Below are 230686 nucleotides of genomic sequence, written 5' to 3' on the forward strand. Positions count from 1 at the left end.
TAAAACGGCAAAAGAATAATCTGATAAAAACAAAGTTAAGCTTATCACCAGAAATTGTATATCAGGATGTAAAGTAAACCGTTGCAATGCGTGCGCTTCAATATACGCTATCCGCAAAATTTCCTCAACGAATCCCGCAGTAAACGGGGGCGAAAGCGAAAAAAAGGGCCGCTTGCGCGGCCCTCTATGGAGAGATTAATGATGCTCAGTCGGATGGCTGTGCTCAATGTCTTCCGATTTCTTGCTGAAGCGGCGGCGAACCACCACGAAGAAGACCGGAACAAAGAAGATAGCCAGAACCGTTGCCGTCACCATCCCGCCCATTACGCCGGTACCTACGGCGTTCTGCGCGCCGGAACCTGCGCCAGAGCTAATGACCAGCGGCATGACCCCGAGGATAAACGCCAGCGAGGTCATCAGGATTGGACGCAGACGCATACGTACCGCCTCCAGGGTCGCTTCAACCAGACCCTTGCCTTCTTTATCCATCAGGTCTTTGGCGAATTCGACGATAAGTATCGCGTTCTTCGCCGACAGGCCAATGGTGGTCAGCAGACCTACCTGGAAGTAAACGTCGTTTGTCAGACCACGGAACGTTGCCGCCAGCAGTGCGCCAATAACCCCCAGCGGGACAACCAGCATCACGGAGAACGGTATCGACCAGCTTTCATACAGCGCCGCCAGACACAGGAATACCACGATCAGCGAGATGGCATACAGCGCCGGCGCCTGGTTGCCGGACAGACGTTCCTGATAGGACATACCGGTCCAGTCATAGCCAATACCCGAAGGCAGCTTTTTGGCCAGCTCTTCCATCATCGTCATCGCTTCACCGGTACTTCTGCCCGGAGCCGCCTGACCAAGGATTTCCATCGACGGCAGACCGTTATAGCGTTCCAGACGCGGTGAACCATATTCCCAGTGTGAGGTGGAGAAGGCTGAGAACGGCACCATCTGTCCATTGCTACCGCGAACATACCAGTTGCCAATATCTTCCGGCAGCATACGGTATTTCGCTTCGGACATGACGTAGACTTTCTTCACGCGACCGCGGTCGATGAAGTCATTGACGTAGCTACCGCCCCAGGCCGCGCCCAGCGTGGTATTAATGTCACTGATAGAAACGCCCAACGCCTGTGCTTTTTCCTGGTCGATATCCACCTTGAACTGCGGTGTATCTTCCAGGCCGTTCGGACGAACGCCGACCAGCAGGTCAGGGTGTTGCGCCACTTCACCAAACAGCTGGTTACGTGCCTGGGTCAGTTTTTCATGGCCCAGACCAGCCTGGTCGATCAGCTGGAAGTCAAAGCCGGTAGCGGTACCCAGTTCGACGATAGCCGGCAGGTTAAAGGCGAAGACCATTGCATCTTTAATCTGCGAGAAACGGGCCATCGCACGACCGGTAATCGCTTCCACCTTGTTCTCACTGCCCGGACGTGCGCTCCAGTCTTTCAGAGAAACGAACGCAATACCGGTGTTCTGGCCACGACCCGCGAAGCCAAAGCCGTTAACGGCAAATACCGATTCAACGTTGGCTTTCTCTTTGGTGAGATAGTAGTCCGTCATCTCGTCGAGCACTTTCTGCGTACGTTCCTGCGTAGCACCGGCAGGAAGCTGCGCCATGCTCAGGAATACGCCCTGGTCTTCATCCGGCAGGAACGAACTCGGCAGACGGACGAACAGCCAGGCCATTCCGACGACGATGATCAGATACAGCACCAGGTAACGACCGGTACTGCGCAGAATGTTACCTACGCTATCGGTGTAATGGTGCGTGCTCTTATCGAACATGCGGTTAAACCAGCCGAAGAAGCCTTTATGCTCGCCATGACCGCCTTTAGCGATGGGTTTCAGCATTGTGGCGCACAGCGCCGGGGTCAGGATTAATGCAACCAGCACCGACAGCGCCATCGCCGAAACGATAGTGATGGAGAACTGGCGGTAAATCGCACCGGTTGAACCGCCGAAGAAGGCCATCGGGATAAATACCGCAGAAAGCACCATCGCGATACCGACCAGCGCGCCCTGAATCTGGCCCATGGATTTGCGGGTTGCTTCCTTCGGCGGCAGGCCTTCTTCCGCCATGACACGCTCGACGTTTTCCACCACCACGATGGCGTCATCGACGAGCAGGCCTATCGCCAGCACCATACCAAACATGGTCAGGGTGTTTATCGAGAAGCCAAAAATAGCAAGGATGGCGAAGGTACCCAATAAGACCACCGGCACCGCGATGGTGGGAATCAACGTGGCGCGGAAGTTCTGCAGGAACAGATACATCACCAGGAAGACCAGGATTATCGCTTCCACCAGCGTTTTAACCACTTCATGAATCGAGATCTTCACGAACGGCGTGGTGTCATACGGGTAAACAATCTTCAGGCCCGACGGGAAGAAGGGTTCCATTTTCTTCAGTTCAGCGCGAATGGCCGCTGCCGTATCCAGCGCATTCGCGCCGGTCGCCAGTTTGATACCCAGACCGGAGGCCGGCTGGTTGTTATACTTAGCGATGATGTCGTAGTTTTCGCCACCGAGCTCAACTTTCGCCACATCGCGCAGACGAACCTGAGAACCATCCTGGTTCACTTTCAGCAGGATGTTACTAAATTCGTCCACAGATTTCAGACGCGTTTGCGCAATGATCGAGGCGTTCAGCTGCTGGCCTTTCACCGGCGGCGTACCGCCTAACTGACCGGCTGCAACCTGGGCGTTCTGCGCTTTAATCGCGTTGATCACATCCACCGGCGTCAGCTGGAAGTTGTTCAGTTTGTTCGGATCCATCCAGATACGCATCGCGTACTGGGAACCAAACAGCTGAACGTCGCCCACGCCGGACGTACGGCTGATAGCATCTTTCATGTTGGCGCCAACGTAGTCGGAAATATCCTCCTGCGTCATGGTGCCGTTGGTGTTGATAACGCCGACAACCATCAGGAAGCTGCTGGAGGATTTCTCCACGCTCACGCCCTGTTGCTGTACTTCCTGCGGCAGCAGCGGCATGGCGAGCTGCAGTTTGTTCTGCACCTGCACCTGCGCGATATCCGCGTTAGTACCAGACTGGAAGGTCAGGGTTATCTGTACCGTACCGGTTGAGTCACTGTTGGAGGACATGTACATCAGGTTATCGATACCGTTCATGTTCTGTTCGATAACCTGGGTCACGGTATCCTGCACCGTTTTCGCATCAGCACCAGGGTAGGTCGCGGTAATCGAGACCGCCGGCGGCGCAATCGTGGGATATTGCGCGACAGGCAGCTTCAGGATCGCAAGTCCCCCGGCAAGCATGATGATTATGGCGATCACCCATGCGAATATGGGGCGATCGATAAAGAAATTAGGCATGTCTTAACGGCTCCTGTTTAAGTTAAGACTTGGTTTGTTCTGACTGAGCGTTGCTGGCAACTTGCTGTTGATCGTCAGAGGCTACTTCCTGCGCTTTAACCTGCACGCCTGGTTTAACTTTTTGCAGTCCGGTGACAATCACGCGATCGCCGGATTTCACTCCGCTGGTGACCAGCCATTTATCGCCAATCGCCTGCGTGGCAGTGACCTGACGAACCTCGACCTTGTCGCCTTCACCGACAACCATCACGCTGGCGTCACCACGCGGCGTGCGGGTTACGCCTTGCTGTGGAACCAGCAGAGCATCCGGGTTGGTCCCTTCCTGCAGACGCGCGCGGACGAACATCCCTGGTAACAGGGTGTGATCCGGGTTCGGGAAGATGGCGCGTAAAGTGATAGAACCAGTGGTCTGGTCAACGGTGACGTCAGAAAACTCCAGCGTGCCGCCCTGCGGATACTTCATCCCGTCGTTGGTCACCAGTTCGACTTTGGCTTTGCCGTTTTCTTGTTTCAGCGTGCCGTTTGCCAGCTCTTGTTTCAGACGCAGGAAATCGTTGCTCGACTGGGTCACATCAACATAGATAGGGTCCAGCTGCTGAACGGTTGCCAGCGCAGTGGCCTGACCGTTTTGCACCAGCGCCCCTTCGGTCACGGCGGATTTACCAATCCGGCCGCTGATAGGCGAGGTCACTTTGGTGTAGGCCAGGTTAATACGCGCAGTTTCCAAAGCGGCTTTCGCGGCAACAACGGCAGCATTGCTCTGCTGTGAGTTGGCGACGGCAGTATCGTAATCCTGTTGACTGATGTATTTGGTGCCGAGCAGTTTCTGATAACGTTTAACCGTCAGCTGCGCGATATTGGCCGCTGCCTGCGCTTTGGCTAAGTCGCCTTTCGCGCTTTCATAGCTGGCCTGGTAAGTCGCCGGATCAATCTGATAAAGGGACACGCCGGCCTGGATGTCGCCACCTTCCGTAAAGTTACGTTTCAGAATAATGCCACTTACCTGAGGACGGACTTCTGCAATACGGTAGGCGCTGGTACGGCCCGGTAGCTCAGTGGTGATTTGCAGAGGTGCGGATTTGAGCGTCACAATACCGACTTCCGGCATATGCTGAGCCCCTTGCTGAGCCGGTTTGTCGTCACATCCTGTTAGCGCTAAGCTGCCTGAGAGCATCAGAACGACCGCCAGAGGCGTTAACCCTCTGTTTTTGTTCATATGTAAACCTCGAGTGTCCAATTTCAAATTGTGCAGTGGCTCAAACGACCACAAACCCACTACTGTGTTTCTGTTATGGTCATGCTATGGTACATACATTCACAAATGTATGTAAACGCAACCTCTGTAAACTCATCGACCTATGGCACGAAAAACCAAACAACAGGCACTTGAAACCCGGCAACACATTCTGGATGTTGCTCTGCGTCTGTTTTCGCAGCAAGGCGTATCATCTACCTCGTTGGCAGCAATTGCAAAAGCTGCCGGGGTGACGAGGGGGGCTATCTACTGGCATTTCAAGAATAAATCAGATTTATTTAATGAAATATGGGTGTTGTCGGACGCAAGTATTAGCGATCTTGAAGTTGAGTATCGGGCAAAATTCCCCAACGATCCACTGTCAGTTGTCAGGGGGATCTTAGTTCACGTTCTTGAAGCCACTGTGACAGAAGAGCGGCGGCGGCTAATGATGGAAATTATCTTCCATAAGTGTGAATTTGTCGGTGAAATGGAAGTGGTTCAGGAGGCGCAGCGTAGCTTATGTCTTGAGAGCTACGAACGTATCGAACACACGTTAAAGGAGTGTATTGCGGCCAATATGCTGCCGGCTAATTTGTTAACCCGCCGGGCGGCGATTTTAATGCGCAGCTATCTCTCCGGTCTGATGGAAAACTGGCTCTTTGCGCCGGATTCATTCGATCTTGAAAAAGAAGCGCGCGACTACGTGGCCATTCTTCTCGAAATGTATCAGTTTTGCCCTACGCTCCGGGCTTCTCCGGAGGTAAACAATTAGCGATGCCGGCAAAATAAAAAAGGTGCGTGTTTGCTGATAGCCGCCGCTATTCGTGCGATTGCAGAAGTGCTATTCTGCGGGCTGCGACGACCCCCGGTATTCTCCGGCTATTGCAACCACTCATGTTAACACTATGCTGCATACTATCCGTTGGCGAAATGCCACTTCCGCTTTTGTAATTGTACTGCTGTTATTTGTCGGCTGTCTTAGCGTTAATCAAGCTCAGGCTGCCGATGTCCCTGACCGATCTGATATTCAAAACCAACTTAATACGCTAAATAAGCAAAAGGAACTGACACCCCAGGACAAGCTGGTTCAGCAAGACCTGGTGCAGACGCTTGAAGCTCTCGATAAAATTGAGCGGATTAAGTCGGAAACCACTCAGCTGCGGCAACAGGTTGATCAGGCACCGGCGAAGATGCGTCAGGCGGTCGATAGCCTGAATGCGTTAAGCGAGGTGCCGGATGATGAGGCGACGCGGAAAACGCTCAGCACGCTCTCTTTGCGGCAGCTGGAATCTCGTCTCTCCCAGACGCTGGACGATCTGCAAAGCGCGCAGAACGATCTGGCGACCTACAACGGTCAGCTGGTTTCCCTGCAAACCCAGCCGGAGCGTGTGCAAAATGCGATGTATGCGGCTTCCCAGCAGCTACAGCAGATACGCAACCGTCTGAACGGCACCACCACCGGTGACGGAGCCCTGCGCCCAAGCCAGCAGGGATTACTGCTGGCGCAGCAGGCGCTGCTTAACGCGCAAATTGAGCAGCAGCGCAAGAGCCTCGAAGGTAACACCGTATTGCAGGATACGCTGCAAAAGCAACGGGACTACGTCAGCGCCAACAGTAATCGTCTCGAACATCAGTTGCAATTGCTGCAGGAAGCGGTTAACAGCAAGCGCCTGACGCTAACGGAAAAAACCGCTCAGGAAGCGGTCACGCCGGATGAGACGGCGCGTATCCAGTCCAACCCGCTGGTCCAACAAGAGCTGGATATTAACCATCAGCTGAGCCAGAAGCTTATCGCGGCGACTGAGAATGGCAATCAGCTGGTGCAGCGCAACATTAAAGTGAAAAACTGGCTCGATCGGGCGCTGCAATCTGAACGTGATATCAAAGAGCAGATTTCCGTCCTCAAAGGGAGCCTGTTACTGTCGCGCATCCTTTACCAGCAGCAGCAGACGCTGCCGTCGGCGGACGAGCTGGAAGATATGACCAACCGTATTGCCGATCTGCGTCTTGAACAGTTCGAGGTCAACCAGCAGCGCGATGCGCTGTTCCAGAGCGATGCGTTCGTCGCCAAACTGGAAGAAGGGCACAGCACTGAAGTGACCCCTGAAGTACATAATGCTCTGCTGGACGTCGTGGATATGCGCCGCGAACTGCTCGACCAGTTTAACAAGCAGCTCGGCAATCAGCTGATGATGGCGATTAACCTGCAGATCAACCAGCAGCAGTTAATGAGCGTTTCCAGCAACCTGAAAGCCATCCTGACCCAGCAGATTTTCTGGGTAAATAGCAACAAACCGATGGACTGGGAGTGGGTTAAATCCTTCCCGGAAGCGCTGAAAGGGCAGTTTAAGGCGATGAAAATCACCGTAAACTGGGAGAAAGCGTGGCCGGCGGTGTTTGTTGCCTTCCTTGCCGGTCTGCCGCTGCTGCTGATTGCTGGCCTGATCCGCTGGCGCCTGCAGTGGCTACGGAACTACCAGGCCCGGCTGGCCTCGCAGGTCGGCCAGTTGCGTAACGACACGCAGCTCCATACGCCTAAAGCGATTCTGATCGACCTGATCCGCGCTTTGCCTGTCGTGCTGCTGATCCTGGCGGTAGGGCTGATTCTGCTGACGATGCAGCTGAACATCAGCGGGCTACTGTGGGCATACAGTAAAAAACTGGCGCTGTTCTGGCTGGTGTTTGGCCTGTGCTGGAAGGTGCTGGAAAAAGACGGCGTCGCGGTAAGCCACTTTAATATGCCGCCGCACCTGACCAGCCACTGGCGCCGGCAAATTGTGCGCGTCAGTCTTGCGTTGCTGCCGCTGAATTTCTGGTCGGTGGTCTCCGAGCTGTCGCCGCTGAATCTGATGGATGACGTGCTGGGGCAGTTCGTTATCCTGCTCAATCTGCTGCTGATCGCGGTACTGGTGTGGCCGATGTGTCGCGACAGCTGGCGTGATAAAGAGTCGCACAGCCTGCGTCTTCTCACCGTCACCGTGCTCTCGATTGTGCCGGTCGCGCTGATGGTGCTGACGGCAACCGGCTACTTCTATACCACCCTGCGTCTTGCCGGTCGCTGGATTGAAACCGTCTACCTGGTGATGCTGTGGAATCTGCTGTACCAGACCGTGTTGCGCGGCCTGAGTGTTGCCGCGCGGCGTATCGCCTGGCGGCGCGCGCTGGCCCGTCGTCAGCATATGGTCAAAGAGGGGGCGGAAGGGGCTGAGCCGCAGGAAGAGCCGACGATTGCGCTGGAGCAGGTCAACCAGCAAACGTTGCGCATTACCATGCTGGTGATGGTCGCCTTGTTTGGCGTCGTATTCTGGGCGATTTGGTCCGATCTGATCACCGTGTTCGCCTACCTTGACAGCATCACATTGTGGCACTACAACGGCACCGAGGCGGGAGCCAGCGTGGTGCGCAGCGTGACGATGGGCAGCCTGCTGTTCGCGATCGTCGCGTCCATGGTCGCCTGGGCGTTGATCCGCAACTTACCGGGTCTGCTGGAAGTGCTGATCCTCTCGCGGCTCAACATGCGCCAGGGGACGTCCTACGCCATTACCTCGATCCTCAACTACGCGATTATCGCTATCGGTGCGATGACGGTCTTTGGCGCGCTGGGCGTTTCGTGGGACAAGCTGCAGTGGCTGGCGGCCGCGTTGTCGGTGGGTCTGGGCTTTGGTTTGCAGGAGATTTTCGGTAACTTTGTTTCTGGCCTGATTATCCTCTTCGAACGTCCGGTACGCATCGGCGATACGGTGACGATCGGCACCTTCTCCGGTACCGTCAGCAAGATCCGCATTCGCGCCACGACCATTACCGACTTTGACCGCAAAGAGGTGATCATCCCGAACAAAGCGTTTGTGACCGAACGGCTGATCAACTGGTCGCTGTCCGACACCGTAACCCGGGTGGTGATCCGCATCGGCGTGGCGTACGGCTCCGATCTGGATAAGGTCAAGGAAGTGTTGCTGCAGGCGGCGCACGAGCATCCGAAAGTGATGCCGGAGCCCGCGCCATCGGTCTTCTTCACCACCTTCGGCGCCAGCACGTTGGATCATGAGCTGCGTTTATATGTGCGCGAACTGCGCGATCGCAGCTATACCGTCGATGAACTGAACCGCGCGATCGACCGCCTGTGCCGTGAAAACGACATCAACATCGCCTTCAACCAGCTGGAAGTCCATCTGCGTAACGAAAAAGGGGATGAAGTGACGGAGCTTAAGCGTGAGGTCAAAGGGGACGATCCGTCTCCGGCTATCGGCTAAGACTCAGCAGGGGCGGCCAGTGTGCCGCCCCGTTTCCGACGGGCTGTCGGTTAGCGGTTATCCGTTTCATCAGACGTCTGTGCGGTGCGGTTGAGTTTGTTTTCATAATCACGTTTGATTATCTCCAGCGCCCCCAGTACGGTTTGTGCTGACACCTGGTTCTCTTCCAGCAGCATAATCAAATCAACGGCCAGTTTGACCTCATCCGGGGCATTTTCCAGCGACATAGTGATTCCTTCTGTTAGCGCGTTAAGCGTGCCAGCACGCCTTCTATTTTTTCCAGCGCATCGCGACAGCGCGCTAAACGCCCGGCGCAGGCATCGACTTCCTTCGCCAGCCGCTGCTGCTCCTCAAGCGTTGTCGCCTGCGCCAGTTGATGCTGGCGATCGTTGCGCATCGCCAGCAGTCGACGTTCGTACTCCTGATGCTGAAGCCGCCGCCGCTGCCAGCGGTTCACCCCGGGCGAGGCGCTGTCCCAGCTGCGTAGCGGCCAGGTTGCCGCCTCCCGGCTGAGGGCGGCAACCTGCGCGACCAGCCGCTCCGCCAGCCAGGCGACCTGCGGAAGCTGTTGCTGCTCAACGGCCTGCCGCAGCTCGGAAAAGTGCTGCTGCGCCTCCTTGAGACAGTCCTGCATCAGGGTGCTGCGAGTACGGAACAGCTGGCGATCGAAGCGGGCGCTGAGCGTAGCATGATGCGCCAGCGGCGCAACCTGCGCGGCCAGCTGAGCCAACTGATTTTCCAGCGTGTGTAAAAGCCGGGTTGTTTTCAAATAACTCCTCCCTGGTCTGATAGACAACTGTGCTACAGTAGCCCTCTTTGCTGATAACGATTCGCATTATGCCACGTATCATTTTAATCATCATAGGCTGGCTGGCGGTAGTGCTGGGGACGCTGGGCGTCTTTTTGCCTTTATTGCCGACCACCCCGTTTATACTGCTGGCGGCCTGGTGTTTTGCCCGTTCTTCACCGCGCTTTCACCACTGGCTGCTGCACCGTTCCTGGTTCGGCGGCTATCTTCGTCACTGGCAGCAATACCGTGCGATGCCGCCCGGCGCCAGGCCGCGGGCAATCGTGATGATTCTGCTGACCTTCGGCGTGTCGCTGTGGCTGGTTAAGCTTACGTGGGTTCGCATCATGCTGCTGGTGATTCTGGCCTGCCTGTTGATATTTATGTGGCGTATTCCGGTTGTTGACGCGACGCAACAAAAGCACTGATGCACCATAATGAGTGTTGCAATTGTCGCTTACAGACAGTAAATTCGAGCGTTTTCGAGCGCGGGTACGCCTGGTCAAAGGTTAATCAAATGTTTCTTTGACCCGTCTGGCCTGCCCGTGAGTAACACCGTTTTTATCAGGCATAAACTTATGACCGCAACTGCACAGCAGCTTGAATATCTAAAAAGCAGCATCCAAAGCATTCAGGACTATCCGAAACCGGGTATTCTTTTCCGCGATGTCACCAGCTTGCTGGAAGACCCGAAAGCCTATGCGTTAAGCATTGAGCTGCTGACCGAGCGTTATAAAAACGCCGGCATCACCAAAGTGGTGGGCACCGAGGCGCGCGGTTTTCTGTTTGGCGCTCCGGTTGCGCTGGCGCTGGGTGTGGGTTTTGTGCCGGTACGTAAACCGCGCAAGCTGCCGCGTGAAACCATTGCCGAGAGCTACGAGCTTGAATACGGTACCGATCAGCTGGAAATTCATGTCGATGCGATCAAAGCAGGCGATAAAGTTCTCGTCGTTGACGATCTGCTGGCCACCGGCGGCACCATTGACGCCACCGTGAAGCTGATCCGTCGTCTGGGCGGTGAGGTTCATGATGCCGCGTTTATTATCAACCTGTTTGATCTGGGCGGCGAACAGCGCCTTGAGAAAGCGGGCATTCACTGTTATAGCCTGGTTCCATTCCCGGGCCACTAAGCATTTCCCGAGACATAGCCTCGCCGATCGGGCGGGGCTGTGATAGCATGACCCCTCGTGATTTCACCTTCCAGCGTTTCAGAGCCAGCCCATGAGTTATCAGGTCTTAGCCCGTAAATGGCGCCCACAAACCTTTGCTGACGTTGTCGGCCAGGAACATGTGCTGACCGCACTGGCGAACGGCTTATCGTTAGGGCGCATTCATCACGCTTATCTCTTTTCCGGCACCCGCGGGGTAGGGAAAACCTCCATCGCGCGCTTGCTCGCAAAAGGGTTGAACTGTGAAACCGGTATTACCGCCACGCCGTGCGGCGTGTGCGATAACTGCCGCGAAATAGAGCAGGGGCGCTTTGTCGATCTGATTGAGATTGATGCCGCTTCCCGTACCAAAGTCGAAGATACCCGCGACCTGCTGGACAATGTCCAGTATGCGCCGGCCCGTGGCCGCTTTAAAGTCTATCTGATCGATGAAGTCCACATGCTGTCGCGCCACAGCTTCAACGCGTTGTTAAAAACGCTGGAGGAGCCGCCTGCGCACGTCAAATTCCTGCTGGCGACCACCGATCCGCAGAAGCTGCCGGTGACTATCCTGTCGCGTTGTCTGCAGTTCCATCTTAAGGCGCTGGATGTCGAACAGATCCGCCATCAGCTTGAGCATATTCTCGGTGCAGAGCAGATTACTTTTGAATCCCGCGCGCTGCAGCTGCTGTCGCGCGCGGCGGACGGCAGCCTGCGCGATGCCTTAAGCCTGACCGATCAGGCGATTGCCAGCGGCGATGGTCGTCTGACGGCGGAGTCGGTCAGTACGATGCTCGGCACCCTCGACGACGATCAGGCGCTATCGTTAATTGAGGCGCTGGTGGCGGCCGATGGCGAACGCGTTATGGCGGGGGTCAACGAAGCGGCCTCCCGCGGCGTTGAGTGGGAAGCGCTGCTGGTTGAAATGCAGAGTCTGCTGCACCGCATTGCGATGGTTCAGCTCTCTCCTTCGGCGCTGGGCGCCGATATGGCCGCGGTGGAGCTGCGGATGCGTGAACTCGCGCGCACCGTGCCGCCTACCGATATACAATTGTACTATCAGACGCTCCTGATTGGCCGCAAAGAGCTGCCGTATGCGCCGGACAGGCGTATGGGGGTGGAAATGACGCTGCTGCGCGCGCTGGCATTCCATCCGCAGGCGCCGCTGCCGGAACCCGAGGTGAAGCCGCTACCGGCAACGCCGTCCGCGCCTGTGCAGGCGGCGCCCGTCTCCGCTCCGCCGGTGCAGCCGCCGCAGAATCTGCCGCAAACCACCAGTCAGGTACTGGCGGCACGCAGTCATCTGCAGCGCAACCAGGGAGCACCCAGTCCAAAAAAGAGTGAACCGGCAGCCGCATCCCGCGCGCGGCCGGTGAATAACGCTGCGCTGGAGCGACTGAGTTCAATCACCGAGCGCGTGCAGTCCCGTCCGGCCGTTGCTGCGGTGCAGGAAAAGGTTCCGGCCAAAAAAGAAGCCTATCGCTGGAAAGCGACGACGATTGTCGAAACGGTGAAAGAAGAGGTCGCGACGCCGAAGGCGCTGAAGAAAGCGCTGGAGCATGAAAAAACGCCGGAGCTGGCGGCAAAACTGGCGCTGGAAGCGGTCGAACGCGACGGCTGGGCGGCGGAAGTTAACCAACTGGTGGTGCCGAAACTGGTAGAGCAGGTGGCGCTGAACGCGTGGAAAGAGCAGGACGGTAGTCGTATCTGCCTGCATCTGCGTCCGAGCCAGCGGCATCTCAATTCCGCTGGCGCGCAGCAAAAGTTGGCTGAAGCGCTCGGCGTGTTGTACGGTTCAGCGGTTGAATTGACCATCGTGGAAGACGATAATCCTGCGATGCGCACGCCGCTGGAGTGGCGGCAGGCAATTTATGAAGAGAAGCTCGCGCAAGCGCGTGACGCGATTATTGCGGATAACAACATCCAGACGCTGCGCCGGTTCTTCGATGCGGATCTGGATGAAGAGAGTATCCGCCCCATTTGATTGCAAGTTTGACTTGCGGTCAGCATCCTTAACGATGACTTACTGAGAGAGAAGCCTATGTTTGGTGGAAAAGGCGGTCTGGGTAACCTGATGAAGCAGGCCCAGCAGATGCAAGACAAAATGCAGAAAATGCAGGAAGAGATCGCGCAGCTGGAAGTGACCGGCGAATCCGGCGCAGGTCTGGTTAAAGTGACCATTAACGGCGCGCATAACTGCCGTCGCGTGGAAATTGACCCGAGCCTTCTGGAAGACGACAAAGATATGCTGGAAGATCTTGTCGCTGCGGCGTTCAACGATGCGGCGCGCCGTATTGAAGAGACCCAGAAAGAGAAGATGGCTTCCGTCTCCTCCGGCATGCAGCTGCCGCCTGGCTTTAAGATGCCGTTCTGATGCAAACCAGCCCGCTGTTAACTCAGCTTATGGAAGCATTGCGCTGCCTGCCGGGCGTTGGCCCGAAGTCAGCGCAGCGCATGGCGTTTACGCTACTTCAGCGCGATCGTAGCGGCGGGATGCGTCTGGCGCAGTCATTGACGCGCGCGATGTCGGAAATCGGCCACTGCGCCGATTGCCGCACCTTCACCGAGCAGGAGGTGTGCAATATTTGCAGCAACCCGCGCCGCCGTGAAAACGGCCAGATTTGCGTGGTGGAAAGCCCCGCAGACATCTATGCCATTGAGCAGACCGGGCAGTTTTCCGGGCGCTACTTTGTCCTGATGGGCCACCTGTCGCCGCTTGATGGCATCGGGCCGGACGATATCGGGCTCGATCGTCTGGAGCAGCGCCTGCGCGACGAATCGATGCGGGAAGTGATCCTCGCCACCAACCCGACGGTGGAAGGCGAAGCGACCGCCAACTACATCGCCGAACTCTGCGCGCAGTATGGTGTGGAAGCCAGCCGTATCGCCCACGGCGTACCGGTAGGCGGCGAGCTGGAGATGGTTGACGGCACCACGCTGTCGCACTCCCTTGCCGGCCGGCACAAGATTCGTTTTTAACCAAACGGAGGCGCTTTTTGGCGCCCCCGCTTGAAAATTTCTCCCCCAGTCCCCATCTCCCCTTCATCGGTTTTTTTACCATTAACAATGGCATTGTTGAGGTTGATTTAGATGAAAGGACAAGAAACTCGTGGTTTTCAGTCAGAGGTTAAACAGCTTCTGCACCTGATGATCCATTCTCTTTATTCCAATAAAGAAATTTTCCTGCGTGAACTGATTTCCAACGCCTCCGATGCGGCCGACAAGCTGCGTTTCCGCGCGCTGTCCCAGCCGGACCTGTATGAAGGCGACGGCGAGCTGCGCGTGCGCGTCTCTTTTGACAAAGATAACCGCACCTTGACCATCGCCGATAATGGCATCGGGATGAATCGCGATGAAGTGATTGACCACCTTGGGACGATTGCCAAATCCGGCACCAAATCGTTCCTCGAATCCATGGGCTCCGATCAGGCGAAAGACAGCCAGCTGATTGGCCAGTTTGGCGTCGGCTTCTACTCGGCGTTTATCGTGGCCGATAAAGTCACCGTGCGCACCCGTGCGGCGGGCGATAGCGCGGAAAACGGCGTGTTCTGGGAGTCTGCCGGCGAAGGCGATTACACCGTTGCCGATATCACCAAAGCCGATCGCGGCACTGAAATTACCCTGCACCTGCGTGAAGGCGAGGATGATTTCCTCAACGACTGGCGCGTGCGTTCGATCATCAGCAAATATTCCGATCATATCGCGCTGCCGGTAGAGATTGAAAAGCGCGAAGAGGTTGACGGTGAAACGGTGATCTCCTGGGAGAAAATCAACAAGGCCCAGGCGCTGTGGACGCGTAATAAGTCGGAAATCAAAGACGACGAATATAACGAATTCTATAAACACATTGCCCACGACTACAGCGATCCGCTGACCTGGAGCCACAACCGCGTGGAAGGCAAGCAGGAGTACACCAGCCTGCTGTATATCCCGTCGCAGGCGCCGTGGGATATGTGGAACCGCGATCACAAGCATGGCCTGAAGCTGTACGTGCAGCGCGTCTTCATCATGGATGAAGCCGAGCAGTTCATGCCGAACTATCTGCGCTTTGTCCGCGGCCTCGTCGACTCCAACGATCTGCCGCTGAACGTGTCGCGTGAAATTCTGCAAGACAGCAGCGTCACCCGCAACCTGCGCACCGCCCTGAGCAAACGCGCGCTGCAGATGCTGGAAAAACTGGCCAAAGACGACGCGGAAAAATATCAGACCTTCTGGCAGCAGTTTGGCCTGGTGCTGAAAGAAGGCCCGGCGGAGGACAGCGCGAATCAGCAGACGATTGCGAAGCTGCTGCGTTTCGCCTCTACCCATACCGATTCCGCCGCGCAGAGCGTGTCGCTGGAAGAGTATGTCTCGCGCATGAAAGAAGGGCAGGAGAAGATCTACTACATCACCGCCGACAGCTATGCCGCGGCGAAGAGCAGCCCGCACCTCGAGCTGCTGCGTAAGAAAGGCATCGAAGTACTGCTGCTTTCTGACCGCATCGACGAGTGGATGATGAGCTACCTGACCGAGTTCGATGGCAAGGCGTTCCAGTCGGTCGCGAAAGCCGACGAATCGCTGGATAAGCTGGCGGATGAGGTCGACGAAAGCACCAAAGAGGCCGAAAAGGCGCTGGAACCGTTCGTTGAGCGCGTGAAAACGCTGCTGGGCGAGCGGGTGAAAGAGGTCCGTCTGACGCACCGTCTGACCGACACCCCGGCGATTGTCACCACCGATGCGGACGAAATGAGCACCCAGATGGCGAAGCTGTTTGCCGCTGCGGGTCAGTCTGCGCCGGAAGTGAAGTACATTTTCGAACTGAACCCGGCGCACCCGCTGGTGAAACGTGCCGCCGATACTCAGGATAACGCGCAGTTCGGTGAGTGGGTCGAGCTGCTGCTCGATCAGGCCCTGCTGGCTGAACGCGGTACCCTGGAAGATCCTAACCAGTTTATTCGCCGCATGAACCAGCTGCTGGCTTCCTGATCCCTTTGTTGTTTGTCCACACCGGTCCGGCCGGTGTGGACGCCTCCTCCGATAGCGTAAAATCTGCCTTTCAGGCAAAATAAACCTTCCATTAACCGTTTCAGCCGCTCTGCCTTCCTTGAGCCATCCGCATTCTGGTGGTATCGTTTAGCGCTTTTTGAAAAATTGAATCAACTTTTGAGGGGATTTTCGTAATGCGTATTATTCTGCTTGGCGCTCCGGGCGCGGGTAAAGGAACTCAGGCTCAGTTCATCATGGAGAAATACGGAATTCCGCAAATCTCTACCGGTGACATGCTGCGCGCTGCGGTGAAATCTGGCTCCGAGCTGGGCAAACAGGCCAAAGACATCATGGACGCTGGCAAGCTGGTGACTGACGAACTGGTTATTGCGCTGGTGAAAGAGCGTATCACCCAGGAAGATTGCCGTAACGGTTTCCTGCTCGATGGCTTCCCGCGCACCATTCCGCAGGCTGACGCCATGAAAGAAGCGGGCATCGCCGTTGATTACGTTCTGGAATTTGATGTGCCAGACGAACTGATCGTTGACCGTATCATTGGTCGTCGCGTTCACGCGGCTTCCGGTCGCGTATACCACATCAAATTCAACCCGCCGAAGGTTGAAGGCAAAGACGACGTGACCGGCGAAGAGCTGACCACCCGTAAAGATGACCAGGAAGAGACCGTCCGTAAGCGCCTGGTGGAATACCATCAGATGACGGCGCCGCTGATCGGTTACTATCAGAAAGAAGCTGAAGCGGGCAACACCCGGTACGCGAAGGTTGACGGTACCAAAGCCGTTGCCGACGTGCGCGTTGAACTGGAAAAAATCCTCGGTTAATCCCGTTGGTTCTCATCCTGCGACGGTGGGATGAGAACATCTCTTATTATACCTTTTTCTATGATTGGTTCCGTTTAGCGCCATTTCAGCTACAATTGTCAGCGATTCAAATGGTTAAGAGGCGGTAATGCATCAGACGAAAACAGGTATCTTGTTAGCCAACTTAGGCACTCCCGATGCGCCCACGCCCGATGCGGTGAAGCGCTATCTGCGACAATTTCTCAGCGACAAGCGGGTAGTTGATACGCCCCGTCTGCTGTGGTGGCCGCTCCTGCGCGGCGTGATACTGCCCCTGCGCGCGCCGCGGGTCGCGAAACTTTATCAGTCCGTGTGGATGGAAGAGGGCTCGCCGCTGATGGTTTACAGCCGTCGACAGCAGCAGGCGCTGGCCGCGCGTCTACCCGATACGCCGGTTGCCTTAGGCATGAGCTACGGCTCGCCTGCGCTGGAAAGCGCGGTGGATGAACTGCTGGCCCAGGGCGTGGACCATATCGTGGTGCTGCCGCTGTATCCGCAGTACTCCTGCTCCACCGTGGCAGCCGTGTGGGATGAACTGGCGAGAATTCTGGCTAAAAAACGGGCCATCCCGGGTATCTCCTTTATTCGCGATTATGCCGATGATGCCAGCTATATCGATGCGCTGGCCGCCAGCGTGCGCGCATCGTTTGCCGTGCACGGCGAACCGGATGTGCTGCTGCTTTCTTATCACGGCATCCCGCAGCGTTTTGCCCACGAAGGCGATGATTACCCGCAGCGCTGCCGCGATACCACCCGCGAGCTGGTCTCCGCGTTGGGACTGGCGCCGGACCGCGTCATGATGACCTTCCAGTCGCGCTTTGGCCGCGAGCCGTGGCTGACGCCCTACACCGACGAGACTTTGAAAATGTTGGGCGAGAAGGGCGTGAAGCATATTCAGGTGATCTGTCCGGGCTTTGCTGCCGATTGTCTGGAAACGCTGGAGGAGATTGCGGTACAGAACCGGGAAGTCTTCCTCGAAGCTGGCGGGCAGAAATATGAATATATCCCGGCGCTTAATGCGGACAGCGCGCATATCGAAATGATGGTCAACCTGACGGCACCGTATCGCTAATCGCATGCGGCAAGGGGAATATGCTATTATTCCCCGCTTGTTCACTGCCATTAAATCGCCACTATGAAATTTCCCGGTAAACGCAAATCCAAACACTACTTTCCCGTCAATGCCCGCGATCCGCTGCTGCAACAAACGCAGCCGGAAAATGAATCCAGCATCGCGTGGGTGGTCGGCATCGATCAAACGCTGGTTGATATCGAAGCCAAAGTAGATGAGGCGTTTATCGTGCGCTACGGCCTCAGCGCCGGCCATTCGCTGGTCATCGAAGATGATGTCGCTGAGACGCTCTATCAGGAGCTGGTACGGAATCATTTAATTACCCACCAGTTTGCCGGTGGTACGATCGGCAATACCATGCACAATTACTCGGTGCTGGCGGATGACCGCTCGGTATTGCTGGGCGTCATGTGCAGCAACATCGAAATCGGCGGCTACGCCTATCGCTATCTGTGCAACACCTCCAGTCGTACTGACCTGAACTATCTGCAAGGGGTCGACGGGGCCATTGGTCGCTGCTTTACCCTGATTAGCGACGCGGGCGAACGCACCTTTGCCATCAGTCCGGGCCACATGAATAAGCTGCGTCCGGAAAGCATTCCTGAAGAGGTGATTGCCGGTGCCTCTGCGCTGGTGTTGACCTCCTATCTGGTGCGCTGCAAGCCCGGCGAGCCGATGCCGGACGCGACGATGAAAGCCATCGAGTATGCCAAAAAGCATGATGTGCCGGTGGTGCTGACGCTGGGCACGAAGTATGTCATTGCCGATAACCCGCAATGGTGGCAGCAGTTCCTCAAGGAGAACGTCTCTATTCTGGCGATGAATGAAGAAGAGGCCGAAGCGCTGACCGGGCTGTCCGATCCGCTGCTGGCTTCGGATAAGGCGCTGGAGTGGGTGGACCTGGTACTGTGTACCGCCGGACCTGCGGGGCTGTATATGGCCAGCTTTACGGAAGACGAGGCCAAACGGAAAACCCAGCATCCGCTGCTGCCGGGGGCGATTGCCGAATTCAACCAGTATGAGTTTAGCCGCGCAATGCGTCATCAGGATTGCGTGAACCCTTTACGGATTTATTCGCATATCGCGCCGTATATGGGGGGGCCTGAGAAAATTATGAATACCAACGGTGCCGGTGACGGGGCGCTGGCGGCGCTGCTGCACGATATTACCGCCAATAACTATCACCGCAATAACGTACCAAACTCCAGCAAGCACAAGTGCAAGTGGCTGACCTACTCGTCGCTGGCGCAGGTGTGCAAATACGCGAACCGCGTCAGCTATCAGGTATTGAACCAGCACTCTCCGCGTTTAACTCGCGGCCTGCCGGAACGAGAAGATAGTCTGGAAGAGGCATACTGGGAGCGTTAAACCCGTTTCCCCTCTTGCGCCGCGAGAGGGGAATAAGGTAGCAACAGCAGGGACCGGCTGAGTACGCCTCTCGCTGCCCGAGAGGCGCTAAGGTAGCATCGGGAACGGGATTATCCGGTAACCACTTCACCCGCCGGCGGCGTCTCCAGCAGTAGCAGCATGGCGCGTGCGATTTCACGCTCGCCCATCACCACCTGATTCGCGCCGCGTTCGGTAATGTAATCCACTTCATCGTCATAATGCGCCCGAGCGATAATCTCGATATTCGGGCATTTCTCGCGGGCGGCAGCGACGATTTCCCCCGCCTCATAGCCGTTAGGAATGGTCAGCAGCAGCCAGCGGGCGCAGTCCAGATGCGCCAGATTCATGATCTCTTCATTCGCCGCATTGCCCAGCACCGCGCGAATACCGCGCGCGCGCAGTTCATCGACGCGGGTACGCGAGGTTTCGATAACCACCAGCGGAATCCCCTGGGCCATCAGCTTTTCGCCCAGCAGGCTCCCGACGCGGCCAAAGCCCACCAGCAGCGCGTGGTTGCAAATATCGACCGGAATCTGCTTCTCTTCCTCAAGCACTTCTTCGAAGGTCTGCTCGTCCAGCGTCTCGGTTTTATCGAGGTATTTTTCCAGCACGGCGAACAGCACCGGGTTAAGCATGATGGAGATAATCGCCCCGGCCAGGACCAGATTTTGTCCGGCCTGCGGCAGCAGATTCAGCGCCATGCCAAGCCCGGCAAGGATAAAGGCGAACTCACCGATTTGCGCGAGGCTGGCGGCGATAGTCAGCGCGGTGCGCGGCGAGTGGCCGAACATCCGCACGAGGAAAAAGGCGGCCACCGACTTACCGAAGATAATGATAGCCAGCGTCGCCAGCACCGCCAGCGGTTGCTCCAGCAGGATCATCGGATCAAACAGCATGCCCACGGAGACAAAGAACAGCACGGCGAACGCATCGCGCAGCGGCAGCGTATCGTGCGCGGCGCGGTGGCTGAGTTCGGATTCGTTCAGCACCATTCCGGCGAAAAATGCGCCAAGCGCAAAGGAGACGTCGAACAGCTCAACCGCACCGAAGGCGATCCCGAGAGCGAGGGCCAGCACCGACAGGGTAAACAGTTCGCGGGAGCCGGTGGCGGCGCTGCGGGACATAATCCACGGTACCAGACGACGGCCCACCAGCATCATAATGGCGATAAAGGCGATCACTTTGCCGATGGTGATCCCCATATCGACGGCCAGCGACGCCAGGCCAACATCGCCTTTCTCCGCCATACCGGCGACGGCCGGCAGCAGAACCAGCGTCAGAACCATCACTAAATCTTCGACGATGAGCCAGCCGATGGCTATCTGCCCTCGCTGGCTATCAATAAGCTGCCGTTCCTCCAACGCGCGCAGCAGCACCACGGTACTGGCGGTAGAGAGACACAGGCCAAATACGATGCCGGTCATCAATGACCAGCCCAGCACGGCAGAAAGCGCCATACCCAGCAGCGTTGCCACGGCTATCTGGGCAATCGCGCCGGGAATGGCTATCGACTTTACCGCCATCAAATCCTTTAAGGAGAAGTGCAGCCCGACGCCGAACATCAGCAATATGACGCCCAGCTCAGCCAGCTCCGGCGCCAGTTTGGTATCGGCAACGAAGCCTGGTGTAAAGGGACCAGATAACACGCCTGCTAATAGATAGCCCACCAGTGGCGAAATGCGCAGCTTATTGGCAATCATGCCGAAGATAAAAGCGAGTACGAGCCCACCGACAATGGTGGTGATAAGCGGTGTTGCGTGGTGCATTCCGTCTCCTTGTATGTGGTGAGCCAATCCATTTTCAGTATTAAACACGCCATCCTGCAGGCCGGTGCGCCGTTCTCCGGGGGATTTATGCACCCATGGATGCACACTCGCTGCCGCGCTGCAACGCGGATGGTGCGGTGTCTAAACCTAAAAAACCGAGTAATAGTTTATGACAGTTTTAGCCATTTTGTTTATGAATAATTGTTGAATTATGCAGAAAAGTGGAATTTAACTGCAAAAAGGCACAGATCGGAAAACTACGGCAGCTAATGAGCGCGAGTGCTGGCAGGATAAGGGATTACCGCGGCCAAAGTTTCACTTTAGCCGCCGGATAATCAGGATTTTTGACGGTTGTCAGGAAGGAATATCGTCAATATGCCGATAAGTGGCAGGAAAGCACAGATTTTATAAACCAGCTCGATACTGGTGTGGTCCGCTAACAGCCCCAGAACGGCGGCTCCGAGCCCCCCCATACCAAATGCGAAACCGAAAAACAGACCGGAAACCATGCCGATACGCCCCGGTAACAGCTCCTGAGCGTAGACCAGAATAGCCGAAAATGCCGAGGCGAGGATAAATCCAATGATCATGGTCAAAATCCCCGTCCACTCCAGCGTGGCGTAGGGTAAAACGAGGGTAAAGGGGGCTACGCCGAGGATCGAGCCCCAAATTACATATTTACGCCCAATCTTATCGCCAACTGGCCCGCCAATCACTGTACCTGCGGCAACGGCAAACAGGAAAATAAACAGATGAACTTGCGCATTCTGGATCGATAATCCGAATTTATGCATCAAATAAAAGGTGTAATAGCTGCTGATACTCGCCATATAGAAATATTTCGAGAAAATCAGCATCAGCAGGATGCCGACCGCCAGAATCACTTTGTTTTTCGGCAGCGGACTGGCGACGACGGTCTTTGGTTTACCTTTATTCATCCGATGCTGCGCGGCATACCAGCGACTGATTTGCGACAGCACGACGATGGCCAGCAGCGCGGCCAGGACGAACCACGCGACGTTACCTTTGCCGTAGGGCGCGATAATCACCGCCGCCAGCAGCGGGCCCAGAGAGCTACCAAAGTTACCGCCAACCTGGAATAGCGACTGCGCCAGTCCGTGACGGCCGCCGGAGGCCATCCGCGCCACGCGCGACGATTCCGGGTGGAAGACCGAAGAACCGGTCCCCACCAGCGCGGCGGCAAGCAGGACCGTGCCAAAACTCCCCGCCAGCGCCAGCAAAACCAGGCCGCAGAGCGTAAAACACATGCCGATCGGCAGCGACCATGGCATCGAATGTTTATCGGTCCAGTAGCCGACCACCGGCTGAAGCAGCGAAGAGGCCAGTTGGAAGGTCAGGGTGATCATCCCGATTTGCACGAAGGTCAGGGAAAACTCCGACTGAAGCAGCGGGTAAATCGCCAGAATCAGCGACTGGATCATATCGTTCAGCAGATGGGACAGGCTGATTGCGCCCAGAATACCAAACGAGGTGCGTGCTTTTTGCGGCGCAGCAGCGGGGCCGGATAAGGGTTGAACAGTCTGATTCGTCGCCATAGGTTCACTTTAAGAGCGTCATTGTGGATGCAGATGAAATTATTATCTGCCTAACATACCTGTCCCTGAGGTGTGAAGGAAGACTCAATGCGCAAAACATATTTGCCTGGCGACGTAACTCGCTATACTTTCGGCACTTGTTTATTAAGTCAGGGAGAGAAAGATGCATTTTTTAAAACGGGCGGTGGCACTGGGGCTATTTACCGCACTGTCTCTGGGAAGCTTATCTGCACGGGCTTATGAGCAGGATAAAACCTATAAAATCACTATTCTGCATACCAACGATCACCACGGGCATTTCTGGCGTAATGATTACGGCGAATATGGGCTGGCGGCGCAAAAGACGTTGGTCGACGGGATTCGCAAAGAGGTCGCCGCTGAGGGCGGCAGCGTTCTGCTGTTATCCGGCGGCGATATTAATACCGGCGTACCGGAGTCCGATTTACAGGATGCGGAGCCAGATTTTCGCGGCATGAACCTGATTGGTTATGATGCGATGGCGGTAGGTAACCACGAGTTTGATAACCCGCTCAGCGTGTTACGCCAGCAGGAAAAGTGGTCAAAGTTTCCGTTCCTCTCCGCCAATATTTACCAAAAAAGTACCGGTGAGCGTCTGTTTAAACCCTGGGCGCTGTTCAAACGCGGCGGGTTAAAAATCGCGGTCATTGGCCTGACCACCGATGACACGGCGAAGATAGGCAACCCGGAGTATTTCACCGACATCGAATTCCGCAAACCGGCGGACGAGGCCAAACTGGTTATCCAGGAACTGCAGCAAAATGAAAAACCGGATGTGATTCTGGCAACCACTCACATGGGCCATTATGACAATGGAAATCATGGTTCTAATGCCCCGGGCGATGTTGAAATGGCGCGCAGCCTGCCGGCAGGAGCGCTGGCGATGATCGTCGGCGGCCATTCGCAGGACCCGGTCTGTATGGCTTCTGAGAATAAAAAACAGGTCGATTATGTGCCGGGCACGCCGTGCGCGCCGGACAGACAGAACGGGATCTGGATCGTGCAGGCGCATGAGTGGGGGAAATATGTCGGACGCGCCGATTTTGAGTTCCGCAACGGCGAGATGAAGCTGGTGCACTATCAGCTGATCCCGGTCAACCTGAAGAAGAAAGTGACCTATGATAACGGCCAGAGCGAGCGGGTGCTCTATACGCCGCAAATACCGGAAAACCCGCAGATGATGTCGCTGCTGACGCCATTCCAGAATAAAGGCAAAGCCCAGCTTCAGGTCAAAGTGGGCAGCGTGAACGGGCATCTTGAAGGCGATCGCAGCAAGGTGCGTTTCGTGCAGACTAATATGGGACGTTTGCTGCTGGCGGCGCAAATGGCGCGTAGCAATGCCGATTTTGCCGTGATGAGCGGCGGCGGTATTCGCGACTCCATCGAAGCCGGGGACATTACCTATAAAGATGTCATGAAGGTGCAGCCGTTCGGCAACGTGCTGGTGTATGTCGATATGAGCGGCAAGGAAGTGACGGAATATCTGACCGCCGTGGCGCAGATGAAACCAGACTCCGGCGCCTATCCGCAGTTCGCCAACGTCAGTTTCGTGGCGAAAGACGGCAAGCTGAATGATTTGAAAATCAAAGGCGAACCGGTCGATCCGACGAAGACTTACCGGATGGCGACGCTGAGTTTTAACGGTACCGGCGGCGACGGCTATCCGCATATCGACAATAAGCCGGGTTATGTGAATACCGGTTTTATCGATGCCGAAGTGCTGAAAGAGTATATCCAGAAAAACTCACCGCTGGATGCGGCCGCCTATGAGCCGAAAGGCGAGGTGAGCTGGCAGTAACGCGCGAGGATTTCCCGGCGGCGCGGCGCTGAGCGAGCTACGGATTTGCCACGATCGGGGGGATCCGTCGTCTGGTCAGACGCCACGCGCCGCCTTCGGGATTATCCCGGTCTGTCTACGCTGAAGCGTGATTAATCGCGGCGGGCGATATCGGCGAATTTGGCGTCGAGAATCTTCGCTAAATCGCTGGCCGCCAGTTCAATATCCAGCCCGCGTTTGCCGCCAGAAATATAAATGGCGTTAAACGTCTGGGCCGGGGCATCAATCAGCGTCGGTAGCCGTTTCTTCTGCCCGAGCGGGCTGATGCCGCCGACCAGATAGCCGGTTGTACGCTGGGCGACCATGGGATCCGCCATGTCCACCTTCTTCGCGCCGAGGGCTTTGGCCACTTTTTTCAAGTCCAGCTGTCCGGCTACCGGCGTCACCGCCACGGCGAGATGTTTCATATCCCCGTTGACTGCAACCAGCAGCGTCTTATAAACCTGGTCTGCATTCAGCCCCAGTTTGCGGACTACTTCGTCGCCAAAGTTGGTTTCATTGGGGTCGTGATCGTAGCTGTGGATCTTAAAAGCAATTTTGTTTTTTTCGAGTAACTTAACGGCGGGAGTCATACTTATCCTTCTTACCAACCGATCTCATGTGCTGTCAGCATACGCCTGTTGAATGTGTAAAAAATAGTACTATCTTGCGCAATAGTATTGGCAGTGATGGTCGCTTTGAGCGACAATCGAACGAGCCGGAATGTCAATTCCGGGATAATAATAATGATGAAATTCCTCTTTGACGGGCCAATAGAAATATTGGCCATTTTTTTACGTCAGCATATCAGGCAGATTCCCTTCACCGTATAAATGCAGCGCGCCGACGGCGACAACATAGCGCCCCGGCGGCAGCGCCAGCAGCGTCTCGCGCCACGCCTGGTTACGCTGGTGCATGAGCACATCGTACAGCGACTGGCTAAAGGTTGTCGGCAGCGTGGTGACGCCTTTAGCGGGCGGCTGCTCCAGCCACCAGCCGATCATCACCTGCAAAAGTCGGGCATTCGTGCGCCAGTGGGTCAACGTATCCGCCAGCAGCGCCAGTCCGCCATCCGGAAGGTCGCGCAGCAGCGCTATCTGGCTGTCGGTTCCTTCAAGCTCCATGACCCGCACGTGACTCTCACGCGCCGCCATCAGCAGCTGGTAGTCAATACCGTAATCCGCACGCAGCCCCAGCTTCTGCGCCTGGGTTGCCTGCAACACCATGGCGACCTGCCAGAGCGGCTGGCTGTCAAACGGCGCCGTCGACAAGCCAAGTTCCGCAGCCCGGCTTTCCAGTTCGACGAGCTGTTGTGGACTTAAACGTTCAGCCAGCGGCGGGCAGGCGGGGAGGCCAGCAAAGGGCGTTTCGTTTCCGGTAATATCCGCCTCAACGATAAGGGCGTCGGCCTGACGAATTTTTTTCAGCAGCCTGGCGGGGGGAGGGGACATATCGCGGGTGCCCATATGAATACTGCCGACCAGATGCAAATAGCGCTCTCCGGGAAGGGTAATATCCAGTGCGGGCCAGGAATAAGACGCGCCGACGGCGGCACGCCACAGCATTTTTATTCGGTTTAACAGGCCCATACGCGCTCCGTAGTGTGAAGCCTTCATGCTAGCGCGTATGGGTCATAACATCTAGTCCTTCGGCTTAAAGCGCAGCAGCCGGTTTGCGTTGCTGACCACGGTAATGGAAGAGAGCGCCATGGCGGCACCGGCTACCACCGGGTTAAGCAGAGTTCCGGTCAGCGGCCATAAGATCCCGGCGGCGATGGGGATCCCCAGCGAGTTGTACACAAAGGCCCCCAGCAGGTTCTGCTTCATGTTGCGCAGCGTGGCTTTTGAAATCGCCAGCGCATCCGCCACGCCGTTCAGGCTATGGCGCATCAGGGTGATGGCCGCCGTCTCAATCGCCACATCGCTCCCGCCGCCCATCGCAATCCCGACGTCGGCCTGGGCCAGCGCCGGCGCGTCGTTGATGCCGTCACCGACCATCGCCACCTGATGCCCCTGGCTTTGCAGGCGCTTGATAGCGTCAGCTTTGCCGTCCGGCAGCACGCCGGCAATCACGTCGTCGATGCCTGCCTCTTTGGCAATCGCGTTAGCGGTCGTCGGGTTATCTCCGGTCAACATCACCAGACGATAGCCCTGGCGGTGCAGACGAGCCAGCGCAGCGACGCTATCGTCGCGCAGCGGGTCGCGAATAGCGAACAGGGCGGCGACCTGGCCATCGATCGCCAGTAGCACTGGCGTTGTCCCTTGCGATGCCTGGGCGGCTATCTCGCTTTCTACGGCGGCGGTGGCAATCTTTTGCTCGTTGAGCAGCGCCTGGTTGCCGAGCAGCAGGGCATGGCCTTCGGCCTCGCCGCTGACGCCGAGTCCGCGCAGGGTACGGAAGTTATCGACTACCGGCAGCAGGCTATCGGCAGCTTTTTCGAGGATCGCCCGCGCCAGCGGATGGCTGGAGCCTTGCTCCAGCGCCGCCGCGAGACGTAACGCCGTAGGCTCATCAACATCGGCAAAGGTTTTTATCGCCACAACCTGCGGTTTACCTTCGGTCAGGGTACCCGTTTTATCAAAAACAAGGGTATCGAGCTGGCTGGCGCGCTGGAGCGCATCGGCATCGCGAACCAGTACGCCATATTCCGCCGCGCGGCCCACGCCGGAGATAATCGACATTGGCGTCGCCAGACCCAGCGCACAAGGACAGGCGATAATCAGCACCGTGGTGGCGATCACCAGGGTATAGACAATTTGCGGCGCCGGTCCGAAGAAGTACCAGATTGCCGCACTGAACAGGGCGATAGCCACCACGGCCGGCACGAACACGGCGGAGATTTTATCCGCCAGCTGGCCGATTTCCGGTTTGCTGCTTTGTGCCTGACGCACCATGCGAATGATGCGGGCCAATGTCGTCTGGCTGCCGACGGCGCTGGCGGTGAACAGAACGCTGCCGTCCTGGACCACGGTGCCGGCATGCAGCGTGTCGCCATCCGCTTTTTGTTGCGGAATGGGTTCGCCGGTCAGCATCGCCTCATCCAGCCAGGCTTCGCCCTGGCTTATCACGCCGTCCACCGGAACCCGGTCGCCGGTCGTCAGGCGCAGGGTCATCCCCGGCTGAACCTCGGCCAGCGGCACGCTTTTCTCACCCTCTTCGCTGACAACCCGCGCCGACGGCGGCGTCAGGTCGAGCAGTTTTTCCAGCGCTTTTGAGGAGCGCTGACGGGCGCGGGCTTCCAGCATATGACCGAGGTTAATTAAACCGATAATCATCGCGCTGGCTTCATAGTAGAGATGGCGAGCCTCCATCGGGAACCACTGCGGCCACAGGTTGACGCTCATGGAATAGAGCCATGCTACGCCGGTTCCCAGCGCCACCAGCGTATCCATGGTGGCGGTACCGTTTTTCAGGCTTTTCCATGCGCTGCGATAGAAATGGCCGCCGGCGAAGACCATCACCGCGAGGGTAGCAAGCCCGATAGCCAGCCACAGGGAACGGTTATCATCGCTGACCATCATATTGTCACCGATCATGCCCCAGACCATGACCGGCACCCCCACCAGCAGCGCAACGATCGCCTGCCAGCGGAATCGTTTCATGGTGGCGATAGCGGTTTCCTGCTGGCGTTCGCGGCGAAGCTGGTCATCTTCGATCGCTTCCGCGCCGTAGCCTGCCTTCTCCACCGCCTGGACTAATTCTGCGGCGGACGCGCTGCCCATAACCAGCGCAGTGCGTTCCGCGAGGTTTACCCGTGCCTGCGTGACGCCCGGTACGCTTTGCAGCGCATTTTGTACCCGGGAAACACAGCTGGCGCAGCTCATGCCGCTTAACAGCAGCTGTTGGCTTTCATCATCAGCCGTCGCTGCCGGAAGCTCAGAAGAGACCGCTGTCAGTGCTTCCGACGGGATTGATGACTCCGCCAGCGGTTTAGCCTTTGGGTGGCTTAACTCTGCGCCGTAACCGGCCTGTTTGATCGTGTCGATAAGCGCTTCGGCACTGGCGCTACCGGTGACGTGTGCTTCGGTGACGGTGACTTCCGCCAGCTCAACGTCCGGGCGCTGTTCGAGACTTTCTTTCACGCGTTTGACGCAGTGACCGCAGGACAAACCGTCCAGGGCCAGGTCGATAGTTTGAGACATAACACACTCCTTTATGACAGGGATGACTGACTGTGATAAAGGTTAAACCTTCCAGCAAGGGGAAGGTCAAGGTGTTTATTGGCGACGGCGTTTTTCGTGTTCCAGCGCAATCGCGCAGACATGTTCCAGAGAGGGAAGGCTGCGGTACCGTTCGGGTAAAGTCATTTTTTTCTCACCACCATCTTGAGGTTGAGCCCTGTTTTCCTTTTTTAAATCATGAATGGTGATGGTTTCGATAATATTTTTTTGCTGCGTAATACTCGCTATTAACGTTTCTAAGCCGGATGTTTCATCAAGAATAATGCGGATTTTTACTTTACCGGGTGACTGATTTTTAGTTTGTAAAAAAATAACGCAATAGCTGAGCTTGATTGCCAGCAGAAATAATCCGGTGGCGAGAAGAGCATGCAGATAAAAACCGGCGCCGCTGATGATCTGTGCCGCCAGGCGCATTGGATCGCTGCGGATATTGGCGAAGATCTCAGCGTAATACTCCGCTGACTGATCGAGACAATCGTCAGGGCGCAGCTGGCTACGGAAATAATCACGCAGGTTTTAAAACCAACCGGTTTACCTTTTGATTCTATCTCCAGACCGATGATTCCGCCGAGAATAAAAGCCACGCCAATTTTGCATAGCGTAATGAAAACAGATTCTCCCTCGCCAGATAAGATGACCGCCAACGTATTCATTTTTCCTCCGCCAAACCCTGCCCGCGAAGGCATGGTATTTCTCTTGCCAGTGCCGGAATGCTAGGCGCGGTAACGGTGAATATAGTGTTCGAGCAGCGCCAGAAGATGGGTGTTATCGATACTTTCGAGGATGCGTACTCTCGCGCCTTGCGGCTCGGGAATACCCACGTCCAGGCGCAGGCCGTCGCGGCCGTAGCGGCAGGTCATACCGCGAGTGATGCCTTCCAGAGAGACGTCGAGGTAATCTTCTGTCGTCGTCGCCATCGTCGGATCGAGCAACCAGGCAACGGTTACAACATCATGGATCCAGCATCCGGGCAGGTTGCGGGTCTGAATCGAGTAGGCGATCCACGGGCGAACAGTCTGGGCCAGGTAACGGCTAAGCCCGTTTTTTACCGAAGTCAGACGATCCAGATCGCGATGAAGCATTTGCGTTTTCGTGGTGACATCCATCGGCACCAGCGTGACAGGCGCGCCGCTGGTGAGTACGGCGTGTGCCGCTTCAGGATCCAAACCAAAATTGGTGTCTTTGATATAGCCGGCAACGTTGAACACCCCGCCCATGATCACGATGTTTTTAACCGTATGAACGATTTCGGGATAGAGTTGCAGCGCTATCGCCACGTTGGTGAGTGGCCCGGTGGCAATCAGCGTTATCTCGCCGGGATGGTTGCAGATCAGCTCACCGATGGCCTGCGGTGCCAAAGGCTGCGCGGCCTGACACGTTGGCGGCACAGGGACGTCCGACCATAGCTGACGTAAGCCAGCGCGATCGACGCCACGATCGAGTTTTTCGCGCCAGGGCTGCGGGTCTTCTCTTAGGGCGCGGGCAGCGCCGCGGTAGACCGGAACGGGGATATCCAACTGACGGACGAGGGCTTTGGCGACGGCATAGCCGGTTTCTACCGGCGTATTGCCTGCCACGGTGGTGATCATTTCCAGGGTGATTTGCGGGGTGGCAATCGCCAGCGCCAGCGCCAGGCCGTCATCGATATTGGCGCCCGGAACGCCGTTCCCCGGGTCGCAGTCGATAATCACGCGCATGGATTCATTTTCATCTTGTCTCAGGTTGTACTTCATGTCCCTGGCAGCCACACGACTCTCCCACTCGTAAATAAAACTCAAATTCAACGCGGCGAACCTTGCCGTCCCAGTTTTTCAGCATGTCGATCGCCGCCTGGGCCATTTTGTCGACGGGCTGGCGGACGGCCGTTAAGGAAGGGACGTTGTAAGCCGATTCTTGTGTAGCGTTAAAGCAGACCAGCGCCACATCCTGGGGCACACGCAGCCCGTGCTCTGCCAATGCGCGTAAGCAGCCCAGCGCCTGCTGTTCATTGGTGGCAAACAGCGCGCGCGGCGGCTTACCCTGCAGCATACGTTTTGTCGCCTCATAGCCTCCTGCCCGCGTGTAATTGGTCGAAAAAATCCAGCCAGGGGTGACTGCAAGCGACGCTTCTTCCAGCGCTAACTGCCATCCCCGAATACGATCCTGGGTGTTGAGCATTTCACGCGGACCACAGATGATGCCGATATCGCGGTAGCCGTGCTCGATAAGATGTTTCGTCACCTGCCAGGCCGCCAGCTGTTCATCCACCTGAATAACGCTGACGTTTAATCCGGCATCGACGCGATCCAACATCACGCAGGGCGTGCCGCTCTCTGCAATCAACTCAATATACGGGTGCCGGTCAACGCTGGTATAAATCAGGCCGTCGACCTGGCGATTGAGCATGTTGTTGATCAGTTCACGCTCTCGTCCGCTGTTATCTCCCGCATCCCCCAGCAGGAGCACCTTACCGTCAGCAAACGCTTCGCGCTGCAGGGCGTGCGCCATGGAGGCAATAAACGGGTTTGAGATATCCGGGGCCACAAGCCCGTATGTCTGCGTGCTCCCCGAGGCCAGCGCGCGGGCGATACCATTGGGCCGGTAACCGGTTTTCTTAATCGCCTGCAGCACGCGCTGTCGGGTCGTTTCAGCAACGGGGCGTGGACCGTTATTAATAACGTAACTCACGACCGCGACAGATGTTCCCGCCTCCTTTGCGACATCGGAACGTGTTACGCGCTGTGAATGTGATTGGGTCACGGGGCACCTACCTGGTTGAGTTCAGAGCATTCTCTTTTCCGCACAGCATAAGGTGTTGTCAGCCAAAAATCTTTGGTAACGCACGCGCACTCGCCGTTCTCCGTACTCAAATCGCGTCCTCAGGTAAATTGAGATCGCGCCCGCGCGTCTCCGGAGCGAAAAAGGTGGTCACCAGACCGATGGCGGCCATCAGCGAGAAATAGACGGCGATAGGCCACCAGTGCCCGTAGAACGAGAGCAGCGCCGAGGCCACCAACGGCGCGGTACCGCCCGACATAATCGAGCCCAGCTCTTTGGCGAAGGCCATTTTGGTATAGCGGTTAGTCACGCCAAACAGCTCAACGCCCCAGGCCGCCTGGACACCGAAAATACCCAGCGAAGCGAGCCCCATGCCGGTAATAATGGTGGGGATAACAATCCACGGCTCACGGGAGTCGAGCAGCATAAAAGCCGGAAATGCGTACAGGATCAGTAACAGGCAGAACCAACGATAGATGATGCGTCGACCGAAGCGATCGGAAAGCCAGCCCGCCAGCGGAATAATGGCGAATCCCAGAATCGAGGCGATAAACACCGCCACCGTCGGGACCGATTTATCAACCATCAGAACCTTGGCGACATAGCCAATGATAAAGCCCTGGGCGAGGTAGGAAGGGCCATTTTCGCCGATGCGTAAGCCGACCATCGTCCAGAACGCACGGGTGCGTCGCCAGAAGCTACGGGTGTCGTGTTGTTTCATTACCTGGCCGCGGCGCAGCGATTTTTCACGTTCGGCCTTGAGCAGCGCTTTTTGCCGTTCAAAGACCGGCGTTTCACGGATATGGCGGCGAATGAACAGCGCCGTCGCGGCGATGAGAATGCTGCTGAGGAAAGGGATGCGCCATCCCCAACTGAGCAACGCATCTTTGTCCATTTGTAAGACGACGAGCCACACCAGAGAGGCGAGTAAAGTGCCGCTGTTGGAGCCGAGAGCGATAATGGAAGAGACCAGCCCGCGGCGCTTCACGGGGGCGTATTCTCCGAGCATCACGGTGCCGCCTGAGAGTTCTGCTCCGGCCCCCAGCCCTTGAGAGAATCGCAGAATAACCAGGCACACCGGCGCCCATACGCCAATCTGGGCGTAGCTGGGAATTAAGCCGATTAGCATGGTTGAGAATCCCATCAGGCCGATGGTGATCACCATGACAATTTTCCGCCCGTGCCGGTCGCCTATCCAGCCAAACAACAGCGCGCCGATGGGGCGCGCAATAAAACCAACGGAATAGGCGGCAAAGCTGGAGAGAAGCGCCATGACAGGGGTAGCCTGCGGAAAAAAGACATCGCCAAAGATAATGCCGGCGGCAAGCCCGTAGAGGGCAAAATCGGCATATTCCATCGTGGTGCCTAACCAGCAGGAAAACGTCGCTCGCCAGAATTCGCGGCGCCCTTCGGGTGTTTCCATGCGCTCCTGGGCAGCCTGCTGGCCGTCAGTCAGGGGAACAGAGGATGAATGCGTGTTCATAACAACTCCTTGAAGTAAGCTGTCGACAAAAGTCGCAGGTTTTAACGCTTTATGTTCTACCCGCGTAGATATTATATTTTTTCGGTAAATTAATAGATCTACCCGCGTAGAATTGAAAGATGAAAGAGTCAGGATTGCGAAAGCGATCACTTATAACAGGCAATTGTTACAGAAAATGGAGCACCGGAATCGATGCCCCACAAGCTTTACCGATCGAGGACGATCAGCGGTGAGTGGTTCGATGGATCGTTTAACACCGTGATGTCAGCGCCGTAGAGTGCGTTCAGCGCCCGCTGTTTCAATACCGCCTGCGGCTGACCATTATCAACAACCCTGCCTTTTTCCATCAGCACGACACGATCGGCGTAGCGCGCGGCAAGATTGAGATCGTGGAGCACGCAGCAGACGTTGAACCGCCGTTCGCGTACCAGTTGACGCAGCAGGCGAAAAAGGTGCTGCTGGTGGTGAATATCCAGCGCGGAGGTCGGTTCATCGAGAAACAGCCATTTGGGGGAGGGAACGGGCTCCCAGAGCTGTACCAGCAGACGCGCCAGCTGTACCCGCTGCTGTTCGCCGCCGGAGAGCCGCCGGTAGTCGCGGGAGGCCAGCTCGCGGCAGTCGCACAACGCCATGATGTACTCCGTTTCATCAGCGGAATGATGTGTGCCATAGGGATGTCTGCCCATGCGGATCACTTCCTGCACGCGAAAAGGAAACGCCATCTGGCTATTCTGACGCATCACCGCGCGGCGCTTTGCCAGTTCGCTTATCGACCATTCTGCCAACGGTTTACCCAGCAGCGCGCAGCGCCCGCTGTGCGGTTTCAGATAGCCCGTTAACTGGCGCAGCAGCGTGGATTTTCCAGCGCCGTTCGGCCCGAGAATGGCGACGATCTCTCCACCCGTTAAGGTCAGGGAGACATCGTCAGTCAGGCGCCGGCCCCCGGCGATATAAACCAGATTTTGCGTCTCGATCATGACGGCCTCCGGCTGCGTAGTATCAACCACAGAAAATAGGGGCCGCCGATCAGACTGGTCAACAAGCCGACGGGCATTTCCGCAGGCTGTACCAGGGTGCGAGCCAGGGTGTCGGCCAGCAGGAGTAAACAGGCGCCAGCCAGAGTAGCACAGGGGATCAGCCAGCGATGATCTGCCCCTGTGGTCATGCGAATCAGATGCGGGATTACCAGCCCGATAAAGCCGATCGCGCCGCTTACCGATACGGCGGCACCGACCAGCAGCGAGCTGAGCAACAGTAGCTGCTGGCGTTTGCATTTGACGTTGACGCCGAGGTAGTGCGCTTCTTCATCGCCAAGCTGCAGCAGGTTCAGCGTTCCGGCGAGGCAGATCGTTGCGGCAATCGCTGGCAGGACAAATGAACCGGCTACCAGCAGCGTAGGCCATTGGGCATGGCCAAGATTGCCCATCAACCATAAGGTGAGCTGGCGAAGCTGTTGGTCATCGCCGATATAGCTCAGCACGCCGATCGCCGCGCCGCACAGGGCGTTGATGGCGATGCCGGCTAACAATAGCGGCATCATGCCGCCGTGGCTGTGGCGCTGGCCGATCAGGAAGATTACCGTACAGACCACCATGCTGCCCGCCACGGCAAAAATCATCTGCTCATATAGCGCCAGAATCACGGGAAACGAAAACGGCAGTACAATCGCCACCCCGACCATCAGCGCAGAGCCGCTGCTGACGCCAAGCAGGCCGGGATCGGCCATCGGGTTACGAAAGAGGCCTTGCATAATGACTCCCGCCGTGGCTAGCGCGCCGCCGACCAGTACCGCCAGCAGAACCCGCGGCAGGCGAATGTTCAGCCAGATAGCACGATACTCCTCAGTGAGAAGGACGCTGAAACTGATGTGCAGCGCCCCCTGGCTGGCGCCGAGCAGCACTAGCGCGATCAGGAGCAGTGAAAGACCCGCCAGCACGCTGACGGAAGAGAGTGAATCCTTGAGCACGCGAAACTCCATTACGTCTTTACGGCACGGATGTTCCGCGCCGTGAGGGGATTACGCCGGTTTCAGTTCAGGTTCAACCAGGCTGTAGATCTGGTTGTTGAGTGCTGGCGCCGCGGCCAGTTCAGCAATGTGGGTGGCGACATCCGCGCGGCGCACGAAGCCGTGGCACTCCCGATTCTGTATCCTGAGCGCTTTACCGGTCGCTTCACCACTGAGCAGCCCGCCGGGGCGAAGAATGGCGTAATCCAGTGTGCTGGTTTGCAGCCAGTTTTCCGCCAACGTTTTTTCGCGCACGGCCTGGCCAAAAGCGGCCTTCGCACGTGCTGAGAGAAAGGGCCAGCCGTCGCCGCAGCCCAGCGAGGTCACCAGAATCATCCGCCGGATGCCTGCTTTTTCGGCTTCATCGATAACGGTACGGTGCGCCAGGTAATCCTGCGATCCGCCCATTGATGAGATGATGAGGGCATCCGGCCCGGCGGCCCGACAGGCGCTGGCCACGATGCTCGCATCGCAGGCATCGCCGTTGAAAACCTGTACGCCTTGTTGTTGTCGCTCAGCGGCGGTCTGAGGGTTGCGTACCACGGCAATTACCGGGCGGCGTTCGGCCAGCGCGCGCTCCAGCGTGTGGGCCCCGACGCCGCTGCCGCCGGGACCGAAGAGTAACCATGGCGTCATCAGGCATGCTCCTTTAGAGCGGCGGCCAGGGTATGGAAAGCGTTGACCTGTTCGCTCAGTAGCTGGCGGTGCTCATCGCGACCAAGGAAGATTTTGAGCATGGCGCTGCCTGCCTTGTTAAAGAAAAGGATGGAGGCGGTATCCATTGCCATAAATTGACGTTCGATCAAGGCGATATGCGTGCAGTTTTCTGCCTTGATGTGCCCCGTCATGCCCTTTTTACCGCGCAGATTGAAGTAGCCGTGGCGGTGGAAGCCGGAAGGTAGCTCGCCGGTAAACTCAAGGATGACATCCGCAGTATGGACCAGGGTGGTGACTTTGCCCCATTCGCAGACGGTTTCCCAGACGGTGTCAAAGCGGTCGCCGGAGACCAGCGTCGGAGAAGGCAGGTTTCGCACCACCTCCAGAAGGGGGATATTGTACCGCTCGGCGATCGCTTCCAGCGTGCCGTCCGGCTCGGTCTTTAAAAAATCCTGCAAAGAAACATGGCTCATAAATTACTCCTGTTAGGGTTTCCCGACCGCAATACGCGGCGCATTAAGTTCCTGAATCAGTTCATCAAGAGACTGCAAAATATTGCTTGCCCAGAAACGACCCTCGTTGGTCAGACGTAGGCAGGTAGAGGCGTCGCGGGTGAGTCCCGCTCGGTGCCATTGGCTCAGTAAAGGGGCTAACTTTTCGGCATGGGGCGTCAGTTCAGCCAATGGGATGCGCGCCGTTTCAATGCCCGCCTGTAGGGTGTGACGCCACTGGTAACTGCGCTCGGCGGTCCGCATCATCATCAGCGGTTTTTCCCCGGCGGCGATGGATTCATGCCAGGCCGCGAGATTACGTTCGACCATCCACGAGTAGCCGTTGGCCGAACCGCCCGCGCCGGAGCCAAATGCCAGACAGTCGGCACCCTGTTTAATCAACAGGTTGTAAAGGTTGCGTTCGCGCGTAGTGCGCGCCCAGTGGCTATTGCTGATGCAGCGCCAGCCTGCATCGTCCATGAAATCACAGCCCTGAAGATAAAGGTCGCGACGCTCGGTCGGAGAAGGGACCACGGTTCGGCCGTTTTCCACGGCTTTGCCCAGCGGCGTATGAGGGATCACATTGAGGGCATAGAGATCGACGCCGTCGAGACCAATATCGCTGGCGATCGCCAGATCTTCTCCCCACAGTGCCGCATTCTGGCCGGGCAGGCCGAATAGCAGATCGCACACCACGGCGGCGCGATCGCGTTTCAGCAGTCTCTGCATAAAGTCTACCGCCGTAGGGCCGTCGGAGGTGCGGGCCATCTTCTTACGGATCTTGCTGTTGAAGGACTGAATGCCGATGGAAAAGCGATTGGCGCCGGCATCCAGACAGGCGTCAATCCGGTTCGCGTCAAAGTTAAGCACCCGGCCTTCAATCGTGATTTCACAATCCGGTGCCAGCGGCAGCTGTTCACGTAGCGCGGTGACGATTCTCGCCAGATCCCGCGCCGACAGCGCAGACGGCGTACCGCCGCCGAAGTAAACCGCATGGATGGGGGCCGACTGATGCAGCGCGCTGTCGGCTTCCATGGCGATTTCCCGCAGCAGAGCATCGGTATAGCGGGCGCAATGATCCTCCGCAAAACGGTTTTGATAAAAACCGCAGAACGTACAGTGGGTGGCGCAAAAGGGAATGTGTAAGTACACCAGTCTTTTACGATGGGGCACGCTCTGGCTGATGACCTCTTGCCAGGTTTGAGACAGCAGCTCTTTTGCTATGGGGATCACGCCACGCCACGGCATGGTGGCGCGACGATCTTTAAATGGCTGGTTGCCCTCCAGCGCAAAATGCGGGGTGAGATCCAGCGCGTTGTGAGTATTCATACGTCTATATTAAATCCATCTATTGAGGCCAAAATTGCTGGTGCAGGGACTCAACCGCGTCAGCGACGCGAGGGCCCATGCCGAGGATCAGCGCTTGATCGACGATGACAATGCGCTGATTTTTCCAGGCGGCGGTGTGGGTTAGACCAACTATCGTGCGCAGACGATTAAGATCGCCATCGACCATTTGCGAAGTCACGACAATCACCTGTGGATTGGCCGCAATCAGCGATTCCGCGCTATAGCTTTTGTACTGCCTGTGCGTCGCCACATTCCGGGCACCTGCCAGGGCCAGAATGGCGTCTGCGACGCTGCCTTTGCCGGCGACCTGCGGCGCGCTGCTGCCAGCGGAGAGAATAAACAGCGCTTTGACCGGCGCGCTTCTCGCCGCCACGCTGCGCTGGACGCGTTCCAGGCGCTGCTGGATACGGTTCACCAGCGCTTCGCCTTGTTCCTGTGCCTGTAGCGTTTTTGCCAGCTCGCGAATATTGGCGTACATCTGTTCCACCGTAGCCGGTACGCGCGGCAAAGTGACGACGTTGACCTGTTGCGCGCGTAGCTGGTCGAGAACGATTTGCGGCCCGGCATCCTGCCAGGTGATAAAGCGCTCCGGGCGCAGGGACAAAATGCCTTCACTACTGAGCTGCTTCCAGTAGCCGATATGCGCCAGCGCGGCGGTTTCCGGCGGATAAGAGGTGGTTTCATCTACTCCGACCACGCGGTTGCCAGCTCCCATCGCGAAGATAATTTCGGTCAGCGAACCTCCCGCGACGACCAGCCGTTCGGCCTGTGCACTACAGACGCAGGCGAGAGCCAGTAAGGCTGCGATAAGTCCCTTCATCGTCAGAAATTCCATGCGAAGCCCACCGCGGCGTTAAAACCTGCGGCAGGAATCGTTTCATGGGCGGTCTGGTAGCGCTTGTCGGTCAGGTTATTGAGCGCCAGGTTGACCTGATACTGATCCTGCGGGCCAAACTCGGTCGTGAGGGCGAGGTTAAGGGTGGCCCAGCCCGGATAGTTAATCTCCTTACTGCCGGTGTTATCTTTGGCACTGGAGGCGGCGCGAACGAAGAGATCGGAAGAAACGTTGACTGCATTCAGCAGCAGCGTATGTTTCAGGCCTGCTCGTCCCGTCAGCGTCGGTTCACCGGTATCCCAGGTTTTAAGGGCCTCGCCCTGGTACTGACGACGAATAATATTGCCGCTCAGATAGGGGGATACGGCCCACCCGTTGTATTCCGCTGTCAGCTCCATGCCCCAGGTTTTGGCGCGGTCAATATTGTCGTAGTAGTAATATTCACCGCGTGAGGAGCTACTGTTGCCGTTACAGATCGCGTTTCCTGAGCAGGCCAGACTGGCGATATAGTCTTTGGCTTCGGAGTAGTAAATCGCCCCGTCAATCAGCCACATATTCCCTTTATACCGGGCGCCCAGCTCATAGTTACTGGAGTGTTCCGCTTGCAGATTGGGGTTGCCGTAGGTCACGCCGCCGCCAGCAGACGTCTGCATAAACAGCTGGGTCAGCGTCGGGAAGACATACCCCTGCGCATAGGCGGCGCGCAGTTCAATATCTTTAAAACCGGAATAGCGCAGGCTGGTGGAGGTGACGAACTCATCGTCATGTGCTGATTTTCCAGCGGAGGACTGTCTGATCCTGTCGCTACGATCGAGTCGCGAGGAGAGCCAGTACTGACGCGCGCCGACGGTCCATGTCCAGTCGTCGGCGAAATGCCAGTCGTTTTGCGCAAATAATGAGGTGTTACTCTGCTGGGCTTCAATATGCGACAAGGTATGGGTCTGGGTATCGAAGAAGCCAGTGGCAGCAGTCTGGCGCGTGCTGCTGCTGGAGTCCTGCTTCACCTTGTCATGCTGATACTGGGTGCCGAGAACCAGCTCGTTGTTCGCCGGCAGCGAGAAGTTGCTCTGTAACGTGACACCCTGAGTGTACTGCTTATCCTGGGTATGGGTCTGATTACTGACCGTCAGGGCCTGGATTAGCGGGCTGGGAATCGGCTGGGTGGTCTTGACCCGGTTTTCAAATTTACGCTCGATGGTCTGGGTATAAGCGTCGAAATGAATTTTTTTCAGGTAATCGCCGTCGGCAGCATAGTCATAGAATACCCCGACCTTTTCGCGCTCCAGTTTCGGGATGCGGACGCTGAATTCGTCATACTGGTTATCGGCGTCGCTAAGCCAGGTTTGCGTCGCGGTTTTGTAGCGATCGAGCGACAGGCCGAACTGATGGCGATCGAGATGGTAGCCCAGCCAGACGCCCTGAGCGTTATTGTGAAAGTGGGTATCGGGCAACCTGCCGTCAGGGGTGTCGCGATCGCCCTGATCGGAGTAGCTGCCGTTGATACGATAGTCAAAGCTGTCGATGCTGCCCCAGGTGGCGGCAGACTCTTCCCAGCCAGCGGTGGCCGAGTTATAGACGGCTTTGATACTGCCTGCGAGCGGCTTATCTCCGCCTTTTTTGGTGATGAAGTTGACGACGCCGCCAATGGCCTGTGAGCCGTAAAGAACCGAGTATGGGCCTTTTACCACCTCGATACGCTCGAGAGCCGATTCGTCAATCAGCAGCCCGGCGCCGTAGTTCTGCCCGGCGCGCTGGTAGCTGACAACCTGACCGTCGATCAAAATCAACACCCGGGAAGAGGCTTCGCCGCGAATACGAATTTGCTTGCGACCGGCCAGCGCGTTGTCGGTCACCTCAACCCCGGGAATATCCTGCAGATCGTCGGCGATTGAAACGCTGGTTGATTTATCCAGCGTGGCCCGGTCAATCACCTGGATCGTCGCCGGGCTTTCCCAGAGGCTGGATTCTGCACGATTAGCGGTAATGACCAGCGTCTCTTCGCCGGTATTTTGCACTGAGGAGGTCGGGCTTGCCGCCGCAACGGTAGCGGCAACAAATAACGAGAGAGGGGAGAGCCACAGGCTTCCCAGGTGTGTCCTTGGCATCATCAAAGTAACCCTTAATTGTAATGATAATTAATCGCATTCGCGTTTATGGGGTTTTATCAACTGTGCGTCCAGTCATTAAGGGGTAAACAGAATGCACCTTTGATGTGGGTCAATTTCTCACGCGAGGTAAGTTATTTTTTGTGATGAATATCGCGTCAGGGTGGAGCGGAGGAAACATTAACATGATGAAATATATGACTTATATTCATTCATCAAGGAAATAGTGGGGGTTGGCGAGATTAGTCCTACAATAGAGATCAGAGGATGCAGCAGGGTGGAGGAAAAATGAATATCAGCGATGTGGCAAAAAAAACCGGCTTAACCAGTAAAGCGATTCGCTTTTATGAGGAGAAGGGACTGGTCACGCCGCCGCTGCGCAGCGAAAACGGCTATCGCAGCTACAGTCAACGGCACCTCGATGAACTGACCTTACTGCGCCAGGCGCGGCAGGTCGGCTTTAATCTGGAGGAGTGCCGCGAACTGATTTTTCTGTTTAACGATCCGTCGCGGCACAGTGCGGACGTTAAGCGCAGAACGCTGGATAAAGTGGCGGATATTGAGCGCCATATCAGCGAGTTGCAAAATATGCGCAGGCATCTGCTGGCGCTGGCGGAATCCTGTCCCGGCGATGACGGCGCCGATTGTCCAATTATCGACAACCTTTCCGGCTGCTGTCACCGCAAGACGCGGGCTTAGCGGCGCAGCGCGGAGGCCCGCACGCGTAGCGTAATACCTTCGACGGCCAGTACCTCAACGTGGCTGCCTGCGCCGAGGTCCTCATCGGCGACCACCGGCCACCAGCTGTCGCCGACGCGCACGTGACCATGGCCGTTGATCAGCGGGCTTTCCAGCATAAAGACGCGACCGACCAGCTGCTTGCCGCGCTGGTTGAGCTGCGCGTCGGCCGGTTTCTGGCGCGCGACCTGCCTGCGCAGCCAGTGTGACCACAGCCAGGCGGCCAGCAAGGTCAGTGCGGCGAACAGCGTGCCTTGCCACTCCCAGCCGAAGGGCAGTCCCCAGGCGAGAAGCCCGGTGACCACGCCGGCGATGCCGCTCCACAGCAGATAGCCGTTGCCGCCCAGCATTTCAGCGGCCAGCAGCAGCCCGCCGAGGCTCAGCCAGAAAATATGCGGATGGGCGAGAATGAGCGCGATCATGATTTTTTCCGTTCGCCTGAGCCTTCTTTAATCAGTTCGCTGATACCGGCGATGGAGCCCATCAGGCTGCTGGCATCGAGCGGCATCATCACCACTTTGCTGTTATTGGCGGAACCAATTTTCTGCAGCGCATCGGTGTATTTCTGGGCCACAAAGTAGTTAATCGCCTGAATATCGCCGGAGGCGATCGCGGACGAGACCATCTGCGTCGCGCGGGCTTCCGCTTCCGCCGAACGTTCGCGGGCTTCGGCCTGCAAGAATGCCGACTGGCGTTCCCCTTCCGCTTTCAGGATCTGCGACTGCTTTTCGCCTTCGGCTTTGAGGATTTCGGCCTGGCGTATCCCTTCGGCTTCAAGAATATAGGCGCGTTTGGTTCGTTCGGCTTTCATCTGAGCGTTCATCGAGGCAATCAGTTCAGCCGGCGGACGCACGTCGCGAATTTCAACGCGGGTAATTTTGACGCCCCACGGGTTCGTTGCTTCGTCGACAATATGCAGCAGGCGGGTATTAATGCTGTCGCGCTGAGAGAGCATTTCGTCAAGTTCCATCGAGCCAAGAACGGTACGAATGTTGGTCATCGTCAGGTTAACAATCGCCTGCTGTAAATTGCTGACCTCATAAGCCGCTTTTGGCGCATCAATGACCTGAATAAAGCACACCGCATCAATGGTGACGTTGGCGTTATCGCGTGAAATAACCTCCTGGGAGGGAATATCAAGCACCTGCTCCATCATATTAATCTTACGGCCAATCCGATCCATAAAGGGCACCACCAGGCTTAAACCCGGCTGTAGCGTCATGGTGTAGCGGCCGAAACGCTCAACGGTCCACTGGAAGCCCTGGGGGACGATTTTGACGCCGGCCATGACCACAACCAGCGCGACGAAAATGAGTACGGGGATAAAGATCAGCATCAAAAAACCTCCTGTTTTATTGCCTGATGAGGCGCCAGAAAAAATGACGCAAGTTTAAATTAAGTATATCTTTCTCCTCATCCAGGCGAAAGGAAACTAGAGTAAACTAGCAGGGTTGTAGGAAAAAAGTGGAACAATAATGAAGGAAAATAACGCTATTTTGCGTCTTGAGAATGTTGGCTTTCAGGTCGACGAGACGGTCATTCTTAATAATATAAACCTCCAGCTGCGCGCCGGGGAATTTAAGCTGATTACCGGACCTTCCGGCTGCGGGAAAAGCACCTTGTTGAAAATTATCGCCTCGCTGTTGAGCGCCACCTCCGGGCAGATTTTTTTTGCCGATCGCGATATTACGACGCTGTCGCCGGAAACCTATCGCCAGCAGGTCTCCTACTGCGCGCAGACCCCGGCGCTGTTTGGCGACTCGGTCTATGACAATCTGATTTTTCCCTGGCAGATTCGCCGTCAGCAGCCGGATCCTAAGGCGCTGGTCGCTGATTTACAGCGCTTTGGCCTTGCGGAAAATACGCTGGAAAAATCAATCAATGAGCTTTCCGGTGGCGAAAAACAGCGGGTTTCGCTGATCCGTAATTTGCAATTTTTGCCCCAGGTCTTGTTGCTCGATGAAATTACCAGCGCGCTGGACGAAAGTAATAAACACAACGTCAACGATATTATTCATCGTTATGTGACGGAAAAAAATATTGCGGTGCTGTGGGTCACCCACGATCGTAATGAAATTGCCCATGCTGATGAGGTGATTACGTTGCAGCCCGCTGGCGGCAGCGCTCAGGAGGTGTCTCATGAACGGGCATAATATTACCAACGAATCGCTGGCGCTTTCGATGGTGCTGGTGCTGGTGGCAATTATTGTGAGCTACCGGGAAAAACTGGCGCTGGAAAAAGATATCGTCTGGAGTATCTGTCGGGCGGTGGTGCAGCTGATTATTGTCGGCTACGTCCTGAAATATATCTTCAACGTCAATCACGCGCTGCTGACGCTGCTCATGGTGCTGTTTATTTGCTTTAACGCGGCATGGAATGCGCAAAAGCGCAGCAAATATATTGATAAGGCCTTCCTGTCGTCATTTATTGCTATTACCACCGGCGCCGGGCTGACGCTGGCGGTGCTGGTCTTCTCCGGCTCCATTGCTTTTGTGCCGATGCAGGTGATCCCGATAGCCGGGATGGTGGCCGGGAACGCAATGGTGGCGGTTGGGCTGTGCTACAACAATATGGGACAGCGCTTCAACAGCGAGCAGCAGCAAATTCAGGAGAAGCTCAGCCTGGGCGCCACGCCGAAAATGGCGGTCGCCGGGTTAATTCGCGACAGTATTCGCGCATCGCTGATCCCGACCATTGATTCGGCTAAAACGGTGGGGCTGGTGAGTTTGCCCGGCATGATGTCAGGGCTGATTTTCGCCGGGATTGATCCGGTGAAGGCCATTAAGTATCAGATTATGGTGACGTTTATGCTGCTGTCCACCGCCAGCCTGTCGACGATCATCGCCGGCTATCTGACCTACCGGAAGTTCTTTAACACCCGCCATCAACTGGTGGTGACATCGTTGAAAAAGCGTGCGTAAGCTGCCCCCGGATTGCGGCTGACGCCTTATCCGGGCTACAGGGCTACCGGCCCGCAGACGATGGTGAGTCCGTAGCCCGGCTAAGCGCAGCGCGAGCCATCGGCCCGTAGCCCCGGTAAGCGTAGCGCGACCGGGGGGATTGACGCGGATAAGAGGATTAGTACAGCAGTGAATAGAGCTGGCGGCGGTACTTCGCCGCTAAGGCATCGCCGGTACCGAGTGCGGCAAGGATCTCCTGCAACATCTTGCGTATCTGGCCGTCGCCGGCGGCTAAATCTTTCTGCAGGTGGCTGAACAGCAGCGCCAGCGCTTCTTCATTGCGGCCAACCTGATGCAACTGTAGCGCGAGCTGAGCGGCCAGCGCGGCGTCTTCCGGATGCTGCTCAACCTGCTGCTGCAGCTGTTGAATTTCCGGCGTATCCGCCGCCTGTTTCAGCAGCTCAATCTGCGCGACCAGCCCCTGATAGCGGGTATCCTGATCCTGCAACGGAACGGTTTTCAGCACCGCTTCGGCTTCGTCGGAACGCTGTAGCGCGATCAGCGTTTCCGCCAGCAGCAGGCCAATCTGGCTCTCCTGGTTCGACAATTGCCACGCGTCTTTCAGCAGCGGCAGCGCCTCAAGATAGTTTTCTTCTTGCATCAGCGCCAGCGCCTGCTGAGCTTTCAGCTCTTCTTCGCGGGGCAGGACTTTATCCAGCAGCGCACGGATGGCTGATTCCGGCTGCGGGCCTTCAAAGCCGTCTACCGGCTGGCCGTTCTGGAACAGATAAACCGTCGGGATAGAGCGCAGGCCAAACTGTGAGGCAAGCATCTGCTCAGCGTCGCAGTCCACTTTCGCCAGCGTAAACTGTCCGTTGTATTGCGCAGCCAGCCCTTCCAGAACCGGCGTCAGCTGCTCGCAGTGCTGGCTGCGCGCTGACCAGAAATAAAACAGCACCGGCGCGGTAACGGATTGCTCCAGCGTCTGGTGCAGGTTAGCTTCGGTAATATTGATAACATTCTGTACTGACATGAGCGCATCTCTTTAGTCGATTTTGGGTATACATGGGGGCGACAGCCGGAGCTTCAACTCAGCCCTGGATAATTTTGTCCATCAGTCGCGTCGGCAGCAGGCGTTTGAGCAGCGCCACGGCGTGGGTGACAAACGTCACCGGATAGCGCAATTGCGGTTTGTCGCTGGTAAAAGCATGGCGCACTTTTTCCACCACCGCTTCCGGGCCGAGGGTAAAGCGCGCGGCGATACCGGGGTTCTCCACCGGCTTATCGCGTTGGGTCTGGTTGACATTGGTAGTAAAACGGGTGGTGATGGGACCGGGCTCAATCAGGCTGACCTTGATGCCGCTATAGCGTAGTTCCATACGCAGCGCATCGGACCAGGCTTCCAGCGCATATTTGCTGGCGGCGTAGGCGCCGCGACCGGGGCTGGAGATGATCCCCATGACCGAGGAGGTCATCACGATACGCCCTTCGCCGTGCGGCTCCATCGCCGGCAGAAGTAACATCGTCAGCTGGTGTGCGCCGAAAAAGTTGGCGGAAAACTGCGCCTCCATCTGCTGACGGCTAATGGTGGTGAGCGGGCCATAGACGCCGTATCCGGCATTATTAAACAGCCCGTACAGGCGATTATTGGTCAAGGCGATGACCTCCGCGGCGGCGCGTTCAACGCTTTGCGGGTCGTCGAGGTCCAGCAAAATACCGGTCAGCCCGAGCTCCTGCATCCGCGCCACGTCGTCCGCTTTACGGCAGGCGGCCAGGACGTTAAAGCCCTGGCGTTTTAAATCGAGGGCGCTTTCAAGACCAATACCGCTGGAACAGCCTGTTACTAAAACCGATTTTTGCATAACTTTACCTGCAAGCGACGCCTGAAGATCAGGAGTCATGATTAACTAAGGGAGCCAGCCGGGTTGCCATCCAGTCGGCAATAAAGGGCTGGGCATCACGATTGGGATGGATGCCATCATCCTGCATCCACTGGGGCTTCAGATAGACCTCTTCCATAAAAAAGGGCAGCAGAGGAATATCGAACTCTTTCGCCAGAGCCGGATACAGGGCGCTAAAGGCTTCATTATAACGACGGCCATAGTTTGCGGGCAGGCGAATTTGCATCAATAACGGCTGGGCGTTAGCGGCTTTGATATCCTGAATCACCGTACGCAGAGTCTGCTCCGTCTGCTGCGGCGGGAAGCCGCGCAGCCCGTCGTTGCCTCCCAGCTCGACCAGCACCCAGCGCGGCTGATGCTGTTTGAGCAACGCCGGGAGTCTTGCCAGCCCTTGCTGCGAGGTGTCGCCGCTGATGCTGGCGTTGATGACCGGCGTGGTGGCCTGCCACTTATCGTTGAGTAGCGCAGGCCAGGCGGCGCTGGCGGCCATGCGATAACCGGCGCTCAGGCTATCGCCAAGAACTAATAGCGTGTCGGCGGCGATGGCGCGGCAGGCAAAAAAAATCAGAAACAGGAAAGGCAAATGCCAGCGGAAAACATACTTGAAGTTCATCATCTTAAGAAGTCCGTCGGTCAGGGAGAGCATCAGCTTTCCATCCTTACCGGAGTTGAGCTGGTTGTCAAACCGGCGCAGACCATCGCCCTGATTGGCGAGTCGGGTTCGGGGAAATCCACGTTGCTGGCGATACTTGCCGGGCTGGACGACGGCAGCGGCGGCGAGGTCTCTCTACTTGGCCAGCCGCTGCATACGATGGATGAAGAGGCGAGGGCGCGGCTGCGCGCTAAACACGTCGGCTTTGTCTTTCAGTCATTTATGCTGATTCCAACGCTTAACGCTCTGGAAAACGTCGAGCTTCCGGCGTTGCTCCGGGGGGAGAGCGATAACCAAAGTCGTGGCAGCGCCCGGGCATTGCTGGAACAACTGGGGCTGGGGAAACGCCTCCATCATCTGCCGGCGCAGCTTTCCGGCGGCGAGCAGCAGCGGGTAGCGCTCGCCCGCGCGTTTAACGGGCGGCCCGAGCTGCTGTTTGCCGATGAGCCTACCGGTAATCTTGATCGCCATACCGGCGACAAAATTGCCGATCTGCTGTTCTCCCTTAATCGAGAGCATGGTACCACGCTGATCCTGGTGACCCACGATCCGCTGCTGGCGGCGCGCTGCGACCGACGGCTGCGTCTGGTGGACGGCCAACTGCGGGAGGAAGCATGATTGCCCGCTGGTTCTGGCGCGAATGGCGCTCGCCCTCGCTGCTGATTGTCTGGATGGCGCTGAGCCTGGCGGTGGCCTGCGTGCTGGCGCTGGGGTCGATCGGCGACCGGATGGAAAAGGGACTCAGCCAGCAGAGCCGCGAATTTATGGCCGGGGATCGGACGCTGCGCAGCTCGCGCGAGGTGCCTGCGGAGTGGATTGACGAGGCGCGCAGGCTCGGGCTCACCGTCGGAGAGCAGCTGAGTTTCGCCACCATGACCTTTGCTGGCGATACGCCGCAGCTGGCGGATGTGAAGGCGGTCGACGATAGCTATCCGCTCTACGGTCAACTGGAGACGCAGCCGCCGGGCCTCAAACCCCAGGCCGGCAGCGTGCTGCTGGCACCGCGCCTGATGGCGCTGCTGAACTTAAAAACTGGCGATACCCTTGATGTCGGCGATGCCACGCTGCGCATTGCTGGCGAGGTGGTACAAGAGCCGGATGCCGGGTTCAACCCCTTCCAGATGGCTCCCCGGCTAATGATGAATACCGCCGACGTGGCGAAAACCGGCGCGGTACAGCCCGGCAGTCGTGTCTCGTGGCGCTATAAGTTTGCCGGAACCCCGCAGCAACTGGCGGACTATGAAAAGTGGCTCCTGCCAAAGCTGGGGTCTGAACATCGCTGGATCGGCCTGCAGCAGGACGACAGCGCCTTGGGCAAATCACTGGAGCGCTCGCAGCAGTTTTTACTGCTGTCCGCGCTGCTCACGCTGTTGCTGGCGGTTGCCGCAGTGGCGGTGGCGATGAGCCATTACTGCCGTAGCCGCTACGATCTGGTGGCGATCCTCAAAACCCTTGGCGCCGGACGCGCGCAGCTGCGTAAGCTTATTGTCGGCCAGTGGTTGATGCTACTGGCGCTGGCGGAGGTGGCTGGCGGCGCGATGGGGGCAGGGCTAGAGCAGATTTTATTGCTGATGCTGAAACCGGTGCTACCGGTGGCCTTACCGCCGGCCAGCGGCTGGCCGTGGCTGTGGGCGATCGGCGCGATGGTGGTGATTTCGCTGCTGGTGGGGTTACGACCTTATCGCCTGCTGCTGGCAACGCTGCCGCTGCGGGTTCTGCGTCGGGATGTCGTTGCCAACGTCTGGCCGCTAAAAGTCTATATTCCGCTGGTGTCTGCGATGGTGGTGATGCTGCTGGCCTGGCTGATGGGTGGAAGTCCGCTGCTATGGGCGGTGCTGGCCGGTGCCGTGGTGCTGGCGCTGCTGTGCGGCGTGTTGGGCTGGGGGCTGCTGTGGCTGCTGAAGCGGTTGACGCTGAAAGCGCTACCGTTGCGTCTGGCGGTGAACCGTCTGCTGCGCCAGCCGTGGTCAGCCCTGAGTCAACTGGCGGCGTTTTCGCTGTCGTTTATGCTGCTGGCGTTGCTGCTGGTGCTGCGCGGCGATCTGCTGGATCGCTGGCAGCAGCAGTTGCCGCCGGAAAGCCCCAATTACTTCTTGATCAACATTGCGCCGGAGCAGGTGGCGGCGGTGAAAACGTTCCTTGCCGGGCACCATGTTACGGCAACCGAGTTTTACCCGATTGTCCGCGCCCGCCTGACGCAAATTAACGGACAGGCGGCGGAGAGCAATAAAGACGAAGCGTTGAACCGGGAACTGAATCTGACCTGGCGCAGCGAGCGGCCGGATCATAATCCGCTGGTGGCCGGTAGCTGGCCGCCTAAGGCCGGAGAAGTGTCCATCGAGGAGGGACTGGCGCAGCGGCTGGGAATCAAATCCGGCGATAGCGTGACCTTCACCGGCGATACGCAGGAATTCAGCGCGACGGTCACCAGCGTACGCAGGGTGGACTGGGAGAGCCTGCGGCCAAACTTCTTCTTTATCTTCCCGCCGGCTGCGCTTGACGGGCAGCCGCAGAGCTGGTTGACCAGCTTCCGCTGGGATAACGGCAATACGCTGTTGACGCAGCTTAACCGCGAGTTCCCCACCGTCAGCCTGCTGGATATTGGCGCGATTCTCCGCCAGGTGGGCCAGGTGTTGACGCAGGTCAGTCGGGCGCTGGAAGTGATGGTGGTGCTGGTGACCGCGTGTGGTATTTTACTGCTGCTGGCGCAGGTCCAGGTCGGTATGCGCCAGCGCTATCAGGAGCTGGTGGTCTGGCGCACGCTGGGGGCCGGCAAGTCGCTGCTGCGTACCACGCTGTGGGCGGAGTTTGCGCTGCTGGGCGTGGTCTCCGGCATCGTCGCGGCCATCGGCGCGGAGGTTGCGCTGGCGATGCTGCAAACCAAAGTGTTTGATTTTCCGTGGGCGCCGGACTGGCGACTGTGGGTGATGCTGCCGCTGTGCGGCGCGCTGCTGTTGTCATTATGCGGCGGCTGGCTGGGATTGCGTCTGTTAAAAGGCAAGGCGCTGTTTCGCCAGTTTAGTCAGTGATTGAACCGGGGCGTCATCGGGTAAACGCCCGGCGGCGCTGCGCTTGCCCGGGCCTACGGGAAACGCAGGCTGTTGATATATTGGCGCCGCAGGCCGGGTAAGGCGTCAGCCGCCACCCGGCAAAATGTGGGCACTTCCCGCGATGGCAAAGGGCGCAGGTCGGGTAAGGCGCCAGCCGTCACCCGGCAAAATGCGGGCACTTCTCACGATGGCAAAGGGCGCAGGCCGGGTAAGGCACCAGTCGCCACCCGGCAAAATGCGGGCACTTCTCACGATGGCAAAGGGCGCAGGCCGGGTAAGGCACCAGTCGCCACCCGGCAAAATGCGGGCACTTCTCGCGATGGCAAAGGGAGTTGGCCGGGTAAGGCGCCAGCCGCCACCCGGCAAAATGTGGGCACTTCCCGCGATGGCAAAGGGCGTAGGCCGGGTAAGGCGTCAGCCGCCACCCGGCAAAATGCGGGCACTTCTCACGATGCAAAGGGCGTAGGCCGGGTAAGGCGTCAGCCGCTACCCGGCAAAATGCGGGCACTTCTCGCGATGGCAAAGGGCGTAGGCCGGGTAAGGCGTCAGCCGCCCCCCGGCAAAATGCGGGCACTTCTCACGATGCAAAGGGCGTAGGCCGGGTAAGGCGCCAGCCGTCACCCGGCAAAAATACGAGCGCCGTCGCTAAAGGAATGCTATTGCAGATGACCAAGGTTCAGCGCAGTGAGCGGTTCATTGACGTCGAAAACTTTGCAGATAACGTCATCCACGCCGAGTGATTTCAGGCGCGCGGTATGCTTCTTGAGGTAAGCGAGGGCGGTGTCTTCATCTTCGAAAAGGTAGATCCCGCCCGCCTCGTGGTTCTTTTCGCTTTCAGTCCATACCTTCCAGATAAACCCTGGCTCCTGATTGATGGACTCGGCCAGCTCCCCGAGCTGGCGGGACATCTCGCTGCCGAAGGGGCCGTTAAAGGCAAAGTGCAACTGCAGTAGTTTTTTCGACATGATTCCTCCATGGATGATATTTGAGCGGTAATACGTCATTTTAATGACCGAACGATGAAATGATAATCGTTGATTTTTTAACGGCACAAAATGGTAACTTACTGATTTTAAACCGCACTAAACATTAAAAACCCAACAACACGTCATGCCAAATCACGGTTAATATTCAACTGGAAACTATAAGGTTGCTTATTACTCAAGGAAAAAGCATGGCACATAAAATAAAAGCGCTGGCAATGACGATCGGCGCAGCTCTGGCGTTAACTTCTTTCGCCTCCCAGGCGGAGATTACGTTACTGAAACAGGACCCGCAGGCCGGAGATCCGCTGAGCCGCCTCAACTTTACCGTCGGTGGGAGTATTCGTCCGCAGTTCAACATGATGACCGGCGACGGCGATAAAGGCTCTTATAAGCGCAATGGTTTTGATGGCGGGACCCGTTTCCGCTTCGCCGCTGATTATTATCTGTTTGATGATATTAGCTGGATCAGCTATTACGAGCTGGGGGTCAATATTCCGGCGCTGTTTGACTGGGACAACCACTATGCGGAAGGCGCTAATAATACCACCCGTCGTATGTTATACACCGGGCTGAAGAGCGACACCTGGGGAACATTAACTTACGGCCAGCAAAACAGTATTTACTACGACGTGGTCGGGGTGAAAACCGATATCTGGGATTACGACATGATAGCCCAGGCGCCGGGTAACGGTATCAACGGCGACTACGATGGTTCGTACCGTTCCCGTAATATGTTGAAATATAAGAAAACGGCGGGTGATGTTGACCTCTATGCCTCTTATTTGTTTGAAGATAATGAATATCTGCCGGGCAATGGCCTGCGCTATAAGCGTAAAGGCGGTGGCTCCGTGGGCGCGGATTATCACATCACCAAAGATCTGACCTGGGGGACCGCGTGGAACTACACCCGTGCTGAGATGCGTAACCCGTCATCATCAGACAATAAAACCTATGATCAGAATATCCTCGGTACGGCGCTGAGCTGGAAGCCGGATAACTGGACCTTCTCCTTCGGCGGCGGTTGGTATCAGAACTTTTTGACCACCAAAAAAACCGATGTTCATGACTATTTCGCCGGCGATGCCTGGGGGATTGAGTACTTTGCCGGCTATACCTTCCCGATTGGTCAGTACGCGGTGAAAACGATTCAGCCGTACTTTATGGGGGACCGCCTGGAGTACGTCAATGGCCGCAATTATCAGCGAATTGATAACGGCCTGGGGATCAGCTTCCAGCTGGATTACGGCTTCCGCGTTGATTATGAGCACGTCTTTACGTCCAGCACCGACAACCTGGGAGATATGAACCTGGTGCGTCTGCGCTACGACTTCTAAGCGGGAACGGCTCCCCGGTGGCGCTGCGCTTACCGGGGCGACAGGTCCGTGCCGTTGTGTAGTCGCGTAGCCCGGCTAAGGCGTTGACGCCGCAAGCCGGGGCGGTAGGGTGTTGAATGACTTCTCCAGCCATGAGGCGACGTCATTCCAGCTGCCGCGGAAGATAATTTTTTCCGCTTTTTTGTTCAGCTGATAGCGATACATCGGGTCGTAGTACTCTTGCAACAGCGGGACCAGCCAGGCAAAATGGGCATCGGTAGCGGCGCCTCGCCGCTGCGCAGCCAGCGCCCCGTCAAGCAGGGCGGTAAGCCGGGCAAAACGCTGTAACCCCAGGCGACGGCGAATGGCGAACAGGCCGTGATGCAGATATTCACTGTACGCCTGCCAGCCTTCCTCTTCACCGTAAGCATTAATAAAATCACGGTGCATACGGTCAAAATACTCTTCCCGCAGGCGCTCAAGGCGAATCTCAAACGGGTCTTCGACTACCGCCAGCGGCGATTGCGCCATACGCTCACGCAGGCATTCCGGCAGGTGGTTGGCGCCTATCATATGCCCTTCATCTTCCAGCACCCAGCGACGATGCTGCCCGGCTTTTTTCAACATTGCCACGGCCAGGTGGTTTTCAAACGTTGCCTGGGCATGCTGTTCACGCAAGGTGCGGCCGAACGACGAGCCGCGATGGTGGGCGAGCCCCTCAAGATCGATACCGTCGGGGCGGGAGCAGACCAGCTGGGTCTTGCCGTTGCCGGTACAGCCGCCGATCAGCACGATCGGCCGTTGGACCAGCTCTTCGGTGAGTTGGATGGCGACCTGGCGCAGTGCCTTGTAGCCGCCGACGATCAGCGGGTACTCGATGCCGGCTTCATGTAGCCACTGCTGTACGATGTGCGAGCGCTGGCCGCCGCGGGCGCAGCACAGATAGCCCTGCGGATAACGTAAGCAGGCGTCGCGCCATGCGGCGATACGCTTTTCCCGCACCTCGCCGTTGACTAACCGATGGCCCAGCTCTAAGGCCGCGTCCGCGCCATGGCGTTTATAGCAGGTGCCGACGGCGGCACGTTCGGCGTCGTTCATCAGCGGCAGATTCAGTGCCGCGGGAAGTGCGCTTTGGCGGAATTCGATCGGGGCGCGGACGTCAATGATTGGCGTGTCCGCCGTGAGAATGGTGCGGTAATCCGTCCCATTTTTCATGGCTCATCCTTCTGAAGTCAAACTGACAGCGTCTTTTAAATAAGAAAATCGTTAAAGCAAGGAGGGGATTCTACGCGCCATAATCTCTGCCGGGGAAGGGCGAAGATCAATTCCCCGGCAAATAGCCGTTTTCATGCGGGCGAACGGGCGGCGGATGCGCTGGCCGCCCGAATGGGTCAGAGGATTACGCCAGCTGGGATTGCGCCCAGAAGATACCGCTGGCGTACTCTGGCGGCAGGATAGGTTTTAAGGCTTCCAGCGTGGCGCTCAGGCGGTCGGTATCGCTGTCGGTCAGGTTAAGGTGACCCACTTTGCGTCCCGGACGCACCTCTTTGTCGTACCAGTGCAGATGCACCAGCGGCAGCTTCAGCCAGTCGTAGTTGAGATCGGTACCGATCAGGTTGATCATCACCGAAGGGCTGTTCACGACCGGCGGCGGCAGCGGCAGGCCGGTAATCGCCCGCAGATGCAGTTCGAACTGGCTGATCGAGGCCCCGTTCTGGGTCCAGTGACCGCTGTTGTGCACGCGCGGCGCCAGCTCGTTAATCAGCAGGCCATCAGCGGTGACAAAACACTCCATCGCCATCACGCCCACGTAGTTCAGCTCGTGCATAATGGCGGAAAGCATGCTTTCCGCCTGGTCCTGCTGGCGGGCATTGGCCTGCGGGAAGGCGACGCTGGTACGCAGAATGCCCTCCTGGTGCAGGTTGCGGGTGAGCGGGTAGAACACCGTGCTGCCATCCTGCGCGCGGGCGCCAACCAGCGACACTTCGGCGGAAAAGTTGATGCCTTGCTCAACGATGCATTCGCCATAGTTCTCTTCCGGCAACTGCGCAATGTCGTTTTCGCGCAGTCGCCACTGGCCGCGACCGTCGTAACCACCCACGCGACGCTTAACGATAGCCAGCTCGCCCAGACGTGCGAATACCGCCGGCCACTCGTTTTTATCTGCCAGCAACTGCCACGGCGCGGTGGCGAGCCCGAGCTTATCAAACAGCTGTTTTTGCGTCAGACGGTCGGCAATGATCGGGAATACATCGCGGTTAACAAACGCCGGGTGGCGCGCCAGTTCACGTGTGAGCGCCGTTTCCGGCCAGCGTTCGATTTCGGCAGTGATCACGCTTTGCTGAAACGGCACCGCTTCAGGATCGGCTTCCAGGCCGACTGGCCAGACGGCGATGCCCAGCGGTTCCCCGGCCTGACGTAGCATCCGGCCTAGCTGGCCGTTGCCAAGGATGCAAACCTGTTTCATGCCGCACCCCGTGGGTCCGGATTCTCCAGCACCTCATCGGTCTGGGCCTGACGCCAGGCGCTCAGGCGCTGATGCAGCTCAGCGTCGTGCACCGCCAGAATCTGCGCCGCCAGCAGGGCCGCGTTGGCGGCGCCGGCTTTGCCGATGGCCAGCGTACCGACGGGAATTCCGCGCGGCATCTGAACAATAGAGTAGAGACTGTCTACGCCGCTTAACGCCGCGCTTTGGACCGGCACACCTAACACCGGCACCAGGGTTTTCGCCGCAATCATGCCCGGCAGATGCGCCGCGCCGCCCGCACCGGCAATAATCACCTGGTAACCGTTGCCTTCCGCGCCTTCGGCAAAGCTAAACAGCTTATCGGGCGTCCGGTGTGCAGAGACCACTTCAACATGGTACGGAACGTTCAGGGCATCAAGGATTTCTGCGGTAAATTGCATGGTAGCCCAGTCGCTTTTGGACCCCATCACGATGGCGATACGCGCCGAATTATTGCGGGAAGACATGCGTCTTAAAACTCCTGTGGGTGTGCTTCACACTGCTTTAGAGGCCACAGAGAATAACATGATCTTTCGGCAAGGAAAACGGTTGCGTCACCGGTGATGGGGGGAAAATGCGCGGGAAATTAAAACGGGAAGGAGATCAGTTCAACGTCGTCTTTGCTGACTTTGACCATCGACCCTTCGCTGTGCCAGGCGCCGAGGACCACGCGAAACGCCGGCTTGCCGTTGGCCTCTAACGGGTGGACGTCAGGGCGATGCGTGTGGCCGTGAATCAACCACTGTACCTGATTCCTTTCCAGCGCCTCGACCACGGCCTGCGGATTGACATCCATAATTTCCAGCGACTTGCTGCTGTTGGCCGCTTTGCTGTCGGCGCGCATTCTGGCGGCGATGCGGCGGCGAATAAACAGCGGCAGGGCAAGGAACAGACGCTGAATCCACGGAGTATGGACTTTGGCGCGAAAAGCCAGATAGCCCGGATCGTCGGTGCAGAGCGTATCGCCGTGCATAATCAGGACCCGACGACCGTACAGGTCGAGCACTTTTTCTTCCGCCAGCAGCGTCATCCCGCAGACGCGTGCGAAGCGCTGGCCAACGAGAAAGTCGCGGTTGCCGTGAACAAAATAGCAGGGCACGCCTGATTGCGTTAATGCGTTGATTGCCGAGGCGATTTGCTGATGCAGCGGGTTCGGATCGTCATCGCCAATCCAGGCTTCAAACAGGTCGCCAAGGATATACAGCGCATCCGCCTCGCGGGCTTCGCCGGCTAAAAAGCGCAGAAAACCGGCGGTGATCGCCGGTTCTTCTGTTTGCAGATGTAAATCCGCAATAAACAGTGTCGCCACGAATTACTCGCTGACGGTGACGCTTGTGATCACAACATCTTCTTTCGGCACATCCTGATGCATGCCGCTGCGGCCGGTAGCCACCGCTTTGATTTTGTCGACCACGTCTAAACCTTCAACCACTTCGGCAAATACGCAGTAGCCCCAGCCCTGCAGGTTTTCACCAGAGAAGTTCAGGAAGTCGTTATCGACAACGTTAATAAAGAATTGCGCGGTGGCGGAGTGAGGTGCCTGAGTACGGGCCATGGCCAGAGTACCGCGGGTGTTTTTCAGACCGTTGTTAGCTTCGTTCTGGATCGGGGATTTGGTGGTTTTCTGCGCCATGCCCGGCTCAAAGCCGCCGCCCTGGATCATAAAACCGTTGATAACACGGTGGAAAATGGTGTTGTTGTAGAAACCTTCGCGGCAGTAATCCAGGAAGTTTTTAACTGTTTCCGGCGCTTTGTCGTCAAAGGTTTTGATGACGATATCGCCATGATTAGTGTGGAAAGTAACCATTTTTGCATCCTGTTCCGATGATTGTGGTGCTTAAACCCAACGTTGGGCGTGACATAGGGGGCTGTTATAGCATAACCGCCGGGTTCGATCACCTTGCATTGTGTGCTGCTTCGGGGTTGAATTAAGGTTAGAATACGCGACTTAATATTCACACACGTCTACACGGAATCTTCGATGTTAAAAATTTTTAATACCCTGACGCGCCAAAAAGAAGAGTTTAAACCTATCCATGCCGGGGAAGTGGGCATGTACGTGTGTGGAATTACCGTTTACGATCTCTGTCATATCGGCCATGGCCGTACTTTCGTCTCTTTTGACGTGGTCGCCCGCTACCTGCGTTTTCTCGGCTATAAGCTGAAGTACGTCCGCAACATTACCGATATCGACGATAAAATCATTAAGCGTGCGAATGAGAACGGCGAAAGCTTTGTCGCGCTGGTCGATCGCATGATTGCCGAAATGCACAATGATTTCGATGCGCTGAATATTCTGCGTCCGGATATGGAGCCTCGCGCTACCCACCATATTCCCGAGATTATTGAAATCACCGAACAACTGATCGCGCGCGGCCATGCGTACGTGGCGGACAACGGGGATGTGATGTTCTCGGTACCGACCGATCCGAATTACGGGCAGCTGTCGCGCCAGGATCTCGACCAGTTGCAGGCCGGCGCGCGCGTTGATGTGGTTGACGTCAAGCGCAACCCGATGGATTTCGTGCTGTGGAAAATGTCGAAAGCGGGCGAGCCGAGCTGGCCGTCCCCGTGGGGTAACGGTCGTCCTGGCTGGCACATTGAATGTTCGGCGATGAACTGCAAACAGCTGGGCAACCATTTTGATATCCACGGCGGCGGATCGGATCTGATGTTCCCGCATCATGAAAACGAAATCGCCCAGTCTACCTGCGCCCACGATGGCGAGTATGTGAACTACTGGATGCACTCCGGGATGGTGATGGTTGACCGTGAGAAAATGTCAAAATCGCTGGGCAATTTCTTCACCGTGCGCGACGTACTGAAGTACTACGATGCGGAGACCATTCGCTACTTCCTGATGTCCGGCCACTATCGTAGCCAGCTGAACTACAGCGAAGAAAATCTCAAGCAGGCGCGTTCTGCGCTGGAGCGTCTGTATACCGCGCTGCGCGGAACCGACAAATCGGCAGAGCCGGCCGGCGGCGACGCCTTCGAAGCGCGCTTTATTGAAGCGATGGATGACGATTTCAACACGCCGGAAGCCTATTCCGTGCTGTTCGATATGGCGCGTGAAGTGAACCGTCTGAAGACGGAAGATGTCGCTGCTGCTAACGCCATGGCCGCACATATGCGCAAGCTCTCCGGCGTGCTGGGGCTGCTGGAGCAGGAGCCGGATGTCTTCCTGCAAAGCGGCGCGCAGGCTGACGACGGCGAAGTTGCGGAAATCGAGCAGCTGATTCAGCAGCGTCTGGATGCGCGTAAAGCGAAAGACTGGGCCGCTGCGGATGCTGCGCGTGACCGTCTCAATGAGATGGGGATCGTGCTGGAGGACGGACCGCAGGGAACCACCTGGCGCCGTAAGTAAGCGAGAATAAAACGCCCGGCTTGCCGGGCGTTTTATTGAATAGAATCAGTCAGTAACGGTCACGTTCTGGCCTTCAAAACTCACCGTCTGACCGGCGACGATTTTGCAGCGTTTGCGGGTTTCTACCGCGCCGTCAACCTTCACCAGACCCTCGGCAATCGCTATTTTGGCCTGCGCGCCGCTCTCACTCCAGCCTTCGAGCTTCAGCAGATCGCACAGTTCAACGTGTGGGTGTTTGCCCAGAGAAAAATTCGCCATCTCAGGCCTCCTGAATATCGTGATATTCTTCGCACGCCTGCAGCGTGTTTTGAATGAGCGTAGCAACGGTCATCGGGCCGACGCCGCCGGGCACCGGTGTGATGTATGACGCGCGTGCGGCGGCATCTTCATAGACGACATCGCCAACCACTTTGCCGTTTTCCAGACGGTTAATACCGACATCCACCACGATAGCGCCTTCTTTAATCCATTCGCCCGGAATAAAGCCCGGTTTACCCACCGCGACGATCAGCAGGTCGGCGTTTTCGACGTGATGACGCAGGTTTTTGGTAAAGCGGTGGGTGACGGTGGTGGTGCAGCCCGCCAGCAGCAGCTCCATGCTCATCGGACGGCCCACGATGTTCGATGCACCGATAACCACGGCATTCAGGCCGTAGGTGTCGATATTGTAACGCTCAAGCAGGGTAACGATTCCGCGCGGCGTACACGGGCGCAGGCGCGGGGCGCGCTGGCACAGACGGCCGACGTTATAGGGGTGGAAACCGTCAACATCTTTGTCCGGGGCGATACGCTCCAGCACTTTCACGTTATCAATTCCGGCAGGCAGCGGCAGCTGTACCAGAATACCGTCGATAGTGGTATCGGCATTCAGCGTATCAATCAGCTCCAGTAATTCCGCCTCGCTGGTGGTTTCCGGGAGATCGTATGAGCGGGAGACAAATCCCACCTCTTCACACGCTTTGCGCTTGCTGCCGACATAAATCTGCGACGCCGGGTTGCTGCCGACCAGTACGACGGCTAACCCTGGGGCGCGTTTTCCGGCCGCAGTACGGGCCTTCACTTTTTCCGCAACCTCAGCGCGTACCTGCTGCGCAATCGTTTTACCGTCAATAATTTTTGCTGCCATCAGAGAGAGGATTCCATCTGTATCTTAACGAAAGGGGGATGTGGATATTTTGTCAGAAGCCAGCCTCGCTGTCAGTCCTCGTTTGAATTTTTATCCCTCTTTGACAAAATTAAGGGCTAAAGACACCGCGGTTTAAAGGGATATTTGGCGCATTTAAGGGGAACTGGAACTATTTATTGTCGTCGAGCGCGATAAGTGCTGAAAACCGGCGATGGATGAACTTTGCGCAACCTTTGTCGTATATATAGGCAAGTTAGTTATGCCGCAGCAGTTTCATGGCAAAATGCATTGACTCACTGAGCGTTGACCGTATAATTCCAGGCGGTTTCACTCCATGAAACATCCGCATTTCAGTGCGCCCTTAGCTCAGTTGGATAGAGCAACGGCCTTCTAAGCCGTAGGTCACAGGTTCGAACCCTGTAGGGCGTACCATTCAAAAATCAAACGCTTATCAAACTCCTCCAGCCGCTGATTTTCCCGTGTGGGACATATTTGGGACATCTTCCTCAAAAATAGAGTCAATTTGTCGCGCATGTTCCGTTAAGTGGTTAGGTGCCAGGTGAGCATATCGACGTACCATCTCAATGCTCTCCCATCCTCCCATTTCCTGCAGGACGGATAGGCAGGTTTGACGTGTTCTGGCTCTGTATAGGCACAAGTGACGTGTTTTGCCCATTAGGGTTGATATCTCTTAGCGTTAACTTGCTGCGCTGGGAGGGAGCGGGTATCTCTGGTCGATTTGTGGCGCATCGCTTAGAAGCCGGCCAGATTTTGCCATGAGGTATCCGGCGATTTCTTCAGGCGTCAAATCTACCTGGAGCATGTCTTCATCCTGGAACCATTCATTAGGCCAGTAGATGAGGTCGGACGCATTGGCATCAAAGTTTTTCTTCAGCAATCCCAGCGCGTAACTTTGTTCCGATCTCTTGCCTTCAGCATTGCACACGAAACTAATTATCTGAATTAGTTCATCCCAGGTTAAATCCGCAACGTATTTCTCCTGATTAAATGCCATCCGGGTAAAGTTCTTTGCGTCGGTCCATGAGGAAAAGTCACGGAAATCAGAGAATTCATACGGATTAACGACCTGCCTGTTCCAGTCATCAATCATCGCTTTTAGCCCTTCATCATCTTCGTCGGCGCCGTTATCAATTTGCGACAGTATTTCTTCGGCTGCGTCCGCTAGTTCTTTAAGTTTCTGGCGATTTATCTTGGCTGGCTTAAAACGTTCGGGTAAGGGCATCAGGTCTTCCTTGTTAAGTTGAGACTCAGCAGCGACAAGTCATTACGCAATCTTCGTTAAGTACTCGGCAAAAGTCTATAAAACAATCAATTTCTCTTCTGGTTACGAACAAATTTATTCTTTCATTAATTGCAATATAAACAATGATCATCCCGTTATCTGTAATTATAATGACTGTATAAATATCAGGTATGGCATATGTCCAGACAAAACGTAAACGTAAACGTAAACGTAAACGTAAAACCGGTATTACTCAGTTATGAGCAGATAGAGGCCATTCAAAAATCAAACGCTTATCAACTTCCTCCGGCCGCTGATTTTCCCGTGTTGGAAATATTTGGGAGATTTTCCTAAAAAACCGAGTCAATTTGCCGCGCAGGATCTGTTAATGGTCAGTTGCATGGTGGGCATATCGACGTACCATCCCAATACTCTCCCGGCTACCCATTTCCCGTAGCACAGACGGCGGAACGCCGGACTGAATTAATCAACTGGTCCGGTGTGTCTCAGGCCATGAAAACGAAAGTCTGTAATCAGCGGTATTGAACTTCGCCAGGTTATTGCAAATCTGGTGCGCCAGGCGAAGAATGCCAGAATGCATCTGCGTTCGCTGCGGACAGTGGGTTCAGGAACTTCGCACAAGGGAGGCGGTAATGTTCAAAATATATTTACCTTTAAGTTTTCTTGGAGGTGCCCTGATAGGGTCTGATAACCTGCAAACCGGTGAGGTGGAAGGAACTATCTTTGGTGTGATGTTTATTGTGGTGGCCGTGATTATCATTCTCTCTGAGGTTATCAGAACCCATACGCTCAACCGGGATAAGTGACCAAATTCATCTCAGAATGTAAAGCATGTACCTGCCAGTCTGTTGCCAGCAAACACGGATTTAAGTGGGGCCGGGCGTGCGGGAACCAGTGATGCTGGCACGTAATGGTGTCTCCCCAGTTAGCGGGTATTTACGCAGCAGGAGCATTGTGGGTAGTGTACCCAGCGCCAGAGCGTTGTGTAAGCACACCCGTTTTTGTTCTACCCACTTTTTGCTGTTTTTCAGCCATCAGCCAGTACCCTTCCGGTGTCAGGGGGGATTGATGAAGGCGGTACAAATCAGAATCGAGCGTGTTCTCCAGATGACGAAAAAGGCGTTTAATTGAATGGTTAAGCGACTTGAGAGGTTGCGGGCCGACTCTGGCATCGCCGTAACGCCTGACATGCGTGCTGGATAGGGCTTCTCACGTTTTTGCGGGCAATATTCGAACCTCTCTGAACTACCGCTTCCGGCTGAGAATTGACAGGGGCTGTTCGTACCGTTCATGTTCATGGTGGCTTGAGCAACCCTGAAACGTCCACGCCAGCTGGCGTTAATAATGATTCCGCGTTGTGTCAACGATGGCAACCTTTAAAAAGAAGAGGTGAGACGATGATTACGGATTACCTGTTTATGTCTTATGTTGCGATCGCTTCCTGCTGGCCTGTCACGCTGATCCTGCTGTCGGTTGCCATAATTTTGTTATTGCATGCTGAGCGTAAGGTGTTGAGAGTGACTATCGTTGCCCTGGTGGGTTTTCTGGCTTTTGCCGCCTGGCAGTTTGGGACTGCAATGCATAAACCTCCTTTAATGCTGGCCGGTGGGACCGCATGGCTCTCTGAGCAGATAGCAATATGGGATCAAAGGCAGTAATCTTATCCATGGTTTCTGTCATCCCTCGCCAGCCTTCATTGCCTTCTTCAGCGCCGTTATCAATTTGCGACAGTATCTCTTCGCCTGTCCGCTAATTTTTTAAGTGTCTGGTGGTTTATTTGGTCTGGTTTCATGCGCTCGGGTAATTTATATCAAAGGGTTGGCTGTCAGTTTGATGTATTTCCGGACAAAGGAAATAATCAGCATTAAGATTCTATTGATGCCACGTATAAGAAAAATTGGTTAATATGAGCGGCATTTATACAAAGGAGGGTTATGTTGATGAATAAAATCATTATAAGCATTATGGCCGTGATGTTGTGCGGTTGCGTGGACCTTGGTCGCGTTGGTCTTCACCCGGAATTAAAAACGGCGTATTTCGACGGACAAAAGCATATCGTAGAAAGTTGTCTGTACTCCGCTGCGCTCTCGCAAAAGCTGTCATTAATGAAGGATGACTCGTTGCCTGGAGGGACGGAGCGTTACGATTTACAGGACGCTAATTATGAAAATGTAGCGTGGGTCGACATCACCCCTTCTGGTGAAAAACAAACCAGTGCGTACTTTTTTTACGCACCCCATGATCCCGATGTGCACAAGTCCATTTTGTCTATGATAGCAAAGTGTCAGAATCCTTTTTAATGACCCGTCAGGTCATGTAGTGGTTAACCGGGCACAAGCATTGCGTCAGTGAGATAATGAGTATGACATTCAAATTAATGACGATGATTGGCGCAGTACTGGTCGCGTTAGCAATAGTCCTGTTTTTCCCCAAAATACTCCGTGAATCACAGACCAATACTGAAATAGAAAAAATGTTACAACATCCCGACAGTACTTTTATTGTTTTCAGCAACTGCAAAAAGGACGTGTCAGATGTTGACCGTTGCTACAACGCATACAGTGCTGCGGTACAGATTGCGGACTCGAAAAGTTGTACTCCCTCTGGGATTAAGCTCAAGCGTCAATTTAAGCGACTTGTGGAGCACGCGGAAGACAGAGACATTGAGAATGAAATAAGCAAAGAGTGCCAGTTAAAATGATAATTTATGCTAACAATGAGTTGTGGCTGATTCTGAGCTGCCAGGTGCTGTCAATGTCCTCCTCCCACGTCTTACCCGCCTTATTAAGCCGTTTCGCGATAAATACGGCGGATACTACGCCCCCGTTAACCCGGTGAATCCCATAAAAGCCAGCGACATCAGACCCGCGGTAATAAGCGATATCGGAGAGCCTTTGAAGGGGGCCGGCACATTCGCGGCTTTCAGACGATCGCGAAGCGACGAGAAGAGCACCTGCACGAGTGAGAAACCAAAGGCGGCGCTGAAGCCATAAAACGTAGAAAGAAGGAATCCGTTGTTCTGAGTAATGTTGATGAGCGGCACTGCCAGAACTGCGCAGTTGGTGGTGATCAGTGGCAGGAAAATACCTAACAGACGATACAGGGCAGGGCTGGTTTTTCGGATAAAAGTCTCTGTGAGCTGAACCACAACCGCGCTGGCAAAAATATAGACCATCACGCGAGATAGGTCAGTTCGTAGGGCACCAGCAGATAATTATCAAAAAACCATGCCAGTGCGCTGACCAGCGTCAGGACGAAGGTTGTCGCAAACGACATTCCTGTTGCCATCTCCGGTTTCCCTGAGGCTCCCATAAACGGGCATAGCCCAAGGAAGCGGGACAGGACAAAATTGTTAACCAGTACCGCGCTGATAAAGAGTATGCCGAATTCTTGCATGGGTAAGTCCCTGCTTTTGACATATTTGCTTACATAATACGGATTATCCTTTCTGGTATCGACCATGAAAAATTTAAGGGAACCTGGATTTTGTCGCCGATGGTGAGATTCGCATTGTCGCTCGTCTCACCATGCCATCAGCCGCCGAAAGCTCAGCTTCTGCCCTGAGCGGATTATCTGCTTTCAGATGACGGAAATACCCGCGCACAGAGAAAATCGACCATCGCCCGAATTTTAGGCGAGGGATGTCTGCTGGCGGGCCAGAGCACGTAGAAGACGCCAGTACGCTCCACGCGGTCGGCCAGAATGGTGCGCAACCGTCCATCTGCCAGTGGTTCTCTGATCGAGAATTCCGGCAGACAGGCGATTCCCAGGCCCTGAAGCGCAAAGCACACCCGCGTCTCAATATTGTTGCAGATCATTGAGGTGGGGAGCTGCAGATCGGCTTCTCCCGGCGCTTGCCGCAGCGCCCACGGCTCCAGCTTACCGCTGTTGGGAAAGCGGTAGTGCAGGCAGGTGTGATCCAGCAGATCGGCGGGCACTTCGGGTATACCTCGTCGCGCCAGATAATCGGGCGAGGCGACCAGCATCGAGCGGAAGGTGCCCAGCTTCCGCGCGGACAGGCGCGAGTCCGTCGGATCTCCCGTTCTGACCACCACGTCGAACCCCTCTTCGATCACCTCGACCAGCCGATCGGTGAAGTCCAGATCCAGCTCGATGGCCGGGTATTCGCGCATGAACTCGCCAAGCACCGGTAACACCAGCGAGCTGACCAGGGGCAGGCTGATCCGTAACCGGCCCCGCGGCGTGGCCGTCGCCTGCGACAATTCCATTTCCGCGGCTTCGATCTCGGCAAGGATACGTCGGCTACGCTCCAGGAACAGCGTTCCCTCGGCCGTCAGGGTGATGCTGCGCGTGCTGCGGTGAAACAGGCGCACGCCAAGCTTCTCTTCCAGCCTCGCCACGCTTTTGCCGATGGCGGATGCCGACACGCCCAGCAGCCGACTGGCCGCGACGAAGCTGCGTGTCTCGGCGACCCGGACGAACACGACGAAGCCATTCAGGTTGTCCACTTCATACCTCCATTGCGGACAAATAGTTCCGCTAAGAACGGAACTGTACCCTACTTTTTCTTTAATAGCTGCGTTTCTATCATGCGGGAATGTTCACTGATGAAAGGAGTTGCCCATGTCTGTTCCCGCCTTGTCTCTGCACGCAGGCGTCCCACTTGCACATCTGTCCGCCCGCATTCAGGCCGCTGTTCAGAAGGCGCTGGATGAACGCCGTCTGGTTGGCGCCGTGGTCCTGGTCGCCCGCGACGGCGTGCTTCTTCACCGCCAGGCCGCTGGCTGGGCCGACAGCGAAAGCCGTCGGGCAATGACCACGGATGCTATCTTCCGTCTGGCATCGGTGAGCAAGACCATCGTCTCAACGGCGGCGCTGGTGCTGGTGGCTCAAGGTCGGCTCAATCTGGATGACGCTCTCGAACGCTGGTTGCCCGAGTTCAGACCACGCTTGGCCGACGGCCAGCCTGCGCGGATCGCCGTATGGCAATTGCTGAGCCACACCGCAGGGCTGGGCTATCGCTTCTTCGAGACGGATACCCGGGGGCCCTATGCGCGGGCCGGCGTGTCGGATGGTATGGATATGTCCGGTATTAACCTTGCGGAGAACCTGCGCCGCATCGCCAGCGTGCCGTTGCTGTACGAGCCAGGCACGAGCTGGGGCTATTCACTGGCAACCGATGTGCTGGGGGCCTTGATCGAACGGGTGTATGGCGAACCGCTTGATATCGCTGTACATCAGCTCGTGACCGGCCCGTTGGCCATGGCGGATACCGGCTTTATCGCGCGGGATGCGCAGCGCGTAGCGACCGCTTACGTGAACGATGAACCTCAGCCGCACCCGCTGGCGGAAGGGGAAATCGTTTCGCCCTTCGACAGGGTGGTCGGCATTCGCTACAGTCCTCAGCGCATCTTCAATCCGCAGGAATTTCCTTCGGGCGGCGCGGGCATGGCGGGAACGGCCGAAGACTTTATGCGCCTGCTGGAAGCCCTGCGTCAGGGGCAGGGGGCGATTTTGCCCAACGAACTGATTGCGGAAATGGCGCGCGATCGGACAACGAATATGGCGCTGCCCAATGTACCGGGCTTCGGCTTTGGGCTGGGATTTTCGGTTCTGCGCGATCCGACGCTGGCCGCCTCACCTGAATCAGAAGGCACCTGGCGTTGGGGAGGCGCCTATGGCCACTCATGGTTCGTGGATCGCGCGCAGGGGCTTAGCGTCGTCGCTTTCACCAACACCCTGTATGAAGGCATGTCGGGGCGCTTCGTCACCGATCTGCGCGATGCGGTCTACGGCGCTCCGGGGACTGAGCGATGAATTCGACGATGCAGAAATCCATGCCCGTCGCATCGCTGCTGGCGCTTGCGATGGCGGCTTTCATTACCATTCTGACCGAAGCGCTGCCGGCTGGCCTGTTGCCCCAAATGGCGCAAGGCCTGGCCGTCAGTGAAGCATGGGTCGGCCAGACGGTCACTGTCTATGCCATCGGCTCTCTGGTGGCCGCCATTCCGCTGACCGCCGCCACTCAAGGCGTCCGTCGCCGGCCGTTGCTGCTGGCCGCCATCGCGGGTTTCGCTATCGCCAACCTGGTGACGACGCTCTCCGCCAGCTATGCGCTGACCATAGTGGCACGTTTCCTGGCAGGCGTGTCGGCGGGGCTACTATGGGCGCTGCTGGCGGGCTATGCGGCGCGGATGGTGCCTGACGCTCAGAAGGGCCGCGCTATCGCTATCGCGATGGTGGGTACACCGCTGGCGCTGTCGCTGGGCGTGCCTGCCGGTACTTTGCTCGGCAATTTGCTGGGATGGCGCATGTGCTTTGCCATCATGAGCCTGATGGCGCTAATGCTGATGGTCTGGGTGAGACTGAGAGTGCCGGACTTTGCGGGGCAGCCCGCGGGAAAACATTTCTCGTTGCGCCAGGTGTTCAGCCTGCCGGGGATTCGCCCGGTGCTGTTCGTCGTGCTGGCCTTTGTTCTTGCGCATAACATCCTTTATACCTACATTGCGCCATTTCTGATGAGGGCGGGAATGGCGGAGCGCACCGATGTGGTGCTGCTGGTTTTTGGCATGACCTCGCTATTCAGCATCTGGGTTGTCGGCGTGCTGATCGACCGGTACCTGCGCGCACTGACCCTGGCAAGCACGGTCTTATTCGGCCTGGCGGCATGGCTGCTGGGGATGGTGGGCGGCGATCCCATCGCGGTCTACGCGGCGGTAGTGATGTGGGGTGTGGCTTTCGGCGGGGCGGCGACCTTGTTTCAGACCGCGCTGGCGAGAAGTGCGGGCGAGGCTGCCGATATGGCGCAGTCCATGCTGGTTACCGCCTGGAATGCGGCGATTGCCTGCGGCGGGATTGTTGGCGGCTTGCTGTTGGAGAGTCTCGGCGTAGGGGCATTCTCTCCTGCGCTACTGGTGCTGTTGCTGGCTACGCTCCTGGTGGCGTGGTCTGCCAGGCGTCACGGTTTCCCCACTTCAGCGTCATGAGACAGGAGAGAAGCGCGGCATCCTGACGGTGTAAAACCGCTCACTTTATCTGCGCAGATATCCCTCATGTGCCATAAACGAGACCTGGATCAATACGATGCCATGATGAAAGTCGCATAAATCAGCCATTATTGTCGTTTCCAGATGATAAATTAGCGGGCGACCAGCCGCGCTAAGCTTAGCGCCGGTCTGGTCGCGTGGCTCTCATGCACCGCTTATTGTCCGGAATGCGTCCTGGCTAGCTGCGCCATCTCTTTCTCTAAACGGTCGAGGCAGTCAGCGCGAATATCCGCCGGTGATGCTGCGCCTGTCAGAGTCATCGTCACCTTCATATCTTCAGCATACAGGCGCAGCAGGTGTGCAACGCCAGCTTCTCCTGCCGTCGCCAGCGCATAAATATATGAACGTCCCAGCAGTACCCCTTTCGCGCCAAGGGCAAGCATCCGGATAACGTCCACCCCGGAACGCACCCCGGAATCGACCAGAACCGTGAGGTCATCACCGATGGCATCCACCACCCGGGGCAGCGCCCTGGCCGTTGGGATTGCGCCATCAAGCTGCCGGCCCCCGTGGTTAGAAACCACGATGCCATCAGCGCCCAGACGGACGGCATTCTTTGCATCCTCAGGGTCAAGGATGCCCTTGATAATCAACTTCCCTTTCCAGCTGTCGCGTATCCACTCCAGATCGTGCCATGCAATGGAGGGGTCGAAGTTATTGCTTATAAACCCCATATAGTCGTCCATCGTCATCTTGTGTCCGGTGTAGGCTTCAATGTTACCAAACGACAGGGGTCTGCCAGCCAGCCCAACGTCTATGGCCCAGCGGGGATGGGTACAGGCCTGCAGGTATTGTCTCAGGGTGGCGCGCGGTCCGGACATCCCCGAGCGATTATCGCGATAGCGCGAGCCGGGGATGGGCATATCGACGGTGAAAACCAACGTTTTCATTCCTGCGGCCCACGAGCGTTCGAGGGCATTGCGCATGTAACCGCGATCTTTAAGTACGTACAGCTGTGACCAGAGTTCACCGGAGGCATGCTGTGCAACTTCTTCAATCGGGCATACCGATACCGTGGAAAGGGTATAAGGGATGCCGGCGTCGGTTGCGGCGCGCGCCGCTTTGACTTCACCGCGCCGTGCGTACATGCCAGTGGCTCCGACAGGGCCCAGCGCGACCGGCATTGCCCATGACGATCCAAGGATATTCGTCGTCAGCGTCGGGTCGCCAACACCGCAAAGCACCCGCTGACGCAGCGCAATTGAGGCGAGTTCAGTTGAGTTCGCGTGCATGGTATTTTCTGCTACCGCGCCGCCGTCAATATAATCAAACAGAAATCGAGGAAGACGATGACGGGCGGCCTCACGATAATCGGCGGGTGCTGAAACGATCATTTTTCTTTCCTTATGGGTCTTAACTAAGTTTATGTTCTGCAGGCAGAAAGACTATAGGCCCAATGAAATGAGGGGAAAAATGAAATTTTAGAATCCCGGTCATGCAGAAAGGGAATAACCTGATTTTTTAACGCTGTTGATTTTCCTGATGAAATATTTCTGGTGAAAATGCGTTCATTCGTTGACAGCAATATTTGCTAGTGAAATAACAACCTCGCTCTTGGGTTTTACTCTACGATTGTGTATTGTCCGGACGACATCTTACTTTCAATTTCACTACCCATAATGAATGGTGACCCTTTATCGGGTTGTTTAACAATGACGTTAATGAGGACAATAATGAGAGTCCTCATTATATTAATTCTTCAGGAATATGCTGGTTTGAACGTCTTCGTGCATGAAGCGGTGCAAACAGGCTAAAGGGTAGAAAATATGACTCTGCGTTCATTACAGGCATTGTGTCTGACGAGTTTTTTTATTGCCGATGTTCGTGACGGACTGGGACCTTTTCTCGGCATTTTTCTGACCCAGCATCACTGGCAACCGGATGATATCGGTTTACTGATGACCGCCGGCGGCATGGCAGGATTGCTGGCGACGCTGCCCGCAGGGTTCATCACCGACGCTTCGCAGAACAAGCGTCTGATGCTGGCGCTGCTCTGCGTCATCATTACCGGGAGCACACTTTTGCTCTGGTTCAGTCAGGGAAACGGCGTGGTCGCACTCTCGCAAATCGTCAGCGGTATATGCGCGGCTTTTGTCGGCCCGCTTATCACCGGCATTACGCTGGGTCTGACGGGGCAAAACGGCTTTAGTGCGCAGATGGGCAAAAATGAGGCCTTCAACCACGCGGGAAATTTCGCCACGGCATTGATTGCCGGAGGGATCGCCTGGCGCTGGGGGATTGGCGGTATTTTCATCTTAATGGCCTGTACGATGTTATTAACCCTCGTTGCCTTGCTGGCTATACGCCGCGGCGATATCGATAACCAGGCGGCGCGAGGGCTGGAGTTGACGGATACCCCACAGATCCCCGACTTCTCGGTACTGACCAAAAACACCGCGCTGTTGATTACCGGATTGACGCTGCTGTTGTTTCATCTGGCGAATGCGGCGCTGCTGCCGATGCTCAGCATGCGAATTGCCTCCGCTCCCGGCGCCATCAACCCCGGGCTGTGCGCCGCGGCCACGGTGATTATTTCTCAGGCGGTCATGATCCCGGTGGCAATCTGGACCGCCGGACGAATCGATAAATATGGGTACTGGCGATTGATTATGCTGGCTCTGCTGATTATGCCGGTCCGCGCGGCGCTGGCGGCAAGCACTGCGGCACCGTTGATGATGGTGCCGGTACAAATACTGGATGGCTTAGCGGCCGGTGTGCTGGGCGTGGTGGTGCCGAGTTTCATTGTGGCGCTGCTGCGCGGAAGCGGGCACGTCAATGCTGGCCAGAGCGTGGTGATGCTGATGCAGGGAGCCGGCGCGGCCATGAGCCCGGCGCTGACAGGGATGATTGCCGGTCATTACTCGTTTGCCGCGGCCTTCAGCGTCCTGAGCGTTATCGCCCTGGCGGCGCTGATTATCTGGTGGCGTAATGCGCCGACGCTCTGCGCATCGATAGTCACGCCCACCCGGTCATACGATTGATCCCGGAAGCGGCGAGCCCGTGCGGGCGCTGTTCCGTCTCCGGGCGGCATCAATCCTGACCTGTCCTTTCGCGCCGGGGGAGCGACCCGCATCCCGGCGCCGTCAAGGGCGGTCGGCGCGCTTTGCTGGCGTCAGCGCTAGCTGACGTACAGCGCTATCAGCGCCACCGTTGCCGGGAGAGCCTGCACATACAGTATTTTCCGACTGGCGGTTGCGGCGCCGAACAGTCCGGCAATGATCACGCAGATCAGAAAGAACGCTTTAAACTCAAACCCGCTCTGCGCACTCCAGAGTCCCCACAGCAAACCGGCGGCCAGAAAACCGTTATACAGGCCCTGATTGGCTGCCATCACCCGGGTCTCGCGGGCAAAGTTTGCACTGAGGCTGAATGCTTTGCGTCCGGTCTTACTCTCCCACAAAAACATTTCCAGGATCAGAATGTAGATATGGATGGCGGCGACGATAAAAATAAGCGTATTGGCTAACACGGTAGTCCTTATTCAGGTTAGAGCACAGGGAACCCAGGTAAAACCCGCTTTTTATCGCGTGTTTTACCGTTTATATCAAAGAATAGCCGCATCACCCTGGCTATGTTGGAAATTCGGCCTGGAGAATGTCTCCAGGGTGATCATGCGCTGGCTGTTGAGGGGAATTTACAGGATGGGAACGAAACCGTTAATACTTTCTTTGGATGGACAAGAGGCCATCCCTCTGAATACGGTGTCCGGGACGCTGGGTCACCTCGGTATTGATCTCCGCGCGCTCGCGAATTCAGGAATGTGCAGTTTTGATCCGGGCTTCAGCAATACCGCCGGGTGTGAGTCGGCCATTTCCTATATCGATACTGAGAATAGCGTCCTGCTGCACCGTGGCTACCCGGTGGATCAGCTTGCCAGGCAGTGTGAATTTCTGGAAGTGGCGTACATTATGCTGCACGGAGAGGCGCCCGATGAGGAGAGCTATCAAGCCTTCCGGGAAAAAATTACCCGCCACACCCTGGTGCATGAGCAGATGTCGAAAATGTGCAGCGGATTTCGTCGCGACTCCCATCCGATGGCGCTGATGTGTGCCATGGTGGGCGCGCTGGCCGCTTTCTATCACGATGTGCTGGACGTCGAAAATCCCGAGCATCGTGCGCTGGCCGCCACCCGCTTGCTTTCCAAAATGCCGACGCTTGCGGCGATGAGCTATAAGTTTTCCATCGAGCAACCCTCGGTCTACCCGAGAAATGACCTCTCTTATGCCGGGAATTTCCTGCATATGCTGTTTGCAATTCCTGCGGAAAAGTACCAGGTGAACCCGGTTATCGAACAGGCGTTGAACCAGATTATGGTGCTCCATGCCGATCACGGGCAGTGCGCGTCGACCACCACGGTAAGGGCGGCCGGCTCCTCCGGAGCGAATCTCTTCGCCTGCGTGGCGGCCGGTCTGGCGTCGATGTGGGGGCCAATGCACGGCGGCGCCAACGAGGCCAGTATGCAAATGCTGGGGGATATTGAGAGCGTCGAACAGGTCCCGGCGTTTATCAGCAAGGTAAAAAGGGATCCCCTGGCTTTCCGTCGGCTGGGCTTTGGCAACTCGCGCTACAAATATCTCGATCCCCGGGCGGCCATTCTGCGCGAAACCTGCCATAAAGTGCTGGCGGAGCTGGGCATGTCGGATCGGCTGCTTCAGGTGGCAATGGCTCTGGAAGAGGTGGCGCTCCACGATCCTTACTTTGTTGAGAATGGACTTTCGCCGAGCGTCGATTTCTATACCGCCGTGATCCTGAAGGCGATGGGACTCCCTTCGTCGATGTTTGTCGTCATGACCGCGGTGGGACGCACGCTGGGTTGGGTTGCGCACTGGAACGAAATGCACGAGTCGCCGCTGAAGATTTATCGCCCACGGCAGATTTACACCGGAGAAGCGGCGCGGGATTACGTTTCGCGTCGCGGGATAAAATAAGGACATGTCCGGTCCGGCGATGAGAGCCATTGCCGGACTTTCCACAGGCGAGGCAGGACCAGGTGCGGTTAGCCGAAGAGGCGTCGCTATGCTACCTGAAACGCGGCCAGTGGCGCGTTTCAGAATATCCGCGCAAGCGACAGCGCAGAGGCGCTGGTCTTTACAGGAAGATTAAATGGAGATGAAGTTTATATATCCGTGTTATCCGGATTATTTGAAACGGCAATCCACAGCAGGGACAGAGAAAATAAAGCCAGCGCGGCGACGGAACCGATAATTCCGATATAAATGAATACTGTCATCAACATAGTGTGACCTTCGGTGTGGTTAATCTGTGTCGGTTATATTTTTTTACAATCGAAAACGCTCTTCCAGGGCATTAATCGCATCGGTAAGAGTGGGTCTCCGGCGGACCAGCGCTGTCTGCCCCTGGGCTTTTCCGCAGTCCTACAGGTGCACTGCCCCTGATAATGAGCGGACCAGCGTTCCTGATAATCGCTCTGACCGGCGGTTGCTGGATAAAGTTCCCGTCAAGAATCTATTTTGCTGTCATAAACATTCCCGGGACAGACCGAAGATCAAAAAATAAGTAGGCAATGGGGCGGCAGCAGGAATAATCTACTGATTAAGTTGTCAGTAACGGTAAGTATGTGCATAGTTTTATCAGCAAAAAATACGGTAAAAAAACGGTAAAAAAATAATGCTTGCTAATTGCTGGCCTACATGCGTTAATGACTTCAACGGTTTGAGTCTTAAAAATTATCTGCAGTAGTTTCTGGAATTTTCTCATCACATTTATCTTCTGATATCTCCTTTTGGGTATTTTTCTCTTCGATAAGTTTTTTTGCAGGCCAGAGATGCCCTTGGGGCAAATTAAAAAAACGAACAACATATCTCAGACAATCACTACAATAAGGTCATGATTAAGCCGGTGAAAAACCTCAGGTTAATCATGCAGAGAATGGTCGCAAAAGAAAGCGTATTCTTTGCCTGCTGTTCAGTACGGTGATTTCTGCACTATCCTTGAAAACCAGCGATCGGTTTTCAGCAGAGTATCACCTGTGGTCCCTGCGGTAGTGAATGTTGTCATACATAAAGGTTAACATCATGACTGAATACATTCATTTCAGATGCCCGTGTTGTCATGGGTCACAATACAGAACATCGCATTACGATGTGACGGAAAAAAATCCCTTTGGCGCAAAATGTATCTTTTGTAAAACATCAATGGTTACATTTGATAATATTGCTCCTTACATTTCCAGCGGCATGGCGACAATGACGTGTCAGAAATAATGCAAGGGCCCCGGACGGGGCCTTTTCTTTTTTCATTCCATAATGCATGGCATAGCCAGCATTATGCTTGCAGCCAGGTGGTAGACTCATGAAGAAAGTCATCGTTTTTTTCAATGCATTACCGGCGGTTGTCGCAAAGATAGTACCGGGCGTAACAACAATATTACGTGAGTATCCTGACGGCGAACAAAAACAACTGCAGATCATGTCTGCGGAATTTCCTTCCTTGACGGGCGATCATCGTATTGTACACGTTGCCTCCGATCGCGATTTAACATCAGCCGAGATTCAACACGCGGCGGGAAAACTGTTGTCATAGCGCGGCGATGAACGGCGGCCGGCGGCAAGATGAGTCAGGCTTTATGCCGCGCCGACAGGGGCGACAGCATGATTTAACCGGTGAAGATCCTGTGAGCGCCTATAATTTAAAGGCGTGTGTTGCTAGCTGAGGTAAAGTTGTATGATTACGCACCCGGAAGTTCGCCGCTGGGCATCGGTCATGCTGACCTCCGCTTTACGCGGAGAGATGTCCCAGGAGGAAATATTGAAGCAGGTTCATATGATTTGTGAGAATCATGGTTCAGCGTGTCTGGAAGATGTTATCGATGAAATTTTAATTGAGGCGGGTCGTATTGGCTCAGGGCATAGCGACGGCACGTTTTATCGACATTGAGCCTGAGCATTAAAAGGCTATTGTGAAAGATCCTTTTTCATCGGAGATGGTCAGCTCTTTGCTTTCCGCCGCCCATACCATCTCCTGATTCTTAGAGCTAAAATAAGACCCGCGCATAATTTTTTCGTCGCCAAAATCAAATGTGATCTCAACAGGATGAACGGTGATATCAATCATATAGAGATGCCCATTGACATAACCTTTTACGCTGGCGGTGATTTGTTTTCCAATCCCGATATCGGTACGACAATTTTGAGCGTGAATTGTTGAGTTTCCAGTCATTTCTTATCTCTTGTTTGTCTGTAATCATTCGATATGAATGAACATTACCATATCTCATTCATCATATTAGAGTTAAATTAAGACTCATGCCATTTATCTTATTTTTATCGGGTTTTCTGCATTTAATAGGGCGATTGGGCTGTTTTTAGTGAAAACCCCTGAAACATAGCGATTAAAACCGCGATAAATTACCCACGATGGCCATTTCCCGGCATGTTTAGTGCTGTATGTTTTTTAATCGGCTAGTGGTATGATAGACCACATTCATTCAGCGGGTAAGATCTATGTCATTCTTCGACAACGCAATGAAGCGCTTGAGTTCCACCTCTGAGACCACGGTAACCTGTCCGGAATGCGGGCATAAGTCACGGCAGCCTGTTAACAAAATAAAGCATGGCGCGGCATTATTGTGTCCGCGCTGCAAGTCGATGTTCATCGTCACTAAATAATGTTTTCACCTCTCCCGTCACGCCCCTGGCGGGGTCGTGACGGATGTGGTTGCCGCCCGGACTTCAGTGTCAGAACGGACTTCGGCCAGTCGCAAGGTGCCCGGCCGATTCAGGCATGCGAGAGCGTCGGGAACATGAGCTTACGTTCCTTAAAGATATTTTCTTTTGCCGTATAGATGAAAAGAAAATCATCAATTTCAATCTTTTCGTATTCGCCCACGCGATCTTCCGTAGGGGTAAAGCCTAAAATAACCTGGCGGGTATGCTGCGCCGCAAGTTCATTCACGATCTTCGTCAGCGAACTCTCGCTGTCACAGAAAATATCAAAACAGAGCAGGGCATGATCGTTTTGCATGGCGATCGCCACGGCATTATTGTTCTCCGAATAATAGACGAAGTGCTTCATAAACGCCGAGCAGTAGAACATCAACAGGCCGAAGTTATTGCGTGCCGAGAGGCGGGAAAACGGGTTGGATTTCTGATAATAGTATTTGAGGATATTCACATCACTCTCTTTGTCCATATCCAGCTTGCGAAAATCCCCGGCGACAGGCGTAACCGGCAGGGCGTACTGGTACTCGTCGGTTTGTTCAAAGCCGAATTTGGGATAGAAATCAACGGTTGTGGAGTTCGCGAAGAGAAAAATACCGTCGGCCTGCTCCTGCCAGTCAGCCAGAATATGGTTAATCAGCTGGCTGGCCAGCCCCTTCTCGCGATGATCGGTGGCGGTCATCACGGTCCCAATCTGGATATAGCGCCGCGGCTGCCCCTGCCACATCAGATCGATAATGTTAGCCGACGCATTGGCAATGACTTTATTATGTTCGACAAATGCATAAGGAATATAGGACTCGCTCCAGTAGCCTTTTTTGTACCACTCTTTAAAAGAGAGGTCGAAGGTCTTAATTGCCAAATTAATGAAGCTGTTTCTTAACACATCATCATGGACAACCTGCTTGACTAATTTGTATTTCATTGGCCTGTATTCCTTTTTATAAGTTCTGAGACCCGACATGGCGACTACCAGTTTAATAGCAAAAATATTGGCTTATTTATAGCGTTGAGTATGAACTTTTCCTGATGTTTGTACAGTTTGTCCCTTCAGCGGTTTCTCAGGACGTTGGCTCGGTCACAGTACGCCGGGCCGAAAGGGGAGGCGGCCGACGAATGCGCTGAGCGATGACCCGCGACCGCTATCATTTTTGCGGCCTCATTTTCCGATATCAGTCTCACCGGTAAAATTTATTAGCGCTGAGATTTAATTTCTATTAACTCTCACCTGATTCACTCGGTACAAACTTGAAAATATATTTCTCATTGCGAATAGTTAAGCTGCCAGCTTAAATAATGAAAAGTTTAATCGATGCAACTCAGCATCGTGAATCGCGCCGCCCGCTTTATCTGCTGGCGCCGGGGCGGAAGTGTCTACCCGGTCTCGATGGTGACAACAGTGATGAGGTCATCGCCGTGATTCTCGATGTGACCCCCCGCTCGTCGCGAAGGCCGGAACCGATGAATGAGCGCCAGCGGTTTGATGAGATGGCGCAGCGCCAGGGCGGACGGCAGAAGAGCTTACCGCCGGGCAGATGTCGATGGTGGCGTATCGTCTTTGGCCTGGGATCGAGTCCTTCTCCACCACCCTACCTACGGCCTGCATAATTGTATCGCTGGCGGCAGGAGAGGCGAAGAGTCCGGTGGCGGCGAGCGCTTACTCATTACGCGTTCCTCCTGTCGCCGATAATCACGTGGTGACGACTCCGGTAGCCACAGCGGGCGGTATCGTCACCTTGCGTCTCTTGTGGCAGCGGCGAAAAATAGCCCGCGCGGGAGGCCAGCGTCAACGGCAAAGGGAGAATGACAAGTCTGGACACAGAAAAACCTGGCAGAGTGGGAGAAACGGCCCGTTTTTATCATTAAGAATATGATCGGGGTGGAGCTATTTTGTTTAATTATGGATAATGGCGGCGCGAGTAAATAAACATAATGTCTGTCAGTTTATTCTCAACAAAATATTTCCGGAGTCAGCCATCATGATACCGGCAGCGCTTGCTCCGGTATTAGGTTTTTCCGGCTTATGATGACGGGTCAGCAAGTGGATATATTAACGCAAGAAGGAATGCCTCGATGGCCAATAAACACTGGTCAATCACTGAACGCCTGCACCAGACGGTAACCAACCCTAATGTGATCATCCGCGGCAGTCACAGCTACTACAGCGACTGCTGGGATCGCGGGTTTGAACGTTGCGTGGTGCGCTACCTGCACGGCGATGCCGTCAGCGAAGGGTGGGAGCCCTTAGGCCATGTCGATAAGCTCTTTATTGGCAATTTCGTCTGCATCGCGCCGGAAGTGGTGATCCTGATGGGCGGCAACAGTACGCATCGGATGGACTGGGTCAGCCTCTATCCGTTTGTATCGTGCGTCAACGAAGCCTACCAGCATCGTGGCGATACCGTGCTGCAGGATGGCTGCTGGATTGGCATGCGGGCGATGATTATGCCGGGCGTCACGATTGGCGAGGGCGCCGTGGTGGCGGCGGGTGCGGTGGTCACCAAAGACGTACCGCCCTATAGTGTGGTAGGCGGAAATCCGGCCACTTTTATCAAGCACCGTTTTCCTGAGCCCGACATTGCGCGGCTGCTGAAGCTGAAGCTCTATGAATTAGAGGAAGAGACGCTGTTGACTCTGCAACCGCTGCTGTCGAGCCCGGATATTAGCGCGCTGGAACAGGCGGTGGCACGGCATCGGCAGGAGCGCCGTTAACCTGGCGGCAAGCGCGCCATGTGGGGTTTGCGGATCTGCTGCGCGGCGACGGCGGGGGAGTCCAGATAACCGGCTTTACCGCCGCCGAAGAAAGCCTCTTTTAATCGGCGAGAGTACCGCGGCCAATGATGCAGCAGGCGATTTTTGGGAAAAAATAGTGCAGATGTTAATAAAGTATTGCCGGTTTTGTTTAGAGGTAAAAACTGGATATTAGAAATAAGTGCAGAATGATATAACGCGATCAAGGTAATGACCCCTATCATAAACAGGGCGGGGGAATGTGCTATCATCGCGCCTTTCCCTTTTCGTTTCGGGCTCTTTTTATGCAACAACCTGTTGTTCGCGTGGGAGAATGGCTGGTTACACCCTCTGTTAACCAAATCAGTCGGAAGGGGCGTCAGCTTACTCTTGAACCGCGCTTAATCGATCTGTTGGTCTTCTTTGCCCGTCATCCTGGTGAAGTGCTCAGCAGGGACGAGCTTATTGATAATGTCTGGACACGTAACGTGGTGACCAGCCATGTCGTCACGCAGAGTATTTCCGAGCTACGTAAATCGTTGAAAGATGGCAACGATAGTAGCCCAGAATATATTGCGACGGTACCAAAGCGCGGCTATAAGCTTACGGTGCCGGTGATCTGGTGTACGGAAGAGGGGGAAGAACCGGCGATGGCGATCCCGTCCGCGCTCCCCGTAGCAACGCCTGAGCTGACGACCCTGGCGCTCTCGGTCGCCGGGGTTGAGCAAGGCCAGGCGCCGGTCGTAAAACCGGAGAAGCGCCGACGTATCACGACCTTTTGGGTATGGGTGCTGTTCCTGCTGGCGCTGGGGAGCTGCGTGGCCCTGGTTGCGCTGTCGACGATCGAATCGCGGCCACCGGTGAATAAAGCGCGCTTGCTGCTGAACCCGCGCGATATCGATATCCACCTGCTGAAAGGTAATTCCTGCACCAACTGGGTATCGCAGCACTCGTATGCGGTGGGCTTAGGCAGCCTGGTGACCACGTCGCTCAACAGCTTCTCGACCTTTATGGTGCACGACAAAACCAACTACAACATTAATGAGCCGAGCAGTTCAGGTAAAACGCTGACGATTGAGTTCGTCAATCAGCGGCACTATCGCGCGCAGCAGTGCTTTATGTCTGTGCAGATGGTGGATAATGCCGACGGTTCAACCATGATGGATAAACGTTATTTCATCACCAGCGACAACCAACTGGCGATCCAAAACGATCTGCTGAACAGCTTATCGGAGGCCTTAAAGCAGCCGTGGTCGGAACGTATGCAGACGATGCTGAAACAGTATCAACCATCGCACAGTACGGCGCTGACGCATTTCTACGAGTCGCATCAGTTATTAATGAACGGCGATGTCGATTCATTAGGTAAGGCCAGCGCGCTGCTTGATGATGTGATTAAAGACTCGCCCGAGTTTTCTTATGCCTATGCGGAAAAAACGCTGGTGGATGTATTACGTCATTCGCAACAGCCGTTAAATAAAGAGCAGCTCGGCGCGCTGTACGCTGAAATCTCCCGGGTCGGCGATATGCCGGGGATCAAAGATACGGCGGTCTTTTACCAAATTAAAACAGTGGATTTGCTGGGCCAGGGCAAAGTCGATGAAGCGTATAACGCGATTAATACTGGGATCGATCTTGAGATGTCGTGGATGAATTATGTGCTGCTGGGTAAAGTCTACGAGATGAAAGGAGAGAACCGGGAAGCGGCCGATGCTTATCTGACGGCATTTAATTTACGTCCGGGCGAGAACACCTTTTACTGGATTGAAAATGCGGTCTTCCAGACTTCCGTCACCCGCGTTGTACCTTACCTCGATAACTTCCTCTCTTCAGAATAAATAAACCCTCACCATACTCAGGATATTGCGCGTGGTGAGGTTAAATTTATGTTTCTCATGAGCACCCTGATTGTTATATGTGTTTAACGCGTAAATCGCGGGGTGCAACACAAAATCAACACACGATCTTTAACGTAACTACTTGTAAATAAACAGTGTTTATCTTTTTATGATATCAACATGTCATCCTGATATGTTAATTGAAAAAGGTCAAAATATCATTTGTCTGATGTTTGTAGTTATTTCACTTTATCTTTAGGACTTATCGCGTACTAATCCGTAATCTGGTTGGCAGTTGGTCGGGTCAATAAAAGTTTCATCATCATGATCTGTACCGCAAAATAAACTCAGGAGAAAAGAAAGCATGAGTTCTGCCAAGAAGATCGGGCTATTTGCCTGTACCGGTGTTGTAGCCGGTAATATGATGGGGAGCGGTATTGCATTATTACCTGCAAACCTCGCTAGTATCGGTGGTATTGCCATATGGGGGTGGGTGATTTCTATTATTGGCGCGATGTCTCTGGCTTATGTTTATGCCCGGCTGGCGACCAAAAATCCGCAGCAGGGTGGCCCTATTGCCTACGCGGGTGAACTATCTCCGGCGTTCGGTTTCCAGACCGGTGTCCTTTATTATCACGCCAACTGGATCGGTAATCTGGCCATCGGGATTACCGCCGTCTCTTATTTATCAACGTTCTTCCCAATTTTAAATAACCCGGTGCCGGCAGGCATTGCCTGTATTGCCATCGTATGGATATTTACCTTCGTGAATATGCTCGGCGGGACCTGGGTTAGCCGTCTGACGACGATTGGCCTGGTGCTGGTGCTTATTCCGGTCGTCATGACCGCAGTGGTCGGCTGGCACTGGTTTGATGCCGCAACCTATCAGGCGAACTGGAACACCTCCAGAACCACGGACAGCCACGCGGTCATCAAAAGTATCCTGCTCTGCCTGTGGGCCTTCGTCGGGGTAGAATCCGCCGCCGTCAGTACCGGGATGGTGAAAAACCCGAAACGTACCGTGCCGTTGGCTACCATGTTGGGCACCGCGATGGCCGGTATCGTCTACATCGCCGCGACGCAGGTTATCGCCGGTATGTATCCTGCCTCGCAGATGGCCGCCTCCGGTGCGCCGTTCGCGATCAGCGCCTCGACCATTCTCGGCGGCTGGGCTGCGCCGGTAGTGTCGGCCTTCACCGCCTTTGCCTGCCTGACGTCTCTCGGCTCCTGGATGATGCTGGTGGGCCAGGCCGGCGTACGTGCCGCTAACGATGGTAACTTCCCGAAAGTGTACGGTGAAGTGGATAACAACGGTATTCCGAAAAAAGGTCTGCTGCTGGCTGCGGTGAAAATGACTGCGCTGATGGTGCTGATTACCCTGATGAACTCCACCGGCGGTAAAGCTTCCGACCTGTTCGGTGAATTGACCGGTATCGCCGTCCTGCTGACCATGCTGCCTTACTTCTACTCCTGTGTTGACCTGATTCGCTTCGAAGGCATCAATGTACGCAACTTCGTCAGCCTGATTTGCTCCGTACTGGGCTGTGCGTTCTGCTTCATCGCCCTGATGGGGGCAAGCTCCTTCGAACTGGCCGGTACCTTTATCGTAAGCCTGATTATCCTGATGTTCTACGGCCGCAAAATGCACCAGCGTCAGAACAACGACAACTCCGCTGATAGCAACACCGCCAGCGCGCATTAATCAGCAACCCTATTCCTGAGGCTCCTTCCATCACCTGTCACAACGTGGCGGGAGGGGCTTTCTTTATCTGGAGATTTGACTATGAACGTTATCGCAATCATGAATCACATGGGTGTCTACTTCAAAGAAGAACCCATCCGTGAACTGCATCGCGCCCTTGAACGCCTGGACTTCCGTATTGTCTATCCGAACGACCGCGAAGATTTACTGAAACTGATCGAAAACAATGCCCGTCTGTGCGGGGTGATCTTCGACTGGGATAAATACAATCTCGAACTGTGCGAAGAGATCAGCAAGCTGAACGAATATATGCCGCTGTATGCTTTCGCTAACACCTACTCCACGCTGGACGTCAGCCTCAACGATCTGCGGATGCAGGTACGCTTCTTCGAATATGCGCTGGGGGCCGCCGATGACATCGCCGATAAAATCAGACAGAACACCGATGAATACATCGATACCATTTTGCCGCCGCTGACCAAAGCGCTGTTCAAATATGTGCGTGAAGGTAAATACACCTTCTGTACCCCAGGCCATATGGGCGGGACCGCCTTCCAGAAAAGCCCGGTCGGCAGCATCTTCTATGATTTCTTTGGTTCAAACACCATGAAATCCGATATCTCGATTTCCGTTTCTGAACTGGGTTCCCTGCTGGACCACAGCGGCCCGCATAAAGAAGCGGAAGAGTATATTGCGCGCGTCTTTAACGCCGAACGCAGTTACATGGTGACCAACGGCACCTCAACGGCGAACAAAATCGTCGGCATGTACTCCGCACCAGCTGGCAGCACCGTACTGATTGACCGTAACTGCCACAAATCGCTGACTCACCTGATGATGATGAGCGACATTACGCCAATCTACTTCCGTCCGACCCGTAACGCTTACGGCATCCTCGGCGGTATTCCGCAGAGTGAATTTCAGCACGCCACTATCGCCAAACGGGTAAAAGAGACGCCGAACGCCACCTGGCCGGTACACGCGGTGATCACCAATTCCACCTACGATGGTCTGCTGTATAACACCGACTTCATCAAGAAAACGCTGGATGTGAAATCTATCCACTTTGACTCCGCGTGGGTGCCTTACACCAACTTCTCGCCAATCTATGCCGGTAAATGCGGGATGAGCGGCGATCGCGTGGAAGGGAAAGTGATTTATGAAACCCAGTCCACGCACAAACTGCTGGCGGCGTTTTCTCAGGCTTCGATGATTCACGTTAAAGGCGCTGTCAACGAAGAGACCTTTAACGAAGCCTACATGATGCACACCACCACCTCTCCACACTACGGCGTGGTCGCCTCGACTGAAACCGCCGCGGCGATGATGAAAGGCAATGCCGGCAAGCGGCTGATCGATGGCTCTATCGAACGTTCCATTAAGTTTCGTAAAGAGATCAAACGTCTGAAAGGCGAATCCGAAGGCTGGTTCTTCGACGTCTGGCAGCCGGAACATATCGATGGCCCGGAATGCTGGCCGCTGCGTTCCGATAGCGCATGGCACGGTTTCAAAAACATCGATAACGAACACATGTACCTCGACCCGATCAAAGTCACGCTGCTGACGCCGGGGATGAAGAAAGACGGCACCATGGATGAGTTCGGTATTCCGGCAAGCATTGTGGCGAAGTATCTCGACGAACACGGCATCGTGGTGGAGAAAACTGGTCCGTACAACCTGCTGTTCCTGTTCAGTATCGGTATCGACAAAACCAAAGCGCTGAGCCTGCTGCGTGCGCTGACCGACTTTAAACGTGCCTTCGACCTGAACCTGCGCGTGAAAAACATGCTGCCGTCGCTGTACCGCGAAGATCCTGAATTCTACGAAAACATGCGTGTGCAGGAACTGGCGCAGAACATTCACAAACTGATTACGCATCATAACCTGCCGGAGCTGATGTTCCGCGCTTTCGAAGTGCTGCCGACCATGATGATCACGCCGTATGCCGCGTTCCAGAAAGAGCTGCACGGTCAGACCGAAGAGGTGTATCTCGAAGAGATGGTGGGACGCGTCAACGCCAACATGATCCTGCCGTATCCTCCGGGAGTGCCGCTGGTTATGCCGGGTGAAATGATCACCGAAGAGAGTCGTCCGGTACTGGAGTTCCTGCAGATGCTGTGCGAAATCGGTGCCCACTATCCGGGCTTCGAAACCGATATCCACGGCGCCTATTGTCAGACGGATGGCCGCTACACCGTGAAAGTGCTGAAAGAAGAAAACAACAAGTAATTGAAGCTCCTGGGAAGTGGCGGGCCACTTCCCTTTTTTCATTGCCGGGTGGCGCTGCGCTTACCCGGCCTACGATCCGCATGTCGGCCCGTGCGAGCAACGCGCCGCCGGGCAAATTTGACAGACCGCAGGGAGACCTCATGAAAACACCCTCACAACCGCGTGCGATCTATTACATCGTCGCGATCCAAATCTGGGAATATTTCAGCTTTTACGGCATGCGTGCCTTACTCATCCTCTACCTCACCCATCAGCTTGGCTTCGATGACAGCCACGCCATCAGTCTGTTCAGCGCTTACGCTTCTCTGGTTTACGTTACCCCCATTCTCGGCGGCTGGCTTGCCGACCGCCTGCTCGGCAATCGCACGGCGGTCATTGTCGGCGCGCTGTTGATGACGCTCGGCCACGTCGTGCTGGGCGTTGAATCGGATGCAACCTGGAGTCTGTACCTCGCGCTGGCGATCATTATCTGCGGCTACGGCCTGTTCAAATCCAACATCAGCTGCCTGCTGGGTGAACTCTACGCCGCTGACGACCCTCGCCGCGACGGCGGTTTCTCGCTGCTGTACGCTGCCGGGAACGTCGGCTCCATCGCGGCGCCCATCGCCTGCGGGATGGCGGCGCAGTGGTATGGCTGGCATATCGGTTTTGCGCTGGCGGGGATCGGCATGTTTATCGGGCTGCTGATTTTCCTCAGCGGCCATCGCCATTTCAGCCACACCCGCGGCGTCGACAAACAGGCGCTGCGTACGGTGAAATTTGTTCTGCCGACTTGGGGCTGGCTGGTGGTCATGCTCTGCGTGGCGCCGGTGTTTTTCACCCTGCTGCTGGAAAATAACGGCGCTGGCTATCTGCTGGCCATCGTCTGCGTTTTCGCCGCCCAAATGGTGGCGCGCATTATGGTGAACTCCCCGCAGCACCGTCGCGCGCTGTGGCAAATCGTACTGCTGATGCTGACCGGCACGCTGTTCTGGGTTCTGGCGCAGCAGGGCGGTAGTTCGATCAGCCTGTTTATCGATCGCTTTGTTAACCGCCAGCTGTTCGCCATTGAGGTGCCGACGGCTCTCTTCCAGTCGGTAAACGCCGTTGCCGTGATGGCGGCGGGCGTGGCGCTGGCCTGGCTGATGCGCCCGGAAGGCAGCACGCGATCGGTGCTGCGCGTGTGGCTGAAATTTGCTTTTGGCCTGCTGCTGATGGGCTGCGGGTTTATTGTGCTGGCCCTCAACGCACGTCACGGTGCGGCGGAGGGGCAGGCATCGATGGGCATGATGGTGGCCGGCCTGGCGCTGATGGGCTTTGCCGAACTGTTTATTGACCCGGTAGCGATGGCGCAGATCACCCGCCTGAATATGCCGGGCGTGACCGGGGTGCTGACCGGCATTTATATGCTGGCGACCGGGGCGGTGGCCAACTGGCTGGCGGGTATCGTCGCGCAGCAGACCACCGAGTCGCAAATCAGCGATACGGCGATTGCCGCGTATCAGCACTTCTTTGCCCAGATGGGTGAATGGACGCTGGGCAGCGTGGCGGTCATTGTCGTCGTCGCCTTCGCCGCCGCGTTCAGCGTTGGCAAACGCCGCGCGGCTGCCGGTGAACTTCCCTGAGGCGGCACCGGGCTTACCGGGGCGACAACATCATGCCGCCCGGTAGCCAGGTAGCCCGGCTAAGGCGTTTACGCCGCGAGCCGGGGAGGGCCCGAACGCAGCGTCGCCTCCGGGGTCAGCATCCCCGACACTGGAGCCAGGTAGCCCGGCTAAGGCGTTTACGCCGCGAGCCGGGGAGGTGCCGAATGCAGCACCGCCTCCGGGGTCAGCATCCCCGACACTGGCGCGAAATCCGCTCCTTGCACCGTTTACTGAATAGCGGGAGGATATTCTGGCAGGTAATGAAGCCGAAGATAAAAAACTGTTACGTAAGCAAAGACTGAGTGAAATCAGCCGAAACCGAAGCCAGGACCATGAAGATTGTTCTCCGGAATTAGCGCCGGAACAGGGCGCGCCGGAGAGTGGCCTGGGGCAATGTATCGAAGCAAGTTTGAAAGCAGGGTTATGAGGAACCAACATGTCTGAACAACAAGCACAAAGTGCCGATGAGGCAATTGACCTTAATAATGAACTGAAAAACCGTCGTGAAAAGCTGGCTCAGCTTCGTGAGCAGGGCATCCCGTTCCCGAACGATTTTCGTCGTGACCATACCTCTGACCAATTGCACACTGAATTTGATGACAAGGATAATGCAGCACTCACCTCCTTGAACGTTGAAGTCTCTGTCGCTGGTCGTATGATGACCCGTCGCATCATGGGGAAAGCCTCCTTCGTCACTCTGCAGGACGTCGGCGGCCGCATTCAGCTGTACGTCGCGCGCGACGATCTGCCGGAAGGCGTCTACAGCGAACAGTTTAAAAAGTGGGACCTTGGCGACATTATCGCCGCCCGCGGTAAGCTGTTCAAAACCCAAACCGGCGAACTCTCCATTCACTGCAGCGAGCTGCGTCTGCTGACCAAAGCCCTGCGCCCGCTGCCGGATAAATTCCACGGCTTGCAGGATCAGGAAGCCCGTTATCGTCAGCGCTACCTGGATCTGATTGCCAACGACGAATCCCGACGTACGTTTAAAGTCCGTTCGCAGATCCTCGCGACGATGCGCCAGTTCATGGTGAGCCGCGGCTTTATGGAAGTCGAAACCCCGATGATGCAGGTGATCCCCGGCGGCGCGGCGGCGCGTCCGTTTATCACCCATCACAACGCGCTGGATATGGACATGTACCTGCGTATCGCGCCGGAGTTGTACCTGAAGCGTCTGGTTGTGGGCGGCTTCGAACGGGTATTCGAAATCAACCGTAACTTCCGTAATGAAGGTATCTCGGTGCGTCACAACCCGGAGTTCACCATGATGGAACTCTATATGGCGTATGCGGATTACAAAGATCTGATCGAACTGACCGAATCCCTGTTCCGCACTCTGGCGCAGACCGTGCTGGGTAAAACGGAAGTCCCCTACGGCGACCAGATCTTCGACTTTGGCAAACCGTTTGAAAAACTGACCATGCGTGAAGCTATCAAGAAATACCGTCCGCAGACCGAGATGGCGGATCTGGATAACTTTGCCGCAGCGAAAGCCCTTGCCGGGTCCATCGGCATTCACGTTGAGAAGAGCTGGGGGCTGGGGCGTATCGTCACCGAAATCTTTGATGAAGTGGCGGAAGCGCACCTGATTCAGCCGACCTTTATCACCGAATACCCGGCGGAAGTCTCTCCGCTGGCGCGCCGTAATGACGTGAACCCGGAAATTACCGACCGCTTTGAGTTCTTTATCGGCGGCCGTGAAATCGGTAACGGCTTCAGCGAGCTGAACGACGCCGAAGACCAGGCGCAGCGTTTCCAGGACCAGGTGAATGCCAAAGCCGCCGGGGATGACGAAGCGATGTTCTACGACGAAGACTACGTGACCGCGCTGGAATACGGCCTGCCGCCGACCGCCGGTCTGGGGATCGGGATCGACCGGATGGTGATGCTGTTTACTAACAGCCACACTATCCGCGACGTCATCCTGTTCCCGGCAATGCGTCCGCAGAAATAAGTTACGTCCACGACCAGGCCCCCCGTTCGTCAGAGCCGGGGGCTTTTTTATGCCTCATATTTGCCGGTGGAAGGCCGCCGTCCTCGCGCCAGACGGGTGAGGTACGGCCTCTGGGCGCTGTTTTGCGTTTCAGTGGCCCGGGCTGAGTGAAATGACCCGGTTGTAACCGTCAGCCCACCGGCATTCATCGTCTTAGGGGGGAATTGTGCTCGTCCACACGCCTCGCCACCCTGCGCTGCGCAACCTGGTTCATCCCCCCTCCAGGCTGGCCTTCAGCGTATTTTTTATCCTCCCCGTGACGTCGCGTCCGGGGGGGCAGGCAAGCGTCTGCGGCAGCTCAGACGCCTGAAAACGCCGCTGATGTTTCAAATACCCCTTTTATTCAGGTGGGTAATCCCCTCTGGCGGATTGCCAGCGGCAGGCCCGCGGCTTGTGCGCAAACTGCTGGGCGCCTCTCATTTTTTGCGCGTTTATGCCGCAATGTTAGATATCTGTCAAAGTTCTGTTATCAGGTGGTTTTAAAATTTTCATTTCAGTTATTTAATTATAAAAGTTTCATATGTGTTGTTAATGAAATAAACCATCTGAAATTGACCAGCCGATAAATCGTATGATTTATGAACTACTGTTTTAATAACTCATTAAAAAAACCACTGAATTAAGTGGTTCTGGTAAAAATGTGCCAAAACAGTGCAGTCAGAAGAAAGATTTCTGACTGGCGAGTCGGTCGGTATCAGAAAAACGTTTTCCGAAATGAATTTTTCATTTCATCTCGATGAACTGGCATATCACTGAACCCCAAGGAACAACTATGAACATCAAGAAAACGATTGTTGCCTCTTTGTTAGTCTGTATGTTGCCCGCCGCGGTGATGGCAAAAGATCTCTCCGTCGGCGTGTCGATGGCACTTTTCGACGATAACTTCCTGACTATCCTGCGTACTGCTATGCAAAAAGAGATGCAAAAAGAGGGAGTGAAATCGCAGGTTGAGGATGCCAAGGGCGATGTCGCGCAGCAGTTGCAGCAGGTGCAAAACTTTATTGGCCAGGGCGTCGATGCCATCATCGTCAACCCGGTCGATACCAACGCCGTGAAGCCGATTATCGATCAGGCGACCAAAGCCGGGATTCCGTTGGTCTTCGTTAACCGCCGCCCTCAGGTTCCGCTGACCGACAAAATGGCCTACGTTGGTTCGGATTCGGTGCTGGCCGGCCGTCTGCAGATGGAAGCGCTGGCGAAGGCGATGAACGGCAAAGGTAACGTGGCGATTCTGCTGGGTGACCTGGCGAACGAATCCACCCGCGACCGTACCAAAGGCGTGGAAGAGGTCGTCGCGAAATACCCGAATATCAAGATAGTCCAGAAGCAGACGGCGAAGTTTATGCGTAACGATGCCGTTGATGTGGTGAGTAACTGGATGACCAGCGGGGAAGATATTCAGGCGATCGCCTCCAATAACGATGAAATGGCGATTGGCGCGCTGCAGGCGCTGGGGAGCAACCCGAAGCACATTCTGATCGCCGGGGTCGACGGGACGCCTGACGCCCTGCAGATGCTGAAAAACGGCAAGATGATCGCCACGATTTTCCAGGATGCCAAAGGGCAGGGGGAAGGGGCGGTGGATGCGGCCGTCAAACTGGCGCACGGGGAAAAAGTCGAAAAAGTCATCGATATCCCTTACCAGCTGATTACCAAACAGAATATGTCTGAATTTGTCAGTCGTAATCAAAAATAATCATTTCTGGCTCAGCGGTACGGAGGGTGATGTATGAACGCTTTTGCACTTGAAGCCGAAGGTATCAGTAAGTTCTTTCCTGGCGTGAAGGCGCTCGATAACGTCTCATTACGCGTGCGCCCGGGGACGGTGCACGCCCTGATGGGGGAAAATGGTGCGGGAAAGTCGACGCTGATGAAGTGCCTTATCGGGATTTACCGTCCCGATAAGGGCGCGATCCGGGTGAAGGGTGAACCGGTGCAGTTCCAGGATACGATGGATGCGCTGCGCGCGGGGATCTCGATGATCCACCAGGAGCTGAACCTGGTGCCGCATATGACGGTGGCGGAAAATATCTGGCTGGGGCGCGAGCCGATGAAATACGGCTTTGTCGACCATCGGCAGCTGACCCGCCAGACTCAGACCCTGCTCAATAAACTGAATATCCGTTTATCCGCCGACCGGCTGGTGGGCGATCTCAGCATTGCCGCCCAGCAAATGGTGGAAATAGCCAAAGCGGTATCGTGGAACGCGGATATTGTCATTATGGATGAACCCACCTCGGCGCTGACGGAAAGCGAAGTGGCGCACCTGTTTACCATCATTCGCGATTTACGCGAGCAGGGCAAAGCCATTATTTATATCAGCCACAAAATGGATGAGATTTTCGCGATTACCGATGAAATTAGCGTCTTTCGCGACGGGACCTGGGTGGGCAGTCGGCAGACGGGTGAATTTACCCGTCAGTCGCTGATTACCCAAATGGTGGGCCGCGAATTAACTCAGCTGTTCCCGAAATTCAATAATACGATTGGCGAGGAGGTGTTAACGGTCCGCAATCTGACGCGCCAGGGCTATTTCGAAGAGGTGAATTTCAGCGTCCGCCGCGGAGAAATTCTCGGCGTTGCCGGTCTGGTCGGCGCCGGGCGCAGCGAAGTGATGGAGAGCCTGTTCGGGATGGAGCGCTTTGACAGCGGCGAAGTGTTGATTGACGGCCAGCCGGTGACGATCGACTCGCCTTCCGTGGCCATTGAAAAAGGGATGGCGCTATTGACGGAAGATCGCAAAAAGTCCGGGCTGTTCCTCGTGCTCTCGGTGATGGAAAACATGAGTATCGTCAATATGCCGGAATATATCGGCAAGAGCGGGTTCGTCAAACATATGAAGATGGCGGAAGACTGCATGGAACAGATCCGTCGACTGAATATAAAAACCCCGACCATGGATCAAATTATTAATAACCTGAGCGGCGGTAATCAGCAAAAGGTCTTAATTGCCCGCTGGCTGCTGGCACAGCCGAAAATATTAATTCTTGATGAACCAACCCGCGGGATTGACGTGGGGGCGAAAGCTGAAATTTATCATCTGATAAGCGAACTGGCCAACCGTGGCGTCGCGATCATTATGGTCTCTTCTGAACTGCCGGAAATTCTCGGCATGAGCGATCGGGTTATGGTCATGCACGAAGGGCGTATTACCGGCATCCTCGACAAAGACGAAGCCGATCAGGAAACCATTTTGTCGTTGGCATCCCACTGAGGTGTAGAGAATGAGTAATATGAAACTAACCGCAACCGCGGCAAATGAGCGATCCTCTTTCCTCGGTAATTTACGCCATAAATTGCCGAAAGATACCGGTATCTTTATTGTTATGCTGGTTATCGCCCTGACATTTGAAATTGCCGGCTGGTTTGTCCGCGACCAGTCTTTTCTGATGAATACCAACCGCCTGGTGTTGATCGTCCTGCAGGTCGCCATTATCGGGATTATCGCCGTCGGCGTCACGCAGGTCATTATCACCACCGGGATTGACCTCTCCTCCGGTTCGGTCATTGCCCTTGCCGCCGTGGTGGCGGCAAGCCTGGCGCAAACCTCGGATAGCCTGACGCCGATGTTCCCGTCGCTGGTTAACCTGCCGGCGGTCATTCCCATTTGCGCCGGGATTGGCGTCGGGCTGATCTGCGGATTAACCAACGGCTTTTTGGTCACCCGCACCGGGATCCCGCCGTTTATCGCCACCCTCGGGATGATGGTTTCCGCCCGCGGTCTGGCACAATATTACACCCAGGGAAATCCTATCAGCTTCTTGTCCGACAGCTTTACGTCGATTGGTCAGGGGGCGATGCCGGTGATTATTTTCTTCGTGATTGCCGCCCTGTTTCACATCGCCCTGAAGCACACCCGCTACGGTAAATATGTTTACGCCATCGGCGGCAACATGACCTCGGCAAAAGTGTCCGGCATCAATGTGAATAAGTATCTGGTTATCGTCTACACCATCGCCGGCGCGCTGTCGGGGCTGGCCGGAGTGGTGCTGGCGGCGCGCGTCAGCAGCGGGCAGTCCAGTATGGGGATGTCCTACGAACTGGACGCGATCGCCGCGGCCGTTATCGGCGGCAGCAGCCTGATGGGCGGCGTCGGCCGCATCACCGGGACTCTGATTGGCGCGATGATTCTCGGTTTAATCAAAAGCGGCTTCACCTTCGTCGGCGTCGACGCTTACGTTCAGGATATTATCAAAGGGATTATTATTGTTGCGGCGGTGACGATAGACATGCGCCGTAACCGCAAGAAGCATTAACCGGTAAGAACCCGCGGCCTGAGCTGCCGCGGGCTCTATGACTTTCTACGCCGCGTCCGGTTCCGGCTCATCGGCGGCCAGGCGTAAACTGTTGAGCAACACGTTGGCCCCTTTTTCTGCCCATGCGGGCAGAATGTTTTCCGCCTCGTTATGGCTAATCCCTTTCTCGCAGGGGATAAAAATCATGCTGGCGGGCGCGACCTTGCTGATATAGCAGGTATCGTGACCGGCGCCGGAGACCATACGTCGGGCGCTGTAGCCCAGCGCTTTTGCCGCCTGCTGGCTGCGGGCCAGACACTCTGCATCAAAGGCGATAGGGGCGTAATCGAAAATACGCTCGACTGTCGCCGTCACGCGGCGTGCCGCCAGCTCTGCGGCGGCACGATGCAGCGCCTGTTCCATCGCTGCCAGCGCCGGGGTTTGCGGGTGACGAAATTCAACGCTGCAGGTTACGCGCCCCGGCACCACGTTGCGCGATCCCGGTATCACCTGCGCCATGCCGATGGTCGCCCGGCCATCGGGATTGTGGGCGATGCCGATTTGCTCAACCGCCAGCGCCAGCTCGGCGAAAGCGGTCAGCGCGTCGCGGCGACTGCCCATTGGCGTGGTGCCCGCGTGGGCGGAAAAGCCCTCCAGCGCGACGTTGAACCAGCGTTGGCCCATCGCCGCGTCCACCAGCCCGATATCAACCCCTTCTTCTTCCAGAATCGGCCCCTGTTCGATATGCACCTCATAACAGGCGTGCAGCGGGAATGCGGCTGCCGGACGTTCGCCGCGGTAGCCGATAGCCTCCAGCGCCGCGCCGACGCTGATGCCGTCGCGATCTTCGCGGGCCAGCGCGAAAGCTTCGCTAAACTGCCCGGCCCACACGCCGGAGGCGAGCATCGCCGGGGCAAAGCGCGCCCCTTCCTCGTTGGTCCAGTTGACCAGCACGATATCGCGCTCGGTCTCTATGCCGCGATCGTTCAGCGTGCGCAGCGCCTCCAGCCCGGCCAGCACGCCGTAAATGCCGTCATAGCGGCCGCCGAGCGGCTGGGAATCGACGTGCGAACCGGTCAACACCGGGGCCAGCTGCGAATTTTTACCGGCGCGGCGGATAAACATATTGCCCATACTATCGACTGTGCAGGGAAAACCGGCTTCCCGCGCCCACTCGCGCAGCAGGTCGCGCGCCTGCCGGTCCTCATCGCTAAGCGCCAGTCGGGTGACGCCGCCCGCAGGCGTGGCGCCGAGACGCGCCATCGCGTTGAGCGTTGACCACAGACGTTCGCCGTTGACGGTTATCATGGTTTGTCCTTTTTCACGCGATAGCGGAAGTCGCAACACTTTCCGCCCTGCATAATGGTGGTGGTGCGGGTCAACTCCACGTCCGGGGCGTAGCCGACGATAAACTTGTCATCGCGGGCGCAGGAGAGCAGGTGACCAATCTCGCCGAGGCCCATTTCGTGGTACATCTCGGCGTAGCGGCAGCGGTTAACGTTGTAGTTATACTGCTGGTCGTCGGCGTCCAGCACCTTGACCTCCAGCGCATTGTCCTTTTCCCACAGATATTGCAGGGCGACAAAGCTCTGGATGTTCGCGCCGTCCGGCTCCTGGCTGGCAAAGGCTTTTCCCGCCTCGATGGCGGCGTTTTCAATCGCTTCGCCGATGACCGCCTGGGCGCGAGCCTTGCCTATCTCGCGCACCAGGATGGCGTAAATCGGCTTAATAATTTCGGCTTCAATCTTGCGGCGGGCGAGAATGCCCAGTTCATTATTATCACTCATCACATTGCCCCACTGCGTTACTTCGTTGTTGCGCCGCCGAGTACGGTTTGCGGCTGCCATTTGCCGTCGACGACTTTGTAAACGGTAAAGGTTGGCGATTTCAGGTTGCCCTCTTTATCAAAGGCGATTTTCCCGGTGACCCCGGAGTAGTCGATCGCGCGCAGAGCGGGCAGGTAGTCGGTCGGGTCGACGGAGTCGGCTTTTTCCATCGCCGCCACCAGTACGCGGGTGGCGTCATAGGCGAACGGCGCGTGCAGCTCGATATGGGTGTGGTAGCGCGACTGGTAGGCTTGCTCAAAGGCTTTGCCGCCCGGCATCTGGTCGACCGGCAGGCCCGGCTCCAGTGCCACCACGCCGTCACCCTCTTTTTGCGCCAACTGGAGGAAGGTCTGGCTGACGAAACCGCCGGCGCCCATCAGGGTGGCGTTCATCCCCAGCTGTTTGATCCGCCGCGCCAGCGGAGCGGCCTGGCTATCGACGCCGCCGAAGAAAATCAGGTCGGCGTTTTTGCTGCGGATCGCGGTCAGCACGGCGCTGAAGTCGACCGTCTTGTCGTCAACATACTGACGGTCAACAATTTTCACGCCCTGTGCTTCCAGCGACTTAATGAACTCGTCCGCCAGCCCCTGACCAAAAGCGGTACGGTCATCGATCACCGCGATGCGTTTGGCCTTCAGAGTTTGCACCGCGTACTGTCCGGCAAACTGGCCGCCGTCATCGTCGTGGCCCATCACGCGGAAGCTGGTGTCAAAGCCCTGTCTGGTATAGGCGTGTCCGGTGGCGACCGGGGCTACCTGGGCGATGCCGGCATCGTGGTAAACCCGTGCGGCGGGAATGCTGGTGCCGGTATTCCAGTGACCGATCACGCCGGCGACGCCGCTGTCCACCAGACGCTGGGCAACGGCAACCGCGGTACGCGGATCGGACTGATCGTCTTCCGATTGCAGTTTGAAGGTCACCGCCTTGCCGCCGATGGTCGGATGCTGCTGGTTGATATCATCAATCGCCAGCTGCGCGCCGTTTTCCAGATCCTTACCGATACGGGCGGAAGGGCCGGTCAGCGGACCCGCCAGGCCGATAATGACGGTTTCGCTGGCCGCAGACCAGGCGGCGGATGAGGCAAAGCCACTGAGCAGAATAGCGGCGCTGAGCGCACTGATTTTGACTGTTTTCATTGTTTTTCCCTGAGGCTGGTTAGTGTGTCAGGCGGGTATTTCGCCCAAATAAATCTGTGCGATACGGTCGTCGGCCAGCAGCGCCTGCGAGGCACCGCGCTCGACAATGCTGCCGCTGTCCATCACCCACGCGCTGTCGGTGGCTTCCAGCGCCAGGCGCGCGTTCTGCTCAATCAGCAGTAGCGCCACGCCGCGCTGACGGAGAGTGGCTATCACGCGGAAAACGTTCTCGACCATCAGCGGCGCCAGGCCCATTGACGGCTCATCAAGGATCAGCAGACGCGGCTGGCTGAGCAGGGCGCGGTTGAGCGCCAGCAGCTGCTGTTCGCCGCCGGAAAGCAGCCCGGCCAACTGATGCTGGCGTTCAGCAAGGCGCGGGAAGTTGGCGAAGATTTCGTCCATCTCCTGTCGGACCGCCGCGCTATCGCGACGCAGCCAGGCGCCCATTTGCAGGTTTTCCAGCACCGTCATGCGGGTAAAGATGCCGCGGCCTTCCGGTACCATCACCAGCCCTTCGCGCAGCAGCGACTCCGCTTTGCGTCGCCGCAGCGGTTTACCGTTGAAAATAATCTCGCCGCTAAAAGGCTCCAGCCCGGTAATGGCGCGCACGGTGGAGCTTTTGCCCGCGCCATTGGCGCCGATTAACGTAGCCTGCTCACCCGCTTTAACGCTGAATGAGACATCGCGCACCGCCTGGATACCACCGTAGTGCACGCCGAGGCCGGTGACGGTTAACAGATCAGACATGGGCATTCCCTCCAAGCCAGGCGGCGATTACCGCCGGATCGCGGCGCACGGTCTCCGGCGTTCCGCTGGTCAGCGTTTTGCCGTAATCCAGTACCATCAGGCGATCGCAGATGCCCATCACCAGTTTGACGTCGTGCTCAATCATCAGCAGGGTTTTGCCGTCGTCGCGGATGCGCAGCAGCAGTTCGCCCAGCGCCATCTTCTCGGCGGCGTTCATCCCGGCCGCCGGTTCATCCAGCGCCAGCAGGCGCGGATCGGTCGCCAGCGCGCGGGCAATTTCCAGCCGCCGCTGGTGGCCGTAGGCGAGGTCGCAGGCGCGGTAGTGGGCGAACTGCGCGATACCGGTGTAGTCCAGCCAGTGCCACGCCAGCTCGCGGGTCTGTGCCTCTTCGGCGCGGGCGCGTTTATGGCGGGAGAGCGCGGCCCACAGACCGTTGCGGGTGCGCACGTGGCGGCCGACCATCACGTTTTCCAGCACCGACATCTCGTTAAACAAGCGCACGTTCTGGAAGGTGCGGGCGATACCGGCGGCGGTGACCTTCTCGATATTTTTCGGGAAGTAGGGCTGCCCGGCGATAGCGAACTCGCCGTTGTCCGCCGGATAGAGCCCGGTTATCAGGTTAAAGCAGGTGGTTTTCCCCGCGCCGTTTGGCCCAATCAGGCCGTAAATTTCGCCTTCGTTGATGGTCAACGAGACGTTATCGACCGCCGTCAGGCCGCCGAAGCGCTTTGACATATGACGTACGCTTAACAGGCTCATACTTTGACTCCCTGATGACGCGCGGGCCAGATGCCCTGTGGACGCAGGAGCATGACCAGCACCAGCGCCAGGCCGTAGAACAACTGGCGCAATATTTCCGGGTCAATCAGCACCTCGCCAAACAGCGCCTGCTGTAGCGGCGCCGCCTGGCTGCGCAGCAGCTCCGGCAGCGCGGTCAGCAGCACCGCACCGAGGATCACGCCGGGGATATGCCCCATTCCGCCGAGCACCACCATCGCCAGCACTGCGATCGACTCCTGCAGGGTGAAGGACTCCGGGGAGACAAAACCCTGGAACGCGCCGAACAGCGCCCCCGCCACGCCGCCGAAGGAAGCGCCGATAGCGAAGGCCAACAGCTTGTAGTTACGCAGGTTGATGCCCATCGCGCGGGCGACGTCTTCATCCTCGCGGATGGCATGCCAGGCGCGGCCAATGCGCGAGTGCTGTAGCCGCAGGCAGACAAAAATAATCGCCACAATCACCAGCATCAGCAGGTAGTACCACAGCCACAGCGCCGGGACTTTAAAACCGAACCAGTGATAGACGCCGCTAAACTTCAGCCCGAACAGATTCAGCGAATCGACCCCGGAGATGCCTTTTGCGCCGTTAGTGATGTTGACCGGACGGTCGAGGTTGCGCATCAGGATGCGGATAATCTCACCAAAACCGAGGGTGACGATGGCCAGATAGTCGCCGCGCAGCTTCAGCGTCGGTGCGCCGAGTACGATGCCGCAGCCTGCGGCCAGCAGCGCGGCGAGCGGAATAATCACCAGCCAAGAGGTATGCAGGCCGTCCGGGAGCCAGTGATTTAACAGCGGGAACACGTCCAGCAGATGCGGCGAGGCCAGCAGCGCCGCCAGATATGCGCCAACGGCGTAGAAGGCGATAAAGCCCATATCCAGCAGGCCGGTGTAGCCGACCACGATATTCAGTCCCAGCGCCAGCATGATATACAGCAGGGCGAAGTCGATGACCCGCACCCAGTAGTTGCCGCCGAGCTGGCTGGCGACCATCGGCGCCACCAGCAGGGCGCAGACGAACAGGGTCATCCCGGACCAGAAGCGGCGGGAGGCGACAGGCGTGTCGAGTTGTGCCGTTGTCATGATTTTCTCCTAAGCCCGGTGCGCAACGCGCTCGCCGAGTAAACCGGCAGGGCGGAAGACCAGCACCAGGATCAGCACCATAAAGGCGAAGATATCCTGATAGTTGCTGCCAAAGACGCCGTGGGTCAGGTCGCCGAGATAGCCGGCCCCGAGGGATTCGATCAGGCCCAGCAACAGGCCGCCGACCATCGCGCCGCGAATATTGCCGATGCCGCCGAGCACCGCGGCGGTAAAGGCTTTAATCCCCGGCAGAAAGCCCATGGAGAAGCCGGCGCTGCCGTAATTGCTGGCCATCATCACCCCAGCCAGCGCGGCGAATACGCCGCCGATGGCGAAGGTGAGGGTAATAATGGCGTTGGGATTGACGCCCATCAGCGTGGCGATGCGCGGGTTTTTCGCCACTGCGCGCATCCCCCGGCCTAAGTGGGTGAACTCCACCAGCAGCCACAGGCCGAGCATCACGGCAAACGCCAGCGCGACGGTGACGATACCGGTGACGGTCACGAGCGCCGGAGGATGCGCAGCGCTCCCCTGGGTCACGGCGATCGGGTCCATCGGCAGGATCTGCGGGAACATCAGCGGATTGCGCGACCAGACGATCATCGCCACGGTTTGCAGCAGCACCGAGACGCCGATCCCGGAGATCAACGGCGCGAGGCGCGGGGCGTTGCGCAGGCGGCGGTAGGCAAAGCGTTCTACCGCCATCGCCAGCAGGGCGCACACCGCCATGGCCAGCAGCAGCGCCAGTCCGAGCTGCGCCAGCGGCGGCAGAGTGGGGAAATGGGCATTCAGCGCGTTCATCCCGGAAAGGGTGGTTAACGCGCCGACCATCAGAATATCGCCGTGGGCAAAGTTAATAATGCGCAGGATGCCGTACACCATGGTGTAGCCGAGCGCGATCAGGGCGTAGATGCTGCCGAGCATGACCCCGTTGATAATTTGTTGTATGAGTGTGTCCAACTGATTCTTCCGACAAGATGCTCGAATGACAGCTACCATCCAACAAATGAATTAAATTGTAAAATACGCATATATTCTTTCTTATTATAAATGCGTAGTTAGCTATCTTTATGATTTTTAATATTATTAAATAATGCATCAGGTAGAGAAATACGCTAAGAAAATCAATATATGAAAAAAACAGAACAATCACAGGAGCCGGTTAGCTGGTCGGAAAGTACGTTAGACAACGATCCGCCGCTGCGGGCGGTGCGCGCCTTCGAGGCGATCGCGCGGCTGGGAAGCGTGACCCTGGCGGCGCAGGAGCTGGCGATTTCGCCCTCGGCGGTAAGCCATCAGCTGAAGGTGCTGGAAGGCTATTTGCAGATCCCGCTCACCGAACGCCAGGGGCGGCGGCTGACCCTCAGCCAGCAGGGGCGGGAGTATTACCGCTCTATTCGTGCGGCGTTTAACGTGCTGCGCCAGGCCACCGAACATCTGGTCGAGCAGGTACAAACCCAGCAGGTGACGATCAGCCTGATCCCGCTGTTTGGCATGGGTTGGTTTATTCCCCGCCTGCCGTCGTTCGTCCATGCCAATCCGCATACCGAAATCAACGTGGTTTACGCCAACCACCGCAACTACCTCAGCGACGCCTCCGATATGTCGATCCGCTTTGGCAACGGCCACTGGACGGGCTATCAAAGCGAAAAACTGATTTCCGGAAAAATGGTGCCGGTATGCAGTCAGGCTTTTCTGCGCCTGCACGGGCATATCGATACCCCGGAGCAGCTCTTGCAGATGCCGCTGCTGCACGACGAGGAGCGCACGACATGGAACCAGTGGTTTGTGCAGCAGGGGGTTAAGCGTCCGCCGCGCTCGACGGGAGCGCTATTTGAGGATGGCCTGCTGACCCTGGCGGGCGTACAGGCGGGGCTGGGCTGCGCGCTGATGCGCGAGCCGCTGATAGCCCCCTACCTGAAGAGCGGCGAGCTGGTGAAAATCTTCGATGCGGCGATCGATGATGGTCGGGATTACTACCTCTGCGTGCGCCAGGACAGCGAGATGACGCCAAACGGCAAACTGTTGCAGAGCTGGTTACGCAACGAGGCGTTAAGCTAAGCCCCGCGTTAATGCGTCAGCGATGTCGAATCTGCAACGTCGCGGGCAGGTAGCGCTGTAGTGGCTCTGGCGTATTGCCGTCGATCAGCTGGCTTATCAGATCATAGCAGTGCCAGGCCAGCTGGCGATTGTCCTGCTGCACGGTATCGATACGCAGCGACAGTGAATCATAAAGGTAGTGATCGTCGAAACTGGCCAGGTGGATATCGGAATCCAGCAGATGATGCTGGCTCATATAGCGCAGCACCCCTTCCAGCAGACCGCAGGCGGCGGTGAACAGCGCCTTCGGCGGCCGTCCGAGACGCGCGCAGAGCGCGGCGAACATCTCATAGCCGGAGCTCGGGTGATAGTTGCCGTTAATCACCCACTCGGGACGCAGTTCGACCCCGGCGTTTGTCAGCCCCTGGGTAAACCCGGCGAGGCGATCGCGGGAGGGCGACAGGCGCGGCTGCCCGCCGAGAAACCAGAACTCATCGCGATGCGAAGGCGCAATGCGGGAAATCAGATCCGCCGTCGGGCTGATGGAGTCGGTCATCACCAGCGGCAGCGTGCTGTCGTTGGGGCAGCGGTCAAACAGCACCACCGGCAGCTGTTCGCTGAGCTTGAGGTAATCGGCGTCGTTATGCATACAGGAGGCGACGATCAGCCCGTCAACCTGGCGGGCAATCATATTATTGACCACCATGCTCTCCTGACCGGGGTTTTCGTCGGTACAGGAGATAAGCAGTTGAACGCCCGCCTCGCGGCAGAGCATTTCCAGCTCATGAGAGAAGACGGCAAATCCGTAGTTGGTGATTTCAGGCACCACCAGACCGATGGTGTGGCTGCGGTTATCGCGCAGCAAGCGAGCGTGGATACTGGGCTGATAATGTTGTTCGCGGGCGATAGCCTGCACGCGCTCGCGCGTTTCCTGCGCCACGCGTAGCTCTTTGCCACGACCGTTCAGCACCAGGCTGGCGGTCGCTTTCGACACGCCAGCCAGTTCAGCGATATCTTTAATGGTAACGCGTTTGGTTTTCATCACAACAACATGCGCCTGAAAGCAAAACGCTTATTCTACCATGCATGGCTCCAGCGGCCAGTAGCAGAATGTTGCCGGCGTCGCGCCGCTGAAAACCAGCTGTGCGGGATAGTCCGGGAACAGGCGGCTGCTCATGACCCCTTCGCCATCGTTAATGAAAATCTCCACGCTCGAGCGGTCGATAAAAATCCGCAGCGAGCGGACTTCGCCGCGCCAGTAACGATAGAGCATCTCGTCGTTGGCGAGGCTGCGTCGTGCCAGGCGGATTCCGCTGCCGTCGCGCTCAAGGGTTAACGCGCCGCCGAAATCGAGACTTAACGCGTCGTCACCGGCGGTATCGAGGGCGATTTCCAGCGGCGCCAGCGGCAGAACGTTCCCCTGCCAGCCGCGGGCTTCGCCGCGCAGGGCGCTCAGTTCGCGCAGCGGGCGCTGAAAGAGTTTGCCGTCCACCCACGCCAGTTCGCGCAGGCAGGTCATCTGGTGGATCCAGCCGTGGGCTCGCGTCGGCTGGCGCATCTCCTCGCCGTCCGGTACGCCCATCCAGCCGACCAGCAGCCGACGGCCATCGCTGGTCTGCATGGTTTGCGGGGCGTAGAACTCAAACCCGGCATCCAGTTCGTGCAACGCGCCGTGCGTGAAGGCGGCGCTGGCGTAGTCGAAGCTGCCGGCCATCCACACCGCCGGATAGCTGTTGAGGTAGCGCTCTTTCTCGCGGGCTATCCCCTGCGGGCAGCAAATCAGAATATGCTGGTCGGCGAGCGGGAACAGGTCCGGACACTCCCACATGTAACCGGCATCGTGCAGTCCGTTGATGCCGGCGCCGGCGATTTCGCCTTCGTTGATCCATTGATGGAGATCCACAGAGCTAAACAGCAGCACCTTGCCGCGTTCTTGTCGATTCTGGGCACCCAAAACCATGTACCAGCGGCCTTCATGCCGCCATACTTTCGGGTCGCGCACGTGGCCGGTATAGCCCTCCGGCAGCGGCAGGACCGGCCCCAGCTTGCTGAAGGTGCCGTCGGCATTTTCCGTCGCCAGGCACTGCCAGGCGGTTCGGCTGCCGTCGGCAAACTTGACGTTGCCGGTATAGCACAGGGTCAGCGCCCCGCGATTATCCACCGCGCTGCCTGAGTAGCAGCCGTTGCGGTCATACTCCTCGTCCGGCATCAGCGCAATCGGTTCATGCCGCCAGTGCAGCAGATCGGCAGAACTCCAGTGCCCCCAGCATTTGAACTTATGGTCGCAGGCGAGCGGGTTCCACTGATAGAACAGGTGATAGCGCCCGGCAAATTCGACAAAGCCGTTGGGGTCGTTCATCAGCCCGGTGACCGGCGCATGGTGCCAGCGAGGATAGTGACTATCGGCCAGCGCGCGCGGCTGGCCCTGCATAACGGCCTGCAAAATCGCAGGCAGGCGTGATGGAAGTGACATTATTCCGCGTCCGTTTTGTATTTCAGCAGCAGGGAGACGATAAAGGCAACGCCGAAGGCGATGACCATCCCGATAATGTAGTTCAGCAGCGAGCTGGCCTGCACGATAGCCATACCGGGAATCGCCGTCAGGCCCACCGCGGTCATGTAGACGTGCATGGAGACGACCCACGCGCCGCCCGCCGCCCCGCCGATCAGCGCGGCGATAAACGGCTTCATAAAGCGTAAGTTGATACCAAAAATCGCCGCTTCGGTGATGCCCAGCATAGCGGAAAACGCCGACGGCAGGGCAATGGCTTTGATTTTGATATCTTTGGTTTTAAACCACACCGCCAGACAGGCCCCGCCCTGGGCGACGTTGGCCATTGCCCAAATCGGCAGCAGGAAGTTGACGCCGATGGACGGATTGCCCAGCAGGCCCGCTTCGATGGCGTGGAAGCTGTGGTGAATACCGGTGATCACAATAACCGAATAGAGACCGCCAAACAGCAGTCCGGCCAGCCAGCCGGCGTGGCTAATCAGGGTGCTGAGAATGAATGAAATGCCGTCACCCAGCGCGCGACCCGCCGGGCCGATAATCAGCAGGGCGATAAAACCGGAAATAATCACCGTCAGGAACGGCGTCAGGATCAGGTCCAGCGCATCGGGGATCACGCGGCGCAGCTGCTTCTCAACGATGCTCATAAACCACACCGCCAGCAGCACCGGGAACACCGTTCCCTGATAGCCGATCATGGCGATCTCGAGGCCGAAGAAGTTCATGGTATGGAAACCGGCGGCCACGCCCCAGGCGTTGGTCAGCGCCGGGTGGGTCAGAATGCCGCCGAGCGTCGCGCCGAGATAGGGGTTACCGCCGAATTCGCGGGCGGCGGTAAAGCCAATCAGGATCGGCAGAATAATAAACGCCGCCGAACTGCACATATCCAGCATGATGTAGATAGCGTTGCCCGGGTCGACCCAGCCGTAGGTTTTGACCATGCCGAGCAGGCCCATCAGCAGGCCGGAGGCGACGATGGCCGGAATGATCGGTACGAAGATGTTCGACAGCAGGCGAGCGATACGCTGGAACGGATTAAGCTTTTTCGCCGCGATGTCGGCGGCTTCCGATTTGCTGGATTCGCCGATGCCGGCGGCCTGAATAAAGGCGGCGTAAACTTTGTTTACGACCCCGGTGCCAAAAATAATCTGCATCTGTCCGGCGTTACGAAAGCATCCTTTTACGCCTTCAATTTTGCCGATAGCCTGCTGGTCGGCGAGCGCATCATCGACCAGTACCAGACGCAGGCGCGTGGCGCAGTGCGCGGCGCTGGCAATGTTTTCCTTGCCTCCCAGAAGCGGAAGCAGCGAGCGGGAAATCTGTTCAAAATCCATAGTACCCTCTGAATGCGTAATGATTTTCGTGTTGTGGTCCCGTGTGCACGGGGGCGCAGTTTCTGCGTCGTTATTGTGTCCGGGGCGCTGGCCGACTCGCCGCCGCCCCGGTTTTTCTGGCGTCAGACGCTAGCCGTCAGAACCAGGTCTCCATTTGCATACCGAACGACCATTCGCCGCCCGATTTAAAACCGTTGCTGCCTAAAGCGTCATCGTTGGCGTAATTATCCAGTTTTTTGCTCCAGTCCATCCACGAGGTGTAGAGGCGGATCTCCGGACGGCTGAAGAAATCACCGATGCTACCGACCTTAAAGGTAGGGGCGAAGGTGAGTTTATAGAAGCTACCGTTCACCGCATGGCGGTCATTGTAGCCTTCGGGTTTGAGATCCATGTACTGATAGCTGCCTTCGTAAGCGAGGGCGAAGTTCTGAGTGATCTCCTGAATCAGACGCAGGTTGAGCGTCGCCCACTGGTAGCTGTCGCCATCGACATAGCGATCTTTACTGCTCTGCGCCAGCACCGCCGGGGCGATAAACCAGTTCTTGCTCAGCGGCGTGGTGCCGTAGCTGGCGAAGCGCCAGGTATTTGCTCCCGGGCGCAGCGCGCCGTCGGAACCCACGCCTTTCACTTCTGCGCCTAGCCCGTGGCCATAGAGCAGAGCCGTTTTGCTGAGCCCTTCACGCAGGCCATAAAAGCTGTCGTTGTGCAAACCGAGCAGCGTATGCACCCCGGTATTGGCCGCATCGCCTTTGACCAGATTACCGTTGGTATCTTTACGCTCGTCATTATCTTTCGCCCGCATCCCGCTGACCATCACCTGCACCGGGCCGATGAAGTTGTTCATGCTGAGGATGTAGTTCTGCACACTATTGCTGGAATCAGCAATATCACCGAAGTTGCGCCCGTATAACGAGAAGTTACTCCGCAGGCTGTCGTTCCACTTCACGTCATAAATACCGCCGCCGGTCCCGGCGAGGAAGACCACGTCGGAGTCTATCCAGTGAATATCAAAGTTGTCGCGGTCGAAGCGTTTCCCGGCCCACAGGGTCGAACCTTTGAAGGGGCCCTCGAAGGTGGGCAGATTACCCAGTTCGACGAAAGCCTGGCGCACGTTCAAATCGCTGCTGCTTGCCGTCCAGTCGTTATAGGTGGTTTGGCCGTCGGCCACCATCACTTTGAAGCGCGTCGTTGCCCCGTTATCCAGCGTCTGCTTATGTTCAAGGTTCATTTCGACATAGGTGTCGGCCTGATTCCCCAGACGGCCGATGGCTCCGCCGGTTTCCCCGGCAGGCGTCATGTAGGCGCCGGATTTGGTACTGGCGGCGGAGTCATTCATGATGACGCCGGAACGGGCGTAGCCGTGGAACTCAAACCCGCTTTTCTCGTCGGCTTTTTTCTCCAGCTTCGCGGTGCGTTGAACGACTTGCTGGGTTGTGTCCTGCGTTTTTTGCTGCTGCGTGGTGAGCTGCTGGACTTTTTTCTCTGCCGACTCGGCGCGGTTTTCTGCGCTTTGAGCCCGGTTTTCTGCATCCTGCAGGCGTTTCTCCAGTGCCATCAAACGGGTTTCTATACTACTCAGATCCGTTTGCGCATGAGCCGAGGCCGCGCCGGTTAGCAAAGTAATAAGAACCGCAAGTGTGCTTTTTTTATACATGTTAGTCGCATCCCAAACGTAAAATTGACAGAGTTGTGTTTTTTGCTAAACCGGTTTAGGTGCTATGTTAAACATGACCTTTAACATCTGGGAACAGAAATTGCTAAACCGATTTAATAAATGTGATGGATGCAACAAAGTGGGCTGCCGGAGCAGCCCGAAAGGATCAAAATGAGTGATGCAGATCGTGCTGGTAGGGCAGGGCGGTCATCGCCCCTTTGGCGGTAGTGGCCAGCGCCCCGCAGGTTTGTGCCTGCATAATTGCCGGTTCCAGCGCCGCGAGATCCGCGGGCATTCCCTTAGCGGCAAGGCTGGCCAGCAGCCCGGCGACAAACGCATCGCCTGCGCCGGTGGTATCGACGCTGACCACCGGCTGGGCGGGGAAGTGGGTGAACTGTTGCTGAAAAGCGGCGAGCACGCCGGCTTTGCCCTGAGTGACCAGCAGGAGTTCTGGCTGATAGCGCCGGGTCAGGGCGGCTATCCCCGCGGAGACATCATCGCTGCCGCCGATCAGCGCCAGCTCTTCTTCGGACAGCTTCACCACGTTCGCCAGACGCAGCGCGCGGTCGAGACAGGTGCGCAGCAGCTCCGGATCCTGCCAGAGATCCGCGCGAATATTGGGGTCAAAGCTGACCCGGCCGCCGGCTAATTTGATTCTCTCCATCGCCGCGAAGGTGGTGCTGCGGCTGGGCTCGGCGCTGAGTGCGATGGAGCAGACGTGCAGCCATTCGTTGGCGGCGAAGGACGGCAGGTCTTCCGGCTGTAAAAACAGGTCCGCGCTGGGGCGCACCATAAAGGTAAAGGTTCTCTCCCCCTCGCCGTCGAGATCGACCACCACGGTAGACGTCCGGTGCTGCGGGTCAGCGTGCATGTAGCGGATATCCACCTGTTCCTGGCGCAGAGTTTGCTGCATAAAACGCCCAAAGGGATCGTCGCCGACGCGGCCGATAAACCCGCTGTTGCCGCCCAGGCGGGCGACGCCTACCGCCACATTGGCCGGCGCGCCGCCGGGGCACTGCAACAGGCGACCGCCGCTTTCCGGCAGCAGGTCCACCACCGCATCGCCAAGTACCCATACTTTTGCATTCATACTGTTTCTACCTCAATGCTAAACTTAATTAAACCGGTTTAGCTTATTTAAGCATAGCCTGATGATGAACGAAACGCCGCGATCGATAAAGTGAGAAGCCGGGCAAAAAAACGGCGCAGCGGGAGCGGGGAGGGGGGCACGCCGGGGTGAGTATGATGCGGCTGGCAATGAACGAAAGCCTGTTTGTATCCCGGAGGTTAACGTTTAGTTTGCCAACGCCGTGAATCCGGCGCCGACCGGGCATCGTTGTTTACCCGGACGGCGTCTTATTCTCACTCCGCCAGGCCGTCGATAATCACCTGCATGATTCCCTGTGAGCAGGGCTCAATCCGTCCGCGTACGCCATAGACCGTCGCGAGTATCTCCGGGGTAATCACCTGCGACGGCGCGCCGTCGGCCAGCAGTCGGCCTTCCTTTAGCATCAGCACATGATCGGCATGGCGCAGGGCAATATTAATATCATGCACCACGACCAGGGTGATGATATTGCGCCGCCGGGTCTCCCGGCGAACCAGGTCCATCACGTGAAACTGATAGTTCAAATCCAGCGCGCTGAGCGGCTCATCCAGCAGGAGTAATGACGGCTGGCGGATAAGCGACTGGGCCAGGCCGACGAGCTGTTTTTGCCCGCCGGAGAGCTGGTCAAGGTAGCGTAACGCCAGATGCGCTATGCCTAACTGGCGCAGCAGGGACATCACTTCCTCCTCACTATCTGCACGTACGCCGCCGGCAGCGTGTCGGGCGACGATAATCGACTCCAGTACGTGCAGATGCACGCCCGCAGGCAGCGTTTGCGGCAGATAAACCACTTTTTCCGCGCGCCTGGCGAACGGCAGCGTCAGCAGGTTTTCCCCGGCCAGCGACAATTCCCCCGTCGATGGGCCAAGGCCGGCCATCGCCCGCATCAGCGTGGATTTTCCGCTACCGTTGGGGCCGAGAAGCGCGGTGATTTTGCCGCGCGGCAGATGGGGGACGGTCAGATCGTGAATGACCTGACGTTTCGGATAACCGGCGTTGAAATGACCGAGCGCCAGCCCTGATTCCGCCGAGGTGTGCAGGCTCATACGTTCCCCCGATGGCGTAAAATAATACTCAGGAAGAAAGGAACGCCGACCAGCGAGGTGACGATCCCCACCGGGATTATCGCCCCAGGCAGCAAATTTTTCGACGCCACCGAGGCCAGTGACAGCACCAGGGCGCCAGTCAAGGCGCTGGCGGGCAGATAAAAGCGGTGATCCTCACCAAAAACCAGGCGTGCGATATGCGGCGCGACGAGGCCAATAAAGCCGATTGGGCCAACGAAGGCCACCGACAGCGCCGATAGGATGCTGATTCGCAACAGCGTGGTCAGACGCAGGCGACGGACGTTGATGCCAAAGCTGATAGCCCGGTCTTCGCCGAGGCGCAGCGCGGTCAGCTTCCAGGCATTGAGCATGGAAAGCGGCATCACGACCGCCAGGACGGCAAACAGAATCCCCACCTTTTGCCATGAGGCGCGATCGATACTGCCCATAGTCCAGAATACCAGCCCCTGCAGCGTGTCCTCGTTGGCAACAAATTGCAGCATCGACACCAGGGCGTTAAAGGTAAATACCAGCGCGATACCAAATAAGATGACCCCGGAAGTGGCGACCTGGGTCCAGCGGGTTACGCCGTCCAGCAGCAGGGCGGCCAGCAGGGCAAACAGAAACGCGTTAGCGGAGGTAAACCACTGGCCGGGAATGCCGGGAATCCCAATCCCCAGCACGATAGCCAGCGCCGCGCCGAACGCCGCCGCCGAGGAGACGCCGAGGGTAAAAGGGCTGGCGAGCGGATTATTGAGGATAGTTTGCATCTCGGCGCCAGCCAGCCCCAGCGCAAGGCCAACCACCACCGCCATCAGCGCGTAGGGCATACGAATATCCCAGACAATCACCCGCGTTCCGGCCGCTGCGCTGCCGGGATCCGTCAGGGTTTGCCACAGGGTATGCAGCGACATGCCTGACGGCCCGAGCACAAAGTCGAGTAGCAGCGAGGCGACGATCAGCAGCAGCAACAGCAGCAGCAAGACGACACGGCGGCGCAGAATGCGACGGTAGTGCGTCATGGCGCTGTCGGGGCCAGCGTTCAGCGTGTGGATATCGGATTCAGTCGTCGAACTCATGTCGATTATTCACCCTGTTTCCAGGAAAAGACGAACGGCAGGTCCGGCAGGGAGGTGAAGCGACGCACGATCTCGTGATAGGTCTCATCGGGATTCAGCGCGGTAAACGCCTGCGGGTAGATATCTTTTGCCAGATACTCCATGCCGACGATATTCCACGGATGGTTGTAGAAATGGTGGTAAACCCCGTAGGCCCGCTGCGCTTTTACCGCCGGGATATCGCTGACGCCGGTTCGTGCCAGCAGCGCCTCGCCCTGGGCATTAACCTCCTGCTGGCTGACCTGATAGCCTAACGGCAGGACCTGGCTGTTGCCGCGTTTCGAACCGGTCATGATGTAGGCATCGGGCTTCATGCTGATAATTTTTTCCAGCGCCACGAAACCGGAGGCGCCGGGCAGGACCTGCGAGCCAATATTGGTGGCGCCGACGGCTTCCACCAGTCCCCCCCAACCGCTGTGTCCGTGGGTAAAGCAGCAGGCATCGCTATTGCCGGCGATCGCTTCGACAAAGACCGTGGCTTTCGGGGCGATAGTGGCCGTTTTCTGTTCGATAGCCTGTAGGTGCTGGCGATAGAAATCGGTATAGGCTTTGGCGTTGCTCTCGCGGTTGAGCACCTGGCCTAACAGATCGATGCTGGGAGCGGTATCGCGGGCAGGATTGACCTCATAATCGACAAATAACACCGGAATATTCAGCGCGCTAAGTTTGCTGATAACCCCGCTTTCGGTTAGCGCCGGCTTCGCGCGTAGCTGGGCAATCATCAGGTCGGGCTGGCGGGAGAGCACGCTTTCCAGGTCAACGTTGCCCTTGTCACTAAAGCCCATATCGAGAATCGCCGCCGACTGCGGCCACTTCTGTTGCAGCATTTTCCAGGTCGCCACGTCCTGTTTTTTCGCCAGATTGTTCCAGGCCACAACGCGTTTAAACGGGTTGTCCCGGTCCAGCAGCGCCAGCGACATAAGATCCCGCCCGTCCTGCAGGATGATGCGCTGGGGTTCATGCTGGAGCGTTATCTGGCGGCCATCGAGATCGGTGACCGTGAGGGGATATTGCGTTGCGTGGCTGATAACGGGGATCGAGATTAACCCAGTAAGAATGAGATAACTTACTGATTTTCTTGCCATAATTTGAGTTCCGTCGCTTACTTATAACTATAATGATTTTGATAAGTATTCGCGTATAAAAATAAACGGCAGGTATATGAAAAACAAATTTCATAAGTTGTAACAACTTAGCGGAATATTCTGGCGTATCCTGATCAGGGTGATGGTTAGCCTGAAAACGGGGAAAAGAAGACGGTTCTGGTTTTAAGAACTATCCCTAATGCCATGACCGGAATGTTATGCCATGCTGTTGATGACTCATAACATTAAGCACGTTAGAGAGGAAATGATGAAAAAAGCAATGATTGCGTTATCTGCGATTCTGGTAGCAGCCCCTGTTTTTGCTGCGACAACACACGCAACTGATGATACCGTCGCGGCGGCCCATGAAGGGGCGAATACGGCGAAAGAAAAACTGCACCAGGCCCAGAACGAGGGCAAGGAGCTGAAGCTGAAATCCGAGCACGCGGCGCAAGGTAAAAGCGACAGCGTGAGCAGTCAGGTAAGCGAAGACGCTCAAAAAGCCTGGCATAAGACCAAAGAAGGCACGGAGAAGGGTTGGGATAAGACCAAAGAAGGGACGGAAAAAGGCTGGAATAAAACCAAATCCGCCACCGAAAAAGGTTGGGATAAAACCAAATCCGCTAGCGAAAAAGGCTGGGATAAAACCAGGCAGGGTGCGGAAGAGCTGAAAAATAAAGTTACCGAATAATCCCGGTGGCGTTGTAAAAAATAAGGTCGCGAAAGCGGCCTTTTTTTGCGCCCTCATTTACGACAATGGATATTAACGCCGGGGTAATACCTGCCTCGCGACGGGCTTTCGGCGAGAGTGAATCGAGTTTACTCAGTGTTTCACGGGTATTTTTGAATACGGGTAGCGTTGCTGGCTGGCGGTACATCATCGCGGTTCCGCTGCGTGCTCACTGTCCGCAATATGGTGCCTGCCGAGGCAATCTGAAGATATTGAATAAGCTGATTTAAGCGTGGTGATTGTAGAGTAAAAGCGCACTGATGGCCCAATAATTAAAAGTTTATATTTAAATTTCACCATATTTATGGCCTGTATCACTATAAAAATAAAATTTATTAGCATGATTTTTTACAGGCTGTTGCACGCCTCCTTCTTTGCTGTATTGCCGGTAACTGGCTGAATAATCATTAGTAAATGAGATGAGACGCACGCCGGAAATCAGAAATCTTACTTGCATTAAATGCTTATCCAGATAAGTTATTGAGTCTGAGTTTATTCTTCATCCTTCACGTTTTGGGGTTCTGGCCCCCCATTTTCCAACGTTCGTTTAGCTGAAGCCTGAATGAAGCAGAATATCGATTTCTTATTTCCCGGAGAACGGCATGAGCCATTTTGTGATTCCAGAAATTAAAGCAGCTGAAGAAGAAATGATTGCGATCCGTCATTATTTACATGCCCACCCGGAATTAAGTCTGGAAGAGTTTAATACCAGCGAGCTGGTGGCGGAAAAACTGGCGCAGTGGGGCTATACGGTGACCCGCGAACTGGGGAAAACCGGGCTGGTGGGATCGCTAAGCAAAGGGCATTCATCACGTACGATTGGGCTGCGCGCCGATATGGACGCGCTGCCGATTGTTGAAACCACGGAATTACCCTGGGCCAGCACCGTGGCGGGAAAAATGCACGCCTGCGGCCACGACGGCCACACCACTATCCTGCTGGCGGCGGCTAAATATATTGCCTCGCCGGCCTGCCAGTTTAACGGCACGGTGCACGTCATTTTCCAGCCAGCGGAAGAGGCCATCGGCGGCGCGGACCTGATGATAAAAGACGGGTTGTTTGAGCGCTTCCCCTGTGATTGCGTGTTTGCGCTGCACAATATGCCCGGGCTGCCGGTCGGCAAGCTGGGCTTCTACGCCGGCAACTTTATGGCGTCGGCGGATACCGTCAAGATAACCATTCACGGCTACGGCGGCCACGGCGCTCACCCGGACCGCGCGGTCGATCCCATTCTCGCCGGCTCGGCGCTGGTGATGGCCCTGCAAAGTATCGTCGCCCGTAACGTGCCGCCGGGGGAAACCGCCGTGGTGACCGTCGGCACCTTCCAGGCGGGCATCGCCTCCAATGTGATCCCGGAAAGCGCGGTCATGGAGCTGACCGTGCGGGCGATGAAGCCGGAAGTGCGCGATCTGCTGATCAAACGGATTCACGACATCACCGAATTTACCGCCAAAAGCTACGGCGCCACCAGCGAGATTGAGGTCTACGACTCCTACCCGGTGCTGACCAATAGCGTGGAGGAGACCGCTTTCGCCAAAGCATTAGCGCTGGAGGTCTTTGGCAGCGAACAGGTACTGGAATCCGTTGCGCCGATGAACGCCAGCGAGGATTTTGCCTTTATGCTGCAGGCGCGTCCGGGCTGCTATTTCCTGCTGGGTAACGGCGAGAAGGGCGATAAAGGTGGCTGCATGGTGCATAACCCTGGCTATGACTTTAACGATGACATTATTACCACCGGGGCGTCGTTTTTCGCCCGCTTAGTTGAAACACACTGCCGTTGATCTCTGGAGCTCGTAAATAATGAAAAAATCACTACTGCTGTGGGTCGCGCTGATGGCGTCCACATCGGCGCTGGCCGCAGAACAAAAAGAAATTCGTTTTGGCGTCGATCCCACTTTTGCACCGTTCGAATGGAAAGACCCGCAGGGCAAGCTGGCGGGTTTTGATATTGATTTAGGCAACGCCATCTGCCAGCGGTTGCAGGCGAAATGCGTGTGGGTGGAAAGCAACTTCGACGGCATTATTCCGGCGCTGAAGGCGCGTAAATTCGACGCGATTCTCTCCGGCATGTATATGACCGAGAAACGCAAAGAGCAGATTGGCTTTAGCGACAAGCTGTACAACGGCCCGGTGTTCCTCGTGGCGCGTAAAAATACGCTGACCGGCAATACGCCAGAGCAGCTCAAAGGCAAAACGATCGGCGTGGAGCAGGGCTCGGCGCAGGAGACTTACGTCAACCAGCACTGGCGTCCGTCGGGCATTAATATCGTGGCCTATCAGGGCGCTGACAGCGTGGTGCGGGATCTGGAATCCGGGCGTATTGATGGCGCGGTGCTCTCCGGAATGATGGCGGACTACAGCTTCCTGCAACAGCCGCAGGGTAAAGATTTCGCCTTTGTTGGCGGAAATTTACAGGATAATAAGCTGTTCGGTGCCGGGGCGGCGATTGGCCTGCGAAAAGAGGACGATGCGTTGCGTCAGGAAATTAACCGCGCGATCGCGCAGATTCTCGCCGACGGAACCTATAAAAAACTGTCGGGTAAATATTTTAGCTTTGACGTCTATTCCGGGACATAATGTTGTAATGCATCCGGCGGGCACGGACAGGCCCGCCGCAAGATTCCTTTTCTGACTCTCCACTCATGGTTCTTTCCCGCCCGTTGCGGCCTGGCGAAGGATGCAGAATATAAGCGATAAGGAGTGAACGGCATGAATACACGTCCATTGGGCAAAACCGGATTTTCCATCGCGCCGCTGGTCTTCGGCGGCAACGTGTTTGGCTGGACCTGCGATGAAAAAACCAGTTTTGCCATTCTTGATGCTTTTGTCGACCACGGCTTTGACGCCATTGATACCGCCGATGTCTATTCCCGCTGGGCGGACGGCAATCAGGGCGGCGAGTCGGAAACCCTGATTGGCCGCTGGCTGCAGGCGCGTCCGGGGATGCGTGATAAGGTCAAAATCTTCACCAAAGTGGGCTCGGATTTAGGGCTGCCCGGGCAAAAAGGGCTGCAGAAAGCCTGGATCCAGCAGGCCGTGGAAAACTCGCTGCGCCGTCTGAACACCGATTATATCGATCTCTACTTTGCCCACTGGCCGGACCCGGAAACCCCCGTTGCCGAGACGCTGAGCGCTTTTCACGCGCTACAGCAGGCGGGGAAAATTCGCGCGACCGGGGCTTCTAATCTGGATGCCCAGCAGCTTTCCGCAGCGCTGGAGGTGGCGCGTAAAGAGGGGCTGCCGGCCTGGCAGGTGCTGCAACCGGAATACAATCTCTATCACCGCGCCGCTTTTGAGGGGGCGCTGTGCGACCTGTGCGTCAGCCGGGAAATTGGCGTTGTCACCTACTACAGCCTCGCCTCCGGCTTCCTGACCGGTAAATACCGCCAGCAGGCCGATCTGGCGCAAAGCCAGCGCGGCAGCGGCATCGGGAAGTATCTCAACCCGCGCGGAATGCGGGTTATCGATACCCTGGAAGAGGTCGCCGCTCAGCACCATGCAAAACCGGGTGAAGTGGCGCTGGCCTGGCTGATGAGTCGGGAAGGGGTGACCGCGCCGATTGCCAGCGCCACCAGCGTGGCCCAGGTCGAAAGCTTTGCCCGCGCCGCTCAGCTGACGCTGAATGCCGCCCAACTGGCGCGGCTGGAGATTGCCAGCGCCTGACGGCGACGTGCCGGAGCCGCCTGGCTCCGGCGCTACGCTCAGGACGCATGGTTCGTCACATTCAGAATCTGTGCGCTGGCCCCGACCGGGAAATTGCTCAGCGCGGCAAAATCGCTTCCCTGATAGCCAAGAATCTTGCCGTCGGTGCGCATCAGTTGCAGATCGATAAGGATAACCCCCAGCGTCGGAATGATTTTCTCGCGCCAGACAAACAGCGTCAGATCGTCCGCCACCTGCACGTAGTGACAGCGATCGACATCCGCCAGACCTTTCTCCACGCCGTCCAGACACTGCCAGGCATAGAAGTTATCGTTGAGATAAATATGCTCATAACGTTCGGTCGGGCTGTAGGTGTACTGGTTACGCATCCCCACCAGCGCGCGGGTGAAGGTCGGCAGCGGCCCCGGCTCGCGGTTCAGACGGGCAAAATGAAAGTGGACGTCGACTGCCGTCAGCGGCAGACCCTGCTCGACGCGGCTGAACGCATCGAGGCGCGCGGCCTGCTCCGTCGGCAGCTGGCCACAGACCAGGGTGGCGTTATTGTCCGTCAGGTTGCATACCGCGCTGATGCTGGCGTTTTCCTTACCGGGATCGAGAAAATCGATCAACAGTACATCGGGGCGAATGGCGGTCACGCGTCCGGCAACGAGCTGCCCGTCCCAGAGCAGGGCGTGGGCATCAACTATCGTCAGCCGATGACAGGCGCCGTCGGCCAAATAAAAGGTCAGGGATGTTCCATCAGATATCGAGGCGGCCGGCAGGACGTTGCCGTGAGGGGCAAAGCCGTCTGCAAGCGCCCCGACCTGAATAAATACGGCTTCTGAAGTCATGTGAGATCCTTGTGGTGTAAAAACGTTAAGCAAATGCCAGCGTCGGGACATCCACCGCGCTGGCACCGCCGTCGGCAACCAGCGTCGCGCCGCTGATAATCGACGCCTGCGGGGAGCAGAGGAACTGGCAGGCGAGGGCAATCTCCTGCGCGCTGGCCGGACGGCGCAGCGGGACGTCGCGACACACCTGCTGATAGGCCTGCTCAAGGTTGATACCCTGCGCGGCCATCAGCGGCTGCATCTCCTCATCGGCCATCGGCGTGGTTACCCAGCCGGGACAAATGGCGTTGGCACGCACCCCTTGCGGGCCATAATCCCGCGCGACTGAACGCATCAGACCGATCGCGGCGTGTTTCGCGGTCACGTAACCACAGGCCTGCGGCCCGGCGGCGAGGGAGGCTATTGAGGCGACAAACAGCACGTTGCCGCGCCGGGCAATCAGCGACGGCAGGCAGGCGCGGACGCTGGCAAACGCGCTGTCGAGATTGCTCTCCAGCGCCGCACGCCACTGCCGATCGCTGGTCTCGACGGCGGCGCCGTTGCCCATGCCGCCCGCGCTACAGATTAAAACGTCGATATGGCCCGCGCGTTCAACAATCGTCGGCAGCAGATGCGTCTGCCACTCATCGCCGCTGGCGGCATCGCCCGCCAGTGCCACGGCGCCGGTCTCTTCCGCCAGCGCTTGCAACGGGGCGAGACGGCGGCCGGTAATGAACACTGTCTCGCCCGCCGCCACCATCAGTCGCGCACAGGCGGCGCCAATCCCGGTACCGCCGCCGGTAATCACTACCACTCGACTCATCGTCTCTCTCCCCAAAAGCGTCTGCTTTGTCCTTTAGATAAGCCTGAACAGCCCGCCTGCTCAGTATTCATCACCAAACCTGTCCGATATCGGCGCCGGGCCGTGCTCGCGCACTCAGCCCCGGTTTATTCTTGCCCGCGTCTCTTTCCGGGCAGCAGAAAATCCTGCGCTTGCCTGGAGAGTTAAGCGCCTGATGAAAATGATTTGCGTCATATTTATCAGGTATAGAGGAGCCGTTTAAAAAGACTATCGTTCTAAAGGACGAGATCGCGGCTGAAAAGCGTGAGAATGTGAACCGGGCGGCGTCAGAACATAAAGTTAATAACTTTTGTTTATGTTTTAACATTATTTCGATAACACAGCGACATGCCGAATAATAATATTTTAAATAACAGTTAGTTAAATAAAATTTTGTAACCGATATCACATTGTTAATATGTTAATGATTGTGTTACTTAAATGTGAAATGTATGCTTCTTGTATCGTTGCTCATCCGCGTTTAACGCACTTTCACCTCGACGGGAGGGATCATGTCTGCTTTATTAAAAGCCAGTCGTAATGATGCGATAATTGCCCGTTGTTTACTGACTATTTCACAGTTAATTCCACTGTCGTCGGCGGTGTTTTATCGGGTCAATGATGGTTTAAAACCAGAACATTATATTTTGCATAACATTTCCGCGAATACGCACCAGCAATATCTGGAGTGTTTTCAGCCGTTAGATCCGTTGCTGCCGTCCCGCTTTAGTCATCAGGCGATTACCATGGCGGCGATGACCCCAGGCGTCTGTGACCGCAACCGTCATTACTATCATGAGTTTATGTTGCCGAATAATGTTCGCGACATGACCGAAGTCTTTATTCGCCGCGACCGGCGGATTATTGCCGGTATCTCCTTAATGCGCGACGTCGCGTTTTCCAGCGAGGAGCGTCTGCGCGCCCAGGCTGTGCTGCCGCTGGTGGAGCTGGCCATCCACGATTGCCTCCAGCAAGAGGATGACCTGCCGGCGATGCTGACGGCGAAAGAGCGTGAAATTGTTGGCATGGTCCGCGAAGGGGCCAGTAATAAGCTGATTGCCCGTCAGCTGGATATTTCTCTCTCCACGGTGAAAACCCACTTACGCAATATTTTTGCCAAGACCGAAGTGGTCAATCGTACCGAGCTTGTTTCCCGAACCTGGATGCCATCCGCTCAGCGCACGCTGCATCTGTAATCTGACTCATCGCATCCCGCGCGCGCCGCTGACCGCGGCGTTTTCCTGATGCCTGACGGTATCACTCCCTGGACTGCTGTCCGGGGGGAGACTTTTTGACTGGAGCACGCACTACGATGTCGAGTACACCTGTTGCCGAAAAGCTTTTATCCCAGCCGTCCGGGCTGGTTTTCACCGCCCGCCTGCTGGCGGCTATCGTCATTTTCGCGGCCGTTGCGCCGGGGATTCTGATGACCGCGCCAGCGGTCGCCGCGCAACTGGCCAGCGAATGGCAGCTGACGCCCGTAGAGATCGGCTATCTTTTCTCCGCCGAACTTGGCGCCATGAGCCTTGCGACGCTGCCGGCATGGTGGTGGATGAGTCGTCTGGACTGGCGCCGCGTGGCCCTGTGCGCCTGCGCGGTCTTTCTGGTGGCGAATCTTATCTCATCGGCGGTCAGTCAGTACGAAACGCTGCTGATCGTCCGCTTCATCGCCTCGCTGGCGGGGGGCACTCTGATGATCCTGTGTATCAGCTGTGCGGCCGGAACGGCCAATCCTTCCCGGGTGTATGCCTTCTGGGTGCTGGGACAGCTGCTGCTGGGCATGGTGGGATTGCTGGTGTTACCGGCGCTGTTTGCCAGCTTCGGCCTGAAGGTGGTGTACCTGATCCTCGCCGCGATCATGCTCTGCTGTCTGCCGCTGGTCCCGGCCTTTCCTTCGCGCTTTCAGCCGATGTCCGCCGCTTCCCGCCAGCCGCCCGCGATCGCGCCGTTACGTAAACTGTGCGCGGTGCTGGCGGTGCTCACTTTTTACATCAGCCTCAGCGCGGTGTGGACGTTTATCGGCACCATCGGCAGCGCGGCGGAATTGAGCGCGGCGCAAATCGGCATGGTGCTGGCGGCCGCGACGGTGTTCGGCATTATCGGCGCGGGCGCAGCCGCGCTGCGCGGTACGCGGCGCCCGGACCGGATACCGGTCTGGCTGGGCTACGGCCTGCTGATCCTCAGCATTGTGCTGCTCCTCAGCCATCCGCTGCTGGTGCGCTTCGCGCTGGCTGCGTTGCTGTTCAAATTCACCTGGACCTTTGTGCTGCCGTTTATTCTCGCGCGGGTTGCCGGGCTGGATAACAACGGTCGCCTGATGAACAGCATCAATCTGGTGATTGGCGGCGGGATGGCGGCCGGTCCGGCGCTGGCCGGGGCGCTGCTACAACGTTTTTCCAGCGCCGATGCGCTGCTTGCGGCGGCAGGCGGCTGCGCGCTGATCTCAGCAGGATTAATTCTGGCGGCCTCGTCCGCCGGGAAGAGTGAGCCAACGGGAGGATAGAGTGAAAAGAAAAACCGGTTTCTTCTTTGATGAACGTTGTTTCTGGCACAGTACCGGGCTGCATGCGGTGACGCTGCCGGTTGGCGGCTGGGTGCAGCCTCCGGCAGGGGGTGGCCATGCGGAATCGCCGGAAACCAAGCGCCGGATGAAAAATCTGATGGATGTCGCGGGCCTGACTGCGCAGCTTCAGCTGCGCGGTGCCGCGGCCGCCAGCGAAGAAGATTTGCGCCGTATTCACCCGGCGCATTATCTGGAGCGCTTTAAGGCAATCAGCGATAGCGGCGGCGGCCTGCTGGGCAAAGAGGCGCCGCTGGGGCCGGGCAGCTATGAAATCGCCTGCCTTTCTGCCGGGCTGGCCTGCGCCGCGGTTGAGGCGGTGCTAAGCGGCGAGCTGGATAATGCCTACTCGCTGTCGCGGCCGCCGGGCCACCACTGCCTGCCGGATCAATCGATGGGCTTCTGCTTTCTCGCTAATATTCCCATTGCCGTGGAGCGGGCGAAGGCGCGGCTCGGGCTGGGGAAAGTGGCGATCCTCGACTGGGATGTGCACCACGGCAACGGTACGCAACATATCTATTTGCAGCGTGACGATGTGCTGACTATCTCGCTGCATCAGGACGGCTGTTTTCCGCCGGGCTATGCCGGAGAGGACGATCGCGGGATCGGCGTCGGCGCTGGCTACAACATCAATGTTCCGCTGATGGCCGGTGCCGGGGACGACGGCTGGCGCTATGCGCTGGAAACGATCGTGCTGCCAGCGCTGGCGCGCTTTGAACCAGAGCTGATTATCGTCGCCTGCGGCTACGATGCCAACGCCATGGACCCGCTGGCGCGAATGCTGCTCCACAGCGACAGCTTCCGCGCCATGACCGAACGGGTGCAGGAGGCGGCCGATCGCCTGTGCGGCGGCAAACTGGTGCTGGTTCATGAAGGGGGCTATGCCGAATCCTATGTGCCGTTCTGCGGGCTGGCGGTGATGGAAGCGTTAAGCGGGGTAAAAACCGAGGTTGAGGATCCGCTGCTGACGTTTATTCAGCAACAGCAGCCGCGTGAGGCCTTTACCCGCTTCCAGCGCCAGGCGATTGATGAACTGGCGCAGCGGTGTGGGCTGAAGTAATCTCCGTCGCTTCTCCGCTATCGATACAGGCGGAGAAGCGCTCTCCTGGGTGGGACTCTGTTTCACTTCTCTTTTATGTCACTTCTCTGTCGCCGTTTGCGCCATCCACTGACCGATCGCCTGATGCAGCATATTCATAACGCTCAACAGCAGCATCCGCTGGTGCTTTTCGAGGCGCAGATAGCGGCGCAGCGGCGGCATTTTGCAGACCACTTCGCTGGCGGCCCACGGCTCAATGCAGCAGCGCCAGCGCTGGTTATCAAGGGTTAAAGAGAAGCGGCGGTAGTCCAGTTCGCTCAATGTCTGCTGTAAACGCGGAAACAGGTTGAGGTAACGGGCGAGGTCGGCGGCCGGTTTCGCCGCCCGGAAGGTCACCGGCTGGCGTTTAAGCCAGCCGGATTGATGGGCGCGAATGTTACCCTCAGCGGGCCGGGTGACCGGCCCCTCGACAACAAATTCGCAGCTGTGAATGCTGGCCATAAACAGCCGTTTCTGGCGAACGCTGAAGGTGACGTCGGTGGTGGCGTTCAGGTGCAGCACCGCACTGCGCTCGCTGAGCTTTTCGCTGTCCCAGCCGGCTAAATCGCGCTGCACCGCATTCATCAGCGGCGTACTAAATGAGGGGACGGAGGGCATCTGGCGTCATCTCCCCTTGGTTCTGTTTCTCATAGTTGCCAATCGCGCGTTCCACCACCTCTTCAACCGGTACCGGGCGGAACGGGTTGACCCGCTGGACGCACACCGTCCAGAAGAGGGCATAGGCGGCGGTCAGGCCGAGCATGATGCCGAACGGCACCAGCACTTCGCGCTTGTCCATCCCCGGCGGGGTGATATTGATGATGGCGATAATAATCCCGACGCTGGAGATAATCTGCGGCAGCGGGAACCACGGCGAGCGGTAGGCGCGGGGCAGGTCCGGACGACGAATACGCAGCAGCACCACCGAGAGGGTCACCAGCAGATAGGCGACGCCCCAGGCGCAGACGGCGGCAAGGATCAGCGGCACGATACGATCGATATTGCCGTTCAGATACCAGGCGTGCAGGCAGGGAATCGCCACGCCAATGGCAATGGCGATAACCGGCGTTTTGAAGCGCGGGTGCAGCCAGGTCAGGAAGCGCGGGAGCGCGCCATCCAGCGCCATGCCGTAGATAATCCGCGGGACGGCGGCCATCAGAGTATTAATGGTCGCGCAGCCCGCCAGCAGCAGGCCGACGCCCAGCCAGTACTGTCCGGCGTGGCCCATCACCCGTTCGGCGAAGGCCGGAATGGCCATCGGCGTATCCAGCAGATGGACATTGTTGGCCGCGTCCAGCACCACGTTCTCGACCTGGCGGTTGATGGCCGCGCCATAGATAAACATACAGCTTGCGACGCCCAGCAGGCCCAGCGCCATCGCACGCGGAATGGTCCGGTGCGCCTGTTTGATCTCCGGGGCCATGGGGGTGACCAGCTCGCAGCCGACGAACATAAACATCGCCATGCCGATATAGCCAAACAGGCCCGAGAGATCGCTGACGTTAAGCGGCGTGCCGAACCAGCCGGAGAGGTGGGTCACCGGCGCCATAAAAATCCCGCACAGGCCGAAGATGGTCAGCGTGCTCCACATCCCGAAGGTCAGTACCACTTCAACCTTACCGAAGATCTCGACGCCAATAGCGTTCAGCAGGCCGAACACCACCACCATCCCGACGCCGACCATCCAGGTATTCTGATGAGCGGCCATCTGGCTGCTGATGGACTCGAAGTTCACCAGCGCCATCACCCCGGCGAGAATGGTTTCCGCGGTGCCGGCAAAAATATGTACAATCAGATAGGCGCACAGCGCACCGGTAATGGCGAAAAAGCGCCCCATGCCGCAGGCGATATAGTCATATACCGAGCCGGTAGTGGGGATCAGCGTCGCCGCTTCGGCAAAGGTGGTGACCTGCGCCTGCATCATGATAAACGCCAGCAGTACCGCCAGCGCGAAGGTATCGCCACCCATACCGAAACCGCTGGTCACGGTCAGGATAACCGGGCTGGCCATAATCAGTCCGACGGAGCTGGCGAGGGTAGTAGGAAAGCCGACGACGCCGCGTTCAAGATGGCCGGCGAGTCTTTTACTGAACATAGTCAACCTCTGCACAAGAGTGGTTAGGGCAGGGAGTGGCTGGAAGTGAATAGCCATTCCGGATAGTCATAATTTAGGTTGGCATCCGGCTCAATGAATATCGTCCTGAAGGTGGAGAACGGCGGGTGAATCTGTGATCGGGTGCATGAATACAATCCCCGCCGCCGGGCACCGGGGATTGTCTGCGTTTATTAGCGGCTTTCGACGTTCGCCAGGTAGTGTTTGACGAAACGCGGGGTGAGAATTTTCCACTCCACTTCGGTGCCCTGTTTCACAAACCAGCTGTCGCCCGGGGAGAAACGCTGCGGCTGGCCGCCCGATACGGTCAGCTCCACTTCGCCTTCCAGTACGGTGGCGTGTTCGGTAAACGGATAGGTCATGGTGAAACTCCCCTGAGTCGATGAAAACAGCCCGCAGGTAAAGGCGTCCTGCGGTTCGCCGTAAACCATAGCGCCCGCTACCTGCGGATCGCCTTCGGTTGGCGTTGCGCCCAGCAGGCTGACGCTGCCGATAGGCTGCAGTTCAGGAACCGGTTGATCGAGTTTGAATGCTTGCATGATGTTCTCCTGGTTAACTCCGGCCTTTCCAGTAGCCGGCGGTTTGATGCATGAGTTTTCCGGCGGTGACCAGCAGCAGACGCAGGCTGTCACGACCGTGGATTGTCGCGTGGGGAATACTGCTCATCAGGCGGTAACGATCTGAGCCGCCGTTAATGCCTTCGGCGAGAATTTTGCACACGATATGCGAGGGGGTAACGCCAAACCCGGAATACCCCTGGACGTAAAAGACGTTATTGCGATCGCGCAGGGTGCCGATTTGCGGGAACAGGTTCGCGCTACAGGCCATCGGGCCGCCCCAGGCGAAGTCGATTTTGACATCCTTAAGATAGGGGAACACTTCCGCCAGCAGCGTGCGGTTCCAGGCAGCAAAATCGTTCGGCGTATATTCAAGGTAGCGCGTGGCGCTGCCGAACAGCAGGCGGTTTTCCCGGGTAATGCGGTAGTAGTTGATGACCGGGCGAATATCGCTGAAGGCGCCGCGCAGCGGGCTGATACGTTCGATCAGCTCATCGGAAAGGGGTTCCGTTGAGACCTGATAAGAGTAGGTCACCAGCGTCTTGTTGTAGATCTCCGGCTCCAGATTATTGAGAAAGCTGTCGCAGGCCCACAGCAGCTTAGCCGCCTTCACGCTGCCCATCGCCGTGCGAACCCGCACCTCTTTGCCGTAATTCACCTCAACGACCGGAGAGGATTCGAAAATTTTCACCCCTAATGAGTGGGCCGCTTTTGCCGAGCCCAGCAGCATATTCAGAGAGTGGATCTGTCCGCCGCCCATATGCTTGAGCGCGCCGCAGTAGACGTCGGAGCCCACGATTTGCTGCACATCGCTGCCGGTATAGAGCGCGATATCCTCATCCGGAGTGGCGGCCTTAAACTCTTTTTCCCACTGACGCAGGGTCTTCAGCTGACGCTGGTTGTAGGCCAGATAGCCGTAGCCCGCAACAAAGTCGGCATCGATATTGTATTTCTTAATCCGTTCGCGAATGATTCCGGCGCCAAGGTTCGAGATTTTAAACAGCGTCTCCAGCCCCTCTTTACCCACGTGTTTTTTCACCGCTTCGATGTCGTGACCAATGCCGGCCATGACCTGGCCGCCGTTGCGGCCGGTGCCGCCGTAGCCTAAATGACGGGCTTCGAGTACCACCACATTGGTAATGCCCTGTTCTGCCAGCTCCAGCGCAGTGTTGATACCGGAAAAGCCGCCGCCGATGATCACCACATCGGCTTCAATATCATCCTGCAGCGCCGGAAAATGCAGCTGATATTTTTTGGTGGCGCCGTAGTAGTTCAGCGCATCGATTTTGATATTCATAGCGTTACCCTGTCTGTCTCGCCTGGCTAAGACCTCCATCACAGCATGGCGGCGGGGCGCTGAATATCGTCCGAAAGAATGACGTTCTTTAGAACGATAGGCAGCCTGTTTCCGGCGTGATGTGATGGGGAACATTTCCTGCAACAACGGGTGCCACCGATGAGCGACGTGACCTTACTTGCTGAAGTAACAGCTTTTTTACGCCAACCGCACGGGCAGTTTATTGCCGGAGAGGCTTTGCCCGGCAACGGACCGACGCTGGCGGTGATAAACCCCGCCACCGGCAAAGCGATTGCCGAAGTGACGGCGGCGGACGTCGGGCAGGCGGATTTGGCGATGGCCAGCGCCAGCCAGGCGTTTGACGGCTGGCGCGCGATGCCGACCCTGCAGCGCGGCACGCTGCTGCTCAGGCTGGCCGATCTGCTGGCCAGCCATCGTGAGGAGCTGGCGCAGCTGGAGAGCCTGTGCTCCGGGAAAACCATCGGCCTGGCGCGAATGCTTGAGCTGGATCAGTCGGTGGCGTTCCTGCGCTACTTTGCCGGCTGGGCAGGCAAGGTCACCGGCGAAACGCTGGATGTCTCGCTCCCGTCAATGGCCGGAGAGCAGTACACGGCCTTTACTCGCCGCCAGCCGGTTGGCGTAGTGGTAGGGATAGTGCCGTGGAACTTCTCGATAATGATCGCCATCTGGAAGCTGGCGGCGGCGCTGGTGTGCGGCTGTACCATCGTGATAAAGCCGAGCGAATATACGCCGCTGACGCTGCTGCGGGTTGCGGAGCTGGCGAAAGAGGCGGGGATCCCGGACGGGGTGATTAACGTGGTGAACGGCGCGGGCGGCGACATCGCCCAGCGACTGATCGCCCACCCGGCCTGCGCCAAGGTCAGCTTCACCGGTTCGGTGGCGACCGGCGAGAAAGTTCAGCAGTCGGCGATCGGCGCCGGAAAACGCGTCACCCTCGAACTGGGGGGCAAAAACGCCGCGCTGTTTCTCGACGATCTCACCCCCGAGGCGATGGCGGACGGCATTATCGAAGCGGGATATCTGAATCAGGGGCAAATCTGCGCCGCCGCCGAGCGCTTTTATCTGCCGCAGGGCAAGCTGGATGCGGTGCTGGAAATACTGAAACAGCGCCTGTCAGCGCTACGCCCCGGCTCGCCGCTGGATGAGCAGACGCTGATGGGGCCGCTGGCTAATCGGGTGCAGTTTGAGAAAGTACTGCAGCTGATTGAGAAGGCGCGGGAAGAGGGGGACACCATCGTGTGCGGCGGCGAAGCGCTGCCCGGCGACGGCTATTTTGTCCTGCCGACGGCGGTGAAGGTGCGGAGCGAAAACAGCACGCTGATGCAGGAGGAGACCTTCGGTCCGGTGTGCAGTTTTATCGGCTACCAAAGTGAAGAGGAGGCGCTGTCCCGCATTAACGCTTCGCCATTTGGCCTGGCCGCCAGCGTCTGGTCGGAGAATATCCGCAAGGCGCTGCGCTATTCCGGGGCGATTAACGCCGGGATCGTCTGGGTGAATATGCATACCTTCCTCGATCCGGCGGTGCCGTTTGGCGGCATGAAAGGCTCGGGGATTGGCCGCGAGTTCGGCAGCGCCTTTATCGATGATTACACCGAACTGAAATCGGTGATGGTGCGCTATTAGTCCGGCGTAACTGGCCGGGATTGTTGGCCGCTCATCCCATGTCAGGCCGCGCTCTGCGCCGGGCGCGGCCGGTTTATTTGCCGTCTCCCATCCGGCTGGCGGCACCCATTGCCGCGCAATCAACGCATCTGCAGCTTGAAGTCGGGCGAGCAGAAGTGTTAAAAGGTGCCCCTTCATCAACACTCACAGGGGAAAGACGTGAAAGACGCGTCAACGCAGTCAGATGCCACAGCGGAGAGCGGCCCGACGCTTCATCGCGGTTTACAGAACCGACATATCCAGCTCATCGCTCTCGGCGGCGCTATCGGTACCGGCCTGTTTCTCGGGATCGGACCGGCGATTCAGATGGCCGGTCCGGCGGTCCTGATCGGCTATGCCATCGCCGGGATCGTCGCTTTTCTGATCATGCGCCAGCTTGGCGAAATGGTGGTCGAAGAGCCTGTATCCGGCTCCTTTGCCCACTTCGCGTATAAATACTGGGGGCCGTTTGCCGGTTTTCTCTCCGGCTGGAACTACTGGGTGATGTTTGTGCTGGTGGGAATGGCAGAACTGACCGCCGCTGGCATCTATATGCAGTACTGGCTGCCGGATGTGCCAACCTGGGTCTGGGCGGCGGCCTTCTTTATCATCATCAACGCCGTAAACCTCGTAAACGTTCGCCTGTATGGCGAGGCGGAGTTCTGGTTTGCCTTAATTAAAGTGCTGGCGATTATCGGCATGATTGGCTTTGGCCTGTGGATGCTGTTTGGCGGCCACGGCGGCAGCAAAGCCGGATTTGACAACCTGTGGCGCCACGGCGGCTTCTTTGCCACTGGCTGGCATGGCCTGGTGATGTCCCTGGCGGTAATTATGTTCTCCTTCGGTGGCCTGGAGCTGATTGGCATTACCGCCGCCGAAGCGCAAGATCCGCAAAAGAGCATTCCGAAGGCGGTAAACCAGGTGGTGTACCGTATTCTGCTGTTTTATATCGGTTCGCTGGTGGTGCTGCTGGCGCTCTATCCGTGGCTGGAAATCAAGTCTGACAGCAGCCCGTTTGTGATGATTTTCCATAATCTTGACAGTAACGTGGTGGCTTCTGCACTAAACTTTGTCATTCTGGTAGCATCGCTGTCGGTCTACAACAGCGGCGTATACTCCAACAGCCGCATGCTGTTCGGCCTGTCGGTACAGGGCAATGCGCCGAAGTTTCTGGCCCGTGTCAGCAAACGCGGCGTGCCGGTCAATTCGCTGCTCCTCTCCGGGGTGATAACCTCGCTGGTCGTGCTGCTGAACTATCTGCTGCCGCAGAAAGCGCTGGGTCTGCTGATGGCGCTGGTGGTGGCGACGCTGCTGCTGAACTGGATAATGATCTGCATGGCGCACCTGAAGTTCCGCGCGGCCCAGCGTCGCAAAGGGCGCGAGCCGAAGTTCAAAGCGCTGCTGGCGCCCGGTGGCAACTACCTCTGTATCGCCTTCCTCGCGCTGATTCTGCTGCTGATGTGCACCATCGACGGCATGCGTCTGTCGGCCATCCTGCTGCCGGTATGGATCCTGTTCCTGTTTATTGTCTTTAAGCTGCTGCGCCGCCCGGCGTAATGCCTCCTTGCCCCGGCCTTCGCCGGGGCAGTCCGCCTTTTCTTGCAATCGTCTTCGCGCTTAGCGTATTTTGCGCAGGAGCTTCTTTTTGTAATCGATTGCGTTTTTGAGGGAAGACAACATGGCATCAACGACGTAAGGGCGTGAAGCGCTGGCGTGCGGCACCGGTTTCTGGTGCCGCGCCATGGCTTATTTCACGCCGAGATACCCGTCGAGATAGGTGGCGGAAAGCTCGTTACCGAACAGCAGTGCGTCCTTCTTCTCCATGTCATTATTCCAGGTATCGCTGGCATTGCCGGTAAAGGTGTGTTGTGAGCGGGTCCCCTTCAGGGCCTGTTGTTTAATGGCATCGGCGTTACGTCGGGCATCGCTTTCGCTGACGCCGGCGCGGCGGTCCTGTTTGCCGCGGTTGTAGATTTCGCTGAAGGTCGGCAGATTTAAGCGATAATTTTCCTGGCGGTTTACGGCAAAATTACCGCCGACAAAATCAGAACGATGGGCGACAAAATAGTATGCATGGCGCTCCGGCGATGGTTTTGAGGCGGTGCAGCCGCTGAGGGCGGTGAGAGAACAGCTGAGGACAAGCAGTGCGACTCGAATCTTCATTGATGACATCATCCCTAACCTATTGATAATAAAATTTATAATTTTTGGCGTCTGAGCGCGGCGCTTATTTTACCCGCAAAATAATCGCGCTTAACAGCTGGGGAAAATAGCCCTGATAATTGATAGTTTTCTATGGCAATAGTCAGGACCGCCTGCGGCCCTGCGCGCGATTGCGCAGGCCGGACTGCGGGTGCCGGACGATATTGCGGTGATGGGGTTTGACGACACGGAGCTGGCGGAGATGGTCTCGCCACAGCTGACCCCCGTGGAACAGCCGTCGCGCGACATTGGCCGCACGGCGGTGACCCTGCTGCTGCAAAAAATCGACAACCCGGATGCCACCGCCGAACGGGTGATGATGGACTGGCGCATTATTGCTCGCGCCAGTGCCTGAGCCTTACCGGTGATTTACCGCCGCCAGCGAACGAATATCGTTGCCGGTCGGCGACTGGTGGATACGCAGCCCGAACTCGTCAACCACGGCGAAAATATGGTCAAAAATATCCGCCTGGATGCTCTCATACTCTGCCCACACCACGGTGCTGGTGAAACAGTAGATCTCAATCGGCAGGCCGTTGGCGTCCGGCGCCAGCTGGCGCACCATCATCGTCATATCTTTGCGCAGCCGCGGGTGGTTGCGCAGATACTCCTGCAAATAGGCGCGGAAAGTGCCGATATTGGTCATCTTGCGCAGGTTCAGCACCGAATGGTCGGCGGCGTTTTGCTGGTTCCACTCGCTAATTTCCTGATAACGCGAGTCCATATAGGGCTTAAGCAATCGGGCCTGAATTAAGCGCTGCTGCTCCCGCTCATCGAGAAAATGAATACTGGTGGTATCAATATTCAGGCTGCGCTTAATGCGACGCCCGCCGGAGGCGGACATCCCGCTCCAGTTTTTAAACGAGTCGGACACCAGCGACCAGGTGGGGATCGTGGTGATGGTGTTGTCCCAGTTGCGGACTTTCACCGTGGTGAGGCCAATATCGATCACCGCGCCGTCGGCGCCGTATTTCGGCATTTCCAGCCAGTCACCGAGCTTGAGCATATCGTTGGCGGAGAGCTGAATACCGGCGACCAGACCGAGGATCGGGTCCTTAAATACCAGCATCAGTACCGCAGCCATGGCGCCGAGGCCGCTTATCAAAATTGCCGGCGACTGGCCAATCAGCAACGAGATAACCAGGATGCCGATAATAATCGCGCTGACCAGCTTAATGCCCTGGAATATTCCCTTCAGCGGCAGCTGGGATGCGGTGGCGAATTTTTGCGATAAATTGAAGACCACATCGAGCAGTGAAAAGAAAGACAGCAGGGCATAGATCATGACCCACAGCTGGGCGCAGGTGGTTAATATATTGGCGGCTTCACTGCCTTTTTGCAGCCACAACACCGCCTGCACATTGACGATAATCCCCTGCAGGGTAAAGGCCAGCCGGTGAAACAGTTTGTTCTGGGTGATGATTTGCAGCCACAAATGGCTGCTGGCCTGCGCGCGTTTTTCGAAGGCGCGCAGCACGCCTTTATGCAAAATAAAATGCACGACAATGGCGGTCAGAAAAATAATGCCAAAGATAATAATGAGCGAAGTGGTGGGGGTAATTTCGATGCCTAAGGCGGCAATGTGTGAGATTAATTCCTGCATAACGTCTCCTGTACATCCAGCGGTAATGATGACCGCTGGATGTATATTATGCAAATCAGGCGTTATGCCAATGTGGATTACGAGACGGTCGCTACCGGGTGAATATTGAGGTGATGGCGCAGCCACAGGGCAATCGCGCCTAAGAGCAGCATCATTGCTACCTCCACGGCGAGGAAATCGATCAGCGCCTGCGGATAGTTGCCGCCGCCGTGGCGGGCGAGGGTTAAAAACAGCGAGCCGAGGATCGCCGGGCCTAATCCCAGCGTCGCCTGCTGCAGGGTGCTGAGAATGGCGCTTCCGGCACCGGCATCGCTGGCGCTGATATCGCGCATGCCAATACGATAAAAACTGTTAACGATCAGCGCCTGGCCGTAGCCGATAAGCGCGGTAGACGGCACCATCGCCAGCGGCGAGGTGTGAGCGCCGAAGTGGCTGAAGGTCGCCATCAGCAGCAGCAGGCCGGCTATCTGCACCACCAGCCCAATCAGCAGAATACGTCCCATGCTGTAGCGGGCAATCAGCCTCGGCGCGTACAGCGCGGAGAGAAAATAGGCCACGCCGAGGGCGATAAAGCTGTTGCCTGACTGCCAGGGCGCCATGCCGAGACCGGCCTGCATGGTCAGCGCCATGCAGAACATGAAGCCGGACCAGGCGCTGAAGAACAGCAGGGCGATAGCCATGCCAAAGCGAATGCTGGTGAGCTTCAGCAGTCGGGGCGGCAATAGCGGCTGTTCGCCGCGCTGCTGCTTACGCAACGCGCTTACCCGCATCCAGAAAAGCAGCGGCAGTATGGCGACCAGCAAAAGGCGCAGCGCCCACGGCCAGTGAAGTTCCGGACCCAGCGCCATCGGAAACAGCAGGCAGCAGAGGATCAGCGCCAGGCTGACGGTGCCCTGCCAGTCGATAGCCGAATGGGCATCGCGACGGGTTTCCGGGACATAGCGGGGGCTAAGCGCCAGCACCAGCAGACAGATGGGGACATTGATAAAGAACGCGTTGCGCCAGCCCAGCCCGGCGATATCCGCCGACACCAGCCAGCCGCCGCCCATCTGCCCGACGATAAAAGCAATCCCGCCAATCCCGCCATACAGACTGATGGCGCGCGCATGGGCAGTGCCTTTCAATGTCACATGCAGGGTAGTGAGGATTTGCGGCACGATCAGCGCCGCGCCTGCCCCCTGCAGCGTGCGGGCCGCCAGTAGCCCGCCGATGGAGTTGGCCATGCCGCACAGCAAAGAGGCGAGGCCAAAAAGCGCGACCCCCCACATAAACAGACGGCGGCGGCCGTAGTTATCGCCCAGCTTGCTGCCCATCGCCAGGCACACCGCAAAAGAGACGCCGTAGAGGGCGACGATCAGCTCCAGTTGGGTGGCGCTGGCATCCAGCGAATGGGTGATGGAGTCCAGCGCCACGTTGGTAATTGAGGTGTCGATCAGCGGCAGCATCTGGCCGGTCAACAGAAGCAGTAAACCGGCGCGGCCGGGTGAAACAGCAGACGAATTCATCGGATCTCTCCATTGCGTCATTCAGCGGATAGCCGTAGCATTACCGATAAATTAAACGGGTACCAGTTCCTGTCTATACTGGTATTGGTACTACCATGCTGGAGTCACTATGACGGGAATGCCGCAACGTGAAACGGTGCTGATAGCGCCCGACGATAGCCGTAAACAGCTGGGCGCCTTTCTGCGCTCCCGCCGCGAAAGCCTCGACCCGCAGCGTCTCGGTCTGCCGCGAGTCGGGCGGCGGCGCACGCCCGGCCTGCGCCGGGAAGAGGTGGCGATGCTGGCCGATGTCGGCGTGACCTGGTACACCTGGCTGGAACAGGGGCGCGAGGTCAATCCGTCGGAATCGGTGCTGATGGGCGTCGCCAATGCCTTGCAGTGCAGCCCGCTGGAGACGCGCCACCTGTTCGTGCTGGCCGGGCTGACGCCGCCGGAAACGACGCAGGTGAGCGTATGCGAGGGGATAAGTCCTGGGACCCGGCGGATGCTCGATAGCCTGATGCCGCAGCCGGCCAGCATCCAGAAACCCAATTTCGATATCGTGGCGTGGAACGACAGTTTTTGTCGGCTGATGGGCGTCGATTTTGCCGCGCTTCCCGAAGAGAACCGTAATTGTATTTATCTCTATCTCACCCATGACGCCTGGCGCAGCCGTATTGAAAATCGCGATGTGCTGCCGACTTTCGTCTCTTACTTCCGCGCGGCGATGGCCGAACACCGGGGCGACCCGCTGTGGGAAAATAAGCTGGCGCGCTTTTTTGCCGCTTCCGCCGAGTTTGAAGCGCTGTGGCATCAGCGCTATGACGTCCGCGGTGTGGAAAATCAGGTGAAGAATTTCAACCATCCGCAGCTCGGACGCTTTAGTCTGCAGCAGATGTACTGGTATTCCGCCCCGCGTAATGGCTCGCGGCTGCTGGTGTATCTGCCGATGGATGAAAGCGGCGAGCAGGCGCTGGCGTGGCTGGATAACCAGGATTCTCTCTACTGATAGCGACAGGGAACGCAGATGAACGTGACGAGGAAACAACAGCGGGTGATTCAGCGCGCGCTGGACGAATGGCAGGCCGCGGGGGCGTTGAGCCACGCGGAAAGCCAGCGGCTGGCGGCCACCTTACGGGTGAGCGCCTTTGACTGGCAGCGTCTGAGCCGCTACGCCTTCTGGACGGCGCTGGCCTGCCTGCTGATTGCGCTGGGCAGCCTGTTCGCCGATAGCGAACTGATCGCCTGGTTGACGGATCTGTTCAGCGACTCGGCGCTGGCGCGAATTGCGCTACCGGCGGCGGTGGCGCTGGTTTGCTACCTCTGGGGATTTCGCCGTCAGCGGCGGGCCTCGCGCTGGCACTACAGTACCGAGGCGATTCTGTTTGTCGGCGTGGTATTTACCGCGCTGGCGCTGTGGCAACTTGGCGTGCGGCTGGATGACGGCAGCGGCCATATTGCGCCGCTGTTTCTGGCCGGCTGCGCTATCTATGGCGCTATCGGCCTGGCGGCCCGTTCCGGGCTGGTGTGGCTGTTCTTCCTGCTGGCGCTGGGCAACTGGTTCGGCGCACAAACCGGCTATGTGTCGGGGTGGGGGGCCTACTGGCTGGGCATGAATTATCCGGTTCGTTTTGTGCTGTTCGGCGGCGCGCTGCTGGCACTCTGTTTTATGCTGCAAAAGTGGCTGCTTCAGCGCCGGCTGTTTACCGTCAGTAAGGCCATGGGGCTGACGTATCTGTTTATCGCGCTATGGATTCTGTCGATTTTTGGCTATCGGGATCCCGATGCCTGGTACGGCATATCACCGATGCAGCAGCTACCGTGGGCGCTGCTATTCGGCGTCGCGGCGGGCGTCTGTATTTATATCAGTCTGAAAACGGATGACGGGATGCTGCGCGGCTTTGGTCTGACCTTCCTGGCTATCAATCTCTATACGCGTTTCTTCGAGTTTTTCTGGGACGGGATGCACAAGGTGGTGTTCTTCGTGATCCTGGCCGTCTCGCTGGCGGTGATTGGCCGCTATGCCGAAAGAATCTGGCACGCCGGCGAGCGGCGTGCGCGGGAAGATTAAATCTCGGTGATGGTCGTTGCCTGCGGCAGGCGCGACTTCGGCAGCGTGGCGTTGAAATCTTCCACGCTGTGGTGGCCGACCGGTACGATAACAAGACTGGTAAAGCCTTGCGCGGTCAGGCCAAATTCGGCGTCAAGAATCGCGGCGTCGAACCCTTCAACCGGCACGGCGTCCAGTCCCATCGCCGCGACGCCGAGCAGGAAGTTGCCGACGTTGAGGTAAACCTGTTTCGCCATCCAGTGGTTGTCGTCCTGCAGATCCTTACGGTGGATATCGGCAAAGAAAACGCGGCCTTTGTGGTTGGCGGCTTTAGCTTCCGGAGTGGCGAAGCGTCCGTCGACGTCTTCCTGGTCCACCACGCGCTCCAGCCAGGCGTCGTCCATGGCGGTTTTGGCGCAGAACACCACGACATGAGAAGCATCAAGAATTTTACGTTCGTTGAAAACATAGGTGCCGCTGGCGGCTTTCGCCACCCGCGCTTTCCCTTCATCCGTGCTGGCAACGATAAAGTGCCACGGCTGGGAGTTAGTGCTCGACGGGCTGTATTGCAGCAGCGTTTTCAGGTTTTTGGCTTCTTCGGCAGTCAGTTTTTTTGTGGCATCGAAGGCTTTCGTGGAGTGACGCTTTAAGGCGACGGAGACGATATCCATAACTCTTCCTCAGGGTTTATGCTCAAGATAATTCGAGTTTACAGCCCCTTATGGGGCGTTTAGTGGGAGAAGAGTACAGCGAAGACGGGGAAATGATAAGAGACAAAAATGCGATAACACTTATCGTGTTAGCCTGAAAATCCCGCCGGACGTAGCCGCAGCCGATCTTTTTTCGCCAGTTTATTCACCACCTGATTCCAGGAATCATCGATCAGTTCGGCCAGCAGACTCTCGCTGATATCCTCGCCGGGAACGACGGTAATCCAGTGTTTTTTGTTCATGTGATATCCTGGCTCAATACTGCGATAAATCTCCCGATTGAGCAGCGCTTTCTGCGGTTCGGCTTTCAGATTCACCAGCGCGCGACCGCGAAGGGTCATGGTGAGCATAAAAATGCGCCCGCCAACTTTGAACACGTCATACTCCGGGCCGAACGGCCAGCAGTGTTCGGTAAACGGGTAGGCGAGCGCAATCCGGTGGGCGCAGGCGTGCAGCGAAGCGCGGTCCATCAGGCGTCGTTCTCGTGAAGCGCCAGCCACATGGTCTCAAAACCGAGGGCGATCAGTTCGCGGGCGCGCTGCGGATCGTGGCTGGCAAATTCGGTGGTGGTTTCCGCCAGCGCCAGAAACAGGGCGTCGCCAAAGGCGCTGTAGGCGTCGCTCAGAAACACCGGCTTGACCGACAGCTGGCACATTTCGTTGAGCTCGGGGAACATCTCTCTCACCCGGGTTCGGGTTTCATCGGTGATGCGCTCGCTGAGCGCCACCCGGCGAATCGCCTTGTGCTCCATCGGGTGGCGCATACTCCAGTCGATATAGCCGTCCCAGATATTACGGGCGTTCTCTTTCGGTCGTTTTTCGTTTGGCGTCAGCCCGGCAACCATCGCTTTAACTAACCCGGACTTGAGCGAGAGGTACAGCTCGTTGAGTAACTCATCCTTGGTGGCGAAATAGCGGAACAGCGTCCCCTCGGCAACGCCGGCGCTGCGCGCAATGGCCGACGTTGAGGCGGCGACACCCGACTGGGCAAAGGCGACCGTGGCGGCCTCCAGCAACGCTTGTTTTTTATCTTCACTCTTAGGACGAGCCACTACATTTTACCTCACGCGAAATCAAACCCCGATCTAAACATGCCATGTCATGGCGCTGCAACGGTGGATGTTAAAAAAATGAAAATCGTCTTGACGACTTTCATATTCATCCTAATAATGAGTGCGTACTCACTCATAATCAAGTTATATCACCAAACTCTCATCATAGGGAGTTTCATCTGGTCAGGTTATGAACCGTGTCACTTTCAGCGTGGTCGCCATTATGCTATTAGCCTCAGCAACAGCTTTGCCGTTTGTCTTAAATGCCGGGTTTGGCCGGGCGCCGCAGGGCGCGCAGCTCAGTCTGGTGGAACAGTCGCCGCACTATCGCGATGGTCAGTTTCATAATCAGCTCCCCACGCCGGGATTCACCGGGCAGAAAAATATGCTGTCCGCCTGGTGGTCGTTTCTGGTGACTAAACGTGAAAACGCCCGTCCCGCGCAGCCGTTGCCGCTGGTCAATACCGATCTCGCCAGCCTGCCTCTCGGGCAGGATACGATGGTGTGGCTCGGCCACTCCTCCTGGTATTTGCAGCTGGCGGGGAAACGCATCCTGATAGACCCGGTCTTCAGCGACTATGCCGCCCCATTCTCATTTATTAATAAAGCTTTCCCGGGTGACTATCCGTGGCGTGCGGAGGGTATGCCGGAGATAGACCTGCTGATCATTTCGCACGACCACTACGACCATCTGGATTACGCCACCATCAAAGCGCTGATGCCCAAAATTAAGCGCGTGGTGACGCCGCTCGGCGTCGGGTCGCATCTGCGTTTCTGGGGCATGGAGAGCGCCATCATCAGCGAAGCGGACTGGAATCAGGCGCTGCCGGTCAGCGACGAGCTCACCGTGCATGTGCTGCCGGCCCGTCATTTCTCCGGTCGTGGGCTCAAGCGTAATCAGACGCTGTGGGCCAGCTTTATGTTCGTCACCCCGCAGCAGAAAATTTACTACAGCGGCGATAGCGGTTACGGCCCGCACTTCAAGGCCATCGGCGAACAGTTTGGTTCCGTGGATCTGGCGATTATGGAGAACGGTCAGTACGACCAGGACTGGAAATACATTCATATGATGCCTGACGAAACCGCCCTGGCCGCCGACGATCTCCGCGCCCGCGCGGTGTTGCCGGGGCATGCGGGGCGCTTTGTGCTGGCGAAACACAGCTGGGACGATCCCTATAAGCAGCTGGCTGCGGCCAGCCAGCAAAGACCGTGGCGGTTGTTAACGCCGATGCTTGGCGAGCCGGTTTGGGTTGCCGATAAGACGCAATCATTTACTACCTGGTGGCAATAAATACTGCTTCGATTCAAGAGGAGAGGACTTATGACTATTTCCGCTCAGGTGATTGAGACTATCGTCGGGTGGATTGATGATAATTTGCATCAACCGCTGCGTATTGATGATATTGCTCGTCACTCTGGTTATTCGAAATGGCATCTGCAACGACTCTTTTTGCAGTACAAAGGGGAGAGTCTGGGGCGCTATATCCGCGAACGTAAACTGCGGCTGGCGGCGCGCGATCTGCGCGACACCGATCAGCGGGTTTACGATATCTGTCTGAAATACGGCTTTGATTCACAGCAGACCTTTACCCGCATTTTTACCCGCACCTTTCATCAGCCGCCGGGCGCCTACCGTAAAGAGAACCACAATCGCGCTCACTGAAGCGCATCCGCCGGGGGAAACCGGCGGATGCTCTTTCTATGGTTTATAGTCCAGGCCGCCGAGGACGGTGTGCGCCAGTTGAGCGGTCCTCAAGCTGGTTATCAATGGCGAACTCGTCGGTTTGCCGCTCCTCATGCTGAGCGCGGCGCGCTATCCGCTACGTTTCTGGCTCCAGGCGGGCCGCTTTGAGACCTCGGGAGGTGACGGCGGGAATGCGTGACTTTACCGGGTTAGCGCTCAAGGGAAAACCAGCGGCGCCAGACCCAACGCAGCACCACATATTCTATCGCGCCCAGCGCTAAGAACCACAGGCAAAAGAGCAGGGTATAGAGCTGGTTGAGATCCATCAGATGGAAGGTATCGACCAGTTTTTGCGCCAGCGTTAACCCAAGGGACGGCGCTGGCAGCAGTAAACAAGAGAGCAGGGCCAATACTAAAATGCCTGCGGCAGCGATCAGCGTTTCGAGCGGATGTTTCATTACTTGTTAATCATCAGTTAAAAAACATATTGTCCGGTAAAATGACAGGCAACGCAATATACTTTCCTGAGTGATTATTTTACGTCATTATTCGTAGCGCTAATATTATATTTTTATTTCTCCTGTTAATATTTTTCGCGTTGTTTGTAATTAAATTAATTACACCTTAATGTCAATTAACGTCATTATTAAAGAGTATACTTTACAAAAGTATAGGTGCTATATCCCACCGCTGTGGCAATAATAATAGCCAGCAGGATGTACAGCGCCAGGCGGCGTCCGCGGTAGATTCCAAACATAATTGACCTCGTTTAATATATGTTTATTAATATTCTGTAATAGTTGTTTAAGGAATTAACTTATCATGAATTTTAAATTTTGCGAGGGGGTGTAAATTGTCCTGGATCAAATTTTACCTCGCTACATAAAATTATATTCGTTCATTGGCCAGAAATGATTTCAGGCTTTCCGAATGACGGAATTTATAAGGAAAATTTATTTTGACCAGAATGATTCATCCCCATAATACTCCCCCTGCCGGGGACACGGCATCGCAGCCCGCTTACCAGCAGAGCGTTGATCGAGTGTTGGCGCAGAACAAAAGCCGCGCCGAGGGATTACGCTCCGCCGAAGCCGCGGAGCGCCTGGCCTCCTTTGGCCCTAATGCGCTACCGGAAAAGAAAAGCAAGCCGGCCTGGCTGCGTTTCCTCGCCCACTTTAACGATGTGCTGATTTTCGTCCTGCTGGCCGCGGCGGCGCTGACGGCGGTGATGGGGCACTGGGTCGATACCCTGGTTATCCTCGGCGTCACGGTCATTAACGCCCTGATTGGCCACGTGCAGGAGAGCAACGCCGAAAAATCGCTGCAGGGGATCCGCAACATGCTCTCCAGCAACGCGCGGGTACAGCGCAACGGTAAACACGAAACCCTGCCCACCCGCGAGCTGGTGCCGGGGGATATCGTTATTCTGCGGGCGGGCGACCGCGTTCCAGCGGATATGCGTCTTATCGAAACCCACAACCTGCGCGTGGAAGAGGCGATCCTGACCGGCGAATCAACGGTGGTGGATAAAATCACCGATGCGCTGCAAGGCGAGCTGCCGCTGGGCGACCGCACCAATATGGTGTTTTCCGGTACGACCATCAGCGCTGGCGGTGGCGTCGGCGTGGTGACGGCGACCGGGCAGGAGACGGAACTTGGGCACATCAACCAGATGATGGCCGGTATCGAGAAGCATCGCACGCCGCTGCTGGTGCAGATGGATAAGCTGGGGAAAGCGATTTTCGTCATTATCCTCGCCATGATGGTGGCGCTGTTCGTCTTCAGTCTGGCCCTGCGAGATATCCCGATGGGGGAGCTGCTGCTCTCGCTGATTAGCCTGGCCGTTGCGGCGGTCCCGGAAGGGCTGCCGGCGATTATCTCGATCATTCTCTCCCTCGGGGTGCAGGCGATGGCGCGCAAACACGCCATTATTCGCAAGCTCCCTACGGTAGAAACGCTGGGCGCGATGACCGTGGTCTGTTCGGATAAAACCGGTACGCTGACCATGAACGAAATGACGGTCAAAGCGATTATCACTGCCGACTGCTGCTACCGGGTTGAGGGCGACAGCTACGAGCCGCAGGGCAATATCTATCTGGAAGGCAGCGATGAGCCGGTACAGATTCATGCCGGAAGCGTGCTGGAAACGTATCTGCGTACCATTGACCTGTGCAACGACAGCCAGCTGGTGCAGGACGCGCGCGGCCTGTGGGGCATTACCGGCGGGCCGACCGAAGGGGCGTTAAAAGTGCTGGCGGCGAAGGCAAAACTGCCGCCGGTTGAGACGCAGCTGATAGCCAAAATTCCGTTTGATTCACAGTATAAGTACATGGCGACGCAGCAGAAAATCGACAATGTTGAGCGCGTGCTGCTTACCGGCGCGCCGGATGTGATTTTCGCGCTGTGCCGCGAGCAGATGACAAAGCAGGGCACGGTTCCGTTCGAGCGCCAGTACTGGGAGGAGGAGATCTCGCGCTTCGCCAGTCAGGGGCTGCGCATGGTCGCCGCCGCCTGCAAACCGGCGCAGGCCGGCAGCACGACGCTGACCCACGACGATCTGCGTGAAGGCCTGGTGTTCCTCGGCATCGCCGGAATGATGGATCCGCCGCGTCCAGAGGCCATTGAGGCGATTCACGCCTGCCAGACCGCAGGGATCCGCGTGAAAATGATCACCGGCGATCACCCGCAAACGGCAATGAGCATCGGCCAGATGCTGGGGATCACCAACAGCCACCAGGCGATGACCGGCTATCAACTGGAGCACATGGACGATGGCGAACTGGCGAAGGCCGCCGTGGAGTACGACATTTTTGCCCGTACCAGCCCGGAGCATAAGCTGCGCCTGGTCAAAGCGCTACAGGATACCGGCGAAGTCGTCGGCATGACCGGCGATGGCGTGAACGATGCCCCGGCGCTCCGCCAGGCCGACGTCGGTATTGCGATGGGGATCAAGGGCACCGAAGTGACCAAAGAGGCGGCCGACATGGTGCTGACGGACGACAACTTCGCCACCATTGCCAGCTCGGTGAAAGAGGGGCGTCGCGTCTACGACAATCTGAAGAAAACGATTCTGTTTATTATGCCCACCAACCTGGCGCAGGGGCTGCTGATTATTATCGCCCTGCTGGCGGGGAACATTATTCCGCTGACGCCGGTGTTGATTCTGTGGATGAACATGGCGACCTCCGCCACGCTCTCTTTCGGTCTCGCTTTCGAAGCCGCGGAGCGCAACGTGATGAACCGTCCGCCGCGGAAAACCGGCCAGCACGTCATGGATGGCTTCGCCATCTGGCGCGTCGCCTTCGTCGGCACCATGATTGCCGTCGTCGCCTTTATTCTTGAGGCCTGGCTGGCGCCGCGCGGCCATAGCGCCGAGTTTATCCGCACCGTGCTGTTGCAGATGCTGGTGACCGCGCAGTGGGTGTACATGATTAACTGCCGTCGCAGCGAGGGCTTCTCATTAAATACCGGCCTGCTGCGCAACAAAGGCATCTGGCTGGTCAGCGGCGTGCTGCTGCTCCTGCAGCTGGCGATTATCTACCTGCCGTTTATGCAGACCATGTTTGGCACCGAGTCGCTGCCGCTACGCTACTGGTTTATCACCCTGGCGATTGCCATCGTGATGTTCCTGGTGGTGGAAGTCGAGAAGCGGCTGACCCGTCCGTTCCGTAAAACCGCCTGATCCGCCCGTCGTCCCTCTCCGTTCAGGGGAGGGACGCTGCGCCGCCATCCGGGAGGTTTCCCGCAGGTGTCCGGAAATATTCCCCGGTGGCGCTGCGCTGACCGGGGCTACGGGGGCGTGCGGTCGGGTAGCCCGGATAAGGCGCTCGCGCCGCCATCCGGGTGGTTTCCCGCTGGTGCCCGGAAATATTCCCCGGTGGCGCTGCGCTGACCGGGGCTACGGGGACGACTTGCTCTCCACCGCGATCATGGTCACGAACGGGTGATACTGCCACGGCACGCTGCCGCCTTTCCGGTACATCTTTGAAATGGTGCCGTCGAGATAGAGCATCTGCCGTACGTTGAGCTTTGACTGCGCGTAGCAGGCGAAATCGTAGAAGTTGGTTTCGCGATCGCTGAGCATAAAAATCACCTGGCCCTGCCGGGTGATACCGACGCCGTTGCGCAGCTTACGTGAGCTGGCGGATGGCTTCAGGCGCCAGTTTATTGTGCCGTTTTCAATCAGCATCGGGCCGGACTGCACCGCGTAGGCGATCGTCGACGATGGCTTAAATTTATCGATGCTGACGATCCCCGCCTTCTGCCCCTGCAGATAAAACACCCCGCCGGGACGGATAAAAAAGTTGCCGCCGCCGGAAGCGCGGTTAAGCGGAGCCTCCTGCACGCCCTTGTCGATATACAGCCCCAGCGGCGCGTAGTTCTTCGCGTAAATCCCGCCGTTCATCGCCATCTGCACGCGCCCGTCCCGATCGATATCCGCCAGCAGCGCACGCAGCGAACCGAAGGCCTCGCCATCCGCGTTTTTCCAGTACATCGCGATGCGCTCGCGCTGTGGATTGACGGTATAGCTTTGTAGCGTCAGCGACGGGTCGGTGAGAGTGCATTTCCCGCTGGCCTGCGCGGCGAGGGGAAGCAGCAGCGCTGGCAGCAGCGGCAGGAGGCGCAAAGTCATGAGAACGTTCCAGGTATGCCGCAGGAAGACGCGGGGCGGCGAAATCAATATTGGCCGCAGTATACCTTTTTGCCGGGCTATGACGCCCAGATTTCGCAGTGTTTTTGTACCAGGCCGATCAGCGAGCCGCCGCCGGCGACAAACTCACGCATCTGCCGGGCTTCGCTCTTCTCCTGCCGCAGCTGGCGCCCGATCGCCTCAAGGGCGCTGGCGGCATTGAGCGTATCGGCGTAGGACATGAGGCGAGGGATCAGCTGTAAAATCTCCTCGCCAAGCTGGCGTTGCTCGCCGCTGTGAACATCGGTATTGATGCCCTCCAGTCCGTAGCGACAGGCCTGGTAGCGGTTAAAAGGGTACAGCAGGTAGTCATCGGGATGGTGTTTAAACGGCCTCTCCGCCAGCAGCCAGCAGGCGAGGGTCTGGATGAATCCGGCGATATTGATCGCCTGCGCGACAGTGAGCGGGGTATCCATCACCCGCACTTCGACGGTGCCAAAACGCGGGCTGGGGCGAATATCCCAGTGCAGATCCTTCATACTGTCGATCATGCCGGTATAGCTGAGGCGCCGGAACAGGCGGGTAAACTCCTGCCAGCTATTGACCCACGGCATGGGCCCGTTGTCAGGATAAGCGGCGAACAAATTGAGGCGCGAACAGGCAAAACCGCTGTCGGCGCCGTCGAGCCACGGGGAGGCCGCATTCAGCGCAATGCAATGCGGGACGAAGCGCGACAGACCATGCAAAAGATAAAGCGCATCATCGCCGTTCTGGCAACCAACATGGACGTGTTGACCGAATATCGTCGACTGCTGCGCCAGGTAGCCGAAGTGCTCCACGGTTTTCAGATAGCGCGGATTATCGCTGATTTGCTGGCGCTGCCAGGTCTGGAAAGGATGGGTGCCGCCGCCGCAGATGTGCAGATGGTGCCGGGCGGCAGCGCGTAAAACCGCCTGCTGGATGGCGCCCAGCTGCATCGCCGCCTGGTGGATATCACGACAGACCCCGGTGGCGATTTCCAGCATGCTTTCGGTGATGTCATGTTTCGCCTCGCCGACGCTGAGGCCGCTCTTCACGTCATCGATAAGCAGCGAGGAGTCCTGGCTCAGGTCGTATCCTGGCGGATTGACCACCTGCAGCTCCAGTTCAATCCCCAGGCTGAAGGGGTCGGAGCGGTGAAAGTCGGGTAGTGGCATGGTGACTCCCTGGTTAGCGCGATAAACGAAGTATAGATGGGATCGACCCGGGCTGATAATTGCGCGGAAATGATGAATTTATTTAATAAAAAGTGACGCTACGTTATTATTACCGGGCTTTGCAGTGGGGCGATAAATTGCCTGGTGCAATTCTGCAACTTATTTCACTCTGGTGGTGCGTAAAGATAAGGGTTGTTTATTTTTTCAATTTAAATCATTTAGATATAATAGGTTGCTCTTATTTTATAAGCGCTTTCACACTTATTTTTCGCACGGATAAACTGGTATGCATCTTGCCTGTTAAATAACGACTTTATTTAACAGGGACAATGTGATGCTAAATAACACCGTACTTTTGCGCAAACGTCATCTCGCCGTCGCGGTGAGCGGCGCGCTGGCGCTCTTTGCCTCCCTGCAGGCCAGTGCTTCCACGCTGCGGATCGCCATGACCGCCGCCGATATCCCCCTGACGCTGGGGCAGCCCGATCAGGGGTATGAAGGCAACCGCTTCACCGGTATCCCGCTGTACGATGCGCTGGTCGAGTGGGATCTTTCACAGGGCGAAAAGCCCAGCGGCCTGGTTCCGGGCCTGGCGACGGAGTGGCACGTTGACCCGCAGAATCAAAATCGCTGGATTTTTACCCTCCGTCCCGGAGTGAAGTTTCATGATGGCAGCGAGATGAACGCCGACGCTATCGTCTGGAACGTCGATAAGGTGCTGAACAAAGCCGCGCCGCAGTATGCGCCGGGGCAGATTGGCAATACGCTGTCGCGTATGCCGACGCTGAGCGGCGCGGAAAAAATCGATCAATATACGGTCGCGCTCACCACCTCCGAGCCGGATGCGCTGCTGCCGTACAACATCACCAACCTGTTTATTGTCTCGCCGACGGCGTGGCAGAAACAGTATGACGCGGTCCCGGCCAGCATCGGCGATGCGGCGGCCCGCAGCAAGCAGGCGTGGACGGCGTTCGCCGCGCAGGCGGTGGGCAGCGGTCCGTTTAAAATGGAAAAACTGGTTCCGCGCCAGCAGCTGATTCTCGATAAAAACCCGGATTACTGGAATAAAGCTCGCATTCCACGCGTCGATAAAGTGGTGCTGATCCCGCTGCCGGAGGCCAATGCCCGTACCGCCGCGCTGCTGTCAAAACAGGTGGACTGGATTGAAGCCCCGGCGCCGGATTCGGTCGATCAGATTAAGGCCCAGGGTTTTAAAATCTACGCCAACACCCAGCCGCACCTGTGGCCGTGGCAGTTCTCCTTTGCCGAAGGCTCGCCGTGGAAAGATATCCGCGTGCGCAAAGCCGCCAACCTGTGCCTTAACCGCGCCGAACTCAAAAGCTATCTCGGCGGCTACATGACCGAAGCGACCGGCGTCTATGAAGCCGACAGTCCGTGGCACGGCAAACCCACTTTCCAGATCAAATACGACCCGGACAGCGCCCGCAAGCTGATGACCGAGGCCGGATTTAGCGCCGCGAAACCGCTGCATGTCACGGTGGCGACTTCCGCTTCCGGCTCCGGGCAGATGCAGCCGCTGCCGATGAATGAATACATCCAGCAAAGCCTGAAAAGCTGCTTCTTCAATGTCGATATCAAAGTGACGGAATGGAACACCCTGTTTACCAACTGGCGTCTGGGGGCGAAAGATCCGTCGGCGAAGGGGGTAGATGCGATCAACGTCAGCGCGGCGGTCAACGATCCTTATTTCGGCCTGATCCGCTTCTCGACCGCCAAAGCTTTCCCGCCGGTCGCCACCAACTGGGGCTACTTCACAACGCCGGAGACGGAAAGGCTGGCGATGGCGGTGAAGCACGCTTTTACCCCGGCAGAGATGGATAAAGCGGCTGGGGAACTGCATGCGGCGCTGGTCGATCAGGTGCCGTTCCTGTTTGTCGCCCATGATGTCGGGCCACGGGCCATCTCGCCTGCGGTGACCGGCGTGGTGCAGCCGCAGAGCTGGTTTATCGATCTCAGTCTGGTGAGCAAAAAAGAGTAACCGCACAGGGGGCACAGATGATCAATACGCTGCTATATCGCATTCTGCTGGCCATCCCGACGATGCTCGGAGTGGCGCTGATCTGTTTTATGCTGGTACAGATTGCCCCGGGCGATCCGCTGGTCTCGGTAATGCCGCCGGACGCCTCCGAAGCGCTGCGCCAGACATTAATGCAGGCCTATGGCTTTGATAAACCGCTGCCTTTGCAGTTCGTGCACTGGCTATGGCGGGCGCTGCATGGCGATTTAGGCATGTCGGTGGCGACCGGGCGGCCGGTGCTTGGCGAAGTGCTGACGGCGGTCAGCTATTCGCTGCGACTGGCGTTGCTGGCAACCCTTATCGGCTTTGTGCTGGGTAGCCTGTTTGGTTTTGTCGCCGGTTACTTTCGCAACAGCATCGTTGATCGCCTGGCGTCGCTGCTGTCGGTTTTCGGCGTCAGCGTGCCGCATTACTGGCTGGGCATGCTGCTGGTCATCGTCTTCAGCGTCAAATTTTCCCTGCTGCCGGCCACCGGCGGCGGACCGATTGGCGAGATTGGCTGGCAGTGGGACCGGGAGCATCTGCAGTTCATGCTGCTGCCGGCGATTACGCTGTCGGTGATCCCGACCGGGATTATCGCCCGCACCGTGCGTTCGCAGGTGGCGGACATTCTCAGCCAGGAGTTTATCGTCGGCCTGCGCGCCCGCGGGCTGAACGAATCGCGCATCTTCCTCCACGTGGTGAAAAACGCCGCGCCAACCGCGCTGGCGGTGATGGGGCTGCAGGTGGGGTATTTGATGGGCGGCTCGATTCTCGTTGAAACGGTCTTCTCCTGGCCGGGGACCGGCCTGTTGCTGAACACGGCGATTTTCCAACGCGACCTGCCGCTATTGCAGGGGACTATCTGGGTGCTGGCGCTGTTCTTTGTGCTGCTCAATCTGCTGGTGGATATCCTGCAAACCACCCTCGACCCGCGAATTAAGAGGAGCTGACTATGGTGGATACCGCGACGAAAATAGCGCCGGTTTCTCCGGTTGTGGCTGCCAGGCAGGGCTACTGGCGCGGCGTGTTTCGCCGCCTGCTTCGCGATCCCGGCGGCCTGATCGTCGGCGCCATCATTTTGCTGTTGCTGGCGCTGGCGCTGTTTGGCCCGTGGCTGATAGTGAAAGACCCTTATCAGACCTCGATGTTTTTACGCCTTAAACCTATCGGCAGCGACGGCTTTGTGCTGGGTTCTGATGAACTGGGGCGCGATATGCTGTCGCGCCTGATCCTCGGCGCCCGACTGTCGCTGTTTATGGGCATTGTGCCGGTGGTGTTGGCCTTTTTCATCGGCGGCGCCATCGGCATTATCGCCGGCTATGCGGGCGGTAAAACCAATACCCTGATTATGCGCACCGTCGATGTATTTTACGCTTTCCCTTCGGTGCTGCTGGCGATTGCGCTCTCCGGCGCGCTGGGGGCGGGGATTGGCAACGCGCTGCTGTCGCTGACGCTGGTGTTCGTGCCGCAGGTGGCGCGGATTGCGGAAAGCGTCACCGCCCAGGTCCGCCATATGGACTATATCGAGGCCGCCCGCGCTACCGGGGCCAGCGCCTTTACCATTATCCGCGTCCAGGTCCTCGGCAACGTGCTGGGGCCGATTTTCGTCTTCTCCACCGGCCTGATTTCGGTGTGCATGATCCTCGCCTCCGGCCTCTCGTTTCTTGGCCTGGGCGTGCGCCCGCCGGAGCCGGAATGGGGGTTGATGCTCAATACCCTGCGCACGGCCATCTACACCCAGCCGTGGGTGGCGGCCCTGCCCGGACTGATGATTTTTATCACCTCCATTTCGTTCAATATCCTCGCCGACCGCCTGCGCACGGCAATGGCGATTAAGGAGTAACGATGCAACCTTTTATCAATATCGACCTTGGCGGCCCGGCTCAGCCGCTGCTGAAGGTCAATAATCTGTTGAAGTATTTTCGTGCCGGTGGCGCAAAAAGCCGTGAAGTGGTGCAGGCGGTGGATAACGTCAGCTTTACGGTGATGAAAGGTGAAACGCTGGGCGTGGTGGGGGAGTCCGGCTGCGGCAAATCGACGACGGCGCGCCTGTTGATGCAGTTGCTGAATCAAGACAGCGGCGAGCTGATCTTTGACGGCCTGGCGGTGGGGTCAACGCGCCTGCCGATGAAAGAGTATCGCCGTCAGGTACAGATGGTGTTTCAGGATAGCTATGCTTCGCTCAATCCGCGTATGACGATGGAGGAGAGTATCGCCTTCGGCCAGCGTGTACACGGAGTGAGCGCCAGAGAAGCCAGCGAATATGCCCGCTATCTGCTGGCCCATGTTGGCCTCGAACCCGAGCGTTTTGCCCACCGCTATCCGCATGCGCTCTCCGGCGGCCAGCGCCAGCGCGTCAACATTGCCCGCGCTCTGGCGATGAAGCCGCGGTTGGTTATCCTCGATGAGGCGGTGTCGGCGCTGGATAAGTCGGTAGAGGCGCAGGTACTGCAGCTGTTGCAGGAGCTAAAGCGCACCCTCGAACTGACCTATGTGTTTATCAGCCACGACCTGCACGTGGTGCGCTGGCTGTCGGATCGCATTCTGGTGATGTACCTTGGCGAGGTGGTGGAGATTGGGCCCGCGGAACAGCTGTTTACCGCCTCCGCTCATCCTTATACCCGCGCATTGCTCAGCTCGATGCCGTCAATGGACCCGCAAAACCGCACCCTGACCTCGCCGCTGAACGGCGATCCGCCGAGCCCAATATCACCGCCTTCGGGCTGTCGGTTTCACACCCGCTGCCCGCACGCCAGAGCGGTGTGCGCCGAGGTGAAACCAGCGCTCGAAAGCGTCGGCGAGGGGCATCAAAGCGCCTGCCTGATGGCCCAGCCATCGTCGCCCTGGCATCAGAACATCGCCATTCAGGAGGTCAGCCATGTCGCATGAGGCTTTTGTTCATATCCGCGATCTGCGGGTGGAGTTTCGCCGCGATGGTCAGACGGTGAATGCGGTTAACGGCGTCTCTTTTGATGTCCATAAAGGGGAAGTGATGGCGCTGATCGGGGAGTCGGGATCCGGTAAAAGCGTCACCCTGCGGGCGCTGATGCGCCTGCATCCGCCCACAAGCAGCATGCTCTCGGGGACGCTGCGCGTCGGCGATGAGGAGGTGCTGAAGATGAGCGCTTCCCGGCTGCGGGCCTATCGCGGCGCGCGTTGCGCGATGATTTTTCAGGAGCCGCTGCTGGCCTTTGATCCGGTGTATACCGTCGGCCAGCAGATCGTCGAAGGGCTGCGTCGTCATGAAGGGCTGTCGCGTCAGGCGGCGCGGGAACGGGCTCTGGAGGCGCTGCGCCAGGTGCGGATCCCCAGTCCGGAACGGCGGCTGGACGCCTACCCGCACGAAATGTCCGGCGGTATGCGCCAGCGGGCGATGATTGCTCTGGCGCTGTCGTGCAACCCGCAGCTGCTGCTGGCGGATGAACCGACCACCGCACTGGACGCCACGGTGCAGATCCAGATTCTGATCCTGCTGCGCGAGCAGCAAAAGCAGCGCGAACTGGCGATTATCTTTGTGACTCATGATATTGGCGCCGCGGTGGAGATAGCCGACCGGGTGGCGGTGATGTACGCCGGGCGGATCGTTGAAGAAGCCTCGATGACCGACATTTTGTCCCGTCCTCGCCATCCCTATACCCAGGTGCTGCTGGGGAGCCGCCCGAAAGACGGGTTGAAAAAAGGCGACGCGCTGCACTGCATCCCCGGTTCGCCGCCGGATCTTTCCCGCTTGCCGCCGGGCTGCGCGTTTGCCGAGCGTTGTCCGCATGCGAGACCCGTTTGTCGGCAAACTCAACCCGTGACCGAACAGGTTGACCCGCGTCATGTGGTGAGCTGTCATCGCTGGCGAGAGCTGACCCCGGCCGTTGAAAAACCGGCGCGCTATGCCTGAACGGTCGGCCTGAATAAAGGAGGTGATACCTGTGCAGGATGATAATCACGCATTTATGCCTTACCCGCCGCAGCCGGTCCCCCACGCCCTGAGCGGGCCGCTCAGCGGGATGACCTTTGCCGTCAAAGATCTGTTTGATGTTGCGGGCTATCCCACCGGCGGCGGCAACCCGCATGTACTAGCGCTCTCCGGCATTAAACGCCGTACCGCCCCGGTGGTGCAGATTCTGCTGGATAACGGCGCCCGTTTTATCGGTAAAACCCACACCAGCGAGCTGGCCTACTCGATGAGCGGCCACAATGTGCATTACGGCACGCCGCGCAACGGCGCCGCGCCGAACCATATTCCCGGCGGCTCGTCATCCGGGTCGGCGTCGGCGGTGTCGAACGGCGTGTGCGATTTTGCGCTGGGCACCGATACCGGCGGTTCGGTACGCACCCCGGCAAGCTACTGCGGCTTGTTTGGCCTGCGCCCCACGCACGGGCGTATTTCGCTCGACGGCTGCCAGCCGCTGTGCGCCACGATGGACACCTGCGGTTTCTTCGCCCAAACGCCGGAGGTCTTTCGGGCGGTCGCTGATTGCCTGCTGGACGCGAAGCCTCCGGCGATTGCCGGTGCGGCGCTGGCATGCCATGAGGCCCTCTTTTCCCGCCTGCCGTTGCGTAGCCAGCAGGCACTGTTACCCGTCAGGCAGCGGCTTGCGCGCGCATTTGGCGCCATCGCGCCGCTGAACGCGCCGCTGCCGGATATCGACGAGATTTATCTCGCCTTTCGGCAGATTCAGGGATTCGAGGCCTGGCAGGCGCAGGGGGAGACGATAGAACGCTATGGCCTGCAGCTGGGGCCGGATGTGCGCGAACGCTTCTTATGGGGAAAAGCAGTGACCCCGGCACAGTACGAGGCCGCCTGCCAGCGGCGGGAGCACTTTACCCGCTGGTGGGATGCGCGGTTGGGCGACGCGATACTGGTTCTGCCCACCGTGCCCGATGGTGCGCCGCTGCTGACGGCGCAGGCCGAGGAGATTGAGACCATCCGGCGTCTTTCTCACGATTTATTGTTGATTTCGGTGATGACCCGGCGTCCGCAGGTGACGCTGCCTGTCGCTCAGGCCGGTGGTCTGCCGCTGGGCATCTCTTTTTTAGGGCCACGCGGCAGCGATCGTCTGCTGGTGGAGCTGGCCGTTGCATTCGCGCAAGGAGACAAAGATGAGCAGTGAGGTCCTTTTTACCCCGGTTGCAGAGATGACGGGGTGGCGTATTAACGGTGAGCGGTTATGGGATTCCTTGATGGCGCTGGCGGAAATCGGCGCGACGCCGAAGGGCGGCTGCTGTCGCCTGACGCTCACCGATCTCGACCGACAGGGACGGGATTTAGTCATCGGCTGGGCGCAAGAGGCGGGGATGAGCGTCACCGTTGATCAAATCGGTAACGTGTTTATGCGCCGGGAAGGGCGCAATCCGCTGCTGCCGCCGATTGTCTCCGGCAGCCATATTGATACTCAGCCTACCGGCGGGAAATTTGACGGCAACTACGGGGTGCTGGCGGCGCTGGAGGTGGTGCGTACGCTCAACGACCTCGATATTGAAACCGCAGCGCCGATTGAAGTGGTGTTCTGGACCAATGAAGAAGGTTCGCGTTTTGTGCCGGTGATGATGGGGTCCGGCGTCTTTGCCGGGGTATTCCCGCTGGAAACAATCTATGCCGCGCAGGATGCGCAGGGAAAAACGGTGGGCGAGGAGCTGGCGCGTATCGGCTATATCGGCAACCAGACGCCCGGCGATCATCCGATCGGCGCCTACTTTGAAGCCCATATCGAGCAGGGGCCGATTCTTGAAGATGAGGAGAAAATCATCGGCGTGGTGCAGGGCGTATTAGGTATCCGCTGGTACGATTGCGTGGTGACGGGGCAGGCGTCTCATGCCGGGCCAACGCCGATGCGTCTGCGTCAGGATGCCTTGCAGGTAGCGACGCGAATTATGCAGGAGGTGGTGGCGATTGCCGGGCGTAGCAAAGAGGGGCGCGGCACCGTCGGGATGGTGCAGGTCTATCCCAACAGCCGCAACGTGGTGCCGGGCGAGGTGAGGTTCTCTATTGATATGCGCAATCTCAGCGACGCGGCGGTCGATGAGATGGACCGCCAGCTGCGGGATTTTATCGCTCAGGTACAGCAGGAGAGCGGCCTGGCGGTGGCGTTGCAGGAGGTCAGCCATTACCCGGCGGCGCCGTTCCATGCGGATTGCCAGCAGGCCATTGCCGATGCGGCGGCGCGACTGGGCTATCCGGCGCGGGAGATAGTCTCCGGCGCCGGGCATGATGCAGTGTATATGAGCTATCTGGCGCCGACGGGGATGATTTTTATTCCCTGCAAAGACGGGATTAGCCATAACGAAATCGAGTACGCCTCTCCCGGGCATGTCGCTGCCGGTGCAAACGTGCTGCTGCAGGTGATGCTGCAATACGCGCAGGTGGCGTAACCGGGAGCCGGGCTACCCGCCCGCACGCCCTGTAGCCCCGGTAAGCGCAGCGCCACCGGGGGATTTCCCCGGATGGCGGCGTGAGCGCCTTATCCGTATATGGACACCTCCCGTTATGCAAGCCATCTCTGCATTCTGTGTAACGGGGTAAGTTGCGTTCGTATATCCGGCCTCTCTTACGATACCGTCGTATCCGGGCCATGATGTTATCTGCGCATCTGTTTCCATTCGGGCTAGCGGCTTTGTTTACCAGGGAGCCTTCGGACAAGTCGGAATGACAGATGCCGGTCTTACCTGTTACTCATCACGCTTTGCTGACCGCATACTCACGGCTGGTTACTGCTCTTTTACTGCATGGACAACAGGACACCGGTTAACCGGCACCCTGTTGTCCATGGTACTCTTTTTCACCGCTCAGTATCGCCCACGCTATTCGCGCATTCTTGTTCGCCAGCGCCACTGTCGCGATATTCCGGTTTCGCCTTTCCGACAACGCCTGCAGCCACTGACTGCGTCTGTCGGTTTTATTCTGACACGCATTCAGCACCGCTCGCGCACCGTGGATTATCAGTGTCCGCAGGTAGCTGTCTCCCCGCTTGCTGATATGTCCCAGCCGCTCTTTCCCGCCGCTGGAATGCTGCCGGGGAACCAGCCCCAGATACGCCGCCATCTCCCGGCCACTTTTGAACTGTCTGCCATCCCCAACCGCCGCCACCAGCGCGCTGGCCACCACCGGACCTATGCCTTCTATTGTCAGCAGCCTTTTTATCCGGATATCATCCCGCGCCGACTGCTCAAGCCGCCTGTCATGCCGGGCGACCCGCTCATCCAGTATCTGCAACTCTTCCGCCAACTCTCCCAGCAGGCGGATAAAGCGGTCATCCCACTGTTCCTGTTGCGACAGTATCTCCGGCAACGCCTTACGCAGTTGTCTTATCCCCACAGGCAGGACCAGACCGAACTCACCCAGCAGGCCCCGCATCTCATTGCTCAGGGCTGTCCGGGCACGGATCAGCCTGGCCCGGACGCGGTGCTCTGCCTGCAGCGTCTGCTGCCTTTCCGTTTTGACAGCCACGAAGCGCATTCCCGGGCGGCTGATAGCCTCACAGATAGCTTCCGCATCGTTGGCGTCATTTTTCTGGCCTTTGAGATAAGGCTTAACCCGCTGCGGAGGGATAATGCGCACGGTATGTCCCATCCGGGTCAGCTCGCGGGCCCAGTAGTGGGCGGCAGCGCAGGCTTCAATACCGATAAGGCACGGGGAGAGCTGAAAGAAAAAGGCCATCATGCGGTCACGGCGCAGGGTTTTACGCAGGACAGCCTGTTCATGGTGATCCACGGCATGTATCTGGAAGATATTTTTAGCCAGGTCGAGACCAATACGTTTAATATTCATAATGGACACCTCCTCCGGGACTCTGAAGTTAACACCTCAGTCTGGCACTCTGATGCCGTAAGGTGGGAGGTGTCCATCACATCGGGCTACGGGATGCAGGATGCGCGGGTGGGCGATGACAGACTGCGTTTATCCCAGTTGCGCCAGCTGGCGGCACAGCACTTCGACGCCGGGCGCAATCGCATCAGGATTGATGGCGTGAAAGCCCATGCGGAAAAAATTTTCCGGCGGGTTGGCGTTGAGGAAATGCCGCGCGCCGGGTTCAATCAGCACCCCTGCATGGGCGGCGCGCCAGGTCAGTTGCTGGGTATTGATTTGCTCCGGCGTGGCCAGCCAGAAGGCGTTGGCATGCTCGCTGCCGGGGATGATCCGGCATTCCGGCAGATGTTGCTGCAAAGCGTTGTTGAGGCGGTCCCAGCGCTGGGCGGAGTCGTAGTGGTAGCGCCGGAGATGGGTTTCATAGTGCCCCTGGGCGAGAAAATGGGCCATCTGATACTGAATATTGGTGGGAGGATGGCGGTAAATCAGCCGCCGCAGTGCGCGGGCTTCATCAATCAGATCCGGGTCGGCCACCATAAATCCCAGCCGCAGGCCGGGAGACAGCGCCTTCGACAGGCTGCTGACGTAAATCACCCGCCCGCTGCGGTCGCTGGCTTTCAATGCCGGTAGCGGGTTGAGCATGAAATTACTTTCCGAGTCGTAATCATCTTCAATAATCACCGCATCGTGGCGGGCCGCATGTTCCAGCAACTGACCTCGCCGCGCCTGGCTCATCGCCACCCCTGTCGGCACCTGATGGCCTGGAGTGACGTAGTAGTAATCGCAGGGGGCATCGTCGAGCACGATCCCTTCTTCGTCCACCGGGTGCGGCACGATATCGGCGTCCGCCAGCAGGAAGGTATTAATCGCCTCGCGGAAGCAGGGGTTCTCGACGCCGACCCGGGTCTTTGGCGACATCAGCAGGCGGGTGAGCAGGTACAGCGCGTTCTGCGAGCCGAGCGTAATCAGGATCTCATCCGCGGCGGCGACGATGCCGCGCTTGGGTAGCACCCGGGTGCGAATCTGCTCAATCAGCATTGGCACGTCCTGGTCGATATGATCGACGACCCAGGCCGGATCGCGTACACCGCCGTGTAGCCAGTTGGCCGCCGAACGCCAGGTGGTCAGCGGGAACTGGCGGGTATCCGGCTGGCCATAGATAAACGGGTAGCGGTAGTTCATCCAGCCAGCGGGTTTAAGAATCGACTCCTGCTGGCTGGGGGTGATTTGCAGCCGCGCGCCCCAGCGTGGTGCAGCGCGATCGTCATCCGGTGCACCCTGTACGGCAACTGTCCCGGCGGAATGTTGATAGTCGGGATGCAGATAGTACCCGCTGCGCGGGCGGCTGATGAGATACCCTTCGCTGACCAGACTCTCAAAAACCAGCGCCGTGGTATTGCGCGACACCCGCAGCTGGCTGGCCAGCTGACGACAGGAGGGCAGCGGCGTGTCGGCAGAAAAAATACCGCTCAGAATGGCGTTCACCAGCGTCTCCCGCACTTGTTCCTGTAAACCGCGACGTTGGTCGAACTCGACGTGCAAAAGGTGACGGATCATGCGGGGCTCCTCAGGTGAATACACTGTTTACCTTGCAGCAAATTCCATACCACCCTGAAAAAGACTGACACACAGACGCAGCGCAACTGGCTCTATCCGGAAAACAAAAACGCTCCCTACAGTAAAAACGCATTCATCAGTCGCGGACCGGAACTTCCGTCGGCACAAATTTTGCAAAACCTTTTCATGTTCGGGAATGAACACGTCTGGCGAATTAATTAGGGGTGGATTGATGAAAAAATCGTTGGCTTCAATGTGTCTGGGCGCCGTTATGGCAATGGCTTTCTCTTATCACGCAGCGGCAGCAGATCTCCCGGAAATTGAAAAATCCGGCACCCTGAAAGTCGCGACCGAAGATGATTACGCGCCGTTTAACTTTATGAGTAACGGCCAGGCCGATGGCTTTAACAAAGATATGCTGGAGGAGCTACGCAAGTATGCGAAATTCCACGTCGACCAGAGCATCCTGCCGTGGACCGGCCTGTTAGCGGCGGTCTCCACCGGTCAGTACGATATGGCGTTAACCGGCGCGGTGATTACCGACGACCGGCTTAAGGTGTTTGATTTCACGCCGCCGTGGGCCTCGGCGCAGCACTATTTTGTCAAGCGCGCCGGCGATAACTCGCTTAATACCATCGCCGATTTGAGCGGCAAAAAAGTGGGCCTGCAGGCGGGCAGCGCGCTGTTGGCGCGACTGCCTGAGCTGAAAGCGATGCTGGAAAAAACCGGCGGTAAACTCGGGCCGGTGGTGGAGTATCCCTCCTACCCGGAAGCCTACGCCGACCTTGCCAATAAGCGCCTCGATTACGTGATTAACGTGGTGATTTCGGTTAACGACCTGGCGAAAGCCAAACCGAAGGTCTTTGCCAAAGGGCTGGCGGTGTCCGGACCGGGCTACATGGCGTGGCCGATTCCGAAAAACTCGCCGCAGCTTTTGGCCTACATGACCAAATTTATCAACCATATGCGTGAAACCGGCAAGCTTGCCGAGCTGCAGAAAAAATGGTTTGGCGAAACCTACGATAACCTCCCGACAGAAGCGATTACCAGTCCGGAACAGTTCCACAAACTGGCTGGTTTGTAACATTTTGCGGCGGGTCACCGCCGCGTTTTAAATCCACAGGAGGGCCATATGGATGCAATTTCCTGGCAGTTATTGATTGAAGGCGCATGGACGACCCTCTGGATTTCGGCCATCGCCATTGTCTTTGGGGTGGTGATTGGCCTGCTGATCGCCCTGGTGCGGATGTTGCGTATCCCGATTGTTGATCAGCTGCTGGTGGTCTATATCAGCCTGGCGCGCGCCACGCCGCTGGTGACGCTGGTGCTGTTTCTGTTTCTCTCGCTGCCCACGGTGGGGATTAATCTTGATAAAAACGTCGCGGCAATCGTAGCGCTGACCCTCAATACCTCGGCTTTTAACGCTGAAATCTGGCGCAATGCGTTCCGCACCTTCCCGCGCGAGCAGCGCGAGGCGGCAGAATCCGTGGGGATGCGCCGCTGGACCTATTTTCGCTACATCATGCTGCCGCAAATGTGGATCGAAAGCCTGCCGGCGCTGGTGAACGAAATGTCTTTCCTGATTAAAGGCAGCCCGGCGATTGCGGTGATCGGCGTGGTCGATTTGACCCGCGTCACCAACCGTATCTCATCCGTCACCTATGAACCCCTGTCGCCGATTCTCGCGGCGGGTCTGCTTTACGTCGTGATAATCGGCATGCTGCTGAAGCTACAGGGACTGGCGGAGCGTAAAGCAAAACGCCTGGCACGATAACAACAGGAGGATCTATGAATCAGTGGGCCATTATCTGGTCAGCGCGCGACAGCTTTATTGCTGGCCTGATCGCTACGCTTGAGCTCTTCATTCTGGCCGCCGTTGTGGGGTTAGCGATTGGCATTGTGCTGTGCTACGTCACCGAATATCAAAAGCGCTGGCTTAACCGCGTGATTATCGCGTTTGTCAGCCTGATGCGCGCGATTCCGTTCTTAATCCTCGCCTATCTGCTCTATTACGGCCTGCCGGAAGTGGGGATCAGTATGGACGCCTGGACCGCAGGTCTGGTGGCGCTGATGATTTACCACGGCGCCTATTTCTTTGAAATTCTGCGTAGCCAGCGCCGGGTCTTCTCCGCCGGATATATTGAGGCCGCGGTGGCGCAAGGCTTTTCACGCTATCAAATATACCGGCGGATTATTTTGCCGAATATTGTCTCGTCGTCGCTGCCGCTGTTTGGCAACCAGCTGATTATTTGCCTGAAGGATACCGCTTTTCTCAGCATTATCACCGTGCAGGAAATTACCGCCGCCGCCAACAGCGTGCAGGCGACCTGGTTCATCCCGTTTAACGCTTTTATCGTCGCGATTGCACTCTACTGGGCGATCAGCATTTTGCTGGAGTTGCTGATTAAGCGACTTAGCGCCCACGGAGCCAGAAGAGGATTGAGTCATGTCTGATACCACTGCAGTAAGCATTAAAAACGTCTCCAAACAGTTTGATAATATTGAAGTGCTGCGTGACATCAATCTGACCGTTGAAAAGGGGTCGGTGGTCAGCATCCTGGGGTCGTCTGGTTCCGGTAAATCGACGCTGCTGCGTTGCATGAACTGGCTGGAACAGCCGGACCGTGGGGAGATTCATATCGGCGGCCAGCGGCTGGGGATTGATGAACAGAACGGCAAAGCCATGTCCCACCGTCAGCTGTCGAAGATTCGTGAGCGGGTGGGGATGGTGTTCCAGAGCTTTAACCTGTGGCCGCACCTGACCGTGCAGCAGAACGTCAGCGAAGCGCTGCTCCACGTCAAAGGGATGAAACGCGATGAAGCGTCTGCCATAGCCATACAGCAGCTGGAAAAGGTCGGGATGGCGCACAAAGCCGACGCCTGGCCGATTACCCTCTCCGGCGGGCAGAAGCAGCGGGTGGCGATTGCCCGTTCGCTGGCGATGTCGCCGGAGGTGATTCTGTTTGACGAACCGACATCGGCACTGGATCCCGAGCTGGTCAACGAAGTGTTGGGGGTGATGAAGGCGCTGGCGGCGGAGGGCTACACCATGGTAGTGGTGACTCATGAGATGGACTTTGCCCGTCAGGTATCGGATGAAGTGGTGTTTCTCGAAAAAGGGTTGTTGATTGAGAAAGCCCCGCCGGAGAAATTTTTCACCAACCCGGACTCCGAACGCGTCCGCCAGTTTTTGCAGAGCAGCCGCTAATCAGCGGCGGGCCCAATCATCTGCAGCCGATCTCCCCGGTCGCGCTACGCTTACCGGGGCTACGGGGCGTGCAGTCGGGTAGCCCGGATAAGGCGCTCACGCCGCCATCCGGGTGGTTTCCCGTCGGTGCCTGGAAATATCCCCCGGTGGCGCTACGCTGACCGGGGCTACAGGGCGTGCAGTCGGGTAGCCCGGATAAGGCGCTCACGCCGCCATCCGGGTGGTTTCCCGTCGGTGCCTGGAAATATCCCCCGGTGGCGCTGCGCTTACCGGGGCTACGGGGCGTGCAGTCTGGTAGCCCGGATAAGGCGCTCACGCCGCCATCCGGGTGGTTTCCCGCCGGTGCCTGGAAATATCCCCCGGTGGCGCTACGCTGACCGGGGCTACAGGGCGTGCAGTCGGGGAGGGGGGGAGATAAATCAGGCTGGTTTAACCTCAATCCCGGTCAATCGCGAATGGCTGCCAGGCCTGGCGCACCGGCATCACTTCTACACGGTTGATATTCATATGATCCGGCAGGGTGGCGATATAAAACATCTGCTCCGCGATATCCTGCGCACTCAGAGGGGTGGTACCGCGATACAGATTATCGGACGCCGCCTGGTCGCCTTTGGTGCGCACGAGGGTAAATTCGGTCTCGGCAATGCCCGGCGCCAGATCGGTCACCCGCACCCCGGTGCCGAGTAAATCGCAGCGCAGGTTGTAGCTGAACTGTTTGACAAACGCTTTGCTGGCGCCGTAAACATGGCTACCCGGGTAGGGCCACTGACCGGCAATAGAGCCGATATTGATGATGCTGGCGCCGGCACCGTGCTGAATCAGCGTCGGTAGCAGCGCGTGGGTGACGTTAACCAGGCCGGTCACGTTGGTGTCGATCATCGTTTTCCAGTCCTGCAGGTCGACCTTCTGCGCTGGCTGCGGCGCCAGCGCCAGCCCGGCGTTGTTAATCAGCGTTTTGATATCGGTAAAGGCGGCAGGCAGCCCGGCCACCGCGGCGGCAACGGCCTCGCTGTCGCGCACGTCCAGCTCGATAATATGTACCGGCACCAGCAGGCTCAGCCGGTCATACAGTTTTTGCAGGCGCGCCAGACGACGCCCGCTCAGCACCAGCGACCAGCCCGCCTCGGCAAACACCTGTGCCGCCGCCTCTCCAAAACCGGAGGTGGCCCCGGTAATAAACACTACGTTGTTGGTGGTCATTTCACTCTCCTGTGCGCATTGTTGCCCTCACTATAAAAACGCCGCGCGCGGCGACACAGGGCCAGTTGTCCTGTGGCGTTGTGACACGGTGTCACAACCTTTTCGAGCGACTGGCTCTATCCCTTTTACCGCCGGACGACCAATGATGAGGCGAACAACAATGACATCAGAGGGCAGGGTATGAAGCTGGCAATACAGAACGATGTAACGGTAAGCAACGATGACGTTCGCCAACTGGATCGCGCTTATGTTTTTCATTCGTGGTCGGTACAGGGCAACATCAACCCGCTGGTGATTGCCGGGGCCAGGGGCTGTGAATTGTGGGATTATGACGGTAAAACCTACCTTGATTTCAGCAGTCAACTGGTTAACGTCAATATCGGCTATCAGCACCCGCGCGTGCTGGCGGCGATGAAAGCGCAACTGGAGGAGCTGGTGACGATTGCGCCGGCGACCGCCAACCTCGCTCGCGGCGAAGCGGCGAAACGCATCGTCGAGCTGGCGCCGGAAGGCTTCAGCAAAGTGTTCTTCACCAATGCCGGGGCCGATGCCAACGAGAACGCCATTCGCATGGCGCGGCTGTACACCGGGCGCGATAAAGTGCTGTCGGCCTATCGTTCATACCACGGCAATACCGGCAGCGCGATCGCCGCCACCGGCGACTGGCGTCGTGTGCCGAACGAATACTCGCGCGGCCACGTGCACTTTTTCAACCCGTATCTCTATCGCAGCGAATTTAATGCCACCACCGAAGAGGAGGAGTGTCAGCGCGCGCTGGCGCATCTGCGCCGCATCATTGAGTGCGAAGGCCCTGGCGCCATCGCCGCGATTTTGCTGGAGTCGATTCCCGGTACCGCAGGCATTCTGGTGCCGCCTGACGGTTATATGCAGGGCGTGCGGGCGCTGGCCGATGAGTTTGGCATTGTGCTGATCCTTGATGAAGTGATGGCCGGGTTTGGCCGAACCGGCAGCTGGTTTGCCTTCGAGCAGGATGGCGTGGTGCCGGATCTGGTGACCTTTGCCAAGGGGGTTAATGCCGGGTACGTGCCTGCGGGCGGCGTGCTGATTAGCGATCCGATTGCCCGCTATTTTGACGATCACTTCTTTGCCGGCGGTCTGACCTATTCCGGCCATCCGCTGGCGATGGCGGCGATTGTGGCGACGATCGATGCCATGAAAGAGGAGAATATCGTGGAAAACGCGGCGCAGATGGGGAATCAGGTCCTGCGTCCGGGGCTGGAAGCGCTGGCGGAAAAACACGCCATTATCGGTCATGTCCGCGGCCGCGGCCTGTTCCAGGCGCTGGAGTTGGTTAGCGACCGTGAACGCAAAACGCCGTTAACCGCAGCGGATATGGCGGCGATTAAGGGGGCGTTAACCGAAGCAGGTCTGCTGACCTTTGTGGTGGAAAACCGCATTCACGTGGTGCCGCCATGCACCATCAGCGCCGGGCAGATTGCCAAAGGGCTGGCAATTTTTGACAGCGTATTCGCCCGCTTTACCGAGCTGGCGAAATAAACCAACGCGGGTCCCGGATAGCGGCGTAAACGCCTTATCCGGGCTACCTGACCGCACGCCCCTGTAGCCCCGGTCAGCGCAGCGCCACCGGGGAATATTACCGGGCACCTGCGGGAAACCACCCGGATGGCGGCGCGAGCGCCTTATCCGGGCTACCTGACCGCACGCCCCTGTAGCCCCGGTCAGCGCAGCGCCACCGGGGAATATTACCGGGCACCTGCGGGCAACCACCCGGATGGCGGCGCGAGCGCCTTATCCGGGCTACCCGACCGCACGACTCTGTAGCCCCGGTCAGCGTAGCGCCACCGGGGAATACTTCCGGGCACCTGTGGGCAACCACCCGGATGGCGGCGCGCGCGCCTAATCCGGGCTACCTGGCCGCACTCCCCTGTAGCCCCGGTAAGCGCAGCGCCACCGGGGAATATTACCGGGCACCAGTGGGCAACCACCCGGATAGCGGCGCAAGCGCCTAATCCGGGCTACCCGAGCGCACGCCCCTGTAGCCCCGGTAAGCGTAGCGCCTCCGGGGAATATTTCCGGGCACCTGTGGGAACCCACCCGGATAGCGGCGCAAGCGCCTAATCCGGGCTACCCGAGCGCACGCCCCTGTAGCCCCGGTAAGCGTAGCGCCACCGGGGAATATTTCCGGGCACCAGTGGGCAACCACCCGGATGGCGGCGCAAGCGCCTTATCCGGGCTACCCGACCGCACGACTCTGTAGCCCCGGTCAGCGCAGCGCCACCGGGGAATATTTCCGGACACCTGCGGGAACCCACCCGGATGGCGGCGCGTGCGCCTAATCCGGGCTACCCGACCGCACGCCCCTGTAGCCCCGGTAAGCGTAGCGCCTCCGGGGAATATTTCCGGGCACCAGTGGGCAACCACCCGGATGGCGGCGCGAGCGCCTAATCCGGGCTACCCGGCCGCACGCCCCTGTAGCCCCGGTAAGCGCAGCGCCACCGGGGAATATTACCGGACCCCTGCGGGAAACCACCCGGATAGCGGCGCGTGCGCCTTATCCGGGCTACCCGACTGCTCGCCCTGTAGCCCCGGTAAGCGTAGCGCCACCGGGGAATATTACCGGCCCCCGGCGGGAAACCACCCGGATGGCTGTTATGTCATCCGGTGTTCGCCCTGTATCAGCGCCTCGCGGTCAAAGAAGCGCTGAATGACCCCTTCGGCCATAAATGCCGCCCGATCTGACATATGCGCAATCACATCGGCATCATGGCTGACCAGCAGATAGGTCATGCCGTGCTCCTGCTTCAGCCGGTTCAGCAGATTGAGAATTTCCGCCTGCACCGACATATCCAGCGCCGAGGTGGGCTCATCTAACAGCAGGATCTGCGGGCGCAGCAGCAGCGCCCGCGCGATAGCCACGCGCTGGCGCTGGCCGCCGGAAAGCTGATGCGGATAACGACGCGCGGCGTCGGCGGGGAGCCCCACCTGTTGTAGCGCGGTAGCGACCCGCTGCTGGATAGCGTCGAGACCGTGAATTTTCAGCGGTTCAGCCAGGGTTCGCCACAGCGTATGGTTGGGGTGCAGAGAGGCATAGGGATCCTGAAACACCATCTGCACATTGCGGCGCAACTCGCCCTGAAAACGCACCCCGGGGGCTATCGCTTTGCCGAACAGCTGAACGTCGCCGCGCCACTCGCGCTGTAGCCCGGCGAGAACCCGCAGAATCGTCGATTTTCCGCAGCCGGAGGCGCCGATCAGGCTAAACGTTTCCCCGGCCTCAACGCGGAAGCTGGCAGCGGACACCGCCGTTTTTTCCGCAAAAATGACCTGCAATGCGTCGAGATTAACGACTGCCATGCGCCGCCTCCGTAAAGTCCTGCGTTCTGTCGAGAGTGGGCAGCATCTGGCCGTAGGTGCTCGCATCGGGACGACAGGTCCACAGCGTACGGGTGTAGGGATGCGTCGCCTGAGGCAGCTCGCGGGCGGGCATCTCATCGACCTGTGCGCCCTGATACATCACCAGCACCCGGTGGCAATGCTCCGCCACCAGCGGCAGATCGTGGCTAATCAGCAACATTGCCATTTGCCGCTGCTCGCACTGTTCCACCAGCAGTTCAAGGATCTGATTGCGCAGGCGGGAATCGAGCGCCGAGGTCGGTTCGTCGGCAATCAGCACTTTCGGGTTGTTCAACAGCGCGATGGCGATCATCACCCGTTGCCCCATTCCGCCGGAGAGTTCGCCGGGGTAGCGGCTGAGTACGGGTAAATCGAGGCCGACGGCGGCAACGGCAGCTTTCACCGCCTCCAGCCGCATGCGGCGGCTCAGGCGTTGATGCAGCGTTAAGGCCTCTTCCAGCTGTGCCTGAATGGTCTGCACTGGATTCAGCGCATAGCGCGGATCCTGCAAGACCATGGCGATATCGTTGCCGCGCAGCGCACGCCAGCGGCGAGCGTTGAGGGTCAGAAGATCGTGCCCCAGCACGTTCAGCGTTTCTGCGCTGACCACGCCCGGGCGACGCACCAGCCCCATCAGCGCGCGGGCGGTCATCGATTTGCCGGAACCGGATTCGCCCACCAGCGCCAGCCGCTCGTTGCCGAGCGTAAAGCTGAGGTTATTCACCACCCGGGCAGAGGGGTAGTCGATGCATAACCCCTGAACGGTGAGTCGGGTATCAGTCATGTTGCGGCTCCAGAACATCGCGCAGGCCGTCGCCCAGCAGGTTAAAGGCCAGGCTGGCTATCAGGATCACCGCCCCGGGCGCGGCGGCAATCCACCACTGATCGAAAATGACCTGCATTCCGTCGGCGATCATCGCCCCCCATTCCGCCATGGGCGGACGCGCGCCGAGACCGAGGAAACCGAGCCCGGCGGCGGCGAGAATAATGCCGGCGAGATCCAGCGCCAGGCGCACGATGGCGGAGGGCAGACACAGCGGCAAAATATGGCCAGTCAGCAGCCGCCAGCCGCGAATGCCCATCATCTCCGCCGCAGCCAGATAATCGCTATGGCGCAGGCGCTGAATTTCGCTGCGCGCCTGGCGAGCGTAGGCGGGCCAGGTGGTGAGCGCCAGCGCCAGCGCGCCGTTAACCAACCCCGGCCCCAGCATGGCGACAAAGGCAAAGGCGAGGATCAGGCGCGGCATTGACATCACCACGTCGGTAAACCGCATCAGAATACGCTCCAGCCAGCCGCCATAATAGCCGGAAAGAATCCCCACCAGCAGACCGGCGGGGAGCGTAATCAGAGTGACTAACGCCACCAGCCCCAGCGCCGGGCGCGCGCCGTAAATCAGGCGAGAGAGCAGGTCGCGGCCATAGCTGTCGGTGCCGAGCCAGTGCCGGGCATCGGGGCTTTGCAGACGAGCCGCGGCATCCTGCCAGTTGGGATCGAGCGGCGCCAGCCACGGCGCGAACAGCGCCACCAGCAGGAGCAGCGCGATAACGATCAGCCCGCAAAAGGCGGCGGGGGAGCGACGCAGACGACGCAAAAACAGATAAGCCGGCATCAGCGCACCCTCGGGTCGGTCAACCGCACCAGCAGATCGGTGAGGTTATTAATGAAGACAAAGCTGGCGCCAATCAGCAGCGTACCGCCCATGATCGCCGTGGTATCGCCGGCAAACAGCGCGGTAGTCAGGTAGCGGCCAATCCCCGGCCACGAGAAGACGGTTTCCGTCAGCACCGCGCCTTCCAGCATCGAGGTCCAGGCCAGAGCGATCACCGTCAGCAGAGTGCCGCGAATGTTGGGGAGCACGTGACGCAGCAGAATCGTCATTTCACTGGCCCCTTTGGCGCGCGCCAGCAGGATGTACTCTTTGTTCATCTCGCTGAGGCAGGCGGAACGCGTCAGGCGGGTGATGCTGGCCAGCGAATAGTATCCCAGCAGCAGCACCGGCAGCAGCAGATGGCCAATGGCGTTTTTGAACGCCTCTTTATCGCCGGAGAGCCAGGTATCAATCAGCACGAAGCCGGTCCGCGGTTCTACGGTATATTGATAGATATCGTCCAGTCGGCCGGGCCCCGGCGTCCACTGCAATTTGGCGTAGAACAGCGCCAGCATCAGCAGCCCGAGCCAGAAAATGGGAACCGAGTTGCCAATCAAGGTCAAGGTACGGACCGCCAGATCCCACGGGGAACCGGCGTAACGGGCGCACAGCACGCCGGCAATCACCCCGAACAGCGCCCCGACGATCAGCGCCAGGGTGGCCAGTTCGAGGGTGGCGGGAAAGGTGGCGAGCAGGTCGTGCAGTACCGGCTGTCCGGTGGAGCTGGCGGTGCCGAGGTCGCCGTGGGCCAGATTAACCAGATAGTGCCAGAACTGTACCGGCAGCGGGCGATCGAGCCCGAGCTGGTGGCGAACCTGATCGTAGGTCGACTGGCTGGCATGATCGCCGACGATTTGCAGCACCCGATCGACAGGTGAAAACGCGGAGAGGGCGAATGTGACGAGCAACAGCCCGAAGAGCGTGAGGAGCAGGGTAAGCAGCCCCTGTAGCACGCGCCTGGAAAAATGTGGCATGGAAGTCTCTTCATGCCGGGAGACGGCTTCGCCTTACCCGGCCTACAAAAAACGAGAACCCGGGCCGGGTAAGCGCAGCGCCACCCGGCAACAAGAGAAATTACTTGGTGACGTTATCGTACCAGACCATATCGGCGTTGAGGCCCTGCTGATAGCCTTTGACGTTATCGCGGACCACGATCTGCGTTTTCCCCTGATCAACAAATACATATGGCGAACTGCGCTGCAGCTCTTCCTGCATTTTTTTGTACAGATCGAGGCGTTTTGCCGGATCCGCTTCGGCGACCGCCGCCTGGGTTTCTTTATTCAGCTGCGGGATCTGCCAGCCGTTGAGACCGGCGACGGTGCTGGATTTGCCATCATTCCACGCAAAGGCGCTGGCGTTGGAGTGGGCGTCAAAATAGTCCGGGATCCACAGGCGAATCGCTGCCTGGTGCTGCTTCGCGCGCACGCGGGCATACACCTGGCTGCCCGCGGCCGGCAGCAGGTCAATCTTCACGCCGCCCTGGGCAAAGCTGGCCTGCATCGACTGGGCGATAGTAATGAACGGCGGTTTGTTCTCGACATCAAGAGTGAAGTGCGCGTCCTTAATCCCCGCTTTGGCGAGAATCGCTTTGGCCTTCGCCGGGTCAAATTTGAACGGATTATTATCCAGCGCCCCCGGCAGACCAACCGGCAGGAAGCTCTGATGTACAAAATACTGGCCCTTAAGCAGATCTTTGGTGATGCCGTCGTAGTCCACCAGCCAGCGCGCGGCTTCCCACAGGGCCGGGTTTTTCAGCAGCGGGTTAGCGCTGTTGCCGGTGTTGAACGCCAGGTAGTTCTGCTCGGCGGAAGGAATGCTCAGCACCTTAACGCCGGTTTTCCCCTGCAGGGTGGCTATCTGATCGGCGCCGAGATCGCGGGCGATATCGGCATCACCCTGTTGAATCAGCAGGCGGCGAGAGGCCGGATCGGGGACGTTTTTAATAATGATACTTTTCAGCTTCGGTGCGCCGGTAGGCGAGCTGTCGTTGGCCTCCAGCACGATGGCCTGATGCGGTTGATAGACGCGCATTTTGAACGCGCCGCTGCCCGCCGAGTGCATTTTCAGCCAGCTGTTACCGAAATCGTTATCTTTAACGTTCGGTGCCACCAGCTTCTCATCCACGATGGAGGCGATCGGCGTGGAGAGGATATTCAGCGCCACCGCCGGGCTGACGTCAGCGGTCCAGTGCAATTGCAGCGTATGGTCATCGACCTTTTTCAGCTGGCTGGCGATGTTGTCCGGCTGCCAGCCGAGGACGTTGAGGATAAACGCGGGGGACTTATTCAGCGTCACCGCGCGGGTGTAGGAGAAAATGATATCTTCCGGGCGCAGCGGATTGCCCGAGGCGAATCTGGCATCGGGCTTCAGCTTGATGGTCAGCGTTTTCGCCGCCGGGTCAGCCTGCCAGCTTTCGGCCAGAATCGGGGTGATTTTTTCAGGGTTATCGCGATCGGGCTGAACCAGGCGCTGATAGAGGCTCGGTACCGTCTGAATGCTGGAAAGCTCATTGGCTTCTGCCGGGTCGAGGCTGACGATGTCGTCGAGACCCTGGGCAACAACCAGGGTGGAGGGCGGTGTCGCAGCATGGACGGTGGCGGAGAGTGCGGTCAGCACCAGTAAAGACAGCAGTTTTTTGGTCATGTGCAATCCCTGAAAAAATGTTGTTTTGATTATTTATGCTTCGCTACGTTAGGCCGCTTCACCGCAGTCGTAAAGTCAAAATGCGGATAAGCTTATGCATAAAAAGAATAATTCATGGCGCTGGGTTATTAATCAAAATAAGCGGCGGCGCGCTTTCTGTCCGTCGCGCTTCTTGATATAACAATTTCATTACAATTCAACGGGGTGTGGGCATGCCGGAAATCAATCAATTTGGTCAGGTGGTGAATGATGTTGTCGCAGACTGGCAGGGGGCCAGAGTCCTGAAACGCACGCCGTTAAACGGGCGCTTTTGTCGGCTTGAACCGCTAGACGTTCAGCGCCATGCCGCCGCTCTGTTTGCCGCCTACGCGTTGGGGGATGAGAGCGACTGGACATGGCTGGCCAGCTCCTGCCCGACGAGCGTCGAAGCCACGGCCCACTGGGTGGCAGGTAAAGTCAACGATGACGCGCTGGTGCCGTTTGCGGTTATCGATCTGCAGACCGAGCGGGCGGTCGGGCTGGTCAGCTATATGGCCATCGATCGGGCAATGGGGACCGTTGAAATCGGCCATGTGACCTGGTCGCGGCAGATGAAGAATACGCCGCTGGGCACGGAAGCGGTGTGGCTGTTGTTGAAAAACGCCTTCGGGCAGGGCTATCGCCGGCTGGAGTGGAAATGTGATTCGATGAATATCGCTTCACGACGAGCGGCGGAGCGTCTGGGCTTTACCTGGGAGGGCTGTCTGCGGCAAAAAATGGTGCGTAAAGGGCGCACCCGTGACAGCGATCAGCTGTCGATCATTGATAGTGAATGGTCGGAGCGGGATGCGGTGCTGCGTGCATGGCTGGCGGTGGAGAATTTTGATGGTGAAGGGAGACAGGTGAAGCGACTGGAGGAGTTGCGCTCATAGCCGCTTGCTGGCAACGGGCGTTGTCCGGAGTTGCTCTGAATTGCCAGAAATTGCCAGAAATTGCCAGAAAGTGCCGCAGAATTGCCCGGCGGCGCTTCGCTTGCACGGGCCTACAGGGCTGGCACAGGCCTGAAGGTCCGGTCACCGGCACAGACCTGGTTTGTAGGCCGGGCAAGGCGCCAGCCGCCGCCCGGCAGAAGGGCAGGGGTGCCAGCACAATAGCCGGAGCCGCTTGTTATCGACCCCATATTGGCGTTGCCGCGGAATTGCCCGGCGGCGCTTCGCTTGCACGGGCCTACAGGCAGGCGCAAGCCTGAAGGTCCGGTCACCGGTACAGACCTGGTTTTGTAGGCCGGGCAAGGCGTCAGCCGCCGCCCGGCAGAAGGGCAGGCGCAGGCCTGAAGGTCCGGTCGCCGGTTTAGCGCGGATGCGCCGATATGTTCTGCTTACCAGCAGATAAACCCGCCATCGACGACCAAATCAACGCCGGTACAAAATGAGGCCACCGGGCTGGCGCTGAGGGGGGGAAGTGGCGGTGACCTGCAATGCCGCGCCATTTTTGGTTTCCCGCGCCAATGAACAGATCAAAGTCGATGTCTGTTACAATTACACCAACGTCAAATTATTTGGTCTGAATGCGGGAGCCAGCTATGGCAGGCTATTATCGCCCTCGCCAAAACAATCTGTTGAGCCCGGATGACGTTTCCCCCGTGCGGTTCTGACCGTGCGGGTTTCTTCCTTTATTACCGGTGTTGCGTCTGGCAAAGCGTGATGACGTAGGGCTCATCCAGCAGCCAATGTACCTGGAACACCTGCTGCGCAGTCCACAAAGTGGCGACCTCGCCCTGAATCCCGGTTATCCGAAAGTCCATAAACCCTGTTCCTGGCTGCTGTGCGAGAGGCAGGGCTTTAAATCCGCTCTCTTTCGCCGAAAAAGCCAGCGTCAGGGCCAGTGCAAAGGGCAGTCCGCTGGCCATCAGCACCGCGCGTTCCGGCGGACGAATAATACTGCTCTCCAGCTCCGCCGCCAGCGCGGGGGTAAAGACGTTTTCGATGTCGATCCCGACCGGTCGGTCGGCGACGACGGCCAGCGCGCGGGTGCCGCAGTGGCTGATGCTGCCAGACCACGGGGCAGGCCACAGCGGTTGCCGCTGGTCGCCGGTTCCGGGAACGCCTTTCACACCCGCCGCTTTCAGGGCGCAGGCCGCCGCGATACGTCCGGCAAGGTGTTCCATCTGTCGTTTTCTCGCGCAATTTGCCAGCTGCTGATGGTGGGGAAGCCACAGGATATCGTGAGGCGCAAAGGTGCCGGGGTCGAAATCAATCTGATGCAGCCGATGGCCGGCAAAAAGAAACGTGGAGTGTGTCGTTTGCATAGTGTCATCCTACGTCAGGATGCAGGTGAGGGGATAGCTTTGCGGTTGCCCCGTCAGGAGGCCAAATAGCCAGGCCGTCCTCCGGGGGAGAGCAGCCTGGGCTTCAGGCGTGTAATCAGAACTGCGTGTTGACGCTCATATACCAGGTCCGGCCCGATTCGTTATAGGTTTCGGCGCCCGCGCCGTACATATAAGCACCGGTCGTTGCGTTACCCGTTGTCTGCGCGTTACCCGCACGCCAGTGGCGCTTATCGAAGACGTTATCCACGCCGCCGGTCAGGCTGACATATTTGGTGACGTCCCAGGTCGCGCTCAGACCGAGGATGCTGTACGGGCTTACCTCGTTCTTCTCGCTGCCGGTGACCGGCTGACCTTTGTAGTTATACTTCTTCGGTTCCTGCTTGCCGTACCAGGTGAAGGTCGACTGCACGGAAACATCCTGGTATATCTGCCAGCTCAGGGTCGAGTTCAGCGTATATTGCGGAATAATCGACAGGCGGTCGCCGGTCTCTTTGTTCTTACTCTGCAACATCCAGGTGATGTTGTTGGTCCAGTTAACGGTGTCGCTAACCGGGACGTTCAATGTTCCTTCCAGGCCTTCGACCACCGCTTTCGGTACGTTTTCCCACTGGTAAATATCGGTTTTTACTTTACCCTTACCGGTCTGGGAGATTGGCGCGTAGCCGGCTTCAATCTTGTTGCGGTAGTCGTTACGGAACCAGGTTACCCCGGCCAGCCAGCCGTCGCGTTTAAACTCAAGGCCGATCTCTTTGTTGGTGCTGGTTTCCGCTTTCAGGTCATCGTTACCTAGCATATAGCAACCGACATTATCTGCGCTGGCGTAGCAGCCCTGGCCTTTACTGTACAGGAGATAGTTCGGGTTGGTCTGGTACAGGCTCGGCGCTTTATAGGCACGGCCGATGCCCATCTTCAGGGTAAAGTCGTCGCCCAGCCCTTGCGACAGATTCAGCGACGGGCTCCAGTTATTGCCGACGATGCTGTGGTGATCGAAACGCAGCGCCGGGGTCAACATAGTGGAGTCGGTTAGCTCAATGTTATCTTCGGCAAATAGTGAGAAGATCTCCGCCTGCGAATACGGGCTACGGTCATCACCCATGCCTGCAATCGGACCTCCCTGTAACGCCTGACCGTTAGAAGACATGTCCTTCATCCGCTGCTGGTTCCACTCGGTACCCAGCGTCAGGTTCTGATTGACCCACAGGTCAAACGGAACGCTGATTTCACTGTGCAACATCACGTCGGACAGGTCGATATCGCTAAACTTATCGCTGTTAAACAGGCCTTCCAGACCGCCAGCCAGCCCCTCGCCGAGACGTGAGTTACGGGTATGTTCGTACTGCGCCCAGTTGCTGGTGGTGATGCCGTTATCCCAGCCGCCGTTCCAGGTCATCGAGTAAGTCTGACGGTAGAGACGGTTGGTCTCTTTGCCGTAGTTTTTCTTCACCAGGCCGTTGCTGCTGTTATCGTTGTTGGTGTTCTGCGTATCCCCGGCATACAGGTTGCCCTGGCGGCTGTAGCCCGTTTCAAACTCCAGCGAGTTCATCGGCGCAAAGTCCCAGCGCACGACGCCGTTGATATTCTTGTTCTCCACCCCTTCGCGGCCGGCAGGCAGTGTATCGGTGTAAATCCCGGTACGTTCTGACTGATGGCCCTGGTTGATATCCCAGGCATCGGCCTGAGTTTTATCGAGATTCCCTGACAGGCGGAAGCTGAAGTCGCCGCCCAGCGGGCCGTTCAGGCTGAAGTTGGTGCGTTTGGTGGCGCCTTCATCTTTGTGCTCCGGGGCGTTCATGTAGGTGTTCCATGAACCGTGCCATTGGTTATCACCTTTTTTGGTGATGATATTGACCACGCCGCCCGCGGCGCCATTGCCGTAACGTACCGCCGCCGGTCCGCGAATGACTTCAATGCGCTCAATCAGCTCCGGTGGGACCCAGTTGCTATCGCCGCGGGTATCGCGCTCGCCTCGCCAGCCGAGGCGGATGGAGTTACGGCTGGTGACAGGCTTGCCATCAATCAGGATCAGGGTATTTTCCGGGCCCATGCCGCGGATATCAATCTGACGGTTGTTGCCGCGCTGGCCGCTGGTGGAGTTGCCGGTCAGGTTAACGCCCGGCATGGTGCGGATAATTTCGGAGACATCGCGAGCGGGGGGACGTTTACGAATTTCCTCGGCGGTGATCGTCGATACGCCCGGCGCCTGCAGGTTTTGTTCGGCGGCGGTGACCACCATCGTCTCTTCAGCGGCCGTTTTTTTACTCTCGGGGGTCTCTTCCGCGCACAGCGGGAAGGCAACCCCATAAATTCCCAGATTGACCAGCAAGGCCAGGGATTTGATCTTGTTATGCATTTTACGTCCTGCTTTCCGTTGCCGCATGCCCCTGAAACCCCTTCCCACCGGGAGGGGAGGCGGCAGAAATGTTGCCAGTAGAGAGCGAGGGCATTCCGTCGCCGACCAATTGGCCCTCTCTGACATGTGTAATCAGAAGTGGCTCTTCCCAAAGTGCGGTAATACGCTATTGCAAATGCAAATAGTTATCAATAATATTATCAATAAAAAATTACATTTATTGAGAAAAATCACGGTAAACATAGGGTTAATGACGGAATGCTAATAACAGGAAGTGATGGCTGGTGGCAGGGGATTTCCGGTCCGCAGACTGAGACCGTTGGCGATGGCTGCCAGGTGACCTTCTGGTGGCGGGATCCGGCGGGCAGCGAAGAGACCTCGCTGACGAAGCGAGTGTGGATTTACATCACCGGCGTCACCGACCATCATCAAAATGCCGTACCGCAAACCCTGACGCGCGTACCCGGCACCGATGCCTGGCAATGGCAAACCACGCTGTCGCCCGCCTGGCGCGGCAGCTACTGTTTTATTCCCTCCGAACGCGATGACGATTTTGCCCCTGAGATTTTTACCAGCGACAGTCCGGACCGGACGCTGCTGCGTGAAGGCTGGCGCAGGCTGCTGCCGCAGGCGATAGCCGATCCGCTAAACCCGCAAAGCTGGAAAGGCGGGCGCGGCCACGCGGTTTCGGCGCTGGAGCTGCCGCTGGCGCCGGAACAACCCGGCTGGTCGCTGCGCGATGAGCCTTATCAACCACCAGTGTGTATTGAATGGCACAGCGCCCGGCTGGGCAACTCGCGGCGGATATGGGTTTACACCACCGGTGAGGCCGATGCCGCAGAGCGTCCGCTGGCGCTGCTGCTTGATGGCCAGTTCTGGGCCGAAAGCATGCCGGTGTGGTCCGCGCTGGCCGGGCTGACGCGCGAGGCAAAACTACCGCCTGCGGTGTATCTGCTGATTGATGTTATCGACAACGAACACCGGAGCCAGGAGCTGCCCTGTCACGCTGATTTCTGGCTGGCGGTGCAGGAAGAGCTTTTGCCTCGGGTGCAGCAAATCGCGCCTTTTAGCGACCGCGCCGATCGCACCGTGGTCGCCGGGCAGAGCTTTGGCGGCCTGGCGGCGATGTTTGCCGCGCTGTACTGGCCGCAGCGCTTCGGCTGCGTGTTGAGTCAGTCTGGCTCCTACTGGTGGCCGCATCGCGGCGGCGCACAAAGCGGCCTGCTGATCGAACGCCTGAGCCAGGGCGTGCTCCGCCCGTACGGGCTGCGAATCTGGCTGGAGGCCGGAGAGCGTGAGCCGCTTATTTTTCGTGCCAATCAGGCGCTTTTATCGCGACTACAGCAGACACCGCAGACGATTTTCTGGCGTCAGGTTGACGGCGGACACGATGCGCTTTGCTGGCGCGGCGGGCTGACGGCTGGACTCATCCAGCTCTGGCAGCCGCTGAGCCGCGGGCAATAACAAAGTGCGCTTCAGATTCAACATCCTTCCGCTTACCCCGAGGCTGTGGCCTGGGCGAAAACCGCTGGCAGGGTGGCGAGTAAAGACAGGAGTTTGGTATGCAATTCAGCAACCCCTTCGATAATCCGCAAGGGCAGTTTTACATTTTGCGCAATGAACAGCAGCAATACAGCCTGTGGCCGCACCACTGCGCGCTGCCGCAAGGCTGGGTGGTGGAATGCCCGCCGCAGCCCTTAGCGGCGTGCAACGACTGGCTGGCGGTGAACTGGTCAACTCTTACCCCTGCGCATCATGCCGCCGCAAGGAGCCGGACATGAGCCCTCGTTTACCGCTGGTCGCGGCGCAGCCTGGGATCTGGATGGCGGAACGGCTCTCTACGCTGCCCGGCGCATGGAGTGTCGCTCATTATGTCGAGCTGCGCGGCCATCTTGATCCGGCGCTGCTGGGGCGGGCGATCGTCACCGGTCTGGCGCAGGCCGACACCCTCAGCCTGCGTTTTTGTGAAGAGAATGGCGAAGCCTGGCAATGGGTCGATGAGCATCCTGTCTTCGCTGAACCTGACTATTACGACCTGCGCGAGGCGCGCGATCCGCACGACGCCGCGCTGGCGTTAATGCAGGTCGACCTCGGACAGAATTTACGCGTGGACGGCGGCAACCCGCTGGTGTGTCACCAGCTGCTGCGGGTGGCGGATGACTGCTGGTACTGGTATCAGCGTTATCATCATTTACTGGTCGATGGCTTCAGTTTCCCCGCTATTACCCGCCAGATAGCGGCGATTTATCGCGCCTGGCAACGTGGGGAGGCGACGCCGGCGTCACCGTTTACCCCTTTCGCTGAGGTTGTTGACGAGTATCAGCGCTACTACGGCAGCGAGGCCTGGCAGCGTGATAAAGCGTTCTGGAGCGAACAGCGCAAAGCCCTGCCGTCACCGGCGTCGCTCTCTGCCGCGCCGCTGGCGGGACGGGCGACCAGTACCGATATCTGGCGCCTGAAGCTGGATCTGGATGCCGGCCTGTTCAGCCGCCTCGCCGCTGGCGCGCCGCAGTGTCAGCGCGCCGATCTGGCGCTGGCGCTGACCACCCTGTGGCTTGGCCGCTTATGCAACCGCATGGACTATGCCGCAGGCTTTATCTTTATGCGCCGGATGGGCTCGGCGGCATTGACTGCAACCGGCCCGGTACTGAACGTCCTGCCGCTGGCGGTACATATCGATGCGCAAGAGACGCTGGCGGAGCTGGCGCTGCGTCTCAGCGCCCGGCTGAAAAAAATGCGCCGCCACCAGCGCTACGACGCCGAACAAATCGTGCGCGATAGCGGCAAAGCGGCGGGCGATGAGCCGCTGTTTGGCCCGGTGCTCAATATTAAAGTCTTTGATTATGTTCTGGATATTGACGGTATCGAGGCGGTGACCCACACCCTGGCGACCGGCCCGGTAAACGATCTTGAACTGGCGCTGTTTCCGGATGAGTCCGGCGGACTGTCGCTGGAGGTGCTGGCGAACAAAACGCGCTATGACCAGGCCACGTTGCGCGCGCACGTGGCGCGTTTATCCGCGCTGCTGACCCAGTTTGCCGCCGATCCGGCGCTACGCTGCGGTGAGGCCAATCTGCTGTCGGCCGCCGAGACGGCGCAGCTGGCGCAGGTCAATGATACCAGCGTGGCGCTGCCGACGACGACGCTCAGCGCCCTGGTGGCGGAGCAGGCGGCGAAAACGCCGGATGCCCCGGCGCTGGCCGATGCCACCCGGCAATTCAGCTACCGGGAAATGCGCCAGCAGGTGGTGGCGCTGGCCCGACTGCTGGGTGAACGCGGGGTTAAGCCGGGCGATAGTGTCGCGGTGGCGCTTCCGCGTTCGGTATTCCTCACTCTGGCGCTGCACGGCATCGTCGAGGCCGGGGCGACCTGGCTGCCGCTGGATACCGGGTATCCTGACGATCGCCTGCGCATGATGCTGGAGGACGCCCGTCCGTCGCTGCTGATTACCGCAGACGATCAGCTGGCCCGTTTTAGCGCTATTCCGGGTCTGGAAACCCTGTGTTATCAGCAGCCGCTGGCGGCAGGCGATGACACTCCGCTGGCGCTCTCGCAGCCGGAGCATACGGCGTACATCATCTTTACCTCCGGCTCCACCGGGCGCCCGAAAGGGGTGATGGTCGGGCAAACTGCGATCGTGAACCGTCTGCTGTGGATGCAAAATCACTATCCGCTGACCGCCGAAGATGTGGTGGCGCAGAAAACGCCGTGCAGCTTTGATGTGTCGGTGTGGGAATTCTGGTGGCCGTTTATTACCGGCGCGCAGCTGGTGATGGCCGAGCCGGAAGCCCATCGCGATCCGCAGGCGATGCAGCAGTTCTTTACCCGCTACGGGGTCACCACCACTCACTTTGTACCGTCAATGTTGGCGGCGTTCGTGGCTTCGCTGGATGCTGAAAACGTGGCGACCTGCCGGACGCTGAAGCGCGTCTTCTGTAGCGGGGAAGCGTTACCAACCGACCTGTGCCGCGAGTGGGAAGCGTTGACCGGTGCGCCGTTGCATAACCTCTATGGCCCGACCGAAGCCGCGGTGGACGTGAGCTGGTATCCGGCCTGCGGGGCGGAGCTGGCGGCGGTCACCGGCAACAGCGTGCCGATCGGCTGGCCGGTATGGAATACCGGACTGCGTATTCTCGATGCCACTCTGCGGCCGGTTCCGCCGGGCGTCGCCGGAGATTTGTATTTGACCGGCATTCAGCTGGCGCAGGGGTATCTGGGCCGCCCGGATCTGACCGCTTCGCGCTTTATCGCCGACCCGTTTTCCGTCGGTGAACGGATGTACCGTACCGGCGACGTGGCGCGCTGGCTGGATAACGGCGCGGTGGAATACCTCGGGCGCAGCGACGATCAGCTGAAAATTCGCGGGCAGCGTATTGAGCTGGGCGAAATCGACCGCGTCATGTCTGCGCTGCCGGACGTTGCTCTGGCGGTGACCCACGCCTGCGTTTTCAATCAGGCGGCGGCGACCGGCGGCGATGCCCGCCAGCTGGTCGGTTACCTGGTGTCAGAGTCCGGGTTGCCGCTGGATACGACAGCGCTGAAAGCGCGTCTCGCCGAACAGCTGCCGCCGCATATGCTACCGGTGGTGCTGATTCAGCTGGCGGAACTGCCGCTGAGCGCCAACGGCAAGCTGGATCGCAAAGCGCTGCCGCTGCCGACGTTAGGCAGTGAACGCGGCGGTCGAGCGCCGGAGCCGGGGATCGAAACCACGGTGGCTGAGGCGTTCAGCCAGCTACTGGGTTGTGAAGTGAACGACATTGAAGCCGATTTCTTCGCCCTCGGCGGCCATTCGCTGCTGGCGATGCGCCTGGCGGCGCAGCTCAGCCGCGAGCTGGGACGTCAGGTGACGCCGGGGCAGGTGATGGTGGCCTCGACGGTGGGGAAACTGAGCGCGCAGCTGGGCTCCGATCTTAGCGATGAGCAGATGCAGCGCCTGGGCTTTGATGCGATTCTGCCGCTGCGCGTCAGCGACGGGCCGACGCTGTTTTGCTTCCATCCGGCGTCGGGTTTTGCCTGGCAGTTCAGCGTGCTGGCCCGCTATCTTCATCCGCGCTGGTCGATTACCGGCATTCAGTCGCCGCGTCCGGAAGGGCCGATGATGAACGCGACCAATCTCGATGAAGTGTGCGAACAACATCTGCAGACCTTGCTGGCGCAGCAGCCGCACGGGCCGTATTACCTGTTTGGTTATTCCCTCGGCGGGACGTTGGCGCAGGGGATTGCCGCCCGCTTACGCCAGCGCGGCGAAGCGGTGGCGTTCCTGGGCTTGCTGGATACCTGGCCACCGGAGACGCAGAACTGGGCGGAGAAAGAGGCTAACGGTCTGGACCCGGAGGTGCTGGCTGAGATTGAACGCGAGCGCGAGGCCTTTCTTGCCGCTCAGCAGGGGCAGGCTTCCGGCGAGTTGTTCCGCGTTATCGAGGGCAACTATGCCGATGCGGTTCGCCTGCTGACCACCGCGCATAGCGCGAAATTTGATGGCAAGGCGACGCTGTTTGTGGCGGAGAAAACACGCCAGGCGGGAATGGATCCGCAGGCGGTATGGGGCCCCTGGGTGGGCGAACTGGAGGTCTTTAGCCAGAACTGCGCCCACGTGGATATTATCTCCCCGCAGGCCTTCGCATCGATTGGTCCGGTCGTGCGGGAGATTCTGGGGTAAGGAGAGATACCCCCCGGGGTCGTAGCGCAAGCGCCTTACCCGGGCGGGCATTATTCCCGGGTCGCGGCGTAAACGCCTTACCCGGGCTATGGATTCTGCGCCGGTATTTTGCCGGGTGGTGCGACGCTGACCCGGTCTGGCGCTCGGCATTCGTCTCGTATTAACCTGCCCGAACGGGCGTTATTCCCGGGTCGCGGCGCAAGCTCCTTATCCGGACGGGCATTATTCCCGGGTGGCGGCGTAAACGCCTTACCCGGGCTACAATTCTGCGCCGGTATTTTGCCGGGTGGCGCGGCGCTGACCCGGCCTGGTGCTCGGCATTCGTCTCGTATTAACCTGCCCGGACGGGCATTATTCCCGGGTGGCGGCGTAAACGCCTTACCCGGGCTACAATTCTGTGCCGGTATTTTGCCGGGTGGTGCGACGCTGACCCGGTCTGGCGCTCGGCATTCGTCTCGTATTAACCTGCCCGGACGGGCGTTATTCCCGGATAAGGCGCAAGCGCCTTATCCGGGCGGGCATTATTCCCGGGTGGCGGCGTAAACGCCTTACCCGGGCTACGCCTTTGTGCCGGTATTTTGCCGGGTGGTGCGACGCTGACTCGGCCTGGTGCTCGGCATTCGTCTCGTATTAACCTGCCCGGACGGGCGTTATTCCCGGGTCGCGGCGTAAACGCCTTACCCGGGCTACGCCTCTGTGCCGGTATTTTGCCGGGTGGTGCGACGCTGACCCGGTCAGGCGCTCGGCATTCGTCCCGTAGGCCCGCGCAAGCGCAGCGCCGCCGGGCATCATGCCAGCCTGGCTCAGGTAGCCCGGCTAAGCGTAGCGCGAGCCGGGAGTGTGGCCGTCATGGAACTCGCTACCGGCGTCCCAGCGGCACCACCAGCGGGGTATGGGTGACCGGATCGTCGATGATCATGCAGCGCAGGCCATAAATCCGCTCGATCAATTCGGCGGTGACAATCTCTTTCGGCGCCCCTTCGGCGACGATTTTGCCGTCGCGCAAGGCAATCAAATGCGTTGCGTAACGGCAGGCCTGGTTAAGGTCGTGCAGCACCGCCGCCAGGGTATATCCCTTCTCGCGATTCAGCTCGCTCAGCAGCTCCAGCAGGTCGATTTGATGGCTGATATCCAGCCAGGTGGTGGGCTCGTCGAGCAGCATAATGGCCGTTTCCTGCGCCAGCACCATCGCAATCCAGGCCCGCTGCCGTTGCCCGCCGGAGAGCGTATCGACGCTTTGTCGCGCCAGGTCGGTTATTCCGGTCGCCCTCATGGCGCTGTTGACCGCGTCATCATCCTCTTTACGCCAGCGGGTAAACAGCGGCTGATGCGGATAGCGGCCGCGCGCCACCAGCTCCTGAACGGTAATATCCCCCGGCGTAGTGGCATTTTGCGCCAGCAGACCGATGCGTTTCGCCACCTCTTTGCTGGCATAGCGCTGGATCTGCTCACCGTCGAGATAAACATGGCCGCTGGCCGGCGTCATCAGGCGACTCAGGGTACGCAGCAGCGTCGATTTCCCGCAGCCGTTGGGGCCAATGATCGCGGTGAAATGGCCGTCCGGAATGGTCACATTCAGCGATTCGGCGATGGTCTTTTTGCCGTACGCCAGGGTTAGCTGGTCGCCGCGCAAACGGGTCGTTTCGGCGGTCATTTTTTGCGGGACTCCTGAATTAACAGCGCGATGAGATAGATGCCGCCGAGGCTGACGGTCACCACACCCACCGGTAATTGATAGGGCATAAACAGGCGCTGGGCGCTGTAGTCAGCCAGCGCCAGCAGCAGCGCGCCGCAGAGCGCCGATTGGGTTAATCCCCAGCGCGCGGTGCCGCTCAGGCGACGAGCGATATGCGGCGCGACCAGGGCGATAAACGAGATTGGCCCCGCCAGCGCGGTGGCGGCGGCGGTCAGCACCACGCCCACCAGCATCATCAGCAGGCGCGAACGTTCCACCCGCACGCCGAGCGCGCAGGCGGTATCGTCGCCCATCTCCAGCAGGCGCATGCGCCGCGCCAGCAGCGCCGCCGCGACCAGCATCAGCACAATCAGCGGCGCGGAGGGCCAGGTTTTCCCCCAGGTCAGGCCATTGAGCGAACCGGCATTCCACAGCCCGGCGGAGAGGGCGGTCTCCAGCGAGGCGCGTAGCAGCAGCCAGGTATTGAAGGCCACCAGCATGGCGCGAACGCCGATGCCGATAATAATCAGGCGGAACGTTTCGATGCCGTTGCGCCAGGCCAGCAGCCAGACCACCAGCGCGGTCAGCACGCCGCCGGTCATCGCCGCCAGCGCAATCGCCGTCAGGTTCTGGCCGAACATCACCATCGCCACCAGCACGCCGCTCCAGGCACCGGTATTGAAGCCCATCACATCCGGGCTGCCCAGCGGGTTGCGCATCAGCGACTGAAAAATGGCGCCGCTGACGCCAAGTCCCGCGCCGATCAGCAGCGCCATCAGCACCCGCGGCAACCGCCATTCGGTGACCACCATGGTGATATTGCGCGGCGCATCGCCCAGCAGAGCGGAAAGCACCTGCCTGACGCTTAACGGCACCAGGCCGCTGCCGAGTCCCCAAAGGGAGACCAGCAGGCTGGCGGCCAGCAGAATCAGGCAACTGAGCAGCAGTCGGCGGGAGGGGGCTATCATATTGCACCTCCGCGCGGCTGACGGCGCACCAGCCAAATCAGCACCGGCGCACCGATAAAGGCGCTGACTACCGAGACTCGCAGTTCGCCGGGAACCAGCAGGCGCCCCAATACATCGGCAAACAGCAGCAGGGCAGGGGTAGCCAGCAGGGTCACCGGCAGCGACCAGCGATGGTCGGCGCCCACCAGCCAGCGCGACATATGCGGCATCATCAGGCCGATAAAGGCGATGGGGCCAACCACCGCCGTGGCGCTACCGCAGAGCACGGTAATCGCCAGCAGGCCGATGACCTGAGTACGGGCGACCCGACTGCCGAGGGCGGTGGCGGTATCGTTGCCGAGACTCAGGCTGTTCAACGCCCGACTTAACAGCAGAGCCACGGCGGCGGCAAGCACTACCGGCAGGAGGACGATTTTCAGCGTCTGCAGGGTGCGGATATCCAGCGAGCCGGCCTGCCAGAAACGTAGCTGGTCATAAACATCGGGATTGAGGAGCGCAATCCCGTTGGAGAGCCCCTCCAGCACGGCGGCCAGCGCCACACCGGCTAGCGTCAGGCGAACCGGGCTGAGCTGGCCGCCGCCCTGACTGCCGGTAAAGGCCACCAGCAGCGAGGCGCCAAACGCGCCGCAAAACGACATTAGCAGTTGTTCCTGCGGGGAGTGGATGCCAAACAGCGCGGCGCCCAGCACAATCGCGAAGCTGGCGCCGGAGTTCACCCCGAGAATGCCGGGGTCGGCAAGGGGATTACGCGTCAGAGTCTGCATCAGCGATCCTGCCAGGCCCAGCGCGGCGCCGGCCAGCAGTCCCGCCAGGGTTCGCGGCAGCCGGGCGTCCAGCACGATAGTGCAGTCGGCGCTCTGGCAGGTACCGGAGAAAGCCTCCACGACGACGCGCAATGGAAGAGGTCTGGCGCCAATCAGCAGGCTGAGAGCGATAGCAAAGGCTAAGACGAGTAACAGACCCGGTACGGCGACGGCGCGCACCGTGGTCGTAGAAAACGACATAATTCACATCCCTGACATGATAATGATAGTAATTATCGTTATCGATTCTATTCAGTTATGTTAGCATGGCGGCCCACAAGAATGGTATACGCAAAATCATTCAGAATGCATCGCGGCGGCAAACGCACGCTTGCCTGGAAGCATCGCTAACCGTATGACCGGGCTAAGGAAGCGCAGCCCGTAAAGACGCAGGCTGAACGATCGCGCGTTGATGGAAAAGAATAACAAGGCGCTGTCATGAACCGACAATCCCGGCTGCTGAATCTCAGTCTGCTGCAAACTCATCCGGCGTTTCGCGCCGTCTTTATCGCCCGTTTTATCTCGATCCTGTCGCTCGGCCTGCTGGGTGTGGCGATCCCGGTCCAAATCCAGATGATGACCCACTCTACCTGGCAGGTGGGGCTCTCGGTCACCTTGACCGGCTGCTCGATGTTTGTTGGCCTGATGGTCGGTGGTGTGCTGGCGGATCGCTATGAGCGGAAACGGTTGATTCTGCTGGCGCGGGGGACCTGCGGCGTGGGCTTTGTCGGTCTGTGCCTCAACGCGCTGCTGCCTGAGCCGTCGCTACTCGCCATCTATCTGCTGGGGATCTGGGACGGTTTTTTTGCTTCGCTGGGCGTGACGGCACTGCTGGCGGCGACACCCGCGCTGGTCGGGCGTGAGAATCTGATGCAGGCCGGGGCGATCACCATGCTGACGGTGCGCCTGGGATCGGTGATTTCGCCGATGATCGGCGGTCTGCTGCTGGCCACCGGCGGCGTGGCCTGGAACTATGGCCTGGCGGCGGCGGGCACGTTTATCACCACTCTGACCCTGCTGCGTCTGCCGCTGCTACCACCGCCTCCTCAGCCGCGGGAACATCCGCTCAAGTCGCTGCTGGCGGGACTGAAGTTCCTCTTCAATAGCCCGCTGATTGGCGGGATTGCCCTGCTGGGCGGTCTGCTGACCATGGCGAGCGCGGTGCGGGTGCTTTACCCGGCGCTGGCCGACGGCTGGCAGATGTCGGCCTCGCAGATTGGTTTGCTGTATGCCGCTATTCCGCTGGGGGCAGCGCTGGGGGCGTTGACCAGCGGTCAGCTGGCGCAAACGGCGAAACCGGGCGCTTTGATGCTGATGACCACGGTCGGCTCATTTGTCGCCATTGCGCTGTTCAGCCTGATGCCGGTCTGGGCACTGGGCGCGCTGTGTCTGGCGCTGTTTGGCTGGCTGAGCGCGATCAGCTCGCTGTTGCAGTACACCCTGATTCAGACCCAGACGCCGGAAGCGATGCTCGGGCGGATTAACGGCCTGTGGACCGCGCAGAACGTTACTGGCGATGCCATTGGCGCCGCGTTGCTCGGCGGGCTGGGGGCGATGATGACCCCGGTCGCGTCGGCGAGCGCCAGCGGTTGGGCGCTGGTGATTGTCGGCATAATACTGATGGGGCTGCTGGGAGAGCTGCGTCGTTTCCAGCGTCCTGAGGCGGTCAGCGAAAGTTAAACGCGCAGGCGCAGCGCCAGCCGGGAATGAGAGTTAGCCGAAGAGCGTCGTGAGACGCTGCAGTACCAGTATGGCGCTGTAGTAATCGAGGCGAAATGTTTCTGTACCGAGCGGATAGACGCGCTTGTTCTTTACCGCCGGGAGGTGCGCCAGCAGCGGGTTGGCGTAAATCGCCGCCGCATCTTTATCGTCGCCGGCGAACAGGAACAGGCTGTTGCCAGTGAGGCCAGCGGCTAAATTTTCGCCGCCCAGTTGGATAATGTCATGGCGTTTTCCCTGGCTCTGGCTGGTATGCAGACCGGCAGGCAAGGTCGCCAGGGTGAAGCCCAGCTGTTCCAGCATCTGGCCCTGAGCGGATTCCGCCGTCCACAGGTTGGCGCTGTGGGCGGCGGCGGTGTACACCAGCGCGCTCACCGGCTGCGGCGGGAGTTTCATCTGGTGCTTCAGGGTGGCGAGCTGCTTATCGAACTCGGCAATACGCGCCGACGCCTGCTTTTCCTGGCCGGTGATGTGCCCCAGTTCGGTCAGCAGCGCCTGCCAGCTTTTATCGTCGTAATTAATAATGAGCGTCGGCGCGATGGTGGAGAGCTGGTCGTACAGCGCAAGGGCGGAGTCACCGCCGGTGGCGCTAATCAGAATCAGATCCGGCATTTGCGCGGCCACGGCCTCGGCGCTGGGTTCGCCGATATACAGGCGCGCGAGATTACGCTCTTTCGCGACGGCGCTCCACTGACGCAGAAATCCCTGAGCGTCGGCCACGCGGTTATTCGGCGTGGTGGCGCCGCTGGCGACCACCGGCGCGTCAATCGCCAGCAGCGAGCCGGTGAGGGTGACGCTGGTGGAGACAATGCGCAGGGGTTTGCTTTCCAGCGTATGCTCACCGCGGCTATCGGTCACCTGACGAGGCCAGTCGGCCGCCAGAGCTGAAGTCATTGCTAAAAGCGCCAGCCCGCAGGCCAGCAGGGTACGGCGACATAATGTGGACAAATTCACGTATTCGCATCCTGGTTAAGTTGATATAAATGCGTCTCATTTTCAACTTTGTCACGCATGGATGCAAGCCTAAGTCGCACAACATGCCGTTTGTACGGTTGACATGGCAGGCAATACCTTTTAGGTTACCCAACAAAAATATAAATGATAATTATTCGTAATATCTTTATCGTTTTTTGGAGGATGATATGGAAACGTCACTGGCCGAGGAGGTACGGGAACAAAATATGACTCTGTCGCCGGAAAGCTTCTTCTTTATGTCGCCGCACCGCAGTTTTCAGACCGCGGGCTGTTTTCGCCGTTTTTCCCATTCTGCCGCCGATGGCGCGCTGCTCAACGGCAAATTCCAGCACCACATGGCGGCCGCGTTCACCGACGCGAAGGCTGCCGGGATCCGTAAACCGGTGATGGTCGGCGCTATCCCGTTTGATACCAACCAGCCTTCCGAGCTGTTTATTCCTGAGAGCCTGGAGCACTTCTCCCGTACCGGTAAACAACAGTCGGCGCGCTACTCCTGCACCCGGACGGCAATGGATGTCGTGGCGCGTCAGGACATTCCGCAACAGGATGTGTTTATGGCGATGGTGGAGCGGGCCGCTGAGCTGACCGCGACGCCGGAAGTGGACAAGGTTGTCCTGTCGCGCCTGATCGATATTACCACCCGCGAATGCGTGGACAGCGGCGCGTTGCTTGAGCGCCTGATCGCGCAGAATCCTGCCAGCTTTAATTTCCACGTGCCGCTCTCCGACGGCGGCGTACTGCTGGGTGCCAGCCCGGAACTGCTGCTACGCAAAGAGGGCGATCGTTTCAGCTCCCTGCCGCTGGCCGGTTCGGCCCGTCGCCAGCCGGATGACGTGCTGGATCGCGAAGCGGGTAACAAACTGCTGACATCCGGAAAAGATCGCCACGAGCACGAACTGGTGACCCAGGCGATGAAGACGGTGCTGACGCCGCGCTGTCGTGCGCTGTCGCTGCCGGATTCTCCGCAACTGGTCACCACGCCGACGCTGTGGCATCTGGCGACGCCGATTGAAGGGACAGCGCTGGCGCAGGAAAACGCGATGTCGCTGGCCTGCCTGCTGCATCCGACCCCGGCCCTGAGCGGTTTCCCCCATCAGGTGGCGAAACGGCTGATTGCCGAGCTGGAACCGTTCGATCGCCAGCTGTTCGGCGGCATCGTTGGCTGGTGTGATGACGAAGGGAACGGCGAGTGGGTGGTGACGATTCGCTGCGCCCGCCTGCGCAATCGCACGCTGCGTCTGTTCGCCGGCGCGGGGATTGTCCCGGCCTCCTCTCCGCTAGGGGAGTGGCGCGAAACCGGCGTCAAACTGACGACCATGCTGAATGTGTTTGGCTTGAATTAAGAGGCGATGATGATTGCATTTAACCGCTGGCCGGAAAGTTTTGCCGCCCGCTACCGCGAAAAGGGCTACTGGCAGGATCTGCCGCTCACCAACCTGATTACCCGTCACGCCGACAGCGACGCCATCGCCATTATCGACGGTGCTAAGCAGTACAGCTATCGTCAGTTCAATCAGCTGGTGGATAACCTGGCCTCATCGCTTCAGCATCTGGGGCTCAAGCGCGGCGAAACCGCGCTGGTGCAGTTGGGCAACGTCGCCGAGTTCTACATCACCCTGTTCGCGCTGCTGCGCATCGGGGTGGCGCCGGTGAACGCGTTGTTCAGCCATCAGCGCAGCGAGCTGAATGCCTACGCGACGCAAATTGAGCCCGCGCTGCTGATTGCCGATCGCGAGCATGCGCTGTTTGCCGCTGACCATTTCCTGAATAGCTTTGTTGAGCAGCACGCGTCAGTACGGGTTGTGCTGCTGCGCAACGATTGCGGCGAATACGATCTGGCGGCGGCGATTGCGCGGCCAGCGGAGAACTTTATCGCTAATCCGACACCTGCCGATGAAGTGGCCTTTTTCCAGCTCTCCGGCGGCAGTACCGGTACGCCGAAGCTGATACCTCGCACCCATAACGACTACGACTACAGCATCCGTCGCAGTAACGAAATTTGCGGCATCAGCGCGCAAACCCGCTACCTCAACGCGCTGCCCGCCGCCCACAACTACGCGATGAGCTCGCCGGGTTCCCTTGGCGTGTTTCTCGCCGGTGGCCGGGTGATTCTGGCCGCCGATCCGAGCGCAACCCTGTGCTTCCCGCTGATCGAGCAACATCAGATTAACGTCGCTGCGCTGGTACCGCCGGCGGTCAGCCTGTGGCTACAGGCGATCCGCGAAGGGGCCGGGAATGCGCCGCTGCGTTCGCTGACGCTGCTGCAGGTCGGCGGCGCGCGCCTGTCGGCAACGCTGGCGGCGCGGATCCCGGCGGAGATTGGCTGCCAGCTTCAGCAGGTCTTCGGCATGGCGGAAGGGCTGGTGAACTACACCCGCCTCAACGACAGCCTTGAACGCATTATCAATACCCAGGGTTGCCCGATGTGCCCGGACGATGAGGTCTGGGTCGCCGATGCCGACGGCAACCCGCTGCCGCGCGGCGAGGTGGGGCGTCTGATGACCCGGGGTCCATACACTTTCCGCGGCTACTACAACAGTCCGCAGCACAACGCCGAAGCGTTTGATGCCGATGGTTTTTACTGTTCCGGCGATCTTATCTCGATCGACGAGGACGGCTACATCACCGTGCAGGGGCGGGAAAAAGATCAGATTAACCGCGGCGGCGAGAAGATCGCGGCGGAGGAGGTTGAAAACCTGCTGCTGCGTCATCCGGCGGTGATCCATGCCGCGCTGGTCAGCATGGAAGATAGCCTGCTGGGCGAGAAAAGCTGCGCGTACCTGGTGGTGAAAGAGCCGCTGCGTGCGGTGGCGGTACGTCGCTTCCTGCGCGAGCAGGGCGTCGCGGAATTTAAACTGCCGGACCGCGTGGAGTGCGTGGATGCGCTGCCGCTGACGCCGGTGGGCAAAGTCGATAAAAAACAATTACGCCAGTGGCTGGCTTCACGCGAGCCGGGCTGAAGGAGAAAAGAGAATGGCCATCCCTCAATTACAGGCTTACGTGCTGCCGGAAGCCAGCGACATCCCGGTGAATAAAGTGAACTGGGCCTTTGAGCCTTCCCGCGCTGCGCTGTTGATCCACGATATGCAGGAGTATTTCCTCAACTTCTGGGGGAAAGACAGCGCGATGATGGCGAAAGTGGTGGCGAACATTGCCGCGCTGCGCGAGTTCTGCAAACGGAATAACATTCCGGTGTTTTACACCGCGCAGCCGAAAGAGCAAAGCGATGAAGATCGCGCCCTGCTAAATGATATGTGGGGGCCGGGGTTGACCCGTTCACCGGAGCAGCAGCGGGTGATTGCCGCGCTGGCGCCGGATGAACACGACACCGTGCTGGTGAAGTGGCGCTACAGCGCGTTTCACCGTTCGCCGCTGGAAGAGAGGCTCAAAGAGAGCGGCCGCGATCAGCTGATTATCACCGGCGTCTATGCCCATATTGGCTGTATGACCACCGCGACCGACGCCTTTATGCGCGATATTAAACCGTTCTTCGTCGCCGATGCGCTGGCGGACTTTAGCCGCGAAGAACATCTGATGTCGCTGAAATATGTTGCCGGCCGCTGCGGTCGCGTCGTCATGACCGAAGAGCTGCTGCCGCTGCCGGCCTCAAAAACGGCGCTGCGGGCGCTGGTGCTGCCGCTGCTCGATGAATCCGACGAGCCCATGGATGACGAAAACCTGATCGACTACGGTCTGGACTCCGTACGCATGATGGCGCTGGCCGCCCGTTGGCGCAAAATGCACGGTGATATTGACTTCGTGATGCTGGCGAAAAACCCGACCATTGACGCCTGGTGGGCGCTGCTCTCCCGTGAGGTGAAATAATGGCCGCGCTGGATTTTCAGGGGCAAACCGTTTGGGTCACCGGCGCCGGTAAAGGCATTGGTTACGCGACGGCGCTGGCGTTTGTCGAAGCCGGCGCCCGGGTAAGCGGTTTCGATCTCGCGTTTGAGGGGGATGACTATCCCTTTGCCACCCACACGCTGGATGTTGCCAATGCGCAGCAGGTGGCCGGGGTCTGCGGACATCTGCTGCAAGGCATTGACCGGCTGGATGTGCTGGTTAACGCCGCGGGAATTTTGCGCATGGGCGCGACCGACGAGCTGAGTCTGGACGCATGGCAGCAGACTTTCGCCGTCAACGTCGGCGGGGCGTTTAACCTGTTTCAGCAGACGATGGGCCAGTTCCGTCGCCAGCAGGGCGGAGCCATCGTCACCGTCGCCTCCGATGCCGCGCATACGCCGCGCATCGGCATGAGCGCCTACGGCGCCTCAAAGGCGGCGCTGAAAAGTCTGGCGCTGACCGTGGGCCTCGAGCTGGCGGGCAGCGGCGTACGCTGCAACCTGGTCTCTCCGGGCTCCACCGACACCGATATGCAGCGCACGCTGTGGCTGAGTGAGGATGCCGAGCAGCGCCGTATCCGCGGTTTCGGCGAGCAGTTTAAGCTCGGGATCCCGTTGGGTAAAATTGCGCGCCCGCAGGAGATTGCCAGCACGATCCTGTTCCTCGCTTCCGATCACGCCAGCCATATCACGCTGCAGGATATCGTGGTCGACGGCGGCTCGACGCTGGGGGCGTAAATGGCCTGGAAACGTCAGTTGACGCTGGAGGCGCTTAATGCCACCAGCGAAAATACGATGGTGGCGCATCTGGGGATCGTCTACACCCGGCTGGAAGAGGGGCTGCTGGAGGCGAGTATGCCGGTTGATGCGCGTACGCATCAGCCGTTTGGTCTGCTGCACGGCGGAGCGTCGGCGGCGCTGGCGGAGACGCTGGGGTCGATGGCCGGCTGGCTGATGAGCGAAGAGGGGCAGTGCCTGGTGGGGACCGAGCTGAATGCGACCCATCATCGGGCGGTCTCAAGCGGTCGCGTGCGCGGCGAGTGTCGCCCTCTACACCTGGGACGTCAGAATCAGAGCTGGGAGATTGCGGTGTTCGACGAGCGGGGCCGCCGCTGCTGTACCTGCCGCCTGAGCACGGCGGTCCTCGGCTGAGGAGGGCTGATCCCGGCTGGCGGCGTAAACGCCTTAGCCGGGCTACGGGTCCCACGGGTCCTTCGTGTTGCGATATGTCTGCGGCTGACTCCCCGGTGGCGCTACGCTTACCGGGGCTACGGGTGCTACGGGTCCTTCGTGTTGCGATATGTCTGTGGCTGACTCCCCGGTGGCGCTACGCTTACCGGGGCTACGGGTCCCACGGGTCCTTCGTGTTGCGATATGTCTGCGGCTGGTTCCCCGGTGGCGCTACGCTTACCGGGGCTACGGGTCCCACGGGTCCCACGGGTCCTTCGTGTTGCGATATGTCTGCGGCTGGTTCCCCGGTGGCGCTACGCTTACCGGGGCTACGGGTCCTGGGCTACGTCTCTGTTTTCCTGGCTGTGCGGTCGGGTAGCCCGGATAAGGCGTTTACGCCGCAATCCGGGGGGCGTCTGACGATGTATCATGTAGCGCTTTCTTGCTGGCGATACATTCCATTTTCCCTTCAGAAGTGATCTCGCTAGCAATGTGAGATAAATCCTTGCCTTTGCACGACATCTGTACGGTTTCAATGTTGTTAAACCCGGCGTTGTGTTCTAGAAACAAAATGTAACATTCTGATTACCTTACCGGTGGAACGCAACGATGAATCATTCAGGGAAATACCTCATCTGGACATTGCTCTCGGTTGTCGGAGCCTTTGCCCTCGGCTACATCGCCTTAAACCGGGGTGAACAGATTAATGCGTTATGGATTGTCGTCGCGGCAGTCTGCATTTATCTGATTGCCTATCGTTTTTACGGTCTCTATATCGCCAACAATGTGCTGGCGGTTGACCCTACGCGCATGACCCCCGCCGTTCGTCACAACGACGGCCTTGATTATGTCCCGACCGATAAAAAAGTGCTGTTCGGTCATCATTTTGCGGCGATTGCCGGTGCAGGGCCGCTGGTGGGGCCGGTGCTGGCGGCGCAAATGGGCTATCTGCCGGGAATGATCTGGATCCTCGCCGGGGTGGTGCTGGCTGGCGCGGTGCAGGACTTTATGGTGCTGTTTGTTTCGACCCGCCGCGATGGACGATCTCTCGGCGAGCTGGTGAAAGAAGAGATGGGGCCAACCGCTGGCGTGCTGGCGCTGGTGGCCTGCTTTATGATTATGGTGATTATCCTCGCGGTACTGGCGATGATCGTGGTCAAAGCGCTGACCCACAGCCCGTGGGGTACCTATACCGTGGCCTTTACTATCCCGCTGGCGATCTTTATGGGGATCTACATTCGCTACCTGCGTCCGGGACGCATCGGCGAAGTGTCGGTGATTGGTCTGGTGATGCTGGTGTTCGCGATTGTCTCCGGCGGGTGGGTGGCGGAAAGCCCGACCTGGGCGCCGTGGTTTGATTATACCGGCGTACAGCTGACCTGGATTCTGGTGGGCTATGGTTTTATTGCCGCCGTTCTTCCGGTGTGGCTGCTATTGGCGCCGCGTGATTACCTGTCGACCTTCCTGAAAATCGGCACCATCGTCGGGCTGGCGATTGGTATTTTGATTATGCGCCCGACGCTGACCATGCCGGCGCTGACCAAATTTATTGACGGCACCGGCCCGGTCTGGTCCGGCAGCATGTTCCCGTTCCTGTTTATCACCATCGCCTGCGGCGCGGTCTCCGGCTTCCATGCGCTGATTTCATCCGGGACCACGCCGAAGATGCTGGCGAATGAGGGCCAGGCCTGCTTTATCGGCTATGGCGGCATGCTGATGGAGTCCTTTGTCGCCATCATGGCGCTGGTGGCGGCCTGCGTTATCGATCCGGGCGTCTACTTTGCGATGAACAGCCCGATGGCGGTACTGGCGCCGGCTGGCACCACCGATGTGGTGGCCTCTGCCGCGCAGGTGGTCAGCAGCTGGGGCTTTAGCATTACGCCGGATACGCTGCGCCAGATAGCCAGCGAAGTGGGCGAGCAGTCGATCATCTCGCGGGCAGGCGGCGCGCCGACGCTGGCGGTGGGGATGGCCTACATCCTGCACGGCTCGCTGGGCGGCCTGATGGATGTCTCCTTCTGGTATCACTTCGCCATTCTGTTTGAAGCGCTGTTCATCCTGACGGCGGTTGATGCCGGGACCCGTGCGGCGCGCTTTATGCTGCAGGATTTGCTGGGCGTGATAAGCCCAGGCCTGAAGAAAACCAACTCGCTGCCGGCCAACCTGCTGGCGACCGGGCTTTGCGTGCTGGCGTGGGGATACTTCCTGCATCAAGGGGTTGTTGACCCGCTCGGCGGGATTAACACCCTGTGGCCGCTGTTTGGTATCGCGAACCAGATGCTGGCGGGGATGGCATTGATGCTGTGTGCGGTGGTACTGTTTAAAATGAAGCGCGAACGCTATGCCTGGGTGGCGCTGCTGCCGACGACCTGGCTGTTGATTTGCACCCTGACCGCCGGCTGGCAGAAGTCGTTCAGCCCGGATACCAAAGTCGGCTTCCTGGCGATTGCCAATAAGTTCCAGGCGATGATCGACAGCGGTACGATTCCGCCTCAGTACACCGAATCTCAGCTGGCGCAGCTGGTCTTTAACAACCGCCTGGATGCGGGGTTAACCCTCTTCTTTATGGTGGTCGTGGTGGTGCTGGCGTTCTTCTCCATCAAAACCGCGCTGGCGGCGTTGAAAGAGGATAAACCGACGGCGAAAGAGACGCCTTATGAGGCGTTACCTGACGGCGCAGAGCCGATGGCGGCTCAGGCAAAGCGCGCACATTAAACCTAACCCCCTTTTCGCGTGCGGAAAGGGGGGAGTCATGAGAGAGCACTATGTTTGATACCCTTTCGAAAGCCGGGAAGTATTTGGGTCAGGCGGCGAAAATGATGATCGGCGTGCCCGATTACGATAATTATGTCGAGCATATTCGCCAGACGCATCCTGAGCAAACGCCGATGACCTATGAAGAGTTCTTTCGCGAGCGACAGGATGCGCGCTACGGCGGAAAAGGCGGCGCGAAGTGTTGTTAAGCCCTTCCTTCAGGCATTAAGTCCCCCATCAACATCCAGACCGGTAGCGGAGATTTGTCCGGCTGCCGGGCTGGCCCCGGTAACCAACGTTTTTTTACCCGTTCACTCGATCTGCATGATGACCTCGTACTGTGAGTGGCAGATGCATCATGAGGTACAGAGCGAGATTCCCGTCCGTCAATGCACCTGTCTGCGGAAGTTTTCCACTTTCTCAAACGCGGCGGCCAGGCTTTGCGGCGTTAGTTCCACCGGCAGGAAGTGGATTGATTCCACCGGGCGCAGAGTATGGGCGATGACCCGATCCAGTTCGTCGCGGTTGTGGATATCCACGTCGAGTTCCGCCAGGGTGGTGGGCAGGTTGAAACGCTGCCAGGCGTTAATCAACTGAGCCAGCACATCGTCCTGACCCAGCAGGGCGCTTTGCACCAGAATGCCGTAGGCGACCTTGGTGCCATGCAGGAATTTATCGGTCTGCGGCAGAATTGTCAGGCCGTTATGCACCGCATGGGCGGCGGCGACGCGGGTATAGCGTTCGCCTAAGCCGCCGACCATCCCGCCGCCAGCGATAATGGCATCCGTCACATCGCGGAACGCCTGCGACAGCTCGCCGTGCTGCTGATCCGCCAGCGCGGTCTCGCTGCTTTTCAGCAGAACGTCGCGAATGGCCAGCGCGCCGTTAATCCCCAGGCGTACGGTCAGCGGCAACGTTTCCGGTTTCGGTGCCAGCACCACCGCCTCATACCATTTCGCCAGCGTATCGCCGATTCCCGCCAGCAGATATTCCGCCGGGGCGTTGAGGATGATTTGCGGCTCCACCAGCACCAGGAAGTTGGCATCATCGAAGATTTCAAAATGCAGCGCCTGCCCGGCGTCGTTGTACCACACCGACAGCGGGGTCCACGCGGCACAGGTGGCGGCGATGGTCGGAATGGCTACCACCGGCAGGCCTAAGCGGCGGGCCACGGCCTTGGCGGTATCCAGCAGTGCGCCGCCGCCGACGCCGATCACCACGGCCCGGTCATCCCCGGCTTCGGCGACCAGCTGCGCGACGTCGCTTTCGCTGCAGTGCCCGCTAAACAGCACTTTTTTGGCGCCGACGGCGTGAAACGCCTGCGGCAGGAACGCCTGCGCACCGGCGATGGCGCGCTCGCCGTAGATCCAGATGGCGCGGGTAAGCTGCTCGTCACTGTAAAAATCGTGCAGGCGGGCAAGGCTGCCGTCATGGGAAAAATAGTTAGCCGGGCCGGGTACTACGCGGATATCGCTGTTGCTCATGAACGCTGTCCTTATTTCGTTTCGCTAACCTGATGTTATGTCTGGACATCCGGATGGCTAATATTATTTCGTTTTATCTTATGCCTTTTACGCAGTTGTCAGTCAAGGTCGGCTGTGAAAAATTCGTTAAATCAGAATATTAATCGTAAAGGTCCCGGCGGATGACAGTGAATCGTCTTGAGATGAACAACATTAATCTGGCCTTTTCCGGTTTCAGGGCGCTGAGCAATGTGGCGTTCACCCTGCGGGGAGGGTCGGTACACGCGCTGACCGGTGCTAACGGGGCGGGGAAATCGACGCTGATGGCGGTGCTGTGCGGAACGCACGCCCACTATGAGGGCGAGATCGTCATCAATAACCAGCCGGTGAGCGTTCGCTCGCCGCGGGATGCGAAACAGCTGGGCATTCATCTGGTGCAGCAGGAGGTCGATGTGGCGCTGGTGCCCGGCCTGTCCATTGCGGAAAACATTATGCTGGATCGCCTGGCGGAGCCGGGGCTGGGCTTTAGCTGGCGCGCGGTGCGCGAACAGGCGCGCGAGGCTCTGGCCCAACTGGATATTACGCTCGATGTGCGTCGCCCCATCGACAGCTGTACCCTCGCGGAGAAGCAGCAGATTCTGCTGGCCCGCGCGCTGTCGCACCATTGCCGGTTTTTGATTCTGGATGAACCTACCGCGCCGCTCGATCAGCATGAAAGCGAGCGCCTGTTTACGGTGGTACGCCGCCTGCAACAGCAGGGGATCGGCGTGGTGTTTATCTCCCACCGCATTCATGAGCTGAAGGCTATCTGCGACACCCTGACGGTGTTGCGCGACGGGAAGCTGATTGAGAGCTGCCCGATGAACGATCTGAGCGGCGAGCAGATCGTCGAGAAGATGCTCGGCCACGAGCTGAGCGATATCTTCCCGCCGAAACGTCCGCCGCACGGCGAAGAGATTCTGTTACAGGTTGACGGTCTGCATGATGAGGGGCTGCTGCAGGATATTTCGCTGCGTCTGCGCAAAGGCGAAATCCTTGGTATCGCCGGCCTGGCCGGGGCGGGAAAAACCGAACTGTGCAAAGCGCTGTTTGGCGCCAGCAAAAGCCGCCTGACGCGCGGGGAGTTGAACAGCCAGCCGTGGCGACCTCGCGACCCGGCCGATTCTGTGCTGCGCGGGCTGGCGCTGGTGCCGGAAGAGCGGCGCAAAGAGGGCATTTTTATCGAAGAACCGATCGGTATGAATCTGGCGGTTAGCGCCGATAACAGCTTTTCGCGCTGGAGCCTGTTCGGCCATCGCCAGGCATGGCGCTGGGCGGAAGAGGTGATTGCCCGCATCGGCATTCGTACAACCGGTCCGGGCCAGACCCTGCGTCGGCTGTCCGGCGGTAATCAGCAGAAGGTGGCGATCGGCAAATGGCTGCGCGGCAACGCCAACGTCTTGATATTCGATGAGCCGACCAAGGGCGTCGATGTGAAAGCAAAAACCGACCTGTTCACCCTGATCGACGGGCTGGCGCGAGAGGGCAAAGGGGTGATTTATGCCTCGGGCGAATTTTCTGAGCTGGTGGGATTGTGCGACCGCATTTGCGTGTTGTGGGATGGTCGTATCGTCGCAGAAATACCGGGCGCTGAGGCCCGGGAAGAGACACTACTTTATTACTCCACCGGAGGAGCAGCAGCGTGAGCAAGGCCCTGACAGTGAACGCGACGGCATCGGGTCGTCAGCGATTTTTTGATTTTCTTTATAAATGGGGCATGTTGCTGACCGTGGTGGCGCTGATCGCCGTTTTTGGCCTCGCCTCGGACAACTTCCTCGACCCGTTCAATATCATCAACATTTTGCGCTCCATCGCCATTGTGACGGTGATTGCGATTGGCGTCTCTGTGTCGTTGACCATCGGCGGCTTTGACCTGTCGGTGGGCTCAACGGCCTCGCTGGCAAACGCGCTGGTTATCTCGCTGTTTGTCTGGCACGGCTTTGGCACTACTGAGGCGATCCTAGTCACCCTGGCGCTCTGTACGCTGGTGGGGCTGTTCAACGCTTTTTTGATTGTCGTCCTGCGCATTCCCGACATGCTCGCCACCCTCGCCAGCCTGTTTGTGATTCAGGGCGTGGCAATGACCTACAGCTACGGCGGCTCGATTACCGAGAATATGGTATTGCCAAGCGGTGACATGGCGGAAGGGGTGATTCCGGCCGCCTTCGGTGCGTTGGGACAGGTGCCTACGATTGTGATAGTGATGCTGGTGGTGACCGTGGTTGCCCAGCTGGCGCTCTCGTTCACCACGCACGGGCGCAGAATGTACGCCATCGGCGGAAACCCAGAGGCTGCGCGGCTCTCCGGGCTGCGCATCACCCGCTATAAAGTGGCGGCCTATGTTATCGCCTCGCTGCTGGCCGGGCTGGGCGGCATTTTACTGGCCTCGCGCATCGGTTCCTCGCAGGTTAATGCTGGCAGCGGCTACCTGATGGATGCGGTGGCGGCGGCGTGGATTGGCTTTTCCCTGGCGGGTTCAGGTAAACCAAACGCGCTGGGCACGCTGGTCGGCGCGGTGATTCTTGGCGTGCTTTCCAACGGTCTGGTGATGCTGTCGGTGCCGTATTACGCCATGGACATTATTAAAGGGCTGGTGCTGGCTGGCGCGCTCGCACTGACCTACTTTCAGCGCCGCACATAAAATTTTACAGGGTAAACACCATGAAAAAGATAACGCTTTCACTGATCGCCTTGGGGTTGTTCAACTCTGCGGCGGCCTTTGCGGAAACCCCGACGCCGATCCCGGCGGCGATTGCCGAACATAGCGGTCCGATTCGCATTGCGGTTATCCGTAATCTGGGATCCGACGATAACACCACCCAGTTTGTCTCCGGGGCGATTCAGGAGGGGAAAAAGCTCGGTTTTAAAATCAGCACCTTCCTGAGTAACGGCGATGACGCCAAATTCCAGGACTTCGTTAACCAGGCAATTAGCCAGAAATACGACGGCATTATTCTCTCCCAGGGACGCGATCCGTACTCGACTGCGCTGGTGAAAAAAGCGGTGGACGCCGGGATTAAAGTCGCCGTGTTCGATACTGCGGTTAACGGCGAGATCCCCGGCGTCACCGTCACCCAACAGGATGACGCCTCGCTGACCGATCTCTCCTTTGGCCAACTGGTGAAAGACTTCAACGGCAAAGCCAACATCGTCAAACTGTGGGTCGCCGGTTTCCCGCCGATGGAGCGCCGCCAGGCAGCGTACCAGACGTTGCTGAAGCAAAACCCGGGGATTAAAGAGCTGGAGTCGATTGGCGCCGTCTCTTCCGACGTGCAGGGCGACACCGCCAATAAGGTCGGCGCGATTCTGGCCAAATACCCGAAAGGCAAGATCGATGCGATTTGGGGAACCTGGGATGCGTTCAGCCAGGGGGCCTATAAAGCGCTGAAGGAGAACGGTCGCAGCGAGATTAAACTCTACAGCATTGATATTTCTAACCAGGACCTGCAATTGATGCGTGAATCCGGCAGCCCGTGGAAGGTGAGCGTGGCGGTGGATCCGAAGCTTATCGGCGCCACCAACGTGCGGCTGATCGCCAATAAGATTGCCGGGGAGCTGACCCCTGCCACCTACGACTTCAAAGCGGCGGCTATTCCGCAGGCGCTGCTGGCGGCGCAGCCGGGGGCGGTGAACGTTGCCTCGCTGGGTAAAATCATTCCGGGCTGGGGCCAGACGGAAGACTTTATCGCCCCGTGGTTCGCCACTCTCGAAGCGAAGAATAAATAACAACTGCCGGGTGGCGGCGGCGCCTTACCCGGCCTACAGCCGTAGGCGCGGTAAGCGCGGCGCTACCGGACAACAGGAGGTTGCGTGACGGCGTTACCCACACCAGAATACAGCCGCAATATGCGGTTGATTGGGCATAGCGATCAGGGAGGACGCCCCGACGGCGTCCAGCTCATGGTACACCGTGGCTTTGCGTATATCGGCCATATGGTGTCGCAGGGTTTTTCGGTGGTGGACGTGCGCGATCCGGCGCATCCGAAAGCGGTAAACTACGTTGCCGCGCCGCCGGGGACCTGGAACGTGCATTTGCAGGCGCATGATGATCTCCTGCTGGTCATTAATGCCCGCGATCTGTTTGCCGACACCCGCTTTGCCGACGAGAAGGTGTATTACACCCGCTCGGTGGGCGAGACGGTCAGCGATGTGCAGGATCGCGGCTGGAGCGCCGGGCTGCGCGTGTTCGATATTTCGCGTCCGGAGCATCCGCGCGAGATTGGCTTTTTGTCGCTCAGCGGTATCGGCATTCATCGGATCTGGTACGTTGGCGGTCGTTGGGCCTACGTTTCCGCGCTGATCGACGGTTTTAGCGATTATATCTTCCTGACTATCGATCTGGCGGATCCGCGCAAGCCGCAAGTGGCCGGGCGCTGGTGGTTGCCGGGGATGAACCAGGCGGCGGGGGAGACCCCGCAGTGGCCGGAAGGCAAGCGCTATGCCTTGCATCACGCGATTATTGCCGGCGATACCGCTTACGGTAGCTGGCGCGACGGCGGCCTGACGCTGCTCGACGTGAAGGACAGAACCCAGCCGCAACTGATCAGCCATCGCAACTGGAGCCCGCCGTTTGGCGGCGGAACCCATACCGCGTTGCCGCTGCCGGACCGGGATCTGCTGGTGGTGCTGGATGAGGCGGTGCTCGATAACCAGCAGGATGGCGAGAAGCTGATCTGGCTGTTTGATATCCGCGAACCGACAAACCCGGTGAGTATCTCCACGTTCCCGCAGCCGGATGAAGCCGACTACGTGGCGAAAGGGGCGCACTTTGGTCCGCATAATCTGCATGAGAATCGCCCCGGCAGCTTTATCAGCTCAACGCTGATTTTCGCCACTTACCAGAATGCGGGCGTTCGCGCTTACGATATTTCCAACCCTTACCGACCGCTGGAGACCGGGGCGCTGGTGCCTGCCGCCCCGGCGAAAATGATGGATACCCGTCCGGGTCGTCCGCAGGTGATTCAGTCCTGCGACGTGTTCGTCGATGCCCAGGGAATTATCTACAGCACGGATTACAATGGCGGGCTGTCGGTGATTGAGTATCGCGGATAGTTTTTTGCCGGGTGGCGCTGCGCTTACCCGGCCTACAAAACCCCGGACGAGATGCCGGATAAGGCGTCAGGCGCGTAGGCCGGAGAAGGCATCAGGACCCTATGCCGGGAAGATGTCAAAGAGCCGTAGGCCGGGTAAGGCGTAAGCCGCCACCCGGCATACAGACTGCGCTTAGCTGTACTGCCGCACCCGTGCCACCAGCTCTTCGGCGTTGTCGATACGGTCGGCAATCACAATCAATGCTTTACCCAGGGTGATTGCGTGGCGCAGGCACTCGTGGCGCATGGCCGCATCCTGAATCGTCTCGATATCGGCGACGTGGGACAGGCCGACGCTGCGGCGAATCAACTCGGTGCCGCAGAAGCCAATCGCATCGTGCCACACTTTTTTCAGGAACGTGGAGGCATAGCCGGGCCAGGCCAGCGCCGCATCGCGCGTTTTCTCCGCCGCCAGAGAGTGGAAGCGTTCGGCAAAAGTATTCCACAGCGTCTGAATATCGTGCAGACGCTGTTCGCGAGCCGCGGCGGCATCGCGAATGCCCAGATGTCCCGGCAGGCCGCAGTAGTTCAACAACAGGTTGCCGATAGCGGTCCCGATATCAAAACCTATCGGACCGAAATAGCCGAATTCCGCGTCGATGGCTTTAAAACTCTCCTCGGCGACAAAAATGGAACCGCTGTGAATATCGCCGTGCAGCAAGGCTTCGGCGTGCGAGAAGAAGCGATGTTTCAGCGATGCGACCGCCAGCCTGAGCGACGCGTCGTCACGCAGAGCGGCCACTTCAGCTTCCAGCTCGGCCGGGTAGTTATTGCGTTCGTGAAGCTGATACGGGTCGTTGAAAAACAGGTCTTCGGTGATTTCGCACATCTCCGGATTGATAAACCGGGCGACCTGCGCCTTTTTCTCGTGCGGATGGAGGTAGAAATCACTGGTATGAAACAGCGCCTGGGCCAGGTATTCCCCTAGCTGGCTGGCGGCCTGCGGGTAGTAAACGTTGTTAATCAGCTCGCCGCGCCAGATACGGTGATCGGAGAGATCCTCCATCACCATGACCGCCAGCTCGGGGTCGAAGTGGTGGATTTTCACCGTGTGCTGCGGGGCGTGCTGGTAGTGCGCCACCAGAGTTTGCGCCTCAAGACGGGCGCGGTCGAGGGTCAGCGGCCAGGATTCCCCTACGCAGCGAACGTAGGGCAGGGCCTGCTTCACGACAACGCGGCTCACGCCGTGGGTATCATAAATCTTAAAGACCAGGTTGAGGTTACCGTCCCCCACTTCCTGCGCGGACACCAGCTCAGACGGGTCATCGATGCCGCCAAATTGTTGTGCGTATGCCACGGCATCGCCGGGGGTGAAGGTATGGTATTGCGACATTGCCTCGATCCTCAAAAGTTCTGATTAAGCCGTTCAGACGTCTATACTTCTGGATTTCATCCTGACACAATGTGACACAACAACGCAACAGGGATTTAACGATATGCAGACACTACAGACCACCAGCCTGCGGGTAAGCGAAAATCAGCTTTTTATTCTTGATCAGCAGGCATTGCCGCAGGAAAAACGCTGGCTGGCGGCGGATAACGTTTCGTTGCTGATGGACCATATTCACGCGCTGCGGGTGCGCGGGGCGCCGTTAATCGGCCTGTCGGCCAGTCTGCTGCTGGCGCTGCTGGCCCGGCGCGGCCTCAGCCGGGACGAACTGGCTCAGGCGCTGGAAACGCTGCGCGCTGCGCGCCCGACGGCGGTAAACCTGATGAACAATCTCGATCGCATGAAGCTGGCGCTGGCAGCAGAGGACTATGCCGAGGCGCTGGAAGCGGAAGCGCTGCGCCTGATCGCGGAAGATAAACAGCTGTGCGCCAGTATCGCCGAGGCGGGCAGCGCGCTGGTGACGCCAGGCAGTCGCCTGCTGACGCATTGTAATACCGGCGGTCTGGCGACGGCGGGCGTAGGGACGGCGCTGGGAGTGATTGCGCTGGCCCATCAGCGCGGGCGGGTGGAAAACGTCTGGGTCGACGAGACGCGTCCGCTGCTGCAGGGCGGGCGACTGACCGCCTGGGAGCTGGGCGAACTGGGGGTGCCTTACCAGCTGATTACCGATTCGATGGCCGCCAGTCTGATGGCTAAAGGGCAGGTTGATGCCGTATGGGTCGGGGCTGACCGTATCGCGGCTAACGGCGATGTGGCGAATAAGATAGGCACCTACTCGCTGGCGGTACTGGCGAAGTATCACGCTATTCCGTTCTACGTGGCGGCACCGCAAACCACTCTCGATCGCCATTGTCCGAACGGCGAGGCGATCCCGATTGAGCAGCGGGCGGCAGCGGAAGTCACCGGCGTCGCCGGCAGCTTTGGCGCGGTGCAGTGGGCGCCGAAAGATGCCGCCGTTTACAATCCGGCCTTTGACGTCACCCCCGCGGCGCTGATTAGCGGCTGGGTGCTGGATAGCGGCGTGGTCACCCCGGAGCAGGTGGCGGCCGGGGCGTTTGCGCCAGCAACGGCCTGAGCCAGAACGCCAGGTGGCCGCAGCTTCGCGTGAGTGAATGGGCATTCTGCATATTTTGCCCGGTGGCGGCTGACGCCTTACCGGGCCTACGGGGGGAGGTTACCTACGGGGTGTGGAGCGGGCAATGTCCGAGATGCGCGCATCGCACTTCTTTCCCACAGAACGATCCCCCGTCTTTTTGACCGCCGGTAGCCGGTAATATGGGGAGCATGAAAAGTCTCGGTTATGTCATTGTTAAAAACCGTGATTTCATATGCATTTCTGATATAACCATTACCCATGTAAGCCTTTACTGAAATATTGTTCACTTAAGCTGGCGGTGTTAGTATCGGATAAATAGCCATTTAGACGGCTAAAGAATCTTTCGTCAGGCTATTTTATTGGCCATTTGGACCACGGCTGTGAGCACAAAACTCGTCGAGTTTTGAGCGCCTTTGATGGCGGCCCGAAGGGGGAACGTCGCGAATGCTCCTCACGTACTGCGTGTACGTTCCGGGTGTTGCGCGCTGTCCATGTCCAGACTGCCCGCAACAATAACGCCTGCCCGTACAGGTTCTCAAATTAACATCGCTAAACTAAGGAACTGCTATGTGGCAAGAAAGACTCGCGCAGCTGGTTACCACCTGTCATTGGATCGGCGCGAAAGGCTGGGCGCCGGCGACCGGCGGCAATATGTCGGTGCGTCAGGATGAGACCTGGTGCTGGCTTAGCGAGTCGGGGCGCGATAAAGGCAGCCTGACGACGGAGGATTTCCTGCAGGTGGAGATCGCCAGCAATAAAGCGCCTTCCGGGCGTAAACCGTCTGCTGAAACCGGTCTGCATACGCTGGTGTATCGCCTGCTTCCTGAGGCTAACGTCGTGCTGCACGTCCATACCGTCAACGCGACGGTGCTGTCGCGCATCGAGAAGAGCGGGACGCTGGCGCTGCAGGGCTATGAAATGCAGAAAACCCTGACCGGTCAGCACAGTCACCTCGATAGCGTACCGGTGGCGATTTTCGATAACGATCAGGATATCGACGCTCTGGCGGCGCGCATTGAAGATTATGCGCAGACCAACCCGCTGCGCTACGGCTTCCTGCTGCGTGGCCACGGTCTGACCTGCTGGGGCAAAGATATTAATGAGGCCCGTCGCCAGCTGGAAGGACTGGAGTTTCTGTTCGAGTGCGAGCTGATGCGCCGCCGCTACGAGCGCGACTAAATTTCACTCCACTAACGGGTCAGGCATGGATTTTTATCCCGGAATCGATATCGGCACCTCGCGCGTGAAAGCGCTGCTGTTTGATGAACACTTGCAGGCGCTTCGCTGGCATGTGCCTACGGGAAGCTATGGATGGCGTAGGCCGGGTCAGGCGTAGCCGCCACCCGGCGCTAGCGCATTGTGGCGTTATGCCAGCCGCGGGTAGGCGTTGGCGATATCGTTGCCGGTAAATTTCGCCACCCAACCTTCCGGGTTGTCGAAAATGCGGATAGCGGTGAAATCAGGCTCCGGGCCCATATCAAACCAGTGCGGCGTATTGGCCGGTACTGAAATCAGATCGTTCTTCTCGCACAGCACCTGAAACACTTCATTGCCGATATGCAGGCAGAACAGCCCGGCGCCTTCAACAAAAAAGCGGACCTCGTCTTCACCGTGGGTGTGTTCGTTGAGAAACTTCGCGCGTAGCGCCTCTTTCTGCGGATTATCCGCGCGCAGGCTGATGACATCCCAGCTCTGGTAACCTTTTTCCGCCACCAGCTTCGCGATAGCGTGTTGATAGGCTTCAAGCACCGTCTCGGATGTCGGAGAAGGGCCTAAATCACGGTCGGCCTGCCAGCGTTCGAAGCGCACGCCTTTGGCGTTGAGCTGCTGCTGGATTTCATCGCCGTCGGTGCTATGCCAGAGAGGGGTACCGGCGTCTTTTTCTGAATAAATCGTTAATGCGCTCATGCTGGGATCTGCTCCGGATAAATGTCGTCAAAACGCTGAACTTGCGGGTGATGGCTGGCAGGATCGCGGTCGCCGCGCACCAGCTGGATCGTGCGAAAACCGGCGGCTTCTGCCGCATCCAGCTCCTGATGAATATCGGAGAGGAACAGAATCGTCGCCGGATGATGCCCCAACTGTTCGGCAATATTGCGATAGGACTGCGTTTCTCGCTTGGCTCCCGTCAAGGTATCGAAATAGCCACTGAACAGATGAGTAATATCACCTTCATCGCTGTAGCCAAATAACAATTTCTGCGCCGCAACGGATCCAGAGGAATATATGTATAAATCAATTCCCTGAGACTTCCATTTTTCCAGCGCGGGCAGAACGTCCGGATAGAGATGGCCGGTAAAGTCGCCGTTAACATAGCCCTTGCGCCAGATAATGCCCTGCAGCGCCTTGAGCGCCGTTGACTTGCGGTCTTCATCCATAAAGGCCAGCAGGGTATCAATCAGTTCGGCGGCGCTGGCGGCGGGGTTGCCGATTTCCGTTCGCAGATTATCAAGGATCGTCTTCACCGGCTCGGCGTACTGTTGCGCGGTGACAAAGGCCGCCAGCCGCTCGCGGGCGTATGGAAACAGAACGTTGTGGACAAAAGAAATGTCGCTGGTGGTACCTTCAATATCGGTCACGATAGCGCGGATCATGGTTTCTCCAGAGTAGGCGGTGCGCCGTGATAGGGCTGCTTCAGGCGAGAACCGGCATAACATTATCATTTAGACGTCTAAGCGTCTTGATTGCCAAATACTAACATCGTGTTATAGTGGCTTCAACAACAGCATTACAATCGGTAATTATACAATGAGCAATAAGCCACTGATTCCTGAAAGTAAACTCCCTTCGCTTGGCACCACCATATTTACCCAGATGAGCGCGCTGGCGCAGGAACACCGGGCGATCAACCTGTCGCAGGGGTTCCCGGATTTTGACGGGCCGCGCTACCTGCAGGAGCGCCTGGCGTATCATGTCGCTCAGGGGGCTAACCAGTACGCGCCGATGACCGGTGTCCCGGCCTTGCGTGAGGCGATTGCCGATAAAACCGCTGAACTGTACGGCTATCGCCCGGATGCCAACAGCGATATAACCGTCACGGCGGGGGCGACCGAAGCGCTGTATGCGGCGATTACCGCGCTGGTCCGCACCGGCGATGAGGTTATCTGTTTTGACCCAAGCTACGACAGCTACGCGCCGGCCGTGGAGTTGTCCGGCGGCGTGTTGAAACGTATCGCTTTGCAGCCGCCCCATTTTCGCGTTGACTGGCAAGAATTTGCCGCGGCGCTTAGTGAGCGTACCCGGCTGGTTATCCTGAACACGCCGCATAATCCGTCGGCGACGGTCTGGCAGCGCGAGGATTTTGCCGCGTTGTGGCAGGCGATAGCTGACCATCAAATTTATGTGATCAGCGATGAGGTCTATGAGCATATTTGCTTTGCGTCGCACGGGCACGCCAGCGTACTGGCCCACCCGCAGCTGCGCGAACGGGCGGTGGCGGTCTCTTCTTTTGGTAAAACCTTCCACATGACCGGCTGGAAAGTGGGGTACTGCGTGGCGCCGGCGGCGATAAGTGCCGAGCTGCGCAAGGTTCATCAGTATCTGACCTTCGCGGTGAATACGCCGGCTCAGCTGGCAATCGCCGATATGCTGCGCCATGAGCCGGAGCACTATCGCCAGCTGCCGGAATTCTACCGCGAGCGGCGAGACTTGTTTGTCGATGCCCTGCGCAGCAGCCGTCTGGAGATTCTTCCTTGCGAGGGCACCTACTTCCTGCTGGCTGACTACAGTGCGATTTCCGATCTCGACGATGTGAGCTTCTGCCGTTGGCTGACGACCGAAGTGGGCGTCGCGGCGATCCCGCTGTCGGTGTTCTGCGCCGATCCGTTCCCGCACAAGCTCATCCGCCTGTGCTTTGCAAAACAGCCGGCAACTCTGCTGGCCGCAGCGGAACGTCTCTGCCAGCTGTAGTTATTTTACGGTCCACGCCTGAGAAAATTGCCGGTCGCCAAACAGTTCGGCAAGACCGTTAATTTGTTTCAGGCGTAACACCTCGTCAGCGTCCATACCCAGCTCCTGACTGATTTTCGCGTCTGACCAACCCAGGTTTGCCAGCTCATGGACGATTTCTGACATGGCCGGGATCTGATGGCGGCCCCGCGCGCGGTTATGGCGAATGGTCGCCGCCATCAGCGTATCGCGACTGGCTGAATGGTTTTCCAGGCAGGCGACCGGCAGATAGCCGTTTAACTGCTGTTTTAACGGCGCTTTGTTTCTGGCAAGCTCGTGGCGATGGAATCCGTCGACGATGGTGTAGCGCGCCTCATCTTGTCTGAGCACCACAATGGGTTGCGTAAAACCGTCCGTTTGCAGCGAAGTGAGCAGCAGGCGTTTTTCCGGCGGGGCGAGGTTGTTGGGGTTGTAATCATTTGGCGAAACGCGCTCCTGCTTTACCCACAGCACGCAGTCAACGGGATGGGATTTGAACGGGCTGTAATGGTGTAAAAGCTGGCGAAAAGCGTTCAGCGCCTCAACGCGCTCCGCATCCTGAAGAGTGTTCAGATAGCGCTCAAGGTCGTGCATTATTTGTTGTTGCATAAGATCCCCCACTGCTGGCGTTTTTGACTCATTCGTTCGCGGTAGCGCCGGTAATGGCTGGGTTTGGTCGGGCTGAAAGAGAGCATGCGGCACCAGTAATCGTTATTCAGTAGCACTTTGCAGATGCGTCGCCAGGACGGAATATCCTTGGCGCCGGTATCGGCCTTCTGGAGGTCAGGTATATCCTCCATCCCCTGTTTTTGATACCAGCGCAGATAGACGGCAATTTTATTCCGGTAATGTTCGGCCGTTTTTTCCGGCATGCTGTCGAGTAAAAACAGGGCGTAGCTCTTCCAGCTATGATGTCCGGGCTTCTCCAGCTTGCGATGCCCGTAGAACTGGTTATCCTGGCCGGCGTAGATGCCGCCGCCGCACGCGCCGCTTACCCGCTGACACATGGCGGCCCAGCGTTCAGGTTCCAGTACGTGATAAAGCCAAAGTCCCTGGCGTTGTTCCGGACCGAAAGGTTCACAGATACGCATGTAGCGCAGCGGTACACCGGCCTGATACATCAGATCATAGAGTGGGTTATAAGTGAGTCCGCTTTTGGCAAACCAGGTCCAGATATCGGCGGTTTTCCAGTCATAAATAGGGTAGGCGTACCACGCGTGGCCTCCCGGCGCTGCGGTGGTCCAGGGTTTATCATCGGCAAAGCGCTGTTTGCGCCGCGACGAGATGGTGATGAATCGGTTAAGGGATTCATCCGCGCGGATGCCAACTAAGACCGCAGCGGGACGGCTCGCGGCAAACCAGTCGGCGAATTCGCGAACAAAGTTTTCGAAGCTCATCCCCGGGACATAAAAAGAGAAATAGCCGGGGTCGGTAATGGCATGCGGCGGCGGCTGGCGCACCCATCGGGCGTCTGGTTGCCAGCATTGCCATTCCGGCGTGAACTGACTGAGTGAGTTCTGCGTGGTCAACGGCAGGGCAACCCAAAAAAACTGTTCGATGACATCCTGATACGCTTCCCGGAGCGCTTCGCAATGGGTAATGGTGCAGGAGAACTGCGCTTCCCAGTCGATAAACAGCACGCTAATTTTGCGGCCTGTACGTCGTGCGTGAAGCGCGGTCAGATGCAGCATCAGGGTGGAGTCCTTGCCGCCGGAAAAAGAGACGCAGAGACGAGGGAAATTATCCATCACCCATTCAATGCGTTTCTGCGCGGCCTGCAGAACGGACTCGGGCAACGGGTATTTTATTAATGTCACGATCTCTGTTCCTTAGGTGCAGTTGACGATTTAATGGCATGTCATGCTACGACAGAAAATAATCTCCGTCATTTTTTATGGTTTTATATTAGGCTGGAATATTGATTTTTATTTAATCATTCATGATATAAATTGTTTTCCTGCGGTTGCAGGTTGATTATTTTATCGAACGGCGAGGAGAATATGGGCATATTTATCTGCGTCTGGTGATAAATCATGTAGATAATAATAGATGGCACCGGAACGGGCAGCACTCTCAAGTTCAGATTGAAGAGCGGGTGGTTCAGTATGGCTTTCGGCACAAAGCCGATAAGGTCGGTCTGGTTAATCATATTAATGAGCGCCAGCAGCGAATCGCTACGAAAGGTCATCATTCGGTCGGGTAAACTTTTTTTCATTTGCGCATGAAAATTCTTTATGCCGACCTCTGTGGAAAGATAACCGGCGAAGCTTTCCCGCAGGATGGCGGCACGATCGTTCAGTTCATCGACCCGCGGATGGCGTTCACCGCAGACCAGTGCCATCTCAGCCTCCAGGAAGGGCTGGCAGAATATCTCCGCGCTTTTACAGGGGGATAAACTGAGTATCAGGTCCGCCTTACGCTGCGAGAGCAGACTTTCCACCGAGTCGCTGGTGAGCTGAAGGTCATGGTGTTCCACCTGCATATTGGGGGTCTGGTAGAGGGCGTGGATTAATTGTAAAGAGTCGGGGGGAATAAATAACTGAGGGCTATAAATGACAAAACGTTTTTTTAAGTTGGCCGGGTTGACGAGAGAAATCGTTTTCTCTAGCTGGCTTAAGTTTTTTTCGAGGAGATAATGCAGGTTGATGCTCGTTTGGGTGGGCGTAATGCCTTTTCCCGAACGAATAAACAGCGGATCGTTAAGCTGAGTGCGCAGGCGTTGCAATGACTGGCTGACGGCTGAGGGGGTAATAAACAATGCTTCCGCCGCTCGACTGATGCTCAGATGCTGATAGATGCATTCAAAAATAACCAGCAAGTTAAGATCGAATTTTTTCAGGCCGTAAAGGTTCGCCATTGCTAATATCCGGATGAAGTCGTGGTGATAAAAATTATTAATATTTTGTATTTGTTTTTTGTAATGATTGGTTTGATGAATTTATTAGGGCGTTTATTCTTCGCCATGACTGAATGTATATGACTGGAGAGGCGTAAGCCAGGTTCTTTTTCCTTAAGCACCTGGCCAGAAAGCCGCACCGGGCGGGTTACTTTTCTCCCATCATGGTCTGCAACTTGTCGGCTTCAGGCAGCCCGACCACCTGCTGCAGCATATTCTCTTTGTTCATGTAGTAAATGGCAGGCGTGGCGTTCGCGCCGAGTTGATCCATTAACTGCTGGTTCTCACTGACGATCTTCATTTTTTGCGGGGAGAGATTCGCCGGGATTTTTATGTTCATTTTTCCGGCGGATTGTTCGTAGTCATGCCAGGTTTTCGCCGGATCCGCGGTGGCGAGGATCGCGGCGGCCGTCGCCGGGCTTTCGGGCTTGATGACGCCAACCAGCAGCGTGCGAATCTGTACTTTGCCGGACTCTACCCACGGACGGGCCTGTTGCCAGAATTTCAGGCAGTACGGGCAGAAGGGGTCGGCAAAGACATACAGAATGACCGGCGCCTCCTTTTTCCCTTCCTGTAGCCAGCTGGCGGCTTCCATTTTCTTCCACAGCGCCTGGCCCGCCGGCGTGTAGAGTTCTTTCTGGAACAGCTGTTCGCTCAGGTTAGTGCCATTTTCATCGTACATATAGCCGGAAATGGCGTGCTTGCCGTCGGGGGTCAGATAGATAGTGACCCCCATATCCTGATACTTCCCCAGCCATCCTTTCATCCCACCCGGCGCCTCGAAGGGCTTAATGATGGTAATTCCCTGTTTTTCTATCGCTTTTACAGGAGCCGGCAGATCTTCAGCCTGGCTGAAAAAGGGTAAAAAACTGAGAAAAAACAGACGCTTTAACATGGTTATTCCTTGTTAAATCAATGTGTAAGGTAAGAAGATGCTGCTGCCTATCACAGCTATAGGTAAGACCTGCCCGCGAGCGGATTGCCCTTTATTACCGCGGATGGTGTAATCGGTCTTGCTGTTACATTAAGGTAATGTAGAGCGCAACACATAGCCAGCTTGTCTGGCACTGAACCTACCTGCGGGTATTTCAGGTAACGGGGCCGCCTGAAGAGGGCGGCCTTTTTACTTTCAGCGCGGCGGGATGCAAAAAGTAACGAAACGCGGCGATCGTCGCGACGGGTTCACAAAGCTGTCTTGTTCCGGTTGTTAGATATTGCTTATTGATTTGATAATGCAAACACATTGGTCGAATCAGCAAAAGTTCGTTACCTTAGACCTCAACGAAAACACGGAGGAAGTATAGATGTCCTTGATTAACACTAAAATCAAACCTTTTAAAAACCAGGCATTCAAAAACGGTGAATTCATCGAAGTTACCGAGAAAGACACCGAAGGCCGTTGGAGCGTCTTCTTCTTCTATCCGGCTGACTTCACCTTCGTATGCCCGACTGAACTGGGCGACGTGGCAGACCATTACGAAGAACTGCAGAAACTGGGCGTAGACGTGTACTCCGTTTCTACCGATACCCACTTTACTCACAAAGCATGGCACAGCAGCTCTGACACCATCGCAAAAATCAAATATGCGATGATCGGCGACCCGACTGGCGCCCTGACCCGTAACTTCGACAACATGCGTGAAGACCAGGGTCTGGCAGACCGCGCAACCTTCGTTGTTGACCCGCAGGGTATCATCCAGGCTATCGAAGTTACCGCTGAAGGTATCGGCCGCGACGCATCTGACCTGCTGCGTAAAATCAAAGCTGCTCAGTATGTTGCTTCTCACCCAGGCGAAGTTTGCCCGGCGAAATGGAAAGAAGGTGAAGCGACTCTGGCGCCATCTCTGGACCTGGTCGGCAAAATCTAAAATTCACTACGCCTTTCGCGCTACAGGTGCGTTGGCTATGCTTCGTCCCCCCGGTTACTGACTGATGTAAGCTCCCGGGGATTCATAAGCTTGCCGCCTTGCTGTAACACGAAATGCTTGCGAATTTATCCTCAAGCGGGTGCATCTGCGCCCGTTTTATTTCAACACCATGATGCAAGCCGCATTCAGGCCGCCCGCAAGGCAGCTTGCATGATGATGTTTTTTAAGCAGGAGATTAAAAATGCTCGACACCAACATGAAAACCCAGCTCAAGGCCTACCTTGAGAAACTGACTAAACCTGTTGAGCTGGTTGCCACGCTGGATGACAGCGCAAAATCGGCAGAAATCAAGGAACTGCTGGCTGAAATTGCCGAACTGTCGGCAAAAGTGACCTTCAGAGAAGATAACAGCTTGCCTGTCCGCAAGCCCTCTTTCCTGATCGCGAACCCCGGTTCCCTTCAGGGGCCGCGCTTTGCCGGTTCTCCGCTGGGACATGAATTTACCTCTTTGGTGCTGGCGCTGCTGTGGACCGGCGGTCATCCGTCCAAAGAGACCCAGTCGCTGCTCGAGCAGATCCGCGATCTGGACGGTGATTTTGAGTTTGAAACCTATTACTCGCTCTCTTGCCATAACTGCCCGGATGTCGTGCAGGCGCTGAACCTGATGGCGGTACTGAATCCGCGTATCAAACATACGGCGATTGACGGCGGGACTTTCCAGAATGAGATTACCGATCGTAACGTGATGGGCGTCCCGGCGGTCTTTATGAATGGTCAGGAGTTCGGTCAGGGGCGTATGACGCTGGCGGAAATTGTCGCTAAAGTCGATACTGGCGCCGAAAAACGGGCGGCGGAAGAGCTGAATAAACGCGATGCTTATGATGTGCTGATTGTCGGTTCCGGCCCGTCAGGCGCCGCTGCGGCGGTCTATTCTGCGCGTAAAGGCATTCGTACCGGCCTGATGGGTGAACGTTTCGGTGGTCAGGTGCTGGATACCGTGGATATCGAAAACTACATCTCTGTGCCGAAAACGGAAGGGCAGAAGCTGGCCGGGGCGTTAAAAGCGCACGTCAGCGACTATGCTGTGGATGTGATTGACTCTCAGAGCGCAGCGAAACTGATTCCGGCTGCGGTAGAAGGCGGCCTGCATCAAATTGAAACGGCCTCCGGCGCGGTGCTGAAAGCGCGCAGCGTAATCATTGCCACCGGGGCAAAATGGCGCAACATGAACGTGCCGGGTGAAGATCAGTATCGCACCAAAGGGGTGACCTATTGCCCGCACTGCGACGGCCCGCTGTTTAAAGGTAAACGCGTGGCGGTCATCGGCGGCGGTAACTCCGGCGTTGAGGCGGCCATCGATCTGGCGGGCCTGGTAGAACACGTGACCCTGCTGGAGTTCGCCCCGGAGATGAAAGCCGACCAGGTCCTGCAGGATAAAGTCCGCAGCCTGAAAAACGTCGATATCATTCTCAACGCTCAGACCACTGAAGTCACGGGCGATGGCAGCAAAGTGACCGGCCTGCAGTATCGTGACCGGGTCAGCGGGGATGAGCACCATATCGGGCTGGCGGGGATTTTCGTGCAGATTGGGCTGTTGCCGAACACCAACTGGCTGGAAGGCGCCATCGAGCGCAACCGGATGGGGGAAATTATCATCGACGCGAAATGTGAAACAAACGTCAAGGGCGTATTTGCCGCCGGCGACTGCACAACCGTACCGTACAAACAGATCATTATCGCTGCGGGCGAAGGGGCGAAAGCTTCGCTGAGTTCGTTCGATTATCTGATTCGTACCAAAACCGCATAATAAAGTAAGACGACACCTGCATATAAAGAGGCTACCCCCAGGGTAGCCTCTTTTGCGTTTGGTGTTAGCGAACGACCATCACCGGAATATGGGCGTGGCGGATAACGCTTGAGGCATTGGAGCCAAGTAAGTGGGTGCTGATAGAAGGGTTACGCGAACCAATCACCACCACATCGGCTTTAATTTCGTTCGCCAGTTCATTGACCATGTCCCGCACGCTACCAAAGCGGACGTGCATTTTAATCCGCGCAGGGTCGATGCTGAAATGCCCGGCCATTGTTTTCAGGCGCGTTTCCGCTTCGTGCTGTAAGTGCTCTTCAAAACGACGCAGATCGGCGGTAAAGCGGCTCATCGTGAAGCTGGACGATCCGGGTAATACGTGGAGCAGGTGAATAATGCCATCCTGCTGGGCCAAAAACTCCGCGTGGCGGACGGCCTTGTCGCTCAACTCCATCTCAAAAACATCAACGGGCATAATGATAGTTTTATACATATGCATTCCTCCTTGTTCGCCTGTTTCTATATCAACACATTATAGGAAGATATAGTGTCATTCAGCTCGCAAAACTGTCAGCTCAGGCGGATAGGGGGGTAAAATTTTGTCAGTACCACGAGAGAGGGGGGGCAGAAAGAGGATGCGAAGACATCCTCTGAATAAAGCGTGAAACGCCTCAGGCAGCGGGAGAATTAACGATGAAACTCACCTGCGGCTTCCGGCTGGTAAAGCAGCTCCAGCACTTCGAGATGGGCCGATGCTCCGCCCGGTAACTCCCAGTGGATGGCACTGCCGACTTTCAGGCCGAGCAGCGCGGCGCCAACCGGGGCGAGCACGGAAAGCTGGGTTGCGCTGTCCGTCACCTGCGAGGGAAACACCAGTGTCCGCACGCGCTCTTCACCGCTGGTCAAATCGCGAAATCTGACTTTGCTGTTCATGCTGACGACATCATGCGGCATTGCTTCCGGTGCCAGCATTTGCGCGCGATCCAGCTCGTCGTTCAGCGCATCTGCCACCGGGGAATTAGCGAAAGCCGGCTGTTCGAGCAGCCTGTCGATGCGTTCTGCATCGAGCTCATTAATGATGATTGCGGGTCTGGTCATCGCATACTCCGTGTTATCCAGGAACCTGTCCGTAAAAGAAAACCCTCACCGAAAGGCAAGGGTTAATGTCGTCCCATCATACTGAGACTTGTCGGCAGTTTGAAGTGATTAAACGCACATTAAGCGATGATCGCCGAAAGGGAGAGATGAAATTTATGATAATGCCGTCACAACCGAAAAATCTGTCTTATCCTTTTTAAGCGGTATCAGGTAGTACCCTTCCAGTACAGGAGACTGAAATGAGCGGTTTTGACAAACTTACTCTTAACGACGGTAGTTATCTGTATTTTAAAGACTGGGGAAGCGGGCAACCGGTGGTATTTAGCCACGGCTGGCCGTTAACGGCTGATGCTTTTGAAGATCAAATGCTGTTTCTCGGATCGCAGGGATTCCGCGTGATTGCTCACGATCGTCGAGGACATGGAGTCAAAAGCGGTGCGCGAAGGGTTTGTCGAGCAGGGGTTACAGGGGTCAATAAAAGCGCTTTACGACTGCATTAAAGCGTTTTCTGAAACCGACCTGCGTGAGGATCTGCGCAGGATGACCATTCCGACGCTGGTTATTCATGGTGATGATGACCAGATTGTCCCGTTTGAAACCTGCGGGAAAGTGGCGGCGCAGCTGCTGCCTGACGGCGAATTAAAGGTCTATCAGGGCGGGTCTCACGGGATCTGTACGACCCATAAGCACCAGATTAACCAGGATTTGCTGGATTTTATTCGCGCATAATCGACCGGCGGCTTACGCCGCCGAATCATCAGTTGCCGGCTTTATCAATCACAAATTGTTTGCCGCAATTCCCCGGATGAGGCTGAGGCAAGAGGCCATTGGCTGAAAGCGGTTGATTGATGGCCTCCGCTTTGATGGCGATTTGTATCTCGGTTAAATAAGCCGGATTGCCGTTACAGGTCAGCTTGAATGCCTTCACGCTCTGCTTACCATATGCCTGCGCGACGGCGGCATCGAAGTCATCGCGGCTGACGCTCTGCCCGTAATGCTTCGCCAGAAAGAGGCCCAGCGGGCTCTGCTTCACTTCACTATCAAGACGCACCATCGTGCCAAAGTAGCTATCGGGATCGAAGCCGAAGCAGACGCCGTGTTTCGCATATTCATAACGCTCGAGACACGAATTGCCGCCGGCGCCCGGCATCACGCTGTTGAGTTTATTCGCCATCTCCAGCGACAGCCCGGTTTCAGCGGCCTGGCATTTACGCCCGGCTTTGACTTCAGGCATGTTGGGGACAGGGCGGGTGGCGCAGCCAAAACGCATCCAGCGCCGATCGTCGACGCCGCGCGCCGCAATGGATTTTGGCAAGCCAGGCCAGAGGCCATGTACCGTCAGGAAATCCGCTTTATTCGGTAGTTCCTGCTGCAAACGACACTCTTCCGGCTCGCTACGATTTCTGTCATGCATGCTCTGGCAGAACCCTGTTTGCCATGACAAAGCCAGTACATAACGGTCGAAATCGCCATATTGCGTTGCGGTGAGTGGTTCAGCGCCAGCCTGGGTTGCCGTTAACAAAAGGGCAATGGCGACGAAATCCTTCCTGAACATTTTTAATCCTGATAGTGGGTGACAATGATTTACAGGAAATGATTAAAGCATAAAAAAGGCGCCAGCTGGCGCCTTTTCGCGTTAATTAAAGCGCGCTAGCGGGTACCAGAACTTCGGTGGCGATAATCACCACCAGCAGACCGACGATAACCGGAACAGAGGTCCGCTTCACCACTTCAAAGGGGGAGATTTTGGCCATCCCGGCAACGGCAACCACGACGCCCGAGACCGGCGAAATAGTACGGCCCAGGTTTGAAGCCTGTAGCATAGGAATGGACAGATAGGCCGGGTTGATGCCTGAAGAGTGGGCTAATTTCGGGATCATCTCTACGAAGGCGTAAAACGGCGCGTTACCGGAACCGGTGGTCATTGCCGCCAGCATGGTCAGAATGACCAGCACCAGCATTAAAATGATGCTCGCCGAGCCAAATGATGTGGCAATTGAGATCAGGCTATTGATAAAGCCAATGGTGCTCAGACCCTGGGCAAAGACGCCAGCGGCCACCAACAACATGACGACGCCGGCGAAGGCATCGGCCATACCGCGATAGGCGACCTCCAGTCCGGCGAAAACGTTTTTCGTATTAAAGCCGCGAACGAACTCCAGCACGGCCGCCAGCAGCATGCAGAGCACGAGGATGGCGATAATATGCAGTTCCGGGCCCCATTTCCCGTCGAAAATCAGGACGCCGATAATCGGCGTAAAGGGCAGAAGGGCGTAGAAGGCGGGGGCGGTGGTGGTGATTTCGTTCACATCGAGCATTTCGTGCGCGACGTTCTCTTTTTTATCCAGGTAGCGCTGCCAGAAGTAGTGGGCGATGGCCATGCCGATAATCGCGACGATGGAGATCGGCAGCGTGGTTTTAAACGCAAAGTCGATGAGCGGCATTTCTGCGGCTTTGGCGGCCAGCACCACGTCGCCGGAGGTCGGAGAGAGGATAATTGCGGCCGGCGAGGCGCAAATGGCCGCCGCGGCGCCGCGACTGATACCGACATTCACCATCACCGGGAACAGGGTGGCCATCAGCAGAACGCCCAGGCCGGTCGCCGAGGAGACGGCCAGCGACATCAGGCAGGCGACGAAATAGGCGGCGATCATCAGCAGATAGGGGGAGTTAATGTAGCGCAGCGGCTTAGAAGCCAGCTTCACCACCATATCGTTGGCGCCAATATGGGTCATATAGGTGGCGAATCCGCAGAGCATCATGATCATCATGCCCAAATCGCCGCCGCGGCTCATCAGGAGAATTTTGACGTATTCGATGATATCGGTTGCGGAATACCCCGTGCTTTTCGTATCGCCGGGTAAAATCTTGTGTCCCATCAACGCGCTGACGATAAGTAACGTCAAACCACCGACGAAGAGCACGCCGGTGGCGGAATAGCCTTTTATGATATAGCGGGCAACGCCCACAATGACCACAATGCCAATCAGAATCTCAACTAGCGTAAGCATTTTTTACCCCTAAGCCTTTCACCCAAAGAATCTGCTAATAAACAAAGTGAAGATAAAATTAAGTAAGCGAATGTGCCTAATTCATGGGCAAAACATGCTGATGCAAATCAATAAACCGATGAGAATCCTGCAATCATCAGTCGAGGGGCGGCCGCTATCACAAAACGGAAAGGTGAAAAGCTTGCTGTTTTTCCGATCATAAATCAGAAACTTACCTGATTTCGTTAAGGCAATATTAAGATTATACTTGCTAACTTATTGCGCTTTAAAATTGATATTGGTAAGAGATAAGTGTTGAGACAACGTCATTTCGTATTGTTTTTTATTAGTTTTTTAGGGGTAATGCTCTCTTGTGGCGTGGCTAACGCGTCGTTTACGTCGACGATTCGCGATGGGTATAACACCTTAAGTGACAACGTCGGGCAGACCTGGCAGGAACCTGAACACTACGATCTGTATGTTCCCGCGATTACCTGGCATGCCCGTTTTGCCTATGACAAAGAAAAGACCGATAAGTATAACGAGCGTCCGTGGGGGGCAGGATTCGGGGTTTCCCGCTGGGATGATAAAGGCAACTGGCATGGCCTGTATCTGATGGCCTTTAAGGACTCGTTTAACAAATGGGAGCCGATTGGCGGCTATGGCTGGGAGAAAACCTGGCGTCCGTTAGCCGACGACAATTTTCATCTTGGTCTGGGGTACACGCTGGGCGTGACGGCGCGAGATAACTGGAATTACATTCCCATTCCGGTCATTTTGCCACTGGCATCCATTGGTTATGGTCCTGCAACCTTCCAGATGACCTATATCCCCGGGACCTACAATAACGGTAACGTCTACTTTGCCTGGGCCCGTTTTCAGTTTTAGACTGGCATAACTTAGCAATAAAAGAGCTAAGTCGTTTGTCCTGTGAAAAAACAACAACTAAGGCGTGACCTCCTAAAAAAGATAGCGATATTTGTCACTTTTTAAGAAACTTGGACTGGACAAAAGGCATCACAATTGATGTACTGGTGTCCGACACAGTATCAGTGTCGTTTTTTCATATAAAGGTAATTTTGATGTCTAAGATTAAAGGTAACGTTAAGTGGTTTAATGAATCCAAAGGATTCGGTTTCATTACTCCGGAAGATGGCAGCAAAGATGTATTCGTACACTTCTCTGCAATCCAGTCCAACGGTTTCAAAACTCTGGCTGAAGGTCAGCGCGTAGAGTTCGAAATCACTAACGGTGCCAAAGGCCCTTCTGCTGCAAACGTAAACGCTATCTAAGCATTGCGTCAGTAGAATATAAAAACCCGCTCAACGCGGGTTTTTTTTTGCCTGCCGTTAGCGACTGGCCGCATGGGAAAAGAGCCAGAATGCCGTTGCCGTCATGGCGAATGAGCCTAACAGATTGGCCAGAATGTTCAGCAGCGCCCAGCTGAAACGCCCCTGTTGCAGCAGGAAAAAGACCTCCGATGAGAAGGTTGAAAACGTCGTCAGCCCGCCGCAAAATCCGGTAGTGAGCAGCAGTTTCCACATTGGGTCAATGTTTGTCAGGCGATTAAACCATGCCAGCCCGGCGCCAATGATAAACGCGCCCAGCAGGTTGGCTGCAAGTGTGCCCATGGGAATCGCGTGATGCATTGGATTGAACTTCATTCCAAGCCACCAGCGCAAAACGCTGCCGGTACCACCACCAACAAAAACGGCTAAAAGTAGTTGTGACACTCTCATTCCCTGCTATTTGGTTAATACAGGGGTTTGAGTGTAGCGCGCAAAATGCGTCACTGGCTACAAAATACCTGACGGGAGAAGAGAATGCGGGTTGCTGCGGGACAATTTGCCGTAACGGCGGACTGGCGAGTCAATGCGCGTACCTGCGTGGCGTTGATGCACCAGGCGGCCGGGCAGGGGGTATCATTGCTGGTATTACCGGAAGCGTTGCTGGCGCGTGACGACAGCGATCCGGATCTTTCGGTAAAGTCGGCGCAGGAGATGGATGGCGGTTTTCTGCAGCTGCTGCGGGATGAAAGCCGCCATCATGGTTTATTAACCACGGTGCTGACGCTGCATGTGCCTTCCGGCGAGGGGCGAGCGACGAATACGCTGGTGGCGATACGCCAGGGTGAGGTGATTGCCCAGTACCAGAAGCTCCATTTGTATGATGCGTTTGCGATGCAGGAGTCGCGCCTTGTCGATGCCGGGCGACAGATTCCACCGTTGATTGATGTCGACGGGGTACGCGTTGGCCTGATGACCTGTTACGATTTACGCTTTCCCGAGCTGGCGTTAACGCTGGCGCTTAACGGTGCTGAAGTGCTGGTGTTGCCCACCGCATGGGTCAGAGGGCCAATGAAGGAGTATCACTGGAGCACGCTACTGGCGGCCAGGGCTCTGGATACGACCTGCTATATCGTGGCGGCGGGCGAATGCGGAACCCGCAATATTGGCCAGAGCCGCATTATCGACCCGATGGGGACGACGATGGCCGGAGCAGGGGACGGGCCGCAGATGATTACTGCCGACATTTCGACAGCGTCGCTGCGCCAGGTTCGCGAGCGTTTGCCGGTATTGAAGAACCGCCGCTTTGCGCCACCGCAATTATTGTGATGTTTTTTTAAACAAGGCTTGATTCACCTTGTTACAGATTGCTATTGTGTCCGCGCGTCAAATAGCCGTTAATTGTTCGCGTGTATGATGGCGTATTCGCAGCTTGTTTTAGAGAAAGAAGGTTATCTATGGGTGAGATTAGTATTACCAAACTGCTGGTTGTCGCAGCACTGATTATTTTAGTGTTTGGTACCAAAAAATTACGTACGCTGGGTGGAGACCTGGGTTCCGCTATCAAAGGCTTCAAGAAAGCCATGAACGACGATGACGATAGCGCGAAGAAAACCAGTGCGGAAGAAGACGCTCCGGCACAGAAGCTCTCTCATAAAGAGTAATTAAAGGCGCCTTCCCCGACAGCGGGAGGGGGTTACCGGCAGGCGAGAGTCTGAACGTTGAAGAGGCTGCAGCGATAAGCGCTGCGGCCTCTTTTTATTGCCCGTGCGCGAAAAAGTATAAAAAAATGCAACCAGTTGTTACCAGAGGCAGGGAAAGGTCAGGCGAGCGGGATAAAAACGGACCGCCGCGTGAAAGGGTTCACGCGGCGATTGAGGGGCTGTGAAATTTACTTCACTTCCATCCCTTTGGCTTGCAGGTCGGCATGATAAGACGAACGAACGAACGGGCCGCAGGCGGCGTGGGTGAAGCCCATCGCCATCGCTTCGGCTTTCATCTCTTCAAACTCGTCCGGGCTGACGTAGCGCTGAACCGGCAGGTGGTGACGGCTTGGCTGCAGATACTGGCCCAGGGTGAGCATGGTCACGCCATGGCGACGCAGGTCGCGCATAACTTCGATGATCTCTTCGTTGGTCTCGCCGAGGCCGACCATTAAACCTGATTTCGTCGGGATCTCCGGATGCGCTTCTTTAAAACGCTCCAGCAGCTTCAGCGACCAGTTGTAGTCGGCGCCCGGGCGAACCTGACGATACAGACGCGGCACGTTTTCCAGGTTGTGGTTAAACACATCCGGCGGAGTCACCGTGAGGATATCCAGCGCGCGATCCATACGGCCACGGAAATCAGGGACCAGGGTCTCAATCTTAATCGTCGGGTTTTTCTCACGAATAGCGCTGATGCAATCGGCAAAGTGCTGAGCGCCGCCGTCGCGAAGATCGTCGCGGTCGACGGAGGTCACGACGACATAGCGCAGGCCCATATCGGCGATAGTTTGCGCGAGTTTCTGCGGTTCGTTGGCATCCGGCGCCACCGGACGACCGTGCGCAACGTCACAGAAAGGGCAGCGACGGGTACAAATCGCGCCGAGGATCATAAAGGTGGCCGTTCCGTGGTTGAAGCATTCCGCAAGGTTTGGGCAAGAAGCTTCTTCGCACACAGAGTGCAGACCGTTCTTACGCATCGCTGCTTTGATTCCCTGGATACGGGACGAGTCAGCCGGAAGTTTGATTTTCATCCATTCCGGTTTTCTGAGCAGAGCTTCACGCTCAGTTGCCACGTTTTTCACCGGGATAAGGGCCATTTTATCGGCGTCGCGGTACTTAACACCGCGTTCCATCACAATGGGTTTACTCATAGCGTGCGTGTTCCAGTTGCGAGTCACGAAGGAAAGCGAATCAATTCAAGGAAATGTTGTATTTATCAACTATTTTTGAATTAAGGACAGGCAGTATACCATTGATATGGGACAGAAAGCAGCCTACCTGTTCGGCAAATTGTAAAATAGTTGTTGTTTTATGCTTATCCTCACGTGCTTTATTGTTTAAACGACTGACGAACCACCTCGATGACCTGATTCAGCAACGGTTCCTGCGCGCTTATCCGGTTGTAATGCAGTGAAATCTCAATGCGTTGTTCGGGTAATTGAGCGTAGTCGAGCCTTGCCAGCGACCACGTACGCGCCAGCAGAGAAAACATCTGCTCCGGCATCAGCCCTATCATATCGCTTTGGCTTATCAGCGCCGCCTGGGCAAAAAGGTTGTCGCTGCTGAAGCCGCAGCGGCGTTCTCCCGGGGGCCCCTGTAACTGCCGGTATATTGCCGGATAGCGCTGGCCCGGTGGCAATATCAGGGCAAACTCATACTGGCGGAGATTCTCTTCGGTTAACGGCATTGGTAACGCCGGATGTCCTTCGCGGCAATACATTACCAGCCGATCTTCAAACAGCAGGTGATGCACGATGGCCTGGTTTGTGTAGGTCTCGCTGTCGATCAGCAAATCGACCTGGCGTTGAGTCAACTGACTGCTGGCATCGGTAATGGCGACGTTGTGTAACCGGATCTGGGGAAAAGAGGGCCTGAGCGCGTGCGCAATCGCCGGGATGACCAGAGCGCCGATAAAGGGGGAGGTCGCGATGGTGATGGCGCGTTGCTGAACCGCCCCGCCGGCCAGGTCGAGGGCGCTGAGGAAGGATTCCATTCCCTGGCTGATGTACTGGTGAAGATGGGTCGCGTACGCCGTAGGCGTCACTCCCTGGCCTTTACGGATAAACAGCGGATCGGGGAACAAAGCGCGCAGTTTATTCAGCGACTGGCTGATCGCCGATGGCGTAATGTTCAGCACTTTCGCGGCATTGACGATGCCCTTGTGGACATACACCGCTTCAAAAATGGTCAGCAGGTTCAGATCCACATTACGCAGAATACGGAAGGCCTGGCGGTCGCGGTGCGGTTCCCACGGTGTGGGCGACTCTGATGACGGCGTGTTATTTTCCACTCAGCGCTTCCTTGTTATCGGAGATAGCGCAAGTATAGCGGCCAGCAGAGACGCTGTGCGTGACATTTAATTGCAAATATAATGGCTTAACTATCGATAATGCGGATGTCGCGCCCCGGTGACAGGGGCGCGAGCGAGCGGGGGCTAAGCGGCGGCAATCATCTCGTGAGGCGGGTTGCCGAGCAGATCCAGCAGGTTGGCAACCAGATGAGGCGCCACCATCTGCGGCTGAATGTCCGGTTGCCACTGGCGCATTTGGGCCATCTCCATTCCGGCATAGCCGCAGGGGTTAATCCGCAGGAACGGCGACAGGTCCATCGCAATATTCAGCGCAAGCCCGTGAAACGAACAACCTTTTCGGATACGCAAACCCAGCGAACAGATTTTTTGCTCGCCGACGTAGACGCCGGGCGCATCGGCGCGAGGATGCGATTCAATCGCGTATTCCGCCAGCGTGTTGACCACGGTCTGTTCCAGCAGGGTAACCAGTTCGCGCACGCCCAGTTTGCGCCGCTTGAGGTTCAGCAGAACATACATCACCTGCTGTCCTGGTCCGTGGTAGGTTACCTGGCCGCCGCGATCGCTTTGAATGACCGGAATATTGCCCGGAATCAGCACGTGTTCAGCTTTTCCCGCCTGGCCCTGAGTAAAGACCGGAGGGTGTTCGACCAGCCAGATTTCGTCCAGCGTGGTGTCGTCGCGGGTGTCGGTAAATTCATGCATCGCCTGCGAGACCGGTTCGTAAGGTTGCAGGCCAAGTTGACGGATAAGGATTTTGTTATGCTGCAAAACAACGTCTCCGCAGAGAGAGAAGTGACTTGAGGGGGGAGTATATCACAGCATAGCGGGGAGGGATGACCCGGCGCAGGGCCGGGTCAGGGAATGGGTTACAGCACCATCCGGACGATGTCGATATTGCCCAGCTCTTCGTACAGGGTTTCGACCTGCTCGATATGGGTCGCGTTGATGGTGATAGACACCGAGTGGTAGTTCCCTTTGCTGCTCGGTTTTACCTGCGGAGAGTAATCACCAGGCGCATGGCGCTGTACCACTTCCACCACCTGATCAACCAGCTCAGGCAACGCCTGCCCCATTACTTTGTAAGTAAATGGAGTAGGGAATTCAAGCAGTTCGTTAAGTTTGGTTTTCATGTCAGCTCCGGTATTACGACAAAAAATAATAACTCCCACCAGGAGTGGGAGTTATCAGGTTACTTTGATGATTAGTATATGGGGATGTAAATCACACTTTCAAGCGTTCGATTTTTAGCCAAACCAGTGGTGGAACATTAACTTGATGTAATCAATCATTTTTCCGAAGAAATTGCCTTCAGGAATTTCTTGCAGGACCACCAGCGGGCGCTGATCGATCGTTTTACCGTCCAGCTGGAAGTTAATGGTGCCGACCACCTGGTTTTTCTGCAGCGGTGCGTGCAGTTCGGTATTGTTCAGCACATAGCTGGCTTTCAGGTCTTTCATGCGGCCACGAGGGATAGTCAGATAAACGTCTTTATCGACCCCCAGCGAAGCGCGATCGCTGTCGCCAAACCAGGCGGGTTCGGAAGAGAACTCTTTCCCGGCTTTCAGCGGATTAACGGTTTCGAAGAAGCGGAAGCCCCAGGTCAGCAGCTTTTTGCTTTCGGATTCACGGCCTTTGAAGGTGCGACCGCCCATAACGGCGGAGATCAGACGCATCTGGCCTTCGGTCGCCGAGGCGACGAGGTTATAGCCCGCTTTGTCGGTATGGCCGGTTTTAATCCCGTCGACGTTCAGGCTGTTATCCCACAGCAGACCGTTACGGTTCTGCTGACGAATGCCGTTAAAGGTGAACTCTTTTTCTTTATAGATGGTGTATTCGTTCGGTACGTCGCGGATCAGCGCCTGGCCAATCAGCGCCATATCGCGCGCAGAGCTGTACTGCCCGTCGGCATCAAGGCCGTGAACGGTCTGGAAGTGGCTGTTTTTCAGGCCCAGCGCATTGACGTAGTTGTTCATCAGGCTGACGAAGGCATCCTGGCTACCGGCGACGTAGTCGGCCATAGCGACGCAGGCGTCATTACCCGACTGCAGGTTGATGCCGCGGATCAGCTGAGAAACCGGCACCTGCATACCCGGTTTCAGGAACATCAGTGAAGAGCCTTTAAACACCGGGTTACCGGTTGCCCACGCATCGTTGCCCACCGTAACCAGGTCGGTTTCTTTAAACTTGCCCGCTTTCATGGCCTGACCGATGACGTAGCTGGTCATCATTTTGGTCAGGCTCGCCGGGTCGCGGCGGGAATCGGCGTTATTCTCCGCCAGCACTTTGCCCGAATTGTAATCAATAAGGATCCAGGATTCGGCGTCAATCTGCGGCGCGCCTGGGATCATGGTTTTGAGATTCAGGTCATCGGCGTGGGCAGCGGAAGAGAGCGCTGCAACGGAGAGGGCCGTAACGAGTAAACGTGCGGTGAAAGAGGTCTTCATGGTCAGAACAACGGCATCCGTGATGGAGTTAAAAAAAGTGCCCTACTATAACAAATGCTCCGTGGACCGGCATCCGACATTGCGCATGACTTTGTTAATGACTTTTTCATGCGCATCACAGTACGGACAACGGCCCAGCCTGTTTAGTTGGCGTGAGTAATAAATGACTGCAGCTGAGCTTCGCTTTGCAGGCGCTGTTGTACCGTACTGGCCTGCGATTTGCTGGCGAACGGCCCGAGCTGAATGCGCCACACCGCACCGTTCTGCACGACGCGACCAGGCACGGAAAACTGCTGGCTAAGACGCTGCTGATATTGCTGCGCGCGGGTCCGATCGCTGACGGCGCCGACCTGAACGACGAAATCGCCGCTGGCGCTGGCCGCCGAGGCGGCGACGGCCGTGGTCGCAGCGGCAGCCGCCGGTGCTGCCGGCGCGGCGCGACCTTGCACAGAACCAGGCGCGGTAACCGGCGCGCTTTGGGGGGCCGTCTGAGTCGCAGGCTCGCTGCTTTCCAGTACGCCGCTATTCAGTGGCGTAGGCGCACCGAGGAAACCGCCGCTTTTCACCGGCGCGCCAACGCTGTCTTCCGGCTTCAGCGTATCATTGCTGATTGGGCGGACATCAGTTTGTGCGGTCGGTTCGCTGGAAACACCGGCACCGCCGTCAAGATCCGGGCGGGCAGGTAGCGCATAGGTTTGTTTGGCGACGGTAGTACAGGCCATGCCCGGGCCGGAAAGCGAACCATCCGGCGCGACGATGATCGGATCGATACGCACTTTGGTGTTATTGGAGGTGTTCAGGCGATCGGCAGAAGCGCGCGAGAGCGAGATAACGCGATCGTTGCCATACGGCCCGCGATCGTTAATGCGCACGACGATCATCCGGCCGTTTGCGAGGTTAGTCACGCGGACGTAGCTTGGGATCGGCAACGTCGGGTGCGCCGCGGTAAGCTGCGTCGGGTCGAAGGCTTCGCCGGACGCCGTCAGATTGCTGTTGGGTTCCGCGTCATAAATGGCGGCCAGACCGGTCTGAGTAAAGTTAGACGGATCCTGGACGATTTTATAACTTTTACCTTCGCGCTCGTAATCCTGATTCGCCGCGGCATTTGGCGTTTCATAATGCGGATCGGCGCCGCTGATTTCCACGCTTGGGCCATTACAGACGGCCGGCTGTGGAGTGCTGACCGTCTTCTGTTGAACGTCTTCACCCGAACATGCCGCCAGCAGCCCCGCTGCTATGCAGATCCCCAGCCATTGCTTACGCATCGCGAACCCCTTAAACGCTTTTCGACAACATTTTTCTGTGGGTGTGGATCGACATCACGATACCAAACCCGGCCATCAATACGATTAGGGCTGAGCCCCCGTAGCTGACCAGCGGCAACGGTACCCCCACCACTGGTAAAATACCACTCACCATACCAATATTTACGAAGACATAAACGAATAAAATCAACATTAAACCACCGGCCATGACGCGACCGAAAGTGGTTTGCGCCTGGGCGGCGACCCACAGCCCGCGCATGATGAGCAGGATATAGAGCGCCAGCAGAATCAGCACGCCAATCAGGCCGAGCTCTTCCGCCAGGACCGCAAAGATAAAGTCGGTATGGCGTTCCGGCAGGAATTCAAGCTGCGACTGGGTGCCGTGCAGCCAGCCTTTGCCGCGTAAGCCGCCGGAGCCAATGGCGATTTTCGACTGAATAATATGATAGCCGGCACCCAGCGGATCGGTCTCCGGGTCGAGCAACATCATGACGCGCTGACGCTGATAATCATGCATCAGGAAGAACCATAAAATCGGAATAAACGCCGCAATCAGCACCACCGCCACGCCAATCAGACGCCAGCTCAGTCCGGAAAGGAACAGCACGAACAGGCCAGACAACGCAATCAGAATGGAGGTCCCGAGGTCCGGCTGGGCGGCAACCAGCAGGGTTGGCAGGAAAATCAGCACCAGCGCAATGGCGGTATTCTTCAGCGAGGGCGGACACACATCGCGGTTGATAAAGCGCGCGACCATCAGCGGCACGGCGATTTTAGCAATTTCCGATGGCTGAAAGCGCACGACGCCAAGATCCAGCCAGCGCTGGGCACCTTTGGAAATCGCGCCGAAAGCGTCAACCGCGACCAGCAAAATGATACAGAAGATATAGAGATAGGGCGCCCAGCCTTCATACACGCGCGGCGGGATTTGCGCCATCACGATCATGATAACCACGCCCATGGCGATCTGGCCTATTTTACGCTCCATCATTCCGATATCCTGGCCGCTGGCGCTCCAGATAACCAGCGCGCTGTAGGTCAGCAGCGCCAGCAGAATCAGCACCATGGTCGGATCGAGATGGATTTTATCCCATAGCGATTTTTTGTTCGGATTATCGGTCATTATTGATCCTCCCCCGCCGTTACCGCCGGGTTTTCACTCGGCAAGTTTGTGTTGTTATCGCCCAGCATAATGTGGTCGAGAATCTGGCGCATAATGGTGCCGACCGCCGGGCCGGCGCCGCCGTTCTCAAGAATGATGGCAACAGCAACCTGGGGATTGTTATAAGGGGCAAACGCCGTCATAAGTTTATGGTCGCGCAGACGTTCCGCGATGCGGTGCGCGTTATAGGTTTCATTGGCTTTCAGGCCAAACACCTGGGCCGTACCGGATTTCGCCGCAATTTTATACGGCGCGCTGGCGAAGTATTTATGCGCGGTACCGTTGCCGCGGTTGGCTACGCCGAACATCCCGTCTTTGGCGATTTCCCAGAAGCCGGAGTGAATATCGCCGACCGGCGGCTCGTGCGGCTGAACCCAGGGAACCTGCTTACCGTCTTCGACGGTGCTTTGCAGCAGGTGGGGGACTTTCACGACGCCGTCGTTGATCAGAATCATCAGCGCTTTGTTCATTTGAATCGGCGTTGCGGTCCAGTAGCCCTGGCCGATTCCGACCGGGATGGTGTCACCCTGATACCAGGGCTTCTTAAAGCGCTTCAGCTTCCATTCACGGGTCGGCATATTCCCGGAGCGCTCTTCGGAGAGATCGATACCGGTATAGTGGCCGTAACCGAATTTGCTCATCCACTCGGAGAGGCGGTCGATCCCCATATCATAGGCGACCTGATAGAAGTAAGTATCGGCAGACTCTTCGAGCGCTTTGGTCACGTTCAGGTGCCCGTGCCCCCACTTTTTCCAGTCGCGGTAGCGCTTGTCAGAACCCGGCAGCTGCCACCAGCCCGGGTCGAACAGGCTGGTATTGCGGGTGATGACGTTCGCGCTGAGGGCCGATACGGCGACATAAGGCTTCACCGTCGACGCCGGCGGGTAAACCCCCTGGGTCGCGCGGTTGACCAGCGGAGTATTCGGGTCGTTCAGCAGGGTGGAGTAGTCTTTACTGGAGATGCCGTCCACAAACAGGTTCGGGTCGTAGCTCGGCGTGGAGACCAGCGCGAGGATGCTGCCGGTACGCGGGTCGGTGACGACCACGGCAGCGCGGCTACCGGCGAGCAGAGTCTCAATATACTGCTGAAGCTTGAGATCGAGGGTCAAATAGATATCGCGCCCGGCCTGCGGCGGCACCTCTTTGAGCTGGCGAATAACGCGGCCACGGTTATTGACTTCGACCTCTTCATAGCCGGTCTGACCGTGCAGGACGTCTTCGTAATAGCGCTCGATTCCCAGCTTGCCAATATCATGCGTGGAGGCGTAGTTGGCCAGCTTGCCCTCTTTATCCAGGCGATCGACGTCTTTATCGTTTATTTTTGAGACGTAGCCGATAACGTGGGTCAGCGCGGAGTTATAGGGGTAGTAGCGGCGTTTATAGCCTTTTACCTCGACACCGGGAAAGCGGTACTGGTTAACCGCAAAACGGGCCACCTGGACTTCGCTGAGGTTGACCTTGACGGGAATCGAAGTAAAGCGATGGGAACGCGAGCGTTCTTTTTTGAAGTTAGCGATGTCATCATCGCTCAGATCGATGACATCGCGTAACGCATCCAGCGTTTGCTGCACGTTATCGACTTTTTCCGGCATCATCTCCAGCTGGTAGATGGTGCGGTTCAGCGCCAGCGGCGTACCGTTGCGGTCATAGATAATGCCGCGACTGGGCGGAATAGGGACCAGCTTAATACGGTTTTCGTTGGAGCGCGTTTGATAGTCGGTGTAGCGAACAATCTGCACGTTATAAAGATTGGCAACCAGTATGCCGGTAAGCAGCAAAATCCCCAAAAAAGCGACCAGCGCCCGGCGCACGAACAGCGAGGATTCAGCCGTATAGTCGCGGAAAGAATTCTGTAATTTCATTCGCTGCTTAGTCTACCCTGGTCATCATTATTCACGGTGGTAAGGGTGGTTGGTGGTAATGCTCCACGCACGATACAGGCTCTCAGCGACCAGTACGCGTACCAGCGGGTGAGGCAACGTGAGGGTGGAGAGTGACCAACTCTGTTCCGCTGCTGCTTTACATGCCGGAGAGAGCCCCTCGGGACCGCCGATAAGCAGGCTGACGTCGCGGCCATCCTGTTTCCAGCGCTCCAGTTCTCGCGCCAGCTGCGGCGTATCCCACGGTTTTCCCGGAATATCCAGGGTCACGATGCGATTTTTGCCTGCGGCCGCCAGCATCATTTCCCCTTCTTTTTCGAGGATGCGCTTGATGTCGGCATTTTTACCGCGTTTACCGGCGGGAATTTCCAGCAGCTCGAACGGCATATCTTTTGGAAAACGGCGCAAATATTCACTAAAGCCGGTCTGAACCCAGTCCGGCATCTTGGTGCCAACGGCCACCAGTTGCAGCTTCACGCATTAACTCCAGAGTTTTTCCAGCTCGTACAGATGACGGCTCTCTTCCTGCATAACGTGAACCATGACGTCGCCAAGGTCGACAACAATCCAGTCGGCGGCGTTTTCACCTTCAACGCCCAGCGGCAGCATGCCTGCGGCGCGAGACTCTTGTACTACGTGGTCGGCGATGGACATGACATGGCGCGTGGAGGTGCCGGTGCAAATAATCATGCAATCTGTAATGCTGGATTTGCCATGAACGTCAATGGCAACGATGTCCTGACCTTTCAGGTCATCAATTTTGTCGATAACAAAATCCTGGAGTGCTTTACCCTGCAAGAGTTCCCCCTGGGTGAGTGAAGATTGATAATAAACAGCCTGACAGTATACCTGAACTTGTCGGAAAGTCGGGATAAATGTCGGTCAGCAAGCGATGGCGGCGGCTATCATCCCATCCATCGCCCGTGATTGCATCGCCATTTTTGTAAAACAATTTCTGGAAACATCTTTTGGCCGATGCGTTCAGGCTGCGGAGAATAACAGCCTGCTCTGACCTGTCAATGGTCTGCACGGAATTCTTCTTCCTTCTGCCAGCGCGCCTGGCTATTTAATACCCGCAGGGTGGCAAAATCAGCGTGCAGTTCGAGTTCGCTCCATGCGCCATGGGCGACAGGAAAATGCCACATCGTCTCCGCCGGCAGCTTCAGCAACAGCGCGATCAGTAGGCTCAGCCCCCCTTTATGGCCGACGATCAGCAGATGGTCCGGCTGCGAATGTTGCGTCAGCTTCCCGGCAAACGTGCGGATGCGGTGGGCGAAATGCGGAAAACTTTCGCCGTTGGTCGGCGCCGCATGCTGCCAGTCCGCGCACCAGGCGGCATAGTTTTCGGCGTCTTCGCGCTGTAAGTCACGATGATGGCGCATTTCCCAGTCGCCAAAAAACATCTCATTAAGTTCGGGGACTATCTGTCGGGGGATATTGCGTGCGCCGAGCAGCAGGTCGGCGGTGAGTTGGGTGCGTTCCAGCTCGCTGCAGAGGACGCTATCGAAGGGAACCGCCTGCAGCAACTGACCGAGCGTTTGCGCCTGCGTCATCCCGCGCCCGGTTAACGGGGTCGGGGCGTGTCCGCTGTAAAGGCCGGCAACATTGGCCTCAGTTTCACCATGTCGAACTAACCATAATTTCACTGAATATACGCCTTCTGGCATCGTAAAGAGATGAGGGAGAGTATAAGCGAACCGGCGCGCTGCTATTGCATCCGGCGTCACGAACGCCGGGGCAACGGGCGGTTAACAGTAGAGTTTTTGCTGATGGATATACGTCAGTACCGCCGCCGGCAGCATGTCAGCGCAGGATTCCCCGCGTTCCAGGCGCTGGCGGATAAGCGTTGCCGAAATGTCAAACCACGGGGTTTCCGCCAGATAGATAACCCCGGCGGGACGGTTGTGCAGCTGGTCTGCGTCGTGCGTTAAACGTTTGTCCAGCCACCGCTGATCCTCTTCCCGTTGCATCACCAGCGGATAGCCGGGGCGGCGGCAAACGATCAGATGCACATTATCCAGAATCGAGGCGTAATTGTGCCAGGTCGGGAAGGTGAGCAGCGAGTCCTGGCCAATAATGAAGGCCAGCGGCCGGTCTGGCCCTTGTTCCTGTCGCCACTCTTCCAGCGTTTGCGCCGACCAGGATGGCGTCTGACGCTGAAGCTCACGCTCATCAAGCACGAACAACGGCTTATCGGCAATGGCCAGCGCCAGCATCTGTTGACGCTGGGCGCTGGTGGCTTCAGGCTGCGGGCGGTGCGGCGGAACATTGTTTGGGACGATAATCACTTTCTCAAGGCCAATCTGATTCGCCAGAATCTCAACCGGTTTGAGGTGTCCATAGTGCACCGGATCAAAGGTGCCGCCGTACATTGCCTGCAACTGAGTCATATCAACCATCAATAAATACGTCTGCCAGCGCTTTATGGCAGAGCAACAAAGAAAGGCTCTCTAACTCCGGCCAGATGGCGCTACCGTAATCCTGTTTAAACGTCAGCTCCGCTCGGGTCAGCAGAGTGACCGCCTGGCGCAACTGGTCTGTGCTGAGGCGCGCGAGCGCATCGCTGACCAGCTGTCGACGGTTCTGCCACACCCGATGCTTATCGAAGAGCGTACGCAGCGGCGTATGGGCCGACTGGCGTTTCAGGTTAACCAGCAGCAGCAGCTCGCGCTGGAGCGTGCGCAGCAGAATAGCCGGTTCGCTTCCTTCCAGGCGTAACTGCTGCAGGATATGCAGCACCCGCTTGCTTTTGCCGGCCAGCAGCGCATCCACCCAGTGATAGGGTGTGAAGTGGGCGGCGTCGTTCACCGCCTGTTCGACGCGCGGCAGCGTCAGCTTGCCATCCGGCCACAGCAGAGAGAGCCGCTCCAGCGCCTGCGCCAGCGCCAGCAGATTGCCTTCATAGCAGTAGCACAGCAGCTGACTGGCGGCGTCATCAAGATGCAAATGGTGTTGTTTTGCTCGCGCCGCCAGCCATCGCGGCAGCTGCGCATATTCCGGCGTCTGACAGCTCACCTGAACCGCGCGGCTGGCCAGCGCGCTAACCCAGGCGGCATTTTCCTGCGCTTTGCTGAGCTTATTACCGCGAACGATTAACAGCAGGTCGTCATGGAGCATGCTGACCAGGGTGGCAAGCTGTTCGTTAATCGCCGCGTTAGGACCATTTTCCGGCAGCACCAGCAGCAGCGTCTGACGGCTGGCGAACAGGCTCATGGCCTGGCTGAGTGAGAAGAGGGCGGGCCAGTCGGTGCTGGCGTCGATAGACGCGGTATGGTGCTCGGTAAAGCCCTGGGTAGCAGCGGCTTCGCGAATCGCGTCCTGACTTTCCTGCAGCAGCAACGGATCGCTGCCGAGTAATAAATAGGCCGCTCGCAGCCCTTCAGTGAGCTGCGCGCGGAGTTGTTCCGGGTACAACCGAATCATCAGTTACCCAGCGTAGTGGAGACGCGGTTGCCAGAGGTTGTGGAAGCGGGCGTGACCGTCTTCTCTTCCCCTTTCGTGGCTTCAACATCAGCAACGTGGACGCTTGGCAGCTTACGAATCAGCTGTTCCGCGGCTTTGTCGTACATCTCCTGGATTATCATATCCTGCTCGGTGTCTTTCGCTAACGCCGCCTGCGGGTTATCGAAGAACGAGCGGTAGACTTTCGTCGAGATCGGATAGATATCATGGCCCGGGATGAGTACGCGTGCCTGTACCGTCAGCACCATCTGATATTCAGCCGTACGACCATCCTGGAAAATGGAGGCCGTGTCTTTCTGAATGGATGACGCATCCAGACGCAGGGAAGGAATATCCTTGCGCAGCGTGCTGCCGTCGATGATCTCGACGCCATTCAGACGCAGCTGATTACGCACCGAACGACTTAACGGGCCATTCGGATCGCTCGACTGAACGATCATGGTTTTCATCGCGATGGGCACCTGAGTGGTACTCCGCAGATGCCAGCCGCATCCGGCGGTGACGAGCACCGCCAGAGATAACAACAATGTTGCCAGATATCGCACGCTTCCTCCTGTGCTTAGCCAACGACCAGGTTGAGCAGTTTGCCCGGGACGTAAATCACTTTACGTACGGTTACACCGTCGAGATACTTCGCGACCAGATGTTCCTGGCCCGCACGTTCACGAACCTGTTCTTCGCTTGCATCGACAGGAACGGTAATTTTACCACGGACTTTACCATTGACCTGAACAACAACCAGGGTGGTATTTTCAACCATGGCGCTTTCATCGGCGACCGGCCACTGCGCGTTGTCGATATCGCCTTCACCGCCCAGCTCCTGCCACAGCGTGAAGCTGGCGTGCGGGGTGAACGGATTGAGCATGCGCACAACCGCCAGCAGAGCCTCACGCATCAGCGCGCGATCCTGTTCGTTTTCCTGCGGCGCTTTCGCCAGTTTGTTCATCAGCTCCATGATCGCGGCGATCGCGGTGTTGAAGGTCTGACGACGGCCGATATCATCGGTCACTTTGGCGATCGTTTTATGGACATCGCGACGCAGCGCCTGCTGATCTTCGCTCAGGCTGGCAGCGTCCAGCGCGGCAACCGGGCCCTGAATGGTGTGCTCGTAAACCAGTTTCCAGACACGTTTCAGGAAGCGGTTCGCCCCTTCTACGCCGGACTCCTGCCATTCCAGCGTCATATCCGCCGGAGAGGCGAACATCATGAACAGACGAACGGTATCCGCGCCGTAGCGTTCTACCATTTCCTGCGGGTCGATGCCGTTGTTCTTCGACTTGGACATCTTGCTCATGCCGGTGTAGACCAGCTCATGACCTGCGGCGTCTTTGGCCTTCACAATGCGGCCTTTCTCGTCACGTTCAACAATTGCGTCTTTCGGAGAAACCCAGTTACGCTCGCCGTTTTCGCCAACGTAATAGAAGGCGTCAGCCAGTACCATCCCCTGACACAGCAGCTGTTTTGCCGGCTCGTCGGAGTTAACCATACCCGCGTCGCGCATCAGCTTATGGAAGAAGCGGAAGTACAGCAGGTGCATAATCGCATGTTCGATCCCGCCGATGTAAATATCGACCGGCAGCCAGTAGTTGGCGGCGTTTGGATCCAGCATTCCGTCATTGTACTGCGGGCAGGTGTAGCGCGCGTAGTACCAGGAAGACTCCATAAAGGTATCGAAGGTGTCGGTTTCACGCAGCGCAGGCTGACCGTTAACGGTGGTTTTTGCCCACTGCGGATCGGCCTTGATCGGGCTGGTGATACCGTCCATGACCACATCTTCCGGCAGGATCACCGGCAGCTGATCTTCCGGCGTTGGCATCACGGTACCGTCTTCGAGGGTGACCATTGGAATCGGCGCGCCCCAGTAACGCTGACGGGAAACGCCCCAGTCGCGAAGGCGGTAGTTAATTTTGCGTTCGCCAACGCCCATCGCCGCCAGTTTGTCGGCGATAGCGTTGAAGCCCGCTTCGTGGCTCAGGCCGTCAAACTCGCCGGAGTTGAACAGTGCGCCTTTTTCAGTCAGCGCCTGTTCGGACAGATCCGGTTCTGAGCCGTCCGCCGCCAGAATAACCGGCTTAATGTTCAGACCATATTTGCTGGCAAATTCGTAGTCGCGCTGATCGTGACCCGGAACGGCCATCACGGCGCCGGTGCCATATTCCATCAGCACGAAGTTGGCCGCCCAGACCGGAATTTCTTCGCCGGTCAGCGGGTGAATCGCTTTGAAGCCGGTATCGACGCCTTTTTTCTCCATCGTCGCCATTTCTGCTTCGGCGACTTTAGTGTTGCGGCACTCGTCGATAAACGCCGCCAGTTCCGGGTTGTTCGCTGCCGCCTGCTGCGCCAGCGGGTGACCCGCGGCAACGGCCAGGTAGGTGCAGCCCATGAAGGTGTCCGGACGGGTGGTGTAGACGGTCAGCTTGTCGGCGTACTCGTTAACGTTGAAGGAGATTTCTACCCCTTCGGAACGGCCGATCCAGTTGCGCTGCATGGTCTTAACGGTATCAGGCCAGTGATCCAGCTTATCCAGATCGTTGAGCAGTTCGTCGGCGTAGGCGGTGATTTTGATAAACCACTGCGGGATCTCTTTACGCTCAACTTTGGTATCGCAGCGCCAGCAGCAGCCGTCGATCACCTGTTCGTTGGCGAGAACGGTCTGGTCGTTCGGACACCAGTTCACCGCAGACGTTTTTTTGTACACCAGGCCTTTTTTATACAGCTCGGTGAAGAATTTTTGCTCCCAGCGGTAGTATTCCGGGGTGCAGGTCGCCACTTCACGGCTCCAGTCATAGCCAAAGCCCAGCTTTTTCAGCTGGTTTTTCATGTAGGCAATATTGTCGTAGGTCCACGGGGCCGGCGCGGTGTTGTTTTTTACCGCGGCGCCTTCCGCCGGCAGACCAAACGCATCCCAGCCGATCGGCTGCAGAACGTTTTTGCCGAGCATACGCTGGTAGCGGGCAATGACGTCGCCGATGGTGTAGTTACGCACGTGACCCATGTGTAGTCGACCAGAAGGATAAGGAAGCATCGACAGGCAGTAATACTTCTCTTTGCTCTCGTCTTCAGTTACTTCAAATGTACGATGATCGTCCCAGTGAAGCTGGACTTTCGATTCTATCTCTTCCGGGCGGTATTGCTCTTGCATGGCAGCCAGTGGTCCTGTTTTCAATACAGCTACAAAATGTAGCCAATGGATGTGTTATCAGATCGGCATAGCATAGCCCAAACGCCCACGTCAAAACAGCCTTTCGCACATTAACATCGGCAAAAGCGGCGGAGACTATTTCGCGACTCTGTGGGCTAACTGGCAAAGCAGACGGCAAATAACGTCTATTATTAGAAGAAGTTAACCACACCGGAGGCGAAATGATGAACAAGGTTGCTCAATTCTACCGTGAACTGGTGTCGACGCTCAGTGAACGGCTGCGCAGTGGAGAACGCGATATTGACGCGCTGGTGGAACAGGCGCGGGTGAAAATTAGCCAGTCTGGTGAGTTAACGCATCGCGAAGTTGAGACGCTGACCAAAGCGGTCAGGCGCG

211 protein-coding genes, 1 tRNA gene, 9 pseudogenes and 1 other annotated feature (1 of these 222 only partly in view) are annotated in these 230686 nt (G+C 57.6%); of the genes and pseudogenes, 101 read left to right on the forward strand and 120 right to left on the reverse strand.

Annotated features, from left to right (window positions below):
• Positions 1 to 195: 195 nt before the first annotated feature.
• Entirely contained in the window at positions 196 to 3342 is a 3147-nt protein-coding gene (gene acrB, locus FNY10_RS01065; RefSeq protein ID WP_131047523.1) for a multidrug efflux RND transporter permease subunit AcrB, read from the reverse strand.
• A gap of 22 nt (positions 3343 to 3364) precedes the next feature.
• Positions 3365 to 4558 carry a multidrug efflux RND transporter periplasmic adaptor subunit AcrA gene (gene acrA / locus FNY10_RS01070; RefSeq protein ID WP_160702146.1) on the reverse strand — a complete coding sequence of 398 codons (1194 nt, stop codon included), beginning with the start codon at positions 4556 to 4558 and terminating at the stop codon, positions 3365 to 3367.
• Positions 4559 to 4700: 142 nt separating this feature from the next.
• On the opposite strand from acrA, the gene acrR reads away from it, so the two are divergent.
• Both acrR and mscK read left to right on the forward strand, forming a co-directional pair.
• Positions 4701 to 5351: a multidrug efflux transporter transcriptional repressor AcrR gene (gene acrR / locus FNY10_RS01075; RefSeq protein WP_141965200.1), complete on the forward strand. Its 651-nt coding sequence runs from the start codon at positions 4701 to 4703 to the stop codon at positions 5349 to 5351.
• Positions 5352 to 5484: 133 nt separating this feature from the next.
• On the forward strand, positions 5485 to 8829 hold the full coding sequence (gene mscK / locus FNY10_RS01080; protein ID WP_160702144.1) for a mechanosensitive channel MscK: 3345 nt from the start codon (positions 5485 to 5487) through the stop codon (positions 8827 to 8829).
• A 50-nt stretch (positions 8830 to 8879) separates the two neighbouring features.
• Here mscK and rsmS read toward each other — a convergent pair whose 3' ends face one another.
• Positions 8880 to 9056, reverse strand: coding sequence for a pleiotropic regulatory protein RsmS (gene rsmS / locus FNY10_RS01085; protein ID WP_100683175.1), 177 nt, complete (start codon positions 9054 to 9056; stop codon positions 8880 to 8882).
• 14 nt (positions 9057 to 9070) lie between these two features.
• Positions 9071 to 9598: a primosomal replication protein N'' gene (gene priC / locus FNY10_RS01090; protein WP_100683176.1), complete on the reverse strand. Its 528-nt coding sequence runs from the start codon at positions 9596 to 9598 to the stop codon at positions 9071 to 9073.
• Positions 9599 to 9666: 68 nt separating this feature from the next.
• Here priC and FNY10_RS01095 point away from each other — a divergent pair, with 68 nt between their 5' ends.
• The 9 genes from FNY10_RS01095 (at position 9667) to FNY10_RS01135 (ending at position 19026) form a co-directional block, all read left to right on the forward strand.
• On the forward strand, positions 9667 to 10044 hold the full coding sequence (locus tag FNY10_RS01095) for a DUF454 family protein (protein ID WP_100683177.1): 378 nt from the start codon (positions 9667 to 9669) through the stop codon (positions 10042 to 10044).
• A 150-nt stretch (positions 10045 to 10194) separates the two neighbouring features.
• Positions 10195 to 10746: an adenine phosphoribosyltransferase gene (gene apt / locus FNY10_RS01100; protein WP_100683178.1), complete on the forward strand. Its 552-nt coding sequence runs from the start codon at positions 10195 to 10197 to the stop codon at positions 10744 to 10746.
• Between the two features lie 91 nt (positions 10747 to 10837).
• Positions 10838 to 12748 carry a DNA polymerase III subunit gamma/tau gene (gene dnaX, locus FNY10_RS01105; RefSeq protein ID WP_141965198.1) on the forward strand — a complete coding sequence of 637 codons (1911 nt, stop codon included), beginning with the start codon at positions 10838 to 10840 and terminating at the stop codon, positions 12746 to 12748.
• Positions 12078 to 12142, forward strand: a sequence feature (DnaX frameshifting element). Its footprint overlaps the gene before it by 65 nt.
• Positions 12749 to 12805: 57 nt before the next feature.
• Positions 12806 to 13138: a YbaB/EbfC family nucleoid-associated protein gene (locus FNY10_RS01110; protein ID WP_004858807.1), complete on the forward strand. Its 333-nt coding sequence runs from the start codon at positions 12806 to 12808 to the stop codon at positions 13136 to 13138.
• Complete coding sequence (gene recR / locus FNY10_RS01115) at positions 13138 to 13743, forward strand: recombination mediator RecR (RefSeq protein WP_100683180.1); 606 nt, start codon at positions 13138 to 13140, stop codon at positions 13741 to 13743. Before FNY10_RS01110 ends, recR begins: the two co-directional genes overlap by 1 nt.
• A 111-nt stretch (positions 13744 to 13854) precedes the next feature.
• The gene (gene htpG, locus FNY10_RS01120; RefSeq protein ID WP_100683181.1) at positions 13855 to 15729 is read left to right on the forward strand and encodes a molecular chaperone HtpG; all 1875 of its coding nucleotides are present in this window, start codon (positions 13855 to 13857) and stop codon (positions 15727 to 15729) included.
• A 194-nt stretch (positions 15730 to 15923) separates the two neighbouring features.
• Positions 15924 to 16568 (forward strand): adenylate kinase, encoded by a 645-nt coding sequence (gene adk, locus FNY10_RS01125; protein WP_100683182.1) that lies wholly within the window; start codon positions 15924 to 15926, stop codon positions 16566 to 16568.
• 127 nt (positions 16569 to 16695) lie between these two features.
• Positions 16696 to 17658 carry a ferrochelatase gene (gene hemH / locus FNY10_RS01130; RefSeq protein WP_131047527.1) on the forward strand — a complete coding sequence of 321 codons (963 nt, stop codon included), beginning with the start codon at positions 16696 to 16698 and terminating at the stop codon, positions 17656 to 17658.
• Positions 17659 to 17721: 63 nt separating this feature from the next.
• Positions 17722 to 19026 (forward strand): inosine/guanosine kinase, encoded by a 1305-nt coding sequence (locus tag FNY10_RS01135; RefSeq protein ID WP_100683184.1) that lies wholly within the window; start codon positions 17722 to 17724, stop codon positions 19024 to 19026.
• A gap of 110 nt (positions 19027 to 19136) precedes the next feature.
• Here the strand turns inward: FNY10_RS01135 and ybaL are convergent, their stop codons facing one another.
• Together ybaL and FNY10_RS01145 are read right to left on the reverse strand one after the other, a co-directional pair.
• Entirely contained in the window at positions 19137 to 20813 is a 1677-nt protein-coding gene (gene ybaL, locus FNY10_RS01140) for a YbaL family putative K(+) efflux transporter (protein ID WP_160702142.1), read from the reverse strand.
• Between the two features lie 335 nt (positions 20814 to 21148).
• Positions 21149 to 22369, reverse strand: a complete 1221-nt coding sequence (locus FNY10_RS01145) for an MFS transporter (RefSeq protein WP_141965197.1) — start codon at positions 22367 to 22369, stop codon at positions 21149 to 21151.
• Between the two features lie 163 nt (positions 22370 to 22532).
• On the opposite strand from FNY10_RS01145, the gene ushA reads away from it, so the two are divergent.
• Positions 22533 to 24185, forward strand: coding sequence for a bifunctional UDP-sugar hydrolase/5'-nucleotidase UshA (gene ushA, locus FNY10_RS01150; protein WP_100683187.1), 1653 nt, complete (start codon positions 22533 to 22535; stop codon positions 24183 to 24185).
• Positions 24186 to 24316: 131 nt separating this feature from the next.
• On the opposite strand, the gene ybaK is transcribed toward ushA, so the two are convergent.
• From ybaK to FNY10_RS01220, 14 genes and pseudogenes are all read right to left on the reverse strand, one after another.
• Positions 24317 to 24796: a Cys-tRNA(Pro)/Cys-tRNA(Cys) deacylase YbaK gene (ybaK, locus tag FNY10_RS01155; protein WP_100683188.1), complete on the reverse strand. Its 480-nt coding sequence runs from the start codon at positions 24794 to 24796 to the stop codon at positions 24317 to 24319.
• Positions 24797 to 24997: 201 nt separating this feature from the next.
• A complete protein-coding gene (locus tag FNY10_RS01160) occupies positions 24998 to 25792 on the reverse strand; it encodes a TraB/GumN family protein (protein WP_141965195.1) in 795 nt (264 codons plus the stop codon).
• 51 nt (positions 25793 to 25843) lie between these two features.
• Positions 25844 to 28345, reverse strand: a complete 2502-nt coding sequence (gene copA / locus FNY10_RS01165) for a copper-exporting P-type ATPase CopA (protein WP_131047531.1) — start codon at positions 28343 to 28345, stop codon at positions 25844 to 25846.
• A 75-nt stretch (positions 28346 to 28420) separates the two neighbouring features.
• A pseudogene (locus FNY10_RS01170) lies at positions 28421 to 29037 on the reverse strand (MgtC/SapB family protein).
• Between the two features lie 60 nt (positions 29038 to 29097).
• A complete protein-coding gene (locus FNY10_RS01175) occupies positions 29098 to 30081 on the reverse strand; it encodes a nucleoside hydrolase (RefSeq protein WP_142255924.1) in 984 nt (327 codons plus the stop codon).
• 10 nt (positions 30082 to 30091) lie between these two features.
• Positions 30092 to 31123 carry a LacI family DNA-binding transcriptional regulator gene (locus FNY10_RS01180; protein WP_141965194.1) on the reverse strand — a complete coding sequence of 344 codons (1032 nt, stop codon included), beginning with the start codon at positions 31121 to 31123 and terminating at the stop codon, positions 30092 to 30094.
• Between the two features lie 106 nt (positions 31124 to 31229).
• Positions 31230 to 32624, reverse strand: a complete 1395-nt coding sequence (locus FNY10_RS01185; RefSeq protein WP_004858838.1) for an MFS transporter — start codon at positions 32622 to 32624, stop codon at positions 31230 to 31232.
• Between the two features lie 206 nt (positions 32625 to 32830).
• Complete coding sequence (locus FNY10_RS01190) at positions 32831 to 33601, reverse strand: heme ABC transporter ATP-binding protein (RefSeq protein ID WP_141965193.1); 771 nt, start codon at positions 33599 to 33601, stop codon at positions 32831 to 32833.
• The gene (locus FNY10_RS01195) at positions 33598 to 34590 is read right to left on the reverse strand and encodes a FecCD family ABC transporter permease (protein ID WP_416309017.1); all 993 of its coding nucleotides are present in this window, start codon (positions 34588 to 34590) and stop codon (positions 33598 to 33600) included. Before FNY10_RS01195 ends, FNY10_RS01190 begins: the two co-directional genes overlap by 4 nt.
• A 51-nt stretch (positions 34591 to 34641) precedes the next feature.
• The gene (gene chuY, locus FNY10_RS01200; protein WP_160702138.1) at positions 34642 to 35265 is read right to left on the reverse strand and encodes an anaerobilin reductase; all 624 of its coding nucleotides are present in this window, start codon (positions 35263 to 35265) and stop codon (positions 34642 to 34644) included.
• Complete coding sequence (gene hutX / locus FNY10_RS01205; RefSeq protein ID WP_141965190.1) at positions 35265 to 35759, reverse strand: heme utilization cystosolic carrier protein HutX; 495 nt, start codon at positions 35757 to 35759, stop codon at positions 35265 to 35267. Before hutX ends, chuY begins: the two co-directional genes overlap by 1 nt.
• A 12-nt stretch (positions 35760 to 35771) precedes the next feature.
• Positions 35772 to 37106 (reverse strand): heme anaerobic degradation radical SAM methyltransferase ChuW/HutW, encoded by a 1335-nt coding sequence (gene hutW, locus FNY10_RS01210; protein ID WP_160702136.1) that lies wholly within the window; start codon positions 37104 to 37106, stop codon positions 35772 to 35774.
• Between the two features lie 19 nt (positions 37107 to 37125).
• Positions 37126 to 37947 carry a heme/hemin ABC transporter substrate-binding protein gene (locus FNY10_RS01215; RefSeq protein WP_141965188.1) on the reverse strand — a complete coding sequence of 274 codons (822 nt, stop codon included), beginning with the start codon at positions 37945 to 37947 and terminating at the stop codon, positions 37126 to 37128.
• A 2-nt stretch (positions 37948 to 37949) separates the two neighbouring features.
• A complete protein-coding gene (locus tag FNY10_RS01220) occupies positions 37950 to 40070 on the reverse strand; it encodes a TonB-dependent receptor (RefSeq protein WP_160702134.1) in 2121 nt (706 codons plus the stop codon).
• Positions 40071 to 40355: 285 nt separating this feature from the next.
• Here FNY10_RS01220 and cueR point away from each other — a divergent pair, with 285 nt between their 5' ends.
• Positions 40356 to 40766, forward strand: a complete 411-nt coding sequence (cueR, locus tag FNY10_RS01225; protein ID WP_131047532.1) for a Cu(I)-responsive transcriptional regulator — start codon at positions 40356 to 40358, stop codon at positions 40764 to 40766.
• Here the strand turns inward: cueR and FNY10_RS01230 are convergent.
• Both FNY10_RS01230 and FNY10_RS01235 read right to left on the reverse strand, forming a co-directional pair.
• A complete protein-coding gene (locus tag FNY10_RS01230) occupies positions 40763 to 41227 on the reverse strand; it encodes an NfeD family protein (RefSeq protein WP_131047533.1) in 465 nt (154 codons plus the stop codon). The genes cueR and FNY10_RS01230 overlap by 4 nt on opposite strands.
• Complete coding sequence (locus FNY10_RS01235) at positions 41224 to 42141, reverse strand: SPFH domain-containing protein (RefSeq protein ID WP_004858844.1); 918 nt, start codon at positions 42139 to 42141, stop codon at positions 41224 to 41226. The genes FNY10_RS01230 and FNY10_RS01235 overlap by 4 nt, the downstream gene beginning before the upstream one ends.
• A 139-nt stretch (positions 42142 to 42280) precedes the next feature.
• Here FNY10_RS01235 and fetA point away from each other — a divergent pair, with 139 nt between their 5' ends.
• Together fetA and fetB are read left to right on the forward strand one after the other, a co-directional pair.
• Positions 42281 to 42958, forward strand: coding sequence for an iron efflux ABC transporter ATP-binding subunit FetA (fetA, locus tag FNY10_RS01240; RefSeq protein WP_160702132.1), 678 nt, complete (start codon positions 42281 to 42283; stop codon positions 42956 to 42958).
• Positions 42945 to 43727, forward strand: coding sequence for an iron efflux ABC transporter permease subunit FetB (gene fetB, locus FNY10_RS01245; RefSeq protein WP_131047535.1), 783 nt, complete (start codon positions 42945 to 42947; stop codon positions 43725 to 43727). The genes fetA and fetB overlap by 14 nt, the downstream gene beginning before the upstream one ends.
• 157 nt (positions 43728 to 43884) lie before the next feature.
• Here the strand turns inward: fetB and FNY10_RS01250 are convergent, their stop codons facing one another.
• From FNY10_RS01250 to tesA, 3 genes are read right to left on the reverse strand one after another with little or no spacing between them, the layout of a single operon-like run.
• Positions 43885 to 44739, reverse strand: a complete 855-nt coding sequence (locus FNY10_RS01250) for a thioredoxin family protein (protein WP_160702130.1) — start codon at positions 44737 to 44739, stop codon at positions 43885 to 43887.
• Positions 44740 to 44797: 58 nt separating this feature from the next.
• Positions 44798 to 45607: an SDR family oxidoreductase gene (locus FNY10_RS01255; RefSeq protein WP_160702128.1), complete on the reverse strand. Its 810-nt coding sequence runs from the start codon at positions 45605 to 45607 to the stop codon at positions 44798 to 44800.
• Positions 45597 to 46223 carry a multifunctional acyl-CoA thioesterase I/protease I/lysophospholipase L1 gene (gene tesA / locus FNY10_RS01260; protein WP_131047538.1) on the reverse strand — a complete coding sequence of 209 codons (627 nt, stop codon included), beginning with the start codon at positions 46221 to 46223 and terminating at the stop codon, positions 45597 to 45599. Before tesA ends, FNY10_RS01255 begins: the two co-directional genes overlap by 11 nt.
• On the opposite strand from tesA, the gene ybbA reads away from it, so the two are divergent.
• Entirely contained in the window at positions 46191 to 46877 is a 687-nt protein-coding gene (gene ybbA / locus FNY10_RS01265; RefSeq protein ID WP_131047539.1) for a putative ABC transporter ATP-binding protein YbbA, read from the forward strand. The two genes, tesA and ybbA, sit on opposite strands and share 33 nt — an antisense overlap.
• The gene (ybbP, locus tag FNY10_RS01270) at positions 46874 to 49288 is read left to right on the forward strand and encodes a putative ABC transporter permease subunit YbbP (RefSeq protein WP_160702126.1); all 2415 of its coding nucleotides are present in this window, start codon (positions 46874 to 46876) and stop codon (positions 49286 to 49288) included. Before ybbA ends, ybbP begins: the two co-directional genes overlap by 4 nt.
• A gap of 178 nt (positions 49289 to 49466) precedes the next feature.
• Here ybbP and FNY10_RS01275 read toward each other — a convergent pair whose 3' ends face one another.
• Both FNY10_RS01275 and FNY10_RS01280 read right to left on the reverse strand, forming a co-directional pair.
• On the reverse strand, positions 49467 to 49766 hold the full coding sequence (locus tag FNY10_RS01275; protein WP_160702124.1) for a hypothetical protein: 300 nt from the start codon (positions 49764 to 49766) through the stop codon (positions 49467 to 49469).
• 199 nt (positions 49767 to 49965) lie between these two features.
• Positions 49966 to 50274, reverse strand: a complete 309-nt coding sequence (locus FNY10_RS01280; RefSeq protein WP_141965181.1) for a monooxygenase — start codon at positions 50272 to 50274, stop codon at positions 49966 to 49968.
• A gap of 209 nt (positions 50275 to 50483) precedes the next feature.
• On the opposite strand from FNY10_RS01280, the gene FNY10_RS01285 reads away from it, so the two are divergent.
• On the forward strand, positions 50484 to 51629 hold the full coding sequence (locus FNY10_RS01285; protein WP_141965180.1) for a porin: 1146 nt from the start codon (positions 50484 to 50486) through the stop codon (positions 51627 to 51629).
• Positions 51630 to 51704: 75 nt separating this feature from the next.
• On the opposite strand, the gene mnmH is transcribed toward FNY10_RS01285, so the two are convergent.
• From mnmH to ppiB, 5 genes are all read right to left on the reverse strand, one after another.
• On the reverse strand, positions 51705 to 52823 hold the full coding sequence (mnmH, locus tag FNY10_RS01290; RefSeq protein ID WP_160702122.1) for a tRNA 2-selenouridine(34) synthase MnmH: 1119 nt from the start codon (positions 52821 to 52823) through the stop codon (positions 51705 to 51707).
• 184 nt (positions 52824 to 53007) lie between these two features.
• A complete protein-coding gene (gene purK / locus FNY10_RS01295) occupies positions 53008 to 54075 on the reverse strand; it encodes a 5-(carboxyamino)imidazole ribonucleotide synthase (protein ID WP_141965178.1) in 1068 nt (355 codons plus the stop codon).
• Complete coding sequence (purE, locus tag FNY10_RS01300; RefSeq protein WP_160702121.1) at positions 54072 to 54581, reverse strand: 5-(carboxyamino)imidazole ribonucleotide mutase; 510 nt, start codon at positions 54579 to 54581, stop codon at positions 54072 to 54074. The genes purK and purE overlap by 4 nt, the downstream gene beginning before the upstream one ends.
• Before the next feature lie 119 nt (positions 54582 to 54700).
• On the reverse strand, positions 54701 to 55423 hold the full coding sequence (lpxH, locus tag FNY10_RS01305; RefSeq protein WP_160702119.1) for a UDP-2,3-diacylglucosamine diphosphatase: 723 nt from the start codon (positions 55421 to 55423) through the stop codon (positions 54701 to 54703).
• A 3-nt stretch (positions 55424 to 55426) separates the two neighbouring features.
• Positions 55427 to 55921, reverse strand: a complete 495-nt coding sequence (ppiB, locus tag FNY10_RS01310; RefSeq protein ID WP_100686607.1) for a peptidylprolyl isomerase B — start codon at positions 55919 to 55921, stop codon at positions 55427 to 55429.
• Positions 55922 to 56095: 174 nt separating this feature from the next.
• On the opposite strand from ppiB, the gene cysS reads away from it, so the two are divergent.
• Positions 56096 to 57481: a cysteine--tRNA ligase gene (gene cysS, locus FNY10_RS01315; RefSeq protein ID WP_100686606.1), complete on the forward strand. Its 1386-nt coding sequence runs from the start codon at positions 56096 to 56098 to the stop codon at positions 57479 to 57481.
• Positions 57482 to 57526: 45 nt separating this feature from the next.
• On the opposite strand, the gene ybcJ is transcribed toward cysS, so the two are convergent.
• Both ybcJ and folD read right to left on the reverse strand, forming a co-directional pair.
• Complete coding sequence (gene ybcJ / locus FNY10_RS01320; protein WP_160702117.1) at positions 57527 to 57739, reverse strand: ribosome-associated protein YbcJ; 213 nt, start codon at positions 57737 to 57739, stop codon at positions 57527 to 57529.
• 1 nt (position 57740) lies between these two features.
• The gene (gene folD / locus FNY10_RS01325; RefSeq protein WP_100686601.1) at positions 57741 to 58607 is read right to left on the reverse strand and encodes a bifunctional methylenetetrahydrofolate dehydrogenase/methenyltetrahydrofolate cyclohydrolase FolD; all 867 of its coding nucleotides are present in this window, start codon (positions 58605 to 58607) and stop codon (positions 57741 to 57743) included.
• Positions 58608 to 58962: 355 nt separating this feature from the next.
• On the opposite strand from folD, the gene FNY10_RS01330 reads away from it, so the two are divergent.
• Positions 58963 to 59039, forward strand: a tRNA-Arg gene (locus tag FNY10_RS01330).
• A gap of 19 nt (positions 59040 to 59058) precedes the next feature.
• Here FNY10_RS01330 and FNY10_RS26725 read toward each other — a convergent pair.
• The 3 genes and pseudogenes from FNY10_RS26725 to FNY10_RS26730 all read right to left on the reverse strand — a co-directional run.
• Positions 59059 to 59229, reverse strand: a pseudogene (locus FNY10_RS26725) (integrase); the annotation flags it as partial.
• A gap of 75 nt (positions 59230 to 59304) precedes the next feature.
• The gene (locus tag FNY10_RS01335; protein ID WP_100686649.1) at positions 59305 to 59850 is read right to left on the reverse strand and encodes a hypothetical protein; all 546 of its coding nucleotides are present in this window, start codon (positions 59848 to 59850) and stop codon (positions 59305 to 59307) included.
• Between the two features lie 350 nt (positions 59851 to 60200).
• Positions 60201 to 60384, reverse strand: a pseudogene (locus FNY10_RS26730) (tyrosine-type recombinase/integrase); the annotation flags it as partial.
• Positions 60385 to 60503: 119 nt separating this feature from the next.
• Here FNY10_RS26730 and FNY10_RS01340 point away from each other — a divergent pair.
• The 4 genes from FNY10_RS01340 to FNY10_RS01350 all read left to right on the forward strand — a co-directional run bounded on the left by FNY10_RS01340 (position 60504) and on the right by FNY10_RS01350 (position 62572).
• On the forward strand, positions 60504 to 60677 hold the full coding sequence (locus FNY10_RS01340; protein ID WP_160702115.1) for a hypothetical protein: 174 nt from the start codon (positions 60504 to 60506) through the stop codon (positions 60675 to 60677).
• Between the two features lie 591 nt (positions 60678 to 61268).
• Positions 61269 to 61529, forward strand: coding sequence for a hypothetical protein (locus FNY10_RS26540; protein WP_202395294.1), 261 nt, complete (start codon positions 61269 to 61271; stop codon positions 61527 to 61529).
• 282 nt (positions 61530 to 61811) lie between these two features.
• Positions 61812 to 62171: a hypothetical protein gene (locus FNY10_RS01345; RefSeq protein ID WP_131047548.1), complete on the forward strand. Its 360-nt coding sequence runs from the start codon at positions 61812 to 61814 to the stop codon at positions 62169 to 62171.
• Between the two features lie 62 nt (positions 62172 to 62233).
• Positions 62234 to 62572, forward strand: coding sequence for a hypothetical protein (locus FNY10_RS01350; protein WP_131047549.1), 339 nt, complete (start codon positions 62234 to 62236; stop codon positions 62570 to 62572).
• Positions 62573 to 62686: 114 nt separating this feature from the next.
• On the opposite strand, the pseudogene rsxA reads toward FNY10_RS01350, so the two are convergent.
• Both rsxA and FNY10_RS01360 read right to left on the reverse strand, forming a co-directional pair.
• Positions 62687 to 63267, reverse strand: a pseudogene (gene rsxA, locus FNY10_RS01355) (electron transport complex subunit RsxA).
• 173 nt (positions 63268 to 63440) lie between these two features.
• Complete coding sequence (locus FNY10_RS01360; RefSeq protein WP_160702113.1) at positions 63441 to 64340, reverse strand: LysR family transcriptional regulator; 900 nt, start codon at positions 64338 to 64340, stop codon at positions 63441 to 63443.
• Positions 64341 to 64455: 115 nt separating this feature from the next.
• Between FNY10_RS01360 and FNY10_RS01365 the strand changes: the two genes are divergently transcribed.
• Positions 64456 to 65649 carry a serine hydrolase domain-containing protein gene (locus tag FNY10_RS01365; RefSeq protein WP_160702111.1) on the forward strand — a complete coding sequence of 398 codons (1194 nt, stop codon included), beginning with the start codon at positions 64456 to 64458 and terminating at the stop codon, positions 65647 to 65649.
• Positions 65646 to 66818 (forward strand): MFS transporter, encoded by a 1173-nt coding sequence (locus FNY10_RS01370; protein ID WP_160702109.1) that lies wholly within the window; start codon positions 65646 to 65648, stop codon positions 66816 to 66818. The genes FNY10_RS01365 and FNY10_RS01370 overlap by 4 nt, the downstream gene beginning before the upstream one ends.
• A gap of 215 nt (positions 66819 to 67033) precedes the next feature.
• Here the strand turns inward: FNY10_RS01370 and lldD are convergent, their stop codons facing one another.
• Positions 67034 to 68212 (reverse strand): FMN-dependent L-lactate dehydrogenase LldD, encoded by a 1179-nt coding sequence (gene lldD / locus FNY10_RS01375; RefSeq protein ID WP_131047554.1) that lies wholly within the window; start codon positions 68210 to 68212, stop codon positions 67034 to 67036.
• Between the two features lie 432 nt (positions 68213 to 68644).
• On the opposite strand from lldD, the gene FNY10_RS01380 reads away from it, so the two are divergent.
• Entirely contained in the window at positions 68645 to 69859 is a 1215-nt protein-coding gene (locus FNY10_RS01380; RefSeq protein WP_160702107.1) for an MFS transporter, read from the forward strand.
• Between the two features lie 137 nt (positions 69860 to 69996).
• Here FNY10_RS01380 and FNY10_RS01385 read toward each other — a convergent pair whose 3' ends face one another.
• Positions 69997 to 70347 (reverse strand): DUF1304 domain-containing protein, encoded by a 351-nt coding sequence (locus FNY10_RS01385; protein WP_100685997.1) that lies wholly within the window; start codon positions 70345 to 70347, stop codon positions 69997 to 69999.
• 172 nt (positions 70348 to 70519) lie between these two features.
• On the opposite strand from FNY10_RS01385, the gene FNY10_RS01390 reads away from it, so the two are divergent.
• The gene (locus tag FNY10_RS01390; RefSeq protein ID WP_100685998.1) at positions 70520 to 71806 is read left to right on the forward strand and encodes a citrate synthase; all 1287 of its coding nucleotides are present in this window, start codon (positions 70520 to 70522) and stop codon (positions 71804 to 71806) included.
• Positions 71807 to 71994: 188 nt separating this feature from the next.
• On the opposite strand, the gene FNY10_RS27260 is transcribed toward FNY10_RS01390, so the two are convergent.
• A complete protein-coding gene (locus tag FNY10_RS27260; protein ID WP_407081470.1) occupies positions 71995 to 72114 on the reverse strand; it encodes a YnaM/YnfT family protein in 120 nt (39 codons plus the stop codon).
• 799 nt (positions 72115 to 72913) lie between these two features.
• On the opposite strand from FNY10_RS27260, the gene FNY10_RS26545 reads away from it, so the two are divergent.
• The 3 genes from FNY10_RS26545 to FNY10_RS01400 all read left to right on the forward strand — a co-directional run bounded on the left by FNY10_RS26545 (position 72914) and on the right by FNY10_RS01400 (position 73775).
• Positions 72914 to 73102 (forward strand): cold-shock protein, encoded by a 189-nt coding sequence (locus FNY10_RS26545; protein WP_131047556.1) that lies wholly within the window; start codon positions 72914 to 72916, stop codon positions 73100 to 73102.
• An 88-nt stretch (positions 73103 to 73190) separates the two neighbouring features.
• On the forward strand, positions 73191 to 73421 hold the full coding sequence (locus tag FNY10_RS01395; RefSeq protein ID WP_100686001.1) for a hypothetical protein: 231 nt from the start codon (positions 73191 to 73193) through the stop codon (positions 73419 to 73421).
• A 141-nt stretch (positions 73422 to 73562) separates the two neighbouring features.
• A complete protein-coding gene (locus FNY10_RS01400) occupies positions 73563 to 73775 on the forward strand; it encodes a hypothetical protein (RefSeq protein ID WP_004858906.1) in 213 nt (70 codons plus the stop codon).
• A 9-nt stretch (positions 73776 to 73784) separates the two neighbouring features.
• Here FNY10_RS01400 and FNY10_RS01405 read toward each other — a convergent pair whose 3' ends face one another.
• Complete coding sequence (locus FNY10_RS01405) at positions 73785 to 74057, reverse strand: hypothetical protein (RefSeq protein WP_100686002.1); 273 nt, start codon at positions 74055 to 74057, stop codon at positions 73785 to 73787.
• Positions 74058 to 74341: 284 nt separating this feature from the next.
• Here FNY10_RS01405 and FNY10_RS26735 point away from each other — a divergent pair, with 284 nt between their 5' ends.
• Complete coding sequence (locus tag FNY10_RS26735) at positions 74342 to 74506, forward strand: YnfU family zinc-binding protein (protein WP_224742492.1); 165 nt, start codon at positions 74342 to 74344, stop codon at positions 74504 to 74506.
• Positions 74507 to 74615: 109 nt separating this feature from the next.
• Here FNY10_RS26735 and FNY10_RS01410 read toward each other — a convergent pair whose 3' ends face one another.
• A complete protein-coding gene (locus FNY10_RS01410; protein ID WP_100686003.1) occupies positions 74616 to 75482 on the reverse strand; it encodes a GNAT family N-acetyltransferase in 867 nt (288 codons plus the stop codon).
• A gap of 371 nt (positions 75483 to 75853) precedes the next feature.
• On the opposite strand from FNY10_RS01410, the gene FNY10_RS26550 reads away from it, so the two are divergent.
• Positions 75854 to 76165, forward strand: a complete 312-nt coding sequence (locus FNY10_RS26550) for a hypothetical protein (protein WP_202395293.1) — start codon at positions 75854 to 75856, stop codon at positions 76163 to 76165.
• Between the two features lie 56 nt (positions 76166 to 76221).
• Here the strand turns inward: FNY10_RS26550 and FNY10_RS01415 are convergent, their stop codons facing one another.
• Complete coding sequence (locus tag FNY10_RS01415) at positions 76222 to 76377, reverse strand: hypothetical protein (RefSeq protein ID WP_160702105.1); 156 nt, start codon at positions 76375 to 76377, stop codon at positions 76222 to 76224.
• Positions 76378 to 76630: 253 nt separating this feature from the next.
• Between FNY10_RS01415 and FNY10_RS01420 the strand changes: the two genes are divergently transcribed.
• Positions 76631 to 77269 (forward strand): CatB-related O-acetyltransferase, encoded by a 639-nt coding sequence (locus tag FNY10_RS01420; RefSeq protein ID WP_131047559.1) that lies wholly within the window; start codon positions 76631 to 76633, stop codon positions 77267 to 77269.
• Here the strand turns inward: FNY10_RS01420 and FNY10_RS01425 are convergent.
• Complete coding sequence (locus FNY10_RS01425; protein ID WP_160702103.1) at positions 77266 to 77559, reverse strand: hypothetical protein; 294 nt, start codon at positions 77557 to 77559, stop codon at positions 77266 to 77268. The genes FNY10_RS01420 and FNY10_RS01425 overlap by 4 nt on opposite strands.
• A 33-nt stretch (positions 77560 to 77592) precedes the next feature.
• Between FNY10_RS01425 and cadC the strand changes: the two genes are divergently transcribed.
• The 8 genes from cadC (at position 77593) to FNY10_RS01465 (ending at position 90930) form a co-directional block, all read left to right on the forward strand.
• Positions 77593 to 79125 (forward strand): lysine decarboxylation/transport transcriptional activator CadC, encoded by a 1533-nt coding sequence (gene cadC, locus FNY10_RS01430; RefSeq protein WP_131047561.1) that lies wholly within the window; start codon positions 77593 to 77595, stop codon positions 79123 to 79125.
• A 364-nt stretch (positions 79126 to 79489) separates the two neighbouring features.
• Complete coding sequence (gene cadB / locus FNY10_RS01435; protein ID WP_100686005.1) at positions 79490 to 80827, forward strand: cadaverine/lysine antiporter; 1338 nt, start codon at positions 79490 to 79492, stop codon at positions 80825 to 80827.
• 81 nt (positions 80828 to 80908) lie between these two features.
• Complete coding sequence (gene cadA, locus FNY10_RS01440; RefSeq protein WP_100686006.1) at positions 80909 to 83056, forward strand: lysine decarboxylase CadA; 2148 nt, start codon at positions 80909 to 80911, stop codon at positions 83054 to 83056.
• 140 nt (positions 83057 to 83196) lie between these two features.
• Entirely contained in the window at positions 83197 to 84660 is a 1464-nt protein-coding gene (gene dtpD / locus FNY10_RS01445) for a dipeptide permease DtpD (protein ID WP_131047562.1), read from the forward strand.
• A gap of 457 nt (positions 84661 to 85117) precedes the next feature.
• Positions 85118 to 86635: a lysine--tRNA ligase gene (lysS, locus tag FNY10_RS01450; protein WP_141965162.1), complete on the forward strand. Its 1518-nt coding sequence runs from the start codon at positions 85118 to 85120 to the stop codon at positions 86633 to 86635.
• Between the two features lie 811 nt (positions 86636 to 87446).
• Positions 87447 to 88370 (forward strand): sugar ABC transporter substrate-binding protein, encoded by a 924-nt coding sequence (locus FNY10_RS01455; protein WP_100686009.1) that lies wholly within the window; start codon positions 87447 to 87449, stop codon positions 88368 to 88370.
• Positions 88371 to 88403: 33 nt separating this feature from the next.
• The gene (locus tag FNY10_RS01460) at positions 88404 to 89888 is read left to right on the forward strand and encodes a sugar ABC transporter ATP-binding protein (protein WP_100686010.1); all 1485 of its coding nucleotides are present in this window, start codon (positions 88404 to 88406) and stop codon (positions 89886 to 89888) included.
• A 19-nt stretch (positions 89889 to 89907) separates the two neighbouring features.
• Entirely contained in the window at positions 89908 to 90930 is a 1023-nt protein-coding gene (locus tag FNY10_RS01465; protein ID WP_191121248.1) for an ABC transporter permease, read from the forward strand.
• A 45-nt stretch (positions 90931 to 90975) separates the two neighbouring features.
• On the opposite strand, the gene FNY10_RS01470 is transcribed toward FNY10_RS01465, so the two are convergent.
• From FNY10_RS01470 to FNY10_RS01500, 7 genes are read right to left on the reverse strand one after another with little or no spacing between them, the layout of a single operon-like run.
• Complete coding sequence (locus FNY10_RS01470) at positions 90976 to 92217, reverse strand: Zn-dependent hydrolase (RefSeq protein ID WP_160702101.1); 1242 nt, start codon at positions 92215 to 92217, stop codon at positions 90976 to 90978.
• Complete coding sequence (locus tag FNY10_RS01475; protein ID WP_100686013.1) at positions 92214 to 92696, reverse strand: L-2-amino-thiazoline-4-carboxylic acid hydrolase; 483 nt, start codon at positions 92694 to 92696, stop codon at positions 92214 to 92216. The genes FNY10_RS01470 and FNY10_RS01475 overlap by 4 nt, the downstream gene beginning before the upstream one ends.
• Before the next feature lie 17 nt (positions 92697 to 92713).
• On the reverse strand, positions 92714 to 93871 hold the full coding sequence (locus tag FNY10_RS01480; protein WP_160702099.1) for a branched-chain amino acid ABC transporter substrate-binding protein: 1158 nt from the start codon (positions 93869 to 93871) through the stop codon (positions 92714 to 92716).
• Positions 93872 to 93898: 27 nt separating this feature from the next.
• On the reverse strand, positions 93899 to 94618 hold the full coding sequence (locus tag FNY10_RS01485) for an ABC transporter ATP-binding protein (protein ID WP_131047566.1): 720 nt from the start codon (positions 94616 to 94618) through the stop codon (positions 93899 to 93901).
• A complete protein-coding gene (locus FNY10_RS01490) occupies positions 94611 to 95378 on the reverse strand; it encodes an ABC transporter ATP-binding protein (RefSeq protein WP_160702097.1) in 768 nt (255 codons plus the stop codon). Before FNY10_RS01490 ends, FNY10_RS01485 begins: the two co-directional genes overlap by 8 nt.
• Positions 95375 to 96481, reverse strand: a complete 1107-nt coding sequence (locus FNY10_RS01495; protein WP_131047568.1) for a branched-chain amino acid ABC transporter permease — start codon at positions 96479 to 96481, stop codon at positions 95375 to 95377. The genes FNY10_RS01490 and FNY10_RS01495 overlap by 4 nt, the downstream gene beginning before the upstream one ends.
• 9 nt (positions 96482 to 96490) lie before the next feature.
• On the reverse strand, positions 96491 to 97441 hold the full coding sequence (locus tag FNY10_RS01500; protein WP_160702095.1) for a branched-chain amino acid ABC transporter permease: 951 nt from the start codon (positions 97439 to 97441) through the stop codon (positions 96491 to 96493).
• Positions 97442 to 97612: 171 nt separating this feature from the next.
• Here FNY10_RS01500 and FNY10_RS01505 point away from each other — a divergent pair, with 171 nt between their 5' ends.
• Positions 97613 to 98542 (forward strand): LysR substrate-binding domain-containing protein, encoded by a 930-nt coding sequence (locus FNY10_RS01505; protein WP_160702093.1) that lies wholly within the window; start codon positions 97613 to 97615, stop codon positions 98540 to 98542.
• 16 nt (positions 98543 to 98558) lie between these two features.
• Here the strand turns inward: FNY10_RS01505 and FNY10_RS01510 are convergent, their stop codons facing one another.
• From FNY10_RS01510 to FNY10_RS01545, 8 genes are all read right to left on the reverse strand, one after another.
• Positions 98559 to 99563, reverse strand: a complete 1005-nt coding sequence (locus FNY10_RS01510) for a LacI family DNA-binding transcriptional regulator (protein ID WP_131047571.1) — start codon at positions 99561 to 99563, stop codon at positions 98559 to 98561.
• A gap of 30 nt (positions 99564 to 99593) precedes the next feature.
• Positions 99594 to 100994, reverse strand: a complete 1401-nt coding sequence (locus FNY10_RS01515) for a sucrose-6-phosphate hydrolase (RefSeq protein ID WP_160702091.1) — start codon at positions 100992 to 100994, stop codon at positions 99594 to 99596.
• Positions 100994 to 102364 carry a sucrose-specific PTS transporter subunit IIBC gene (locus FNY10_RS01520; RefSeq protein WP_131047573.1) on the reverse strand — a complete coding sequence of 457 codons (1371 nt, stop codon included), beginning with the start codon at positions 102362 to 102364 and terminating at the stop codon, positions 100994 to 100996. Before FNY10_RS01520 ends, FNY10_RS01515 begins: the two co-directional genes overlap by 1 nt.
• 136 nt (positions 102365 to 102500) lie before the next feature.
• The gene (locus tag FNY10_RS01525; protein WP_100686023.1) at positions 102501 to 104018 is read right to left on the reverse strand and encodes a carbohydrate porin; all 1518 of its coding nucleotides are present in this window, start codon (positions 104016 to 104018) and stop codon (positions 102501 to 102503) included.
• Positions 104019 to 104184: 166 nt separating this feature from the next.
• Positions 104185 to 105108: an aminoimidazole riboside kinase gene (locus FNY10_RS01530; protein ID WP_131047574.1), complete on the reverse strand. Its 924-nt coding sequence runs from the start codon at positions 105106 to 105108 to the stop codon at positions 104185 to 104187.
• 272 nt (positions 105109 to 105380) lie between these two features.
• Entirely contained in the window at positions 105381 to 106172 is a 792-nt protein-coding gene (locus tag FNY10_RS01535) for an ABC transporter ATP-binding protein (protein ID WP_141965155.1), read from the reverse strand.
• Complete coding sequence (locus FNY10_RS01540; protein ID WP_160702570.1) at positions 106169 to 107194, reverse strand: FecCD family ABC transporter permease; 1026 nt, start codon at positions 107192 to 107194, stop codon at positions 106169 to 106171. The genes FNY10_RS01535 and FNY10_RS01540 overlap by 4 nt, the downstream gene beginning before the upstream one ends.
• A gap of 62 nt (positions 107195 to 107256) precedes the next feature.
• Positions 107257 to 108375: an ABC transporter substrate-binding protein gene (locus FNY10_RS01545; RefSeq protein ID WP_160702089.1), complete on the reverse strand. Its 1119-nt coding sequence runs from the start codon at positions 108373 to 108375 to the stop codon at positions 107257 to 107259.
• A gap of 268 nt (positions 108376 to 108643) precedes the next feature.
• Here FNY10_RS01545 and FNY10_RS01550 point away from each other — a divergent pair, with 268 nt between their 5' ends.
• The 4 genes from FNY10_RS01550 (at position 108644) to FNY10_RS01565 (ending at position 112768) form a co-directional block, all read left to right on the forward strand.
• Complete coding sequence (locus tag FNY10_RS01550; RefSeq protein WP_131047577.1) at positions 108644 to 109066, forward strand: hypothetical protein; 423 nt, start codon at positions 108644 to 108646, stop codon at positions 109064 to 109066.
• Between the two features lie 641 nt (positions 109067 to 109707).
• Positions 109708 to 110886 carry a M20 aminoacylase family protein gene (locus FNY10_RS01555; protein WP_100686137.1) on the forward strand — a complete coding sequence of 393 codons (1179 nt, stop codon included), beginning with the start codon at positions 109708 to 109710 and terminating at the stop codon, positions 110884 to 110886.
• A gap of 19 nt (positions 110887 to 110905) precedes the next feature.
• Positions 110906 to 111682 carry an ABC transporter substrate-binding protein gene (locus FNY10_RS01560; protein ID WP_131047579.1) on the forward strand — a complete coding sequence of 259 codons (777 nt, stop codon included), beginning with the start codon at positions 110906 to 110908 and terminating at the stop codon, positions 111680 to 111682.
• Positions 111683 to 111814: 132 nt separating this feature from the next.
• Entirely contained in the window at positions 111815 to 112768 is a 954-nt protein-coding gene (locus FNY10_RS01565) for an aldo/keto reductase (protein WP_160702087.1), read from the forward strand.
• 38 nt (positions 112769 to 112806) lie between these two features.
• Here the strand turns inward: FNY10_RS01565 and FNY10_RS01570 are convergent, their stop codons facing one another.
• Positions 112807 to 113598 (reverse strand): MoaF C-terminal domain-containing protein, encoded by a 792-nt coding sequence (locus FNY10_RS01570; protein ID WP_141965153.1) that lies wholly within the window; start codon positions 113596 to 113598, stop codon positions 112807 to 112809.
• Positions 113599 to 113623: 25 nt separating this feature from the next.
• On the reverse strand, positions 113624 to 114400 hold the full coding sequence (locus FNY10_RS01575; RefSeq protein ID WP_131047582.1) for an SDR family NAD(P)-dependent oxidoreductase: 777 nt from the start codon (positions 114398 to 114400) through the stop codon (positions 113624 to 113626).
• A 530-nt stretch (positions 114401 to 114930) separates the two neighbouring features.
• Between FNY10_RS01575 and FNY10_RS01580 the strand changes: the two genes are divergently transcribed.
• The 3 genes from FNY10_RS01580 (at position 114931) to FNY10_RS01590 (ending at position 118038) form a co-directional block, all read left to right on the forward strand.
• The gene (locus FNY10_RS01580; RefSeq protein WP_131047583.1) at positions 114931 to 115614 is read left to right on the forward strand and encodes a helix-turn-helix transcriptional regulator; all 684 of its coding nucleotides are present in this window, start codon (positions 114931 to 114933) and stop codon (positions 115612 to 115614) included.
• A 116-nt stretch (positions 115615 to 115730) separates the two neighbouring features.
• On the forward strand, positions 115731 to 116921 hold the full coding sequence (locus FNY10_RS01585; protein WP_160702085.1) for an MFS transporter: 1191 nt from the start codon (positions 115731 to 115733) through the stop codon (positions 116919 to 116921).
• 1 nt (position 116922) lies between these two features.
• The gene (locus tag FNY10_RS01590) at positions 116923 to 118038 is read left to right on the forward strand and encodes a class II histone deacetylase (protein WP_100686143.1); all 1116 of its coding nucleotides are present in this window, start codon (positions 116923 to 116925) and stop codon (positions 118036 to 118038) included.
• Positions 118039 to 118116: 78 nt separating this feature from the next.
• Here FNY10_RS01590 and FNY10_RS01595 read toward each other — a convergent pair whose 3' ends face one another.
• The 4 genes from FNY10_RS01595 to FNY10_RS01610 all read right to left on the reverse strand — a co-directional run bounded on the left by FNY10_RS01595 (position 118117) and on the right by FNY10_RS01610 (position 122023).
• The gene (locus tag FNY10_RS01595) at positions 118117 to 118674 is read right to left on the reverse strand and encodes a DUF3156 family protein (protein WP_160702083.1); all 558 of its coding nucleotides are present in this window, start codon (positions 118672 to 118674) and stop codon (positions 118117 to 118119) included.
• Positions 118652 to 120151, reverse strand: a complete 1500-nt coding sequence (locus FNY10_RS01600; protein ID WP_160702081.1) for an APC family permease — start codon at positions 120149 to 120151, stop codon at positions 118652 to 118654. The genes FNY10_RS01595 and FNY10_RS01600 overlap by 23 nt, the downstream gene beginning before the upstream one ends.
• A 191-nt stretch (positions 120152 to 120342) precedes the next feature.
• Positions 120343 to 120708: a cupin domain-containing protein gene (locus FNY10_RS01605; protein ID WP_100686146.1), complete on the reverse strand. Its 366-nt coding sequence runs from the start codon at positions 120706 to 120708 to the stop codon at positions 120343 to 120345.
• Between the two features lie 13 nt (positions 120709 to 120721).
• A complete protein-coding gene (locus FNY10_RS01610) occupies positions 120722 to 122023 on the reverse strand; it encodes an NAD(P)/FAD-dependent oxidoreductase (RefSeq protein ID WP_100686147.1) in 1302 nt (433 codons plus the stop codon).
• A 159-nt stretch (positions 122024 to 122182) separates the two neighbouring features.
• On the opposite strand from FNY10_RS01610, the gene FNY10_RS01615 reads away from it, so the two are divergent.
• Both FNY10_RS01615 and pheP read left to right on the forward strand, forming a co-directional pair.
• Complete coding sequence (locus tag FNY10_RS01615; RefSeq protein ID WP_160702079.1) at positions 122183 to 123667, forward strand: aldehyde dehydrogenase family protein; 1485 nt, start codon at positions 122183 to 122185, stop codon at positions 123665 to 123667.
• A 198-nt stretch (positions 123668 to 123865) separates the two neighbouring features.
• Positions 123866 to 125242 carry a phenylalanine transporter gene (gene pheP / locus FNY10_RS01620; protein ID WP_100686149.1) on the forward strand — a complete coding sequence of 459 codons (1377 nt, stop codon included), beginning with the start codon at positions 123866 to 123868 and terminating at the stop codon, positions 125240 to 125242.
• A gap of 189 nt (positions 125243 to 125431) precedes the next feature.
• Here pheP and FNY10_RS01625 read toward each other — a convergent pair whose 3' ends face one another.
• Entirely contained in the window at positions 125432 to 125848 is a 417-nt protein-coding gene (locus tag FNY10_RS01625) for an Exc2 family lipoprotein (protein WP_131047588.1), read from the reverse strand.
• A gap of 157 nt (positions 125849 to 126005) precedes the next feature.
• Between FNY10_RS01625 and FNY10_RS01630 the strand changes: the two are divergent.
• A pseudogene (locus tag FNY10_RS01630) lies at positions 126006 to 126242 on the forward strand (substrate-binding domain-containing protein); the annotation flags it as partial.
• Positions 126243 to 126245: 3 nt separating this feature from the next.
• Here FNY10_RS01630 and FNY10_RS01635 read toward each other — a convergent pair.
• Positions 126246 to 127490, reverse strand: coding sequence for a mechanosensitive ion channel family protein (locus FNY10_RS01635; RefSeq protein WP_100686151.1), 1245 nt, complete (start codon positions 127488 to 127490; stop codon positions 126246 to 126248).
• 77 nt (positions 127491 to 127567) lie between these two features.
• Positions 127568 to 128995, reverse strand: a complete 1428-nt coding sequence (locus FNY10_RS01640; RefSeq protein ID WP_160702077.1) for an MFS transporter — start codon at positions 128993 to 128995, stop codon at positions 127568 to 127570.
• A 109-nt stretch (positions 128996 to 129104) separates the two neighbouring features.
• Between FNY10_RS01640 and FNY10_RS01645 the strand changes: the two genes are divergently transcribed.
• Both FNY10_RS01645 and FNY10_RS01650 read left to right on the forward strand, forming a co-directional pair.
• A complete protein-coding gene (locus FNY10_RS01645; protein WP_100686153.1) occupies positions 129105 to 129983 on the forward strand; it encodes a helix-turn-helix transcriptional regulator in 879 nt (292 codons plus the stop codon).
• Between the two features lie 18 nt (positions 129984 to 130001).
• Complete coding sequence (locus FNY10_RS01650; RefSeq protein ID WP_131047591.1) at positions 130002 to 131045, forward strand: DUF2157 domain-containing protein; 1044 nt, start codon at positions 130002 to 130004, stop codon at positions 131043 to 131045.
• On the opposite strand, the gene nfsB is transcribed toward FNY10_RS01650, so the two are convergent.
• From nfsB to FNY10_RS01665, 3 genes are all read right to left on the reverse strand, one after another.
• Complete coding sequence (nfsB, locus tag FNY10_RS01655) at positions 131042 to 131695, reverse strand: oxygen-insensitive NAD(P)H nitroreductase (protein WP_100686155.1); 654 nt, start codon at positions 131693 to 131695, stop codon at positions 131042 to 131044. The two genes, FNY10_RS01650 and nfsB, sit on opposite strands and share 4 nt — an antisense overlap.
• Before the next feature lie 128 nt (positions 131696 to 131823).
• Positions 131824 to 132204 (reverse strand): MmcQ/YjbR family DNA-binding protein, encoded by a 381-nt coding sequence (locus tag FNY10_RS01660; RefSeq protein WP_141965144.1) that lies wholly within the window; start codon positions 132202 to 132204, stop codon positions 131824 to 131826.
• Entirely contained in the window at positions 132204 to 132785 is a 582-nt protein-coding gene (locus FNY10_RS01665) for a TetR/AcrR family transcriptional regulator (RefSeq protein ID WP_131047594.1), read from the reverse strand. The genes FNY10_RS01660 and FNY10_RS01665 overlap by 1 nt, the downstream gene beginning before the upstream one ends.
• Before the next feature lie 190 nt (positions 132786 to 132975).
• Between FNY10_RS01665 and FNY10_RS01670 the strand changes: the two genes are divergently transcribed.
• Positions 132976 to 134076 carry an MBL fold metallo-hydrolase gene (locus FNY10_RS01670; protein WP_131047595.1) on the forward strand — a complete coding sequence of 367 codons (1101 nt, stop codon included), beginning with the start codon at positions 132976 to 132978 and terminating at the stop codon, positions 134074 to 134076.
• Positions 134077 to 134106: 30 nt separating this feature from the next.
• On the forward strand, positions 134107 to 134448 hold the full coding sequence (locus FNY10_RS01675) for a RamA family antibiotic efflux transcriptional regulator (RefSeq protein ID WP_004859189.1): 342 nt from the start codon (positions 134107 to 134109) through the stop codon (positions 134446 to 134448).
• Positions 134449 to 134678: 230 nt separating this feature from the next.
• Here the strand turns inward: FNY10_RS01675 and FNY10_RS01680 are convergent, their stop codons facing one another.
• Positions 134679 to 134927, reverse strand: coding sequence for a DUF1158 domain-containing protein (locus FNY10_RS01680; RefSeq protein ID WP_100686160.1), 249 nt, complete (start codon positions 134925 to 134927; stop codon positions 134679 to 134681).
• 509 nt (positions 134928 to 135436) lie between these two features.
• Here FNY10_RS01680 and FNY10_RS01685 point away from each other — a divergent pair.
• Positions 135437 to 138151, forward strand: a complete 2715-nt coding sequence (locus tag FNY10_RS01685; RefSeq protein ID WP_131047746.1) for a cation-transporting P-type ATPase — start codon at positions 135437 to 135439, stop codon at positions 138149 to 138151.
• Between the two features lie 216 nt (positions 138152 to 138367).
• Here the strand turns inward: FNY10_RS01685 and FNY10_RS01690 are convergent, their stop codons facing one another.
• A complete protein-coding gene (locus tag FNY10_RS01690) occupies positions 138368 to 139096 on the reverse strand; it encodes a phosphodiester glycosidase family protein (RefSeq protein WP_407081265.1) in 729 nt (242 codons plus the stop codon).
• An 83-nt stretch (positions 139097 to 139179) separates the two neighbouring features.
• Positions 139180 to 140295 (reverse strand): YbdK family carboxylate-amine ligase, encoded by a 1116-nt coding sequence (locus tag FNY10_RS01695; RefSeq protein WP_141965141.1) that lies wholly within the window; start codon positions 140293 to 140295, stop codon positions 139180 to 139182.
• Positions 140296 to 140629: 334 nt separating this feature from the next.
• Between FNY10_RS01695 and FNY10_RS01700 the strand changes: the two genes are divergently transcribed.
• Genes FNY10_RS01700 through FNY10_RS01730 form a run of 7 tightly spaced genes read left to right on the forward strand, consistent with a single transcriptional unit; the run spans position 140630 to position 148678 of the window.
• Positions 140630 to 142294, forward strand: coding sequence for an ABC transporter substrate-binding protein (locus FNY10_RS01700; protein ID WP_141965140.1), 1665 nt, complete (start codon positions 140630 to 140632; stop codon positions 142292 to 142294).
• A gap of 17 nt (positions 142295 to 142311) precedes the next feature.
• Positions 142312 to 143265, forward strand: a complete 954-nt coding sequence (locus tag FNY10_RS01705; RefSeq protein WP_131047598.1) for an ABC transporter permease — start codon at positions 142312 to 142314, stop codon at positions 143263 to 143265.
• A 2-nt stretch (positions 143266 to 143267) separates the two neighbouring features.
• Positions 143268 to 144158 (forward strand): ABC transporter permease, encoded by an 891-nt coding sequence (locus tag FNY10_RS01710; RefSeq protein WP_131047599.1) that lies wholly within the window; start codon positions 143268 to 143270, stop codon positions 144156 to 144158.
• Positions 144159 to 144160: 2 nt separating this feature from the next.
• Positions 144161 to 145204 (forward strand): ABC transporter ATP-binding protein, encoded by a 1044-nt coding sequence (locus FNY10_RS01715; RefSeq protein ID WP_141965139.1) that lies wholly within the window; start codon positions 144161 to 144163, stop codon positions 145202 to 145204.
• The gene (locus FNY10_RS01720; protein WP_160702073.1) at positions 145194 to 146204 is read left to right on the forward strand and encodes an ABC transporter ATP-binding protein; all 1011 of its coding nucleotides are present in this window, start codon (positions 145194 to 145196) and stop codon (positions 146202 to 146204) included. The genes FNY10_RS01715 and FNY10_RS01720 overlap by 11 nt, the downstream gene beginning before the upstream one ends.
• Positions 146205 to 146235: 31 nt before the next feature.
• Positions 146236 to 147420, forward strand: coding sequence for an amidase (locus FNY10_RS01725; RefSeq protein WP_160702071.1), 1185 nt, complete (start codon positions 146236 to 146238; stop codon positions 147418 to 147420).
• The gene (locus tag FNY10_RS01730; protein ID WP_160702069.1) at positions 147410 to 148678 is read left to right on the forward strand and encodes a Zn-dependent hydrolase; all 1269 of its coding nucleotides are present in this window, start codon (positions 147410 to 147412) and stop codon (positions 148676 to 148678) included. Before FNY10_RS01725 ends, FNY10_RS01730 begins: the two co-directional genes overlap by 11 nt.
• Before the next feature lie 373 nt (positions 148679 to 149051).
• Here the strand turns inward: FNY10_RS01730 and FNY10_RS01735 are convergent, their stop codons facing one another.
• Both FNY10_RS01735 and FNY10_RS01740 read right to left on the reverse strand, forming a co-directional pair.
• On the reverse strand, positions 149052 to 150074 hold the full coding sequence (locus FNY10_RS01735) for an IS110 family transposase (protein WP_160702067.1): 1023 nt from the start codon (positions 150072 to 150074) through the stop codon (positions 149052 to 149054).
• A gap of 129 nt (positions 150075 to 150203) precedes the next feature.
• Entirely contained in the window at positions 150204 to 151670 is a 1467-nt protein-coding gene (locus FNY10_RS01740) for a PLP-dependent aminotransferase family protein (protein ID WP_141965135.1), read from the reverse strand.
• A gap of 232 nt (positions 151671 to 151902) precedes the next feature.
• On the opposite strand from FNY10_RS01740, the gene FNY10_RS01745 reads away from it, so the two are divergent.
• The 5 genes from FNY10_RS01745 (at position 151903) to FNY10_RS01765 (ending at position 155255) form a co-directional block, all read left to right on the forward strand.
• Positions 151903 to 152754, forward strand: a complete 852-nt coding sequence (locus FNY10_RS01745; protein WP_131047605.1) for a transporter substrate-binding domain-containing protein — start codon at positions 151903 to 151905, stop codon at positions 152752 to 152754.
• Positions 152755 to 152802: 48 nt separating this feature from the next.
• The gene (locus FNY10_RS01750; protein WP_100686196.1) at positions 152803 to 153444 is read left to right on the forward strand and encodes an amino acid ABC transporter permease; all 642 of its coding nucleotides are present in this window, start codon (positions 152803 to 152805) and stop codon (positions 153442 to 153444) included.
• Between the two features lie 14 nt (positions 153445 to 153458).
• Positions 153459 to 154124 carry an amino acid ABC transporter permease gene (locus FNY10_RS01755; RefSeq protein ID WP_141965134.1) on the forward strand — a complete coding sequence of 222 codons (666 nt, stop codon included), beginning with the start codon at positions 153459 to 153461 and terminating at the stop codon, positions 154122 to 154124.
• On the forward strand, positions 154117 to 154878 hold the full coding sequence (locus tag FNY10_RS01760; protein WP_131047607.1) for an amino acid ABC transporter ATP-binding protein: 762 nt from the start codon (positions 154117 to 154119) through the stop codon (positions 154876 to 154878). The genes FNY10_RS01755 and FNY10_RS01760 overlap by 8 nt, the downstream gene beginning before the upstream one ends.
• A gap of 176 nt (positions 154879 to 155054) precedes the next feature.
• Complete coding sequence (locus FNY10_RS01765; protein ID WP_160702065.1) at positions 155055 to 155255, forward strand: hypothetical protein; 201 nt, start codon at positions 155055 to 155057, stop codon at positions 155253 to 155255.
• Positions 155256 to 155313: 58 nt separating this feature from the next.
• On the opposite strand, the gene FNY10_RS01770 is transcribed toward FNY10_RS01765, so the two are convergent.
• A complete protein-coding gene (locus FNY10_RS01770) occupies positions 155314 to 156078 on the reverse strand; it encodes an SDR family NAD(P)-dependent oxidoreductase (protein ID WP_160702063.1) in 765 nt (254 codons plus the stop codon).
• 180 nt (positions 156079 to 156258) lie between these two features.
• Between FNY10_RS01770 and FNY10_RS01775 the strand changes: the two genes are divergently transcribed.
• Both FNY10_RS01775 and FNY10_RS01780 read left to right on the forward strand, forming a co-directional pair.
• Complete coding sequence (locus FNY10_RS01775) at positions 156259 to 157596, forward strand: aspartate aminotransferase family protein (RefSeq protein ID WP_160702061.1); 1338 nt, start codon at positions 156259 to 156261, stop codon at positions 157594 to 157596.
• A gap of 126 nt (positions 157597 to 157722) precedes the next feature.
• Positions 157723 to 157881: a hypothetical protein gene (locus FNY10_RS01780; protein WP_160702059.1), complete on the forward strand. Its 159-nt coding sequence runs from the start codon at positions 157723 to 157725 to the stop codon at positions 157879 to 157881.
• An 828-nt stretch (positions 157882 to 158709) separates the two neighbouring features.
• Here FNY10_RS01780 and FNY10_RS01785 read toward each other — a convergent pair.
• The 5 genes from FNY10_RS01785 to FNY10_RS01805 form a co-directional block, all read right to left on the reverse strand.
• Entirely contained in the window at positions 158710 to 159414 is a 705-nt protein-coding gene (locus tag FNY10_RS01785) for an ABC transporter ATP-binding protein (protein WP_131047610.1), read from the reverse strand.
• Positions 159401 to 160237 (reverse strand): ABC transporter ATP-binding protein, encoded by an 837-nt coding sequence (locus FNY10_RS01790; protein ID WP_160702058.1) that lies wholly within the window; start codon positions 160235 to 160237, stop codon positions 159401 to 159403. The genes FNY10_RS01785 and FNY10_RS01790 overlap by 14 nt, the downstream gene beginning before the upstream one ends.
• A complete protein-coding gene (locus tag FNY10_RS01795) occupies positions 160230 to 161063 on the reverse strand; it encodes an ABC transporter permease (protein ID WP_100686211.1) in 834 nt (277 codons plus the stop codon). Before FNY10_RS01795 ends, FNY10_RS01790 begins: the two co-directional genes overlap by 8 nt.
• Complete coding sequence (locus FNY10_RS01800) at positions 161063 to 162076, reverse strand: ABC transporter permease (protein ID WP_131047612.1); 1014 nt, start codon at positions 162074 to 162076, stop codon at positions 161063 to 161065. The genes FNY10_RS01795 and FNY10_RS01800 overlap by 1 nt, the downstream gene beginning before the upstream one ends.
• Positions 162077 to 162176: 100 nt before the next feature.
• Positions 162177 to 163745: an ABC transporter substrate-binding protein gene (locus tag FNY10_RS01805; RefSeq protein ID WP_160702056.1), complete on the reverse strand. Its 1569-nt coding sequence runs from the start codon at positions 163743 to 163745 to the stop codon at positions 162177 to 162179.
• Positions 163746 to 163957: 212 nt separating this feature from the next.
• On the opposite strand from FNY10_RS01805, the gene FNY10_RS01810 reads away from it, so the two are divergent.
• On the forward strand, positions 163958 to 164656 hold the full coding sequence (locus FNY10_RS01810) for a GNAT family N-acetyltransferase (RefSeq protein WP_131047614.1): 699 nt from the start codon (positions 163958 to 163960) through the stop codon (positions 164654 to 164656).
• Between the two features lie 520 nt (positions 164657 to 165176).
• A pseudogene (locus tag FNY10_RS01815) lies at positions 165177 to 165323 on the forward strand (transketolase family protein); the annotation flags it as partial.
• Between the two features lie 76 nt (positions 165324 to 165399).
• On the opposite strand, the gene entD reads toward FNY10_RS01815, so the two are convergent.
• Together entD and FNY10_RS01825 are read right to left on the reverse strand one after the other, a co-directional pair.
• Positions 165400 to 166032: an enterobactin synthase subunit EntD gene (gene entD / locus FNY10_RS01820; RefSeq protein WP_160702054.1), complete on the reverse strand. Its 633-nt coding sequence runs from the start codon at positions 166030 to 166032 to the stop codon at positions 165400 to 165402.
• A 115-nt stretch (positions 166033 to 166147) separates the two neighbouring features.
• Positions 166148 to 168403, reverse strand: a complete 2256-nt coding sequence (locus tag FNY10_RS01825; protein WP_160702052.1) for a FepA family TonB-dependent siderophore receptor — start codon at positions 168401 to 168403, stop codon at positions 166148 to 166150.
• A gap of 219 nt (positions 168404 to 168622) precedes the next feature.
• Here FNY10_RS01825 and fes point away from each other — a divergent pair, with 219 nt between their 5' ends.
• The 3 genes from fes (at position 168623) to entF (ending at position 174062) form a co-directional block, all read left to right on the forward strand.
• Complete coding sequence (gene fes, locus FNY10_RS01830; protein ID WP_416309021.1) at positions 168623 to 169867, forward strand: enterochelin esterase; 1245 nt, start codon at positions 168623 to 168625, stop codon at positions 169865 to 169867.
• A 98-nt stretch (positions 169868 to 169965) separates the two neighbouring features.
• Positions 169966 to 170184, forward strand: a complete 219-nt coding sequence (locus FNY10_RS01835) for an MbtH family protein (protein ID WP_131047618.1) — start codon at positions 169966 to 169968, stop codon at positions 170182 to 170184.
• Complete coding sequence (entF, locus tag FNY10_RS01840) at positions 170181 to 174062, forward strand: enterobactin non-ribosomal peptide synthetase EntF (protein ID WP_160702048.1); 3882 nt, start codon at positions 170181 to 170183, stop codon at positions 174060 to 174062. The genes FNY10_RS01835 and entF overlap by 4 nt, the downstream gene beginning before the upstream one ends.
• 859 nt (positions 174063 to 174921) lie before the next feature.
• Here entF and fepC read toward each other — a convergent pair.
• Genes fepC through fepD form a run of 3 tightly spaced genes read right to left on the reverse strand, consistent with a single transcriptional unit; the run spans position 174922 to position 177709 of the window.
• Positions 174922 to 175716 (reverse strand): iron-enterobactin ABC transporter ATP-binding protein, encoded by a 795-nt coding sequence (gene fepC, locus FNY10_RS01845; protein ID WP_141965122.1) that lies wholly within the window; start codon positions 175714 to 175716, stop codon positions 174922 to 174924.
• Positions 175713 to 176705: an iron-enterobactin ABC transporter permease gene (gene fepG, locus FNY10_RS01850; protein WP_160702046.1), complete on the reverse strand. Its 993-nt coding sequence runs from the start codon at positions 176703 to 176705 to the stop codon at positions 175713 to 175715. The genes fepC and fepG overlap by 4 nt, the downstream gene beginning before the upstream one ends.
• Positions 176702 to 177709, reverse strand: a complete 1008-nt coding sequence (fepD, locus tag FNY10_RS01855; protein ID WP_131047622.1) for a Fe(3+)-siderophore ABC transporter permease — start codon at positions 177707 to 177709, stop codon at positions 176702 to 176704. Before fepD ends, fepG begins: the two co-directional genes overlap by 4 nt.
• Positions 177710 to 177946: 237 nt before the next feature.
• Between fepD and entS the strand changes: the two genes are divergently transcribed.
• The gene (gene entS / locus FNY10_RS01860; RefSeq protein WP_160702044.1) at positions 177947 to 179188 is read left to right on the forward strand and encodes an enterobactin transporter EntS; all 1242 of its coding nucleotides are present in this window, start codon (positions 177947 to 177949) and stop codon (positions 179186 to 179188) included.
• 33 nt (positions 179189 to 179221) lie between these two features.
• Here the strand turns inward: entS and fepB are convergent, their stop codons facing one another.
• Entirely contained in the window at positions 179222 to 180121 is a 900-nt protein-coding gene (gene fepB / locus FNY10_RS01865) for a Fe2+-enterobactin ABC transporter substrate-binding protein (RefSeq protein WP_160702569.1), read from the reverse strand.
• 248 nt (positions 180122 to 180369) lie between these two features.
• Between fepB and entC the strand changes: the two genes are divergently transcribed.
• The 7 genes from entC (at position 180370) to FNY10_RS01900 (ending at position 188177) form a co-directional block, all read left to right on the forward strand.
• Positions 180370 to 181545, forward strand: coding sequence for an isochorismate synthase EntC (gene entC, locus FNY10_RS01870; RefSeq protein WP_160702042.1), 1176 nt, complete (start codon positions 180370 to 180372; stop codon positions 181543 to 181545).
• A gap of 9 nt (positions 181546 to 181554) precedes the next feature.
• Positions 181555 to 183162 carry a (2,3-dihydroxybenzoyl)adenylate synthase EntE gene (gene entE, locus FNY10_RS01875; RefSeq protein WP_160702567.1) on the forward strand — a complete coding sequence of 536 codons (1608 nt, stop codon included), beginning with the start codon at positions 181555 to 181557 and terminating at the stop codon, positions 183160 to 183162.
• 13 nt (positions 183163 to 183175) lie between these two features.
• Positions 183176 to 184027 (forward strand): isochorismatase, encoded by an 852-nt coding sequence (locus tag FNY10_RS01880; RefSeq protein ID WP_160702040.1) that lies wholly within the window; start codon positions 183176 to 183178, stop codon positions 184025 to 184027.
• Entirely contained in the window at positions 184027 to 184782 is a 756-nt protein-coding gene (gene entA / locus FNY10_RS01885) for a 2,3-dihydro-2,3-dihydroxybenzoate dehydrogenase EntA (RefSeq protein ID WP_131047628.1), read from the forward strand. Before FNY10_RS01880 ends, entA begins: the two co-directional genes overlap by 1 nt.
• Complete coding sequence (gene entH, locus FNY10_RS01890; RefSeq protein WP_160702038.1) at positions 184783 to 185196, forward strand: proofreading thioesterase EntH; 414 nt, start codon at positions 184783 to 184785, stop codon at positions 185194 to 185196.
• Between the two features lie 627 nt (positions 185197 to 185823).
• Positions 185824 to 187929: a pyruvate/proton symporter CstA gene (gene cstA, locus FNY10_RS01895; protein ID WP_131047629.1), complete on the forward strand. Its 2106-nt coding sequence runs from the start codon at positions 185824 to 185826 to the stop codon at positions 187927 to 187929.
• Between the two features lie 50 nt (positions 187930 to 187979).
• The gene (locus FNY10_RS01900; RefSeq protein ID WP_032688939.1) at positions 187980 to 188177 is read left to right on the forward strand and encodes a YbdD/YjiX family protein; all 198 of its coding nucleotides are present in this window, start codon (positions 187980 to 187982) and stop codon (positions 188175 to 188177) included.
• A gap of 9 nt (positions 188178 to 188186) precedes the next feature.
• On the opposite strand, the pseudogene FNY10_RS26740 reads toward FNY10_RS01900, so the two are convergent.
• Both FNY10_RS26740 and FNY10_RS01905 read right to left on the reverse strand, forming a co-directional pair.
• Positions 188187 to 188252, reverse strand: a pseudogene (locus tag FNY10_RS26740) (hypothetical protein); the annotation flags it as partial.
• A gap of 102 nt (positions 188253 to 188354) precedes the next feature.
• On the reverse strand, positions 188355 to 189452 hold the full coding sequence (locus FNY10_RS01905) for an oxidoreductase (RefSeq protein WP_160702036.1): 1098 nt from the start codon (positions 189450 to 189452) through the stop codon (positions 188355 to 188357).
• A 161-nt stretch (positions 189453 to 189613) separates the two neighbouring features.
• On the opposite strand from FNY10_RS01905, the gene FNY10_RS01910 reads away from it, so the two are divergent.
• From FNY10_RS01910 to FNY10_RS01925, 4 genes are all read left to right on the forward strand, one after another.
• Positions 189614 to 191116, forward strand: coding sequence for a sugar ABC transporter ATP-binding protein (locus tag FNY10_RS01910; RefSeq protein ID WP_160702034.1), 1503 nt, complete (start codon positions 189614 to 189616; stop codon positions 191114 to 191116).
• Positions 191113 to 192111: an ABC transporter permease gene (locus FNY10_RS01915; protein ID WP_141965115.1), complete on the forward strand. Its 999-nt coding sequence runs from the start codon at positions 191113 to 191115 to the stop codon at positions 192109 to 192111. The genes FNY10_RS01910 and FNY10_RS01915 overlap by 4 nt, the downstream gene beginning before the upstream one ends.
• A 20-nt stretch (positions 192112 to 192131) precedes the next feature.
• Positions 192132 to 193196: a sugar ABC transporter substrate-binding protein gene (locus FNY10_RS01920; RefSeq protein ID WP_160702032.1), complete on the forward strand. Its 1065-nt coding sequence runs from the start codon at positions 192132 to 192134 to the stop codon at positions 193194 to 193196.
• A gap of 84 nt (positions 193197 to 193280) precedes the next feature.
• Complete coding sequence (locus tag FNY10_RS01925) at positions 193281 to 194522, forward strand: LVIVD repeat-containing protein (RefSeq protein WP_131047634.1); 1242 nt, start codon at positions 193281 to 193283, stop codon at positions 194520 to 194522.
• A gap of 171 nt (positions 194523 to 194693) precedes the next feature.
• Here the strand turns inward: FNY10_RS01925 and mtnK are convergent, their stop codons facing one another.
• Positions 194694 to 195893 (reverse strand): S-methyl-5-thioribose kinase, encoded by a 1200-nt coding sequence (mtnK, locus tag FNY10_RS01930; protein ID WP_160702030.1) that lies wholly within the window; start codon positions 195891 to 195893, stop codon positions 194694 to 194696.
• 103 nt (positions 195894 to 195996) lie between these two features.
• Between mtnK and mtnA the strand changes: the two genes are divergently transcribed.
• The 3 genes and pseudogenes from mtnA to FNY10_RS27265 all read left to right on the forward strand — a co-directional run.
• Positions 195997 to 197025 (forward strand): S-methyl-5-thioribose-1-phosphate isomerase, encoded by a 1029-nt coding sequence (gene mtnA / locus FNY10_RS01935; RefSeq protein WP_160702028.1) that lies wholly within the window; start codon positions 195997 to 195999, stop codon positions 197023 to 197025.
• Positions 197026 to 197613: 588 nt separating this feature from the next.
• Positions 197614 to 198225, forward strand: coding sequence for a methylthioribulose 1-phosphate dehydratase (locus FNY10_RS01940; protein WP_160702026.1), 612 nt, complete (start codon positions 197614 to 197616; stop codon positions 198223 to 198225).
• 25 nt (positions 198226 to 198250) lie between these two features.
• Positions 198251 to 198325, forward strand: a pseudogene (locus FNY10_RS27265) (hypothetical protein); the annotation flags it as partial.
• 86 nt (positions 198326 to 198411) lie between these two features.
• Here the strand turns inward: FNY10_RS27265 and FNY10_RS01945 are convergent.
• Both FNY10_RS01945 and mtnC read right to left on the reverse strand, forming a co-directional pair.
• On the reverse strand, positions 198412 to 198954 hold the full coding sequence (locus FNY10_RS01945) for a 1,2-dihydroxy-3-keto-5-methylthiopentene dioxygenase (RefSeq protein WP_100685935.1): 543 nt from the start codon (positions 198952 to 198954) through the stop codon (positions 198412 to 198414).
• Entirely contained in the window at positions 198951 to 199640 is a 690-nt protein-coding gene (gene mtnC / locus FNY10_RS01950; RefSeq protein ID WP_160702025.1) for an acireductone synthase, read from the reverse strand. The genes FNY10_RS01945 and mtnC overlap by 4 nt, the downstream gene beginning before the upstream one ends.
• Positions 199641 to 199809: 169 nt before the next feature.
• On the opposite strand from mtnC, the gene FNY10_RS01955 reads away from it, so the two are divergent.
• A complete protein-coding gene (locus FNY10_RS01955) occupies positions 199810 to 200955 on the forward strand; it encodes a pyridoxal phosphate-dependent aminotransferase (RefSeq protein WP_160702565.1) in 1146 nt (381 codons plus the stop codon).
• On the opposite strand, the gene FNY10_RS01960 is transcribed toward FNY10_RS01955, so the two are convergent.
• The 4 genes from FNY10_RS01960 to dsbG all read right to left on the reverse strand — a co-directional run bounded on the left by FNY10_RS01960 (position 200956) and on the right by dsbG (position 204764).
• Positions 200956 to 201582: an IbrB-like domain-containing protein gene (locus FNY10_RS01960; protein ID WP_141965110.1), complete on the reverse strand. Its 627-nt coding sequence runs from the start codon at positions 201580 to 201582 to the stop codon at positions 200956 to 200958.
• Complete coding sequence (locus tag FNY10_RS01965; protein ID WP_131047639.1) at positions 201567 to 202790, reverse strand: phosphoadenosine phosphosulfate reductase; 1224 nt, start codon at positions 202788 to 202790, stop codon at positions 201567 to 201569. Before FNY10_RS01965 ends, FNY10_RS01960 begins: the two co-directional genes overlap by 16 nt.
• 116 nt (positions 202791 to 202906) lie before the next feature.
• The gene (gene citR / locus FNY10_RS01970) at positions 202907 to 203830 is read right to left on the reverse strand and encodes a DNA-binding transcriptional repressor CitR (RefSeq protein ID WP_131047640.1); all 924 of its coding nucleotides are present in this window, start codon (positions 203828 to 203830) and stop codon (positions 202907 to 202909) included.
• Between the two features lie 187 nt (positions 203831 to 204017).
• A complete protein-coding gene (dsbG, locus tag FNY10_RS01975) occupies positions 204018 to 204764 on the reverse strand; it encodes a thiol:disulfide interchange protein DsbG (protein WP_100685929.1) in 747 nt (248 codons plus the stop codon).
• 409 nt (positions 204765 to 205173) lie between these two features.
• Here dsbG and ahpC point away from each other — a divergent pair, with 409 nt between their 5' ends.
• Together ahpC and ahpF are read left to right on the forward strand one after the other, a co-directional pair.
• Positions 205174 to 205737, forward strand: a complete 564-nt coding sequence (ahpC, locus tag FNY10_RS01985; protein WP_100685928.1) for an alkyl hydroperoxide reductase subunit C — start codon at positions 205174 to 205176, stop codon at positions 205735 to 205737.
• Between the two features lie 241 nt (positions 205738 to 205978).
• Positions 205979 to 207544, forward strand: coding sequence for an alkyl hydroperoxide reductase subunit F (ahpF, locus tag FNY10_RS01990; protein ID WP_100685927.1), 1566 nt, complete (start codon positions 205979 to 205981; stop codon positions 207542 to 207544).
• 64 nt (positions 207545 to 207608) lie between these two features.
• Here the strand turns inward: ahpF and uspG are convergent, their stop codons facing one another.
• Positions 207609 to 208037 carry a universal stress protein UspG gene (gene uspG / locus FNY10_RS01995; protein WP_100685926.1) on the reverse strand — a complete coding sequence of 143 codons (429 nt, stop codon included), beginning with the start codon at positions 208035 to 208037 and terminating at the stop codon, positions 207609 to 207611.
• A 194-nt stretch (positions 208038 to 208231) separates the two neighbouring features.
• Positions 208232 to 208642, reverse strand: a complete 411-nt coding sequence (gene rnk, locus FNY10_RS02000) for a nucleoside diphosphate kinase regulator (RefSeq protein WP_032688893.1) — start codon at positions 208640 to 208642, stop codon at positions 208232 to 208234.
• 239 nt (positions 208643 to 208881) lie between these two features.
• On the opposite strand from rnk, the pseudogene FNY10_RS02005 reads away from it, so the two are divergent.
• A pseudogene (locus FNY10_RS02005) lies at positions 208882 to 209371 on the forward strand (alpha/beta fold hydrolase).
• A gap of 28 nt (positions 209372 to 209399) precedes the next feature.
• Here the strand turns inward: FNY10_RS02005 and rna are convergent.
• Positions 209400 to 210197 (reverse strand): ribonuclease I, encoded by a 798-nt coding sequence (rna, locus tag FNY10_RS02010; RefSeq protein ID WP_100685924.1) that lies wholly within the window; start codon positions 210195 to 210197, stop codon positions 209400 to 209402.
• Between the two features lie 85 nt (positions 210198 to 210282).
• Positions 210283 to 211653, reverse strand: coding sequence for an anaerobic C4-dicarboxylate transporter DcuC (gene dcuC / locus FNY10_RS02015; RefSeq protein ID WP_131047642.1), 1371 nt, complete (start codon positions 211651 to 211653; stop codon positions 210283 to 210285).
• 291 nt (positions 211654 to 211944) lie between these two features.
• On the opposite strand from dcuC, the gene pagP reads away from it, so the two are divergent.
• Positions 211945 to 212520 (forward strand): lipid IV(A) palmitoyltransferase PagP, encoded by a 576-nt coding sequence (gene pagP, locus FNY10_RS02020; RefSeq protein WP_100685922.1) that lies wholly within the window; start codon positions 211945 to 211947, stop codon positions 212518 to 212520.
• Between the two features lie 194 nt (positions 212521 to 212714).
• Positions 212715 to 212924: a transcription antiterminator/RNA stability regulator CspE gene (cspE, locus tag FNY10_RS02025; protein ID WP_004859511.1), complete on the forward strand. Its 210-nt coding sequence runs from the start codon at positions 212715 to 212717 to the stop codon at positions 212922 to 212924.
• 57 nt (positions 212925 to 212981) lie between these two features.
• Here the strand turns inward: cspE and crcB are convergent, their stop codons facing one another.
• Positions 212982 to 213365: a fluoride efflux transporter CrcB gene (gene crcB, locus FNY10_RS02030; protein ID WP_100685921.1), complete on the reverse strand. Its 384-nt coding sequence runs from the start codon at positions 213363 to 213365 to the stop codon at positions 212982 to 212984.
• Between the two features lie 90 nt (positions 213366 to 213455).
• Here crcB and FNY10_RS02035 point away from each other — a divergent pair, with 90 nt between their 5' ends.
• Complete coding sequence (locus FNY10_RS02035; RefSeq protein WP_141965105.1) at positions 213456 to 214247, forward strand: deaminated glutathione amidase; 792 nt, start codon at positions 213456 to 213458, stop codon at positions 214245 to 214247.
• A 128-nt stretch (positions 214248 to 214375) separates the two neighbouring features.
• Positions 214376 to 214582 carry a twin-arginine translocase subunit TatE gene (tatE, locus tag FNY10_RS02040; protein WP_004859519.1) on the forward strand — a complete coding sequence of 69 codons (207 nt, stop codon included), beginning with the start codon at positions 214376 to 214378 and terminating at the stop codon, positions 214580 to 214582.
• A 227-nt stretch (positions 214583 to 214809) separates the two neighbouring features.
• Here tatE and lipA read toward each other — a convergent pair whose 3' ends face one another.
• The 16 genes from lipA to leuS all read right to left on the reverse strand — a co-directional run bounded on the left by lipA (position 214810) and on the right by leuS (position 230290).
• Positions 214810 to 215775 (reverse strand): lipoyl synthase, encoded by a 966-nt coding sequence (gene lipA, locus FNY10_RS02045; protein WP_100685919.1) that lies wholly within the window; start codon positions 215773 to 215775, stop codon positions 214810 to 214812.
• A gap of 179 nt (positions 215776 to 215954) precedes the next feature.
• Complete coding sequence (locus tag FNY10_RS02050) at positions 215955 to 216914, reverse strand: YbeF family transcriptional regulator (RefSeq protein WP_131047644.1); 960 nt, start codon at positions 216912 to 216914, stop codon at positions 215955 to 215957.
• A gap of 144 nt (positions 216915 to 217058) precedes the next feature.
• Positions 217059 to 217703, reverse strand: coding sequence for a lipoyl(octanoyl) transferase LipB (gene lipB / locus FNY10_RS02055; protein WP_131047645.1), 645 nt, complete (start codon positions 217701 to 217703; stop codon positions 217059 to 217061).
• Between the two features lie 98 nt (positions 217704 to 217801).
• Complete coding sequence (gene ybeD, locus FNY10_RS02060) at positions 217802 to 218065, reverse strand: DUF493 family protein YbeD (protein WP_004859527.1); 264 nt, start codon at positions 218063 to 218065, stop codon at positions 217802 to 217804.
• A 114-nt stretch (positions 218066 to 218179) separates the two neighbouring features.
• Positions 218180 to 219379, reverse strand: a complete 1200-nt coding sequence (gene dacA, locus FNY10_RS02065; RefSeq protein ID WP_100685916.1) for a D-alanyl-D-alanine carboxypeptidase DacA — start codon at positions 219377 to 219379, stop codon at positions 218180 to 218182.
• Positions 219380 to 219522: 143 nt separating this feature from the next.
• Entirely contained in the window at positions 219523 to 220644 is a 1122-nt protein-coding gene (gene rlpA / locus FNY10_RS02070; RefSeq protein ID WP_160702023.1) for an endolytic peptidoglycan transglycosylase RlpA, read from the reverse strand.
• Between the two features lie 10 nt (positions 220645 to 220654).
• On the reverse strand, positions 220655 to 221767 hold the full coding sequence (gene mrdB / locus FNY10_RS02075) for a peptidoglycan glycosyltransferase MrdB (protein WP_131047647.1): 1113 nt from the start codon (positions 221765 to 221767) through the stop codon (positions 220655 to 220657).
• Positions 221767 to 223668, reverse strand: coding sequence for a peptidoglycan DD-transpeptidase MrdA (gene mrdA, locus FNY10_RS02080; RefSeq protein WP_100685913.1), 1902 nt, complete (start codon positions 223666 to 223668; stop codon positions 221767 to 221769). Before mrdA ends, mrdB begins: the two co-directional genes overlap by 1 nt.
• A gap of 27 nt (positions 223669 to 223695) precedes the next feature.
• The gene (gene rlmH / locus FNY10_RS02085) at positions 223696 to 224163 is read right to left on the reverse strand and encodes a 23S rRNA (pseudouridine(1915)-N(3))-methyltransferase RlmH (RefSeq protein ID WP_100685912.1); all 468 of its coding nucleotides are present in this window, start codon (positions 224161 to 224163) and stop codon (positions 223696 to 223698) included.
• 3 nt (positions 224164 to 224166) lie between these two features.
• Complete coding sequence (gene rsfS, locus FNY10_RS02090) at positions 224167 to 224484, reverse strand: ribosome silencing factor (RefSeq protein ID WP_100685911.1); 318 nt, start codon at positions 224482 to 224484, stop codon at positions 224167 to 224169.
• Complete coding sequence (locus FNY10_RS26555) at positions 224474 to 224716, reverse strand: hypothetical protein (RefSeq protein ID WP_131047648.1); 243 nt, start codon at positions 224714 to 224716, stop codon at positions 224474 to 224476. Before FNY10_RS26555 ends, rsfS begins: the two co-directional genes overlap by 11 nt.
• Entirely contained in the window at positions 224703 to 225332 is a 630-nt protein-coding gene (locus FNY10_RS02095; protein ID WP_160702021.1) for an adenosylcobalamin/alpha-ribazole phosphatase, read from the reverse strand. The genes FNY10_RS26555 and FNY10_RS02095 overlap by 14 nt, the downstream gene beginning before the upstream one ends.
• 102 nt (positions 225333 to 225434) lie before the next feature.
• Positions 225435 to 226085: a nicotinate-nucleotide adenylyltransferase gene (gene nadD / locus FNY10_RS02100; protein ID WP_160702019.1), complete on the reverse strand. Its 651-nt coding sequence runs from the start codon at positions 226083 to 226085 to the stop codon at positions 225435 to 225437.
• Positions 226078 to 227109 carry a DNA polymerase III subunit delta gene (holA, locus tag FNY10_RS02105; protein ID WP_100685909.1) on the reverse strand — a complete coding sequence of 344 codons (1032 nt, stop codon included), beginning with the start codon at positions 227107 to 227109 and terminating at the stop codon, positions 226078 to 226080. The genes nadD and holA overlap by 8 nt, the downstream gene beginning before the upstream one ends.
• Positions 227109 to 227693 carry an LPS assembly lipoprotein LptE gene (gene lptE / locus FNY10_RS02110; protein ID WP_160702017.1) on the reverse strand — a complete coding sequence of 195 codons (585 nt, stop codon included), beginning with the start codon at positions 227691 to 227693 and terminating at the stop codon, positions 227109 to 227111. The genes holA and lptE overlap by 1 nt, the downstream gene beginning before the upstream one ends.
• Positions 227694 to 227707: 14 nt before the next feature.
• Complete coding sequence (gene leuS, locus FNY10_RS02115; RefSeq protein ID WP_160702015.1) at positions 227708 to 230290, reverse strand: leucine--tRNA ligase; 2583 nt, start codon at positions 230288 to 230290, stop codon at positions 227708 to 227710.
• Between the two features lie 224 nt (positions 230291 to 230514).
• Between leuS and FNY10_RS02120 the strand changes: the two genes are divergently transcribed.
• Positions 230515 to 230686, forward strand: the beginning of a protein-coding gene (locus FNY10_RS02120) for a zinc ribbon-containing protein (RefSeq protein WP_100685945.1). It continues 311 nt past the right edge of the window; 172 of the gene's 483 nt are visible here — the first part of the coding sequence; the start codon lies at positions 230515 to 230517; its stop codon lies off the right edge, out of view.

The sequence above is a fragment of the Klebsiella sp. Lac1 genome (assembly GCF_009825425.1).
GTDB classification, from domain to species: Bacteria; Pseudomonadota; Gammaproteobacteria; order Enterobacterales; family Enterobacteriaceae; genus Klebsiella; species Klebsiella electrica.

Bases quoted from the DNA above. Each gene is read 5' to 3' on its own strand.
- FNY10_RS01795 (WP_100686211.1), bottom strand. From the start codon at position 161,063: ATGCCGGCTTATCTGTTTTTGCGTCGTCTGCGTCGCTCCCCCGCCGCC.
- ushA (WP_100683187.1), top strand. From the start codon at position 22,533: ATGCATTTTTTAAAACGGGCGGTGGCACTGGGGCTATTTACCGCACTG.
- FNY10_RS01920 (WP_160702032.1), top strand. From the start codon at position 192,132: ATGAAAAAGATAACGCTTTCACTGATCGCCTTGGGGTTGTTCAACTCT.
- purE (WP_160702121.1), bottom strand. From the start codon at position 54,581: ATGTCTTCCCGCAATAATTCGGCGCGTATCGCCATCGTGATGGGGTCC.
- FNY10_RS01835 (WP_131047618.1), top strand. From the start codon at position 169,966: ATGCAATTCAGCAACCCCTTCGATAATCCGCAAGGGCAGTTTTACATT.
- FNY10_RS01940 (WP_160702026.1), top strand. From the start codon at position 197,614: ATGTGGCAAGAAAGACTCGCGCAGCTGGTTACCACCTGTCATTGGATC.
- FNY10_RS01735 (WP_160702067.1), bottom strand. From the start codon at position 150,074: ATGAATATTAAACGTATTGGTCTCGACCTGGCTAAAAATATCTTCCAG.
- leuS (WP_160702015.1), bottom strand. From the start codon at position 230,290: ATGCAAGAGCAATACCGCCCGGAAGAGATAGAATCGAAAGTCCAGCTT.
- FNY10_RS02035 (WP_141965105.1), top strand. From the start codon at position 213,456: ATGCGGGTTGCTGCGGGACAATTTGCCGTAACGGCGGACTGGCGAGTC.
- FNY10_RS01460 (WP_100686010.1), top strand. From the start codon at position 88,404: ATGAACGCTTTTGCACTTGAAGCCGAAGGTATCAGTAAGTTCTTTCCT.
- fepC (WP_141965122.1), bottom strand. From the start codon at position 175,716: ATGACCGCCGAAACGACCCGTTTGCGCGGCGACCAGCTAACCCTGGCG.
- FNY10_RS01880 (WP_160702040.1), top strand. From the start codon at position 183,176: ATGGCCATCCCTCAATTACAGGCTTACGTGCTGCCGGAAGCCAGCGAC.
- rnk (WP_032688893.1), bottom strand. From the start codon at position 208,642: ATGACCAGACCCGCAATCATCATTAATGAGCTCGATGCAGAACGCATC.
- entC (WP_160702042.1), top strand. From the start codon at position 180,370: ATGGAAACGTCACTGGCCGAGGAGGTACGGGAACAAAATATGACTCTG.
- FNY10_RS01710 (WP_131047599.1), top strand. From the start codon at position 143,268: ATGGTGGATACCGCGACGAAAATAGCGCCGGTTTCTCCGGTTGTGGCT.
- fetA (WP_160702132.1), top strand. From the start codon at position 42,281: ATGAAGGAAAATAACGCTATTTTGCGTCTTGAGAATGTTGGCTTTCAG.
- ppiB (WP_100686607.1), bottom strand. From the start codon at position 55,921: ATGGTTACTTTCCACACTAATCATGGCGATATCGTCATCAAAACCTTT.
- FNY10_RS01645 (WP_100686153.1), top strand. From the start codon at position 129,105: ATGACGGGAATGCCGCAACGTGAAACGGTGCTGATAGCGCCCGACGAT.
- recR (WP_100683180.1), top strand. From the start codon at position 13,138: ATGCAAACCAGCCCGCTGTTAACTCAGCTTATGGAAGCATTGCGCTGC.
- dnaX (WP_141965198.1), top strand. From the start codon at position 10,838: ATGAGTTATCAGGTCTTAGCCCGTAAATGGCGCCCACAAACCTTTGCT.
- FNY10_RS01505 (WP_160702093.1), top strand. From the start codon at position 97,613: ATGAAAAAAACAGAACAATCACAGGAGCCGGTTAGCTGGTCGGAAAGT.
- dcuC (WP_131047642.1), bottom strand. From the start codon at position 211,653: ATGCTTACGCTAGTTGAGATTCTGATTGGCATTGTGGTCATTGTGGGC.
- FNY10_RS01625 (WP_131047588.1), bottom strand. From the start codon at position 125,848: ATGAAGATTCGAGTCGCACTGCTTGTCCTCAGCTGTTCTCTCACCGCC.
- FNY10_RS01280 (WP_141965181.1), bottom strand. From the start codon at position 50,274: ATGTCGAAAAAACTACTGCAGTTGCACTTTGCCTTTAACGGCCCCTTC.
- FNY10_RS01685 (WP_131047746.1), top strand. From the start codon at position 135,437: ATGATTCATCCCCATAATACTCCCCCTGCCGGGGACACGGCATCGCAG.
- mrdA (WP_100685913.1), bottom strand. From the start codon at position 223,668: ATGAAATTACAGAATTCTTTCCGCGACTATACGGCTGAATCCTCGCTG.
- FNY10_RS01405 (WP_100686002.1), bottom strand. From the start codon at position 74,057: ATGACTGGAAACTCAACAATTCACGCTCAAAATTGTCGTACCGATATC.
- FNY10_RS01545 (WP_160702089.1), bottom strand. From the start codon at position 108,375: ATGGCAAGAAAATCAGTAAGTTATCTCATTCTTACTGGGTTAATCTCG.
- nfsB (WP_100686155.1), bottom strand. From the start codon at position 131,695: ATGGATATCGTCTCCGTCGCCTTAAAGCGTCACTCCACGAAAGCCTTC.
- mtnA (WP_160702028.1), top strand. From the start codon at position 195,997: ATGCAGACACTACAGACCACCAGCCTGCGGGTAAGCGAAAATCAGCTT.
- acrA (WP_160702146.1), bottom strand. From the start codon at position 4,558: ATGAACAAAAACAGAGGGTTAACGCCTCTGGCGGTCGTTCTGATGCTC.
- rlpA (WP_160702023.1), bottom strand. From the start codon at position 220,644: ATGCGTAAGCAATGGCTGGGGATCTGCATAGCAGCGGGGCTGCTGGCG.
- citR (WP_131047640.1), bottom strand. From the start codon at position 203,830: ATGGCGAACCTTTACGGCCTGAAAAAATTCGATCTTAACTTGCTGGTT.
- FNY10_RS01720 (WP_160702073.1), top strand. From the start codon at position 145,194: ATGTCGCATGAGGCTTTTGTTCATATCCGCGATCTGCGGGTGGAGTTT.
- FNY10_RS01395 (WP_100686001.1), top strand. From the start codon at position 73,191: ATGAAGAAAGTCATCGTTTTTTTCAATGCATTACCGGCGGTTGTCGCA.
- FNY10_RS01370 (WP_160702109.1), top strand. From the start codon at position 65,646: ATGAATTCGACGATGCAGAAATCCATGCCCGTCGCATCGCTGCTGGCG.
- nadD (WP_160702019.1), bottom strand. From the start codon at position 226,085: ATGGTTGATATGACTCAGTTGCAGGCAATGTACGGCGGCACCTTTGAT.
- FNY10_RS01585 (WP_160702085.1), top strand. From the start codon at position 115,731: ATGTCGAGTACACCTGTTGCCGAAAAGCTTTTATCCCAGCCGTCCGGG.
- apt (WP_100683178.1), top strand. From the start codon at position 10,195: ATGACCGCAACTGCACAGCAGCTTGAATATCTAAAAAGCAGCATCCAA.
- FNY10_RS01750 (WP_100686196.1), top strand. From the start codon at position 152,803: ATGGATGCAATTTCCTGGCAGTTATTGATTGAAGGCGCATGGACGACC.
- mrdB (WP_131047647.1), bottom strand. From the start codon at position 221,767: ATGACCGATAATCCGAACAAAAAATCGCTATGGGATAAAATCCATCTC.
- FNY10_RS01530 (WP_131047574.1), bottom strand. From the start codon at position 105,108: ATGAATGCAAAAGTATGGGTACTTGGCGATGCGGTGGTGGACCTGCTG.
- chuY (WP_160702138.1), bottom strand. From the start codon at position 35,265: ATGACGCCATGGTTACTCTTCGGTCCCGGCGGCAGCGGCGTCGGGGCC.
- cspE (WP_004859511.1), top strand. From the start codon at position 212,715: ATGTCTAAGATTAAAGGTAACGTTAAGTGGTTTAATGAATCCAAAGGA.
- uspG (WP_100685926.1), bottom strand. From the start codon at position 208,037: ATGTATAAAACTATCATTATGCCCGTTGATGTTTTTGAGATGGAGTTG.
- FNY10_RS01650 (WP_131047591.1), top strand. From the start codon at position 130,002: ATGAACGTGACGAGGAAACAACAGCGGGTGATTCAGCGCGCGCTGGAC.
- entA (WP_131047628.1), top strand. From the start codon at position 184,027: ATGGCCGCGCTGGATTTTCAGGGGCAAACCGTTTGGGTCACCGGCGCC.
- FNY10_RS01160 (WP_141965195.1), bottom strand. From the start codon at position 25,792: ATGGGCCTGTTAAACCGAATAAAAATGCTGTGGCGTGCCGCCGTCGGC.
- FNY10_RS01365 (WP_160702111.1), top strand. From the start codon at position 64,456: ATGTCTGTTCCCGCCTTGTCTCTGCACGCAGGCGTCCCACTTGCACAT.
- acrB (WP_131047523.1), bottom strand. From the start codon at position 3,342: ATGCCTAATTTCTTTATCGATCGCCCCATATTCGCATGGGTGATCGCC.
- FNY10_RS01425 (WP_160702103.1), bottom strand. From the start codon at position 77,559: ATGATAGCACATTCCCCCGCCCTGTTTATGATAGGGGTCATTACCTTG.
- FNY10_RS01745 (WP_131047605.1), top strand. From the start codon at position 151,903: ATGAAAAAATCGTTGGCTTCAATGTGTCTGGGCGCCGTTATGGCAATG.
- FNY10_RS01255 (WP_160702128.1), bottom strand. From the start codon at position 45,607: ATGACTCCTGATCTTCAGGCGTCGCTTGCAGGTAAAGTTATGCAAAAA.
- tatE (WP_004859519.1), top strand. From the start codon at position 214,376: ATGGGTGAGATTAGTATTACCAAACTGCTGGTTGTCGCAGCACTGATT.
- FNY10_RS01455 (WP_100686009.1), top strand. From the start codon at position 87,447: ATGAACATCAAGAAAACGATTGTTGCCTCTTTGTTAGTCTGTATGTTG.
- FNY10_RS01910 (WP_160702034.1), top strand. From the start codon at position 189,614: ATGACAGTGAATCGTCTTGAGATGAACAACATTAATCTGGCCTTTTCC.
- FNY10_RS01520 (WP_131047573.1), bottom strand. From the start codon at position 102,364: ATGGATTTTGAACAGATTTCCCGCTCGCTGCTTCCGCTTCTGGGAGGC.
- tesA (WP_131047538.1), bottom strand. From the start codon at position 46,223: ATGATGAACTTCAAGTATGTTTTCCGCTGGCATTTGCCTTTCCTGTTT.
- FNY10_RS01230 (WP_131047533.1), bottom strand. From the start codon at position 41,227: ATGATCGCGCTCATTCTCGCCCATCCGCATATTTTCTGGCTGAGCCTC.
- FNY10_RS01770 (WP_160702063.1), bottom strand. From the start codon at position 156,078: ATGACCACCAACAACGTAGTGTTTATTACCGGGGCCACCTCCGGTTTT.
- FNY10_RS01335 (WP_100686649.1), bottom strand. From the start codon at position 59,850: ATGCCCTTACCCGAACGTTTTAAGCCAGCCAAGATAAATCGCCAGAAA.
- ybcJ (WP_160702117.1), bottom strand. From the start codon at position 57,739: ATGGCGAATTTTTCTCTGGGCAAACACCCACACGTTGAACTGTGCGAT.
- htpG (WP_100683181.1), top strand. From the start codon at position 13,855: ATGAAAGGACAAGAAACTCGTGGTTTTCAGTCAGAGGTTAAACAGCTT.
- FNY10_RS01215 (WP_141965188.1), bottom strand. From the start codon at position 37,947: ATGAAGGGACTTATCGCAGCCTTACTGGCTCTCGCCTGCGTCTGTAGT.
- FNY10_RS01175 (WP_142255924.1), bottom strand. From the start codon at position 30,081: ATGCGCGTGATTATCGACTGCGACCCGGGGAACGGCGTTCCGGGCGCC.
- FNY10_RS01695 (WP_141965141.1), bottom strand. From the start codon at position 140,295: ATGCCACTACCCGACTTTCACCGCTCCGACCCCTTCAGCCTGGGGATT.
- FNY10_RS01470 (WP_160702101.1), bottom strand. From the start codon at position 92,217: ATGATAACCGTCAACGGCGAACGTCTGTGGTCAACGCTCAACGCGATG.
- FNY10_RS01510 (WP_131047571.1), bottom strand. From the start codon at position 99,563: ATGAAAACCAAACGCGTTACCATTAAAGATATCGCTGAACTGGCTGGC.
- FNY10_RS01095 (WP_100683177.1), top strand. From the start codon at position 9,667: ATGCCACGTATCATTTTAATCATCATAGGCTGGCTGGCGGTAGTGCTG.
- FNY10_RS01550 (WP_131047577.1), top strand. From the start codon at position 108,644: ATGAAAAAAGCAATGATTGCGTTATCTGCGATTCTGGTAGCAGCCCCT.
- ybbA (WP_131047539.1), top strand. From the start codon at position 46,191: ATGCCAGCGGAAAACATACTTGAAGTTCATCATCTTAAGAAGTCCGTC.
- FNY10_RS01760 (WP_131047607.1), top strand. From the start codon at position 154,117: ATGTCTGATACCACTGCAGTAAGCATTAAAAACGTCTCCAAACAGTTT.
- FNY10_RS01220 (WP_160702134.1), bottom strand. From the start codon at position 40,070: ATGATGCCAAGGACACACCTGGGAAGCCTGTGGCTCTCCCCTCTCTCG.
- cadC (WP_131047561.1), top strand. From the start codon at position 77,593: ATGCAACAACCTGTTGTTCGCGTGGGAGAATGGCTGGTTACACCCTCT.
- FNY10_RS01700 (WP_141965140.1), top strand. From the start codon at position 140,630: ATGCTAAATAACACCGTACTTTTGCGCAAACGTCATCTCGCCGTCGCG.
- FNY10_RS01610 (WP_100686147.1), bottom strand. From the start codon at position 122,023: ATGAATATCAAAATCGATGCGCTGAACTACTACGGCGCCACCAAAAAA.
- FNY10_RS01730 (WP_160702069.1), top strand. From the start codon at position 147,410: ATGAGCAGTGAGGTCCTTTTTACCCCGGTTGCAGAGATGACGGGGTGG.
- FNY10_RS01905 (WP_160702036.1), bottom strand. From the start codon at position 189,452: ATGAGCAACAGCGATATCCGCGTAGTACCCGGCCCGGCTAACTATTTT.
- ahpC (WP_100685928.1), top strand. From the start codon at position 205,174: ATGTCCTTGATTAACACTAAAATCAAACCTTTTAAAAACCAGGCATTC.
- lysS (WP_141965162.1), top strand. From the start codon at position 85,118: ATGTCTGAACAACAAGCACAAAGTGCCGATGAGGCAATTGACCTTAAT.
- ahpF (WP_100685927.1), top strand. From the start codon at position 205,979: ATGCTCGACACCAACATGAAAACCCAGCTCAAGGCCTACCTTGAGAAA.
- cadA (WP_100686006.1), top strand. From the start codon at position 80,909: ATGAACGTTATCGCAATCATGAATCACATGGGTGTCTACTTCAAAGAA.
- FNY10_RS01570 (WP_141965153.1), bottom strand. From the start codon at position 113,598: ATGACTTCAGAAGCCGTATTTATTCAGGTCGGGGCGCTTGCAGACGGC.
- mnmH (WP_160702122.1), bottom strand. From the start codon at position 52,823: ATGAAAAATGGGACGGATTACCGCACCATTCTCACGGCGGACACGCCA.
- FNY10_RS01250 (WP_160702130.1), bottom strand. From the start codon at position 44,739: ATGTCAGTACAGAATGTTATCAATATTACCGAAGCTAACCTGCACCAG.
- FNY10_RS01185 (WP_004858838.1), bottom strand. From the start codon at position 32,624: ATGAACACGCATTCATCCTCTGTTCCCCTGACTGACGGCCAGCAGGCT.
- FNY10_RS01540 (WP_160702570.1), bottom strand. From the start codon at position 107,194: ATGACGCACTACCGTCGCATTCTGCGCCGCCGTGTCGTCTTGCTGCTG.
- FNY10_RS01525 (WP_100686023.1), bottom strand. From the start codon at position 104,018: ATGTATAAAAAAAGCACACTTGCGGTTCTTATTACTTTGCTAACCGGC.
- FNY10_RS01420 (WP_131047559.1), top strand. From the start codon at position 76,631: ATGGCCAATAAACACTGGTCAATCACTGAACGCCTGCACCAGACGGTA.
- FNY10_RS01235 (WP_004858844.1), bottom strand. From the start codon at position 42,141: ATGCTGATCTTTATCCCCGTACTCATTTTCGTCGCGCTGGTTGTGGTC.
- holA (WP_100685909.1), bottom strand. From the start codon at position 227,109: ATGATTCGGTTGTACCCGGAACAACTCCGCGCGCAGCTCACTGAAGGG.
- entF (WP_160702048.1), top strand. From the start codon at position 170,181: ATGAGCCCTCGTTTACCGCTGGTCGCGGCGCAGCCTGGGATCTGGATG.
- mtnC (WP_160702025.1), bottom strand. From the start codon at position 199,640: ATGATCCGCGCTATCGTGACCGATATTGAAGGTACCACCAGCGACATT.
- cueR (WP_131047532.1), top strand. From the start codon at position 40,356: ATGAATATCAGCGATGTGGCAAAAAAAACCGGCTTAACCAGTAAAGCG.
- FNY10_RS01805 (WP_160702056.1), bottom strand. From the start codon at position 163,745: ATGACCAAAAAACTGCTGTCTTTACTGGTGCTGACCGCACTCTCCGCC.
- FNY10_RS01600 (WP_160702081.1), bottom strand. From the start codon at position 120,151: ATGTTCAGTAAAAGACTCGCCGGCCATCTTGAACGCGGCGTCGTCGGC.
- entE (WP_160702567.1), top strand. From the start codon at position 181,555: ATGATTGCATTTAACCGCTGGCCGGAAAGTTTTGCCGCCCGCTACCGC.
- FNY10_RS01680 (WP_100686160.1), bottom strand. From the start codon at position 134,927: ATGAAACATCCGCTCGAAACGCTGATCGCTGCCGCAGGCATTTTAGTA.
- cysS (WP_100686606.1), top strand. From the start codon at position 56,096: ATGTTAAAAATTTTTAATACCCTGACGCGCCAAAAAGAAGAGTTTAAA.
- FNY10_RS01705 (WP_131047598.1), top strand. From the start codon at position 142,312: ATGATCAATACGCTGCTATATCGCATTCTGCTGGCCATCCCGACGATG.
- FNY10_RS01580 (WP_131047583.1), top strand. From the start codon at position 114,931: ATGTCTGCTTTATTAAAAGCCAGTCGTAATGATGCGATAATTGCCCGT.
- entS (WP_160702044.1), top strand. From the start codon at position 177,947: ATGAACCGACAATCCCGGCTGCTGAATCTCAGTCTGCTGCAAACTCAT.
- FNY10_RS01350 (WP_131047549.1), top strand. From the start codon at position 62,234: ATGACATTCAAATTAATGACGATGATTGGCGCAGTACTGGTCGCGTTA.
- lldD (WP_131047554.1), bottom strand. From the start codon at position 68,212: ATGATCGTTTCAGCACCCGCCGATTATCGTGAGGCCGCCCGTCATCGT.
- rna (WP_100685924.1), bottom strand. From the start codon at position 210,197: ATGTTCAGGAAGGATTTCGTCGCCATTGCCCTTTTGTTAACGGCAACC.
- fepB (WP_160702569.1), bottom strand. From the start codon at position 180,121: ATGACTTCAGCTCTGGCGGCCGACTGGCCTCGTCAGGTGACCGATAGC.
- hutX (WP_141965190.1), bottom strand. From the start codon at position 35,759: ATGAGCCATGTTTCTTTGCAGGATTTTTTAAAGACCGAGCCGGACGGC.
- acrR (WP_141965200.1), top strand. From the start codon at position 4,701: ATGGCACGAAAAACCAAACAACAGGCACTTGAAACCCGGCAACACATT.
- FNY10_RS01675 (WP_004859189.1), top strand. From the start codon at position 134,107: ATGACTATTTCCGCTCAGGTGATTGAGACTATCGTCGGGTGGATTGAT.
- FNY10_RS01945 (WP_100685935.1), bottom strand. From the start codon at position 198,954: ATGAGCGCATTAACGATTTATTCAGAAAAAGACGCCGGTACCCCTCTC.
- FNY10_RS01605 (WP_100686146.1), bottom strand. From the start codon at position 120,708: ATGCAAGCATTCAAACTCGATCAACCGGTTCCTGAACTGCAGCCTATC.
- FNY10_RS01785 (WP_131047610.1), bottom strand. From the start codon at position 159,414: ATGGCAGTCGTTAATCTCGACGCATTGCAGGTCATTTTTGCGGAAAAA.
- ybeD (WP_004859527.1), bottom strand. From the start codon at position 218,065: ATGAAAACCAAACTTAACGAACTGCTTGAATTCCCTACTCCATTTACT.
- FNY10_RS01555 (WP_100686137.1), top strand. From the start codon at position 109,708: ATGAGCCATTTTGTGATTCCAGAAATTAAAGCAGCTGAAGAAGAAATG.
- FNY10_RS01380 (WP_160702107.1), top strand. From the start codon at position 68,645: ATGACTCTGCGTTCATTACAGGCATTGTGTCTGACGAGTTTTTTTATT.
- FNY10_RS27260 (WP_407081470.1), bottom strand. From the start codon at position 72,114: ATGTTGATGACAGTATTCATTTATATCGGAATTATCGGTTCCGTCGCC.
- hemH (WP_131047527.1), top strand. From the start codon at position 16,696: ATGCATCAGACGAAAACAGGTATCTTGTTAGCCAACTTAGGCACTCCC.
- FNY10_RS01480 (WP_160702099.1), bottom strand. From the start codon at position 93,871: ATGAAAACAGTCAAAATCAGTGCGCTCAGCGCCGCTATTCTGCTCAGT.
- FNY10_RS01640 (WP_160702077.1), bottom strand. From the start codon at position 128,995: ATGAATTCGTCTGCTGTTTCACCCGGCCGCGCCGGTTTACTGCTTCTG.
- FNY10_RS26540 (WP_202395294.1), top strand. From the start codon at position 61,269: ATGATTACGGATTACCTGTTTATGTCTTATGTTGCGATCGCTTCCTGC.
- FNY10_RS01485 (WP_131047566.1), bottom strand. From the start codon at position 94,618: ATGTCTGATCTGTTAACCGTCACCGGCCTCGGCGTGCACTACGGTGGT.
- FNY10_RS01615 (WP_160702079.1), top strand. From the start codon at position 122,183: ATGAGCGACGTGACCTTACTTGCTGAAGTAACAGCTTTTTTACGCCAA.
- dacA (WP_100685916.1), bottom strand. From the start codon at position 219,379: ATGAAGACCTCTTTCACCGCACGTTTACTCGTTACGGCCCTCTCCGTT.
- FNY10_RS26550 (WP_202395293.1), top strand. From the start codon at position 75,854: ATGAAAAGTTTAATCGATGCAACTCAGCATCGTGAATCGCGCCGCCCG.
- cadB (WP_100686005.1), top strand. From the start codon at position 79,490: ATGAGTTCTGCCAAGAAGATCGGGCTATTTGCCTGTACCGGTGTTGTA.
- FNY10_RS01810 (WP_131047614.1), top strand. From the start codon at position 163,958: ATGCCGGAAATCAATCAATTTGGTCAGGTGGTGAATGATGTTGTCGCA.
- FNY10_RS01390 (WP_100685998.1), top strand. From the start codon at position 70,520: ATGGGAACGAAACCGTTAATACTTTCTTTGGATGGACAAGAGGCCATC.
- FNY10_RS01495 (WP_131047568.1), bottom strand. From the start codon at position 96,481: ATGACAACGGCACAACTCGACACGCCTGTCGCCTCCCGCCGCTTCTGG.
- dsbG (WP_100685929.1), bottom strand. From the start codon at position 204,764: ATGTTAAAGCGTCTGTTTTTTCTCAGTTTTTTACCCTTTTTCAGCCAG.
- cstA (WP_131047629.1), top strand. From the start codon at position 185,824: ATGAATCATTCAGGGAAATACCTCATCTGGACATTGCTCTCGGTTGTC.
- purK (WP_141965178.1), bottom strand. From the start codon at position 54,075: ATGAAACAGGTTTGCATCCTTGGCAACGGCCAGCTAGGCCGGATGCTA.
- FNY10_RS01345 (WP_131047548.1), top strand. From the start codon at position 61,812: ATGAATAAAATCATTATAAGCATTATGGCCGTGATGTTGTGCGGTTGC.
- dtpD (WP_131047562.1), top strand. From the start codon at position 83,197: ATGAAAACACCCTCACAACCGCGTGCGATCTATTACATCGTCGCGATC.
- FNY10_RS26735 (WP_224742492.1), top strand. From the start codon at position 74,342: ATGTCATTCTTCGACAACGCAATGAAGCGCTTGAGTTCCACCTCTGAG.
- FNY10_RS01595 (WP_160702083.1), bottom strand. From the start codon at position 118,674: ATGCCCTCCGTCCCCTCATTTAGTACGCCGCTGATGAATGCGGTGCAG.
- folD (WP_100686601.1), bottom strand. From the start codon at position 58,607: ATGGCAGCAAAAATTATTGACGGTAAAACGATTGCGCAGCAGGTACGC.
- mtnK (WP_160702030.1), bottom strand. From the start codon at position 195,893: ATGTCGCAATACCATACCTTCACCCCCGGCGATGCCGTGGCATACGCA.
- fetB (WP_131047535.1), top strand. From the start codon at position 42,945: ATGAACGGGCATAATATTACCAACGAATCGCTGGCGCTTTCGATGGTG.
- FNY10_RS01465 (WP_191121248.1), top strand. From the start codon at position 89,908: ATGAAACTAACCGCAACCGCGGCAAATGAGCGATCCTCTTTCCTCGGT.
- FNY10_RS01410 (WP_100686003.1), bottom strand. From the start codon at position 75,482: ATGAAATACAAATTAGTCAAGCAGGTTGTCCATGATGATGTGTTAAGA.
- FNY10_RS01515 (WP_160702091.1), bottom strand. From the start codon at position 100,994: ATGTCACTTCCATCACGCCTGCCTGCGATTTTGCAGGCCGTTATGCAG.
- mscK (WP_160702144.1), top strand. From the start codon at position 5,485: ATGCTGCATACTATCCGTTGGCGAAATGCCACTTCCGCTTTTGTAATT.
- FNY10_RS01400 (WP_004858906.1), top strand. From the start codon at position 73,563: ATGATTACGCACCCGGAAGTTCGCCGCTGGGCATCGGTCATGCTGACC.
- FNY10_RS01790 (WP_160702058.1), bottom strand. From the start codon at position 160,237: ATGACTGATACCCGACTCACCGTTCAGGGGTTATGCATCGACTACCCC.
- ybaK (WP_100683188.1), bottom strand. From the start codon at position 24,796: ATGACTCCCGCCGTTAAGTTACTCGAAAAAAACAAAATTGCTTTTAAG.
- FNY10_RS01565 (WP_160702087.1), top strand. From the start codon at position 111,815: ATGAATACACGTCCATTGGGCAAAACCGGATTTTCCATCGCGCCGCTG.
- FNY10_RS01800 (WP_131047612.1), bottom strand. From the start codon at position 162,076: ATGCCACATTTTTCCAGGCGCGTGCTACAGGGGCTGCTTACCCTGCTC.
- adk (WP_100683182.1), top strand. From the start codon at position 15,924: ATGCGTATTATTCTGCTTGGCGCTCCGGGCGCGGGTAAAGGAACTCAG.
- lipA (WP_100685919.1), bottom strand. From the start codon at position 215,775: ATGAGTAAACCCATTGTGATGGAACGCGGTGTTAAGTACCGCGACGCC.
- FNY10_RS01825 (WP_160702052.1), bottom strand. From the start codon at position 168,403: ATGCATAACAAGATCAAATCCCTGGCCTTGCTGGTCAATCTGGGAATT.
- FNY10_RS01755 (WP_141965134.1), top strand. From the start codon at position 153,459: ATGAATCAGTGGGCCATTATCTGGTCAGCGCGCGACAGCTTTATTGCT.
- FNY10_RS01660 (WP_141965144.1), bottom strand. From the start codon at position 132,204: ATGGACCGCGCTTCGCTGCACGCCTGCGCCCACCGGATTGCGCTCGCC.
- FNY10_RS01135 (WP_100683184.1), top strand. From the start codon at position 17,722: ATGAAATTTCCCGGTAAACGCAAATCCAAACACTACTTTCCCGTCAAT.
- FNY10_RS01475 (WP_100686013.1), bottom strand. From the start codon at position 92,696: ATGAGTGATAATAATGAACTGGGCATTCTCGCCCGCCGCAAGATTGAA.
- FNY10_RS01145 (WP_141965197.1), bottom strand. From the start codon at position 22,369: ATGGCGACGAATCAGACTGTTCAACCCTTATCCGGCCCCGCTGCTGCG.
- FNY10_RS01110 (WP_004858807.1), top strand. From the start codon at position 12,806: ATGTTTGGTGGAAAAGGCGGTCTGGGTAACCTGATGAAGCAGGCCCAG.
- FNY10_RS26545 (WP_131047556.1), top strand. From the start codon at position 72,914: ATGACTGAATACATTCATTTCAGATGCCCGTGTTGTCATGGGTCACAA.
- FNY10_RS01190 (WP_141965193.1), bottom strand. From the start codon at position 33,601: ATGATCGAGACGCAAAATCTGGTTTATATCGCCGGGGGCCGGCGCCTG.
- FNY10_RS01560 (WP_131047579.1), top strand. From the start codon at position 110,906: ATGAAAAAATCACTACTGCTGTGGGTCGCGCTGATGGCGTCCACATCG.
- fepG (WP_160702046.1), bottom strand. From the start codon at position 176,705: ATGATAGCCCCCTCCCGCCGACTGCTGCTCAGTTGCCTGATTCTGCTG.
- ybaL (WP_160702142.1), bottom strand. From the start codon at position 20,813: ATGCACCACGCAACACCGCTTATCACCACCATTGTCGGTGGGCTCGTA.
- FNY10_RS01780 (WP_160702059.1), top strand. From the start codon at position 157,723: ATGGCGGCGCGAGCGCCTTATCCGGGCTACCTGACCGCACGCCCCTGT.
- FNY10_RS01340 (WP_160702115.1), top strand. From the start codon at position 60,504: ATGTTCAAAATATATTTACCTTTAAGTTTTCTTGGAGGTGCCCTGATA.
- fepD (WP_131047622.1), bottom strand. From the start codon at position 177,709: ATGTCGTTTTCTACGACCACGGTGCGCGCCGTCGCCGTACCGGGTCTG.
- copA (WP_131047531.1), bottom strand. From the start codon at position 28,345: ATGTCTCAAACTATCGACCTGGCCCTGGACGGTTTGTCCTGCGGTCAC.
- FNY10_RS01900 (WP_032688939.1), top strand. From the start codon at position 187,980: ATGTTTGATACCCTTTCGAAAGCCGGGAAGTATTTGGGTCAGGCGGCG.
- FNY10_RS01285 (WP_141965180.1), top strand. From the start codon at position 50,484: ATGGCACATAAAATAAAAGCGCTGGCAATGACGATCGGCGCAGCTCTG.
- FNY10_RS01575 (WP_131047582.1), bottom strand. From the start codon at position 114,400: ATGAGTCGAGTGGTAGTGATTACCGGCGGCGGTACCGGGATTGGCGCC.
- FNY10_RS01740 (WP_141965135.1), bottom strand. From the start codon at position 151,670: ATGATCCGTCACCTTTTGCACGTCGAGTTCGACCAACGTCGCGGTTTA.
- FNY10_RS01535 (WP_141965155.1), bottom strand. From the start codon at position 106,172: ATGAGCCTGCACACCTCGGCGGAATCAGGGCTGGCGCTCGGTCATTTC.
- entD (WP_160702054.1), bottom strand. From the start codon at position 166,032: ATGCAAACGACACACTCCACGTTTCTTTTTGCCGGCCATCGGCTGCAT.
- FNY10_RS01670 (WP_131047595.1), top strand. From the start codon at position 132,976: ATGAACCGTGTCACTTTCAGCGTGGTCGCCATTATGCTATTAGCCTCA.
- FNY10_RS01635 (WP_100686151.1), bottom strand. From the start codon at position 127,490: ATGCAGGAATTAATCTCACACATTGCCGCCTTAGGCATCGAAATTACC.
- hutW (WP_160702136.1), bottom strand. From the start codon at position 37,106: ATGAATACTCACAACGCGCTGGATCTCACCCCGCATTTTGCGCTGGAG.
- FNY10_RS01490 (WP_160702097.1), bottom strand. From the start codon at position 95,378: ATGAGCCTGTTAAGCGTACGTCATATGTCAAAGCGCTTCGGCGGCCTG.
- ybbP (WP_160702126.1), top strand. From the start codon at position 46,874: ATGATTGCCCGCTGGTTCTGGCGCGAATGGCGCTCGCCCTCGCTGCTG.
- FNY10_RS01775 (WP_160702061.1), top strand. From the start codon at position 156,259: ATGAAGCTGGCAATACAGAACGATGTAACGGTAAGCAACGATGACGTT.
- FNY10_RS01715 (WP_141965139.1), top strand. From the start codon at position 144,161: ATGCAACCTTTTATCAATATCGACCTTGGCGGCCCGGCTCAGCCGCTG.
- entH (WP_160702038.1), top strand. From the start codon at position 184,783: ATGGCCTGGAAACGTCAGTTGACGCTGGAGGCGCTTAATGCCACCAGC.
- rsmS (WP_100683175.1), bottom strand. From the start codon at position 9,056: ATGTCGCTGGAAAATGCCCCGGATGAGGTCAAACTGGCCGTTGATTTG.
- FNY10_RS01960 (WP_141965110.1), bottom strand. From the start codon at position 201,582: ATGCAACAACAAATAATGCACGACCTTGAGCGCTATCTGAACACTCTT.